Source organism: Mobiluncus curtisii subsp. curtisii ATCC 35241 (assembly GCF_000146285.1).
GTDB lineage: Bacteria > Actinomycetota > Actinomycetes > Actinomycetales > Actinomycetaceae > Mobiluncus > Mobiluncus curtisii.
Map to the genome: position 1 here is coordinate 1,965,279 of NZ_GL385912.1, position 171,790 is coordinate 2,137,068.

At 54.4% G+C, this 171,790-nt stretch carries 155 protein-coding genes and 6 tRNA genes (1 of these 161 running past the window's edge); 42 read left to right on the forward strand and 119 right to left on the reverse strand.

Going from position 1 to position 171,790, the window contains the following annotated elements; all coding sequences use genetic code 11:
* The 14 genes from HMPREF0574_RS08405 to rplN all read right to left on the reverse strand — a co-directional run.
* A protein-coding gene (locus HMPREF0574_RS08405) for a hypothetical protein (RefSeq protein WP_236585931.1) crosses the window boundary here: on the reverse strand, positions 1-867 show its 5' end (the start). 1,461 nt of this gene lie to the left of the window's left edge; 867 of the gene's 2,328 nt are visible here — the first part of the coding sequence; its start codon is at positions 865-867; its stop codon lies off the left edge, out of view.
* Positions 868-1,034: 167 nt separating this feature from the next.
* Positions 1,035-1,904 carry a type I methionyl aminopeptidase gene (gene map, locus HMPREF0574_RS08410; RefSeq protein WP_004008320.1) on the reverse strand — a complete coding sequence of 290 codons (870 nt, stop codon included), beginning with the start codon at positions 1,902-1,904 and terminating at the stop codon, positions 1,035-1,037.
* A 4-nt stretch (positions 1,905-1,908) separates the two neighbouring features.
* Positions 1,909-2,490 (reverse strand): adenylate kinase, encoded by a 582-nt coding sequence (locus HMPREF0574_RS08415; RefSeq protein WP_004008321.1) that lies wholly within the window; start codon positions 2,488-2,490, stop codon positions 1,909-1,911.
* On the reverse strand, positions 2,487-3,782 hold the full coding sequence (gene secY / locus HMPREF0574_RS08420; RefSeq protein ID WP_004008322.1) for a preprotein translocase subunit SecY: 1,296 nt from the start codon (positions 3,780-3,782) through the stop codon (positions 2,487-2,489). Before secY ends, HMPREF0574_RS08415 begins: the two co-directional genes overlap by 4 nt.
* A 120-nt stretch (positions 3,783-3,902) precedes the next feature.
* Positions 3,903-4,445: a 50S ribosomal protein L15 gene (rplO, locus tag HMPREF0574_RS08425; protein WP_004008323.1), complete on the reverse strand. Its 543-nt coding sequence runs from the start codon at positions 4,443-4,445 to the stop codon at positions 3,903-3,905.
* Positions 4,445-4,630: a 50S ribosomal protein L30 gene (gene rpmD, locus HMPREF0574_RS08430; RefSeq protein WP_004008324.1), complete on the reverse strand. Its 186-nt coding sequence runs from the start codon at positions 4,628-4,630 to the stop codon at positions 4,445-4,447. Before rpmD ends, rplO begins: the two co-directional genes overlap by 1 nt.
* A complete protein-coding gene (rpsE, locus tag HMPREF0574_RS08435; RefSeq protein ID WP_004008325.1) occupies positions 4,630-5,370 on the reverse strand; it encodes a 30S ribosomal protein S5 in 741 nt (246 codons plus the stop codon). Before rpsE ends, rpmD begins: the two co-directional genes overlap by 1 nt.
* Positions 5,371-5,384: 14 nt before the next feature.
* Positions 5,385-5,756 (reverse strand): 50S ribosomal protein L18, encoded by a 372-nt coding sequence (gene rplR, locus HMPREF0574_RS08440; protein ID WP_004008326.1) that lies wholly within the window; start codon positions 5,754-5,756, stop codon positions 5,385-5,387.
* Between the two features lie 2 nt (positions 5,757-5,758).
* On the reverse strand, positions 5,759-6,292 hold the full coding sequence (rplF, locus tag HMPREF0574_RS08445; protein WP_004008327.1) for a 50S ribosomal protein L6: 534 nt from the start codon (positions 6,290-6,292) through the stop codon (positions 5,759-5,761).
* Between the two features lie 12 nt (positions 6,293-6,304).
* A complete protein-coding gene (gene rpsH, locus HMPREF0574_RS08450) occupies positions 6,305-6,703 on the reverse strand; it encodes a 30S ribosomal protein S8 (RefSeq protein WP_004008328.1) in 399 nt (132 codons plus the stop codon).
* 54 nt (positions 6,704-6,757) lie between these two features.
* The gene (locus tag HMPREF0574_RS08455; RefSeq protein WP_004008329.1) at positions 6,758-6,943 is read right to left on the reverse strand and encodes a type Z 30S ribosomal protein S14; all 186 of its coding nucleotides are present in this window, start codon (positions 6,941-6,943) and stop codon (positions 6,758-6,760) included.
* A 2-nt stretch (positions 6,944-6,945) separates the two neighbouring features.
* Entirely contained in the window at positions 6,946-7,506 is a 561-nt protein-coding gene (rplE, locus tag HMPREF0574_RS08460; RefSeq protein WP_004008330.1) for a 50S ribosomal protein L5, read from the reverse strand.
* Positions 7,506-7,880, reverse strand: coding sequence for a 50S ribosomal protein L24 (rplX, locus tag HMPREF0574_RS08465; RefSeq protein ID WP_004008331.1), 375 nt, complete (start codon positions 7,878-7,880; stop codon positions 7,506-7,508). Before rplX ends, rplE begins: the two co-directional genes overlap by 1 nt.
* Positions 7,880-8,248, reverse strand: a complete 369-nt coding sequence (rplN, locus tag HMPREF0574_RS08470; RefSeq protein ID WP_004008332.1) for a 50S ribosomal protein L14 — start codon at positions 8,246-8,248, stop codon at positions 7,880-7,882. The genes rplX and rplN overlap by 1 nt, the downstream gene beginning before the upstream one ends.
* A 234-nt stretch (positions 8,249-8,482) precedes the next feature.
* Here rplN and HMPREF0574_RS08475 point away from each other — a divergent pair, with 234 nt between their 5' ends.
* Positions 8,483-8,971, forward strand: a complete 489-nt coding sequence (locus HMPREF0574_RS08475; protein WP_004008333.1) for a beta-class carbonic anhydrase — start codon at positions 8,483-8,485, stop codon at positions 8,969-8,971.
* Positions 8,972-9,109: 138 nt separating this feature from the next.
* On the opposite strand, the gene HMPREF0574_RS08480 is transcribed toward HMPREF0574_RS08475, so the two are convergent.
* The 5 genes from HMPREF0574_RS08480 to HMPREF0574_RS08500 form a co-directional block, all read right to left on the reverse strand.
* Positions 9,110-9,886: an ABC transporter ATP-binding protein gene (locus HMPREF0574_RS08480; RefSeq protein ID WP_004008334.1), complete on the reverse strand. Its 777-nt coding sequence runs from the start codon at positions 9,884-9,886 to the stop codon at positions 9,110-9,112.
* Complete coding sequence (locus tag HMPREF0574_RS08485) at positions 9,883-10,902, reverse strand: ABC transporter substrate-binding protein (protein WP_236585932.1); 1,020 nt, start codon at positions 10,900-10,902, stop codon at positions 9,883-9,885. The genes HMPREF0574_RS08480 and HMPREF0574_RS08485 overlap by 4 nt, the downstream gene beginning before the upstream one ends.
* 19 nt (positions 10,903-10,921) lie before the next feature.
* Entirely contained in the window at positions 10,922-11,935 is a 1,014-nt protein-coding gene (locus HMPREF0574_RS08490; RefSeq protein ID WP_004008336.1) for a FecCD family ABC transporter permease, read from the reverse strand.
* A gap of 199 nt (positions 11,936-12,134) precedes the next feature.
* Entirely contained in the window at positions 12,135-13,880 is a 1,746-nt protein-coding gene (locus HMPREF0574_RS08495; protein WP_036324988.1) for an ABC transporter ATP-binding protein, read from the reverse strand.
* Positions 13,877-15,619, reverse strand: a complete 1,743-nt coding sequence (locus tag HMPREF0574_RS08500; protein WP_004008338.1) for an ABC transporter ATP-binding protein/permease — start codon at positions 15,617-15,619, stop codon at positions 13,877-13,879. The genes HMPREF0574_RS08495 and HMPREF0574_RS08500 overlap by 4 nt, the downstream gene beginning before the upstream one ends.
* Positions 15,620-15,973: 354 nt before the next feature.
* Here HMPREF0574_RS08500 and HMPREF0574_RS08505 point away from each other — a divergent pair, with 354 nt between their 5' ends.
* Positions 15,974-16,435, forward strand: coding sequence for a hypothetical protein (locus tag HMPREF0574_RS08505; protein WP_236585933.1), 462 nt, complete (start codon positions 15,974-15,976; stop codon positions 16,433-16,435).
* Positions 16,436-16,583: 148 nt separating this feature from the next.
* On the opposite strand, the gene HMPREF0574_RS08510 is transcribed toward HMPREF0574_RS08505, so the two are convergent.
* The 23 genes from HMPREF0574_RS08510 to rpsL form a co-directional block, all read right to left on the reverse strand.
* On the reverse strand, positions 16,584-17,729 hold the full coding sequence (locus HMPREF0574_RS08510) for a MalY/PatB family protein (RefSeq protein WP_236585934.1): 1,146 nt from the start codon (positions 17,727-17,729) through the stop codon (positions 16,584-16,586).
* A 182-nt stretch (positions 17,730-17,911) separates the two neighbouring features.
* Positions 17,912-18,196: a 30S ribosomal protein S17 gene (rpsQ, locus tag HMPREF0574_RS08515; RefSeq protein ID WP_004008341.1), complete on the reverse strand. Its 285-nt coding sequence runs from the start codon at positions 18,194-18,196 to the stop codon at positions 17,912-17,914.
* 3 nt (positions 18,197-18,199) lie between these two features.
* Positions 18,200-18,442 carry a 50S ribosomal protein L29 gene (rpmC, locus tag HMPREF0574_RS08520; protein ID WP_004008342.1) on the reverse strand — a complete coding sequence of 81 codons (243 nt, stop codon included), beginning with the start codon at positions 18,440-18,442 and terminating at the stop codon, positions 18,200-18,202.
* Positions 18,439-18,855: a 50S ribosomal protein L16 gene (gene rplP / locus HMPREF0574_RS08525; protein WP_004008343.1), complete on the reverse strand. Its 417-nt coding sequence runs from the start codon at positions 18,853-18,855 to the stop codon at positions 18,439-18,441. The genes rpmC and rplP overlap by 4 nt, the downstream gene beginning before the upstream one ends.
* A gap of 3 nt (positions 18,856-18,858) precedes the next feature.
* Positions 18,859-19,680, reverse strand: a complete 822-nt coding sequence (gene rpsC / locus HMPREF0574_RS08530) for a 30S ribosomal protein S3 (RefSeq protein WP_004008344.1) — start codon at positions 19,678-19,680, stop codon at positions 18,859-18,861.
* A gap of 3 nt (positions 19,681-19,683) precedes the next feature.
* Positions 19,684-20,391 (reverse strand): 50S ribosomal protein L22, encoded by a 708-nt coding sequence (gene rplV, locus HMPREF0574_RS08535; RefSeq protein WP_004008345.1) that lies wholly within the window; start codon positions 20,389-20,391, stop codon positions 19,684-19,686.
* Between the two features lie 19 nt (positions 20,392-20,410).
* Positions 20,411-20,689 (reverse strand): 30S ribosomal protein S19, encoded by a 279-nt coding sequence (rpsS, locus tag HMPREF0574_RS08540; protein WP_004008346.1) that lies wholly within the window; start codon positions 20,687-20,689, stop codon positions 20,411-20,413.
* 15 nt (positions 20,690-20,704) lie between these two features.
* Positions 20,705-21,541 (reverse strand): 50S ribosomal protein L2, encoded by an 837-nt coding sequence (gene rplB / locus HMPREF0574_RS08545; protein WP_004008347.1) that lies wholly within the window; start codon positions 21,539-21,541, stop codon positions 20,705-20,707.
* A gap of 12 nt (positions 21,542-21,553) precedes the next feature.
* Complete coding sequence (rplW, locus tag HMPREF0574_RS08550; RefSeq protein WP_004008348.1) at positions 21,554-21,856, reverse strand: 50S ribosomal protein L23; 303 nt, start codon at positions 21,854-21,856, stop codon at positions 21,554-21,556.
* Positions 21,853-22,497, reverse strand: a complete 645-nt coding sequence (rplD, locus tag HMPREF0574_RS08555) for a 50S ribosomal protein L4 (RefSeq protein ID WP_004008349.1) — start codon at positions 22,495-22,497, stop codon at positions 21,853-21,855. Before rplD ends, rplW begins: the two co-directional genes overlap by 4 nt.
* A 2-nt stretch (positions 22,498-22,499) precedes the next feature.
* Positions 22,500-23,153, reverse strand: coding sequence for a 50S ribosomal protein L3 (gene rplC / locus HMPREF0574_RS08560; RefSeq protein WP_004008350.1), 654 nt, complete (start codon positions 23,151-23,153; stop codon positions 22,500-22,502).
* 11 nt (positions 23,154-23,164) lie between these two features.
* Positions 23,165-23,473, reverse strand: coding sequence for a 30S ribosomal protein S10 (rpsJ, locus tag HMPREF0574_RS08565; protein WP_004008351.1), 309 nt, complete (start codon positions 23,471-23,473; stop codon positions 23,165-23,167).
* A 170-nt stretch (positions 23,474-23,643) separates the two neighbouring features.
* Positions 23,644-24,564 carry a hypothetical protein gene (locus tag HMPREF0574_RS08570; RefSeq protein WP_004008352.1) on the reverse strand — a complete coding sequence of 307 codons (921 nt, stop codon included), beginning with the start codon at positions 24,562-24,564 and terminating at the stop codon, positions 23,644-23,646.
* Positions 24,555-25,166, reverse strand: a complete 612-nt coding sequence (locus HMPREF0574_RS08575) for a hypothetical protein (RefSeq protein WP_004008353.1) — start codon at positions 25,164-25,166, stop codon at positions 24,555-24,557. The genes HMPREF0574_RS08570 and HMPREF0574_RS08575 overlap by 10 nt, the downstream gene beginning before the upstream one ends.
* A 229-nt stretch (positions 25,167-25,395) precedes the next feature.
* Positions 25,396-26,187: an ABC transporter ATP-binding protein gene (locus HMPREF0574_RS08580; protein ID WP_004008354.1), complete on the reverse strand. Its 792-nt coding sequence runs from the start codon at positions 26,185-26,187 to the stop codon at positions 25,396-25,398.
* A gap of 3 nt (positions 26,188-26,190) precedes the next feature.
* Entirely contained in the window at positions 26,191-27,180 is a 990-nt protein-coding gene (locus tag HMPREF0574_RS08585) for an ABC transporter permease (protein WP_004008355.1), read from the reverse strand.
* A gap of 184 nt (positions 27,181-27,364) precedes the next feature.
* Positions 27,365-28,348 carry an ABC transporter substrate-binding protein gene (locus HMPREF0574_RS08590; RefSeq protein ID WP_004008357.1) on the reverse strand — a complete coding sequence of 328 codons (984 nt, stop codon included), beginning with the start codon at positions 28,346-28,348 and terminating at the stop codon, positions 27,365-27,367.
* Positions 28,349-28,472: 124 nt separating this feature from the next.
* Positions 28,473-30,098, reverse strand: a complete 1,626-nt coding sequence (locus tag HMPREF0574_RS08595) for an aldehyde dehydrogenase family protein (RefSeq protein ID WP_004008358.1) — start codon at positions 30,096-30,098, stop codon at positions 28,473-28,475.
* 91 nt (positions 30,099-30,189) lie between these two features.
* A complete protein-coding gene (locus tag HMPREF0574_RS08600) occupies positions 30,190-31,797 on the reverse strand; it encodes an aldehyde dehydrogenase family protein (protein ID WP_004008359.1) in 1,608 nt (535 codons plus the stop codon).
* A gap of 179 nt (positions 31,798-31,976) precedes the next feature.
* On the reverse strand, positions 31,977-33,173 hold the full coding sequence (gene tuf, locus HMPREF0574_RS08605; protein ID WP_004008360.1) for an elongation factor Tu: 1,197 nt from the start codon (positions 33,171-33,173) through the stop codon (positions 31,977-31,979).
* A gap of 209 nt (positions 33,174-33,382) precedes the next feature.
* A complete protein-coding gene (gene fusA / locus HMPREF0574_RS08610) occupies positions 33,383-35,515 on the reverse strand; it encodes an elongation factor G (RefSeq protein ID WP_036324454.1) in 2,133 nt (710 codons plus the stop codon).
* Positions 35,516-35,614: 99 nt separating this feature from the next.
* The gene (rpsG, locus tag HMPREF0574_RS08615; protein WP_004008362.1) at positions 35,615-36,085 is read right to left on the reverse strand and encodes a 30S ribosomal protein S7; all 471 of its coding nucleotides are present in this window, start codon (positions 36,083-36,085) and stop codon (positions 35,615-35,617) included.
* Between the two features lie 2 nt (positions 36,086-36,087).
* The gene (rpsL, locus tag HMPREF0574_RS08620; protein WP_004008363.1) at positions 36,088-36,462 is read right to left on the reverse strand and encodes a 30S ribosomal protein S12; all 375 of its coding nucleotides are present in this window, start codon (positions 36,460-36,462) and stop codon (positions 36,088-36,090) included.
* A 290-nt stretch (positions 36,463-36,752) separates the two neighbouring features.
* Here rpsL and HMPREF0574_RS08625 point away from each other — a divergent pair, with 290 nt between their 5' ends.
* Complete coding sequence (locus HMPREF0574_RS08625; RefSeq protein WP_004008364.1) at positions 36,753-37,748, forward strand: CPBP family intramembrane glutamic endopeptidase; 996 nt, start codon at positions 36,753-36,755, stop codon at positions 37,746-37,748.
* Between the two features lie 33 nt (positions 37,749-37,781).
* On the opposite strand, the gene disA is transcribed toward HMPREF0574_RS08625, so the two are convergent.
* Together disA and HMPREF0574_RS08635 are read right to left on the reverse strand one after the other, a co-directional pair.
* Positions 37,782-38,855: a DNA integrity scanning diadenylate cyclase DisA gene (gene disA / locus HMPREF0574_RS08630; protein WP_004008365.1), complete on the reverse strand. Its 1,074-nt coding sequence runs from the start codon at positions 38,853-38,855 to the stop codon at positions 37,782-37,784.
* A gap of 4 nt (positions 38,856-38,859) precedes the next feature.
* A complete protein-coding gene (locus HMPREF0574_RS08635) occupies positions 38,860-39,672 on the reverse strand; it encodes a hypothetical protein (protein WP_236585936.1) in 813 nt (270 codons plus the stop codon).
* An 84-nt stretch (positions 39,673-39,756) separates the two neighbouring features.
* Between HMPREF0574_RS08635 and HMPREF0574_RS08640 the strand changes: the two genes are divergently transcribed.
* On the forward strand, positions 39,757-40,266 hold the full coding sequence (locus tag HMPREF0574_RS08640) for a hypothetical protein (protein ID WP_004008367.1): 510 nt from the start codon (positions 39,757-39,759) through the stop codon (positions 40,264-40,266).
* A gap of 38 nt (positions 40,267-40,304) precedes the next feature.
* Here HMPREF0574_RS08640 and HMPREF0574_RS08645 read toward each other — a convergent pair whose 3' ends face one another.
* The 9 genes from HMPREF0574_RS08645 to rho form a co-directional block, all read right to left on the reverse strand.
* Complete coding sequence (locus HMPREF0574_RS08645; RefSeq protein ID WP_004008368.1) at positions 40,305-40,787, reverse strand: DUF3180 domain-containing protein; 483 nt, start codon at positions 40,785-40,787, stop codon at positions 40,305-40,307.
* Positions 40,787-42,085 (reverse strand): 2-amino-4-hydroxy-6-hydroxymethyldihydropteridine diphosphokinase, encoded by a 1,299-nt coding sequence (gene folK, locus HMPREF0574_RS08650; protein WP_004008369.1) that lies wholly within the window; start codon positions 42,083-42,085, stop codon positions 40,787-40,789. The genes HMPREF0574_RS08645 and folK overlap by 1 nt, the downstream gene beginning before the upstream one ends.
* 15 nt (positions 42,086-42,100) lie before the next feature.
* On the reverse strand, positions 42,101-42,991 hold the full coding sequence (gene folP / locus HMPREF0574_RS08655; RefSeq protein WP_004008370.1) for a dihydropteroate synthase: 891 nt from the start codon (positions 42,989-42,991) through the stop codon (positions 42,101-42,103).
* 70 nt (positions 42,992-43,061) lie between these two features.
* Entirely contained in the window at positions 43,062-43,637 is a 576-nt protein-coding gene (folE, locus tag HMPREF0574_RS08660; protein ID WP_004008371.1) for a GTP cyclohydrolase I FolE, read from the reverse strand.
* Entirely contained in the window at positions 43,634-45,913 is a 2,280-nt protein-coding gene (ftsH, locus tag HMPREF0574_RS08665) for an ATP-dependent zinc metalloprotease FtsH (protein WP_004008372.1), read from the reverse strand. The genes folE and ftsH overlap by 4 nt, the downstream gene beginning before the upstream one ends.
* A 339-nt stretch (positions 45,914-46,252) precedes the next feature.
* On the reverse strand, positions 46,253-46,807 hold the full coding sequence (gene hpt, locus HMPREF0574_RS08670) for a hypoxanthine phosphoribosyltransferase (protein WP_004008373.1): 555 nt from the start codon (positions 46,805-46,807) through the stop codon (positions 46,253-46,255).
* A 103-nt stretch (positions 46,808-46,910) separates the two neighbouring features.
* Positions 46,911-48,158 carry a tRNA lysidine(34) synthetase TilS gene (gene tilS, locus HMPREF0574_RS08675; RefSeq protein ID WP_004008374.1) on the reverse strand — a complete coding sequence of 416 codons (1,248 nt, stop codon included), beginning with the start codon at positions 48,156-48,158 and terminating at the stop codon, positions 46,911-46,913.
* 18 nt (positions 48,159-48,176) lie between these two features.
* On the reverse strand, positions 48,177-49,571 hold the full coding sequence (locus tag HMPREF0574_RS08680; RefSeq protein ID WP_236585937.1) for a C40 family peptidase: 1,395 nt from the start codon (positions 49,569-49,571) through the stop codon (positions 48,177-48,179).
* 233 nt (positions 49,572-49,804) lie between these two features.
* Positions 49,805-51,538, reverse strand: coding sequence for a transcription termination factor Rho (gene rho, locus HMPREF0574_RS08685; protein ID WP_004008376.1), 1,734 nt, complete (start codon positions 51,536-51,538; stop codon positions 49,805-49,807).
* Positions 51,539-51,915: 377 nt separating this feature from the next.
* Between rho and HMPREF0574_RS08690 the strand changes: the two genes are divergently transcribed.
* The 5 genes from HMPREF0574_RS08690 (at position 51,916) to HMPREF0574_RS08710 (ending at position 57,277) form a co-directional block, all read left to right on the forward strand.
* Positions 51,916-53,106 carry an ABC transporter substrate-binding protein gene (locus HMPREF0574_RS08690; RefSeq protein WP_036324993.1) on the forward strand — a complete coding sequence of 397 codons (1,191 nt, stop codon included), beginning with the start codon at positions 51,916-51,918 and terminating at the stop codon, positions 53,104-53,106.
* A gap of 94 nt (positions 53,107-53,200) precedes the next feature.
* Complete coding sequence (locus HMPREF0574_RS08695; RefSeq protein WP_004008378.1) at positions 53,201-54,085, forward strand: branched-chain amino acid ABC transporter permease; 885 nt, start codon at positions 53,201-53,203, stop codon at positions 54,083-54,085.
* A gap of 3 nt (positions 54,086-54,088) precedes the next feature.
* On the forward strand, positions 54,089-55,939 hold the full coding sequence (locus HMPREF0574_RS08700; protein WP_004008379.1) for a branched-chain amino acid ABC transporter ATP-binding protein/permease: 1,851 nt from the start codon (positions 54,089-54,091) through the stop codon (positions 55,937-55,939).
* Positions 55,932-56,636 (forward strand): ABC transporter ATP-binding protein, encoded by a 705-nt coding sequence (locus HMPREF0574_RS08705; protein ID WP_004008380.1) that lies wholly within the window; start codon positions 55,932-55,934, stop codon positions 56,634-56,636. Before HMPREF0574_RS08700 ends, HMPREF0574_RS08705 begins: the two co-directional genes overlap by 8 nt.
* Positions 56,637-56,656: 20 nt before the next feature.
* A complete protein-coding gene (locus tag HMPREF0574_RS08710) occupies positions 56,657-57,277 on the forward strand; it encodes a CBS and ACT domain-containing protein (RefSeq protein ID WP_211574641.1) in 621 nt (206 codons plus the stop codon).
* A 126-nt stretch (positions 57,278-57,403) separates the two neighbouring features.
* On the opposite strand, the gene thrB is transcribed toward HMPREF0574_RS08710, so the two are convergent.
* The 13 genes from thrB to HMPREF0574_RS08770 form a co-directional block, all read right to left on the reverse strand.
* Positions 57,404-58,309, reverse strand: a complete 906-nt coding sequence (gene thrB, locus HMPREF0574_RS08715) for a homoserine kinase (protein WP_004008382.1) — start codon at positions 58,307-58,309, stop codon at positions 57,404-57,406.
* Between the two features lie 71 nt (positions 58,310-58,380).
* Positions 58,381-59,520: a threonine synthase gene (thrC, locus tag HMPREF0574_RS08720; protein WP_004008383.1), complete on the reverse strand. Its 1,140-nt coding sequence runs from the start codon at positions 59,518-59,520 to the stop codon at positions 58,381-58,383.
* Between the two features lie 89 nt (positions 59,521-59,609).
* Positions 59,610-60,914, reverse strand: coding sequence for a homoserine dehydrogenase (locus HMPREF0574_RS08725; protein WP_004008384.1), 1,305 nt, complete (start codon positions 60,912-60,914; stop codon positions 59,610-59,612).
* A 24-nt stretch (positions 60,915-60,938) separates the two neighbouring features.
* Positions 60,939-61,094 carry a hypothetical protein gene (locus HMPREF0574_RS09690; protein ID WP_004008385.1) on the reverse strand — a complete coding sequence of 52 codons (156 nt, stop codon included), beginning with the start codon at positions 61,092-61,094 and terminating at the stop codon, positions 60,939-60,941.
* Positions 61,095-62,774 carry an arginine--tRNA ligase gene (gene argS, locus HMPREF0574_RS08730; RefSeq protein WP_004008386.1) on the reverse strand — a complete coding sequence of 560 codons (1,680 nt, stop codon included), beginning with the start codon at positions 62,772-62,774 and terminating at the stop codon, positions 61,095-61,097.
* A 106-nt stretch (positions 62,775-62,880) separates the two neighbouring features.
* A tRNA-Arg gene (locus HMPREF0574_RS08735) sits at positions 62,881-62,953 on the reverse strand.
* 51 nt (positions 62,954-63,004) lie between these two features.
* A complete protein-coding gene (locus tag HMPREF0574_RS08740; protein WP_004008387.1) occupies positions 63,005-64,261 on the reverse strand; it encodes an Nramp family divalent metal transporter in 1,257 nt (418 codons plus the stop codon).
* Positions 64,262-64,329: 68 nt separating this feature from the next.
* Positions 64,330-64,719, reverse strand: coding sequence for a hypothetical protein (locus tag HMPREF0574_RS08745; RefSeq protein WP_004008388.1), 390 nt, complete (start codon positions 64,717-64,719; stop codon positions 64,330-64,332).
* A gap of 157 nt (positions 64,720-64,876) precedes the next feature.
* Positions 64,877-65,827, reverse strand: coding sequence for a glycerophosphodiester phosphodiesterase family protein (locus HMPREF0574_RS08750; protein WP_081439170.1), 951 nt, complete (start codon positions 65,825-65,827; stop codon positions 64,877-64,879).
* An 8-nt stretch (positions 65,828-65,835) separates the two neighbouring features.
* The gene (locus HMPREF0574_RS08755) at positions 65,836-66,660 is read right to left on the reverse strand and encodes a M23 family metallopeptidase (protein WP_004008390.1); all 825 of its coding nucleotides are present in this window, start codon (positions 66,658-66,660) and stop codon (positions 65,836-65,838) included.
* A gap of 190 nt (positions 66,661-66,850) precedes the next feature.
* Positions 66,851-67,885 (reverse strand): hemolysin family protein, encoded by a 1,035-nt coding sequence (locus tag HMPREF0574_RS08760; RefSeq protein ID WP_004008391.1) that lies wholly within the window; start codon positions 67,883-67,885, stop codon positions 66,851-66,853.
* Positions 67,878-69,245: a hemolysin family protein gene (locus HMPREF0574_RS08765; protein WP_004008392.1), complete on the reverse strand. Its 1,368-nt coding sequence runs from the start codon at positions 69,243-69,245 to the stop codon at positions 67,878-67,880. Before HMPREF0574_RS08765 ends, HMPREF0574_RS08760 begins: the two co-directional genes overlap by 8 nt.
* 118 nt (positions 69,246-69,363) lie before the next feature.
* Positions 69,364-69,861: a DoxX family protein gene (locus tag HMPREF0574_RS08770; protein WP_004008393.1), complete on the reverse strand. Its 498-nt coding sequence runs from the start codon at positions 69,859-69,861 to the stop codon at positions 69,364-69,366.
* A 167-nt stretch (positions 69,862-70,028) separates the two neighbouring features.
* On the opposite strand from HMPREF0574_RS08770, the gene HMPREF0574_RS08775 reads away from it, so the two are divergent.
* The 3 genes from HMPREF0574_RS08775 (at position 70,029) to HMPREF0574_RS09930 (ending at position 71,090) form a co-directional block, all read left to right on the forward strand.
* Positions 70,029-70,619 (forward strand): sigma-70 family RNA polymerase sigma factor, encoded by a 591-nt coding sequence (locus tag HMPREF0574_RS08775; RefSeq protein ID WP_004008394.1) that lies wholly within the window; start codon positions 70,029-70,031, stop codon positions 70,617-70,619.
* A complete protein-coding gene (locus HMPREF0574_RS08780; RefSeq protein WP_004008395.1) occupies positions 70,616-70,912 on the forward strand; it encodes a zf-HC2 domain-containing protein in 297 nt (98 codons plus the stop codon). Before HMPREF0574_RS08775 ends, HMPREF0574_RS08780 begins: the two co-directional genes overlap by 4 nt.
* A gap of 103 nt (positions 70,913-71,015) precedes the next feature.
* On the forward strand, positions 71,016-71,090 hold the full coding sequence (locus tag HMPREF0574_RS09930; RefSeq protein ID WP_370446369.1) for a 50S ribosomal protein bL37: 75 nt from the start codon (positions 71,016-71,018) through the stop codon (positions 71,088-71,090).
* Positions 71,091-71,210: 120 nt separating this feature from the next.
* Here HMPREF0574_RS09930 and HMPREF0574_RS08785 read toward each other — a convergent pair whose 3' ends face one another.
* The 3 genes from HMPREF0574_RS08785 to aroA form a co-directional block, all read right to left on the reverse strand.
* A complete protein-coding gene (locus HMPREF0574_RS08785) occupies positions 71,211-74,936 on the reverse strand; it encodes a multifunctional oxoglutarate decarboxylase/oxoglutarate dehydrogenase thiamine pyrophosphate-binding subunit/dihydrolipoyllysine-residue succinyltransferase subunit (protein ID WP_004008397.1) in 3,726 nt (1,241 codons plus the stop codon).
* Between the two features lie 151 nt (positions 74,937-75,087).
* Positions 75,088-76,146 (reverse strand): ribosome small subunit-dependent GTPase A, encoded by a 1,059-nt coding sequence (gene rsgA / locus HMPREF0574_RS08790; RefSeq protein ID WP_004008398.1) that lies wholly within the window; start codon positions 76,144-76,146, stop codon positions 75,088-75,090.
* Positions 76,143-77,534 (reverse strand): 3-phosphoshikimate 1-carboxyvinyltransferase, encoded by a 1,392-nt coding sequence (gene aroA / locus HMPREF0574_RS08795; protein ID WP_004008399.1) that lies wholly within the window; start codon positions 77,532-77,534, stop codon positions 76,143-76,145. The genes rsgA and aroA overlap by 4 nt, the downstream gene beginning before the upstream one ends.
* Before the next feature lie 68 nt (positions 77,535-77,602).
* Here aroA and HMPREF0574_RS08800 point away from each other — a divergent pair, with 68 nt between their 5' ends.
* From HMPREF0574_RS08800 to HMPREF0574_RS08810, 3 genes are read left to right on the forward strand one after another with little or no spacing between them, the layout of a single operon-like run.
* Positions 77,603-78,397, forward strand: coding sequence for an inositol monophosphatase family protein (locus HMPREF0574_RS08800; protein ID WP_004008400.1), 795 nt, complete (start codon positions 77,603-77,605; stop codon positions 78,395-78,397).
* Positions 78,398-78,457: 60 nt separating this feature from the next.
* Positions 78,458-79,699, forward strand: a complete 1,242-nt coding sequence (locus HMPREF0574_RS08805) for an exonuclease SbcCD subunit D (RefSeq protein ID WP_004008401.1) — start codon at positions 78,458-78,460, stop codon at positions 79,697-79,699.
* The gene (locus HMPREF0574_RS08810; protein ID WP_004008402.1) at positions 79,696-82,872 is read left to right on the forward strand and encodes an AAA family ATPase; all 3,177 of its coding nucleotides are present in this window, start codon (positions 79,696-79,698) and stop codon (positions 82,870-82,872) included. The genes HMPREF0574_RS08805 and HMPREF0574_RS08810 overlap by 4 nt, the downstream gene beginning before the upstream one ends.
* Here the strand turns inward: HMPREF0574_RS08810 and HMPREF0574_RS08815 are convergent.
* Genes HMPREF0574_RS08815 through HMPREF0574_RS08825 form a run of 3 tightly spaced genes read right to left on the reverse strand, consistent with a single transcriptional unit; the run spans position 82,869 to position 85,359 of the window.
* Positions 82,869-83,405 carry a DUF6912 family protein gene (locus tag HMPREF0574_RS08815; RefSeq protein ID WP_004008403.1) on the reverse strand — a complete coding sequence of 179 codons (537 nt, stop codon included), beginning with the start codon at positions 83,403-83,405 and terminating at the stop codon, positions 82,869-82,871. The two genes, HMPREF0574_RS08810 and HMPREF0574_RS08815, sit on opposite strands and share 4 nt — an antisense overlap.
* Entirely contained in the window at positions 83,402-84,727 is a 1,326-nt protein-coding gene (locus HMPREF0574_RS08820; protein ID WP_004008404.1) for a CpaE/TadZ family protein, read from the reverse strand. Before HMPREF0574_RS08820 ends, HMPREF0574_RS08815 begins: the two co-directional genes overlap by 4 nt.
* Entirely contained in the window at positions 84,724-85,359 is a 636-nt protein-coding gene (locus HMPREF0574_RS08825; RefSeq protein WP_013188745.1) for an SAF domain-containing protein, read from the reverse strand. The genes HMPREF0574_RS08820 and HMPREF0574_RS08825 overlap by 4 nt, the downstream gene beginning before the upstream one ends.
* Before the next feature lie 104 nt (positions 85,360-85,463).
* Here HMPREF0574_RS08825 and HMPREF0574_RS08830 point away from each other — a divergent pair, with 104 nt between their 5' ends.
* Positions 85,464-85,682 (forward strand): helix-turn-helix domain-containing protein, encoded by a 219-nt coding sequence (locus tag HMPREF0574_RS08830; protein ID WP_004008406.1) that lies wholly within the window; start codon positions 85,464-85,466, stop codon positions 85,680-85,682.
* 82 nt (positions 85,683-85,764) lie between these two features.
* On the opposite strand, the gene HMPREF0574_RS08835 is transcribed toward HMPREF0574_RS08830, so the two are convergent.
* Positions 85,765-86,274 (reverse strand): hypothetical protein, encoded by a 510-nt coding sequence (locus HMPREF0574_RS08835; RefSeq protein ID WP_004008407.1) that lies wholly within the window; start codon positions 86,272-86,274, stop codon positions 85,765-85,767.
* A gap of 186 nt (positions 86,275-86,460) precedes the next feature.
* Between HMPREF0574_RS08835 and HMPREF0574_RS08840 the strand changes: the two genes are divergently transcribed.
* The gene (locus HMPREF0574_RS08840) at positions 86,461-87,279 is read left to right on the forward strand and encodes an Rv3235 family protein (RefSeq protein WP_004008408.1); all 819 of its coding nucleotides are present in this window, start codon (positions 86,461-86,463) and stop codon (positions 87,277-87,279) included.
* 10 nt (positions 87,280-87,289) lie between these two features.
* Here the strand turns inward: HMPREF0574_RS08840 and secA are convergent, their stop codons facing one another.
* From secA to mtrA, 6 genes are all read right to left on the reverse strand, one after another.
* Entirely contained in the window at positions 87,290-90,136 is a 2,847-nt protein-coding gene (secA, locus tag HMPREF0574_RS08845; RefSeq protein ID WP_004008409.1) for a preprotein translocase subunit SecA, read from the reverse strand.
* Between the two features lie 248 nt (positions 90,137-90,384).
* On the reverse strand, positions 90,385-91,008 hold the full coding sequence (gene hpf / locus HMPREF0574_RS08850) for a ribosome hibernation-promoting factor, HPF/YfiA family (RefSeq protein ID WP_036324077.1): 624 nt from the start codon (positions 91,006-91,008) through the stop codon (positions 90,385-90,387).
* A gap of 166 nt (positions 91,009-91,174) precedes the next feature.
* The gene (locus tag HMPREF0574_RS08855) at positions 91,175-91,954 is read right to left on the reverse strand and encodes a ComF family protein (RefSeq protein ID WP_004008411.1); all 780 of its coding nucleotides are present in this window, start codon (positions 91,952-91,954) and stop codon (positions 91,175-91,177) included.
* A gap of 18 nt (positions 91,955-91,972) precedes the next feature.
* Entirely contained in the window at positions 91,973-93,649 is a 1,677-nt protein-coding gene (locus tag HMPREF0574_RS08860) for an LpqB family beta-propeller domain-containing protein (RefSeq protein ID WP_004008412.1), read from the reverse strand.
* Positions 93,643-95,310 (reverse strand): MtrAB system histidine kinase MtrB, encoded by a 1,668-nt coding sequence (mtrB, locus tag HMPREF0574_RS08865; protein WP_004008413.1) that lies wholly within the window; start codon positions 95,308-95,310, stop codon positions 93,643-93,645. The genes HMPREF0574_RS08860 and mtrB overlap by 7 nt, the downstream gene beginning before the upstream one ends.
* 80 nt (positions 95,311-95,390) lie before the next feature.
* On the reverse strand, positions 95,391-96,074 hold the full coding sequence (gene mtrA / locus HMPREF0574_RS08870; protein WP_013188750.1) for an MtrAB system response regulator MtrA: 684 nt from the start codon (positions 96,072-96,074) through the stop codon (positions 95,391-95,393).
* A gap of 138 nt (positions 96,075-96,212) precedes the next feature.
* Between mtrA and HMPREF0574_RS08875 the strand changes: the two genes are divergently transcribed.
* Genes HMPREF0574_RS08875 through HMPREF0574_RS08895 form a run of 5 tightly spaced genes read left to right on the forward strand, consistent with a single transcriptional unit; the run spans position 96,213 to position 101,772 of the window.
* The gene (locus tag HMPREF0574_RS08875; RefSeq protein ID WP_013188751.1) at positions 96,213-97,496 is read left to right on the forward strand and encodes a membrane protein; all 1,284 of its coding nucleotides are present in this window, start codon (positions 96,213-96,215) and stop codon (positions 97,494-97,496) included.
* A gap of 34 nt (positions 97,497-97,530) precedes the next feature.
* Complete coding sequence (locus tag HMPREF0574_RS08880; protein WP_004008416.1) at positions 97,531-98,268, forward strand: DUF4129 domain-containing protein; 738 nt, start codon at positions 97,531-97,533, stop codon at positions 98,266-98,268.
* On the forward strand, positions 98,268-99,425 hold the full coding sequence (locus HMPREF0574_RS08885) for a DUF4350 domain-containing protein (protein WP_004008417.1): 1,158 nt from the start codon (positions 98,268-98,270) through the stop codon (positions 99,423-99,425). The genes HMPREF0574_RS08880 and HMPREF0574_RS08885 overlap by 1 nt, the downstream gene beginning before the upstream one ends.
* On the forward strand, positions 99,426-100,385 hold the full coding sequence (locus tag HMPREF0574_RS08890) for an AAA family ATPase (RefSeq protein ID WP_004008418.1): 960 nt from the start codon (positions 99,426-99,428) through the stop codon (positions 100,383-100,385).
* A 52-nt stretch (positions 100,386-100,437) separates the two neighbouring features.
* The gene (locus tag HMPREF0574_RS08895; protein WP_004008419.1) at positions 100,438-101,772 is read left to right on the forward strand and encodes a DUF58 domain-containing protein; all 1,335 of its coding nucleotides are present in this window, start codon (positions 100,438-100,440) and stop codon (positions 101,770-101,772) included.
* An 8-nt stretch (positions 101,773-101,780) separates the two neighbouring features.
* On the opposite strand, the gene HMPREF0574_RS08900 is transcribed toward HMPREF0574_RS08895, so the two are convergent.
* Complete coding sequence (locus HMPREF0574_RS08900) at positions 101,781-102,278, reverse strand: metallopeptidase family protein (protein WP_004010278.1); 498 nt, start codon at positions 102,276-102,278, stop codon at positions 101,781-101,783.
* Positions 102,279-102,442: 164 nt separating this feature from the next.
* On the opposite strand from HMPREF0574_RS08900, the gene HMPREF0574_RS08905 reads away from it, so the two are divergent.
* A complete protein-coding gene (locus HMPREF0574_RS08905; protein WP_081439162.1) occupies positions 102,443-102,880 on the forward strand; it encodes a DUF3499 domain-containing protein in 438 nt (145 codons plus the stop codon).
* A 48-nt stretch (positions 102,881-102,928) separates the two neighbouring features.
* Here HMPREF0574_RS08905 and HMPREF0574_RS08910 read toward each other — a convergent pair whose 3' ends face one another.
* Positions 102,929-103,474: an inorganic diphosphatase gene (locus tag HMPREF0574_RS08910; protein ID WP_081439163.1), complete on the reverse strand. Its 546-nt coding sequence runs from the start codon at positions 103,472-103,474 to the stop codon at positions 102,929-102,931.
* Positions 103,475-103,645: 171 nt separating this feature from the next.
* On the opposite strand from HMPREF0574_RS08910, the gene HMPREF0574_RS08915 reads away from it, so the two are divergent.
* From HMPREF0574_RS08915 to HMPREF0574_RS08940, 6 genes are all read left to right on the forward strand, one after another.
* The gene (locus HMPREF0574_RS08915; RefSeq protein WP_004008423.1) at positions 103,646-105,313 is read left to right on the forward strand and encodes a D-alanyl-D-alanine carboxypeptidase/D-alanyl-D-alanine-endopeptidase; all 1,668 of its coding nucleotides are present in this window, start codon (positions 103,646-103,648) and stop codon (positions 105,311-105,313) included.
* Between the two features lie 230 nt (positions 105,314-105,543).
* On the forward strand, positions 105,544-106,917 hold the full coding sequence (locus HMPREF0574_RS08920; RefSeq protein ID WP_004008424.1) for an O-acetylhomoserine aminocarboxypropyltransferase/cysteine synthase family protein: 1,374 nt from the start codon (positions 105,544-105,546) through the stop codon (positions 106,915-106,917).
* Between the two features lie 31 nt (positions 106,918-106,948).
* Positions 106,949-107,968, forward strand: coding sequence for a methylenetetrahydrofolate reductase (locus tag HMPREF0574_RS08925; RefSeq protein ID WP_004008425.1), 1,020 nt, complete (start codon positions 106,949-106,951; stop codon positions 107,966-107,968).
* An 84-nt stretch (positions 107,969-108,052) separates the two neighbouring features.
* Positions 108,053-110,368: a 5-methyltetrahydropteroyltriglutamate--homocysteine S-methyltransferase gene (gene metE, locus HMPREF0574_RS08930; RefSeq protein WP_004008426.1), complete on the forward strand. Its 2,316-nt coding sequence runs from the start codon at positions 108,053-108,055 to the stop codon at positions 110,366-110,368.
* Positions 110,369-110,397: 29 nt separating this feature from the next.
* Positions 110,398-111,552 (forward strand): homoserine O-acetyltransferase MetX, encoded by a 1,155-nt coding sequence (gene metX / locus HMPREF0574_RS08935; protein WP_004008427.1) that lies wholly within the window; start codon positions 110,398-110,400, stop codon positions 111,550-111,552.
* Between the two features lie 121 nt (positions 111,553-111,673).
* Positions 111,674-113,143, forward strand: a complete 1,470-nt coding sequence (locus tag HMPREF0574_RS08940; protein ID WP_004008428.1) for an alpha/beta hydrolase — start codon at positions 111,674-111,676, stop codon at positions 113,141-113,143.
* Between the two features lie 204 nt (positions 113,144-113,347).
* Here the strand turns inward: HMPREF0574_RS08940 and ppdK are convergent, their stop codons facing one another.
* The 8 genes from ppdK to HMPREF0574_RS08980 form a co-directional block, all read right to left on the reverse strand.
* Positions 113,348-116,080, reverse strand: coding sequence for a pyruvate, phosphate dikinase (ppdK, locus tag HMPREF0574_RS08945; RefSeq protein ID WP_004008429.1), 2,733 nt, complete (start codon positions 116,078-116,080; stop codon positions 113,348-113,350).
* 284 nt (positions 116,081-116,364) lie between these two features.
* On the reverse strand, positions 116,365-118,008 hold the full coding sequence (locus tag HMPREF0574_RS08950; protein ID WP_004008430.1) for a hypothetical protein: 1,644 nt from the start codon (positions 118,006-118,008) through the stop codon (positions 116,365-116,367).
* Between the two features lie 156 nt (positions 118,009-118,164).
* On the reverse strand, positions 118,165-118,665 hold the full coding sequence (locus HMPREF0574_RS08955) for an RNA polymerase sigma factor (protein WP_004008431.1): 501 nt from the start codon (positions 118,663-118,665) through the stop codon (positions 118,165-118,167).
* 173 nt (positions 118,666-118,838) lie between these two features.
* Entirely contained in the window at positions 118,839-121,493 is a 2,655-nt protein-coding gene (locus HMPREF0574_RS08960) for an ATP-dependent Clp protease ATP-binding subunit (RefSeq protein ID WP_004008432.1), read from the reverse strand.
* A 77-nt stretch (positions 121,494-121,570) separates the two neighbouring features.
* Positions 121,571-122,053, reverse strand: coding sequence for a D-aminoacyl-tRNA deacylase (dtd, locus tag HMPREF0574_RS08965; protein ID WP_036325108.1), 483 nt, complete (start codon positions 122,051-122,053; stop codon positions 121,571-121,573).
* Positions 122,054-122,103: 50 nt separating this feature from the next.
* Positions 122,104-122,460 (reverse strand): DUF2516 family protein, encoded by a 357-nt coding sequence (locus HMPREF0574_RS08970; protein WP_004008434.1) that lies wholly within the window; start codon positions 122,458-122,460, stop codon positions 122,104-122,106.
* Between the two features lies 1 nt (position 122,461).
* Positions 122,462-123,526 carry a CAF17-like 4Fe-4S cluster assembly/insertion protein YgfZ gene (gene ygfZ, locus HMPREF0574_RS08975; RefSeq protein ID WP_004008435.1) on the reverse strand — a complete coding sequence of 355 codons (1,065 nt, stop codon included), beginning with the start codon at positions 123,524-123,526 and terminating at the stop codon, positions 122,462-122,464.
* 87 nt (positions 123,527-123,613) lie between these two features.
* Positions 123,614-124,564 (reverse strand): hypothetical protein, encoded by a 951-nt coding sequence (locus tag HMPREF0574_RS08980; RefSeq protein WP_004008436.1) that lies wholly within the window; start codon positions 124,562-124,564, stop codon positions 123,614-123,616.
* 450 nt (positions 124,565-125,014) lie between these two features.
* Between HMPREF0574_RS08980 and HMPREF0574_RS08985 the strand changes: the two genes are divergently transcribed.
* Together HMPREF0574_RS08985 and HMPREF0574_RS08990 are read left to right on the forward strand one after the other, a co-directional pair.
* Entirely contained in the window at positions 125,015-125,635 is a 621-nt protein-coding gene (locus HMPREF0574_RS08985) for a DUF47 domain-containing protein (protein ID WP_004008437.1), read from the forward strand.
* A gap of 12 nt (positions 125,636-125,647) precedes the next feature.
* Positions 125,648-126,682 carry an inorganic phosphate transporter gene (locus HMPREF0574_RS08990; protein ID WP_004008438.1) on the forward strand — a complete coding sequence of 345 codons (1,035 nt, stop codon included), beginning with the start codon at positions 125,648-125,650 and terminating at the stop codon, positions 126,680-126,682.
* A gap of 72 nt (positions 126,683-126,754) precedes the next feature.
* Here HMPREF0574_RS08990 and HMPREF0574_RS08995 read toward each other — a convergent pair whose 3' ends face one another.
* From HMPREF0574_RS08995 to HMPREF0574_RS09005, 3 genes are all read right to left on the reverse strand, one after another.
* Positions 126,755-127,744, reverse strand: a complete 990-nt coding sequence (locus tag HMPREF0574_RS08995) for an NUDIX hydrolase (RefSeq protein WP_211581170.1) — start codon at positions 127,742-127,744, stop codon at positions 126,755-126,757.
* Between the two features lie 37 nt (positions 127,745-127,781).
* Complete coding sequence (locus HMPREF0574_RS09000; RefSeq protein WP_004008440.1) at positions 127,782-130,256, reverse strand: RNA degradosome polyphosphate kinase; 2,475 nt, start codon at positions 130,254-130,256, stop codon at positions 127,782-127,784.
* A 92-nt stretch (positions 130,257-130,348) separates the two neighbouring features.
* Positions 130,349-130,984, reverse strand: a complete 636-nt coding sequence (locus HMPREF0574_RS09005) for a hypothetical protein (RefSeq protein ID WP_004008441.1) — start codon at positions 130,982-130,984, stop codon at positions 130,349-130,351.
* 247 nt (positions 130,985-131,231) lie between these two features.
* Here HMPREF0574_RS09005 and HMPREF0574_RS09010 point away from each other — a divergent pair.
* A tRNA-Lys gene (locus HMPREF0574_RS09010) sits at positions 131,232-131,304 on the forward strand.
* Between the two features lie 196 nt (positions 131,305-131,500).
* On the opposite strand, the gene HMPREF0574_RS09015 is transcribed toward HMPREF0574_RS09010, so the two are convergent.
* The 4 genes from HMPREF0574_RS09015 to HMPREF0574_RS09030 all read right to left on the reverse strand — a co-directional run bounded on the left by HMPREF0574_RS09015 (position 131,501) and on the right by HMPREF0574_RS09030 (position 134,237).
* Positions 131,501-131,713 (reverse strand): TOBE domain-containing protein, encoded by a 213-nt coding sequence (locus HMPREF0574_RS09015; RefSeq protein ID WP_004008442.1) that lies wholly within the window; start codon positions 131,711-131,713, stop codon positions 131,501-131,503.
* Positions 131,714-131,956: 243 nt separating this feature from the next.
* A complete protein-coding gene (locus HMPREF0574_RS09020; protein WP_004008443.1) occupies positions 131,957-132,721 on the reverse strand; it encodes an ABC transporter permease in 765 nt (254 codons plus the stop codon).
* A gap of 11 nt (positions 132,722-132,732) precedes the next feature.
* Entirely contained in the window at positions 132,733-133,458 is a 726-nt protein-coding gene (locus tag HMPREF0574_RS09025; protein ID WP_004008444.1) for an ABC transporter permease, read from the reverse strand.
* Positions 133,455-134,237 (reverse strand): ABC transporter ATP-binding protein, encoded by a 783-nt coding sequence (locus HMPREF0574_RS09030; protein WP_004008445.1) that lies wholly within the window; start codon positions 134,235-134,237, stop codon positions 133,455-133,457. The genes HMPREF0574_RS09025 and HMPREF0574_RS09030 overlap by 4 nt, the downstream gene beginning before the upstream one ends.
* A 206-nt stretch (positions 134,238-134,443) precedes the next feature.
* Between HMPREF0574_RS09030 and HMPREF0574_RS09035 the strand changes: the two genes are divergently transcribed.
* Both HMPREF0574_RS09035 and HMPREF0574_RS09040 read left to right on the forward strand, forming a co-directional pair.
* Positions 134,444-135,151, forward strand: a complete 708-nt coding sequence (locus HMPREF0574_RS09035; RefSeq protein ID WP_036324999.1) for a response regulator transcription factor — start codon at positions 134,444-134,446, stop codon at positions 135,149-135,151.
* 1 nt (position 135,152) lies between these two features.
* On the forward strand, positions 135,153-136,556 hold the full coding sequence (locus HMPREF0574_RS09040) for a sensor histidine kinase (protein WP_004008447.1): 1,404 nt from the start codon (positions 135,153-135,155) through the stop codon (positions 136,554-136,556).
* A gap of 100 nt (positions 136,557-136,656) precedes the next feature.
* Here HMPREF0574_RS09040 and HMPREF0574_RS09045 read toward each other — a convergent pair whose 3' ends face one another.
* On the reverse strand, positions 136,657-139,500 hold the full coding sequence (locus HMPREF0574_RS09045) for a class I SAM-dependent DNA methyltransferase (RefSeq protein WP_004008448.1): 2,844 nt from the start codon (positions 139,498-139,500) through the stop codon (positions 136,657-136,659).
* 174 nt (positions 139,501-139,674) lie between these two features.
* Entirely contained in the window at positions 139,675-141,039 is a 1,365-nt protein-coding gene (locus tag HMPREF0574_RS09050; RefSeq protein ID WP_004008449.1) for a DUF5692 family protein, read from the reverse strand.
* A gap of 247 nt (positions 141,040-141,286) precedes the next feature.
* Here HMPREF0574_RS09050 and HMPREF0574_RS09055 point away from each other — a divergent pair, with 247 nt between their 5' ends.
* On the forward strand, positions 141,287-142,339 hold the full coding sequence (locus HMPREF0574_RS09055; protein WP_004008450.1) for a hypothetical protein: 1,053 nt from the start codon (positions 141,287-141,289) through the stop codon (positions 142,337-142,339).
* Positions 142,340-142,341: 2 nt separating this feature from the next.
* Positions 142,342-143,355, forward strand: a complete 1,014-nt coding sequence (locus HMPREF0574_RS09060) for a DUF5692 family protein (RefSeq protein WP_004008451.1) — start codon at positions 142,342-142,344, stop codon at positions 143,353-143,355.
* A 76-nt stretch (positions 143,356-143,431) separates the two neighbouring features.
* On the opposite strand, the gene HMPREF0574_RS09065 is transcribed toward HMPREF0574_RS09060, so the two are convergent.
* The 4 genes from HMPREF0574_RS09065 to HMPREF0574_RS09080 all read right to left on the reverse strand — a co-directional run bounded on the left by HMPREF0574_RS09065 (position 143,432) and on the right by HMPREF0574_RS09080 (position 144,417).
* Entirely contained in the window at positions 143,432-144,028 is a 597-nt protein-coding gene (locus tag HMPREF0574_RS09065; RefSeq protein ID WP_004008452.1) for an isochorismatase family protein, read from the reverse strand.
* A gap of 101 nt (positions 144,029-144,129) precedes the next feature.
* Positions 144,130-144,205 (reverse strand) — tRNA-Phe (locus tag HMPREF0574_RS09070).
* Positions 144,206-144,240: 35 nt separating this feature from the next.
* Positions 144,241-144,314: transfer RNA gene (locus HMPREF0574_RS09075), tRNA-Asp, on the reverse strand.
* A 30-nt stretch (positions 144,315-144,344) separates the two neighbouring features.
* Positions 144,345-144,417: transfer RNA gene (locus tag HMPREF0574_RS09080), tRNA-Glu, on the reverse strand.
* 113 nt (positions 144,418-144,530) lie between these two features.
* Between HMPREF0574_RS09080 and HMPREF0574_RS09085 the strand changes: the two genes are divergently transcribed.
* A complete protein-coding gene (locus HMPREF0574_RS09085) occupies positions 144,531-146,090 on the forward strand; it encodes a mechanosensitive ion channel family protein (protein WP_004008453.1) in 1,560 nt (519 codons plus the stop codon).
* On the forward strand, positions 146,087-147,133 hold the full coding sequence (locus HMPREF0574_RS09090) for an endonuclease/exonuclease/phosphatase family protein (protein WP_004008454.1): 1,047 nt from the start codon (positions 146,087-146,089) through the stop codon (positions 147,131-147,133). The genes HMPREF0574_RS09085 and HMPREF0574_RS09090 overlap by 4 nt, the downstream gene beginning before the upstream one ends.
* A 109-nt stretch (positions 147,134-147,242) precedes the next feature.
* Here the strand turns inward: HMPREF0574_RS09090 and eno are convergent, their stop codons facing one another.
* The 5 genes from eno to HMPREF0574_RS09115 all read right to left on the reverse strand — a co-directional run bounded on the left by eno (position 147,243) and on the right by HMPREF0574_RS09115 (position 154,227).
* Entirely contained in the window at positions 147,243-148,520 is a 1,278-nt protein-coding gene (gene eno, locus HMPREF0574_RS09095) for a phosphopyruvate hydratase (RefSeq protein ID WP_036324445.1), read from the reverse strand.
* A gap of 171 nt (positions 148,521-148,691) precedes the next feature.
* On the reverse strand, positions 148,692-149,282 hold the full coding sequence (locus tag HMPREF0574_RS09100) for a hypothetical protein (RefSeq protein ID WP_004008456.1): 591 nt from the start codon (positions 149,280-149,282) through the stop codon (positions 148,692-148,694).
* Positions 149,283-149,349: 67 nt separating this feature from the next.
* Positions 149,350-152,847, reverse strand: coding sequence for a transcription-repair coupling factor (gene mfd, locus HMPREF0574_RS09105; protein WP_004008457.1), 3,498 nt, complete (start codon positions 152,845-152,847; stop codon positions 149,350-149,352).
* Between the two features lie 52 nt (positions 152,848-152,899).
* Positions 152,900-153,568, reverse strand: a complete 669-nt coding sequence (pth, locus tag HMPREF0574_RS09110) for an aminoacyl-tRNA hydrolase (protein ID WP_004008458.1) — start codon at positions 153,566-153,568, stop codon at positions 152,900-152,902.
* A gap of 32 nt (positions 153,569-153,600) precedes the next feature.
* On the reverse strand, positions 153,601-154,227 hold the full coding sequence (locus HMPREF0574_RS09115; RefSeq protein ID WP_004008459.1) for a 50S ribosomal protein L25/general stress protein Ctc: 627 nt from the start codon (positions 154,225-154,227) through the stop codon (positions 153,601-153,603).
* 399 nt (positions 154,228-154,626) lie between these two features.
* Here HMPREF0574_RS09115 and HMPREF0574_RS09120 point away from each other — a divergent pair, with 399 nt between their 5' ends.
* Entirely contained in the window at positions 154,627-155,376 is a 750-nt protein-coding gene (locus HMPREF0574_RS09120; protein ID WP_004008461.1) for an NADPH-dependent oxidoreductase, read from the forward strand.
* A 29-nt stretch (positions 155,377-155,405) separates the two neighbouring features.
* On the opposite strand, the gene HMPREF0574_RS09125 is transcribed toward HMPREF0574_RS09120, so the two are convergent.
* The 3 genes from HMPREF0574_RS09125 to HMPREF0574_RS09135 form a co-directional block, all read right to left on the reverse strand.
* Entirely contained in the window at positions 155,406-156,377 is a 972-nt protein-coding gene (locus HMPREF0574_RS09125; RefSeq protein ID WP_004008462.1) for a ribose-phosphate diphosphokinase, read from the reverse strand.
* 84 nt (positions 156,378-156,461) lie between these two features.
* The gene (gene glmU, locus HMPREF0574_RS09130) at positions 156,462-157,925 is read right to left on the reverse strand and encodes a bifunctional UDP-N-acetylglucosamine diphosphorylase/glucosamine-1-phosphate N-acetyltransferase GlmU (protein ID WP_004008463.1); all 1,464 of its coding nucleotides are present in this window, start codon (positions 157,923-157,925) and stop codon (positions 156,462-156,464) included.
* Between the two features lie 42 nt (positions 157,926-157,967).
* A tRNA-Gln gene (locus tag HMPREF0574_RS09135) sits at positions 157,968-158,038 on the reverse strand.
* A 276-nt stretch (positions 158,039-158,314) separates the two neighbouring features.
* Between HMPREF0574_RS09135 and HMPREF0574_RS09140 the strand changes: the two genes are divergently transcribed.
* Entirely contained in the window at positions 158,315-158,836 is a 522-nt protein-coding gene (locus tag HMPREF0574_RS09140; RefSeq protein WP_004008464.1) for a MarR family winged helix-turn-helix transcriptional regulator, read from the forward strand.
* Between the two features lie 156 nt (positions 158,837-158,992).
* On the opposite strand, the gene HMPREF0574_RS09145 is transcribed toward HMPREF0574_RS09140, so the two are convergent.
* From HMPREF0574_RS09145 to HMPREF0574_RS09170, 6 genes are all read right to left on the reverse strand, one after another.
* A complete protein-coding gene (locus HMPREF0574_RS09145) occupies positions 158,993-159,928 on the reverse strand; it encodes a 4-(cytidine 5'-diphospho)-2-C-methyl-D-erythritol kinase (RefSeq protein WP_004008465.1) in 936 nt (311 codons plus the stop codon).
* Positions 159,925-160,854 (reverse strand): 16S rRNA (adenine(1518)-N(6)/adenine(1519)-N(6))-dimethyltransferase RsmA, encoded by a 930-nt coding sequence (gene rsmA, locus HMPREF0574_RS09150; RefSeq protein ID WP_004008466.1) that lies wholly within the window; start codon positions 160,852-160,854, stop codon positions 159,925-159,927. Before rsmA ends, HMPREF0574_RS09145 begins: the two co-directional genes overlap by 4 nt.
* A 9-nt stretch (positions 160,855-160,863) precedes the next feature.
* Positions 160,864-162,036, reverse strand: a complete 1,173-nt coding sequence (locus tag HMPREF0574_RS09155) for a resuscitation-promoting factor (protein WP_004008467.1) — start codon at positions 162,034-162,036, stop codon at positions 160,864-160,866.
* A gap of 129 nt (positions 162,037-162,165) precedes the next feature.
* Positions 162,166-163,137: a TatD family hydrolase gene (locus HMPREF0574_RS09160; protein ID WP_004008468.1), complete on the reverse strand. Its 972-nt coding sequence runs from the start codon at positions 163,135-163,137 to the stop codon at positions 162,166-162,168.
* A gap of 21 nt (positions 163,138-163,158) precedes the next feature.
* Complete coding sequence (gene metG, locus HMPREF0574_RS09165; protein WP_004008469.1) at positions 163,159-164,976, reverse strand: methionine--tRNA ligase; 1,818 nt, start codon at positions 164,974-164,976, stop codon at positions 163,159-163,161.
* A gap of 30 nt (positions 164,977-165,006) precedes the next feature.
* Positions 165,007-166,671, reverse strand: coding sequence for a dolichyl-phosphate-mannose--protein mannosyltransferase (locus HMPREF0574_RS09170; RefSeq protein WP_004008470.1), 1,665 nt, complete (start codon positions 166,669-166,671; stop codon positions 165,007-165,009).
* 133 nt (positions 166,672-166,804) lie between these two features.
* Between HMPREF0574_RS09170 and rsmI the strand changes: the two genes are divergently transcribed.
* Entirely contained in the window at positions 166,805-167,671 is an 867-nt protein-coding gene (rsmI, locus tag HMPREF0574_RS09175) for a 16S rRNA (cytidine(1402)-2'-O)-methyltransferase (RefSeq protein ID WP_004008471.1), read from the forward strand.
* On the opposite strand, the gene amrS is transcribed toward rsmI, so the two are convergent.
* Entirely contained in the window at positions 167,668-168,720 is a 1,053-nt protein-coding gene (gene amrS / locus HMPREF0574_RS09180) for an AmmeMemoRadiSam system radical SAM enzyme (protein ID WP_004008472.1), read from the reverse strand. The two genes, rsmI and amrS, sit on opposite strands and share 4 nt — an antisense overlap.
* A 22-nt stretch (positions 168,721-168,742) precedes the next feature.
* Between amrS and HMPREF0574_RS09185 the strand changes: the two genes are divergently transcribed.
* Positions 168,743-169,480 (forward strand): glycerophosphoryl diester phosphodiesterase, encoded by a 738-nt coding sequence (locus tag HMPREF0574_RS09185; protein WP_004008473.1) that lies wholly within the window; start codon positions 168,743-168,745, stop codon positions 169,478-169,480.
* A 25-nt stretch (positions 169,481-169,505) separates the two neighbouring features.
* On the opposite strand, the gene HMPREF0574_RS09190 is transcribed toward HMPREF0574_RS09185, so the two are convergent.
* Together HMPREF0574_RS09190 and HMPREF0574_RS09195 are read right to left on the reverse strand one after the other, a co-directional pair.
* Complete coding sequence (locus HMPREF0574_RS09190; RefSeq protein ID WP_004008474.1) at positions 169,506-170,351, reverse strand: Sir2 family NAD-dependent protein deacetylase; 846 nt, start codon at positions 170,349-170,351, stop codon at positions 169,506-169,508.
* Positions 170,352-170,505: 154 nt separating this feature from the next.
* A complete protein-coding gene (locus tag HMPREF0574_RS09195) occupies positions 170,506-171,465 on the reverse strand; it encodes a CAMP factor family pore-forming toxin (protein ID WP_004008475.1) in 960 nt (319 codons plus the stop codon).
* Positions 171,466-171,790 lie beyond the last annotated feature (325 nt).

Genomic DNA, 171,790 nt, shown 5'->3' on the forward strand with positions numbered 1-171,790 from the left:
AACCGCTTCAGCGTCGCTGACGGCAACTTCTGCAGGCTCTGGAACAGAGCTGGGTGCAGCCTGTTCGACGACCGGGACCTCGGTAACGGGCGACTCGTGGTCAAGCGTAGGCTGAGCCGTTTCCGGGGCAGGTTCCACGCCAGCCACCGATTCTTCGGGCGAAGGTACGGATTCTTCTGGCATCGGGGTCTCAGCCACCGTTGTCTGCTGGGCAGGCGCTACCGGTGTCTCGTCTTCGGGAATCGAAGGTTCGGTCACGTCTGCTGGAGTATCTGTCGGAGTTGTGGATGATTCCGGTTCGGGTGCCTCGCTAGACTGCTGGTCAGATTCGCTGGCAGAAGTTTCTGTGGGTAAAGTCTCCGATTCGGGCTCAGCAGGTGGCTGCGAAGCTGGAGTTGTAGGGGACGCTGCCCGCGCTGCCGCAATGATATTCAGACCGGGAATCTCTGCTGCGGACGGATCGTTAGCCAGTGGCAGCGGTCGGCGTGAACCCGTTTCGAGAGCCTCGATAGCGCAATCCGCGATAGCCTTCCAGTCAAAACCTGCCTTGGCAAGTTCGGAGGTTTCAACCTCGGGCAAGGGCGTATTTGGAATTCCATGGTCGCTGCGGGCAGAACGCACGTGGCTGGCGAGTTCGTCCAACAATTCCGGCACGCTAGGCAGCTGGGACGGCAAAGAAACCCCGTTCGTATAGATGTAGCCGGGATTATGTTTGCGTACTTTCGCCCGCAAGCGCTCCACGTCCTCACGACCTTGAGCCGTCAACGTCGGGGGACGATACCCATCATCTTCGGGCACAAACCGGGAAAACCTCTGAACTCCCATGTTGAAACGAGAGGGGATTGCGGGGTTGCTGCTTTCAGCCACGTTGTATTCTCCTTGCCATTCACGGTGCCGGACGGCACAGCTCTAATTATTCTATATTAGGCACCCCCAGTGAAACCTAAATCTAACGACAAAACTTACCAATAAAAGCGGATTTTCGCTCAAAATCACGGGAATTAGAGGCTTACCTAGCAAAACTTGGGAAAACTTCAACCTCGAGGTGCTATCGCTCGCGGAGAAAGCCCAAAGGGAGCCAGTCCGGCTCGTCCTCCATCTGGAGCCGTCAAAACCCACACCCCACCGGGTAAAACTGCCACCGTATGTTCAAAGTGAGCAGCCCTAGACCCGTCGACGGTGACCGCCGTCCAGCCATCGGACAGTTCCTTGGTGACAGAACCTCCTCGGGTCAACATAGGCTCGATAGCCAACACCATACCGGGTTTAATCTTTGGTCCCCGAGAGCGTGTGGAATAGTTCAACACATCGGGAGCCTGGTGCATGGCGGTGCCGATACCGTGTCCCACGTACTCCTCCACAATGCCTGGCTCCCAGCCGTAACGGAGCGTATCTTCTGCCACAACTTTCTCAACGGCATCGCCAATCTCACCCAGATATTTCGCGTTCGCCAAGGCGGCTATGGCTGACCACAACGCACGTTCGGTCGTGGAAAGCAGCTGCAAATCATCGGGGCGAGCATGCGTTTCACCGCCACAAATCATCGAAAAGGCAGCATCTCCGTGCCATTGGCGCGAAGCGTCATCTGTGATGTAAGCACCGCAGTCAAAACTCACCAAGTCGCCAAATTGCAGCACCCGATTCCCCGGAATCCCGTGAACTACCTCTTCGTTAATCGAGATACACACGGTAGCGGGAAAGCCACCGTAACCCAAAAAGTTCGACTTCGCTCCCATGCGCTTGATGACGGCAGCGCTAATCTGATCCAGCTCCCCGGTAGTGATACCTGGCTCACAAGCCTCGCGCAGAGCCTGGTGAATCGCGACTACCACCATTCCGGCGCGACGCATTTTGAGGATTTGATTAGTGGACTTAATCTCAATGCGCCGGTCTTGGACTGACACCGAGCTAGTTCCTTTCGATTTCTTCCATCACGGTGAGCAAGCGTTGGGCAATCTCAGCAATGGTGCCTTCCCCATCGACCTTGCGCAGCACGCCTTCCTGCTCATAAAAGTCCAGCAGGGGCTGTGTAGCTTCGAAAAACACCTCGAGACGGTGGTCGATGACCTCGGGTGTGTCATCAGTACGACCCTCAATTTCAGCACGCTTCAGCAAACGTTGTTTTACCTCGGCAGCGCTAACATCCAGATAAATCGCCGCATCTACCTGCTCATTAGCTTCAGCCAGGACAGCCTTGAGGACTTTCGCCTGGGGAATGGAACGAGGATAGCCATCGAGCAGAAATCCGGCTGTAGCATCAGACTGGCTGATACGCTCACAGACAATCCGGTCTGTAACCGAATCGGGGACAAACTCACCTTTGTCAATATAAGACTCAATAAGTTTGCCCAGCTCGGTCTTTTCCGCCTTATGCTTACGGAAAATATCGCCGGTAGAAATCCAGGGGATATGAAAATGTGTCGCAATCTCTTTGGCGTGGGTCCCTTTACCCGCGCCGGGAGGGCCCATAATCACCAAATTTGTCGTCATGCCATGAATCCTTCGTAGTGATGCTGATGAAGTTGGGCGTTAATGTCTTTCACCGTTTGTAGACCAACGCCGACAATAATCAGAATTGTAGTACCACCGAAGGGCAATTGGGGCACGTTCATGGCAACCATCGCAATCTGCGGGACCAGAGCCACAATAGTCAAGTAGACTGCACCTGCCGTAGTGATACGAGTCATCACATAGTGCAGGTAATCAGCCGTAGGACGACCTGCGCGCAAACCGGGTACGAAACCGCCGTACTTCTTCATGTTGTCCGCGACTTCCTCAGGGTTGAAAGTAATCGAAGTATAAAAGAACGCGAACGCAAACGTCAGCAAGCCATAAATAACCAGGTAGAACCAGGAGCTGGAACGGAAGTTCATGCTAATCCACTGAATCCATTTGGCATTTTGGTCACCGAACTGTGCCAGCATCATTGGCAGGGACAGAATCGAGGACGCAAAGATGACCGGGATAACGCCAGACATGTTAATCTTCAGCGGAATGTAAGTGGTGGTGCCGCCGTACATCCGGCGCCCCACCATGCGCTTGGCATACTGTACCGGGATGCGACGCATTGCCTGTTCCACATAAACCACAGCCAGCGTCACCAACAGAATCAGAGTAACGATTGCCAAGAACTTTTGAATACCGCCATTACCACCAGCGATGGCGAACAGCTTTCGCGGCAAGTTAGCGATGATAGAGGTGAAAATCAGAATCGACATACCATTGCCGACACCTTTTTCGGTAATCAGCTCACCCATCCACATAATCAAGCCGGTAGCCGCCGTCATCACTAAAATTTGGAGGATGAAAATCCAGGCGGAATCCGAGGGGATAATCTTTTGATTTGAAGCTCGCCCAAACAGCGTGCCGGTGCGAGCAGCGGTGATGATGGATGTCGATTGCAGCACGCCCAGTGCGATAGTCAAGTACCGCGTGTACTGGGTCAGCTTTGCTTGACCGGTCTGACCTTCCTTGTGCAAATCCTCAAAACGAGGAATGACTACGCGCAACAGCTGGATGATAATCGACGCCGTAATGTAAGGCATGATACCCAAGGCAAAAACGGACAGCTGCAACAAAGCGCCACCGGAGAACATGTTCACCAAGTCGAGCAGCGACCCATTGTTCTGAACATCAGAGATGACCGACTTTAACGTGGCGTAATCAACACCCGGCAGGGGAATAAACGAACCCCAGCGGAACAGAGCCATGATAAAGAAGGTGAACAACAGCTTGTTACGAAGATCAGGCGTTTTGAAAGCCTGAATAAAAGCGGTAAACAAATGTCCTCCAAAGAATTTCGGCAAGTCCGTGAGCGCAGCTCACTTCCTAGCTAAACATGATACCGGTTCAAGAGAAATGGTGGAAACGGCGGGGTACGATGTTGTACCCCGCCGTAATCCTTAGCGAACGCGTGCGGTCAAAGACCCGCCTTGTGCCTCGACCTTTGCCTTAGCGGAACTGGACCAGGCATCTACAGTCAAGTCAAACTTGGCTGTCGCTTCACCGGTTCCCAGCACTTTAACCAGGCAATTCTTGCGGACCAGACCCTTGTCAACCAGGTCATCAACCGTCAAAGCACCACCCTCAGGGAATACTTCAGACAGGCGATCCAGGTTCACTACCTGATACTCGACATGGAAGGGGTTCTTAAAGCCGCGCAGCTTAGGCAAGCGCATATGCATCGGCATCTGACCACCTTCAAAGCCCAGAGGCACTTGGTAACGTGCCTTGGTACCTTTGGTGCCGCGACCCGAAGTCTTACCTTTAGAGCCTTCACCGCGACCGACGCGAGTCTTGGCTTTATTAGAGCCCGGCGCGGGACGCAAATGGTGCAGGTAAGTCACCTGAACGTTATCGCTAGCAGCTGCCTTTTTAGCAGCGGCCGGAGCTTTCTTTGCTGCAGACTTTTCCGCTGCGGTCTCTTCTTTTTCGCTCTCGCTCATCAGTCGACCTCCTCCACACTTACTAGGTGGCGCACCTTTTGAATCTGACCGCGCACGGCAGGATTATCGGGTCGCACCACAGACTGACGAATTTTCTTTAATCCCAGGGTTGCCACAGTCGCCCGCTGATCTCGCGAGGAACCAATCGTGGACTTCACCTGAGTGATTTTCAGGTTCTTAGCCATTACGCACTCACTCCTTCGGCAGCCAATTCAGCCTCGGCTTTAACCGCTTCGGCGCGCACTTGAGCTTCGCCTTCGGCGCGAGCCCGCAGCATACCGGCAGGAGCAACACGCTCCAGCGGCAAACCACGACGAGCCGCGACAGCTTCGGGCTGCTCGAGTTGCTTCAAGGCAGCCACGGCACCGCGCACGATGTTCAACGCATTGTCAGAGCCCAGAGACTTAGACAAAACGTCACGAATTCCGGCGCATTCCATAACCGCACGCACCGGACCACCAGCGATTACACCGGTACCGGGAGAAGCCGGCTTCAGCAACACTACGCCCGCAGCGTCCTCACCGAGAACCTCGTGCACGATAGTGTGGCGAATCATCGGAACATGGAACATGGACTTCTTCGCCTCTTCCACGCCCTTAGCAATCGCTGCCGGAACTTCCTTTGCCTTACCGTAACCAACACCGACGGTACCTTCACCGTCGCCAACCACGACCAGAGCGCAGAAGGACATGTTACGACCGCCCTTTACCACTTTGGACACGCGGTTGATGGTTACCACACGTTCGATGTATTTGTCATCAGCGTTGCCGCCACGACGATTGTCACGGCGGTCATCGCGTTCACGGCGATTTCCGCGGCGCTCGCGGCGACCGCCACGGTCCTGGGCGTCGTTAGCGCCAAGGTTCGTGGTCTGGTCCGCAGAGTCTGCGGTCTCGCCTGTAATCTGCTGTTCTTGTTCAGCCATTTTCTCAACTTCCCTTACAGACTCAGTCCGCCCTCGCGGGCACCTTCAGCCACAGCCGCAACGCGACCGTGATACATATTTCCACCGCGGTCAAACACACACTGAGTAATCCCAGCGGCTTTGGCGCGCTGTGCAATCAACTTGCCGACCTCGGTCGCCTTGGCGACCTTGTTGTCCTGAGCACTACGCAAGGCATCTTCCATCGTAGAAGCGCTCACGATAGTCTTGTGCTCGTAGTCATTGACAAGCTGAGCGACCATGTGTCGGTTAGAACGGGTTACGACCAAACGCGGCTTTTCCGCAGATCCGAACATATTTTTACGAACCCGCTGGTGGCGACGCAGACGCGACAGCCTCTTGCCTTTACCCTTTACAGAATAAGCCATGATTACTTACCTGCCTTTCCGACCTTGCGGCGAACATTTTCACCAAGATAGCGTACGCCCTTGCCCTTGTAAGGCTCCGGGGGACGAATCTTGCGCAGATTCGAGGCGACTTCGCCGACCAGTTCCTTCGAGATACCCTCGACGGTAACCCGGTTACCTTCGACCTTGAACGTGATGCCCTCCGGGGGTTCCACATTGACGGGGTGCGAAAATCCGAGTTGGAACTCCAGTCCAGCGCCCTTTTGATTGACACGGTAACCAGTGCCCTGAATCTCCAGAACCTTGGCGTATCCCTTGGTGACACCCTCTACCATGTTGGCAATGAGGGTACGGGTCAAGCCGTGCAGTGAACGAGACTCACGTTCGTCATTAGGACGGGTCACGACCACGGTCGAACCGTCAACCTGCACGGAAATCGGATTCGCCACGGACAGAGCCAAGGTACCCTTGGGACCCTTGACGGAAACGTCTTGTCCATTGATATTTACTTCCACACCGGCGGGAATCTCCACCGGAATCTTACCGATACGCGACATGTCAGCCTCCTTTTACCAGATGTAGGCGATAACTTCTCCGCCTACACCCTTGTCGGCTGCCTCGCGGTCAGTGAGCATACCGGACGAGGACGAAATAATCGCTACGCCCAGACCGCCCAGGACCTTCGGCAGTTTGGTGGATTTTGCATACACCCGCAAACCGGGCTTAGAGACGCGTTTCACTCCGGAAATCGCGCGTTCACGTTTGGCGCCATACTTTAAGTTGAGCGTCAAAGTTTTGCCGACTCGCGCTTCCTCGACCTCGTAGTCTTTGATGTAACCCTCAGTCTGAAGAATGTTCGCGATAGCGGCCTTCATCTTCGAGTACGGCATAGATACCGACTCGTGGTACGCCGAGCTGGCGTTGCGCAGACGTGTCAACATGTCTGCTATAGGATCAGTCATTGTCATTGGGCTTGGGCCCTTTCTGAGGCGGTTTCGTAATCGACCTGCCCCTTAATGTGTTTACCAGGAAGACTTCTTAACGCCGGGGAGCTCGCCATTATGGGCCATCTCACGCAGGCAGATACGGCACAAGCCAAACTTGCGATACACCGAATGTGGGCGACCACAGCGCTGGCACCGAGTGTAGGCACGCACCGCAAACTTGGGTTTGCGCGCTGCCTTGTTCTTCAAAGCGGTCTTTGCCATTCTTAATCCTCCTTGAACGGGAAACCGAGGTACTTCAGCAGTGCTCGGCCTTCGTCATCAGTAGCAGCGGTGGTTACGACCGTGATGTCCATCCCCCGTACATGGTCGATGGAGTCCTGGTCAATCTCATGGAACACAGATTGCTCGGTCAAGCCGAAAGTGTAGTTTCCGTGACCGTCGAACTGCTTGGAGCTCAAACCACGGAAGTCGCGGATACGCGGCAAAGCCGTGGAAAGCAAACGATCGAGGAACTCCCACATGCGGTCACCGCGCAGTGTAACGTGTGCCCCAATCGGGGAACCTTCACGCAACTTGAACTGAGCGATAGACTTGCGAGCCTTGTCAACCACGGGCTTCTGACCGGTAATGATTGACAGGTCAGAGATAGCGCCTTCCATGAGCTTGTGGTCGTGTGCAGCAGCACCCACACCCATGTTCACGACAATCTTTTCCAAGCCGCCAACTTGGTTAACGTTCTGGTGCTGGAATTCCTTGAGCAGCTGACCCTTAATTTCTTCGCGGTACTTGGTCTTCAGCCGCGGGGTGTAATTTTCCTCTGCCATTACAGATCCTTCCCGGTAGCTTTGGACACGCGAATGCGGACGGTCTTTTCTTTACCGTCGCGCTCTACGACCTCTTCACGCATACCCACACGGGTACCCGCAATCTTCTTGGTCGTGTTGCCGAGCTTGGCTTTGGCAGCCGCGGGTTCGTAGTACATCACATTGGAAATGTGAATGGAGGCTTCTTTTGTCTCGATGCCACCAGTCGGACCCTGCTGAGTCCGTCCCGCCTTGTTGTGGTGCTTCATCATCATGACGCCCTCGACCACTACGCGTTCACGTTTCCGGTCAATTTGCAGAATCCGGCCGTGCTTTCCTTTGTCGCGACCAGTAATGACCACGACTTCGTCGCCAACCTTCAACTTTGCTGCCATCAGATCACCTCCGGGGCGAGTGAAATAATGCGCATGAACTTCTTTTCACGAAGTTCACGCCCGACGGGCCCGAAGATACGGGTGCCGCGCGGCTCCTCATCGTTCTTGAGGATGACAGCGGCGTTCTCGTCGAAACGAATGTAGGAACCGTCCTTGCGGCGGGTTTCCTTTTTAGTGCGGACTACGACAGCCTTGACGACTTCACCCTTTTTCACGTTACCGCCAGGGATAGCATCCTTGACGGTCGCGACAATGGTGTCGCCGATGCCGGCGTAGCGTCGCTTCGAGCCGCCCATTACACGAATGCAAAGGATTTCCTTAGCCCCCGTGTTGTCGGCGACCTTCAGTCGCGACTCCTGCTGAATCATCTTTTCTCCTTCGTCTGGCCGGTTCTCAATAGAGCCTTGCCGAACCTATCTTGCGTTGCGAGGGCACAAAAATCCCACCTCGAACAGGCGGAATTGAAACCCCTGGCTGACACAGACACATTTGTGAGAGGTCTCAGCCAAAAGCAACCCTCCAAGTCTAGTATTTATCGACTGGAGTAGCAAACTACAGCCGAACTGACATCCACCTCACGGCAAAAACGCTAAGCTAAAAATGTGTTTGATGATTTGCTGCAAGCTAATGCTCTATTCGCGAAAAATTTTCCCTACCGTGGGCTTCCCGGAGCTCCCGCGCATGGACTACTGATTGTGACTTGTATGGATTCCCGACTTGATCCTCTTGAGATTTTCGGGCTCAACGTCGGTCAAGCCAAAGTTCTGCGCACTCCCGGCGGATTTTTGAGCCCCAATACCTTGGCGGGAGCCATCGCCGCAGTCCATAAACTTAATGTGGATCGAATTATGGTGCTAGAGCATACCCGTTGCACCATGGCTTCCATTGACGAGGCAGGATTTCAACGAGATGTAGTCGCACATGCAGGTCAACCCGTTGGGGATTTGGTGTTCGGGGCTGACCCAAACCAAGCTCAACATTTGCGCGATGACGTAGAGACGCTACGCAATCACGCCCTGATTAAGGGGTTTGCCGAAGTCGGCGGGTTTATGTACGACGTAGAGACCGGACAAGTCACCCAAGCGTGTTGAATCACGACAGGCGCAGTCGGTAGCTCCGAAGACGATGCCCGCCTTTCGGAGACTACACCTGCAAGACCTAGTCAACACCAAAACTACTCGCTAAACAGAAATCCGATTTTTAGTTCATAAACAGTTTCATACAGCATATTAGTTCATTGGTAATAACAGAAGCTGTACCCCGTGTTTGGTATCTATGCGCTGCACCTTTACACGGTACACGTCTTCAAGGATTTCCGAAATGAGTACATCTTCTGGTTTGCCCAGGGCAACAATTTTGCCTTTATTCAATACTGCAATTAATTCACAATAAATCGCAGCTAGGTTTAAATCGTGCAGAACTACTATTGCTGAAAGATTGCGCTTCTTGACGATTTTTAGAATTTGATGCTGGAAATATATGTCCAGATGATTGGTCGGCTCGTCAAGTAGCATAACCGAGGTAGATTGACAGAGCGCTCTCGCTAACTTGGCACGTTGATGTTCTCCTCCAGAAACTCTAGTTATTGGAACATCTGCCAATTCGCAAAGACCCAGCATTTCCATGCTTGAATTGGTGATTTCAGCATCTTGAGATGAATAGCCCTCAAACGCATTGTGGTACGTAGCTCTCCCTAATTCAACATATTCTCTAACGGTTAGAGGAAGAGCTGCCGTCTCCGACTGTACCACCACTGAAAGGAGCTTCGATAGTTGTCTGGTACTGATTTGATTTAAATCCGTACCGTTAAAATTTATAGTACCTTTCTGTGGGATAATCGACTTATACAAACACTTTATGAGAGTCGATTTACCTGAACCGTTTGGTCCGATAATTCCAAGCGTAATCCCCGTAGGGACCGTTAGCGATAAATCGTCAAGCAGCGGTTTACCGCTAACGGTCCCTTGGTACGAGAAGGTTATATTCCTGCAATCGTAGGTGTTCACTTGATTTTATTAATATTCTTGGCTAGTTCAAGCATTCCTGTAGCGATTTCAGGCGAGGGCCAAGTTTCACGATTCGCAATGCCGATAATATTGTCATTCTTGACTGCAGTTAAGGTATCAGCCCCTGGCTCTTTGAGAAGTCGTGCTTTGTCCTGTTCAAAAGTTGAGCCTGTTCTGCCGTACTTTATAATTATCACGTCGGGATTAGCCTGCAGAACAGCCTCCCAACTAACTTCTTCCAAGTAGGCTTCTTTATGGTCAGAGAAAATGTTCTTTAAACCTAATTCCCTCATAATCGCGCCCTCAATACCACCTTCGCCTACAGACATAACCGGGTACTGCTCAGAGAAATAGAACAAGAATGCGGCTGACTTACCACTATCTTTGATGGTATTTTTAGCTTCTTTATACTTGCTGTCGAATTCATGAACTGCTTTTTCTGACGCATCAGGGTTATTTAATATTTTACCAAGTTCCTGAATATCGTTTTCAACATCCGTTAGCTTTACTGGTGAAACATCACCTTTAACCAAATCCGGATTTTCTTCTTTGGCGTGCTGACATAATACGCTCGGTATGTACATCTGAATTCCCGCCGCAGCAAGCTTATCGGGATCGGCTTTACCGTACAAGTCACCGATAACTAAATCAACACCCTTTTCGATAATGCCCTCTGTTGAAGGGCTAGCTTCATCCCACAGTTCAGCGCCGTACTCGTCTGCTAACGGATTTTTTTCGCCCAGCTCTCCTGACCGCAGGACGAACTGACCTTTCTTGGCAACTTTCGCAGCAAATATTCCAGAAGCTACCCCGATGGACATTACTTTCGTGGGCTCTTTTTCAATTGTTACTTTCCTGCCACATGAATTAACCTCTAAGGGGTAAGAAACTGAATTGGTACTCTGATTATTTTCCCCTGATGCTGAAGACTCAGATTTGCTTGCATCTCCACAGGCACTTAGCGAAGCGAGCAGCGTAATAGCACCAACCAGTGCCCCTAGTGTTTTATATCTCATTGTTTTCCTTTCTGTATGTCTATGAGAATTTGTACTGTTTCCTGATTAAAAGCATGAGTAATGGCGTACCTGCCAATGCTGTAATTACGCCTATCGGTAATTCTCGAGGAGCAAATACGACCCGTCCTACTGCGTCAGCCCATATAAGAAGAAGCGCCCCCAGCGTTCCTGCGGTGGGAACTACACTGCGACTAGTAGCACCGACAAGATGCCGCGCGATATGCGGAACGACTAACCCTACGAATCCAATAGCTCCAGAGATTGCTACCAACGATGCAACGCATCCCGCTATCACCGTTATCGTTACGTATCGCAAGGTTTGTGGATTGAATCCCAATGCTCTGGCTGTATCATCGCTCAGTGAAATTGCATCAAGACGTGGACCTTGCGAAACGCATATAGCAATAGTAAGCAACGTGATGACAACAGGTATAGGTAACTGATTCCAACTCGCTAAGGCCAATGAACCTAGCATCCAGAACATTACCGCGTGAGCTGAAGCCTGCGAACCGTAGAAAAATACCACTAAATTTGTTAGCGCACTCATGAATAGACCTACGGCTATGCCAGCGAACACAACCCTCTCCGCGGTCAGAACGCCACCTACGGTAGTTAAAAGAAAGACAGCGCAAATTGAAATGAGCGCCCCAGCAAAGGCTCCCAGAGTTAACCCGAATATTCCAACTGCCCCAAACACCATTACAGTTGCAGCCCCGGTTGATGCCCCAGAGGCAATTCCGAGCAAGTACGGATCAGCCAGGATATTTCTAACCACTGATTGGATTACAGCTCCAGAAATCGAGAGCCCCATCCCCACCAAGCCAGCCAGAACTACCCGTGGTGCTCGTATATCCCAGACAATAACCAGGTCGCGTTGAGGAACACCCGCACAGTTTCCCGAGAGCTTACACAATATAACGTCGAGAGTAGCCGCGGGGCTAACAGAAGCCGGACCTACCCCTATGGCAAGAACGACAGAAACAATAGTCAGAGCTCCCAGAGTCGCAGTCCAAATTCTCGCACGCCTATTCAATGACTTAACTTTCTGTTAGGTTAGCCTACCCTTAGGGTGTAGACTACCATGCCAACACTTACTTGAACAATTGCCCGAATCCACTTGCCATCTGCAGCTCCGCCCGAAATATACAGTTACAGTTCCTTCATGGGGTGGTGTTACTTCCCTTAATAAACAGGTGACAAAAATGCCCAATCAATATCTGCTATTCGTGAACCTACGCAGAAGTAGGCGCTACAAACTCTCGATATGGTTCACAATGCTGAATTAATTCACTATGGGGACCAAAAGCAGCTAACTTACCTTCATGGAGAAAAGCCACACAGTCAGCTGATTTAATCGTGGAAAGACGATGGGCTATGGTTATCGTGGTGCGCCCTTCATAGATAAATCTGCTTGCCTCAATTAGTTCTTGCTCGAGTTTCGGATCAAGATTGGATACAGATTCATCAAAAATAACAATAGACGAATTACGCAGGAACGCCTGAGCTAGACTGAGGCGCTGACGCTGACCCCCTGAAAGCGTTGCGCCTCGTTCTCCAATTACAGTGTCTAATTGTTTGGGCAGATTCCGTATAGTGTCCATAATTTGGGCAATTTTAAGCGATTGCCATAGTTCATCCTCCGAAGCGCTGGGTTTAGCCATGAGCAAATTGTCGCGAATAGTACCTCTGAAAATGTAGGGGTGCTGCGGAACAAGCGTTACCAGCTGTCTCAGCTGCTTCAGAGGAATTGAATCTATTCTCTTGCCGTCAATATAAATTTCTCCGGATTGTGGTTCATATAACCGAACGACCAACGCAGCTAATGTAGATTTTCCGGCACCCGTGCGCCCTACCAGCGCCACTGACGAGCCTGCGGGAATGAGCAAGCTGAAATCATTTATTACCTTAGCTTGATCGTATTGAAAGCATACATCTCTAAATTCCAAACTCAGCAAGCCGTCAGTAAATTCTGCCGTATTCCCATGATCATGGACCTGTCGAGGTTTATCAATTAGCTCAAAATATCGGCTGGTTGCCCCAGAAACTTCGCCGAGTTTGCGGAGCATCGAAGAGATGCTGAGAGCAGCAATACACGACGCACTTAGCAACATCATGGCTGGAGGGATAGAGGCGAGGTTAACTTTCCCAGAATGCATCAACCCCAGCAGCCATGCCAAGGCACCAATAGTGGCAGCAGAAATCATTAGCTGGGATACCGCGATTTCTATACCAGACCGAATCAAGTAACTGCGCTTATGACGTTGGACTTCCAAAGTAGAGTCACGAATAGCATCTAACTGGAGATTAGCCAGACCGAGACTCATGATTTCGCGAGAACCTTGAATCATCTCCAAGCAGCGCCCTTTTTGATTTGCAAGACTACGCCGAATGTTGTCTCCTTGCTTGGTCTGCAATGTTAAAGTGAGAATCGGAACCAGCAAAATCAAAGTAGTAACAACCAGCAAGATAAGACCTGACGGTCCCACGAGAATAATCATTGCAATGGTAAAGATTAAATTAGCCACATGTGTAGCCAGAAAATCAATCACAGTGTGGGCATAGAACCACTCGGTAATTTCTACATCTGACATAGCCGCGGCGGCAACGTCGCCAGTTTTTCTGTGACGTAGCCCTGCGGGACTAATACGGTTGATTGCATCAAACAAATCGACGCGAAGATCTGCGATGATTTTGTAGCTATAGACATGAGCAAACCACATATCGAGCCACCAACTCAGTCCCACGGAGAGAACCAGCAACCCCAATGAAATCAACATCCAGCAAGCCAGCTGATCGACTTCTCTAAGTATTAGAATGCGCGACACTAATGCAGCACTCATAACGTTGATTGCCGTAACGCAAATGCGATGAATTAATAACATAACAAAAATAAGCGCTTCATGTTTTTTGTAACGTGATAGCCCTGGCAGCAGTCGAAGAATTGGTCCGAATGCGTCTCTATACAAAATTTGTTTCATGATTGCACCAATTCTTCGGACGTAGCAACCAACATTGCGTAAGTGCCTCCTTGGTGCATGAGACTGTCATGATTACCGATTTCCACAATTTTTCCCGCAGAAAGAACTACGATTCTGTCTGCAGCGCGAACTGATTCCAAACGATGAGCAGACGAGATAATCGTCAACGAGCGACCTTTAGAGGCTAATTTATTGCGATGATTATCAATGGCACGCCAAGTCAATCGTTCTGTCTCTGCATCGAGAGCCGAGGTTGCTTCATCCAGCAACAAAATAGGCGTTTCTCTAAGCAAAGCACGAGCAATTGCCACCCGTTGGCGCTGACCACCAGAAACACCGCTACCACGCTCATCCACTCTGAAGTCCAGCAAAGTGTCTATTGGGGCGATATCTTCCAAACCTAGCGACAGACACAAGGATTTAAGAAGCTCATCCGGGGCATTCGGCGCGCAGGCACGTAAATTGTCTGCGATGGTGCCATCAAAAATTACAGGCTCTTGTGGCACAAGCGTAATCAAAGAGCACCTATCGTCACGTGAAAGTGCTCGTAAATCAACTCCTCCTATGCGAATGTTCCCCCTGTTGGGATCGCCAAAGCGTAGCAACAGACCAAGCATTGTGGATTTTCCACAACCAGATTGCCCTACTAGTCCGAGGGTTTCGCCTTCCGGTATTTCCAAGTTAATGTCGCTGACTGCGTCTTGTAGCGCTGAAGAGTACCGATAGGAAACGTCATTAAATTGGATTTCTGTAGTGCGCGGTCGGTGCTCTTGGGGCAGACTGGAGTCATCAGGAGTCGGAGCCTTTAGTAAGCTAAGCGCCTTCTGCGCCGTTGAATAGCCATGGTAGCCGGCATGCCAATTGACGCTGAGATCTTGGAAAGGACGGAATAGTTCTACGCCTAAGAACATGCACCAGAACAGAGAGTCTACAGCTATGTTTCCTTGTGCTGCTTGGCGGACACCGAGCGCGAGAACCATCACCGGACCGCCATACACAACCCAAGACGACAGCGCTGACTCAAGCAGCGAGATACGCATCTGCGAAAGAGTTGTTGACAAAAGCTGCTGACTGGTGAAAACGATTTTTTCACGCCGTTCTTCGACCCCGTTAAAAAGTTGCAGCGTCGTCATGCCCTGCATGGCATCAACTACTTCCGCATTCATCTGGGAATATTGTTCCCAATGTCGGTATCCCCGGCGGGTAAGCACCTTGTTCCACGCTTTTGGAAGAGTCGGTGTCAGGACTACCACAATTGCACCGATGAATGCCACAAGTGAATCCAGCTGAAACAGCAAAATGAGCACTGTAATCGCTGTCACCACAGTGACAGCGATTTGGGGAATATACCTGCCATAGTAATCTTCGAGAAGTTCAACACCGTCCGTGACTAATGCTTCAGCTTCTCCAGTGCGCTTGGATGATAAGCCAAAAGGTCCAATGTTATTCAAGTGTTGGAGCAGCTTGAGCCTGACATCTATTTTGACGGTCTTGCCAATCAAACTTACAAGAAGTTCCTTGCCCAGCGCAATCGCAGGGCGCACCAGTAGCAGTACTGCAAGAACACCCAGCAACACGACCAGATGTGAATACTCACCAGAATAAAGGGTGGCAAAAATTCTTGACATAACCCAGGCAAGGCTAAGAGTCACTGCTGAGTGAAGTAACCCGAAAAGAGACGCGGCACACATAGGAATCCATCCTGCACGTCCCAATTTGAGAATCTCACCGTTAGGCATACATCTCCCTCATCTCTGTTGTCGCACGCACCTTAAATCCGCTAGCTTACTTAGGTTAGCCTAACATAACAAATAAAGCGATTGGAGTCTCTTGTGTAAGGGGCAATTTCTGGCGCTGCCAAGCCAATTTCAATAGGTTGAATGAATATGCCAACAGTCAACAAGGACCGATAGAAGGCAAGAAAATATTGGGTATCCATGTGAAAAACAAATTCAGTGGTCGTGCACCTTTTTAAAATTCTCCTGTATAAGGAATGCACTAGACGTACAAAGCCATCCCCTAAACGGTAGCGCTATGCGAACCGTTCCTGATAAATTTGACCTGGTGTTTTTACTTATTTTGTAGGAGGAAGTATGTCCAATCCTTATCAGTCCCCACCAGGCAATCCCGGTCAGGTTCCCGGTTTTCAACCCGGTCAGCCGATGGGGCAGCAACCGATGCCTGGACAACCTCTGGGGCAGCCAACGGGACAGCCCATGCCCGGTCAATTAGCCCGCCCTTATGAGCATCCCCAAGAACAGACCGTGATGGTACTGGCTATTATCGGCATATTCTTTTGGGTTACTTCGCCTATCGCTTGGTATCTGGGCAGCAAGGCGAAAAAAGAGATGTTAGAACAGAATATGGAGCCAACCTCTAGACTAAAAGTGTGGACACTTGTCGCGATGGTGCTCACAATTATAGGAATCGTTAGCTTTGCTATCTCAATGTCCATGATAATCGTAGGAGGGATGGCGTTCATGGTAATGGCTAACGATACGAACGATATGAGCGATATGAGCGCGGGACTAATGCCCCTCTTCAGTGCAATCTAAAACTGCCCAATTTCATAACTAATCCTTTTGGTGGGACCTTACCTGCGGGTGAGGTCCCACCAAGTGTTTTTAAAGTCTTTCTCGGCGATATTAATGCAGCCAGTATCGTATCGTGACAACGAACTCACCGGAACTGGCTCCGCCGGGTCTAACCACGCGCTCCAATGAGGTCCAAAGCCGCGTGCAGCACTTCGGGGGTAGTCGCCAGGTTCAAACGGAAAGCTTTTTCAAAGCCCGTACCCAAATCCGCACCGTCGTTAACAATTAGACCGCGCTCCTGCAGAGTCCGGGCGGGACAATCTCCGAGAATTCCATCGGTTTCCCACCAGGACAGATAAGTTGCCTCCGGGAGAAACACCCGGAAGTGCTCGCCGTGATTGGTCAGCCAGTTGCGGACAAGTTCCCGATTCTCAACAATCTGAGCCTTGACTTCCCCCAGCCAATTGCGACAGTCACGGAAAGCGCTAATCGTAGCCAGCATTCCCCACGGGGTCGCGCCCGAGGCAAAGACCTGCAGTGGGGTACGTAAACGTTTCCGCAGCGATTCATCAGGAATGATCCATTGTGCGCAGTGCAAACCAGGGATGTTCCACCCTTTTGAGGCGGCGGATGCAGTCACAGTTCGGGAGGCTGCCAAATCGGAATAATTGGCAAAAGGATGAAGCTTCCCGTCCAAGACCAGCGGAGAATGAATCTCATCCGAGAACACTAAAACGTGGGGATTTCGTTCCAAGATAGCGCACAACCCGGACATTTCGTCAGAGTTGACACATTTCCCCACGGGATTCCACGGATTACACAGGACCAGCAGCCCGCCGCTTTCCGCCGTAGCGAAAGCCTGCGATATACCCTCCAAATTCAGCTGGTATTTACCTGTAGCCGCATCATAGATAGACGCAACTTGGATAACTTCGTGACCCTGATCCTGGGGCAAAGTCAGAAATGGCATGTATGCCGGGGTCGGCACGACTACCGGAGCCTGGGGAGGAAGGATGCTCACCACGGCTTGCAGCACTGACAAAACATCGGCTGCCACACCGACCGCATCGGGCTGAATAGTCCAGCCAAACTCATCCGCATAGAACTCGCGCAATGCCTGACCAACCTGCTGAGAAAGACCTACCGGAGGATAACCGGTAACCGTGTCATCAAGGGCAGACTGCAAAGTTGCTCGAACTCCTGGGGCAATCCCAAAGTCCATTTCCGCGACCCACATCCCTAAGGCTCCAGGATGGGCGCTCCATTTCAGGCTGCGCGAATTTTTCAAATCAGTTAAAGACGGTAATGCTATCACGTCTTTATTCTAAGCGGACGAGACCTGCGAGACGATGACTTGCATCACAATCTCAACTCCTAGGCAGACCACTGCGGCGTAAATAAGGACGCAGCCCAGACACATAATGTATCCGGGCCGCGTCCTTTATCCAGATTGAAAGGTCTCATTAAAGACCTCAACCGAGTTTTAGTTGTGGAGAATTACTTAGCCTTTTCGGCAATCTCCACGAGGCGCCAATGCTTAGTCTTGGACAGCGGGCGCGTTTCCATGATGACGACCAAGTCGCCAATACCGGCGAGATTCTGCTCATCATGAACCGTAACCTTCTTGGTCTTACGCATGACCTTGCCGTAAAGCGGGTGCTTCACGCGGTCTTCGAGCTGAACCACGATGGTCTTTTCCATGCGATCGGACACCACGTAGCCGCGGCGCACCTTACGGTGATTGCGTTCGGTCGTTTCGGTGGTCATAGTTTCGTCTGCCATTGATTACTCCTTAACGCTGGGCTCGGTACGAATGCCGAGTTCCCGCTCGCGGTAAATGGTGTAGATGCGGGCGACATCACGGCGAACCGCTTTGATGCGACCGTGGTCTTCGAGCTGACCGGTAGCTTGGGCAAAGCGCAAGTTGAAAAGCTCCTGCTTCGCGTCCTTCAGCTTCATCGCGAGCTGCTCGTTGTCCATGGCATCCAAATCGTTAGGAGCCAGTCCTTTGGAACCTATCATGTTCATTCACCACCCTCTCGGGATACAAAACGGGTCTTGATGGGCAGTTTGTGCTGGGCGCGAGACAGTGCTTCGCGGGCCAGTTCCTCACTGACACCGGCGATTTCGAACAGTACTCGACCGGGCTTCACCGGAGCGACCCACCATTCTGGGGAACCTTTACCTGAACCCATACGAGTTTCGGCAGGTTTCTTGGTTAGCGGACGATCCGGGAAAATATTAATCCAAATCTTGCCACCACGCTTGACGTGACGGGTCACGGCAATACGAGCCGCTTCAATCTGACGGTTAGTCAGATAGGCACTTTCCAGGGCTTGGATACCAAAATCGCCAAAAGCAATCTCGGTGCCTCCCTTAGCGTAGCCACGGCGACCGGGACGGTGCTGGCGACGCCACTTAGTACGACGAGGAATCAGCATTGCTTATGCCTCCGTTTCTGTGGTTGCCCCGGCGGCGACAGTCGCGGCTTCGGGGGTTTCATTTACGTTTTCGCTGGGCGCGTTGTCAGCAGGACGGTCCGCACGAGGACGGCGATTCCCGGCGTGACGGTCGTTGCGACGACCGGTGCGACCAGCCTGTTCAGCCTGCATCCGGTTCCATTCCGTTTCGGTCATGTCGCCCTTGTAGATCCAGACCTTTACGCCGATACGCCCAAAAGTGGTGCGGGCTTCGTAGAAGCCGTAATCGATGTTGGCACGCAGGGTGTGCAGGGGGACGCGACCTTCCCGGTAGAACTCGGAGCGGGACATTTCAGCACCGCCCAAGCGACCGGAGCACTGCACGCGGATACCCTTAGCACCGCCGCGCTGAGCGGACTGCATTCCTTTACGCATAGCGCGACGGAAAGAGACACGAGCACTGAGCTGTTCCGCAATAGACTGTGCGACCAGCTGCGCATCCAAATCAGGGTTCTTCACCTCGCGGATGTTCAACTGCACCTGCTTGCCCGTCAGCTTTTCCAGCTGAGCGCGCAAGCGATCCGCTTCTGCGCCACGGCGTCCGATAACGATACCGGGACGAGCTGTGTACAAATCGACAGACACACGATCGCGAGTCCGTTCGATTTCGACCTTGGAAATACCAGCGCGTTCCAGCTTGTCTTGCATGAGACGACGAATCTCGACGTCTTCTTTCACGAAGTCACGGTAACGCTGACCGGACTTGGTGGAGTCGGCAAACCAACGGGAACGGTGTTCCGCGGTTACGCCCAGACGGAAACCAGTGGGATGTACTTTCTGACCCATTATTTACTCAGCTCCCTTCTCAGTGCTTTTTGCAGCGGGCTTTTTCGTCGTTGCGCTCTTGGTAGCCGTGGACTTGCTGCTGCTCGACTTGGCTTTGGCAGACTTGGTAGTCGCCGCCTTGGACGTGGCAGACTTCGACGTGCTCGACTTGGTCGTGGACTTCGTCGCGGCAGACTTCTTAGCAGGAGCCTTCTTGGCAGCGCTATCGGTCTTAGGCGTCGATTCTTCCGGCGTCTCTACCGGCTTGGCTGCCTTTTTCGTGACAGCTTCCGCGGCAGCCTTCTTTGCGGCGGACGCTGAAATCCGGTCAGCTTCTGGGCGACGCTGGGACGGCAAGTAAGGAGCAGCAAGTTCCTTCTTGTCTTCGGCATCTCCCACCACGATCGTGAGGTGAGAAGTACGCTTCAAGATACGCGCCCCGCGACCCTGCGCCCGTGCCCGAAAACGCTTCATGGTGGGACCGTCGTTGACATAGGCCTCGACGACGTACATCTCATCAGAGTTAAAAGACGTACCAGCGTTGCGGGCTGCTTGTTCGGCATTAGCCAAGGCGGAAACCAATGTCTTGCGAATCGGCAAGGCAGGTTTTTGCGGAGCAAACTTCAGCAGGTCAAGTGCCTTGTTGGCTTCCATTCCGCGCACTTCATTCATGATGCGACGAGCCTTTTGCGGAGTCACGCGCACATAGCGGGTATGAGCAATTGCTTTCATGTTCTATCCCTCCCCCGCTTTAGCGGCGACCTTTCTTGTCATCCTTGTCATGACCACGGAAAGTACGAGTCGGAGCGAATTCGCCCAACTTGTGACCGACCATGGACTCAGTGATGAACACCGGCACGTGCTTGCGACCGTCGTGCACCGCGATGGTGTGACCCAGGAAATCTGGGGTAATCATCGAACGACGCGACCAAGTCTTAATAACGTTCTTCGTGTTGGCCTCGTTTTGTGCGTCCACCTTCTTTTGAAGGTGTGCATCAACAAAGGGGCCTTTCTTCAAACTGCGTGGCATAAACAAACTCCCCTATCAGCGATTCTTGCCAGTCTTACGGCGACGGACAATGTACTGATTCGACGCCTTCTTCTTGCTACGAGTACGACCCTCAGGCTTACCCCAGGGGCTCACCGGGTGACGACCACCGGAAGTGCGACCTTCGCCACCACCATGCGGGTGATCAACCGGGTTCATTACCACACCGCGGACCTTCGGACGGCGTCCCAGCCAACGGGAGCGACCAGCCTTGCCCAAGTCGATGTTGGAATGATCGGAGTTGCCGACTTCACCAATAGTGGCGCGGCAACGGGCATCCACGTTGCGGATTTCACCAGACGGCATCCGCAACTGCGCAAAACGACCCTCTTTAGCGACCAGCTGAACAGAAACGCCGGCGGAACGGGCAATCTTGGCGCCGCCGCCCGGACGCATCTCTACCGCATGAATCGTGGTACCCAGCGGGATGTTCTTAAGCGGCAGATTGTTGCCAGGCTTGATATCCGCGGTGGGTCCCTGTTCGATAGAATCACCCTGCTTCAACTTGGACGGAGCCAAGATGTAGCGCTTCTCACCATCGGCATAGTGCAACAGAGCGATGCGAGCCGAACGGTTCGGATCGTATTCAATATGAGCCACCTTGGCGGGAATGCCGTCCTTGTCGTGACGACGGAAGTCAATCAGACGGTACTGGCGCTTGTGACCGCCACCGCGACGACGCGAGGTAACCCGACCTTTATTGTTGCGCCCACCGGTCTTGTGCAGCGGACGAACCAGGGACTTTTCCGGATGATCGCGCGTGATTTCCGCGAAATCTGACACGGAAGAACCGCGACGCCCCGGAGTAGTTGGCTTGTACTTACGAATTCCCATGAGTTATCCCCCTTAGGCCTGCATCCCAAAGACGTCAATCGAGCCCTCTTTGAGGGTGACGATGGCGCGCTTGGTGTCGTTACGCTTGCCCCAGCCAGTACGGGTGCGCACGCGCTTGCCCTCACGGTTCTGGGTGTTGACAGAAGCAACCTTTACCTTAAAGATTTCTTCGATAGCCAGCTTGATTTCAACTTTGTTTGCGTTGGGAGCCACCACGAAGGTGTACTGACCGTGGTCAATCAAGTTGTAGGCTTTTTCGCTGACGACGGGCTTAATAATCACGTCGTGCGGGTTCTTAGTCTTTTCCAGGCTCACTTGTTTTCTCCTTTCCCGAGGAAGGAGTCCAACGCCGTTGCCGAGAACACCACATCGTCGTTAGCCAACACGTCATAGGTGTTCAGCTCGCCGACGAACAGAGCGTGGTGTTCGCTGAGGTTATTCACGCTCAATGCCACGACGTCATCAACTTCCGGGGTCAACACAATCAGGGCGCGACGATTATCGACTACCCCCTGCAAAGCTGCCTTCGCAGCCTTGGTGGACGGGGTTTCCTTGACGCCGAAATCGCTCAGCACGTGGATACGCCCAGCACGAGCCCGATCGGATAAAGCCTGGCGCAAAGCGGCGGCTTTCATCTTTTTCGGGGTGTTCTGGGAGTAGTCACGAGGCTGCGGACCGTGTACGGTGCCGCCACCAGCGAACTGCGGGGCGCGAATAGAGCCCTGACGAGCCCGACCGGTACCCTTTTGACGCCACGGCTTCTTGCCGCCGCCGGAAACGTCACCACGAGTCTTGGTGGCGTGAGTCCCCTGACGAGCCGCCGCCAACTGGGCGTTTACGACCTGGTGTACCAAGGGGTTGTTAAAGTCGAGGTCGAAAACCTCTCCGGGCAGCTCGACAGTGCCGGTTTTCTTGCCGACACCATCAAAAATGTCTACGCTGCGGTTTTCAGTCATTGTTAGGCTCCCTTCACAGCAGAGCGGATCATGACGATGCCGCCTTTAGGGCCGGGAATCGCGCCGGTCAAAACGACCAAGCCCTTTTCCGCGTCCACAGCCTGAACCTTCAAGTTCATGATGGTGCGACGGTTACCGCCCATGCGACCAGCCATGTTCAGACCTTTGAACACGCGACCGGGGGTAGCACAAGCACCGATAGAGCCGGGCTTGCGGTGGTTACGGTGCGCACCGTGAGAAGCAGATACGCCCTGGAAACCGTGACGTTTCATCACGCCGGCAAAGCCTTTGCCCTTGGTGTTTCCCGAAACGTCCACCAGCGTTCCCGCTTCGAATACTTCCGCGCCGAGTTCCTGACCAAGCTCGTAGGAGCTAGCGTCACCGGTGCGGATTTCTGCGAGGTGGCGACGCGGTTCCACACCGGCCTTGGCGAAGTGACCCGCCATCGGCTTGGTGACCTTGCGTTCGTCCATCTTGCCGAAGCCCAGCTGGACAGCGTCGTAGCCGTCGGTTTCATTGGTACGAATCTGGGTGACGACGTTCTTTTCGACCTGAACCACGGTCACGGGAATCAACTTGCCGTCTTCATCCCAGACCTGGGTCATGCCGAGCTTGCGCCCCAGCAATGCCTTTACAGAGGCCATGGTGTCAGTCATCGTGGTCCTCCTTACAGCTTAATCTCGATGTTCACGTCTGCCGGCAGTTCCAAACGCATCAGCGAATCAACTGCGGAAGGCGTGGGATCAATAATGTCAATCAGACGCTTGTGGGTGCGAACTTCAAATTGCTCCCGGCTGTCTTTGTATTTGTGCGGCGACCGAATCACAACGTAAACGTTCTTTTCGGTCGGCAGGGGCACAGGTCCGACTACGGTAGCGCCAGCACTGGTTACCGTCTCGACAATTTTCTTTGCCGAGGAGTCAATGACCTCATGGTCATAAGACTTCAGCCGAATGCGGATTTTTTGTCCCGCCATGGGCTAACCTCTCTCTAACTGGTTCTTCACCGGTACACGCTTTCGGGTGTGTCGCATTTATAAACACAACACGAGCGAAATCTCGCACCGTTGGATTTCCATTCCACCTGACTTTTGCCAGGCAAGTGCGCACTGGGAGGCGTGAACCCGCCTCAAGATGCGCCGAGGAACTAGCTTACACTTATTGGCTCTCCCGTGGCAAATTCTCGAAGCCCAGAAACTGACGGATGCAGCCAAATCGTGGCACCTGGATTCCAGCCCATCAGTAAGCAAGGAATTCCATCGATTTGGTCTTGTAATCGGTAGGCAGCGTCAAAGTAACCTCTAATCGACAATTTGATAGCATCATACGTATTACGCGCCGAATCTAAGTCAGCAGTAACCCATTTCTGGGGCGCACCATTAATATCATTCAAGGGGTACGGTGCTGATTTTACTAAAGGAAAGCGGTTGCACAACGAAACCCAATCATTATAGGAATTAATTTCCAATAGTTTAATAGGGTTACTTTTATCGCGTACCGTATTTACTGCGTGCCATCCCGGAGAGATAATTTGGAATTCATCAGTCAGTATAGGCAGCCAGAGTTGCGAATTTACGTCGTACTTCCCTGGCAGAGTTACTCGATACGGAGGCTTTGCGTCAAAACTCCACCAGTAGGCATCTGCGGTGTCAAAACCGTTATCATCAACAGCTTCCACATAGAAGGCAATTTCTGGCTGCTCATGCTCCCCGGTAAGTAAGCGTTGCACGCGCTTGCCTAGCCGAGAAAATATTTCCCTATTGAGAGCTGAAAATGGTTGAGGCGACAGAGGAAGTTTATAAATCTTTTTCCATCGCCCCCAGGGGTATAAATCAAGAAAATTTTGGAGGAATATAATACCTCGATCATCAGAGATCGTTTCTACCTTGGTCAACGAACGAGAAATATCCTCAAGTAAAGAACTATCTGCCTCGGCGAAACGTTGATAAAAATCGTCGTCCGATAGATACCCCTCCATTTCGATTTCTGAAAACAGCACCCCCAGCAGAGAAAGCGTCAGGAATGTCGCGTCAGACTTCGTTTCGCAAGATTGTCTGTTCAGCTGCACTTAAGACCTTCCGCCGTTGTAGAGCTATACAACGTATGCTTACATCCAAATTTATCAACGATATAATGACTATTGATTGCCCTCCAATCGTGTTTAGTCTGATCAACACACTTCCGAGCGATTCCTTTATTAGTAAAATCCTTCACATTACGTCTGTAACTGCTATAGGCTGTTGGGTTCCCCCATCCATACCATTCTTTACGAAATATAACAGTGTCCATTTGAATATACTTTGCAACATTATCGCAATGCGTTTCTGGCTTGTTTCCAATGTAATTCTTTTGCATAGATGTGCGTAGGTGTATGTTTTGAGTTGAAGCCGTACATATTCCCTTAGCCGAACGCAATTGTCCATACACATCCGATTGAAAACTTATAGCACTCCCGTCCGCAGGAAGCAATTCAGCTAATTCCAGTTGTTCTTGCTTTGACATAGAACTTACTGGACGATTTTCTACAATAGCTAAACGCAGTTCATTACTTAGCATTTCAACATCTACAGTATTTTTATTTGCCCCCTCACCGTCGTAGGCAACTGCAACGTTCCCAGCCTGTAGCATACAGATACTAAATACAGTTACGAATACAATTTTCTTGAACATTCTCTACCCATTTCAAGCAGATACTGTCGGAACCTCTACGCTATTCTAGTCCAATACGTACCATGTTCGTAACACATTTGGTGAACCTTCTTAGTGACACTAGGTGAGCACAAAATACCATCGTTGACCCAACGTATCTTTTGACATATCGCTTGATTATCCAGAAGCATCGGGAGGTCTCACTCTATCATCTACAGTGAGATGCAATGCCGATGATAAGATTTCCCGTTTAGGACAGCATGGTCCGGTCAGATAGCGCCGCACCCTTGAACTTGGCGAACTGGGCCAGCAGGTCGTCCACAGTCGCGTTTTCCTTATCTTTCCCGCTCAGTTCCATAATGATTTCGCCCTCATGCATCATGATGAGGCGGTTGCCCAGGTGCAGAGCCTGTTCCATATTGTGAGTCACCATCAGGGTGGTCAGCCCGTGGCGCGCCACCAGCTCCTGGGTCAAGCGGGTAATCAGCTCGGCACGCGCCGGATCTAAAGCCGCCGTGTGTTCATCGAGCAGCAAAATCTTCGGTTGAGTGAACACTGCCATCACCAAGGACAGTGCTTGACGCTGCCCGCCAGAGAGCAAGCCTACGCGGGCTGTTAGGCGATTTTCCAACCCTTGTTCCAGCACCTTGAGCTCTTCGCGGAACTGTGCTTTGCGTGCCGGAGTTACTCCCAGTCCCAGCCCGTGCCCATGCGTGCGTGCCCAGGCAATTGCCAAGTTCTCTTCAATAGTCAGGTGCGGGCAGGTTCCCGCCATCGGGTCCTGGAACACGCGACCCACGTAACGCGCCACTTTGTAGTCAGGTTTGCGCGTCACATCGTTGCCGTCAATATGTATCTGTCCCAAGTCCGGACGGTAGCGCCCCGAGACGATGTTCAGCAAGGTCGATTTGCCCGCCCCGTTAGAACCGATGATGGTCACGAAGTCGCCTTCATCCAACTGCAGGGAGATGTCACGCAGGGCAATTTTTTCGTTAACAGTGTGACGGAAAAACGCCTTGGAAATATGTGAAAGTTCTAGCATGGCTCACAGTCCTTTCCGTCGCGTCCGTTTGGTAACATGTTTATCCGCCGGGCGGGTATCGCCGGAGTCAAGTTCCTCTGCATCCGCTGTATCCCAGGGCTGCACCCCGGAGAACTCCGCAATGGGATGGTTCTTTTGCCATGAGAGAAACCCCTTCCACCGCGGGGCAATGAGGAACACCACCACGATGACTGCGCTCAACAGTTTCATATCGTTGGGGTTGAATCCCGGAATCATCAAGGCAGCTTGAATAATGACGCGATACACTACCGAACCGCCCACCACTGCCAACACTGCCATCCAAATACGTCCGGTGGGGATGAGCGCGGTGCCGATGATAACTGACGCTAGACCGGCAATAATCAGTCCGATACCCATAGAAATATCCGCAAAGCCTTGATATTGGGCGATGAGGGAACCGGACAGTGCCACCAAGCCGTTGGACAGCGCCAAGCCGACCAGTTTAGCCAAATCTGTGTTCACCCCTTGGGCACGCGCCATTTCTTCGTTATCGCCGGTGGCACGCAAAGCCAACCCCAGATTGGTGGACAGGAACCACACGACTATCCCGCAGGCTACCAGCAAGACCGCCAGCAAAATCGCCACGCTGACCCACGTCCCCACCAGATTCGCCTCGCGCAGTGGTGTAAACAGTGATTCTTCACGTCGGAACGGCAGGTTGGATTTGCCCATAATACGCAGGTTCACTGAATACAAACCAATCTGGGTCAAAATCCCTGCCAGGAGCGGATGAATTTTCCCCGCCGTGTTCAGCAAACCGGTAATAAACCCAGCGATGAGTCCCACCGCGAATCCTGCCAAAGTTCCCAGCCAGGGGCTACCCCCGCCCAGAATGACTACCGCACAGGCAGCCGCTCCGGTGGTAAAACTCGAGTCAATCGTCAAATCGGCGAAATCGAGGATTCTAAATGTGAGGTACACCCCCAAGGCCATCAGCCCATAAATCAGGCCGAGTTCCACCGCACCAATCATGTTTTCTCAAATCCTTACATGTATTCAAAAGGTTCCCCGGTTACGTTTTCGGGGTCGCTTATCCACTCATTAAACACGAGGCTGACACTCCAGCCAAAATAGCGCCCCAAAATACCGCGTCTTTCAACGCCGCAAAAGCCCACCCCGCTTTCTAGCTGGATGGGCTTTTGTCTATAGATATTGGTTACTTGATAGTTTTATCGGCTTTAGCCAACAGTTCGTCAGAAAGAGGGTGTCCCTGTTTTTTGGCAGCCTCGGGGTTCACCACCAGCTGTGGTTTCTTTTGAGACTCTACCGGCATAGTTTTCGGCTGGACCTCACCTTTCAGAATTTTTACTGCCATTTCCCCGGTCTGGTGACCCAGTTCCCGGTAATCCAGACCCAGGGTCAAAGCTGCCCCGTTTTCAACTGAGCTGGTATCCCCCGTCACCGTGAGAATGCCTTTTTCCTCTGCCACTTGCAGCACGGAATCCAAAGCAGCTATCACAGTATTATCGGTAGGAATATAAATGGCGTCTACCCCGGTGAGGGTTTGCGCAGCCTGTTGGACTTCAGCAGTGTTGGTGATGGTTTTTTCCACTACTTCCAGCCCTTGTTTCTTGGCTTCAGCTTTCGCCATTTTGACTTGCACTTGGGAGTTTACCTCTCCTGAGGAATAGATAACGCCAATCTTGTGAGCATCCGGAATCACCTGTTTGACCAAGTCAATCTGTTGAGCCACCGGATTCATATCCGTAGTGCCGGTCACGTTGTAACCCGGCGCTTCGTTAGACTTGACCAGCTCCGCTGTCACCGGGTCTGTCACCGCGGTAAACAGCACCGGAACATCGACCACGTTCTGAGCAATGGACTGAGCCATAGGCGTGGCGATAGCGAACACCAAATCGTAATCGCCGGAGGCATACTTGGAAGCAATGGAGTTTACGTTGGTCTGATCCCCTTGCGCGTTGGAAACGTCATAGGAAACATCCAGTCCCGCCTGTTGCACCGCGTCCTTAAACCCGGCTACTGCCTCGTCCAAAGGCGGGAAACTGGCGTACTGGGCTATGGCGACTTTGTATCCGCCATCACCACCGGCAGCACCTCCCTTGGCACCGTCTGAAGACGAACAACTCGCCAGCGCCAACGCGGCTACACCGACAAATATTGAGGCAATTATTCTACGCATCAGGAAAATCCTTCGTTTGGGTGAATATTGAAACTCACCATAACGCCATTCATGTTTTGAAAACAACTTGTCTCATATAGCGAACAGCGCTGCGATGGACCGCACCTGGTCTAAATACGGAAAATTACACCGGACCGACAAACCGATCACGAATCCACCGGAGGATAGCCCTGATTCCGTCTGCGACCACTGTGTCAGTCACGTTACGCGACAGCCAAGAATAGAAACCCATAAACCAGAAAGTCAGGCGTTCAGTCCAGTTTCCAGAACGCCAATCCTTGGGCACCCAAGAGATGCTCTTTAAACGCGCAGCTGAAAAAACCTGGGTGTACTGCAAAATCGCTTCCAGACCGTGACGTATCCCCTGCCCGCTTTCGCCTTTACCCTGAATCGGTGCCCTCCACGACATGTCCATCGAGAAATACGTGTCGTTGACACTAACCGTGGCAAACTCGGCATTGTTAATCAGGTTCCGCACGAAATCGATATCACGGGTAAAGACAGAGGCAGAGTCAATCACCCGGGACCCCGTCACCAAACGAACCACACTTGTGATGTCCTCAAATGGCAACAGCGCCACCAAGGGACCGTACACTTCCGTCTCTAAGAGGTCCAAATCGTAAGGCAAATTCGACAGTATGGTCGGTTCAAAGAAAGTCGGGCTAATCTCCGGACGCGGGTGAGACCCCATCAGCACCCGAGCACCGTTATCGAGAGCAAGTTTCACCACTTTCTCGCATTTCTTAACCCGACTGGGATACATCAGGGAGCCCATAGTGGCGTGTCGGTCCGTGAATCGACCCACTCGAATCTGTTCCTGGGTGTATTGGAGCATCATCTGTTCGAAGGGTTCTCGCACTGATTCATGTACGAAAATAATCTCGACAGAATTTATAGATTGTCCGGCATTGAGGAAAGCCGAACGGGCACAGGCTTTCGCCGCATCCCACAGTTTCGCGTCATCCATCACCAACGCAATATTCTTAATCCCGCCAAAGCACGATACAGGGACCGAATGGCGCGCACACTCCATCGAAATCTGTTGACACATCCGGTTCGATCCGATAGCTGCAACGTAGTCCAGAGCCGGGATGAACTTCATCCCAAACTGTGAAGAATCCGAGACCACGACACGCCACGCGTCTTCGGGCATACCGGCTTCCACCAACATTGCTTTCATCAGCAGAGATCCCAGAGCTGCCTGGGGGGTCACAAAGTTGACCACCGCGTTACCTGCCATGAGAGGATTCAGGATGTCGCAGACCATCGAGGTTGGATTGTCTGCAGAAGTGAACATCCCCACTACTCCTACCGGCCTGTACCAAACCCGGTAGGTGGACCGGGGGACAGTACCCGCACCTCGACGCGGTTTCCACAGATACTTGAGATTTCGTTTAATGCCTCGCACCTGGGTAATCATGTAGAAATATTCCGCGGAGGCATCCAGCCAGGATTTGCCACTCAACAGCTGATTGAGACCGATAATTGGTCCGTAATGACGCACCACCTGTTTCAAAAAACGATATAGGATACGCGAACGCGCGTAAAACCCCTCTTGTGACCACTGATCACTCACGGCATGAGCCCGGAGTACAGATTGTTCCCCTTCGGAAAAGGTGGAGCAATGGATAGTTCCAAATGGTTCCCACGTCTGGACGTTGTAAACCGGGGTCTCAGCGCCACTCTCACTACGCCCAGCATCCAGCAGGGCTTGTACGAACTTGTCATTAATGCCCTTGGGGTATTCCATGTCTCCTCCTTTCTGTTGTAGTCTACTGCCTCGTTTGTCGAGCTAGTCCCCAAATCGTTGCTATGCGGGGCACGATGAGACAAAAGCGGTTCTAAACTGGACCGTGAATTCGATTCTTAATGTGGTGCCACATATTGCGCCAGGCATAGGCAATCGCTGTGTCGGTGAACAGAATCGAAGCAATCACCGCGGCGCGACTGGAGAAAAAGCTCCATCGTTCCATCCTGTTACCGGGCTGTAGGTCGTTTGAGATCCAGGGATGACCTTCTTGTCTGGTCACGGATTGCACGCGGGAATACTGCAAAATTGACTCCGCCCCATGACGGATTCCAGAACCGGTGTTCTTGATACCTTGAATCGGAGCGTTCCATGTCGAGTACAGACTCATGTAGGAATCGTTAATGACTACCGCCGCGCCGTCAACCGCGTGGACAAAATCACGCATCGTAGACTCGGATTCGGTAAACAGATAGGTACAGTAACTGTGTCGTGAAGTCCCTAAGTAACGTGATACTTCCGCGAGATCCTGGAAAGGTTGCAGATAGATGATCGGTCCGTGCACTTCGCTCTCAAAAAGCGCGGCATCTTGTGGCACTCTGGAGAGGATGGTCGGTTCAAAGAAAGACGGTCCCAATTCCGGGGCAGCATAGCCCCCGAGCACCAGCTCGGCTCCTCGCTGGACCGCATCGTCCACCAGCTCTTGCATTCTCTGTATCCGCTGAGGGGTCAACATCGGTCCCATAGTAGTGTCAGCGGAATCCAGAGAACCAATGGTGACCTGGTCAGACACAAAATCTTTCAAAGCTAGTTTAAAGTAATCAAAAATAGACTCCTGTACCCAGATGATTTCGGCTCCGTTCACGGACTGCCCTGCGAATTGGAAACCGGCACGTGCCATTGCCCGAACCGCATGATCAAAACGACAGTCTTCGCTAATCACCCCGACATTGTGCACTTGGAGGAAACCTTTGAAAGGAACCTTGTATTCCTGACAAACTCGTGAAATCCTGCGTCCCAGTTTTTCTGAGCCTAAAACTGACACCATATCCAAACCGGGAATTACCGAACGACCTGCTTTGGAAGTCGTATCCGGAATGATTTTCCACAAGCCATAAGGCATCCCTGCATCCACCAGCATGGCGTGCATCAATACGGCACCCAAAGCGGCTTGGGGAGTCACAAAATTGACTACAGCATTGCCTGCCGCAATCGCCTGGAGGACATCGTTAACTGAAGAAAGCGGCCACTCTGGTGACGTAAAAATTCCCACGGTGCCCAAGGGCCGCTGGTAGACCCGCCACCGCGAACCTGGCAGCACTCCCCTACCAGCTCGCCGTTTACCTAAACGGCGGCTGCTATATTTAATATTTCGCGCAGTGGACAAAACATCTAGAAATTCCTCATGGGAGTCAATCAATGATTTGCCGCTGAGCATTTGCGACAGGGCGACCATTTCATTTTGAAACTTCCACACTAACTGGGAAAAGCGAGCTAAGACCTTGGCACGTCCAAAGGGCCCCATCTCCGTCCAGACCACCTGGGCAGCCTGCACTGTCATCAGCGATTCTTGGGCATCTTCGGGAGAAGCCGTAGCTACCCTAGTCAGCAGTCGTCCCGATTCCACATCGACCACGTCTTTGCGGGGGCCGTGCATCCAGGACAAAAATTCTGCCAAGGTAGCAAAGAATCTGTCGTCCAAGACACCAGAACGCACCGCGACCCCTCTCTGCCTGTCGATGGAAAGTTACAAAAAACAGCTCCACCAATTATAGCTAAGGTGGGAAGCTATTATGGGCTTTGACGGATTCTTTAAGTTAATAGCAGGATGGGCAGGAAACTACGTTTCCTGCCCATCGCTGTGTAATCTACCGTAGGTAATTACGCAATAATCTTGGTCACCTTACCGGAACCAACGGTACGACCGCCTTCACGAATAGCGAAGCCGAGACCTTCCTCCATAGCGATAGGCTGAATCAGCTCAACGCTAATTTCGGTGGTGTCGCCAGGCATAACCATTTCGGTGCCTTCGGGCAGGTGAATAACACCGGTCACGTCGGTGGTGCGGAAGAAGAACTGCGGGCGGTAGCCGTCGTAGAACGACTTGTGACGTCCACCTTCGTCCTTCTTCAAGATGTAGACCTTGCCCTCGAACTTGGTGTGCGGGGTCACGGAGCCAGGAATGCAGACAACCTGACCGCGCTCAACGTCCTCACGCTTGGTGCCACGCAGCAACAGACCACAGTTCTCGCCGGCGTAGGCTTCGTCCATGGACTTGTGGAACATTTCGATACCGGTAACGGTGGTCTTTTGCGTAGGACGAATACCTACGATTTCCACTTCGGCGTTCAACGGTAGCTTGCCGCGTTCCACACGACCGGTCACTACGGTACCGCGACCAGTAATGGTGAAGACGTCTTCGATAGGCATCAAGAACGGCTTGTCGAGGTCACGAACAGGCTCAGGAATGTAGGTATCGACCGCTTCCATGAGCTCTTCAATCTTCTTGGTCCACTCGGGGTCGCCTTCCAGGGCCTTCAGAGCGGAAACGTGGATAATCGGGCAGTCACGATCGAAGCCCTGCTTCTCCAGGTCATCGCGGATTTCGTCCTCGACGATTTCGAGCATGTCTTCGTCCACATCGGAAGAATCGCACTTGTTCAGAGCGACCAGGATGGAGGGCACGCCAACCTGCTTAGCCAACAGGATGTGTTCCTTGGTCTGAGCCATCGGACCGTCAGTAGCAGCCACCACGAGGATAGCGCCGTCCATCTGCGCCGCGCCGGTAATCATGTTCTTGATGTAGTCGGCGTGACCGGGGGCGTCCACGTGAGCGTAGTGACGGTTGGGGGTTTCGTATTCAACGTGAGAAACGTTGATGGTGATGCCGCGCTGACGTTCCTCGGGAGCGTTATCCACCTGATCGAAGGGGGTGAACTTGTTTGCGGGCAAATCCGGATACTTATCAGCCAACACCTTGGTGATAGCTGCAGTCAGAGTAGTCTTGCCGTGGTCAACGTGACCAATGGTGCCGACGTTAACGTGCGGCTTGTCATGAGTATAAGTGCCTTGTGCCACTTCTTTCTTTCCTCCTGGATTTAGGTAGTTTTGCTCCGTAATAAATAAGCAGATGTCAGATTACCACTATCTTACGGATTTTCCTACCTGAGTTTTTCTTGATTTCTTCTTCTTGCGGATATTGTGAGTTTTCCCAAGAGTGTCCCCGGCTCTTGTCGAGACGTACCCGGCGAACGTTCCGGGGACACTCTGAAAAGGGAAAATAACCCTTATGCACCGCGGTTATTGGCGATGATTTCTTCGGAAACCGAACGCGGAACCTCGGCGTAGGAATCGAACTGCATGGTGAACACCGCGCGTCCCTGCGTCTTGGAACGCAGGTCACCGATGTAACCAAACATTTCTGACAGCGGCACCTTGGCGCGAATAACCTTCACGCCCTGGCCGTCGTTCATGGAAGCAATGTTGCCGCGGCGGGAATTCAGGTCGCCGATGACGTCGCCCATGTATTCCTCGGGGGTGCGAACTTCCACATCCATGATGGGTTCCAAGATGACGGGGTTCGCCTTCTTGGCGCCTTCCTTGAACACCATGTTGCCGGCAATCTTGAAAGCCATTTCCGACGAGTCAACTTCGTGGTAAGCGCCGTCTTCCAGCGTTGCCTTCACGTCCACCATCGGGTATCCAGCCAGCACGCCGGATTCCATAGCTTCCTGGATGCCTGCGTCAACGGAAGGAATGTATTCGCGTGGAACACGACCCCCGGTGACCTTGTCTTCAAAGGCATAAGTCTTGCCTTCGGCACGTTCTTCTTCGCTCAGCGGCTCGAATGTCACCAGCACCTTAGCGAACTGACCGGAACCACCGGTCTGTTTCTTGTGGGTGTATTCGACCTTCTCGACCTTCTTCTTGATGGTCTCGCGGTAAGCCACCATGGGCTTGCCCACGTTAGCTTCGACTTTAAACTCGCGCTTCATCCGGTCCACGATGATGTCCAAGTGCAACTCACCCATACCGCCAATAACGGTCTGACCGGTTTCCTCGTCCAAACGCACGGTGAAGGTCGGATCTTCTTCTGCCAGTTTCTGGATAGCAGTACCCATCTTTTCCTGGTCAGCCTTTGACTTCGGCTCCACTGCCACGTGAATCACGGGGTCGGGGAAGGTCATGGATTCCAGCACAATCGGCTTATCAATGGCACACAGGGTGTCACCGGTGGTGGTTTCCTTCAGACCGATAAAGGCGTAGATGTGACCAGCGTGTGCAACTTCCACCGGATTCTCGTGGTTGGAGTGCATCTGGAACAGCTTGCCCACACGCTCTTTCTTGCCCTTAGTGGAGTTGTAAATCTGGGTGCCCTGTTCGGCTTTACCAGAGTAAACACGCACGTAGGTCAGTTTGCCATAGAACGGGTGCACCGCCACCTTGAAAGCCAGGGCGGCAAAAGGCTCATTCTCGTCAGGCTTGCGGGATTCGGTTTCGCCGTCCTCTTCGTGACCGGGACGGAAACCACGAACCTCCTCGACGTCCAACGGGCAGGGCAGATAGTCGATAACCCCGTCCAAGCAAGGCTGCACGCCCTTGTTCTTGAAAGCGGAGCCACCGTAGACCGGGTAAATTTCGGAACGGATGGTACGCGCCCGGATTCCCTGCTTGATTTGGTCAACGCTCAGCTCACCGTTCTCAAGGTAGGTTTCCATCAGCTCATCGCTGGCTTCAGCAGCCTCTTCGGTAGCGGTTTCGAGATACTTTGCGGCCTTTTCCTGGTATTCTGCGGGAATGTCTTTGTATTCGACAATGGCGCCCTTGGTATCGTTGCCATCAGCGTCTTTCTCGGGGAAGTACACGGCTTGCTGACGCAAAACGTCGACTACACCGACAAAGTCGGATTCGGCACCCATCGGGAAAGTCATCACGACCGGGCGAGCGCCCAAGCGGTCAATGATGGTCTGAACCGAGAAATCAAAGTCAGCGCCCAGCTTGTCCATCTTGTTGATGAAGCAGATACGCGGCACGTTGTACTTGTCAGCTTGGCGCCACACGGTTTCGGACTGCGGCTCCACGCCTTCCTTACCGTCGAACACTGCTACCGCGCCGTCCAGAACACGCAGGGAACGTTCCACCTCAACGGTGAAGTCCACGTGTCCGGGAGTGTCGATGATGTTGATTTGATGTTTGTTCCAGAAACAGGTGGTAGCCGCGGAGGTAATGGTGATACCGCGCTCTTGTTCCTGTTCCATCCAGTCCATAGTCGAAGCGCCATCGTGAGTTTCACCGATTTTGTAGTTAATTCCGGTGTAGAACAGGATGCGTTCCGTCGTGGTCGTCTTACCGGCATCAATGTGTGCCATGATGCCAATGTTGCGGACCTTCTTAAGGTCAGTTAGCACGTCAAGTGCCACGGGCATGTCCCTTCGTTAGTGTTTGTTGTTTCTTGTAATTCCAAAAGTCCCTCGGTGCTGACTTGCAACCGGAACTTACGGTTAGCGACTGCCCGGCGACTACCAGCGGTAGTGGGCAAAGGCGCGGTTAGCTTCAGCCATCTTGTGAACGTCCTCACGGCGCTTCACCGCGGCACCCAAGCCGTTGGAGGCATCCAAGATTTCGTTCATGAGACGTTCAGTCATGGTCTTTTCGCGACGCTGACGGGAGAAATCCACCAACCAACGCAGCGCCAGAGTGGTCGCACGAGAAGCTTTAACTTCCACCGGAACCTGGTACGTCGCCCCACCGACACGACGGGAACGGACCTCCAGATGCGGACGGATGTTTTCCATCGCGCGCTTAAGCACCACGATGGGGTCCTGCTCGGTCTTGTGAGCCACGCCTTGCAGCGCACCGTAGACGATGTTCTGAGCCACAGACTTTTTCCCGTCCAGCAGGACGCGATTGACGAGCTGAGTGACCAGCGGAGAGTTGTACACCGGGTCAGCAATGAGTGGGCGCTTAGGCGCCGGTCCTTTACGAGGCATTCTTACTTCTTCTCCTTCTTCGCACCGTACTTGGAGCGACCCTGTTTGCGGTCGCGCACACCCTGAGTGTCGAGAGCGCCACGCACGATGTGGTAGCGCACACCGGGGAGGTCCTTCACACGACCACCGCGCACCAGCACGATGGAGTGTTCCTGAAGGTTGTGACCAACGCCGGGAATGTAGGCGCTGACCTCGATGCCGGAAGAAAGACGCACACGTGCGACCTTACGCAGAGCCGAATTCGGCTTCTTCGGGGTGGTGGTGTACACACGAGTGCACACACCACGACGCTGCGGAGAGCCTGCCAAGGCCGGGGTCTTGGACTTCGTGCGCTTGCTGGTACGTCCTTGGTGGACAAGTTGTTCAATAGTAGGCACAGTAACTCCGTTTCTTGAATATGTTTGGAATCTAAGGCTTTATAGCCGCCCCGCGGACATAGCTGTACCGTCCGGGGGCCGGTCCGCCTTCCTTTGGGTCCTTGATTCAAGAACGGCATTTCAGGTTGCGTCCGGAGCTCGAACGGAGCGAGCCCGCTGTTCGCACGAGTTTCTTCGCACGACTCTGGGTGGCTAAAAACAGACACCAAAGAGAAATCTTACCAAAACAGCTTGACTGCAACAAAACCAGTCAACACGCGGGCAAAATCTGGCTGCACTAAAATGAACCCATGAGCGACAACCAGCCAAAACCCGAACTTCCCGAACCTTTAGAACCCGGCGCGAAGAGTCCCCTTCTGGCTGCAAGCGCCGCCACGGAACGCCTCACCGGAGAAAAAGGCGTATGGATGCAGGCAACTTTATTGCCCCTGGCTCTGATTGGGGTCTACTTGCTGGTCACGGGTTTAACACTGCATATCTACCGCGCTGGTACACACGCCGGCAGCTCTCCTCGGGAAGTCTTTGACACCCCTGTAGCCCTGGGGATTTGCGGTCTGATTCTGTGTGTTGCAGAGATTGCTGTCTATCGTTTTTTGGTTGGTCAACTAGCGAAACGTCCCGTGTCAGAGCTGGCTGCCAAGTTTGCCCTGCCCGAAACCCTAGCGGGAATCGCCGTAGGGGCAGGGCTGGTGAGTCTCCCGATGCTGCTGCTGTGGGTCAGCGGGCACTGGCAGTTGGTAAAGGTCAGTGTCGAACCCGGCGTGGGACTGGGCATAGCTATGGGTCTAGTGTCCTGCGTGTGGGAGGAACTGCTGTTCCGCGGGGTGATGGTGCGCCTGTTTGATCGGGCGTGGGGACCGGTGTGGGCGCTGGTCATGTCCACCGTGGTGTTCGGTGGACTCCACCTGATGAATCCCGGCATGACGGGAATGGGCGTAGTTGCCTTAGCGCTCAGTGGTGGACCGCTACTGGGGGCCGCCTACCTGTGGAAACGACGCTTATGGTTCCCCATCGGACTGCACTTTGGATGGAACGCGGTGCAGGGGTCTTTTTGGGGATCAGTCGTATCAGGCACCGGGGAACAACGTGGTCTGTTGCAAGGCACTTTTGTCGGTCCCGAGTGGATTACCGGCGGCAGTGTCGGAATGGAGGGGTCTTTCTTAACCGCCATCGTTTGCTTGGTCGCGACAACGCTAATCGTGCTGCGAATGCGCCGTCACCCTGCAGACTCCGCCGGGACACCGTCACACAATCAAACTACCCCGTCAGTCCAACCGGAAGCCTAAGCTCCACACTTATGCGGCAACCCCACTAAACCCCTAACTGTGTGACGAGATACGCTCCAGAGCAGAGTTCTCGACGACCTGTTCCAGACTGTCATGGATGATTTGGGCACGCCCCGGTCCCACGCCTTCGATTTCCATCAGCTCCTCGGTGGAAACCTCCAGCAGCTCGGACAAAGTCCCCCAGCGGCGAGTAATCGCCTCGACAATATGAGCAGGGAGACGTGGAATCCGCGCCAGCATCCGCAAACCGCGGGCACTCAAAGGAATCTCTAAGATCTCTGAACCCATCCCGTTCACTCCGATGATGCGGGCGACCAGGCTCAAATCCAACAATTCTGCATCATCCAGTTCGCCCAGACGATTGACAATCTTTTCCTCTGAGTATTCATCGGGCATGTAGTCACGAATCAATAGGGAACGGTTCACTGCAAAGCCACGCATCAGTTCAGCTTGCTGCATTTTCAGCAAACGACCGTGCTCACCTAGCTGAATGAGCATATCGGAGACTTCATGCCCGACTCGGCGTACCATTTCTTGACGCTGCACCACCAGTGCCACGTCACGGGCGGTGACCATGTCGTCGATTTCCATGGTGGTGAGCGAGTCTGAAACTTCGTTCAATCGAATCCGGTACTTTTCCAAGGTATCAATCGCCAGAGAGGCGCGGGTCAGCAGGGTCTCCGGGTCTTCCAGCACATAGCGCTTATTGCCCAGATATAGCGAAATTGCCCGCAGAGAATGCGATACGGCAATGACCGGGTTGCCGCTCTGCACCGCGACACGATGCGCGGTGCGGTGGCGCATTCCGGATTCTGTGGTGGGGATGGAGGGGTCAGGGAGCAGTTGGACGTTAGCCCGACGAATCCGCCATTTGTTCGGATCGATGATGACAGCACCGTCCATTTTGCACAGTTCCCGCAGCCGGGTAGCCGAGAAATCAATATCGAACTCAAAACCGTCTGAACAGATTCGCTTGATGTGGTCTTCATAGCCCAGAACTACCAGGGCGCCAGCATGTGCCCGGATGACTCGATCCAGACCGTCGCGCAGCTCGGTACCAGGAGCCAGCATGGTGATTACTTCCCGGAATCTCTGCGCATCGTTCATAATCTCATCCTACTGTTTTCGTGGTGTTTTCGTGACTGGTTTCCGGCGCGCTTTCCGGCGCTGAGCTGGGAGCAGGGGGTGGATCTTGGATGGCAAAGACCGTTTCTGTCCCGGTAACGGCTCCGTTCCACACCGCATTGAGGCGGTATGTACCGGCAGCTGCCGCGTCGCTAGCGGGCGAGCAATCTGCATTTTGCATCTTACCGTCCCATTTCAGGGTCTGTTTCCAGGTCATGCCGCGATCCAGTAACAGTTGCCGGGTTGGGGCATCCGCGGGTTGGCAGCTAGTCGAGTTGTAAATGATTTGGTTGCCCGAAATAATCTGGATCCCCACTTTCGCGGGGTCAATCACCACGGTACAGGCAGTTTTACCGGTATTGTGCACGACCATTTCGGCTTGATCTCCAGCTCCGACGGTAAGCACCGCGTTGGGATGGGTCAGGGTGATTCCCAAGGATTTGTCCGCGCAGGGTTGTGGCGCGGGAAAAGTGCGTTCTTCCATCCGCATTTGATAAGCCTTAGCCTCTGCGGCCTGCGTCGCTTGCCACCGGGTAAATGCGGCAGCGACTTCACGAATCGCAACCACCATTCCCACTATTGCCAGAATGACAATCGCCAGGGCAATCAAACGATTGCGCTGAATTTGGGCTTTAGTGTACTTCGGAGGACGCGATGTCCCGCGTTTTTTTGCTTTTTTAGCGGCGGCCTGCGCTGGTGTCTGACGTGTTGGGACAGTTCCTGAGTTTCTGCCGTTTCGGGACACCGTTGTGCGCGGTTGTCGCGCTGTGCGATTCTCATCTGTCCCGGTGCCAGTCATGCTCCTAAGTTACGGCTTAGAGACGCAAAACCCGAAAGTCCACGCCGTTAGTTGTTAGAATTTTGTCAAAACAAAGGAGTTTTCATGAGCGCGTCAACAAGGCACGAGTCCTCCGTCAGGGGTACCCGCCACAAGATTGTTACCCCCCACCAACTCGCCATCACCGGTATCGGCTCCCTGCTGACTTTTGCCTGGTATGCCTCCCCTGATTTTTTCACGGAGAAGAAACCACGAGCATGGGTACGATTGGGCATTATTCCCGCCCTAACGGCTTTGACCGCTTTGGTAGCACGGGATACTGTCACCGCGGTACGAGACGACATCGCATCGGAGAGCCCCGATCAAGAGGCCTGGGAAATGACCAGCGACAATGTGAAATTTGATCCGAAAAATCTGGATTGGCGCGTACTGATGCTTCTGGGAGCTTTCGGGACGGTCTTGCTGGGATGCAGTATTTGGTTTGAATTCTGGTTGTTCCGCCGGGGTGAGCGCCGCCGTCTGTCCGGGGTGAAATTGGCTCATACTCGCCAAGCTATCCCCATCTCCTTGCTGTTTGCAACGGGCTATCTGATTGACGACGCACAAACGAACTGATTCCCAGCGCCGGTTCGATAAACCTCTGCCCCGGAATCTCAAGCAGCTTCCGGAGTTGCCCCAGGCGAGGACTGAGATTTCGGATCCTTCGGGTCAATGGTGCAGATTTTTTCTACTACCAGCCCCGTGATGGTCATCAGTACCGCACCAATGACCGCCACTATCTTTTTCCATAACATATCCGCTAAGGCATCATTTCCCAGGTTTACCAGTATGAAAAGAGTCTGCGCCCCAAAATAGCCCAAGAATATGGCACCAGTGTGCGACAGAGCGAGAGACAACGCCGCCACCCGAGCAGCCCCCACCGCACTCATCCATGTCGACTGGCGCTTCTTGAGGCGCTGCACCTGCGCTGCCAACCACGCGCTCAAGAGAGAAATAATCAGGACCACTAAGCCAAACTCCACCCCATCACGCGGCAGCGAGGCGCCTTGGTTGTACAGGAAGTTCAGCAACGTGGCGCTTAGAGCTCCCACCACCACTGTCAGGAGCACCAGGACGACGGGTCTCGTGTGACTCATCAGTGCCGCCGTCTCCTGACCCGTTTCCACTCCGGTACCGGAACCGCGGGCGATGCGGAGGAAAGAGAACTCGCGGCAGGAGCGACTGATTGTTGACGGATAATGTCGATTTCAGTGTCATTGTCGACCACGCGAGGCCGGGCTTCAGTCTGGGGCAAGGCGGCTTGCCAAGACGGCAGACCGAAACTGTCACGGTCCCTGACCGGAGAATCGCTCCGCGGAGAAACTTCGGGAGTACCCGAAGAACCAGCAGCAGAAAGGTTTGACGCCGGTTTTGCCGATTCCGTATCTAGATTGGTTTCCAGCCAGTCTGCCCACAGGTTCACGATACCGTCGACGTCTTGTGCCCACGCTGCAAGTTTGGCGACAGTGCGACCTTCCAAAGTTGCCTGCGGGTCCAGCTGCGACCAAGGCACCAGGACAAACGCCCGCGTGGCGGCTCGCGGGTGGGGCAAGACCAAACGAGAATCTGCCGAAACGACCCCTTCCACGTCAATCACGTCAACATCCAAAGTGCGTGCTGCCCAACGATAAGGGCGTTCTCTCCCGTGGCTATCCTCAAGATGATGCGCTAGCTTTAACAGCTCTACGGCGGACAACCGCGACCATACTCGCACCACTGCGTTGTAATAATCTGGTTGCGGGGCAGCACCGGGTTGCAACACCGGACGAGTCCGTGCCAGGGGTGAGACTTCCACGCGCTCAAACTCTGGGGCAGACTGCAAGGTTGCCACGACCTCTCGCAGGGTTGCCAGCGGATTGCCCAAGTTCGCACCCAAAGCTAAAACTGCGGGGCGAATCTGATCCGGACGCTGGGTCAGATTGACCGGAAAATCAGCCTGGTGTGCTTCAAAATCTGACCGAGTACGCAAAATGCGTATCGCCACATCTTCAAATTGCACGTTGAGACACGCGTGTGGCTTATGCAAGGTGACTTGGACTGCTGCAATGCGCGAGTCCTCTAATACAGACAAGGCGATGTGCGTAGCCAGACGTTCAATCAGAGCGGCACTTTTCCCCTCAATGACCGCGACAATCTTTTCTGCCACGACCGAGTAGTCAACGGTGTCGGCGACGTCATCCGAGCTGGCAGCCCGGCGCGAATCAAACCACAAGGTGAGGTCGACTGAAAAATCCTGCGGAGCGTGATGCTCAGATTCCAAAACTCCATGGATACCCCGCGCGAAAATTCCGCGCAAGGTAATGGAATCGAGCCCGTCTAATGAGTCAAGCACGTCAACCTGACGTCCACGGATTTCCTGGGAAAAATCCGAATTGGAAGCATTATGCAAAGTCATTTTCAAAACTGCCTCTCAACAAGAATGGCGGTGGGCGTCCAGGCGAGCTGCCGCCTGGACAGCTACTGCCACCGGGGCAACGTTGTGTACCCGCACTGCCCAAACCTTGTGCAGCGCACAAAACATAGAAACTGCCGCGGTGGCATCGTCACGGGCATGCCGGTCACTCGCGACTGTTTCCAAGTCAGCCAAATATCGTTTCCGCGATGGTCCGAGAAGCACCGGGTAGCCCCGATGTAAAAACACCTCGAGGTTAGCCAGGACTTCCCAATCCTGTTCGCCAACTTTGGAAAACCCCAGACCGGGATCAATGATGACTCGCCGCATATCAATATCGCTGTGGCGCATTAGCTCCAGGCGCGACTCCACCTCGCGCCAGGTTTCCGCAGCAACATTGTCATAAACTGCCAACTGGTTAGCTACCTCAGGACTGCCCCGCCAATGCTGGCAAATGTAGCTCAGCTGCGGGTAACGTGACTGCAACGTGGCAATGGTGGCAAACATGGTGTCATCCACGATGCCACCCGAAACATCGTTAATGATGCTGGCTCCCGCCGCCGCGGCCGCCTGGGCAGTTTCCGCATGCAGAGTATCCACGGAAACAGTCACCCCCGCTTCTGACAGTTTCGAAATCACCGGCAGGACACGGGCGATTTCTTCTTCAACCTCCACCGGTTTGCGACCGGGCGCGGTGGATTCACCCCCCACATCAATCAGGTCAGCTCCCTGTGCCACCATTTCCAAACCATGCGCTACTGCCTGGCTTGAATCAAACCATTTTCCCCCATCAGAAAAGGAATTCGGGGTTACGTTCAAAATCCCCATTACCAACGTGCGTGGCGGGCACAGATAGTCTGGCAGAGACGATACCGATGGCTCAGGATGTGTATCCATGGGAACGGTCATCACCGATTACTCCTTAGTTTTGTAATTTAAAACAGCTTCGGGAAATCCCGAACCAATAATCCACAGTGCGCTAGTCTGCGGACAAAATCAGACTCATCGCCTCAGCCCGCGTCGTGCTGGATTGTTCCATCACCCCGCGAACCGCGGATGTCGTGGTGCGCGCTCCCGGCTTTTTCACTCCGCGAATTGTCATGCACATGTGTTCAGCCTGCAGCACCACAATGACTCCCTGCGGCTGCAGCACATCCCATAACGCATCGGCAATCTGTTGAGTCAGACGTTCTTGCACCTGCAACCGATGGGCGTAACCGTCTACCAGCCGTGCCAACTTGGACAACCCAGTAACTCGTTTCCCCTGCGGAATATAACCCACATGCGCCAGACCAACGAACGGCAACAGGTGATGTTCACACATGGAGTTAAAGGGTATGTCTTTGACCAAGACCAGGTCATTATGCTCCACCGGGAACATTCGCTCTAAATGCTTTTTCGGATCCTCTCGGTATCCCTGCAGCATCTCCGCAAAAGAGCGAGCCATCCGCTCCGGCGTGTCACGTAAACCCTCCCGGTCGGGGTCCTCTCCTACTGCTACCAACAAATCCCGTACAGCCTGGGTCACCCCATCAGGGTTGTAGCTCGCGTTCATTGTTTTTCTTCCTCACTGGGTGATGTCGGCAAAGGTTCCCCACTCTTTTCGACCGAGGGCAGCGGGTCGGTGTCATCAAGAATACGCACTTCTTGTTCATTCCTCACGGGAGGAACCGGCAGACCCAAATCAGCCGGGGTCGTGGTGTTTGGTTCCGAGGCTGTCGGGCTATCTGCAGTGTTCACTTCTCCCTGCTCAAAAGGCACGGTCCCCCCGATACCGGAATCCGCCAGGGGACGGTCGGCACCGTCCAAAGCGAAGCCTTCTCCGGACTCGTCGTTGGCTTTGGCGTTACGAATCCTCACAGCTTCTGGAATTTCAATGGGTCCCCGGTCATTAGCAGTCAATCCTTCGTAAGACTGCCAGACTTTACGACGCGGTGCCTTCTTAACATCTTTAAAGATGACGTCCAGGGCTTTTTCGTCCAGAGTTTCTTCCTCCAGCAACCGGCGTGCCAGCGTATCCAAAATGTCACGGTTTTCAGTAATGATGGACCAGGCTTCTCGCGTGGCAGCTTCCATCAAATCCTGTACTTCCGCGTCGATAGCATGGGCAGTGGAATCGGAATACTCTTGCGCTTTACCGTAATCCATGCCCACAAAAGGTTCGTCGTGAGAGCTGCCGTAACGAACCGCTCCCAGACCAGCCGACAAGCCCCAGCGGGTCACCATCTTGCGGGCGATAGCGGTGGCATTTTCAATGTCGTTAGACGCCCCGGTAGAGGGATCTTGGAACACGATTTCCTCCACGACTCGCCCGCCCATAGCGTAAACCAGTTGGTCCAACAGCTGATTACGGGTCTCGGAATAGCGATCCTCGGTGGGCATGACCATGGTGTAGCCCAAGGCGTGTCCGCGCGGCAGAATCGTCACTTTCGTCACGGGGTCGGAATAATTGGAGGCCGCGGCGCACAAGGCGTGACCACCCTCGTGATAAGCAGTGACCAGTTTGTCGTGGTCGTTCATGATTCGAGAATGCTTCTGAGGTCCGGCAATGACCCGGTCTACCGCTTCATCAAGATCCTGAGCTGTGATGGTTTCCCGACTGTGACGTGCCGCCAGTAAAGCCGCTTCGTTCAACACGTTGGCCAAATCCGCGCCGGTAAAACCGGGGGAACGTTTAGCCAGTGATTTCATGTCAGTCTCGGGGTCCAAGGGCTTGTTCTTGGCGTGAACCGCCAAAATCGCTTCGCGACCCTTTAGATCTGGCGCTTCAACTGCCACTTGACGGTCAAAACGACCGGGTCGCAGCAACGCCGGATCGAGCACGTCAGCGCGGTTTGTGGCGGCAATCATGATGACATTGGTGCGTTCATCAAATCCGTCCATCTCTACCAGCAGTTGGTTCAAGGTCTGTTCACGTTCATCGTGACCCCCGCCCAAACCGGTACCGCGGTGACGCCCTACCGCATCGATTTCGTCTACAAAAATGATGGCTGGAGCTGCTGCCCGTGCTTGCTCGAACAAATCTCGCACTCGCGAGGCACCCATCCCCACAAACATCTCGACGAATTCTGAACCGCTCATAGAAAAGAACGGCACCCCGGCTTCGCCCGCAACAGCTCGCGCCAACAGGGTTTTACCGGTACCGGGAGGACCATAGAGCAGCACTCCCTTGGGAATTTTCGCCCCGAGCTTGTGAAACTTTTCCGGCTCCGCCAGGAACTCTTTGATTTCTTGCAATTCCTCTACAGCTTCATTGACCCCCGCCACATCGGCAAAAGTCACTTTCGTTTTGTCTTCTTTGTTGAACGTTCGAGGCTTGGCTCGACCCATTCCGAGAGGACCCATCCCCCCGCCCATGCGCGAAACAAACCAGAAAAATACCACAAAGAGGATAATCATCGGCACCATCAAAGTGAGCATGGACTCCCACCAGGAGGACACCGGATAGATAGAATCGAAGCCCTTCTTTGGTTTCGCGTCAGCGACCGCGTTCGCAACAGTTTCTGCTTGGGGGCGAACATAAGAAAAAGAGACTTTTTTGCCCGCGTCAGCATTCGGTTTCAACCCGAAAGGACCGTCTTTCGGCAGGTAAACCCGCGGACGTTGGTAGGACTTGGTCAACTCCATACTGACGGTTTGGGTTCCATCGTTAATCACGACTTTCTCGACGGTGTTACCCCGCAGCAGCGTCAGCCCTTCGCCGGTGGTGATGCGCTTGGGACCGCCTTGGGCAGAAAAAACCATGAAAGCCACAATGATGGCAATGACTACAAAGACCGCGATGCCGCCGGAGATTTGTTTTTTCTTTTGAGTTTTATTTGTCTTGTCCATGTTCACTTTTCCGTTATCCGGTACTACCCCTTAAGCCTACCAAACAGCTCAAAAATGGTTACATTACCGCAGTTTTATACCAGTCAAAGGGGAAGCACCTGAAAGTTGCTATCGCGTCTGGTTCTTGACTCGCAGACGCGATAGAAATCGGCGCAAAAGGAGAACTTACTTTCTTAAAAAACAAAAGAAATACGCGTAAATATACCCAATCCCCCTGAACCGAGAGACTCTGGACTGCTCTACAGCCCCGACCCGCGCCACTCCGGGAGCAGACACGAAGCACGGCGATCTGAATTACCGTAAATCCTGACTACGCGGTTCCCCAAAGTATCCGCAACGTTACTTTTCGTAAACGTGAGGCGCTAGCAGCCCGATGAACGGCAAGTTGCGATAGTGCTCGGCATAATCCAGACCGTATCCAACCACGAATTCATTGGGAATATCGAAGCCGACGTAGCGCGGGTTAACCACCGCTTTGGCAGCATCGGGTTTACGCAGTAACGTCGCGATATTCAACGAGGCACACCCGCGAGTGCGCAGGTTTGCCTCCAACCAAGACAGAGTGAGACCGGAATCAATAATGTCCTCGACAATCAGGACGTGGCGGTCTTTGATGTCTGTGTCCAAATCTTTCAAAATCCGTACCACTCCGGAAGATTTCGTCCCGGAGCCATAGGAAGACACTGCCATCCAGTCCATCTGAATGGGCGAGTGCAGTTTCCGCGCTAAGTCTGCCATCACCATGACCGCCCCACGCAGCACGCCCACCAGCAGGATTTCGTGACCCTCGTAGTCTTTGTCAATGACCGCCGCCATTTGAGTGAGCCTGTTTTGTATTTGTTCCTCGGTCAATAAGACCCGTTCCATGTCTGCGCCCATGTCTGCAGCGTCCATCACATGCCTCCCTCAAATCGCAGGTCCATTCTAAAAGTGTTCCACTGGACTGTGTCCATTTTAGACCTTCCCTCCGCAATGCCTAAATGCGTCAGAATTTGGCTCACTCTGGTTGCTGTTTTGAGTCGGAGCGATTCTGGCTGGCACTAAATTCCAGGAAGTTTCCCCGCCGGGTCACCGTAATTCCAGGCAGGGTCAGCGGGCCTTGTCCATGCCAGTCACGAATCAGGTCCACTACGCCACGCAGGTGGGCTGCAGTGAGGGAATCCACCCTCGCCCCCGCTAGTAAACTTGCTTTACGCACCACGCGCCGCAAGACGGGGGCGGAATAGCGGATTAGGTCGCGGTATTTGTACCCCTCAATGACTGTGAGTTCAAGTTTCACACTGTCCCCCGGTTCCCAATCGCCGGGCTCATCGCTGAGCACTTCCCAAAAGACCTCTCCCGCGAGCATTCCCAGTATGGTGTCGTCCGCGGCGGCCTGACCGGCCAGACGTGCCAGTGCGGGAGCGGGGTCTTGTCCGAGCGCGGCCGCGAGCGCGGGCATGACCTGCTCGCGGATAGCAGCACGAGGTAACGGCTGGCCGGCGGCAGTTTTCACGGGACCTTCCATTCGGTTGCTCGGATCGTTGACAGCCACGAGCCCGGCCTGTTCACAAGCGGCTTGGGTGAGTTCCCGCCGGATTCCCAGCAACGGACGCGCTAGGCTCAAATCCACCGCGGCAACAGCACCGGAATCTGCCTCTCTCCAGGCAAAACGTAAGGGCAGACCGGTTTTGCAATCCAGGGTCTCAAATTCTCTCATGGCCGCAATAGAACGTAACGAAGATCCCCGCGCCAAACGTAACAAGACGGTTTCTGCCTGGTCATCCAGCGTATGTCCGGTGAGAATAACCGCGTGGTCCTTCCCCTGGGCTTTGGCCTCGGCGACGGCGGCGCGTGCCAACAATCCCCAGCGCAACAGGCGCGCCTCTCCCTCTGGTCCGTTTGCGCCCCCGCCGCTTTCGCCCCGCAACACCATCGCCGAAGAAAACCCCAGCTCACGGGCACACTGGACGGCAGCTTGTGATTCTGCGGCGGATTCAGGTCGCCAGCCGTGATCTACCGTGAAGCAACTCACGTCCCACGGATGCGGGTGATGCAGGGCGACGCGAACCAGCGCCGCCGCTAAACTCAGCGAATCAGGACCACCCGAAAGCGCCAGGCACAGCAGAGTATCGTCAGGGGAACCTAGTGATTGCAGCACCCGGCGCACCGCGAGCTGGATTTCCCCCAAAGCTCCCCCGGCATCGCGCTCCCACAGGCGTGTTTCGGCACCCTCAGGGCTAACAAATGGGGGCAGAGAACTCATGGGGCGCACTCTACTATATTAGAGGCGCGCCACGAAAGGCATAATCCTGTTTTGATTATAGAAGTTGAAAGTGCCCACGGAGCTACCGGGCTTAGGCGCCATCAGGATGGTATTGCCACCAGAGTAAATCGCTACGTGGTAGACCCCGCTGCCGGCCCCGTTATTGGACCAGAACACCAAATCTCCCGGCTGTTTCTGGCTGAAGGGCACATTGGCGTAGGCGTTGTATTGGGCTGCCGCGGAACGTTGCACGCCTTTACCCAGTTCTCTCATTCCCGCATAGACCAGTCCAGAGCAGTCATAACCATTCGGTCCGGTTCCACCCCAAACGTAAGGGAGACCAGTCTTGGTTTTGGCCCATTCCAACAGGGCAGGTCCGTATCCTCCGCTGGCAGCCCGGCTGGGAGGGCTCACGACCCGCGGAGCCGGAGCGGCGGCAGGAGACGGTGGCGCTGGCTGCGGAGGAGCCGCAACAGGTGGTGGTGCCGGATTTGAAGGTTGCGTTGCCGGAGCTGCCGGTGCTGCCGGCGCAGCCGTGCGCTGCCGCGCCTGGCGGTCAGCTTCCGCTTTCGCTGCCTGTTCACGGGCTTTTTGCTCGGCCGCTTGTTGAGCTGCTCGGGCAGCAGCTTGCTGAGCTGCCAAGGCTTCTTGTTCTTGACGTTTGCGCTGCGCCGCGACCGCTAAGGCAGCTTGGCGTTCCTGCTCGACTTTTTCCTGACGGGCTTTTTCTTCCGCGATCGTCACGTCGCGTTCCCGCGCGAGCTCCACGATGATTTTTTCCCGTTGGGTTTCCAGTTTCTTGAGGTCATCCAGAGCATCTTGGGCCTGGTTACGGGCAGTTTTCTCGGTAGTAGCCAAGCTAACAGCGGCATCTTTCTTGGCTTTGGCAGCGCGATCGGCCTTGTCACGCAAGACCTCAGCGACATTTTGCAACGCCATCAATCCCTGAGTTTGGCTGTCCGCCTGATTGCCTAGAGCGTCAGTGGCAGCTTCTTTCAAAGCGGCTTTACGGAAGGCATCTGATTCAGTAATCGCTGCAAAATCCGACAATCCATTGCCGTTTTGGCGATACATCGCCACGGCAAGACGACCCAATTTCGCTTTCGCTGCATCGGCGTCTCGTTTTGCTGCCTGGGCTTTTTTCGCGCTTTCGCTTGCCTCGGAAGTAGCAGCATTCAGCGCATCCGTAGCCTCGGCGAAATCCTCTGCCGTTTGGGCATAGTGTAACTGGGCTGCATCGACTTTCACACGGTTGCGGGCGATAGCGCTTTCCAGTTGGGCGATACGGTCAGATTTGGCGCTGGGGGCTCCCACCGCCAGGGGAATTGTTCCCATCCCCAGAGTCATAGCCGCAGCTACACTCACTACCGCCAAGCGACGCCGCCATGGTCCAAAATGGTCTGCGTTACTCAAAGTCTGCCTCCCTTAACAGCTTCTTTAACCCTAGCCACATCCATCGGCAGTTTACATCAGATTTAACTATTCTAAACAAAATTCACTGAATTTTACAATAATCTCAGGATTCACTTTAGTAACAGTAGTAACATTTGTACGCACGATTGCCGCTGTTTTTATCAACTACCCAACCAAAAAAGGTTCCCCTCCCGCACAAACGCAAGAGGGGAACCTTGTGAAAAATAAAAGAATTATTCCGTGGGAGTCGTCTTGGCGACTGCCATCAGGAACTCGGCATTGTTCTGGGTATCCTTCAGCTTCTGGAGTACCACTCCCGCGGCCTGTTCCAGTTCCAGAGACGCCAGCACACGACGCAACCGCCACAGCACGCTCAGCTCCTCCTTCGTGAACAGCACCTCTTCGTGACGAGTGCCCGAAGCATTGACATCCACTGCCGGATACAGACGCTTTTCAGCCAGTTCACGAGACAAACGCAGCTCCATATTGCCGGTACCTTTGAATTCCTCAAAGATAACTTCGTCCATCTTGGAGCCGGTTTCGACCAAGGCTGTAGCAATAATCGTCAAGGAACCGCCGTTTTCAACATTGCGGGCAGCCCCAAAGAAACGCTTGGGCGGATACAGCGCCGACGCGTCCACACCGCCGGAGAGAATCCGACCCGAAGCCGGGGCAGCCAGATTATAAGCACGCCCCAAACGGGTGATGGAATCCAGCAGTACCACGACATCGCCCCCCAACTCCACCAGGCGCTTAGCCCGCTCAATGGCGAGTTCTGCCACGGTGGTGTGCTCCGAAGCCGGACGGTCGAAAGTCGAGGCAATAACCTCGCCCTTGACCGTGCGTTGCATATCGGTAACTTCCTCCGGACGTTCGTCCACCAGGACCACCATGATGTGAACTTCAGGGTTGTTGATGGAAATCGCGTTAGCAATCTGTTGCAAGATGATGGTCTTGCCAGCTTTTGGCGGGGACACAATCAAACCGCGCTGCCCCTTCCCGATAGGAGCCATCAAGTCAATAATCCGCGGAGCCAGCACCTTCGAAGACGTTTCCAAACGTAACTGCTCATCGGGATACAGCGGGGTGAGCTTGGAAAACTCGATTCGTTGCGAGGCTTCCTCGAGACTCTGACCGTTAATGGACTCCAGGTGCACCAAAGCGTTGTGCTTGACGCGACGTTCTTCACCTTCACGAGGCTTGCGCACGGCTCCCACTATCGCGTCGCCAGAACGCAGCCCCCACCGGCGCACCTGTCCCAAAGTCACGTAAACATCGTTGGGACCGGGCAGATACCCGGAGGTTCGCACGAAGGCGTGATTCTCTTTCACTTCCAAGATACCGGCAATGGGCAGCAATTCTTCAGGGCTAATCTCGTCGCTGCTGTTGGTATTGTCGTTGTCATCCCGATCGCGCCCGCGATTGCGGTTACGGTTCCGACCACGACGATCGTTGCGATTACGACGATCATAGTGTTCGCTGCGCTCTTCTTGAGTTTGTTCACGGCGCACGCTAGCTCCCTGAGCTACCGCCTCTAGTTGAGGATTGTTTTCGGTGACTGAATCGACATCATCGTGGTTACGGCGTTGACGCGTGGGAGTGGCTCCCAAATCACGTTCCAACGCAGCCTTTACGTCAAGAGTGGCAGCTTTTTCAGAAGTTTCATCCACGGCGGGTTCTCCTGCCGGAGCAGAAGCCCGACGATGACGACGCGCCGCACGTGCCTGGCTCGCGGAGATGGCAGCATCCTTCTCGCCGTCATGTTCAGCGACACGAGTCTGTTCCGGCGCGGCAGTCTCTGCAAGTGCGGAGGTACCGGCAGAACCTCCAGATTGCTGTTTTTCAATAATCGCTTCAATGAGTTGCGGTTTCCGAGCCTGCGAAATGCCTTTGATTTCTAGCGACTTTGCCAGTTCGCGCAGTTCCGAAAGCTTCATAGCAGCCAGTTGATTGTCGTTCACAAGCATCCTTATCTCAAAGGTAATGGGTAAAAACTCGCGCAACGTTCCAAATTACGAAGGTTCGCAAGCAGACCGACTCAAGAATACGAATCGGGGTTGGTCCGGAAGATTTCTACGGACCCGCGGCTGAGCCGTGTTGATAAAATCATACCTCCACGCTAAGGTTTCAACAAAACGAGTATCAACCTCGTCAGCGTGACCCCGTCATCACCCGGACCACACAATGGTCTATCGAGTATCGGAAGCTACCGCAGCAACGCAATTCCGGGGCACTAGGGATGTAGTTTCCGCCGCTTTGTGTTTTATTTTAACATTCAATGCTTTGCGGATTTGGATTCTCTATCTCACCCGAAAGATTTCATTTTTCAAAGAAAGGCATTCTGATGAAACGCATAATTGCGGCTGCTGCAATTTCAGCACTCACCTTGACCGGCATGACGGCCTGCACCTCACCCAGCTCTGGACCCGTGGCAGGGGGCAACGCCGCTACTGGTGACACGATAAAAATCGGTGTTAACTACGAACTTTCCGGCGCAGTCGCCACCTACGGTAAACAAAATGTGGACGGCATCGAACTGGCGTTTGCTGAAATCAACGCCAAGGGCGGCGTCAAAGGCAAAAAGATTGAAATCGTGAAATACGATTCCAAGTCAGAGCCAGCCGAAGCCACCACTTTGGTCACCAAACTGATGAGCCAGGACAAGGTCCTGACCATGATTGGTCCGGCAACCTCCGGTTCTTTCAAAGCGGTCATCCCCGCCGGTAACCAAAATAAAGTTCCGGTAATTTCCGGTTCTGCCACCGCGGATGATGTGACCGTCACCGGCGGCAAACTCCAAGAATTCGCGTTCCGCACCTGTTTCTCCGATTCCTATCAGGGCGGTGTGATGGCAAAATATGCCGCCGAAAAGTTAGGCGCCAAGACCGCAGTCATCATGGGGGACACCTCTTCAGACTATGCAAAAGGCCTGGCAAAGAACTTTCAGGAAAACTTCACCAAATCTGGTGGTTCCGTCGTCGCCGAAGAAGGCTACGTGGCCGGCGACACCGATTTCAAGGCGACCTTGACCAACATCAAGGGCAAGAATTTCGATGTGCTCTATATCCCCGGCTACTACCAGGAAGTCGGACTCATCATCAAGCAGGCACGCGAACTGGGTATCAACGCCAAGATTCTGGGAGGCGACGGCTTTGATTCCCCTACCCTACTGGAACTGGCAGGCGCCTCGGCATTGAACAACGTCTTCTTTACTTCGCACTACTCAGCGCTAGATACTTCCAACACTAAGCTCCAGAACTTTATCAAGACCTACCAGGATAAGTTCGGCGGGGAACCTTCCTCATTCAACGCCTTGGGCTACGACACGGCTTACTTCGTAGCCCAGGCGATTGGTGAAGCAAAAGAGCTGAACGGTCCAGCTATTGCCGAAGCGATGGCTCATGCCAAGGGCTTCGCTGGAGTGACCGGTTCTTTCGACATGGATCCCCAGACCCATGACCCGATTAAGACGGCGGTTGTGGTTTCCCTAAAGGACGGTGTCCAGGACTCCGCTGAGGCCTACGCCCTGAAGTAGTCGGGTATGTCCGCCGGGCGAGGTGCCCTGTTTGCCCGACTCCTCACCGGATTTGGGGCTCTCGCCCAGCGGACCTTAAGAAAGAACGTTCCTCATGGATTTGATACTGCAACAGCTGATTAACGGCCTGTCGCTGGGGAGTATCTATGCGCTTATCGCATTGGGATACACCATGGTCTACGGCATCATTCAGCTCATTAACTTCGCCCACGGCGACGTCCTGATGGTCGGGGCGTACGCCGGTTTCGCGGGAATGGTCCTGCTGCACCTCGACCCGTTCACATCCCTGCTGGCAGCAATGATTATCTGCGCAATCTTGGGGATGCTGATTGAGCGTCTGGCATACAAGCCGCTGCGCCACTCGACCCGGATTGCCGTACTGATTACCGCCATTGGTATGTCTCTGTTGATTGAGTACGTAACCATGTACTTTGTCGGAGCCGAGGCGCGCGCCTATCCCGCCCAAACCGGTTGGCTCGGAGCTAGCTACCACTTCGGTGGGGTGAACCTGTCCATGATTCAAATCATCATCGTGGTGGTTTCCGTGATTTTGATGGTTGTCCTGCAGTTCATCATTAAGAAAACTCGCATTGGGAAAGCCATGCGCGCGGTCAGTCAGGATCAAGACGCCGCCAAACTCATGGGTATCAGCGTCGATAACACGATTTCCTTCACTTTTGCTCTCGGTTCCGCTTTGGCTGGTGCCGCCGGGGTGCTGTGGGGGCTGTATTACACTTCCATCACCCCGCTAATGGGCATTATGCCGGGCTTGAAAGCCTTTGTGGCAGCTGTGTTAGGTGGCATCGGGTTGATTCCAGGCGCGTTAGTTGGCGGCTACTTGGTCGGCTTATTAGAGACAATCGTGAATTCTCTGGGGCTGTCCACATTCCGTGACGCCGCGGTGTTCCTGGTGCTGATCATCGTGCTCATCTTTAAACCCGCCGGCATCCTCGGCAAGAACGTACAGGAGAAGGTCTAAGCCATGAAACCAGGAATAAAAAGTATCATTGCGCAAGCCATCATACTCGCGGTCCTCTGGGGGTTGGGTTACGCCCTCATCACGGTGGGAGTCATCGACTCTTACATCTTTAACACTATGGTCACCATCTGCGTGAACATTATCCTGGCGGTGTCGTTGAACCTGGTCACCGGGTTCACCGGGCAATTCTCTCTGGGACATGCGGGATTCATGGCGGTGGGAGCCTATTCCACCGGGCTCATTGTCACCGCAATTCCCACCTACGGCGGTTTCTTCTGGGGATTGTTCGTCGGCGGAATCTTTGCCGCCAGTATCGGTTTCCTCATTGGTCTGCCAACACTGCGTCTAAAGGGCGACTACTTGGCTATCGCCACTCTGGGTATGGCGGAAATCATTCGTGTGCTGCTGCTAAATCTGGAGTTTTCCGGAGGGGCTGCCGGGCTGTTCATTCAGCTGCAGTTCACGGACTGGAACATTCTCTTTATCCTCACTGCCGGAACTATCGTGTTGATTCGTAACTTCCTAGACTCCCGTCACGGGCACTCCTGTATCGCAATCCGCGAGGATGAAATTGCTGCTGAATCCATCGGGGTTTACTCTACAAGAATTAAGACCTTGGCTTTCGTGGTTGGTTCCTTCTTTGGAGCTGTCGGCGGCGGTTTGTACATCGGGAACTTTTTCTTTGTCAAGCCGGATTTGTTCAACTTCATGATGTCTATAAACATCCTGGTGATAGTGGTCTTGGGTGGCTTGGGCTCACTGACCGGCTCGATAATTGCGGCAATCTTGCTGGCGGTAGTCTCCACCCTGCTCCAGCCCTTCCCGGAGATTCGGATGATTCTCTACGCCTTGGTTTTGGTCATCCTCATGGTGTTCCGCCCGCAAGGACTGTTGGGCACCAAGGAACTGAACTTTAAGGTTTTTGGTCGGTTGTTGCGTAAGCCTACCGGTGAGGGCGAACCGAAACGTAGCAACGCCCTGCCCGCCCCTTCTGCTGCGAAGAAAGAAACACCCCACCTAGAGCCCAATTCGGAAGAGAAGGAAGAATCGTCGCAACGCGCTCATGCCATCTTGGACGTGCACCGTTTGACGCGACACTTCGGCGGTCTCGCTGCGCTCACGGACGTTGACATGTATCTGCAGCCCGGAGAACTAATTGGACTGATTGGACCCAACGGGGCAGGCAAGACCACCGTATTCAACCTGCTGACCGGAGTTTATCCCCCCTCGTCGGGCACTGTTACTTTCCGCCCTGACCCGAAGGGTGGGGAGATCTCTATCGCCGGTCAAAAGCCCTTTGTGATTTCTCGCTGCGGCATCGCCCGTACCTTCCAAAACATCCGCTTGTTCAAGGACCTGACGGTGCTGGACAACGTGGTTTTCGCTATGGAACAGCGCGAAAAATATTCCCTCCTGGCGTCCTTTTTACATTTGCCGTCCTGGTCACGGTCGCGCCAACGCGTCCACAAAGAATCTCTGCAGCTGCTAGAAATGATGAACCTCGCTGAAAAAGCTGGTGAACATGCTCGAAACCTCTCCTACGGGGAACAGCGTCACCTCGAGATTGCTCGTGCCCTGGCGACTAACCCACAACTGCTGTTGTTGGACGAACCGGCGGCGGGGATGAATCCAGCTGAGACTGCCCAGCTCACGGCGTTGATTGCAAAACTGCGCCAGCGCTATCACCTCACCATCCTGCTCATTGAGCACGATATGTCACTGGTGATGACCATCTGCGAGCGTCTCTACGTGCTCGATCACGGCGTGGTCATCGCTTCGGGTACACCACAGGAAGTTCGTAACAATCCGAAGGTTATCGAAGCCTATCTGGGGCAGGAGGTAGGAAATGTTTGAGATTAAAGACCTCAAAGTTTCTTTCGGTGGCATCCAAGCTCTGAAAGGTATTTCCCTGCGCGTGGAAGAAGGCGAAATCGTCACCCTGATTGGCGCTAACGGAGCCGGCAAAACCACCACGTTACGCACCGCCTCCGGTCTGGAACGCCCTTTAGAAGGCTCGATTTGGCTAGACGGCGAGGAAATTACCAAGTCCTCCCCACGCTCGCGGGTACGCCACGGTCTGGTACATGTTCCGGAAGGTCGCCGGGTGTTCCCCACCATGACCGTGATGGAAAACCTTGATTTGGGTGCCTATATGCGCAAAGACCGGAGCGGTACCGCCGCGGATTTAAAAATGGTGTTTGACCGTTTCCCGGTCTTGGCTGACCGGAAAAATCAGCTAGCGGGGACGCTTAGCGGGGGCGAACAGCAGATGCTCGCCATGGGGCGCGGTCTGATGGCAAAACCGCGCGTCCTACTGTTGGACGAGCCGTCGATGGGCTTGGCTCCACTGTTTGTCCAAGAAATTTTTGACATCATCGTCAAGATTAAAGAAATGGGAACTACGATTTTATTAGTAGAGCAAAATGCCAACATGGCTTTGCAGATTGCCTCGCGCGCCTACGTGATGGAGACCGGCAAGATCGTGTTGCAAGGCGACGCCGCAGAACTGCTGGCTAGCGACGAAGTTAAACATGCCTACCTGGGAGGATAACCGTGTTTGTAAAATGGAGAATGACAGCCAACCCCTTCACGATTGATTCCGGCGCCACCGTACCGGACGCTATCGAACTGATGCAGACACACGGCATCACAAAACTGCCGGTATTGCGTGACGGCAAGCTGTGTGGCGTAGTGTCACAGTTAGACCTCAACCGAGCTCTTCCCTCTGACGCGACTTCCCTGTCTTTTGGTGAAGTGGCCTACCTGTTGTCCAAACTGAAAATCTATAAGATCATGCGAAAGAATCCTCCCACCATCGCGCCCGACGCCATGCTGGAGGAAGCCGCCATCCTCATGCGCGATACTAAAGTTGAGATTCTGCCGGTCCTGGATGAGGGCAAGGTCGTGGGGGTGATTACCGAATCAGACGTCCTCGATGCGTTTATCGACATTAACGGGGCGCGAGAGCCCGGAACCCGCCTGGTCATTGAGGCTGATGACCAGCCAGGAGTGATGAGCCGCCTGGCTGGGGTCACTGAGGAGTTGGAGACCAACATTACCCATATCGCGGTGTACCGCACCGGGATGGACAGCTCTTTTGTACTTTTGGGCGTAAACACCGTGAATACCGCCGATCTGGAAGATGCGTTCACGAAAGCCGGATTCCAGGTGCGTTACGTCCTCAGACGCTAAAACTTCGTTCATCTCCAAATCCCTCCCTACCCCGTCAATGCCTTTCTTGGCGGGGTAGGGTCTGGTTCACAAGTGCGGGGGTGCCGGTACCCGGTCGAAGTACCGAGATGAGTGGTTTCAGGGAGGTTATCTGACGATGATTCCCTGCGGCGCCACCGGCAATTCTCGCGGTTTCCAGCCCAAATGTTCGAGGTCTTGGCGCGTGGCGGGATCCAGATGGTCGAAAACTATTACCGTTGGTCCGGCACCGCTAATGGCGGCAGGAGTGCCGGCGGCGCGCAGCCGATCAACCATCTCTAAGGATTGAGGCATCCCTTCACGTCGATATTCCTGGTGCAGCCGATCCTCGGTGGCAAAAAACAGCAATTCGGGGTGTTGCGCCAAGGCTAACGGCAGCAGTGCGGCACGCCCCGCGTTAAAAGCCGCGTCTCGATGCGGAACTGATTCAGGCAGCAGCCCGCGAGCCTGCGACGTCGCTAGTTCAAATTCTGGAATCAGCACGGTCAGACGCACTTGCGGGGAAACTTCAAATTGTTGCGCGTAAGCTCGCGGCGTGACCTGACCAGCACTGGGTTCCATCCAGCCCACGACGGCTCCCCCGTAGACCGCTGGAGCAGCATTGTCAGGATGACCTTCCATCTGGACGGCGAGCTGAAAAATCGCCTCGGTGTCCAAGGCTCCCGGCTCCAGCAACGCTCCGGCAGCTGCCAGACCGGAAACTAGCGCTGCGGAGGACGAACCCAGACCGCGACCGTGCGGGACCCGATTCACGCAATGCATTTCAATCCCGATTTGGGAAGCCCCCACAGATTCCAGACCAGCTCGCAGCGCCTGCACCACCATATTGGTGTCATCCTCGGGAACTTTGCCGGCGCCTTCTCCTTCCACGGTGACGTGGGTCGCCCCGGTCGTGGCTCGCACCCTAACTTCATCGCGCAGTTCGAGGGCAATTCCTAAAGCATCAAATCCCGGTCCCAGATTAGCCGAGGAGGCAGGCACGCTGACCGTTACTTCGTCACGCACAAAATTCATGGCAATTCCTTAGGTTCGATGGTTTTGCGCTGGGTCTGGGGCACGACACTGACCGGGCAAGGACGGTGGTATTACAGACCGAGTTCCCGCACTGCTGCCTGCAGGCTAGGCGCAATTACGGGCGGAGTCATGTTACCTTTAGCTTCCATCGCGGTGGCAGTATCTTTCAAGCCGTTGCCGGTAAGAGTGCAAACAATGCGAACCCCACCAGGCACTTTGCCCTGCTCAGCTAATGCCAACAGGCCCGCTACCGGGGCAGCGCTGGCAGGCTCACAAAACACGCCGACTTCCGCGGCGATAATGGACTGCGCTTGCATAATGGCGGCATCGCTGACGGCGGTAATCAAGCCTCCGGAGTCGTCGCGCGCTGCGGTGGCGTAGTCCCAAGACGCTGGGTTGCCAATTCGTATCGCGGTGGCGATAGTTTCCGGATTCTCAATGGGGTGTTCCGCCACGAAAGGCGCGGCTCCGTTGGCTTGAATCCCCCACATTTGCGGCAGCTTGGTGGTTTGCGGTTTCAGTTTCTGGGCGGAATCCTCGATTGAGGATGCCACTTTCCGTCCGAAATACTCGTTATATCCCATCCAATAGGCGCTGATATTTCCGGCGTTGCCCACTGGCAGACAGTGAATATCCGGGGCATCACCCAAGGCATCGCAGATTTCAAAAGCGGCAGTTTTTTGTCCTTGCAAACGGTAAGGATTTATCGAATTGACCAAATCCACCGGGTACTTTTCCGTCAGCTCCCTGGTGATTCGCAAGCAGTCGTCAAAGTTTCCATCCACGGCAATCAGCTTGGCTCCGTGCATCACCGCCTGCGCCAGCTTACCTAGGGCAATCTTTCCGGCAGGCAAAATGACTGCGCATCCTACTCCTGCCGCGACCGAGTACGCCGCCGCAGATGCGGAGGTGTTGCCGGTGGAAGCGCAAGCGACCATCTGTGTACCAGCTGCTTTCACCTTTGTCATGGCCATGGTCATGCCCCGGTCTTTGAACGAACCGGTGGGATTAGCGCCCTCAAATTTCACATAAACTTCGGTACCAGTGGTGTCTACACCAGCTTTATCGCTCAGGGCACCGATGCGTTGTTCCACCCGGCGCGCCCGAATCAAGGGAGTATTGCCCTCAAACAGAGTCACGACGGGGTCGCTTGGTTCCAGGGGAAGTCGATTCCGGTATTCTTCCAGCAGACCGCTCCACATCTGTGCCATGTTTGGTTGCTCCTTAATCGTGGTTTCGATAACTTCAACAGTTTTTGCCCTCGACGGTGCCGGTTTAGGCACGAAAATTCTCGAGGCTACTATTGGTCTTGCTCGATGGACATTTCTGAGGCGATTTTATGCACTATTGGTGATTTCGCCAAAGCGGCAGTAATTCCATCATGCTGAGAATTCTGTGCCCGGTGGGTCGAAATGACTAACGTCGCTTCGTCGGGAACCGTCTCGGTCGGAGACTGAGTCAAAGACGCGATGGAGACTCCGCCCGCAGCATAAATTTTTGCAATCTCTGCCATCATCTCAATCCGGTCGGCGACCTCCAAACGAACCTGACGGCGGGTTTCTACCCGTCCCGGTTCACAGATTGGCAAGGCTGCGTACACACTTTCGCGGGGAGCGTGCCCTCCTGAGACCAGGTGATTAGCGCCTGCCACCACGTCGGACAATACCGCGGAGGCAGTGGGAGCACCACCCGCGCCCGCCCCGTAGAACATGAGCCGACCGGCAAACTCGGTTTCTAAAACTATGGCGTTGTAGGGTCCAGTGATACTCGCTAGGGGGTGGCTCTGGGGAACCAGGGTCGGCTCCACCCCGAGGGCGATTTGTTCCTCTCCCTCCACGATGACCCTTTCGGCGCGAGCCAGCAGTTTCACCGCGTAGCCGGATTCTGTAGCCTGTTTAATGTCTTGCGCACTGACCTCGGTAATCCCTTTCACGGGGACATCTTCCAGATTCACCCGGGTGTGGAAAGCGAGGGACGCCAGGATGGCGCACTTGGCTGCCGCATCACGACCGCCCACGTCCGCGCTGGGATCCGCCTCGGCATAGCCAAGCTCTTGAGCCTGATGCAGGGCCTGTTCATATGACCAGCCATGGGTTGTCATCTGATCAAGGATGTAGTTGGTGGTGCCGTTGACGATACCTAAAACTTTGTTGATGCGATCCCCCGTCAGGGATTCCCGCAGCCCATAAACCACCGGAACCGCCCCCGCCACCGCGGCTTCAAAATACAAATTCGCGTCGGTGCGAGCAGCGGTCTCATAAAGCTCCGGACCGTACTGCGCGAGCACTGCCTTGTTGCCGGTCACCACGGTTTTACCAGCTTCTAAGGCTTTCAACATGGCACTACGCGCTGGTTCCAGACCTCCCATCAGTTCGATGACCAGGTCTGCGGAGTTGATAACTGCGTCAATATCGGTGGTCAACAGACTCTGGTCCAGCCCCTCCCGAACCTTGCTAGTGTCCCGCACTGCCACTGCGCTGAGCACGAGGTTCGCTCCCGCTCGTGCCGCAAGTTCCTGCTGTTGGTCGTGCAAGATGCGCGCAACCTGCAGCCCCACCGTACCCGCACCCAGCAACCCAATTTTGACGTCTTGTTTTTGCGCCATCGTTATCTCCCTCTCGGCGTTCCTTTACCCCTTCACTGTATCAGCAGGGTGGTCGTCTAAAAACTTGCGGTAGTGCAGGTCAAGAGGAGCCAGGTGTAACCGTGCTGGATTAACAGCCGCCAAATCCACCGTGAGTTCCTTCCTGACGTGGCGCAGCTGGGTCGAGAAAAACGGTGCCACTCACATCCGTTCGGGGGCGGTCACACCCAACAAATCCAAGCCGTTGCGCAGGACTTGACCAACAGCATTGTTCAGCGCCAGCAGCGCTGCATGTTCGGCAGTCACCGGTTCATCACCAGCGGGTGTAACACGGCGCTTACCGTACCAAGTGTGGTATGCCCCCGATAGGTTTTCCAAGTACCGCGGCACCAGATGCGTGGCATTTTCAGCTGCAGCGGTCGCCACGACGGAGGGGAATTGTGCCAAGACGCCGATAAGTGCCGCGTCTGCCGGGTCTCGGAGTTCCTCTGGCGCGAAGCCATCAGCACAAGAAACCCCATGTGCAGCAGCGTTCTTTGCCACATTCGAGGTGCGGGCATGTGCATATTGGACATAGTAAACCGGATTTTCGTTGGTATGTGAAGCTAGCACATCAAGGTCGATAGCCAACTGGGTGTCCATCGAGGAACGCACCAAAGCGTAACGAGCCGCATCAACGCCGACTGCTTCGACGAAGTCCTCCAGGGTCACGATGTCTCCCGCACGCTTACTCATACGCACCGGTTCACCGTCCTTAAACAGGTTCACCAGCTGTCCGATGATAATCTGCATGTTCACGCCGGGCTTATCACCGTAAGCAGCACACATTGCCATCATGCGCCCGACATAGCCATGATGATCGGCGCCGAGCAGGAATACGGCGCGATCCGCTCCGCGGCGACGCTTATCCTGATAGTAGGCCACGTCGGAGGCGAAATAAGAGGCGTTGCCGTCGGACTTGATAACCACGCGGTCTTTGTCATCTCCGTGTTTGGTCGTCAGCAGCCAAGTTGCGCCGTCCTTTTCGATGACCTCGCCACGTTCGCGTAAGTAATCCAATGCCTTGGTGACCGCCCCGGTCTCATAAAGGGAATTCTCGTGAAAGAACACATCGAACTCGGTGCGGAAGCCACGCAGCGATTCTTTAATCTCGTCGAACATCAACTCAACGCCGTGAGATCGGAAGTATTCCTGGGCGGCTTCATCGTCAAGGGTCGCCGGGTCTGGATCCCCCGCTGCTTTAGCTTCAGCTTGAACCTTGGCAGCAATGTCAGCGATGTATTGCCCGCCGTATCCGTCTTCGGGGGTTTCCTGACCGCGAGCCGCTGCCAGCAGGGAAATGGCAAAGCGGTCAATCTGGCTGCCGTGGTCATTAAAGTAATACTCACGAGTGACTTTTGCCCCGCTGAATTTGTACAAGCGAGCTAAGGAATCCCCTACTGCTGCCCAGCGCGCGCCGCCAATGTGCAGCGGTCCAGTCGGGTTAGCGGAAACATATTCCAGGTTGATATGAACCCCTTTGAGACCTTCACCGTGCCCGTAATCGTTACCGGAGGCGAGGATGTCAGCCACCAAAGCACCAGCCGCCCCGGCCTCCAAACGGATATTGATGAACCCCGGACCGGCGACTTCTGCTGAGGACACCCCGTCAATCTGGGCAATGGCAGAAGCAAAGATTTCCGCCAGTTCTCGGGGGTTCTTGCCTACAGATTTGCCCAGCTGCAAGGCGATATTAGTCGCCCAATCTCCGTGGTCGCGGTTCTTGGGTCGCTCCACACGCATTTTTTCGGCCAAGACGCCGTCTGCCAAAACGATATTATTTTCCGCCGCCGCAGTGCTAAGTTGCGCAATTATGCGCTGAGTTAATTCTTCTGGAGTCACCCCTCAAGCCTAACGTTTCGCCATTAGCACAGCAAAATTAGCAATTCATGAGGGGATAGAAAGTTCGAGATACCACGGTTTTGCACATGCGTCACCCCAGATTCAGCGCCCCGGATGGGATTCGAACCCATGACCTTTTGCTCCGGAGGCAAACACTCTATCCACTGAGCTACCGGGGCATACTGCAATCAGTTTCAACAGTTTACCGCTTTGTTTCCAGAAGGTAAATTTTAGCCCCCCATACCCAACATTAACAGCACCAAAAGCCCCAGGTTCAGGGCGACGATTAAGGCAGCGACCACGATGTTAATAGCCAGCAACCATTTGGGATCAGCAAAGGATCCCATGATGGTCTTTTTTGACGTATAGATGACCAGGGGTAGCAATGCGAAAGGAATTCCCAGAGACAGCAGAGCTTGGCTGAGTACCAGTGCCCAAGTGGGATTAAAGCCGAGCGCCAAAATAGCTAATCCCGGTATCAAAGTCACCACGCGCCGCGCCAGTAATGGAACGCGAACGTGGAGCAAACCTGACATAATTTCCGCCCCGGCATATGCCCCCACCGAGGTAGAAGCTAATCCTGAAGCCAGCAACCCTACCGCAAATACCGTTGCTACCCCACCGCCGAGGGCGATAGCTATGACGTGATAAGCACCCTCGATAGTGTCGGTGTCTGTCTGACCGGTTCCGGGACCGCGCAATGCAGCGGCAGCCAGCAGCACCAGGGCAATGTTGACCGAACCAGCCACCAGCAGCGCCCAGAACACATCCAGTTTTGTCGCCCGGATGAGCCTGCGCTTCTGATCATCCGGATGCTCTGAGCCGTGACGATCTTTGGTCAATGAGGAATGCAGATAAATCGCGTGGGGCATCACCGTGGCTCCCAGCATCGAGGCAGCTACCAATACTGATTCTGCATTGGGGAATGTCGGTCGCAGTCCCGCTACGGCAGCCTGCCAGGAGGGGGGAGCCACCACCAGTCCTCCCACGAATCCCAGAGTAATGACCAGGAGCAGAGCTATAATGACCCGCTCAAACACAATCTGACCGGACGTATTTTGTAAAAACAGCATCCCCAAAGACACCACGCCGATTATCAATCCGCCTACCAGCAACGGGGTCCCGAACAACAGGTTAAGCGCAATAGCCCCACCAATGACTTCCGCCAAATCGGTGGCACCAGCCACGATTTCAGCTTGAATCCAAAAGGCAATCCGCCCCGGTCGTCGTAAACGGTCACCGAGGACCTGCGGGAGAGACCGACCGGTTACTATGCCAAATTTCGCACTCTCATATTGCACCAGCATGGCCATCAAGTTAGCCAGTACCAGCACCCACACCAGTGTGTATCCATAGCGTGCTCCGGCAGTAATGTTGGCGGCTACGTTGCCTGGATCCACGTAGGCGACGGCGGCCACGAAAGCCGGTCCCATCAAGGCAACCAGAGACTTTTGAGAAGTTTTTGGATTGTCGTGGAAATGCGTCATGACTACACCCTACGTAAAACTCTCAAATCACGAAATCCCCAACACGAAACACGGGGAACACGAGAGAGCTAGGCTTCGGTATCCAAGGCTCGCCCCACCGAGCCATTGCCCAGCATGGCACGCATGGAGGTGAAAGTAGCAATCCGATCATGCTGGCTCAGAGGTTGCGGACGACGCATCAGAAGCTGTTGATTTTGGGAATGCGCAGTTGTGGCAGAAGCCTGATTAATTCGCGATTCAGCCAAGGTTAAAGCAAACAGAGAGGCGGAATCAGCACCGGGTTCAATGACTTCGCCAGTGACGGATTTAATCAGGTCGCGATCACCACTAGAAAGATGGGACAACACCCACTGAGTGTGTTCATCGACAACGGTCTGGGCACCTTGCAGAGCATCACTGCTTTGGCGCTGCTTAGCGACCACGGCGGCTAAACGAACTGCCGAGCGCTGCTGTTCCATTGCCTAACCTTTCTCTGGAATTCCGCTGACATCAGTAATCTACCAGTAACTTTCTCCAGCTCCAAGGTAATTTTTAGCTTTCTCCGATATTTATTTCAGAATTCATTAAGTATCCCTTGATATTGCAACAATTTTTGCCGGCTGGCAGGAAGCTTCCTCAATGCCCGTTTTGGGCTAATGTACTAACAATATCGGTGTAAATCCCATCAACGCCAAGGGAAACTAGGCGTCGATACGAGGCAAGATCATTCACGGTCCACACATACACGGGACAGCCCAGAGCGTGCGCTGCTGCCACGAACCGCGGGGTCACGATTCTCATCCCCGGAACGCTTTCGGGTACCGCCAACGCGCAGTGAAAATCTCTGCAGAGGCGCGGGACTATGCCGAAGCGGTAAAGGCGTTCTAAATAGCGTTTCTCCGCCAACCCCGACACTACGCGACGGGTGTCAGATTCGAGCCGCCGCGCTGCCCCGCTTTCCCCTTCCGAGGAAAAGATTGTTTCCCAGGGAATTTCTATACCGCGAATCTTCGGGTGGACGGGTCGGACCAAGCCAGCCGCGGCTCCCCCTAAAAGTCGCGCAATATCCCGCGCTCCCGGCAAATATCCGCACCCCGGTCCCAGGTATCGAGCCATTTTCCAAACACGCCGGGCAGAAAAGGACGCTAGAGCGAGACGCCCCAAATCCTGACGCCCCTGTAAGACGCGGAGTGCACCGGGCACGACCGCGTCGGTTTTAGCATCAATGTTCAAGTAAATGTTGGGGTATCGATCCAGGAATTCTTCCAGGCTGAAAGGCTGCTCGCCGTTAGGCAGCTGACGCCGGCACAGCTCCGCCCACGAAACTTCGGCAATAGCGATTTCCCCGTCCGCCGCGTGCCACAGCGGGTCGTGACTAATAACGGGAACCCCGTCGGTAGTGGCGTGAATATCAGTTTCCAACCCGGAAACCGCGCTGCAAGAAACAGCCCAATCAAAGGCAGCTCGTGAATTTTCCGGAACCGGACACCCTAAAGCTGCGCTAGCAGAAACTGCCGATCCGCGGTGAGCCAAGAGTACGGGTCGACGGCGTGAAACGGGGAAGACAGCTGCGGGTCGCAAAATCAAGCGTGCTTCTAGGAACAAATCTGGTTGATGAACCTAGCGCCATGACGCTTCATCCAGCCCATAGGTTCGACGGATTCCTTGTCGGCGTTACGAATTTCAAAGTGCAAGTGCGGTCCAGTAGAGCGTCCGGTCGAACCTACCCCGGCGATGACATCTCCAGCTTTAACCTCGTCGCCCTGGTGCACGTAAATACCATTGCTATACATATGCAAATAACGGGAATAGTACACTTCTCCGTCCTGAACATGCTTGATGGTAATTACACCAGTGGAACCCTGCATTCCTGCATCCATCACAATTCCGTCAGCTACCGCATAGATATTCGTGCCGGTGGGTGCCGACAAGTCAACGCCCTCATGCAACAACCTCGTCCCGGTCACCGGGTTGACTCGCATTCCCCAGGGGGAAGTGAACGTATAGCTTCCCGCCGATAACGGCCACAGCAAAAGCTTTTCTTCCGGAGCGGCAGAAGCATCACCGTTCGCCGATCCCTGCGCCGCGCACTGTCCCAGTGCGGAGGCTTCCACCACTCGAGAACGCGAGCTGGCGGGGACCGCGTTTAAGTCGGAGTCATAATCAGTAGCGCCACTAGCTTTCGCTACGACGGAGAGCAAAGTCTGATTGGTGCTGAATTCAAAATTCGGCGAGGCGATGGACAAATTGGGGGAAACCATCCCAGATAGCGGAGCTACCACGGTAATAGCCGAAACTACGCCCAGCAATACCAAGCGCGGGGCGTTAAAAATTTGTGCTTCTTTACTGATACGCGCGGACTGAGTACGATTACGCAGTTCACGTGCTTCCCGACGGGTGCGAGGCCTTTCGGTTTCCAAGGGTCACCTTCCGACTTTGGATAACAACTAGAACTCAAGTTTATAACAACTAGATAACGATTTGCAATCAAAAGCGCTCATCAATTTTCACTTTAGTAACATTTGTTAACACGAAATGACTTTTTCCGAAAATTACCTGAAAGAATCTTGGATTTTTGGTATCAATGGTGCCGCCCGTAGCTACACGTGCTCAGAGTAAATCCCGGACTTCACCCACCAGTTCTTCCAAAATATCCTCCAAAAAGACCACTCCAATCACCGTTTCCGGATTCTCCGGATTGACCACCCCCGCCAGGTGCGTGCCTTGCTTTTGCATCACGCGCAGCGCATCCTCCACTTCCATCTGCGGCGTCACGGTAATTAACGAGCGAATCCGCCAGGGTTCCAACGGGTCCTCACGTAGTCCTTTATCTACCGCAATGACATCTTTGATGTGCAAGTATCCGATAATGTTTCCGGTTTCATCAATAATCGGGATACGCGAAAACCCGGAACGCGCCATGGTTTTTTCCGCCTCTACGGGCGTGATATCCGCTGGCAACATCACCAATTGTTCCAAACCGACCATCACTCCGGACACCACTTCGGCAGAAAATTCCAGCGTCCCGGAAAGCAGACCCAGGTCGTCCTCCAAAACCCCTTCCTCGCGGGATTTTTCAACGATTGAGGACATTTCCTCGACCGTGAAACTCACCCCAACCTCATGTTGCGGTTCCAAACCAAACAACCTCACCACCGAGTTCGCAAATCGGTTCATCGCTCTAATAACCGGACGCAGTGCCCTTTCCATCGCCACCATCGGGGGTGAATAGAGCAAAATGAGGCGGGTATGGGCGGAAACCGAGGTATATTTTGGAATCATCTCGCCGGCAACCACATGCAGATACAAGACAATCAGCAGAGCCAGAAGGATAGCAAAAGAATGGGCACTGACCGGTGGCAGCCCCAGACGCAACGCTATCGGCAGCAACAGATGCGCGATAGCCGGTTCCGCCACCACTCCCAATCCGGTAGATGCCAGCGTAATTCCCAGCTGACAAACCGCCAGCATCTCGGAAACATTTTCTACCGCAATCATTGCGGAAGCTGCCCCGCGTTTCCCCTGTTTCACCAGGGGCTCAATCTCAGCTTTCCGGGAAGCCGTGAACGCGAATTCTGCACCCACAAAGAAAGCATTGATAGCCAGAAGCAACACCATAAAGATTAAAGAGACCCAATCATTCATGAGCCACCTCCGCAGAATCTGCCTGCTCGTCAGGGGTCGGATTGCGGGTGATACGGACCCGGTCAATACGTCGACCGTCCATTTGCTCGACGCGTAAAAGATATCCGTTGACCAGGACTGTCTCCCCCTGCGAGGGAACGTGTCCCAGTTCAGTCATAATCAGCCCCCCCAAGGTTTCATAGGGACCTTCATCGGGCAGTTCCACTTTGGTTTGAATCAACAGCTCATCGGGACGTATCAGCCCTGGAACCAACCACTCGTCTTCCACCGGATGATTAATCCCGGCAGCGTGCTGATCGTGTTCATCCGCGACTTCGCCCACAATTTCTTCAACCGCGTCCTCCAGGGTCACGATGCCGGAAGTACCCCCGTATTCATCGACCACTACCGCCGTTTGACTACCCGCGTCGCGCAGCAGCACCATCAAATCCGCCAGCCCCATCGTTTCCGGGACTCTGGGAACTTCATACATTAGTGATGACGAGGTGACCACGACTTCACTGCGGCGTTCAAAAGGAACGGATACTGCCCGACGCAGATTGGCGAATCCCAGAATGTCGTCCAAACCGTTCGGTCCGACCACGGGGAAACGAGAGTGCCCAGTTTCCCGCGCTTTCTCGATGAGGTCATCTGCCGAGTCATTCTGAGACAAATAGTGCACCCGACCGCGGTCGGTCATCACATCTTTCGCTGCCAGACCAGAAATATGCACCGAACGGGTGAACAGGGAAGCGGTAGATAAATCCAATACCCCTTCCTCCGCGCTTTGGCGCACCATTGCCACGAGCTCCTGAGCTGAATGCGCGCCCGAGAGCTCTTCCACGACTACCACGCCCATCCTATTCAACACGAAGTTTGCCGAAGACCGCAGCACCACGATGAGCGGCTTGAAAACAGAAGTGAACGCCCGCTGTGGACGCACCACGAAAGCCGCAGTTTTCAGGGGGTCCGCCAGCGCCAGGTTCTTGGGGATGAGCTCGCCAAAGACCATGGAATACAGGTTTGTGAGAATGAGGGCGACTACTGCCCCCAGCGCCGTGGCGGCAGCCAAAGCCATCCCGGTGTGTCCCAATCCGCGTGTCACCAGGTTTGCGATGGCTTTTTGAGTGGTGTAACCCACCATGATTGTGGACAGGGTAATGCCTACCTGAGTGCCGGACAACTGGGTAGACAGATTAGAGATTGAGTTTTTCACAAGGGCGGCCCGCTTGTCTCCGTTAGCCGCTCGCCCCGCAACTCTGGCAGGGTCGACCGCTAGGAAAGCAAACTCGGTGGCAACAAAAAATGCGGTAACCAAAGTCAGAATCAGTCCCACTGCCACCAACAACCAGTCAGCCACAACAGGACTCAACTGACCCACCGCCCTGGTGCACCCTCAGCAAAAACCGAGGTGGGACAATCGAATCGATACTGGTGTACCGAGGTACGGGAGGAAAACACAGGAAATCGCGAGGTGTCTTGCAGTTTAACCACCGTGCTTATTTGCCAGCCTTGGCGGCGCGGGCGATTTCGCGACGAGCCTTCAGGGAAGGCTGTCCGTTACCGTCAGCCAGAACCATTCCCAAGCCTCCCGCCAGCGAACCGCCAGCGACCAAGCCGCGCGTGTAGTCCCTGCGTTCCGCTGTGGATTTCGCTGCCCAAACTGGATTATTTACCACGCTGATGGGAAGGTTTACCACTGCCAAAATGAGGGCACAAATCCGGGGAGATTTCCCCAGGGCTAGACCCAGCGCAGTCACCGCCGTAGCAGCCCCAGCCAAGCGCGACAACAATTTCGCGTCCGAAGTCAAAATGGGAGGCAGCCCCACCTTTTCCAAAGTCGGCTCCATCTTTCGAAAACGTTCCACGTGGTCGTCGGGGTTGAGCAACGCGTCGAGTCCATCATGAATGAACACCGCCGCCAGCAGCGGACGCGAGATAAAACGCAGCAAAGTCCTCATAACACTATTGTCCTCATTTTTTAGAACAGTTTGCATCTTTTCGAAACGTATTGGGCGACGCGGAATAAAAACCACCCGTTATGGTTATAACAGGCGTGGGACGAACTTTGGAAAAATCTCTCGCCAGACCCGCTCGAGCCAGGGGCGCGATAAATCGACCCCCATCTGTCTCCCCTCCGCTCTGCGCGCTAGACTGGGCACCGATGAGCGAAAAAATAAACTCTGCACCCCCGCACGAGACGCGATCCATAACGGAACAGCGCTTCGAGACGGAAGTCATGCCGTTTTTAAATCAGCTCTATTCCGGTGCCCTGCGGCTGACCCGAAATCCACATGACGCCGAGGACCTGGTCCAAGAAACTTTCTTGAAAGCCTTTCGGAGTTTCGATTCTTTTCAAGAGGGAACGAATCTGTTGGCGTGGCTCTATCGCATCATGACCAACACTTTCATTAATTCCTATCGCAAGGATCAGCGTCGCCCCCGCACGGAAACTATGGCTGAGATTACGGATTACCAGCTGTCTCAAGATGACTCCAATCGTGAATCTCGTTCCGCGGAATCTCTGGCCTTGGACCGTTTGGGCACCCAGGATATTCTCGATGCCCTCGACGCTTTGCCTGATGAATATCGCGAAGCGGTGTACCTGGCCGACGTGGAAGGTCTGGCTTACAAAGAAATCGCGGAAATCCTTGATATTCCCTCCGGGACGGTCATGTCTCGTCTGCACCGCGGGCGAGCGAAACTACGGAAAATGCTGAGGGAGCGTGTGGAAGCTGAGGTGCAAATGTCATGAATTTTAAAGAAAACTTTCCCTCCCGCACACCGGATTCCTCCGGCTGCGGCTGTGACAGTGAGTGCGACTGCGACTGTGAAACCGTGACGCAAAATATGCGTGAAATCATGAACGGCGAGATGGACTTGCCCTTGGCGCAGCGTTTCCACGATCATCTGCGACACTGCCCGGATTGCCACGAGGAATCCTTGTGGGTGGAGCGTTACATCACCTTACTGCGCCAGTCTTGCCGGTGCGAAGCCCCAGTAGAACTGCGGGAACGTATCATGATAGAGATTCGTAAGATTGGATAGCTACGCGCCACCTCCACCGCTCCCCCGCAGCCGCGGGTTTGCGGGAAGGCTGGGAATGTGTGAAAATAGGCAGGTTGATTACAAACTTCAGAAGGAGGCTGTTATGTCGAAACGCGGTCGCAAGCGTCGGGCGCGGTCCAAGAGTGCCGCTAATCACGGCAAACGCCCCAATGCTTAAAGCTTGAACGGCGGGTGCGGGTAAGTGAAAGCTTCCCGCACCCGCAGCGTTTTTATCCAGCTCGAAATACAGGGTTCCCCGGAAGCGTTCGTTTCTTCCGGGGAACCCTGTTATTGCTGTTTAGCGGGCAAAAGCACGCGACACCAGGTCGGTGGCCTGTTTCTTGTGTACAGACGCCAAGCCGGTGGAGGGAGCTGCCATCGCGGGGCGGGACACCACGCGAATGGGACGGTCACCGATGAAGGCATCCTGGTGCATCTTTAGGAAGGCCCAGACGCCCTGATTTTCTGGTTCGTCCTGTACCCATACCAGTTCAGCGTTGGGGTACTGTGCCAAAATCGGCTTCAGATCCTCGTGCAGCGGGTAGTACTGTTCCAAACGCACGATTGCGGTGGTTTTATCCCCGGTCTTGGCACGTTCAGCTGCCAGGTCGTAATACAGCCGACCAGTGCAGATTAGCACGCGAGTCACCGCATTAGAATCCAGATTTCCCTGGTCAGCAATGACCCGTTGGAACCGACCGGTAGTGAAATCTTGCACCGAAGATACCGCCGCTTTCAAACGCAGCAGCTGCTTGGGGGTAAAGACCACCAGCGGGGTCCGCGGTCGACGATAAGCCTGCTCACGCAACATATGGAAATGGTTAGCCGGAGTGGAGGGCTGGACAATCCACATATTGTCTTGGGCAGCCAGACTCAACCAACGTTCGATACGCGCCGAGGAATGGTCGGGTCCCTGTCCCTCAAAACCGTGGGGCAGCAACAGCACCAGCGAGGAGTGCTGGTGCCATTTCTGTTGCGCCGAACAGATGAACTCGTCAATCATAGTTTGACCGCCGAATGAGAAGTCGCCGAACTGTGCTTCCCAGATGGTGAGAGCTTCCGGGCGCTCCACCGAATAGCCGTACTCAAAGCCCATCGGCGCGTACTCGGACAAGGATGAGTCATAAATCATGAACTTGCCCTGTTTGTCGCTTAAGAATTCCAGTGGGGTCCATTCCTCACCGGTGGAGAAATCGTGAGCAACTGCATGACGCTGCACGAAAGTCGCCCGACGAGCGTCTTCACCGGACATGCGGATGGGGGCGCCCTCCATCAGAATCGACCCGAACGCCAATAACTCACCAAAGCCCCAATCAATGTTGCCTTCACGAGACATCCGCTGACGCTTTTCGTAGAGCTTTTTAATCTTGGGATGCATGTTGAATCCTTCAGGGTAATCCACATGGGCATCCCCGATGGCCTCCACTACATACTGCGGAATGGCTGAGGTCCAAGCAATCATGTCATCAGACTGATCCGTCTGCGCAGCGGGCAGGTTCCAATCCCAGTCATTTCCGCCCTGTTCACCCTGACGCGTCGGGGTATAGCCCTTTTCCTTGGTCTCTTCAAAAATCTTTTCCAGCTTCTGATGGTAATCCTCTACCGCCGCTTGGGCTTCCGCATCTGAGAGATCGCCACGACCAATCAGGTTGTTAATGTAAACCGTGCGGGTAGTCGGATGGGAATCAATCAGGTGGTACATCACCGGCTGGGTCATTGACGGATCATCGCCCTCGTTATGTCCGCGGCGACGGTAACAAATCAGGTCAATAATGACATCCTTGTGGAACTTTTGCTGGAAACGGTAAGCCAAACCAGCCACCCGCGTGACCATCTCTGGATCATCAGCGTTCACGTGGAAAATTGGCACTTGCAAGCCCTTAGCCAAATCCGTGCAATAGTTCGTGGAACGGGCATTGGTCGGGGAAGTCGTGAAACCAATTTGGTTATTCACAATGATGTGTACCGTTCCGCCAGTGGTGTAAGCCTTAAGCTGGCTCATGTTCAGAGTCTCATAGACGACTCCCTGACCGATGAAAGCCGCATCACCGTGAATCAGCACGGGCAGGTAACCGTAGTCGCCTTCGATACCGACTTTATCCTGCTGCGCTCGAACAATGCCCTGGACCACCGGGTCTACAGCCTCTAGGTGGGAGGGGTTAGCCGCAATATAGACGCTGGTGGTCTTGCCTTCATAGGACTCGTAGATAGACTCGGTGCCCAAGTGATATTTCACGTCCCCGGAACCCTGCACCGAACCAGGGTTCATGTTGCCTTCGAACTCGGCGAAAATCTGGTTGTTGGTTTTGCCGGCCACATTCACCAGCATGTTCAACCGTCCACGGTGTGCCATCCCGATGGTCACCCCTGCCAAGCCATCATGGGCAGCATCATCCATGATTCTCAGCATCAGGGGAATCAGGGATTCACCGCCTTCCAAGCTGAAGCGCTTTTGACCCACATACTTGGTCTGCAAAAAGTCCTCAAAAGCCTGCGCCGCATTCAAGCGGTTCATGATGGCGTGACGGACTTCTTTGCTGGGCGGCTCATAAGGTTGCTCAATTTCTTGTTGCATCCACGCGCGCTGTTCGGGGTCCTGGATATGCATATATTCAATGCCCGCGGTACGTGTGTAGGTATCGCGCATTTGGGTCAAAATGTCGCGCAGCTTCATGCTGACATTGTGCTTGCCACCCAGTCTTCCCACCGGGAAATAGAGATCCAAATCCCAGATGGAAAGCCCATAGGCATCGAGTTTCAAATCTGGGTGCCGACGGACCCGATAATCCAGGGGATCCACATCCGCAATCAAGTGTCCGCGGGAACGGTAAGCGTGAATAAACCGTGCAATCCGCGTGTCTTTGGACAGTTCCCCTTCTCCGGTGTACTCGTTGTTACGCGCCCAGCTGAAAGGCTCATAAGGAACTTTCATGGAATCAAAGACGCGTTCATAGAATCCATCCTCGCCTTTGAGCTTCTTTTCGATTACTCCCAGGAAAGTGCCGGACAAAGCTCCCTGGATGACTCGGTGATCATAGGTGGAGGACATGTGCATAATCTTGCCAACCCCGGCTTGAGCCAACTGTTCTTCGGAAGCCCCGGCCCATTCTGCCGGATAATTTGTCGCTCCTACCCCGATGATGCAACCTTGCCCCTGCACCAAACGAGGCGATGACATGAGGGTTCCCAGAGTCCCCGGATTTGTCAGTGTCACCGTGCAACCGGAATAATCTTCCATTCCCAGTTTGCCGTCACGAGCTTTTTTCACGAGTTCTTCGTAAGCGCGGACGAATTCTTCAAAAGAGAGGGTGTCGGCGTTGTGCACGACCGGCGTGACCAACAGTCGCGAACCGTCGTCTTTGGGCAGGTCAATTGCCAGCCCGAAACCAACGTGAGCGAAATGGTCAACGTAAGGTTTACCGTCTTCCAGGCGATAACGCACATTGACATCGGGAGTTTCCACCAGAGCTTCCACGATGGCGTAGCCAATCAAGTGGGTAAAGGACACTTTACCGCCACGGGTCCGCTTCAGGTGGTCATTAATTTGGGCACGGTTCTCAATCAACACTTTCGCCGGAATCTGGCGATAAGACGTCGCTGTCGGCACGGATAGCGACGCATCCATATTTTTCGCAATTGCGGCGGAGATGCCCTTCAACCGTTCTGAATGATCCTCCCCCTTAACGACGGACTTTGCCGCATCATAGTGCTGCTTTGCCACCATTGCGGCATAGGGAGAAGTCGGTGGGTGCACCACCGAACGTGGCAGCGGAGGTCGGTCGGAGTGCTGGGCATCAAGTCCGGCAGGTCGGGATTCTTTACTGTGTTTTGTGATTTCGTTGCTATCCGTGAGTTCGGAGGTGGCGCTGGCAGCTGCTCCCGGCAGCAATCCCAAGCTTTCCATCTGTTGAAAATACGATTGCCATTCGAGAGGAACTGAATTTTTATCGGCAAGGTATTGGGCGTGAAGCTGTGCGATGACTTCTTCGGAGGGTGAATTATTCGACGACTGTGTCTGGGTCACTATATTTTCCCTTTCAAGGTCATTGGAAATGTTTTTCCATGGTGCTCCTAATTTAGGACTTTTAGCCTAGAGATTTCACCTTATTTTTCAGACCTTGACAAAGATTTACGATAGTTCGAGTTAACTTTGGTGTTTTACGGACTTTCCCTTTTCAGTAAGCGGAAGGAACTTCACACAAAAGGCTTCGGAAGGACGCCAAACGCAGCGCCAGTTCCGGGTGCTCATCCAACAGACAATCTGGGGCATCTGCGGCATGCGCACAGCCTCGCGGACAGTCCTGAGCTATCGCGTAAAGTTCTGTAAATCCGCGCAACAGTCCCGCCGCATCGACGTGCGCCAAGCCAAAGGAACGCACTCCGGGAGTGTCGATGAGCCACCCTTGTGAACCGATTGGTAAAGCAACCGCCGAGGTCGAAGTATGCCGCCCCTTGCCAGTTACTTCGTTCACTTCTCCGGTCGCCCGATTTGCGCCCGGCACCAGCGCATTCACCAAGGTAGATTTTCCGACCCCGGAGTGTCCCAACAGGACAGTGACTTCACCCTGCAACTGTTGGTGAAGTTCCTGTAACTGTGGGGCACAAGGTCGGGGCGCCAGGTGGGAGGGATGAGTTTCGACAGGCGAGGGCACCGGAGCGGTAGCTTCATAAAGGTTCCTGTTTAGGGTAAACACTTTAATGCCGACGGCTTCATAGTCTGCAATCAGCGCCGGGACGGAATCCAAATCTGTTTTTGTTACCGCCAGCAGTGGGGTGACTTTCGCGTCCAAAGCCGACACTATGGCGCGGTCAATCATGCCACGTTTCGGTTCCGGGTCACGGGCGGCAACCACAATTAGCATCTGGGTGGCGTTGGCGACGATGAGTTTTTCGCGCGCCCCGACCTCAGATTCGTCAAAGCTGCGACGCAGCACAGTTTGACGTTCCTCCAAGGTGACGATACGTGCCAAAGTATCGGGAGTGCCGGAGGTATCCCCCTCCAATCCGACCCAATCCCCCACGATGACACCCTTGCGTCCCAACGCTCGCGCCTTCACCGCTTGCACCATACAGTTGGCGCTAATTGCTACCGTGAACCGACCCCGGTCAACTGCCACAACCATTCCGGACACAGCGTGTGCAAAGCTGGGACGTTTCTTGGTACGGGGGCGACTGCCTTTTCCCGGACGCACGTGTACTCGTGGATCATCCGTGCCAATGTCGCGGCGGCTCAAGAGGCTGCTCCCAACAGGCGTTCCCACATTGTTGTGAAATCAGGCAGGGTTTTGGTGGTGGCACCAATATCATCGATTTGTACCGGATAGTACAATCCGAGGAGCGCACCAAAAGTCGCTAACCGATGATCCTGATAGCTGTGCAGCAACAGCGGCTCCGCATCAATCGTCGGGGTATCACGCCACGAGGGAGTTACGGGTTTCCCGGTAATCACAAGGTCGTCCTCCGGGGTGATTTCACAAGAAATTCCGATTGCGGTGAGTTCGGCGCGCAGCGCCTCGAGACGATCTGTTTCATGTCCTCGCAGGTGATGCAGACCTCGGAGGTGAGAAGTTCCCTCCGCAAAAGCTGCCAGGGCTGCCACGGTGGGAACCAACTCCCCTACGGCACTCAAATCTGCGTCTAGCGGTTGTAACGGTCCTGGTCGGGAAACCGTCAGCACCCCGCAGTTCCACTCCACGCGCAGACCCATTAAGGGCAAAATTTGCAGCCACGCCGCCCCCGCCTGCATGGTTTTCGCCGGCCAAGCCGGAACAGAAATCCGCCCCCCGGCAATGCCCACCAGAGCTAAGAATGGTCCCGCATTGGACAAATCTGGCTCAATAAAGACATCCTGACCAAAGACCGGCTCTGAGACCACGTTCCAAAAGGGCTTACCATCATCGGATAAACCTTGTTCCACCGTAATCCCGTGCTGCGACAGACACTGCATGGTCATCTCAATATGTGGCAGTGAGGGCAATGCCACAGTTTTGGAACGAATGGTACAACCGTCGGGAAGCAGTGGTGCCGCCAGCAGCAGCGCCGAAATAAATTGCGAGGAGGCTGTGGCATCTACGGTAACTTCCGCGCCGAGGCGTTCCGCTGGAGGATAAATCGTATAGGGGAACACGTCCCCATCCGGGGACTCATACTCAATGCGGGCACCCAACTGGACCAGGGCATCCAAAAGGGGGCGCATCGGTCGAGCATTAGCTTGGGAATCAGCCACGAATCGCACCGCACGCCCCAATGCCACCGCCAAGGCGGGAATAAAACGCATGACGGTTCCAGCCAGACCGCAATCCACCGTAATGGGAGCCCCACCCGAGGGGCCGCCCGAAGCATCTTGTGCAGGAGCACCAGTCCACAGTTGTGGCAAAGGCTTAATTTGTACCGGTTGGTCCACGACTGGAGGCCACGGCGCAATAACTGCCCCCAACGAGCGTAGCGCTTGCACCATCAGGTCTGTATCTCGAGCAAACAGAACTCCCGTAAGATTAGCCTCAGCATCACCGATGGCGCTGAGCAACAATTCTCTGGCGCTCAAAGACTTTGAACCGGGCAACCGCACTGCACCAAAAACGGGACCACGCGCGCGGGGAGCCGACCAAACTGTTGCTTGCATAAGTTCAGCTTAATGGAAAAATCGCGCCGTTGACCGTTTCGCAGCGCGACACGGGATATGTTTAGAACATGAGTAGTCGCTGGGAAGATGATTTACAGTTAGCCCTGATTATGGCAGACCAGGTAGACGCCCTGACCACCAAGCGTTTCTTGGCTCCTGATTTGAAAGTCAGCGATAAACCGGATTTGACGCCGGTAACGGATGCGGATCAAGCTGCCGAAAAGCTCATCCGCAAGCATCTGTCGCATTCCCGGAGTCGGGACGCCGTCGTCGGTGAGGAAGAAGGCAGCACGGGGTTGGCATCCCGCAAATGGGTCATCGACCCGATTGACGGCACCTCGAATTTTCTGCGCGGAGTTCCGGTGTGGGCGACGCTAATTGGGCTGATGGAAGACGGCAAAATGGTGATGGGAGTGGTCAGCGCGCCCGCCCTAGGTTTTAGATGGTGGGCAGCAGCGGGCAGTGGAGCGTGGACCGGTCGGTCACGCACCTCCGCGCGTCAACTGCGAGTTTCGCGGATTTCTAACCTAAACCAGGCTTCTTTTTCCTACTCTCTCATTGGGGAATGGGCTGAGGCGCATCGTTTACGTGGCTTCATGAATCTCTCCCAACAGGTATGGCGGACTCGAGCCTACGGTGATTTTTGGTCTTATATGCTGCTGGCAGAAGGTGCCGTGGATGTCGCGGCGGAACCAGACTTGAATCTGTGGGATATGGGAGCTCTCTATCCCATCGTGACCGAAGCTGGCGGTAAATTCACGTCCCTCACCGGCGAGGATGGCGTGAATGGACCGGGGGCAGTAGTCACCAACGGACGTTTACATTCCCAAGTTTTACAGTATATTGGCTCAGAAACAGACTAACTGGCGAGGTCTTTACAACTCTTAAATTTTCGCTTGCGGGGTTACTCTTAAGCTGGAGTCATGAAGTTTATACATACCTCTGATTGGCATCTCGGTCGGGACTTTATGAACTATGACCTGGCCCCCTACCAGGACGACTTCCTGGGACAGATTCTGGCGCAAATTGCAGCCCACCGTCCCGATGCGGTGCTGATTTCTGGCGATGTATTGGACAAGCCAAATCCAGGAGACGCCGATTTGGACAAGCTATCGGACTTCCTGAATCAAGCCCGGAGAATGACTCGAGTCATTCTCATCGCGGGTAATCACGATGGAGCTTCCCGGCTCGGTTTTGCCAAGGGATTCACTCTGCCGGAAGTCAATATCGTGACGAAAGCTGCCCAGGTCGGTACCGCTATCGAAATTCCGCGACCTGATGGTGAACTCGGCGCACTGGTCTATCCCATCCCCTACCTGTATCCGTACCAGGATCGCACGGAACTATCCACGTGGGTCGATACTGACGGGGTTCGTCATCTCGATGACGCGTTAGACCCACCCCCCAGCGAGGACGACCCAGATCCGGTGTTTCCGGGGAAACCGGAGGCACTTTTTGCGGCAGCGTTGCGCCGTATCGCACGTGACTTACACCGGAGAGACACAGACGTCCCGGTTCTCGCGATGGCTCATGACTTCCTGTCACCGGTGAGGGAAATGGAACCGTTAGGGAATCTCTCTCCCATTCCGGTTTCCCTACTGGACGATCTCGCCGGTGGTCTGAAAGGAGGTCGGGGCATTGACTATCTAGCCCTGGGGCACATTCATCAGGCATTTCAGTTGTCAGGCACCAACGTTGCGGCGTGGTATGCGGGTTCTCCCCTCCCTTATCGAGTCAGTGAGCACAACGTGAAAGGCACCCTTTTGGTCCAGATTGACCCGAATCATCAGGTCGAGGTCCAGCGGTTAGCCTTGGAACTACCCTATGAAGTAAAACAATTGGAAGGCAGCATCGAGGATCTCACGAACCCGGCAGACCCCCGCTACCAACGCTGGCATCACGCCTTTTGCAGCATTAACCTGACCGAAACCATCTTGCCACCTAACGCCTACAACCGACTCAAAGCAGTTTTCCCTCGGATGCTGACCCTCACCCATCGCCAGGATTCTCTCCCGGAGACATTGTCATCTGGCACGGAATTCCGGGAGCTTTCCGAGCTAGAAATCGCCACGGAGTTCCTGCGTACCTGCGGCATCGATACGGAGGAAGACCTCGCCTTACTGAGAAAACTATTTGAAAACACTTTTGAGGGGAGCGCGAAATGAAATTCCACAGACTTACTCTCGATGGGGTAGGAAGTTTTTATGAGCGCACCACCCTGGATCTGGACACACTGGCGGAATCGGGACTGTTCTTAATTACAGGCAAAACCGGTTCGGGAAAGTCCACCATCCTGGATGGGATTGTCTACGCTCTGTATGGGGATGTAGCCGGCGAGAGGGAATCCACGACGGATCGCATCCTCTCCTACTACTGGGATAAGGACTACCCCCCCGAGGTCGTGCTGGTGTTCTCCGCTCATGACAAGTTTTATGAGCTGCAACGCACGGTGACATTTACGAAGCCAGGTCGAAAGACTCCCGTTCCATCCATAGCCCAGCTGAAAGTGTCAGATACCTCGGTTTTCACCAAAGTTACCGAGCCTATAGCGACCGGCAAAGACGTAACGAAGATGGTAGTGGAAATCCTCGGTTTAGAGAAATCACATTTTCTCCAGACGGTCATACTTCCCCAAGGTCAGATTCAACAGTTCCTGACCGCCGGAGCGGGGCAGCGGCATGAGGTTTTATCCAATCTTTTCGGGGCGTCAAACTTTATCGCTCTAGAAAAAGCCGCTAAGGAACGCGCTTCTCAAGGGAAGGAAACCACCGCAGAGTACACCAGGCGTCTCGACGAACTTCTCACTACCGCGTACGCAGATCTCTCTAATATCGAAATTGCGGGCGAAAACGAAACCGCCTGGCACGACACTCTGGAAGAATTTGCGGCAGCAAAAGACGCAGCAGCACAATCGATTTCCGCCCTGGATCGAGCCGGGCAGCCCCTCTTTGCTAGCGCCACAAAAATTTTGTGTTCTGAGACCGCTCAGAGTAAAGACGCCGCTGAACAAGCTCAGGAGCATTACCTTGCGGCACAGACGGAACTTACGAAAGCGGAAACTGAGCAGCGTGTCATCCTGGAGGCGCGACAGATGGCAGACAAACTCAGCCAGCTCACTGCAAAGACCACCGAAATTGAACAGCTGGATCAACGCAACCAGAAAGCTCTGCACGCTAACGCCGTCATAGACGCCGATGATGCAGCGCAGGAACCTTATCAATCGGCTCGTCACCAACGCGCCAACATTCTGGACACTTTGGCACAGCTGGTAGACAATGATACAGATCTAGCCAGATTTAGAGACCGAGTATCCGCACTTTCGGACACAGATTTACAAAACTGGCTGGAAGACGCGGACTTCAGCCCCCATTTGGCTGACTTGCGTGATGAGATTAGCGCGGAGGTTAACGCCAGCCAAAAGAAACTAGAAACCATAAAAGCCAATCTCAGCCTGCAGCGTGAGAAGACCACCGCTGCCCACAGCAAAGAATCGAAGTTAGAGTCTCTGCATAATCAAATGCATCAGCTGGCTGACAACGCTAAAACTACCAAAGCGACGTTGGACCAAAAACGCCAGAGTTTGAGAGAACAGAAATCGCTCGCAGACGGGTTGGTCAGCCGGCAGACAGAACTCGCAAACGTCCAGGAACTCCACGAATGGGCAAAATCGGCTGAAAAGTTAACCACGGAACTCAAAGCTGCCCAGGAAAACGTAGCTTCTCTACAAGCACATTACGACCAGGCACAAGAAAACGCCGCATCAGTGTTACGAAAATGGTCCAGTACTGCGGCATCTCGCTTAGCCGCACGCTTGAAAGACGGGGAATCTTGTCCGGTCTGCGGTTCCCGAAATCACCCGCATCCCGCAGCCGAAACGACGAATCAGACAACTTTTCAAGACTATGAAGCAGCTGTCAGAGACGCCAAAGAAGCCCAAGACCGCCTGACTCACGGGAACGAAACAAAGACCGAGATTAACACCAAATTGCAGACAGCTACGGATCAGCTCCAAGGTCGGGACGTAGAGTCCCTCGCTGCTGACCTAGCTGTGGCAACGCAGGCTCTAGCCGCAGCTACCGCAGCGAGCGAGCAAGTACCCCAGTTGGAGGAGACAATCGCCGCACTGGAAGAATCACGAGAACGCAATCAAACCGAACGTGAAATTCTCATTCAGCAAGAAGCCGGATTAAGCACGGAGATTAAAAATCTTCACGCGGATATTCAGGAGCTTGCTGACAAAATTCAAGCGGAATTGGCAGCTTTTAATCCAGATTCTGACCCGAAAGACTTGTTAGAGACGAACCAGCTCAGTCTGGACACGGTCAAACAGCTCTCCAAGTTTTATGATTCCTGGCTAGCAATTCGCCAAGAATGGATTATCTCCCACGCCGCGCTGTGCAAATCTTTGACCGATCACGGTTTCGAGTCAGTAGCCGAGGCACAGACCTACGCCAAGCCTCGCCAACAACTTGAGACTGACCAAGAAACAGTCACTTCTCACCACAAAGCAGCCGCTGATTTGCGCGCGAAACTGGATACCGATGCGTATCGAGACAAAGCTGCCGCCAATATTCCCGACCTGGAGAGTCTGCGGGCTGCCGTCGCTACCAGTGAACAGGAGTATCGCTCTCTCACCCAAAGAACAGCAGCTATGGACAGATCTCACGAGAATTTGTGCAGACTACAGGAAAAGTACGCACAAACTAAACAGGAATGGGACACAAAAGTCTCAGAGATTGCCGGATATGAACGCTTATCGCAAGTGCTCAATGGGGATAATGCAAAGAAAACTACTTTAAGCGCTTACTACTTGAGTAAACGGCTGGGACAGGTGATTTTCGTAGCTAACCAGTTGATTTCTGACGTTTCCGGAGGATACTACCAAATCCGACACAACGACCAGTATGAAGCGGATCGCAACCAGAAATATCACGGACTGGGCATTGAGATGTACAACGGCGCTGAAGACCAGGTAGTCCCGCCAAAATCTCTGTCCGGTGGAGAAAAATTTTATTGTTCACTCGCTATCGCCATGGCTCTCTCCGAGGTCGTCCAAAGGGAAAGGGGCGGCATCACCCTGGAAAATATTTTCATTGATGAAGGTTTCGGATCTCTGGACAACGACACTCGAGAGGCGGTCATGTCCGCGCTGCATCATCTGCAGCAAGACGGGGGACGCTGCGTGGGAATCATCTCGCATGTCAGCGAACTGCAGGGGGAAATTCCCCTCCAGGTGCAAGTGCGAAACTACCAGAGCGGAAATACCACAGAGCTAAAACCGAGCGGGACCCGCAAGATTGGCTCCTACCTCCAAATCAACGGTTTGGATACGTTTTAGCTCAAACCCAGGAATTCACGCAGAATCTCAAGCTCGGAACCATCGAACCACAGTAATTCTGGAAACTCCAGTTCTGGGGAGGGCTCTCCCGCCTCGGTCGCGCCCTCTGCCTGCCCTGCGCGCAGTTGTACCAGTTTCGCTACTTCTGCGATAGCCGCCGGTTCATCTACATGATAAGACACCACTTCAGAATACTGAACCGGTCGAGTCAAGATATATGATCCACCGCATTTCGAGGGGCAGGATTGCAGGTCAGTACCGGCGACCTCCGCCACGGCTACTACCCGGAGGGGACGGGGACTGTCGACTTGCGCATCCAAAGATTTCAACGCCGCGGCGTGTAAAGCCTCATCCTCCGCCACTTCCCGATCCTCCCCACGCAACTCACCGGGGGCAGGAAAACCGGCAGCCACGCACCACGCCTCATCCACAACGGTGACCGGCGAGCCTTCCCAAGTTTTGCCCTGCAGACATGCCGGGCTAAGCGCGATGTAGGCACGAATGTTTTTCAGTTGTTGGGGCACGCTACTCATTTTTTATATTCTTTCTGTTCACCGCGTTTAAACTTCCACAGTTTGTTTTCCCCCGGTCTGTTTCGTCTCGAACCGCGTCGGGGCAGCAAACCAAGTTGTTTAAAGATTTCGTTTTGCACCCTTTCTAAGTCTTCCAGTACCCCAGCACGCGGATTTACTGTCATCACGTCACAAGCAGCTATCAGAGCACGGTCAAAATCTTCTCCAGCTTCCCGCACCACTGCCACCGGTAGGTTCGGAACTGAAGCTGCTACCACGTTAACTATGGAATTGCGCCAGTTTGCTCCGCCTACGGAGGCCCGTCCGCGATTCACTACTGCCAAGGTAGGGCAGTTCCACAGTTCCTGTTCACGAGCCCAATTGTGATTAACCAGCAGCCGGCGAATGCCCACCGGATCAGCCAGACCGACCTCCACCACCAGGTCAGCAACGTCAAGAGCTCCCAGGGTAGCCCCGTAACGGGTTGGTCCCATTGCTGCCAGCAAATCTGACTGGTCGTCGGTCCCGCTCGCCAAATCCACCAGAATCCAGCGATAGTTAATCCGAGCCATCTCTAAAAGTGCTGACAACGCGTGCTGTCCAACTTCACGCCAACGTTCCGCTTTGGTCAATCCGGTTAACAAGTCAACCCCGAAACCCACGCGATTCACCAGCTGTGGAAAGCTTTCGGGCTTTAGCTTTCCTTGTTCCGCTAAACGACATCCAGTCACCACCCCAGAGGTGTCCAAGGCTATCCCCAGCATCTGCACCAGGGATGACTCCACGGTATCGGCATCGACCAGTAGTACTCGACCATAGTTACGTAAACGCGAAGCAATATTCAAAGCCAATGTAGACTTTCCGGGCGCCCCCACCGGACCCCAAAAAGCGATTATTTGCCCTATTGAGCCTGCCATTTCCGCATTATCGTTGCTGAATTCCTCACGCGGATTGGGAGGTGGAGGAGGCATCAGAGTAGACATCATCTGGCTCAGCAGACGTGCCGCCTCGCTCTGTTCAAGTTCTTCCACCCGCGGATCCGCTTTAGCTAAAACTGAAATCCCTCCGCAGCTGTTCAACTGATCCACGTCTTCCAGCGGGGCAAAGGCAATAACCGCAACGTTTTCAGCGGTGAGTTCCTGGACGGTGGCTCCTTCCAGTTCCAGCATCTCGGTATCCACCGCTACCAGTTGTACCAAATGCGCCTTGGCTATCGATAGCAGCTCCGTGGCATCCCGGCAACGCCGGATGACTTGCAGGGGCAGAGAATCTGATTCAATGGTGCGGATGATGTCCGCTTCCAAATCCGGATGCAGGCAGGTCGCTACCCCAATAAAACTCATGATGCCACCGGTATCGCCATCAAGGGGGTTTTCGTACCGACAGCAGCGAGGATAGGTGACAAATCTTCCTCCGGTACGCTTATTTCCACATTCATTTGGTTTTTCGAACCGAGAGCTGTTTCTGACTTCTTCTCAGCCAGAAACACGGCTTTATCTGCTAATTTTTGAGCATTTTCCAGCGGAGCATCCGACTCGAAAGTGCTGGCAGATTTTTCATCCGGGAGTTTCCAGATTTCGAGGTAATCACCCTTCTTTACGCTGCTTGGCAGGGGTGCGGCTAGATTGAGAACAATCCGTTTGCGGAAGGGCTCAGTTTGGCTCAGCGATGCTTTGGGAATCAGTTGTCCTCCGGCAATAGTTTGGACGACCACGCTGCCTTCTTGCATCTCGCCTTCGCGCAGGTACTGGCCCGCTGCTCTACCTGGATTAGCGGAAATAACCTCAATATCACCAGACTGCACGGTATGCCCCGCAACAAGGGTTGTTTTTGCCACCAGGTAACCCTCCAAGTGGCTGGTCACACGCACTGTCACAATGACCAGGATTACAGCTAGTATCATCAGGGCTACCCCCAGTACGGTACGCCGATTCAAGTATTGAGATTTACTTGATATTTCCGAACCGATGGGCATACGAGACCTCCCTGAAATCTCCTCATAGGCTTTATACCATTAAAATATAGAAGCATAGGACTAGTTTTGTTGTGGTTTTATGGTATTTGATATACCATGAGTACATGGGATATAATTTTTTCACTATTGCTGACGTTGCTGACATGTTAAAGGTTTCTCAGGGCGCAGTACGCAACCTCATAAATAACGGGGAACTCAAAGCAATCCAGATTGGCGGGCGCGGTCTCTGGCGCATTGAGGAGTCTGCAATGGAGGAATACATTAAAGGACAATATGCCCAAAGCGAGGAAAAAATTGCTTCCGGCGCAGCCTTGGTGGAGTAACCCCCTTTTCATCGTAGCCCGCGCGTTTAACCAGTTCTCAGGCTATACACGCGGGCTAAAAATTTATTTTCAGCAGCATCCCTCAACGGGGGCAGGAAACATAGAGCAACGCTGCGAGAGCAATAGCCTCACGGCGTCCATGATCGACAACATCCACGAAATCCGCACCAACCCGTTCGATATATCCCTTCAAAGTTTGGTTTCGGGTAGTGAATTGAATTTCGCGGCGGGTAGCAGCAAACTCCCGCAGCTTCACCGTGCCGGGGATTCTTGATTCCACCAAGGTCGGCCATTGCGGCGCAGGTCCCAAGCCAGAAACAACTTCGATAGCCCGCTGCCAAATGAATATATCCATGCGTAACAAACGTAAAATCAGCCAACTTGCGGCAGCTTCGGCAACTTTTCCACGCAGCGATTCTCCGTTGATGAGCTGAATCTCTACCGCAGCGTCCACACTAGCTAGTAAACGACCGGAAAGCGTCACCTCCGTAGCGTCTGCTGCCGCTAACTCAGTCGCTTCAACTTGGCGCTGCGCCCGCAGTTTCGCCGCAAAATCAGCTGCAAGGTCATCCAGAAATTCGTCATGCTCCACGCTCCCCAGTCTAGCTCACCCACTTTGGCTACAACAGCAAAGCGTACTACAAGGTATCAGAAATGCGGCAAAACTATCCTAAAGCGTCAGATATTGACAAACTAACAAACAGCACCCTATGATAATGAATCAAACATCACCAAATATACGATAACCAAACTGAAACCACTACAAAAAGGAAAAACTATGAAAACCGCACTTCTTGAACCTAACATGACGGAAGCTAACACCACTCCCCCGGTGACTCTTCCTCCCGACGATGCCACACCCCAGATTGGGCTCTCCAGGACCCGCCCTTCTGACGTCCCCACCCCGCCGACCACCACCCGCGTCACCGTAAATCTGCTGCTGGAAACTGAACGGGGATTCCAACAGGAGGTCAAGCGCCAGGGACCTGCCTCAGATGACCTGCAGCGCACCGCCACGATAGCGACAAACCCACGCCCCCAACCGGTGCTGGGACCTGCCTGGAAACGCCGTCAGGTCGCTAAATCATCCGTACGGAGTTTAGTCCGGGCGACTTACGCCCAAAGAGGTCAGACAGCACAAATTTTGACGACGTATCACCAAGCGGAAGCAACCGAGCACCCCGGTACCGTTCCGGCTCGCGAGCTCCCCACAAAATCCGTCCGGAGATCTCCAGTTGAGGACGTCCAACATTCTCCGCGCGTCTGGGCTGCGCAGATGGCTCGATGCGGCCTGGAAATCATCGAGGGCACTCGCCCGTTATCCCAAATGACTCGCTGGGCATCACCGCAGGCGTATCGTTACCTCGAACAGCGACGCAACGCTATCGTTTCTAAACAAAAGCCACAGCCCGGACTGACCGGAAAAACACGCCGAGTTTCACCGGTCAGAGTGCTCAGTGCTCACAGCCGGGCGACCTCTGCCACGACTCACGAGGCGGTTATCGTGCTCAATGATGGACAGCGAACTCGCGCCGCCGCGCTAACCTTAGAAAATCATGGCGAACAGTGGATGATTGCCGCGATTCGCCTGGGCTAACTAAAGTGGCTCAGCCCCGCCGTTTTGCTGCACGACGCTGCGCCCGGTTACCCTGCGGGGCTTCTTCCACAGAGCCATCGCTGGAGTATGAAATCTGAGTATTCATCGCCTGGTGACCGGTATCTCCCATCACCGTGCGATTAGCTGATACCGATTTCAGACCGGCTCTGCGCCCGGATTTCTTAAAGTTACGGGCTTTCTTTTTTGCCGCGCTCTTAGAGATAGGCGCATCATTATCCGGCGTGGCTTCTTCCGTTGTCTCCGCGGGACTTTCGCCGTTCTCATCAGTTTCCTGTGCTGCAGTTTCAGCGCGCTGCATGGCGTCAACAAAAGCCTTGACATACCCGAACACGTTCTGGACGGTTTCTTCCTTAATGCGTCCCGTCATCGCGCTGAACATGAGGTAACCCTCGGTCTTATATTCCACCAGGGGGTTGCGCTGCCCCATCGCCCGCAGACCGATACCTTCTTTCAAGTAATCCATTTCGTACAGATGCTCGCGCCAGAGCCGGTCGACCACCGAAAGCAAGACCCGACGCTCCAGTTCTTTCATGGGTTCATCACCCAACTGCGCCTGAGCGATGGGATTTTCTGCCAAAGACTTAGCGGCTAGCTCATATTGCAGCTTAGCATCGTCAACTAACTGTTCCGTAATGAAATCAGTGGTCAGAGCGGATTTACCGCCCACGGCGTTTTCCAAGTCTTCCACCGAAAGTGACACTGGATACAGATTCTTTAGCCCCGCCCACAGGGTCTTCAAATCCCAATCGCTGACGTCGGGAAGGTCCGTGGCCTGCGCAACCGCATCGGCAATCGTGCCCTCAATAAAGGAGTCAACCGTAGCCGAAAGGTCCTCCCCGCGCAGCACTCGTCCCCGCTCTCCATAGATGGTCTCGCGCTGCTCAGTCATCACATCGTCATACTTCAAAACGTTCTTGCGGATTTCCGCATTGCGTCCCTCCACCTGGGTTTGCGCTGAACGAATCGCGCCGGAAACCATCTTAAACTCCAGCGGGATATCTTCGGGCAGTCCCGAACGCATCATGTTGCCCAGCCAGCCCTGGTTAGCAAAACGCATCAATTCGTCTTCCATCGACAGATAGAAACGGGAACGACCGGGGTCACCTTGACGCCCCGCACGACCGCGCAGCTGGTTGTCGATACGGCGTGATTCATGGCGTTCCGTACCCAAGACATAAAGCCCACCCAGTTCCACGACTTCGTCGTGTTCCTGAGCCACTTTGGCTTTAGCTTCTTGCAGAGCCTGGGACCAAGCAGCTTCGTATTCCTCAGAGTTTTCTTCCGGATCCAAACCACGATCTTTCAAAGTTTGTACCGCCAGGAACTCGGCGTTACCGCCCAGCATAATATCGGTACCGCGCCCAGCCATGTTGGTCGCGACCGTAACCTGACCTTTCCGCCCCGCCATCGCTACGACCGCAGCTTCACGTTCGTGCTGTTTTGCATTGAGGACCTGGTGCGGAATCTTCCGCTGGTTCAGCAGGTGAGAGAGGTATTCAGATTTCTCTACCGAGGTGGTACCGACCAGTACGGGCTGACCGCGGTGATAGTTTTCTTCGATGTCCTCGACGACCGCGTTAAATTTCGCTTCGGCAGTTTTATACACCAGGTCGTCTTTGTCCTCACGAATCATGGGTTTGTGCGTGGGGATGGGCACCACACCCATCTTGTAAACGTCATTAAATTCAGCAGCCTCAGTCTCAGCGGTACCGGTCATGCCGGCACGAGAGCCTTTCGGATAGAGACGCACGTAGTTTTGCAGGGTAATCGTGGCTAAGGTCTGGTTTTCTGCCTTAATCTCCACGCCTTCTTTGGCTTCAATCGCCTGGTGCATCCCTTCGTTGTAGCGCCTTCCCGGCAGAACACGCCCGGTGTGCTCATCGACGATTAGCACTTCACCTTCCGGGGTCACGATGTAGTCTTTGTCCAGTTTGAACAGTTCTTTAGCTTTGATAGCGTTATTCAAAAATCCAATCAGGGGTGTGTTGGCAACTTCGTAAAGGTTGTCGATACCCAGGTAGTCCTCGACTTTGTCAATGCCCGGTTCCAGGACCCCCACGGTACGTTTCTTTTGATCCACCTCGTAATCCTCGCCGGGGTGCAAATCCTGGACAATCTTGGCGAAATCCGTGTACCAGTGGTTGACGTCACCCTGCGCCGGACCGGAAATAATCAGAGGGGTACGGGCTTCGTCAATCAGGATGGAGTCCACCTCGTCGACGATGATGTAGTTGTGTTCCCGCTGCACCAAGTCTTCCACTCGCTGCGCCATATTGTCTCGCAGGTAGTCGAAACCGAACTCGTTGTTGGTGCCGTAGGTGATGTCGCAGTTGTACTGTTTCCGGCGTTCTTCCGGATCCATCTGAGCCATGATGATACCGGTGCTCAGCCCCAAGTAACGGTACACACGTCCCATCAGCTCACCCTGGTAAGACGCCAGGTAGTCGTTCACCGTGACGACGTGGACACCTTTGCCGCTCAATGCCCGCAGATAGCACGGCAGCGTAGCTACCAAGGTCTTGCCTTCACCAGTTTTCATTTCGGCAATGTTGCCCCAGTGTAAGGCGGCCCCGCCCATAATCTGTTCGCGGAAGTGACGCAGTCCGAGTACCCGATCGGAGGCTTCCCGAACCGTGGCGAAGGCTTCAATCATGATGTCATCGAGTTTCTCGCCCTCTTCGAGACGTTGTTTGAACTCGTCGGTCTTCGCTTTCAGTTCACTCTCGCTCAACTCGCGGTATTCGTCTTCAAGCCGATCCACCGCGTCAGCTACTTTCACCAGTTTTTTGAGGACTTTACCTTCACCGATGCGCATGAACTTATCAAGTAAGGACACGTTTTGCCTTCCTTTTCAGGTCTATGGGATGGCCTTAGGGGGCTATCCATTGAGGTCAACAGCTTTTTATCCACGTTTGCCAGGAAATTGACCTGAACGCGATGACTCAGCCGTGACCATTTTAGTTGAAAGCGCCTATCTTCGCGAAAGCGACGACAAAACTTCGGTTCCCGATGACAGACACCGTGACCAATCGGAAATTAAATAAAGACGGGTCCTAGGACAGCGCCCCAGGACCCAGTCTTAACTTAGTCGTTTTGCGTGCAGGTCGCGTTCAAGCGAATCACGCCATAAGTCCAACCTTTTCGATGGTAAACCACCGCCGGCTGCGCAGTCTCCGAATCTATAAACAGGTAGAACGGGTGACCCACCAATTCCATCTCGTCCAGGGCTTCTTCGACGCTCATAGCCCGGCTCTCATGCAGCTTTTCGCGCACGATGACAGGGGAATCACCCAACTGTTCCTCACGTGATTCACCGAGTTTCAAGGGCGGTTTCGCGGCAGGAGCCTCGCTTGCCTCCGGAATCTGCACATCCAGTTCTACATCCGGCGGAATCTCATACTTACGGTGATCCTTGGCACGATCCCGAGCCCGGCGCAAACGTTCAAACAGTTTTCCGGCAGCGATATCCACGGCAGCGTAGCGGTCTGACGAAGATGCCTCCGCTCGCACCACCGGCCCTTTGCCCAGAACAGTCAGTTCGATGCGTTCGGCAGTATCAGCTTGTCGCGGATTTTTTTCATGCGTCAGTTCCACATCGACACGCTGCGTGCGGGGCGCTAGCTGCTCCACCTTTGCTATTTTTTCTTCGATGTATTCCCGAAAGTTCGGGTGAATTTCAGCATTACGTGCTTTCACGGTGATTTCCATGATGGCCTCCTTAGGGCTATGAATTTTGAGTTCCAACTATCAGTTGCTGGGACGGAGTGTTCGGTTCTCACCTCTTTCTAACGCAGGCACACTCCAGTGTGTCACCTGCGATTTTTGCATGTACTTTTATTTTAGAACACACTGCAAGGACCTGCAGGATTTCCACTTATTTTTCAAAATTCTGCGTACCTGATACGGGCGTTTCGCGGCGCGATGAAGCGAAAACTAGCCCCGCAAGGACGGTAGCGTCTAAACCGGACAAAACCCTAATCATTTCCCTCAACGTCGCTCCGGTGGCACTGACATCATCGATAATCAGCAGGTCCTTACCGGCAAGTTCACGTTTCGCCACTACCGTGCTGCCCCGAACCTGCATTTTGCCGTGCCGATTCAAGTTACGAGCCTCCCACCCCAGACCGGCTTGAGTTGTGGAGCCCGTCGCCAGTTCCAGGATCTCTAGCACGGATGCCTGACGGCACAGCCCCGCGGCGACCAATCCGCGCGCCGCACCTTGGGCAAAGGCTGCGGCAACTTCAGACGGGTCTTGCAGATGGGTGGAAGGCGCCGGAACGACGAACATTTCCCCCCGGATTGTACCGCCTGTTCCAAATTTGCCCGTATCGAGCAAGTTCTCCGACCTCAGCCCCTGCACCGCCGACTGACCCGCCGCCTTGAAATACGCGCGCAAATCCCGCCGTTTGTCGTGCTTACCGGTCAAAACTACCCGCCGCATCGGACCGTCATATTTTGCGATGGCAAATACTGGAACATCCGTTACATTATCGTCGTCCTCGCCGATTTGCAGGGGGAAAGGGCATCCCAGCATCTGCGCCAGACAGGTGTCGCAGATTTCTTCATCCCAAGCCCCGCAGCCCACACATTCCGTAGGCAGCAATACCTTTCCCAGCTCTCCTGCAGCGTCCCAGATACCCGAAAAGTCCACCATAGCGTGTTTCCTGCAGCGCTATCCGGGATAGCTTGGGTCAGAGACACCGTCAAGGACTTGCTGCCAGTTTCTCCCGGAACGCTTATACAAATCGCCACCCGAGGTAATCAAATAAATCTGATTTTCCTCCTCACCAGCAGCCAAATCTACCGCGTTCTTAACCCCCGGCAAAGACGAAATAGGTCCGAATAGCGGAGCAATTCGAACGGCAGTGTTATCTCCAGAGCCGGTCAGCAGCACCAAGGAATCCCCTTGTAGCCACGCGATTGCGGGAACAACCTCATTTCCGGTCTGCAGCGCTACCGGCGCGGAAAATGATTTGGGAGCCCCCGAAGCGTCCCTGATTACCACCGCGACGCTAACGATGTCAGCCTGACCGACGTGGCGCACGAAAGCAACCCGCGTTCCGTCAGGGCTGACGGTAAAAGTATGAACGGGGTCTCCGCTTTCCCACGGCACTTCCAAATTCACCCTGGCTCCATCGGGACGCAGCGCAATCAGATGGTGCAAATCCGCCGTGTCCAGGGTCCAAATCCAACCGTTTCGGTCGATGGAAGCAGCCAGCAGTTCTCGACCGCTATACAGCTGCGTCACTGTACCGTGCCCCCACATATACAGTCGACGATAGCTGGAATCTGTAAATACGATTTCATTGCCCGCAGTAGAGATAGCCGGATTCGTGATGACTCCGGAACCCACCGCCCCGGCAGGGACCAGGACCTCGGTAGCTCCGGCGTTGAGACGCACCACATTACCGTCTTTAACCATGATGGGGAATTGTGGTGTGGTGCTCTGCGTGATTGGATTCGTATTCTCCAGGGGAACCTTGCCAACACTCAAACTGACAGTAGAAATTCCCGAAACATCTCGCAGGGTTGATTCCATCTGCCAGTATGCCAAGTTAATCGTGGTGGGATCGTTGAGAGGATCTGTGACATTTAGAGACACATTAGCAACCCCATCAAAGACATCCACCGCGCCTCCTGCCAAAGTACTGCCGGCAGGGAAAGCGGAACGAACCGCCCCTTTAAACGGGTCTTGCGGTCCTGCCAAGAGGGCATTGACCAGGTAGGTCGGCAGCCGGCGGCGCGGATACCAACGTAAATCTGGGACCAGGGCTCCTGCATCGTTAGTGAGGAAATACACTGGAGCCGAAGCGTAAATCGAGCTGAAAGCCGATTGCGACAGCATCACCCCGTCCTCCAGGGCCGCGATACGCCACTGGTTATCGGCAGGCTTCACGAGGGAAAACACGGTACGAACCTTTTCGGCGGCTCCCGCCACGGTATAGTTTCCATTTTCGTCGACACTTCCAAGCGCGCGGGCGGTGACTTCGACCGAGCCATCTCCCAGTTCACGAGTTTCCAGTGCAGAATCCGTATCAAAAATTTCAACTTGGGCATCGGGACGCCAATCCATCGCGGCTTTGGGAGCCAGGAAGGAACGTGCCACGGTAAAGTCATCGGAGTATCCCGCCGAACAGGCACGAATGAAACCGGTCACGATTTGTTCCACGGTTGCATTAGGGACCGGTCCGGGGGCACTCAAACCCAGAAGCGGTTGGTTCGCACCGACTCGCACTTTAGAATCATTGACGGGACCGGCAGTCGGTAACGTAGCGCAGCCGACCAGGCTGAGGGCACATATTGCCACCAGAACAGCGCGCCACCACCGGGTTCGACATTCATTTAGCATGGTTGCACCTCCCCGTTGTTCCCAAGGTCGTCCGTCACGTTCATGGGCGCGTTAGCCTTTTCCGGCGTGGATTGAGGGGGAACGTAACTATCCAAGGTCGGTTCGACATAGTCAGTAATATCCAGAGGTGAAGGACCAAGTTCCATGTCATGCCGCCGCGGCAAAGTCAGCAGGAAAGATGAGCCGTAACCGGTCTTGCCCCAGGCTTGCAGGGTCCCTCCGGACAGGCGGGCATCCTCCAGAGAAATGGCCAACCCCAATCCGGTCCCCCCCGTGGTCCGCGCTCGTGCTGGATCTGCACGATAGAAACGGTCAAACACGCGACTGGTTACCTCCGGAGACATCCCCACCCCGTGATCAGAAACCCGCAGCGCGACGGCGGTTTCACTGGAATCGGTAGTAATTATCACGGGATTTCCTTCAGAGTGCTCAATGGCGTTAACCAGCAAATTACGCACGATACGGGTCACTCGGCGGGTATCAAGCTCGGCTGCGCAGGGATATTTTGGCGGGTTAAAGATGACTCGGCAGCCCACTTTTTCAGCCAAAGTGGCGTTGTCCTCCACCACTTGCGCGACAAGTTTATTCAGGTCCACTATCTCAAAATCAAGCCGGGCAGACCCGGAGTCGATACGCGAAATTTCGAGCAAATCCGCCAGCATGGCATCGAAGCGTTCAATCTGATCATGCAACAGTTCCGCGCTTCTCAAAGCGGCAGGGTCGAGTTCTTCACGAGCATCATAAATAACGTCATCGGCGATTCGCATGGTAGTCAGCGGGGTGCGCAGTTCGTGGGACACATCGGAGACAAAACGCTGCTGCAGCCGGGACATTTGCCCCAAAGTATCAATCTTGGATTGCAGGGAATTCGCCATTTTGTTAAAAGAATCAGCTAGCTGCGCGGTTTCATCCTGACCTTGGGAGAGTACTCGCGCATTCAAATCCCCAGCTGCCAAACGTTCTGCGGTGCGCACCGTGCGACGCACCGGCACCAGCACGGAATAAACCACCACCCAGGTCATCCCTGCCACCAGCACCAGAACAGCGAGACCGCCACCGCCTAAAACCCCCATCACCAGGTTTATTGCCGCCTGTTCGTCAGCTAGGGAATACACCAGGTAGAGCTCGTGAGCCCCCGCGAGGGGCAGGCTTACGGCGGTCCCCACCGCAATACCGGGATGCCGTTTGCCTTGCGCGTCCGTAATCTCAATGGACTGCCAATGCTGACCGGTCTTTTGCTGTACCGCTTGACGCAGTTGGGAAGTAATGACTTCCCGCATGTTCTGGGTAGCGATTTCGTTAATTACGAAGGAGGAAGTTTCGCTGGGGTTACGCAAAATTAGCACCGCTGGAGCACTGGATCCTGACGTGAGCGTAGAGATGGAAGTGACCACATCCTGAGCGAGAGACTGTACCTGTTCCACAGTCGAAGCCGGAGCCTGATCGAAACGATTTTGCGCTGCCCGTGCTTGGGTAGCAGCTTCCTCTAAGACCTGATTCAGTCGCTCTTGAAAGATACCGTTTTTGATGGCAGTAGAAGCGTAAATCCCTACTGCGAACAGAATCACCAGTGTGGCGACCAGCATGATGATCGCCATCCGCAGCGCCAACGAGCGCCGCAATCGTTTCGGCACCCACGTAGATTGATTAAATCCAATCAAATAGCGGGTGGCGCTGCCTAAGAATTGCGAGATTCTGCGCTGCCGGCGCGTCCGCCGAAACGTCGTGTATTGCGAGGAACTCACTGAGGTTCAGTCCCAATCCGATAGCCCACGCCGCGGACTGTAAGAACCACAGTAGGATTATCCGGGTCAAGTTCGACCTTGGCGCGTAGCCTCTGGACGTGTACGTTCACCAGGCGCGTGTCGGAGGCATGACGCAACCCCCAGACCTGTTCCAACAATTCTTCGCGGGAAAAGACGCGCCCTGGCTTTGTGGCTAGCGCCACCAACAAGTCATACTCCAGAGGAGTGAGGTTCAAGGGCTTTCCCCCTCGACTCACCTCGTGAGAAGCGAGGTTAATTTCCACCCCCGCAGCTTTCAAGACGTCATGTTCAGCTGCATCCAGGTTGCGCAACCTAGCAGCGACCCGTGCCAATAACTCCTTAGGCTTGAAAGGCTTGGGAATGTAATCATCCGCTCCCGCTTCCAACCCTGCCACTACGTCGGTAGTGTCCGATTTTGCGGTCAGCATGATGATGGGCACATTAGAGAACTCGCGGATTCGGCGGCAAATCTCGATACCGTCCATACCCGGCAGCATCAAATCGAGAAGCAGCAAATCAGGTTCGACTTCCCGAAACTTATCCACGGCTTTTGCACCGTCGGCACAAAAACTTGGTTCATAGGCGGATGATTCCAAAATAATGCCAATCATCTCGCTCAGGGCTTGGTCATCATCTACTACCAGGATTTTTGCACTCATACCCCTATTTTGACACGATTTAGCAATTTGCGGGGAAGCCGCAGCGAAGCTCGGCATTAAAAGGGTTTTTCGGTTTGAACGAGCGCATCTGCGCCTCATCGTGGCAATATTAAGTGAACGAGCTATAGGAAAGGCGCCATGAGCAACAATACTTACTCCCCCCAAGACACTCCTCCCGGAAGTAATTCCGGCGAAACTGCCCCGGCACCGGGTCAGGTCAGCCCAATATCTCCTGAGTCTTCGTTTGTGCCCCCGACCCCGCCTACCCCCGGTAGTTTCCAGACTGGTTCGTGGACACTAACCCCTGAGGACAGCACCAGCAAACCGCCGTCTTTCCCAAATCCTCTTCCGACCCCAGACCCTGCCGCGGCTGCCCCACAGACCTCCGCTCCCAACTTTGGAACGAACAGTACAAACGCTATGAACAGCACCAACGGTGCCGGATTCGACCCCTATGGTTTGAACTATCAACAGGTTCAGCCCGGAATTATTCCGCTGCGCCCGCTAAAACTTGGCGATATTTATAACGGCGCTTTCTCTGCAATCCGTCAGGCCCCCGCTGTCATGTTCGGTCTGGTTTTGGCTCTCTGGGCGGTGCTCGGAGGGTTGACGGGAGCGCTGCTTCATCTCCTCACTCCCGACCTCAATACCTACATGGCTAACGACTTCAATCTTGACAGCACGGACGCCCCGATGGACGGTTTGCTGGAATTTACGGAATCAACGATGCTCATAGGCGTCATCACCAGCCTGCTCCAGATGTTTATCGTCTTTATGACCTTGGGGATTTGCGTGGCTGGACTGGGGCCGTTGGTTTTGGGACGCCGCCCCTCGGTAGCTGATGTGTGGCAAACTTTGAAAGGTCACGTCTGGGGCATCGTTGGCTATTCTCTGTTGCTCATCTTGGGGTCAGTCGTGTTGCTGGGGCTGGGTCTGCTCCCGCTGGGTGGGTTTTTCCTGATTAACATCAAAGATGTCGGGGCATCTCTGGGCTTACTGGGTCTGACTTTTCTCACTCTCATAGCCGTCGCTGTATTTTCCGCCTGGCTCTATATCAAGCTAGTTTTCGCTATCCCCACTGCCGTCATGGAAGATATTGGCATCATCCCGGCATTGAAGCGCTCTTGGAAGCTGACCAAAGGCAGCTTCTGGAAGATTTTTGGCGTCATCTTGCTCACTTCCCTGATCGTTTCATTCCTAGCCAACGGATTGAATGTTGTAATCAGCCTGATTATCTCCGCGTCAATGATGGTCAGTCAGAATTTTTCGGCACTAATGACTCTCTCCGCCGTCTTAAGCACCATCATTACCGGACTGGCGATGCCGTTCTATGGGGCAGTTTTAGGTCTGCTCTACATTGATACGCGAATGCGTCGCGAGGGTCTGGCGGTAAGCCTGCTCCAGGCGGCTCAACAGGGCTAATTAACGACACTGCGGAAAGGACTTTCGGGTAGGGATGCTGAACATTTCAACGCAACTGGGGAGCTTGTGGCTCCATCATGTTGATTTGTCCAGCCTAGTATTGGCGGACGTATCAGACCGGGAGGGGCGCGACACGCTCGAAGAGGAACTGTCCAAACCGGTTTACCAGGAACGCCCCTCCCTTCTGAAAAAAATCCTAGAGTGGTTTGCCGACACTTTTTCTTCCACCAGCGTCAATCCCGTCCTGCCTTCCTGGCTGTGGCTAATTGCCGCTTTGGTAGTGGCGCTGCTGGTCATCATCATCATGATTTTGTTCACTGGAAACTGGAAGTTCGGGGAGCAAATCAAGCCCACTCTCGCCGACGAGGCTGCGGTTTTCGAGGATAACCGCAGCGCGGTGCAATACTTGGCGGCAGCACAAAATGCCCTCGCCCGCGGGGACTACTCCACGGCTTTCCTGGAGCAATTCCGTCACCTGTTGCGTCTTTGCGAAGCCAATGAACTGCTGGTAATCACTCCCGGACTCACCGCCGGTGAAGGCAGCACCGCCCTCAGTCAGGCAGTTCCTGCAGAATCAGAAGAATTGGCTTGGGCAGCCAACGTATTTAATGCCTTGCGGTATGGGCGTCGAAAATCGGACACTGCCCAAGTACAAAGGCTTATTTCCCTAGATTCTCGGCTGGAGTCTTTCGTTTCAAATCGTTCCCACGTCCGCGGTGACGCCACCGATACACCGCAGGAAGCCCTGGTAACGGCGGGAGGTACTGCCTGATGAGCAGCGCGACCCCGCCTACTGCCACTCCACGTATCTCGGAAGCGATTTTTCGGAGTCGTTGGGTTATCGGCGGTCTGATATTGTTGGCAGTTTTTTCTTTCCTCAGCGCGGTGCTGCGTGCCCCCACTGATGATGTCGATTTGTCCATCCGCAACCCGAAAGGCAGCGGGGCGATGGCTCTGGCTGAAGTGCTGCGCCACCGGGGAGTCATGGTCAAAGACGTCTATTCAATGCGAGACTTGGATAACTTCACTTCCAAAGACACCGTCGTAATCACCAACACCAATGAGATTGACGACGTCGCCCTGCGAGAGATTCTGCACACTCCCACGAACCTGTTGATTATAGGAACTTTGGCGCAAGGTAAACGTTTCGATCCCTATGTGCAATCCGTACCGGCAGGAACTCCCGACGGAATCGAGGCTCAATGCGATTTCCCCGGCGCGAAAGCAGCCCAGACGATTTCCTCTACCCGCGGTTCGCTGCGCCCTTTGCGCCAGCCCGAAGCTGCATGTTTTCCGGTACAAGATAACGCTTTTGCCTACGTATCGTTTAAGCGTCCTGAGGGATTCCACTTAGCTTTGCTGTCTGAGGACAGCCTGGCACGCAACGACACTATCGCCTCAGCCGGTAATGCCGCTTTGCTGTTGAATCTGTTGGGTTCCAGTCCCCAGGTTGGTTGGGTCAACGGCACCACATTCCAGCAGGGTTCTGACCAAAACGGTAAGGATCAGCCTCTGTTACCCGATTTCTTCCTCATTGCCCTAGTGTATTTATTCGTGGCGGCTTTCGTGTTTACGTTGGCACAAGGGCGTCGCTTGGGTCGCGTGGTTCCCGAAGAGTTACCGGTGGTGGTGCACGGTGCCGAGGCGGTTTACGGTCGGGGGCATCTCTACGAAAAGTCTGGAGCGGTAGCGGCGGCTGCCCACAAGGCGCGGGAATACACGGCTCGACGCATAGGCTCAGCTCTGCACATTCCGACCCCGACGACTCCCCCGGTAATGGTGCGGGAAGTGTCTCGCTACACCGGAATTGCCGAGTCACAGATTCACGAACTGCTCTATGGCGAGGTTCCCACTACCGCCCGCGGGTTGGGGAACCTAATGCACGACCTTTATCTCCTGACTAAATTAAATCCGCGAAAGGAAAGCTAAATGGATATGCAAGATCCGACTTTGCGCAAGCTCATCGCGTTGCGTACCGAAATCAACAAGGTGGTGAAAGGCCAGGATGCGGTGGTAACCGGGCTGGTAATCGCGTTGTTGGCGGAAGGGCATGTGCTCCTGGAAGGTGTCCCCGGTGTTGCCAAGACCCTGCTGGTGCGAGCTTTGGCGAAATCGCTGGACCTGAGCCACAAACGGGTGCAATTCACTCCGGATTTGATGCCGGGCGATTTGACCGGTTCGCTGATTTTTAATGCCAAAGAGTCATCGTTCACCTTCCGGGAAGGTCCCGTGTTTACGAACTTGCTGCTGGCGGATGAGATTAACCGCACCCCTCCGAAAACTCAAGCTGCCTTGTTGGAAGCTATGGAGGAACACCAAGTCACCGCTGACGGAGTGAGTCGTCCGCTGCCTAAACCTTTCACGGTAATCGCGACCCAGAACCCGGTGGAATACGAAGGTACCTATCCCCTGCCTGAAGCTCAGCTCGACCGATTCTTGCTGAAACTCGATGTTCCTCTGCCGACGCGGGAAACTGAGCTGGAGGTATTGCAGCTACATTTGAGCGGTTTCAACACTCGTGACCTCGATGCAGCGGGAGTGAACGTAGCTGCCAACGCAGCGGACATCGCAGCGGCTCGTCACGCCGTCAAGGACGTTAAAGCCAGCAGTGAAGTGTTGGGCTATATCGTCGACTTGGTGCGCGCCACTCGCTCTTTACCCCAGGTCGAGTTGGGGGTGTCACCCCGTGGCGCGACGGCCCTGCTATCAACTTCACGGGCTTGGGCATGGCTGTCCGGACGCGACTACGTCACCCCGGACGACGTAAAGTCCCTGGTCTTGCCCACGTTCCGACACCGTCTCCGGCTGCGTCCCGAATCTGAAATGGAAGGGGTCAACGCCAAGACCGTCTTGGATAGTGTCCTGGCCACCACCCCGGTGCCTCGCTAAACGCGACGCAATCCGGGTTTTCAAGCTGCAAAGATAGAGGAGAGGCGAAAACATGGCAGTTTCCAAACGCCTAGCGTTTTTGATAGCGCTGGGTATTCCACTGGTGCTGCTGACTCACTGGAAAACTGGCGCCTTTTTTTGGTTGTTGGTGTGCCTGCTGGTGTGGCTGTTTGATGTCATCGCTGCCCCCAGTCCCCGACATCTGGCGATAACCCGTTCTCTGCCCCACACGTTGCGTCAACGTGCCGAAACGCCCTACACCGTGAGCGTGAAAAATCCCACCAAACGCAAATATCATGCCCAGATACGCGACGCGTGGCCACCTTCACTGCAAGCCTTGCCACGCCGGCAACGAGTGACGCTGGACGCGCAGAGCACGACCACTTTACAAGCCAGCTTCACCCCCCAACGCAAAGGCACTCTGCGTAGCGATGCCGTCACCGTGCGTTCTTATGGACCCTTGGGACTGGGGGCTCGTCAGTTCTCCGCACCCATCGTGCAGCAAGTGCAAGTTCTACCCGAGTTTCGCAGCGCCAAATACCTGCCTTCACGCCTAAAAACGTTACGACGTTTGGAGGGCAATTCCCTGGTGATGCAGCGGGGGCAGGGATCGGAATTTGATTCCTTGCGGGAATATGTCCCTGGCGACGACGTGCGCGATATTGAGTGGCATTCTTCCGCGCGACTGCGTACCCCCGTGGTCAAGACTTGGCGCCCAGAACGCGACCGCAACGTTATCATCTGCCTAGATTCTTCGCGCAGCGCCGCAGTGCGGCTCGATAAATATCCCCGTTTGGATGCCTCTATGGAGGCAGCCTTGCTGCTCGGAGCCTTGGCTGGCAGTGCCGGAGATCGGGTTCATCTCATTGCTTTCGACAATCAGATTCGTTTCCATATCCAACCGGATCGCGGTGCAGGGCTGATAACTGAGATGGCGCAAGCTCTGGCTGACCTGCAAGTTTCTCTCACTGAAGCGAACTGGTCAGGGCTCAGCCACACTTTGCTTTCCGGGCTGCGGCAGCGTTCGCTGGTGGTGATTCTGACGGGTTTGGAAGGTGGGGCGGAACGTTCCGGTCTGATGCCGATGATAGAGGCGTTGTCCTCCCGGCATCACGTCCTGGTGGCAAACTCTTTAGATCCCGAATTGGAACGCTTGGCTCAACTTCCCAGCCAATGGAACCTCAATGATGCTAAGCAGTCGCTGGGTCGGTTCAATCCCCGGGATGCGTTCCTGGCGGCAGCTGCGATGGCGGAGTTGAACGAACACGAAGAAGCCGGGAATCTGATACCCCTGTTGGGGGGACACATCTTAAATGCCACCCCCGAAAATCTGCCCCCAAATTTGGCAGATGCCTATATTTCGTTAAAGCGGCGCGGACAGATTTGAGTCGCGTTCTACCAATGCGGGTCAATGTCCTCGGGATGCTTGCCGATGAGTTGGGAAGATTCCTCCAGCACCACCCCGTGAATGAGGTAACGCAAATCATCCGTGGAGCGAGCGCGCTGTTCCAAAGGACGCCGATACACGACTACTTGAGCAGGCAAACTTTTGCCTGGGTCGGCGCCGAAGCCCCTGCCTAGGACCACAGACTCGCTCTCCCAGGGTGCCGGATCCGAAGGCGGGACATCCTCTACCCCGTACTGGATAGCAGCCAGTTCCGGGCAGGCTGCCACCAGGGATCGGACTTCCTGAATGACCAGTTCGTCAAATGTTTCCCGACGGGTTCGGTAACGCGGCAACATCGCTGGAACCAAGACTCCACGGTTACCGCGGCCGTGGCGATCGCGACGGACATAGGCACGTCGCAGCCGTGGTCCGCTGTTGACGTCCCAGCGAATCTCGCCACCCAAATCCAAGACACGAACCCGATCGGTTCTAGTTTTTCCACTCATCGTCTCTAGCTTATCCCGTGACGGCAGCGGGGTCGAGGACGTCCGAAAGAAGTCATCGCTGCGAGATTTAAGCATTTGTCGCAGCTCTCTCGAATTCGGCTCAGAATCGATGTTAGCAAGCGAGCCTGACCGTATCCCGGACGGGGTAACAGTATGCTGGAGGGGTGACTTATACGCGCCGTTGTTCCAAACCAAGCTGCCCCAACCCGGCGGTGGCGACGATGACTTTTGATTACCGGGAGCGCAGCGCAATTATTGGTCCACTCTCTGCCCATCGAAATCCAGGAGCCTACGACTTTTGTCGCGAACACGCGGAAAAGCTGACCGCACCACGGGGCTGGGAAGTCGTACATTTGACGAATTCTTTTACGCCTCCTCCCCCCAACGATGAAGAACTGATGGCTTTAGCCAACGCTGTAAAGGCAGCGGCGCAAAATCCTGCCCCCCGTCAAGCCGTGCATCCCGAAGGGTATCGCGGTCCCCTAGGAAGAGACGCTCACTCATCCAGCGGTTCGGACGCAACCGCGTCCGAACCGCCTCCCGCCACCGGGAAACGTCACGGTCACCTAACCCTGGTACCGCCCCCGAAACAAGTCAGCTAAAGCAGAGACCGGTCAACCAAACTGTTGACCGGTCTCGCCGTAAGTCTTTCACAGGTGAATGTAGGTATGAGCGTCCGGACCTTCCTTGTCGCGGAAACGCTGCCACGAGGCATGAATTTCTTTCTCGGCTTCTTCACGCCCGACCCAGTTAGCTCCCTCTACGGATTTGCCGGGTTCTAGGTCTTTGTAAACCTCAAAGAAGTGCTGGACTTCCAGGCGATGAAACTCCGAAACATCCTCCAGTTCCGTACGCCACGCCGCTCGCTGGTCAGTGGCGGGAACGCACAAGACTTTATCGTCACCGCCGTGCTCGTCAGTCATGCGGAACATCCCCAGTGCCCGGCACTTGATGACACAGCCGGGGAAGGTTGGCTCTTCCAACAAGACTAAGGCATCGAGCGGGTCGCCATCCAAACCAAGAGAATCATCGATGAAACCGTAGTCATCAGGGTAGCGAGTGGAGGTGAACAGCATTCGATCCAAAACGATACGCCCCGTCTCGTGATCGACTTCGTACTTGTTTCGGTTCCCCTTCGGAATCTCAATGGTCACATTGAACGTCAAAAAATCCTCAGCCATTATTTTCTTCGGCATCCTTACTTTTTGTGCCACCGGTGTCTCCGGATTGGCGTTACTTGGCATCGACGTCACCTGCTTTGGTGAACATCGCTGTAAACTATTGTGCCACACCCCACCCCAGAGCGACATCTTCTATACTAGATAGGGTTGTTTCCAGATATACGGACCGTGTGACAGGGGGTCGCGGTGCATACCAAAGGACGAGTAAGCGCTACGTTAATTGCTGGCGCCCTGGTTCTCGGCGGTGCTTACGTCGGCGCTGACGGGGCAGACCTAGTGCCCGGTTTTCTGACCTTCAAAGCACCGCTGCCGCGAGTAGCTCCTTTTCCTGATTCTCCTGCGCTGAGTCCCGAGCCAGCCGAGATTCCGCTCTTTGCCAAGTCCACTAATTTCGACGCCAATACGTATAAAGCCCTGGTGCGCGAGTTTGCCACCGATTACCGCCTCGCCAACGCAAAGCTATCGTTTTGGGTAGGCGACCGCGACGGTGTGGAACTGGCGTCTCATGAACCCCAAAGCGCGCTGACTGCCGCATCGACGACAAAACTGCTCACTGCGGTAGCGGCGCTGCACGAATTTGGTCCGGACGCACGGGCCCGCACGGTCGTGGCATGGGATAACGATAAACGCAAACTGTTTTTAATCGGCGGTGGAGACATGCTGCTGGGGGCAGGCGCGGACACACCGCGTTCCGTAAAAGGCTATGCCGGTCTGGATACTCTCGCAGCAGACACCATAGTGGCGCTTTCTGCCCAAACTCCGGGGAACACTAAACCGGCTGCCGGAGGTCCCCCGCCCTCCTCCGCGAAAAAATCTAAATCTGCGACCTCGAACTCACCGGCTTCTCGGGACAAATCACCCGCGGGCAGCCTATTGAATGGAAAGCCCTACACTTTGGTGCTGGACACCTCCTGGTTTGGCTCTCAAACTGCCTCTCCTTCTTGGCGCGACGGGGACGACCGCTGGGTTGGCCCCATTCAAGGCATGGCCATTAACACTGGGCTGGTCGATCCGAATGCTTACCGGGGGTACCAATCTGACCCAGCCGGGGTCGCGGGTCAGGCTTTCGCGCAAGCCTTAAGCCGTTTGGGTGGGGCTGGACCAGCCAAAGTCGAGGTAGGTAAATCGGGTCTGGCGTCAAAAGAGCTCCTTGATCCGCTCTCCCCCTTACCGAAAGTGAGTACCGAGGTTTCTGCCAGTCACGGTCCCGTTCCGATTGCTTACGCACAAGGGGCGCCGCTCGCCCAGGTGGAACGGCAAATGTTAAAGATTTCGGATAATACTTTAGCGGAGAGTCTCGGTCGACTGGTGGCACTGCACCGCAACGCGAAACCGACATTTGCAGGCTCGGGAGCAGCGGTCATGGATTCACTGCGAGAGTTGGGTGTGGACCTGGGCAAAACCGAGCTGAAGGGCTGTTCAGGGCTGGCTTATGAGACGCGGATTCCGGCGCGAGTCTTGGCAGACGTGGTACGGCTGACGACGAGTCGAGACCATCCCGAATTGCACTCGGTTACTGCCAATGTCCCCGTGGCAGGCGCAGATGGCACTTTGGAGCACACTTATCAGGGAACTCTGGCTGCAGGAGTCGTGCGTGGCAAAACCGGCACGTTAGCGATTACGAATTCGCTGGCAGGAACTTTCGTGCGCGATAACCAGGAGTTTATTTATGCCCTGGTCATCTCTGGTTACCCGGAGTCTCAAGGTGGTCCCAGTATTGAAGCTAAACAGATGTTCATCAACGGATTGCTCGGCGCGAAAACGTCTTTCTCGAAAGTTGACCCCAAGAGCCAACCTCCGGATTCTCCTCCTGGCGCTCCTGCCTCGTCGAGTCCAGACGCGTCCGCCGAGTAAAACCGCGCTGACCTGCGCTTTGAAATGTCGGTTTCGCATTTTGGTCGCGAGGTTGCTACAATCACAGCATGATTAAACGAATGCCTCGCTGACGTGCACGTCAGCCTCTAAACGTCCCGCGCCGCGTCCGGTGCTGAGCATTCGTATCTTTATGTTCCTGCGTGCCCGTCAGAGCCAAAATCTTTTGGGGACAAGTTTGTACAACCACAACTCACGCAAAGGAAACTACTATGTCTAAAACTACTATTGGACCCAACTGGGTCGACCACCCTGAATGGGGCTTCGATACACTGCAGATTCATGCCGGATATGCCGGCGATCCGACCACGGGCACGCAAACGGTGCCGATTTATGCCACGAACGCATTTCATTTTCCGAGTGCGGAGTCGGCAGCTGCCCGATTTGCTCTGCAGGAGCTGGGTCCCATTTATTCTCGCCTGGGTAATCCCACCAACGATGCTTTGGAAGCTCGGATTGCCGCGCTGGAAGGCGGTGTTGGGGCGATTGCGACCGGCTCGGGTCAAGCTGCCATTACGCTGACCATTTTGACTTTGGCTTCGAAGGGGCAAAATGTGGTGGCTTCAAACTCGATTTATGGGGGCACCTTTAACCTGTTGGGTCATACTTTGGATCGTCTCGGTATCGAGGTGCGTTTTGTTGACGATCCTCGCGACATTAGTCAGTGGACGGCCCGCACCGACGCGAACACGGCAGCTTACTATGGGGAGCTGGTGCCCAATCCACAGGGCGATGTGCTGGACCTGGAGCCTTTGGCTCAAGCCGCACATGCGGTCGGGATTCCACTCGTTGTCGACAATACGGTTCCCACCCCGTATCTGTGCCGTCCCATTGAGTTTGGGGCTGACATCGTGGTGCATTCCGCCACCAAGTACCTGGGCGGGCACGGTTCAGCCATGCTCGGTGTCGTGGTTGATTCCGGTCGGTTCGACTATGCTGCGGAAAAAGCGGCTCCACGTTTCCCCGGTTTCAACTCTCCTGATTCCTCTTATCATGGCGTTGTTTATGCCCGCGATTTCGGTGTACAGGGGTCCTTAGGGGCAAACTTGGCATTTATCTTGAAAGCACGAGTGGAAGGTCAGCGGGATCTCGGTTTTGTAGCCTCACCTTTCGCGGTGTGGACGGTAGGACTGGGTGTGGATACGCTGAGCCTACGGATGGAACGACACATTGCCAACACGCGTCAGGTCGCTGAATTCCTGGAGTCCCAAGTGGGCAAGGGCTTAGTAGAGACGGTGCGGTGGTCTTCGCTGCCTTCCTCTCCGTTCTATGCGCTGGCACAAAAATACACCCCAAAGGGCTGCGGTTCCCTGTTGAACTTTGATTTGGCAGGAGGTCTGGAAGCCGGTAAGGCGTTCATCAATTCCCTGGAATTGCTGGCGAATGTCGCAAATATCGGAGACGTACGTTCCTTAGCGGTTCACCCTGCCTCCACCACGCACGCTCAGCTGACTACAGCCGAGCTGTTAGCGCAGGGCATCACCCCCGGCACCGTCAGACTGTCGATTGGTATCGAAGCTCCTCGGGATATTTTGGCAGATATTGAACGCGGTCTGGCCGCGGCACAGCAGGTAAACGTCGCATAGTTAAATAATTCTCACTTACTTAGGAATACTGATGACTATCAAAGACCTCTATGCGGCTCCGCGTCCCGCGGTTTCGTCTCTCCCCGAGTCCGGCGCGACCTCGCGCCGGACCGGGTCGGGGCGAGACCTGCGAGTATCGTACGAGCTGTATCCGCCGCGTAACTCCCGCCTGACTTCCCAGGCATGGGCAGGAATAGACCGGCTGCTAGATTCTCGTCCCGATTATGTCTCCGTTACTTTTGGAACGAGCGGTACAACACCGGATGCTTCACAATCCGTCCTCTGGCACGCTTTGAAGCGTTCGGGACGCCCTGTCCTGGCGCACCTGACCTGTTTGGGGAAAACCCGAACGAAACTGGTGGGAATCATCCAGGACATGATGGACTTGGGAGTGCGTGATTTCCTCGCGTTGCGCGGAGATGAAGCTCCCGATAGTGCGTCAGGAGCAGCCGAGCCAAACGAATTTGACCGAGCGTTCCAACTTGTGCAGTTAATCAGGGAAGTTTCCGCTGATTATCTGGGGGATGCCCACGCCGTTAGCATCGCGGTGGCAGCTTATCCAGCGGGAAGTATCCAGACTCGCACGGATGCAGTTCAAGCCCTGGTGCAAAAGCAAGCGGCTGGCGCCGACTTTGCCATCACCCAAGTGTTTTACCAGGCTCGGGACTATGCCGAGCTAGTTCAATCAGCAACGTACCAAGGCGTGACGATACCCATCGTTCCGGGAATAATTCCGTTTACAGACATGCACCGCCTCCAACGACTCGAAGGTCTCACCGGGGTTCCAGTTCCGGAAAGGATTAAGAGCATAGCTAATATCTCTGATCCAGCCGAGCGAATCTTGGAGAGCTTAGGTGCCACTCTGAACTTCGTCAACGACCTCATTGAAGCCAATGCCCCCGGCATTCACTTCTATACCTTTAACCGCCCCCGACCGGTCTTGGACTTGGTGGAGCATCTCCGTTCACGCGGCTTTACCCACGTGGATCAGGAGGACTCCCAAGACTTGCTCGGTCTGATGAATGCCACCATGCACCGTATCTCTCCCTGAGTTTCCTCACCAAGAAAGCTCAGCGAGACAAATCGAATTTAATCAAAAATCACAAATTATGACCTATGGAAAGGACTGTCGAAAATGACTGAAAAGCAAACTTTTCCCGCCGCCACTGTAGCGGGATACCCGAGGATTGGCGCAAACCGCGAACTGAAGCGCAGCCTGGAACACTACTGGGGTCAAAAAATCGATCGCGCCACTTTTGATACCCAGATAAACCAGCAGTTAACGACCCGTATCGACCATCTCAAAGACTTGGGACTGACCGAACCGGGATCAAATCCCGGAGACTTTGTGCTCTATGACCAAGTATTGACCCTGACCTGCGCCCTGGGAGCAGTACCCCAGCGTTTTGGTAACTTGGTACGCCCCGACGGCTCTCTGGATGTGGACGGAGAGTTCACCCTGGCGCGGGGCGTCGATGATAAAGCTGCTTTGGAAATGACCAAATGGTTTGACACGAACTATCACTATCTGGTTCCCGAAATCGGTCCCTACACGCAGATTTCTGCCGTGGCTAACCCCTGGCTGGAACAAGTCAAGGTGGGGGGCAGCGCGCTGCGACCGGTCCTCATCGGTCCCGTTACCTATCTGTTGGGTGCAAAAGCGAGCGCGGACGCCCCGACCCATTTCCAGCCCTTGCAGCGATTGGACGCAGTGTTGGCTGGATTCGAGGTTTTCCTCAGCCAGTTCGCGGCAGCCGGGGTGACGTGGGTCCAGCTGGATGAGCCAGCTTTGGTGTGTGACACCTGGTCCACTTCCCGCGAGGAAGTGCTGGAGGTGGCTCGGAAAACTTACGAATTTTTGAGCAAACTGACCAATCGCCCGCAAATTTTTGTTAACGCTCCGTACGGACCACTGGGTCTCGATGGACTGAACGTGCTGACTGCCACCGACGTGGAAGCTATTGGTCTGGATTTGGTAGCCGGTCCCGTGCCCAGCCCTGCTGACCTTAAGACTATCGGCGACAAGACCCTGGTGGCGGGCATCGTGTCCGGTCGCAACGTGTGGCGCACCGACTTGCGGCAGGCTCTCGCGACTTTACAGGCGATTCACCAGGTCGTCCCTAATCTCAGCGTGTCCACCTCCACGTCGCTGCAGCATGTTCCACACGATGCGGCGGTAGAGACGTCCCTGGACCCACAAGTGCGTTCCTGGTTGGCTTTTGCGGACCAAAAAATTGCCGAGGTACAGACCTTGGCGCGTGGTTTGGCAGATCCCAATTCTATTACCGCTGAGCTGGCAGAAAATGCCGAAATCTTGGCTTCTCGAGCTAACCATCCGGGAGTAAAGCGTGCCGAGGTGCGTCAGGCTACCGCGGCCGTGACGGTGGCAGACCGGACTCGTGACCCGTATCCGCAGCGTTTGGCGGCACAAGCGGAGATTCTGCAGTTGCCCCTGCTGCCCACCACTACGATTGGTTCTTTCCCACAAACCACCGAGATTCGACAGGCTCGCGCCGCATTCCGCCGCCACGAAATCGACGAGGCGCAATATGACGAGGAAATCCGCAATGAGATTGCTCGGGTCGTAAAGCTGCAGGAAGATCTCGGTTTGGACGTTTTGGTACACGGAGAAGCTGAACGTAACGACATGGTGCAGTTCTTTGCCGAAAACTTGGAGGGCTTCGCCACCACGGAACATGGCTGGGTGCAGTCCTACGGTTCACGTTGCACTCGCCCTTCGATTCTGTGGGGAGATGTCACGCGTTCTCACCCCATTACGGTCGAATGGTCTACCTATGCTCAATCTCTCACCACAAAGCCGATGAAAGGAATGCTGACCGGTCCTGTCACCATCATGGCGTGGTCTTTCGTCCGTGATGATGAGTCTCGGGCGGAGGTCGCAGATCAACTGGGGTTGGCGCTGCGAGACGAAATCGCTGACCTCAACGCTGCCGGCATTAAGATCGTGCAGGTCGACGAACCAGCGATTCGCGAACTGTTGCCATTGCGGGCAGCCGGACGAGAACAATATTTGCAATGGTCGGTGGGGGCATTCCGCCTCGCCACCGGCGGGGCTCCCAAAGAGCTGCAAATCCACACCCACTTGTGTTATTCCGAGTTCAATGTGGTGGTAGATGCAATCGATCACCTGGATGCGGACGTCACCTCGATTGAAGCCAGCCGCTCAAAGATGGACATTTTGCCGGCGGTGCACGAGCACGGTTTCGAGCGTGGGTTAGGACCGGGGATTTGGGACATTCACTCACCCCGAGTGCCTAAACTTGATGAGGAAGTCGGACTGTTGGAAAAGGCCGTTGCCGCTTTGGATCCGCAGCAAGTTTGGGTCAACCCGGACTGCGGGTTAAAGACCCGCGCTTATGCGGAAACAGTCGCCACCTTAGAGAACTTGGTCGGGGCGGCGAAGGCGGTGCGAGCGAAGCTCGAAGCCTGAACCTGCACACCGGAGAGCCGAGGATAGCGATGCCAGAGACGAATGAGTTGTTACCTGTCAGTGGGGCTTGGAAACCTACTGACCCCAAGGGAAATCGTCAGTTTGCAGCCCTGGGGATGCTGAAGCTCGAGAGCGGATCGACTCTGCCGGGTGCCCGGCTCGCTTTTGAGACTTTCGGCACATTGAACGCTGACAAATCCAACGCTATCCTCATCGATCACGCGCTCACCGGAGATTCTCATGTCTACGGCGCAGCCGGGCCGGGTCACGTCACTCCTGGATGGTGGAACGAGGTGGTCGGGCCTGGTGCCGCGGTAGATACGGACCGATGGTTTGTGGTTTGCCCCAACGTGTTAGGAGGGTGTCAAGGTTCGACCGGTCCTGCCACTTTGGCACCGAACGGGCGTGCTTGGGGGTCGCGTTTTCCCCTGTTGACGACTCGCGATCAGGTGGCGGCAGAAAAAATCCTCATGAATCAGCTCGGCATTCCCCACTGGTTTGCCGTCATTGGTTGCTCCCATGGGGGGCATCGGGCTCTGGAGTGGGCAGTGACCTATCCCGAACAGGTGGAGCGGCTGGTGGCAGTAGCTACCGGCTGCGCCACCACTGCCGAACAAGCTGCTTGGTGCCATGTCCAGATGCATGTGCTGGAACTGGACACGAATTTTCACAACGGCGACTATTACGATAATCCTCCTTGTCAGGGACCATTCCGTGGGTTAGCTTTAGCCCGGGAGGTCGCGCATACTACCTACCGTTGCCCCAAGGAACTGCAGGAGCGGTTCGGACGCGATCCGGGATACCAGGAAGATCCCCTTTCGGGAGGTCGCTTGGCGGTGCAGTCTTATCTGGACCATCACGGAGTGAAATTGGCAAAACGCTTCGATGCTGGGTCCTATCGGGTGTTGACTCGCTCGATGCTGACGCACGACGTAGGGCGGGGCCGAGGCGGTTTAGAAGTTGCACTTTCCCAGGTACAGGCTCGTGTTCTGGCACTGGGAGTAGACTCTGACCGGCTCTTTTACCCCTCTCAAACGCAACAGTTGGCTCGATTGACCCGGCGCAGCCAGGCGGTCATTATTCATTCCGATTCCGGGCATGATGGCTTCTTGATTGAGAATGATGCGGTCGGTCAGGCAATCGGTGAGTTCCTCACCACCGAGGACACCACCATTGGCTGCTGAGGGACTGATTCCATCAGGAACCTGAGTGGGACAGGTTTCAAATTTGTTATTCCTGCCCGGAAAACCTTGAAAATTCAGTCATTTCTGCGTCACGAATCGTCACACACGTTAGAATTTAAGGATGCGATACCTTCCTGACGTACTGGGTCCTGGGTTCGAGGCTGCGAAACTTCAGTTGGAACCCGATCAGATTTCTCCACGCACAGCCACGTTGGTGCGCTATATTCCCTCGAAGGATCCAAAATCACAGCTGCCCGATCGAGTAGTACCGGTAAATGTGAAACCCGGTGGGGGTCCTAACCAGGGCAGCTTCCGGATTCTCCCGCCACCAGCCAGCCCCCAACAGCATACCGAGGGCTACGTTTCCAATTCCGACATATCGGCTCAATGGGACAGCTCATCAACCCGAAATCTGGATTACCTTCAGGATTACCTCAGCTCAGAGCTGCGAGGGCGCGAAATCCAAGTCGAAACAGAACTTGACGCGGTGTCGGCTCCCCGTTTTATCGCCGTGTACGTTCACGGCTGGAATGACTATTTTTATCAAGCTCATCTGGCGCGGATGATGGCGCGTCTGGGAGCCGCATTTTACGGTCTTGACCTGCATCGTTACGGTCGGAATATGCCACCCTGGTCCGGTTTAGTTTCGTTTAACTGTTACGAGGATGATTACGCCTCTTATGACTGTGAGATAGATTGGGCTATCGCTACAGCTCGCCAGGAACACCCTGATTTGCCGGTAGTTGTGATGGGGCATTCCAATGGGGGTGCCGTAGTTTCCGGGTGGGCTTCGCGTCACCACGATGCCTATGACGGTCTCATCTTTATTTCGCCCTGGGTGGTACATGACATATCCGGAATTCCTGCCGGGAATACGGTCCGTAGCTTCATCGCGAAATATCTAAAGAAGCTGCATATCCCCATGCTGGGACCAGGGTCTACGGTTTACCAAGACTCTTTGGTGGGATACCGCACTATTGGTTCGCCGCTGCCTCGCCGCCTAGTTCCATTTCGCAATGATCCGGCGGTGTGCGGTTGGACCACAAACTCGCGTTGGCGCATGAGCAGCGGGACTCCCCTTTTGTTTGGTTGGCTTTCCGCTATCCTGAGCACCCAGCAGTGGCTGGTCGATTATGCGCGTTTTTCTGACCAACCTGTACTCTGCTTGACGGCAGCGCATGACCCGGATGATTTTTACCAGCCGGAGATTGCTCGGATTGACAAGCTCATCGCTCAGAGGTGGAAGTCTCTTGGGCTTTCACCGCGCCGTCAGAACCTGTTGAAACATCAGCTATATCTGTCAACCATGTCAAGGTTAACTAGCGGTAGCAGCAAAGCTTTAGAGATGGAAAACCCCTATAAAACTGCGCTGGTAGGCTGGACCGAAGCGGCACGTCACATTGACACGGTGTTGAATGGAAATCTCATCGCAGATCGAATCAATACCCTTTACGGTCGAGTGGGCAGCGGATTAACGCTGCGACAAATGTCCGGTTTACATGATTTAACTCTGTCCCAGCCTTTGGAACGGGCAGAGTTTTTCGCGGAAGTGGCAGCTTGGATTTCTCATTCTGGCATCCTTAACAAATAAGCAAATCTTCCTTTAAATGCTTACTACCTGCGATGATACGCTTATTCTAAAGCTGTCTGAGAGGTCAACTACCACGATGGCGACGCTGCGGGACGCTCCTGGTGTCCACGTTTCCCGGTGTGCCAGACCCTGGCGCAAAATTGGTGCCGGGCTCTTTATAGAACCCGGCACCAAATGCTTTTTATTTAGATGCGACGTTGAGGATTACTCAACACCCTGTGTTGCGGACTCGTCCCACTTCAGATGTTCTGCAGCGGCACGACCCGCCTCGAGACGTGCCACGGGCACCCGGAACGGCGAACAGGACACGTAATCCAATCCGACCTTGTGGAAGAAGTGAATCGAAGTCGGATCACCACCGTGCTCACCACAAATACCCATCGGCAGATTCGGCTTGGTGGACCGTCCGCGCTTTACGCCCTCGGCGACAACGCGACCCACCCCGTGAGTGTCGATAGATTCAAACGGGGAGACCCCAAAGATTCCGGCTTCTACATACTGCGGGAAGAACACGCCTTCCACATCGTCACGGCTGAATCCCCAGGTAGTTTGAGTCAGGTCGTTGGTGCCGAAGCTAAAGAATTCGGCTTCCTTGGCGATGGTTTCGGCAGTCATGGCGGCACGCGGCAGCTCAATCATGCAACCGACCGGAACGTTAAAGGTGACACCGTATTCCTTTTGAACCTGAGCAATGATTTCCTCAGCTTCATCGCGGACCAACTGGAGCTCGCGGATGGAACCAATCAACGGAACCATAATCTCCGGATGGGGATCCAAGCCGTCCTTCTTTAGTTCGCAAGCCGCCGAGACCAGCGCCTTCATCTGCATCTTAAACAAGCCCGGCAGGTAAATGCCCAAGCGAACCCCGCGCAGACCCAGCATCGGGTTTTCTTCATGCATCCGACGCACCGCCTCCAGCATGTGCTGGTCTTCCTCCGAGAGCGATTCGCCCTGAGCTTTTGCCACCGCGTTCTTAATCTCCAGAGTCGTCAAGTCCGGCAGGAACTCGTGCAGCGGCGGGTCAATCAAACGAACGGTCATATGCTTGCCGTCCATGATCTTCAGCATTTCCTTGAAATCGCCCTTTTGCAATGGCTCCAAGGCATCCAGGGCACGCTGACGTTCATCGGACCCTTCCGGAGAGAGAATGAGCTTTTCTACCAGGGGACGACGGTCGCCCAGGAACATGTGCTCAGTACGGCACAAACCGATGCCTTCTGCACCGAAATCCAAGGCCCGCTGCGTGTCTGCCGGGGTGTCCGCGTTGGTGCGCACCACCAGGCGACGAACCTCATCCGCATGAGTCATCAGGCGGTCGACTGCCCTAATCAAGTCCTTTTCATCTTCGCTGTCTGAGGCGTCCAGACCGGCCTGCAAACCGTGAGAAAGGTAAGTGGTCACCGGAGAATCCTGCACCGGAACCGCACCAAGGAATACCTCGCCAGTACCACCGTCGATGGAAATCTCGTCACCTTCGTGCAGGACGGTGTCCCCCACGGTCGCGGTCTTGGCAGCTTGGTCAACCACGATGGTTTCTGCCCCGACCACACAGGTCTTGCCCATGCCGCGAGCCACCACTGCGGCGTGAGAAGTCTTGCCGCCACGGCTGGTCAACACGCCTGCCGCTGCGACCATGCCCCGCAAGTCATCGGGGTTCGTCTCGCGACGCACCAGGATACACGGCACCCCAGCGTTAGCGGAAGCCTCGGCAGCGTCGTTATCGAACACAATCTTGCCCACCGCGGCACCGGGGGATGCTGCCATCCCCTTGGTGAACACCTCTGGTTTGCCAGACATGTCAAACATCGGGAACATCAGGTTTTGCAGCTGTTCGCCGGTGACCCGCAGTAGGGCTTCGTCGGTGGTAATCAAGCCTTCATCAACCAGCTGCGTAGCGATTCGGAAAGCCGCTGCCGGGGTACGTTTACCCACGCGCACCTGCAGCATCCACAGTTTGCCGCGTTCGATGGTGAACTCAATATCACACATGTCCTCGTAGTGAGTTTCGAGCTTCCGCATGATACCCAACAGTTCGTCATAGGACTTTTTATCGTGTCCCTCCAGGTCTTTCAGGGTTTCGGTGTTGCGGATACCCGCCACGACGTCCTCACCCTGGGCATTCATCAGAATGTCTCCGTACACCCCCGGACGACCCGAGGAGGGGTCACGGGTAAAGCACACCCCGGTGCCGGAATCTGCGCCCATGTTGCCAAACACCATGGTCACGATATTGACGGCGGTACCCAAATCGTGGGGAATCCGTTCCCGGCGACGGTAGATGCGGGCGCGTTCCGAGTTCCAGGAACGGAACACGGCTTCAATCGCCATGTCCATCTGGGTGCGCGGATCTTGGGGGAACGGCTTACCGGTTTGCTCTTTAACGATTTCTTTGAACTGCGCGGTGAGTTCTTTCAGGTCACTGGCATTCAAATCCGTGTCTGCCTTAGCTCCACGGTTCTTTTTCATGTTATCCAGCGCATCAGAGAACAGGTCGCCGTCGATGTCTTGCACGGTCTTACCGAACATTTGAATCAAGCGGCGGTACGAGTCCCAAGCGAAACGGTCGTTGCCAGCAATCTTAGCCAGACCTTCTACGGATTTATCGTTTAGACCGACGTTCAAAACTGTTTCCATCATGCCGGGCATAGAGAACTTTGCGCCGGAACGCACCGACACCAACAATGGATCCTCAGCCGCACCCAACTCGCGACCAACGGTCTCTTCCACCTCACGCAAAGCCTTGGTGACCTGCACGGTAGTTTCCTCGGGGACTTTACCTTCCTTTAGGTAAGCCCGGCAAGCATCGGTGGTAATCGTAAATCCGGGGGGAACCGGCAACCCGAGGTTGCTCATCTCCGCCAGGTTTGCACCCTTGCCACCCAACAGGTCTTTTTGATCCTTATTGCCTTCTGCAAAACGGTAAACGAATTTGGGCATGTGTTAAGCCTCCAACTTTTTCGAACTATCTGCGCACCACGCGCCAGAACTATCCTAGCAATATTTCCGCCCTCACTCACACCGTGCATTCTCGTCACTTCACGGGTTTTTGCCAGGTTTCAAGCCCCTTACCGCGTGACGTTCCACGGTTCAATCGTCTCCCCTTTCGTGGTGCAAAAGGGAGGGAACTCCGGTACGCAGCGCAGGTTCCCCTTCCCCGTGAAAAACGAGCGCGGAACCTGCTGAATATGAAAGGAACAGAGGTGGGAGAGTTTGTAGCGGGCTTACTCCGCCACTGCCAGGACTGTCCAAACCCGCCCCTGAGAGTCAGTCAACAGATAGACCGGCATGTCCAGGATGGAGCCGTCCTTTTGTCTGACTGGTTGACTGACCAGCCGGGCACTCACCAAGTCGATTCGACCATCAATCTTGGTGGGCAGACCCTTCTGGTTATGCACATCCAAAGGACCGTACTTCGGATTGTTGAGACGCTCCACTGCCTGAGCCTCAGAAATAACCTTGTACTCGCCAATCTTCGTTTCCTTACCCAAGTTGGCTCGAATCGAAGCCACCCCAGCTTCCGAAACTACAGCTTTCCAGCTTTGGGTTGAGGATTGACCAGGCATCTTCACCGGAACAGTTACCGTGGTCAGACCATCTTTCTGGCTGGCTCCTGCCGAGCGGCTCATCACGGTAGCTCCCAGAGAAGCCGCAACTTTCTCAACTTGGGCGATAGCGTTTTGGGGAGAGGGCGCGTTTCCTGCCACTTTCATGACACAAGGAGTTGGTCCCGGAGACGGGTTCTGCGTCGCCTGCGGTTCAACGGTCTCTATGGGCGAATTCCCGGAAGGATCCGTGGTTTGGTTTACGACCAGCAGGACTTGCAGCTGACCAACCTCGACCACTGCGCCAGGTACGTTAACGTTATCTGCGGTGTCAACGTTTTGCGTAGCTCCCTTGGTGGCGGGATGACTTGGTTCTGGAATTTCCGGGCGTACCGCCGGAGGAACAGTTTCCGTCGGCGTCTCGGTCGGGGTTGGAGTCCACTTCGGGGTCGGCGCCACGCTCGGTTCAGTCGGTTCACCAGGTTCCAGCGGCGTGGAGCCGGGAGCGGTCGAAGTGCTCGGAGCTGGAGAGCTATTGGAGCTAGCGCCAGAGTTCTCGGTCGGATTCTTGGTCGCGTCAGGGTTCGGCAGTTCTACGTTGCCATCTCCAGGTTTCACCGGTACGCATTCCATCCGCACCGCCGAGGGGTTATCAAAAGTCAGAGAAGTCAGCTGACCCACAGTGACCGTCAAGGTCGCCCCCTTGGTATCCGTGACCGTGAATCCGGCGCCGTTCTTTTTAACGGAGCCTCTCATGCCCAAAGAGTTCGCGACTTTCTGGACTTGATCAGCAGAAACACTGGCTCCTTTCCCGACACGCAAAATCGGGGCTTTAGTTGGAACGGTAGAAAAATGACCCGCCGCTACGAACTCGACATCGCCGACATTTTCCAAACGTTCACTGGCTCCGGGCACTACAATCTCGGAGCCCGCGGCAGTAATACGCGGTCCGTCTGCAATCACCACGCCGTCGTCTGAAATGGGCACGGCGCCACGTTCATCGGGGGAAAGCGCACTCCATCCCGTAAAACCGACCACTGTTGCCGCCGCCGCCGCGCCCAAGCCAACCAGCCAGTTACGACGCACTGCCAGCGTGTGCCGGCGCACCGCCAGAGAAACAACTTCCGCTACCGGAGTTTGGGTATCCGCAGTCTCCGTCGCAACCACATGCGCGGGTGGCTGCGCTGCAAAAGTCAAACCTTCAGATTCCATCTGGGCGGAAACTTTGGCGCGCAACGAGTCTAAATCAACGGGCAGGTTCCAGGCAGGGTCGAGTGAGCGCAGAGCCTCCAGCCCGCTCATCTCGACTTTGTGGTTGTCCACTTCCTGGTCCTTCTCCTGTACGGCAATCGTTGTGATTACCGAATTTCGTCGTTCATATCAATAAAAGTTTTAGCTGGTCGAAACCGTCCTCAGGCCCGGCACAGTTTCGACCTTGCAACATATACATGTAACCTGCCTGGCGTTTCTTACACTTCCCTAAGAAGTATTATTTTCAATCGCTTCCTCCAGCCGTTTCCGCGCTCGTGATAAGGCTGCATCCGCTGCCGAGCGACTCACTCCCAAATATTGTGCCAAGGCATTGCCGCTCAAGCCTTCCCAGGCGACCGCGAGGATGATTTCTCGGTCTCTTTCGCTGAGACTCAGCAGGGCGGCTCGCATGCCCTGGTCCTCCACGACGAGTTGGGCAGGGTCGGAAAAATCGGTAGAGTCCAGGCTTTCTTGGTTATCCCCCATCGGTAGGGACTTCTTTTTGCGATACCAGTTAGCCAAGGTCAAGCCCGCGGTTTTGTACAGCCAGGGCAGTTCGGCGCCGTCGGGGACTTCGGCTTTTTTCCTCCACATCACGGTAAAGACTTCTGCTGCCAAATCCTCAGCGTCACTGTAGGCTCCACGACGATAGAGGAATCTCACTATAGCCGTGCCGTGTTCCGCAAATACTCGCTCAAACCACTGTTCATCGTGGCTGGCGGTGGACATAGATTCGGCCTCTCCCTTGACGCGACGCAACAAATATGACTCTTATGAATATACCCCGTAACGGGCTCAACCATGAACCCATAACGACTCTGTTTCAGAAAGGATGACTTCCGGAGAGGGGTTAAACTCTTCGCGGGTCTGCTAAGGCAGACCCGCGAAGTTGTCTATGGTGCTTATGCCGCCGGCTCTTTATCCGGAGAATCATCCGCTTCCCGAGCTGCCAATTCGGCTTCACGAATGGTCGCTGCGGTCACGTCTTCGAGCTTGCGGCGCTGTTGAGCTCGACCTTCGGGCAGCCCGTCCGAGCCGGTAAATGTGAATTCGGCGTCGTCAGTGAACTCCCAATCCGTCCCATTCACCTTGTCTGCAGACTCGTGCTTGATGAACCTCGGTTCGACGTCTACCGTTACGGTCTGTCCTTCGCCCAGCTCAGAGAACAAAATCTTTTCGGACAGAACGTCCTCAATTTCGCGCTGCACCGCCCGACGCAACGGGCGAGCTCCCAACGTCTTGTCGAAGCCCTTGTGCGCCAGCAAAGCTCGCGCCGCGGGAGTAATCTGCAAAGCCATGCCCTGATCCAGCATCCGGTCATCGAGCTTGGCGATCATCAGGTCAACAATCTGCAGGATTTCGCCCTTTTCAAGCTGCGGGAACACCACGATTTCGTCCACCCGGTTGAGGAACTCGGGACGGAAGTGCTGTTTCAGTTCTTCCTGAACCTTGCCCTTCATCCGCTGATAGTCCGTGGCTAACTCGCCGCTGGCTTGGAAACCAGTCAGCACGCCCTTGTTGATTTCACGGGTACCGAGGTTCGTGGTCATGATGATGATGGTGTTCTTAAAGTCGACCAGGCGTCCTTGCGAGTCCGTGAGGTGTCCCTCTTCCAACACCTGCAACAGGCTGTTAAAGATATCCGGGTGTGCCTTTTCCACTTCGTCGAACAGCACGACGCTAAAGGGCTTGCGGCGCACCTTTTCGGTGAGCTGACCGCCCTCGTCATAGCCGACGTAGCCCGGAGGCGAGCCGAACAGTCGGGATGCTGTATGCTTTTCCGAAAATTCGGACATATCCAGCTGTACCAGGGCGTTTTCGTCACCAAAGAGGAATTCTGCCAGAGCTTTGGCGAGCTCGGTCTTGCCCACCCCGGTGGGTCCGGCAAACACGAACGAGCCACCGGGTCGCTTCGGGTCTTTCAAACCGGCGCGGGTCCGGCGGATGGACTGGGACACTGCCTTGACCGCTTCGTCTTGCCCGATAATGCGCTTGTGCAGTTCGTCTTCCATCCGCAGCAGTTTCGAGGACTCTGCCTGCGTGAGTTTGAACACCGGAATGCCGGTGGACATCGCCAAGACCTCGGCGATTTGCTCCTCGTCAACCACCGATTCAGAGGTGTCTTCGCCCTGGCGCCACTGGGATTCCTTCGCTGCGCGTTCTTCCGTCAGATGCTTTTCCTCGTCACGCAGCTGGGCAGCCTTTTCAAAATCTTGGGCATCAATGGCAGCCTCTTTGGCTTGACGGGTCTTGGCGATTTTTTCGTCGACTTCCTTCAGCTCTGGCGGCGCCGTCATGCGCTTAATCCGCAAACGCGCTCCAGCTTCGTCAACCAGGTCAATTGCCTTATCCGGTAAGAACCGGTCAGATACGTAACGATCCGCCAGCTGCGCCGCGGCAGCGAGAGCCGCGTCAGTAATCATGACTCGGTGATGCGACTCGTAACGGTCCCGCAACCCCTTGAGGATGGCAACGGTTTCTTCCACGCTGGGTTCTTCGACCTTGACCGGCTGGAAACGTCGTTCCAGAGCCGAGTCCTTTTCGATGTACTTGCGGTACTCCTCGATGGTGGTGGCGCCGATGGTCTGTAACTCACCGCGAGCCAGCATCGGTTTCAAAATGGAGGCAGCGTCAATCGCGCCCTCCGCTGCGCCCGCACCGACCAGGGTATGAATCTCGTCGATGAACAAGATGATGTCCCCACGGGTGCGGATTTCCTTCAGCACCTTCTTGAGACGTTCCTCAAAATCACCACGGTAGCGCGAACCCGCCACCAAGGAACCCATATCCAGAGAATAAAGCTGTTTATCTTTCAAAGTCTCCGGGACGTCTCCGCGGACAATACTCTGGGCCAGACCTTCCACCACGGCGGTTTTACCCACTCCCGGTTCACCAACCAAGACCGGATTGTTCTTGGTGCGCCGGGACAAGATTTGCATGACGCGTTCCATTTCCTTGGTGCGTCCAATGACCGGGTCAAGTTTGGACTCCCGCGCCGCCTGGGTGAGGTTGCGTCCGAACTGGTCCAGGATTGCCGAGTTACCCCCCGCGTTGGGGTTATCGGCACGACCGCCACCGACGCCCACAGTATCGCGACCGCTCTGTTGAGACTGACCGCCCTGGTATCCAGACAGCAGTTCGATAACGGTCTGGCGCACATTGTTCAGGTCAGCACCGAGTTTGATGAGGACTTGGGCGGCGACCCCGTCGCCTTCCCGCAACAACCCCAGCAGTATGTGTTCGGTACCGATGTAGTTATGCCCTAACTGCAACGCCTCACGCATAGAAAATTCCAGCACCTTGCGGGCTCGCGGGGTAAAGGGAATATGACCGGTAGTGGGCTGCTCTCCCTCACCGATAATCTCAATCACCTGAGCGCGCACAGCCTCTAGCGAGATACCCATCGTTTCCAAAGCTCGCGCCGCGATGCCATCACCCTCATGGATTAGTCCCAGCAGCAGGTGTTCGGTGCCGATATAGTTTTGGTTCAGCCGGCGGGCTTCGTCTTGGGCTAACACCACCACCCGGCGGGCTCGGTCGGTAAATCTTTCAAACATACGCACTCCCTTTAATACTCGCTACCAATTTATGCCCCCGTGCCGTGAAAACGCGACTGTGTTCACTACCGGCTAACTCACACTTCCAACAGAATCGTGAACGGTCCGTCATTGGTGAAGCTCACTTTCATGTCAGCCCCGAAAATTCCGCGTTCCACTCGCATCCCCTGATCCTGCAGCGCGGCTCCCACCGCGTCGACCAGCGGTTGCGCCACTTCTCCCGGTGCTGCCGCCACCCACGAAGGTCGATTGCCCTTGCGCGCGTCTCCATAGAGCGTGAATTGGCTAATCAGCAGCACCGGCAGCCCCAACTGGACCGCGGAAGCTTCCGCACCACGCGCTTGTGAAAGTTTCTCAGACCCCCCAGCCGCATCATAGGCACCCGGAGCGTCAAAAATACGCAGATTCGCAATCTTGCGCGCCATTTTTTCGACCTGCGCGTCTCCGTCCGTGTGAGTTACCCCTAACAGGACCACCAGTCCCGGTCCCGTAAATTCGCCGGTGACCTCACCGTTAACTACACATTTTGCGCCGTTAACACGCTGAATTACTGCTCGCATCGATTTTCCTTTCCGATTTGCGTCGCCGTCTCGTTCTGTCTGTTCCGGGTTCACCAGGGCGTTGGGGGACGTTGCCCCATTCCTCGCGAGTTATTGCCGCGTCGGCGCCACGAAGCCACGGCGGGACGTACATCTGCCAAGTACACAGCCGGAATTATCAGAGCCATCATCACGCCAAATAAACCTACGTAACCGTTGGGCGTTATCCCCAAGAAGGAAATCACCAGTGCCAGCAGGTTCAGCAAAGCCCAAAAGTTGCGGGTCCGTTTGCCTTCAGTCGGAAAAGCCTGGGCGGGGGTAGTCAGGGTGTGGAGCAAGGCATACAGGCTCATTCCCACCACAATCAGGACCAATCCCAGCACCAGAAACGTTTGCACCGAGTTTATCGCCGCGAAAATATCCGACATTTTATTTTTTCCTCGCTCTCAAACCTAGTAAACCGCTTAGCTTGCTGTCGTCCAGGCGTCGCGGGTTGTCCCCGCTGGGGTCCACGATGACGCTTTGTGCCGCACGCGTTCCCTCCACCAGCAGTATTTCCGCGGGATTAACCTGGCGTTTTAGCAAACCCAGACCGATTTGACCGTCTGTGGGGTGATAAGCCACGGAGGTCAACACCCCGACTTCGGAGCCGTCAGATTCCAAGGTGAGAGGAGAACCTATGGCAGGGAGTTCCTCGCGGGACCCATCTATATCCAAAAACGTGAGGCGGCGCGGGGGACGACCCCGATTGGTCAGCTTCGCCACGGTTTCTTGACCGGGATAGCAGCCCTTTTGCAAACTGACAGCGACCCGCAGCCAGTCCAATTCATGAGGGAGGGTCCCCGGTTTGCCCTCGCGCCCCAGGCGGGGGTGCCATAGGGAGATTCTTACGGCTTCCCAAGCGCCTAAGTCTGCTTTCATCAGGGCGTTCGTTGCCGCCTTTGCTTCGAGAGCCGGCAGGTCAGGATGCGAAACTACCGCCAGTTCACGGTGGGGTGCGGCAGGGTCGTCCGCCGGGTGGCTCGCGCCGGGAATGGTGAATGTGGTCGTGTTTCCCACCGGACCGGGCCAGGGATCAGTCCAGGTCACGCGCGCCTGCTCACTCCAAAATTGGGCTGCCAAAGAGTCCTTGTCCCCGGTTTTCAGATAGCCTATGACGGTAAAGTCTGCGCTCACGTCGGCGATTTCCACACGGGAACGGAACCGCATCGACTGGAAAAACTCGACGGCACCTCGCGGTTCTTCGGTCAGAATCCATACGTTAGTGCCATCGTCTACCGCGAAAAAACTCAACTCGATATGTCCGGTGGGGTCGAGAATGAGGGCTTCTCGTGACGAGGCAGTCTCCCAGTTGGAAAAATCTTGGGTACTGACAGAGTTCAGCCACGTCCAGCGATCTGTCCCGGAAACTTTCAGCACTCCCAAGGGAATCGTGACATAGCCACGCCCTTCGAGCAGTTCCAGCCCGTGATTCCAGCCCGTGTCTGTGACCATCCCCGGCCAACTTCGGTCAACGCTCGGATAGGTGACTTGCATTTTTACCCCCTATTTACAGTTTGGGCGCGAACCTGGGAACATTCCTCAAGCAAGTGTAGGACCCTCCCCCACTAAAAGCCGCGCCAGAATATAGAGCGGCACCGCCGCTGCGAGAACGGGAATGAAAGCTTGGCTGACCGCGGCCGAAACTGTTGATGGAGCCAGGTCGCCACTAAAAAGTACCGTCAGTGACGCGAACGCAATTCCGAACACGACCCCCAGCAGCAGCCCGGAAACCAAAGCCACGGTCAAGCTGGGAAGGTGTCCCCCCGCAAAAAGCACCATCTGATCCCGCGAAGTTCCTTCCATCACGAGGATGGCTGCCCCGGCTGCCAAACCAAAAATTACCGAGAACAGGATTCCTGTAAAGACTCTCCATTTCAACTGCCAATTGGCGCTCATCGCCATGCCGATGCATCCCCCGATGAGAGTGACCGCGCCGGGCACCAGCAGGAAATACCACAGTGTTTCCGCTTCTAGCATGACCCAAGCCCCCGCGGTGGAGACGATGAGTATTCCGGTCACATTGCCCGCCACTGAGCTCAACAAATCTGTCCGGGGGCGACGCAGCATTTCAACGATGAAAGCCCCCATGACGCCCAAGCCCACGACTTCTGCCACTATCGAGAAATCTCCAAAGATTCTTCCCATCAGTACAGCCAACACCCCAAAGGTAGTCAACAGAATGAAAGAGGCTCGGGGGGCGGGAAGATGCGCCAAATGCGCCCAGCCGAAGGCGAAACACGCTACCGCGATAACCCCTGCCACGGTCAAGAAATCCGCAGGGAGCACAAAAATGAGGGACATACCCAAAGCCGCGAGGGCGGTGATGATTTCCGGATGCGCACAGATGACCCGCCCGATTAGGGACTCCGGAACTTTCGGCAGCTTTTCAATCTGTTCTGCCTGGTGTTCCTCCCGACGCACGCGACGCGTAATTTTTACCGTATTGGTCAGGGAGGGGTCCGGCTTTTCCGCGTGAGGCTGGGAAGTCATGCTCTGATTCTCTCATAAGTTTGGGAGCTGCCAGGAACGCGCCTGTTCTGGCGTTCCTCTGGGGTTAAACTCTGAAGGCTCCGACAAGCGGAGCCTTCAACGACACCGAAACCGTAAAGCGCCTGTCGGCGCGAAGGCCGCTCGTAGCGGCAGTATATGGAGCCCGGGGCTTCTACGGACATCGATGTCTTGTATTTAAGTTACCACACCTGCGATACCTTGTCTCCGGTTTTAACGAAAAAAACTTTTAATCTCCCCTTTAACCTGACAAACCTTCTGGTAATGACCCGAATTAACCTGTCTTTGCCCTAAAACTTACCCTGTTTTTACAATGTAGGTCTCAACCAGATAGAGTAAACGAGACCGACATAACACGATTCGCTAGAACTGTTGCAACTGGTTCTCAGGCTAGTCAGGTTTTGCCGAATCCATCACTAAGAAGGGTGAAAAATGGGTCTGTTCAATCGCGCCAAAGATGAGGGATTTTTCGAGCAGCTCACCGAAATTGCCAACAACCTGATTGAGGGCACCGATATCTTGGCAAAATTGATGTCGCTCCCGACTGCGCAGCGCGATGGGGTGCGCAACGATTTACACGCGGTCGAGAATTCTTCTGATGATTTGACCCACGAGTTCATGAACAAAATTAACCAGACTTTCGTCACGCCTCTGGATCGCGATGATCTCAGCGAATTGGCTTACCGTCTGGACGATTGCATGGACTTAGTAGACGAAGCTGGAAATCTCATTGTGGTCTATCAGCTGCAAGAAATTCCCGAATGCTTGCATAAACAGGCAGCCATCCTCCAAAAGTGCGCCAAGGTTACGGCTTCCGCCATGCCACGCCTGAAAACCTTGGATGAACTGCGCGAATACTGGGTGGAAGTCAACCGCTTAGAGAATCAAGCCGACCAGATTTATATGCATTGCTTGTCCGATATTGTGAATCACAATCCTGACCCGATAGCGGTCATCAAGCTGAAAGACGTCACCGAACGGCTTGAGGATGCTTGCGATGCTTTCGAGCATCTAGCTGCTCTGGTTGAGGGCATTGCGATAAAGGAATCTTGAGGGTGCTCCCCGATGGATATTTCTCTGCTACTGGTCGTTCTCGTCGTTGTCATCGCAGTTGTCTTTGATTTCACCAATGGTTTCCACGATGCTGCCAACGCTATTGCCACCGCAATTTCCACACGAGCCTGGGCGCCGCGCACTGCCCTAGCGATGGCTGCGGTCATGAACCTGGTGGGATCTCTGCTGGGGACTGAGGTGGCGAAAACTATCGGTTCCGGAATCATCGACATGTCCGGATATGCCACGGCTGTTTCTCACGCCGAGAGAGCCCACGGTCTGTTGATTATTCTCGGGGGTCTCATCGGGGCGATTTGTTGGAACATCATCACCTGGTACTTTGGGCTGCCGTCATCGTCCTCGCACGCACTGATTGGTGGTCTGGCAGGGGCTGGCTTGGCAGCGGGAGTCACGGTGAATTGGTCGACAATCACTTCCCACGTTTTGATTCCGATGGTGGTTTCCCCACTGATTGGTTTCACTTTCGCGTATGTGCTGATGAGCTTGGTGATGATGTTCATGAAGAACCTGGCTTATCGTCGGACCATGCGCAAATTCCGGGTCGGTCAAAAGTTCTCTTCCGCGGCGCTCGCTCTGGGTCACGGCTTGCAGGATGCACAAAAGACCATGGGGGTCATTTTCATCGCTCTGGTTGCTTCCGGTCATGTTGACTTGGATGATCCCATTCCTCTGTGGGTCAAGTTTGCGGCGGCTATCGCCATTGCCGCCGGCACTTTCGTGGGCGGGTTTCGCATCATGAAGACCTTGGGTTCTCGGGTGATTCATGTCAATCCGGCTAACGGTTTTGTCTCCGAGACAGTTGCCGCGGGTGTGCTGTACTTTACCGCGTTTATCTGGCACGCCCCGATTTCCACTACGCATACCGTGACCACCGCCATCATGGGAGTGGGCGCGACTCGCAGGCTTTCCGCAGTCCGCTGGGGAACCGCAGGAAACATCGTGGTGGCTTGGGTGCTGACTCTTCCCGCTGCTGCCGTGGTCGCTGCCGCGGTCTACAGCCTGTTGGAATTCCTGCTGCGAATCTAGGCAGCGCACCATCTCCCTCCGCGCGCCGAGCGAACACAAAAACCGGTCGAGCGGGCTTGTGCGGATTTCTGACTAATCCCGCGCGTAACCGGCGGGTGGTTCCGCTTCTGCCCGTTCGACAGCGATCAGTTTCGGGTCGGCTTCAACGCCAGGAATTACGTGGACGATTAGGGATTCTCCAGTTTCCAGAGGTATCAGGGTTTCTCTCAAAAAGTCGTTGCCCAGAGACCGCATCAGCGGAATCAGCACCGGGGCATGGGAGCACAGGGCGGTCGGTCCTTCCGCGGGGGCAGCTTGGAGCAGTGCGCGCAACAGTTCCCGCCCGGCGTAAGGATTGGCAGCGTAACCATCCTCGCTCAACACGTCCGGAAATTCGCACCTGATTCCACTGGCTTTCAAGTAGGGGCGTATCGTTTGCTCGCAGCGTTTCCACGGGGAACAAAACATGCGAGAAATTCCAAAAGCGCTCAGGACTGAAACGAGATTCTCAGCCTGGTGTCTGCCGCGTTTCTTTAACGGACGCAAGGAATCATCGGTGTTCCATTTCAGTCGATTCTTGGCTTTCCCGTGCCGCACGAGCATGACGGGTGTCGAGTCTCCCCAGCCCTGTCGCAGGCATTCCTCCGCGTGCGCTATCAGGTGACGGTCATATTCTTGAGTCAAAAGTTCCTGTGCTCGCGTCTGGTCGACCCAGCGAGTCTCGTTTATCTCGCGTGTCGAGGCGGGTTCCACATAGGGTCTGGCCAGTATCGCCGCACTGTGGCGCACCTGAGCCAGCCAGTAAGTCACCTGTTTCTGACGCCCTTCCACCGGGTATGCCGTGACTCCGAGCTGTGGTCCCAGGCACACTTGCACCCCCGTTTCTTCGGCGATTTCCCGCACCGCACAAGCAGGTAGCAGTTCACCTGGTTCCATTTTTCCTTTTGGTAGGGACCAGTCGTTGTACTTTGGGCGGTGGACGATTAAAAATTCATAAGGGGTTTGGGTGGGTACGCCCTCCAGGGCTGGACGCAGTTCCCCGCCACGCCAAACCACCCCGCCGGCAGCTAATACTTTACTCATCAGATTCCCCTTTCCGGTATCGTCCTCAGCACCCGTTTCAATGCCGTGAGACGCCACCGCGTCCTGCCACCCGCGAGGAGGTGTGGCTCATCAAGGTTTCCTGGATATCCTCTAGACGCAGCCCGGCATCGTTGCGGTTGACTCGCACCCACTGTTGGTCAGGCATCAATCGCCATGATGCAGTCGTTTCTGCCATGCCGTGTTTGACCAAATCAATCAGATATTGAATCTGTTCGGGGTCCACGATTTTCACCAGCGCTTCGACGCGACGATCCAAGTTGCGGTGCATCAGGTCCGCGGAACCAATCCACACTTCGGGGTCCCCGTCGTTCTTAAACGCATAGACTCGCGAGTGCTCCAGGAATCGTCCCAGGATAGACACCACTCTAATGTTTTCGCTCAGACCGGGGATACCCGGCTTGATGGAGCAAATGCCACGGACCTGGACCATCACCGGTACTCCCGCTTGGGAAGCCCGGTAGAGCGCATCCGTCATACGCTCGTCGACAATCGAGTTGATTTTGAACAGGATTCCAGCTTTCTTGCCAGCTTTCTTGTTAGCAATTTCGCGGTTTATCCGCTCAATCAAGCCATCACGAATGGAGCGGGGGGCGACCAGCAGTCGGTGGAAAGTCGAGCGGGGAGCGTATCCACTGAGCTGGTTGAACAAACGGGTCAGGTCTTGAGCGACTTCGCGATCATCGGTCAGCAGACCCAAATCCTCATACCCACGTGCCGTCTTCGGGTGGTAGTTGCCGGTACCGACGTGGCAGTAGCGATGCAGTCCGTCAGGTTCTTGACGTACCACCAGGCACAGCTTGCAGTGCGTTTTCAACCCCACCAAACCGTAAACCACGTGAACCCCTGCATGTTCCATTTTGCGCGCCCAACCGATGTTGGCTTCTTCATCAAAACGCGCTTTAATCTCGACGATAGCCACGACCTGTTTCCCGGCACGGGCGGCGTCAATCAGGGCCTGGACGATTGGGGAATCACCCGAGGTCCGGTACAGGGTCTGTTTGATTGCCAGCACGTTCGGATCTTGCGCGGCTTGCACGATGAACTGCTGCACCGAGGTGGCGAAAGAATCATAAGGCAGGTGTATCAGCACGTCATGGTCACGAATTGAGCTGAAAATATCCGCAGGTTTCGATGATTCTTTCTCTGCCAGTCCTGCTGGGGTCACGGGCACATACGGCGGGTACTTCAACTGGGGAATGTCCAAGTCGTGCAGGTCGTTAAGACCGCGTAGGTCCAGCGGCGCGGGGAGTCGGAACACGTCGGAAGTCCCAATTTCGAGGTTCTCTTTTAGGAAATCCAACAGGAACGCCGGCATAGATTCCGCCACTTCCAGGCGCACTGCCGGTCCGAAACGCCGTTTCGCGAGCTCAGATTCCATCGCGGTCAAAATATTTTCCGCGTCGTCTTCTTCGACTTCCAAATCCTCGTTACGAGTCACCCTAAACTCGTGGGCTTCTTTGATTTCCATGCCGGGGAACAGGTGATCGAGATGTGCAGAAATTATTTGTTCGATGGGGACGAAGTTAACCTTTTCCCCTGCCAAAATTACGCTCGAGGGGTCATTCTCGACCCCGTTTTCTGTCACGGCTACGAAGCGCGGCAGGATGGGTGGCACTTTGATACGCGCAAAGTGTTCTTTGCCGGTGTTGGGGTTACGCACAATTATTGCCAGGTTCAGTGACAGCCCGGTGATGTAAGGGAAGGGGTGGGACGGGTCCACTGCCAGCGGCGACAGGATGGGGAACACCTGATTGCGGAAGTATCGGTGCAGAATTTCGTGGTGAGTTTCGTTCAGACGATCCCAATCGGTGATGACCAGACCGGCTTTATCCAGAGCTGGGCGAATCTCGTCTTGGAAAGAATGATAGACGTTACCGGTCATCTCGTGGGAGCGTCGGCTGATTTCGCCTTCCAGCTGACGCGGAGTCAACCCCGATGCAGAAACTGTCGCGAATCCCGCGGCGATACGGCGCTTCAGACCCGCGACCCGTACCATATAGAACTCGTCCAGGTTGGAGCAGTAAATCGTCAGGAACCACGCCCGTTCCAACAGTTGCAGACGCGGGTCTTGGGCTTGTTCAAAGACCCGCTGGTTGAAAGCGAGCCAGGACAGTTCCCGGTCGGCGAAACGCCCCTTGGGCAGTTTCGGCAGCCCGTCGGGGGTCAACCCGTCTTCTTTCTTTAGGGTGAGGGGCTTGTGGTCAATCTTATTTGAGGATTTGTTCTTTTTGAGTTTTGAGCCTAAGGCGTCCGCACGAGCTATCGCGACCGGGTCGGGCAGGGTTTCTTCTCGAGGGGCTTGTGGTTCCGTAAAGTCCGCATCGTCGTATTCTTGGGAACCACCGGGATTCAAATCGTTTTTCGGAAACATTTCCTCCGCCGTAGCGCCCGCGAACAGGGATTTCTTTTCTGTTCCCGGCAAGGGAGGTGGGACGGGAATTTCTGTCCCATTTGTTTCCGGTTTAGCGTTGTTCTTCTGGTTATCCGACACCTTATGTCCCCTCAACTATTGGTTAGTGTTGCTCATGTATTGCTTATGTGCAGTTTGCTGTCCCGTGCGGGGGCGGCAAGTGGTGCAGCGCCTCAGTCCAAGCGACCTTCGCGATACATTGCCGCCGCATCGAGCAGCTCGTCGGCGGTGACCAGCAGGGCGTTGTCTCGCAGGGTTACTTCGTTAGCCAGCGGGTTCGCGGAATCTTTCTTCATCCAAACCGATTCACTGGCTGCCAAGACTCGCAGCACCGCCTGGGACCTATCCAGAAAATCGGCGAAATTATCGTCGAAACTTCCGCTCAGGATTTGTTCCAGCTGTTTTTTCCAGGCGGGAAAATCCAGGGAATGCGCCCCGTCAATATCGAGATATTCCGAAAGCTGCGGGGAATTGAGTCCCTGTTTGAAGCGCGTATTCACGCCTTCCGGGTAGCGTTTCACCCACTGATCTATCAGCAGCAGTCGCCACAGGACACCGGGCAGGGTGTTGACTGGGGAACGCGACCACAGCTCGGCGAGTTCATCTACGCCGTTCCCTTGCATGAATGCCAGCAGGCGTTCCTTGGTCTCCGGCTCGGGGTCAGACCACTCTCCGTTGGGGGATTTCACCAAGATCCGAGCCGAGGTGTGCGCGGATTCACTGGACAGTGCCGGGTCTTCCTCGCCTTCCAAATATTCCAAAGTTTCTGGTTCGATGATGGCCGGGCGTCGCGGTTTCCTGGTTTCCATGGTTTCCTCCTTCGGTTTACCTTAATTATCCCCGTTCACACGGGTTTTTGTGCGAACTTGGAGATGCAGAGAGCATTTCCCTCGCTGTTCCCAATCCGAGGGATTCTGACGGGGCACACCTGGAGCTGCAGCGCCCACACCAGATAGTCTCAGGATGGCGGTCAATCCGCTGGCAGACCTGATTTTCAGCAGGGGACCACGTGCTCAGTTGTCGTTACGGAGATTTTTTACTTATAATCTTTCCTACGGGCCTATAGCTCAGTTGGTAGAGCAGCGGACTTTTAATCCGTGGGTCGGGGGTTCGAGCCCCCCTGGGCCTACTTTTTGAGTGGGATGAGCTTTGGACATCCCACTCAAACATTTAACGCTGCCCAGTGGGCATTGCGCCGCCGAAGCACCAAACAGAAAAAGCCCCCTGGGTCTACCCACAACCCAATCCTCGACCCATCAATACAACCGCACGAAAGCATTAAAAAACGGCACCGAAGTGCCGTTTTTTATAGTTTCTCTGAGAGATTAAGCGTCTACACCCACCATTACAGAGGATGCTTTCACAATGGCGTAAGCATCTGAGCCTTCAGAAAGCCCCAAATTGTCCACCGAAGTGTTGGTGATGGACGCCGCGAAGCAAACCCCCGGAGCGACTTCAATTTCAACGATTGAATTGACCGCACCACGTTCAATGTTCTTTACCGTGCCTTTGAACTGGTTGCGTGCAGAAATTTTCATTTTTACCTCTTCATTGTGTTCTGTCCCAGCCAACCCGAGACGCCATCGATTTCCGGGAAATACACTCCCGAATCAATCTGATTCTATCATGGCGCTATATCCGCATTTGCTTGCAAATAAAGGACTTTAAGCCTCTGGTGCTGCTCGGCGGGTCTGTCGAGAGGAAGTATCTGTCGGGGACATAGCTACCGGCGCGTATTGGTGAAAATTTCTCGCATCCCGAGCGTAACCCCTACCTGCCGTTCAGCTCATTTCTTTTTTCCCAAACTGCGTGAGAGCAATGAACCACATAATTGCAGTAATGAGAACAGCAATGGGCACAAATGGCCAGAGGGTAAATCCTGTACCGATGGTGAGTATCCTATCGCTGTGGAGCGAGAGTGAAACCAGATACCCGCTGTAGCAATAGGGATAGAGCAACCATAGTGGTGTGTTTGCCATGAGGATACCGGGTATGACCAGAAGTATATTTATACCAATAGATAAAAACAATTTGTCAAACACTACCGTAATCGCCCACATAATCGTTAAGCTAGGAATCATGGTCAGGAAAAGCGCGCCGCACCATTTTAATAGAAACACGAGTGGGAGCGATTCTTGAATTCCCATACTAAAGGTCGCCATCCATCCGGCGATTACGAAACAAGCCATGAACACGACCATTTCCAGAAGCAAATAAGCGAGCAACACGCAAAATTTTGCAGCTGAGAGAGCATAGCGGCTAATGGGAAGTGCCAACATTTTTAGTATGCCATTATGGTCTGTTTCGCGACCCGCAATCATCACACATACTACAATCATGCTCAATGGGAGCAGGTAATAGGAATAGATTAATGCACTTTGGATGAACATCGCTGCCCAAGCGTTAGGATACTCAGGCGATAAGTAGCTACGAAGGCTTGCCACACCGGAGCTAACGACGAGCAGCGGGGCTATAAAGAGTAAAAGGGTTATGTGGCTGCGTTTTGTTTTCAAAAATTCGATTTTGAGCAATTCCGAAAAATTCATTGTAATTTCCCCTATTCATAGCGCAGATGACGAACACACCAGAGTCCGGCTGCGAAAAACAGAATGGTTTCTATCAGGGATACGAGCACTACCGCGGTATCCGGTTGGGCGCTCATCGCGACAGCGGGTTTGAGCATGACCACAAAAGGTGACACCAGGCTTAGGACTATGTCTGAAGTCGCCAAAGCCATCCCACTCAGAAATCCCACCACCCCAATTCCGAGGGTGATCCATACATTTTTAATTCTTGACGAAACAAATAGCATAAAGGACAGAACGGGCAACGAAGTGAGAAATGAATAGCCTGCAAACGAAATCAGGATTCTGATGTCGAATGCGCCGGAAGGCAAATCAACCGCTCCAATAGCTGCAAGTGCCCAGTTTTGCAGGCAAACAGCTATCGCGAACAAGACGCTCATAATGGTAAATTTGCTCACATATACTGCAGTGACATTGACTGGAAGCATATACAATTTCTTTACCGCATTTCCTTTAAATTCCACATTGTATATGATGCAGGCTGCAGCAATCAGACCGAACATATTTAATACCATAATCATGCCGTAAAGCTGGGTCAGCAGGATATCCATCGGGGCGAGGGGCAGACTCAATAATGTTTCTTTGCGTAAAGTGAAATTTAGAAACGCGTAGGCTGCACCCAAGATACCCACTGCCAGCATGAGTGGGAGAAAACCCGTCCTTTTGCATTTCTTAAGTTCGATTGCCAGCGCTGTCATAGTTTTGCCCTCTGCTTCCGGTGCTCATTGTCGGTTTCAATCATGGACAAGAACATTTCTTCCAAATTGTCTGTAGCGTAACCGGATTTCAGGGCATACTTTCGCAGTTCGGCAAGACTTCCTTCAAACAGCAAGCGACCGTGGTTAAGTATTCCGATGTCATCCGCCATCAACTCAATCTCAGACAGCATATGAGATGAAATCAGGACTGTGCAGGCATATAGACCTGGCAGCGACTTAATCAGATTTCGGATCTCGTGTATTCCCGACGGATCGAGACCATTTGTCGGCTCATCCAAAATCAAAATCGGGGGTCTGCCGAGCAACGCTCCAGCCAGCCCTAACCGCTGTTTCATACCCAGGGAATACTTTTTTGCCAAACGGTCGCCGAACTCGGACAGCCCGACCAAATCTAACGCATCATCAACTGCACTTTTCGGTAATCCCAAAATGCGGCGAATAATTTCAAGGTTCTCCTTACCGGTCAGATTTGCATAGAAAGACGGAGACTCAATAAATGATCCGATTTCTTTCAGTATGGATATGCGGTCCCCAGGAAACTGTTTTCCATCTATCGTAAAGGTACCCCTACTGGGAGACGTGAGACCTAAAAGCATCTTCATGGTAGTAGATTTACCTGCCCCATTCGGACCCAGGAAACCGTAAATACTTCCTTTCCGAATATGCAGTGACACGGCGTCGACAGCAACAAATGATTTGTACTTTTTTGTTAACTGTTCCGTGGTAACAATATAGTCATGAGCAATTTTTTCGTCCATGGTTTTACCATAGTGCCCTGTCCTTACGGCAAAATTCTCCCTACCTTACATTTACCTTACTTTTTCAATCCAGACGCCCCACATCCCCACCATGAGCTCGACAGCCGAGTATCGTTTACTTGGAGCTAATGCCACCAGATTCCGGTATCTCACGCAAATGGCAGGGATACGATGACATGCAGGATAGGTACCCAGGAGGCGTGACCATGAATCAGGATGCTTATTTACTGAACAAGCGCATACTCCTCGTTGATGATGAGCAAGACCTGTTAAACATGGTTTTATCAATTCTCAAAGAATCCAGCTTTCGCCAAATTATGACGGCAAGAAGTGTGAAAGAAGCCCTCGAAGTGGCTCAAAAGGCGACACCCGAATTAGCAATCATCGATGTGATGCTTCCCGATGGCACCGGCTTTGAGTTAATGAACAAATTAAAGCAATACGCCGACTGCCCTATTTTGCTGCTCACCGCATGTGGTGAGGACGAAGATAGGTTTAAGGGATTTAGTTTAGGCGCAGATGACTATATCGTAAAGCCATTTCACCCCAAAGAGCTAACGTATCGCATCATGGCTATACTAAGGAGAAGCTACCGCGGAGAAAATCCCATAGTGACACTGAGAAATAGTCAGATTGATTTTTCCTCGGCTGAAGTAATAAAGGATAATGAACGTATCCCCCTAACCGCTAAAGAACATGACATCCTCTCCGCCCTATACCGAAACGCCGGTCGTATCGTAACGATTGAAGCATTATGTGAAGCCGCCTGGGGTACCAATCCCTTTGGGTACGAAAATTCTTTGATGGCGCACATACGGCGCATCAGGGAAAAAATAGAACGCTATCCTTCGCAGCCTGTTTCTTTGGTCACGGTAAGGGGACTGGGCTACAAGCTGATTCTAGAGGAGAAGTAGCATGAAAAGCGTACCGAAGCTCATACACCGGTTCATAAGCATTTTTCTGCTCAGCTCTGTACTGATAATTTTACTGAACATTATTGCGTTTGTCGTACTCGTAGCAAACTACGCCCCCAGTGAAGATGCCTCTCCCTACACCATCGCCCGGGCGACTGGAAAAGCCTTACAGGTTTCTTCCCGCGGGGAATATGACTTATCAGATAGCATGTCCACAAAATTAACCGAGGCGAGAGCGTGGGCGATTTTAATAGATAACGAGACATTAAAAGTCATCTGGAGAACCCCAAACACTCCTCAGACCATTCCAAATTCTTACACATTGTCAGATATAGCTGATTTGAGCACCGGGTATCTTGACGGCTACCCTACCTATACCGGCAGAAATAATCATGGCGTGGTTGTAGTCGGATTTCCACACCATAGTTTTTGGAAACATGCCCAACCGAGCTGGAACTACAGTTTAATTTCTAACTTTCCGCAAATCCTCCTGAGCATATTATCTATCAACGTCCTGTTGATCCTCGGAATTTATCTAACTGCTAACACCAAGTTCCTCAAGTCCGTCAACCCAATCACCAAGGGCATACAACAGCTTTCTAGGGGAGAGAGTGTCTCTATCCCTGAGACTGGAGTCCTTTCGGAACTAGCCGCAAACATCAACTCTGCTTCTGACATATTGCAGCAGCAAAGAGAACAGTTGAGAAAGAAGGAAACCGCTAGGGCGAACTGGATTGCCGGGGTTTCCCACGATATCCGGACCCCGCTCTCGATGGTTATGGGCTTTGCTGGTCAGTTAGAAAATTCACCCCAGCTTTCGGTTCCAGACCGTAAAAAAGTGACGATGATTATCAAACAAAGTGAACGAATGAAGAACTTGATCCGAGACCTCAATCTCGCGTCCAAGCTCGATTACAATATGCAACCACTGATGATTCAACCGCACAATGTTGTTGCCATCGTTCGACAGACAGTCGTAGATTTCATAAATATGGATCTGCCAGATGGATTTTCGATAAAATGGCTCACTGACGAAAATCTAGCCTCTTGCAATGTCAATGTAGACCAGGATTTACTGCAACGAGCCCTCTCAAATCTGCTCTATAACAGCATCTCCCATAACGAAAATGGCTGCACGATATACGTATCCGTCTCTGTACAACACAATAATTGCATTATCCGCGTCGAGGATGACGGAATAGGTGTTTCCGCTCCAGAATTAGAACAGCTCAACCATACTCTGCATTATATGATTTGTGACACCAGCACCACTGAACAGCGACATGGCTTAGGACTTCTCATCGTGCGACAGATTATCGACGCCCATAAAGGAACGGTCACGATAAGCCCCAGCAAACATGGCGGCTTAAAGGTGACTCTATCAATACCGCAACAGACTATTTAGTGCCCCTCCCCTACTTTCACTATTCGCTACTCGGCACCCGCTTTTGTTTCATTGTGTGTTCCGACACTCTCACCATCCAACCGTGCAATCAGCAGACATCTCATCCGCACTTTCCCGGCGTACTGCAGGTTTTGGTGGCGTAGAGAGCGAAAAGGTGCGAGACGATGCCTGCTTCATCACTATCAGCCGGCAAGCCGTAAGCCGCCTCGACCGCGCGGTCATTTTCGCGGTGTGCCGCCCGCAGCTCGACTGGCATTAAGTCGGGGTCATAGAGCGTGGCGAGGGAGGCATCCGGATAGAGTGAACGCGCTTCTAAAATCCCTTGCGCGGTGTGCTCGATACGTTCGCGCTGGGCAGGGGTGGCATCTGGCCACACCAAGTTGTTGTACACCGTCGTGTTGCCGTAGCGGTAATCACTTTTTAGCCGACCAGCAACCACGCGCATCCAGGCATTATGCACCCGCGAAACTAAAACTCCGAAAACATAGCGCGAATCGGTCGGCACGAAATACAGTTGATTTCCTGGAATCATGCCGTCCTTAACAAAACCCATCGGAATATAATCACGGCGCTCCGAGGACACCGGTGGCACTCCAATATAGGTACCATCCTGGAATTTTCCGCACGGGCGCAACAAATGCGGTCGGTCGGCAAGTTTGTATGCGTCTCCAGTCTTTACCTGCGCCAGACGCCAAGCTCGGCAAGCCCCCACCCGTGAACGCAGTTTCGGTAAGGCAGCCAATTCATTAGGGGTAATGCCCTCCAGCCACAAACAGTAACGATCCTCACCCCTGATGAACTCCGCTCCCATGGAAAACTTCCGCACCCAGCGCGCTGCCTCTGGCTCGACCGCCAGCAGCTCCGCACGTTCCTCGGGCGACAGCAGCAGAAATCCATTGTCAGTGGGCTGAAATCCCTTTGACATTTCCGGCACGTCACACAGCGGCTTCATCTGGCGCTCCAAGAACACATCCGGCGCATCCGCGAGGTATCCGTTCAAATGGTTCACCTCATGGCGCATCCCGATACCTCCCCGCCTGGTACGCTGCGCCGCCGCGTCGCTCGGCGAAGGAATCTCTGCCGCATAATCCCACACGTATTTCGTTTTCCGATCCGTATAGGAAAACCCGATAATCACGCAGTACACGTGCGCCTGGTCGGAGGCTTCATTTGCCCAAATAAACGTGCGATGTGCAAAGTTCAACACGATTCCCGCGTCGAACAGTCCCCGCCACAGCGGCGCGACCTGCTGGCCTTGCACAATTGAGTTAGTGGACACAAAAGCCGCCTGAATTTCTCGGTTACCCCGCATATAGTCGGCAGCTTTTCGATACCAGCACGCGACATAATCGAGCACCCCGCCAACCTTACCGAAAATCGCCAGCCGGTCGACCTTTTGCGATTCATCCAGGCGGGAATAGCCGATAAACGGCGGGTTTCCCAGGACGTAACTGCACTGGTCCGCCGGCAGCACCGTGTTCCAATCCAAAGTCAGCGCATTAGCTTGCACGATGTGGGCGCTCTCCCGGAGGGGGAAATCATCATCCCCCAGAGACAGCAACATCTCCGTCTCACCGTTGGCTTTTAGCCGCGAAATCCACAATGCCGCCTCGGAAACTTTCACCGCGAAATCGTTGATTTCAATGCCATAAAACTGGTCCAAGGACACCCTGGTGACGCTCGCGCCCACCTCTGCGAGGCTAAACGCCGTTTGACCAGCATTGAGCCGGCTCAACACTTCATCCTCGAGGTGCCGCAGCTGCAGGTACGTCTCGGTCAAAAAGTTTCCTGATCCGCTGGCGGGGTCCAGAAACCGCATCTTGCACAGCCGCTCGTGGAAAGCCCGGTAACGATTAGTGCGTTGACGCGGGGTCAGTCCCTCCGCGTCATTGATGGCTCGCAACTCGGCTTTCAGGTCATCCAAAAACAGCGGGTCGATGACCTTGTGGATGCTTTCCGGGGAAGTGTAGTGCATTCCGCCAGCTCGGCGCGTTTCCGGGTTCAAGGTCGATTCAAAGATCCCCCCGAAAATCGTGGGCGAAATCTGGGACCAGTCCACTGCTCTCGAGACCTCGTTCAACAGCAGTTCCAACAGTTCGGGGCTAAAATTCGGAATCTCAAAATCACCGGCGAACAAACCCCCGTTTACATAAGGGAACTCCCGCAGCGTCGTGTCATAAGGGTCGCGCCGCTCCACCGGTGTGTCCAACGCCCGGAACAGCAGTTTCAGGCGCGGACGCACATCAGCAGGGGCAACGCCCTTCAGATAACGATAGAACGCATCCTTCTGGAAGAGTCCCGCATCCTCGCAGTACAGACAGAACACCAGTCGCACGCACAGCACGTTTAGGGCGTGGCGGGTTTCAGGCGCGTCCGGCTCCAAATATTGGGCAAGCAGCCCGTCGTGCAGGCGCCCCACCAGCTCACCGGCTTGAATGGAGACTTGTTTTTCTTTCTCTAAGCGCGAGTTGATTGGGTCAATGATGAACCCGAGATACTCGGGGTGCTCGCCCAGCTCGGCAAGCGTAAACGCGAAAGTCGGTGCGCCTTCCAAATCGCGGCGACCACCGCGATCCCGGTCATAAACCCGAAACTCGCCAAAGTTACACGTCACCAAGAAACGCGGCTGCTCGGTGCGAGGCAAATCCTCGGCATAATCCCACACCTGCGCCAACGGGGTCTTTAGCACCCCTTGCCGCATCTCGGGAGCGTCCAAGTCCACCCCCAGAGATTTCTGTTCCACCATCACGGAGGCGTCGCGAATCCACACGTCGATGAAGCCGCCACCAGCGACGCGATGCTCGAACCGCACCGATTCCATGCGCTCGTATCCCAGCACGTCATGCAACAGCAGCGTCCAGAACTTCTGGCACTCGCCCTTCTCATAGCCTTTACCCACCCATTGGGCGGCAAACTCCCGAGCAGCTGCCAAATCCGAAACCATCACCAAACCGACCTCTCCAACGCTCCTTGTGTCAACACCTCAGTATCCCACCACGTCGAGAGCAAAAGTTGAGAAATCGAAAACAGACCAGAACGAACCGCAGACTAGCTAAACGCCCGCCACCGACCACACTTGTGAGAACCGGGGCGACCGGACTCACCCGTTTACTCAGTATCAGGAGTCAGCTTTCGCGCTCTCACTAGGTTCCTCCCCTGATTTCCTTTCTAGGCGCGCTTGTGCAACCGGATCAGCACTGAGCGGGGTATGCGGCTTGCCCAGGTAACGCTTATCCCGGCGCCACCACGGCATGATGCCCACCCAGCCATCTTCGGGAGGAACCAAGGTACCCGGCTCAAATCCCAGTTCCATGGGGGTTTGCGGGATTTGATCGACGATGAAGTACTTGTCTTTATTATCGAAGTGAGCCAGCACGACCTTGCGGAACGCTCCAAGTTCACAGAACAGCACTCCAGTGATGGGATTACGTTTCTGCCCGATAATCTTGTACAGCCAGTAACCGAACAAAGCCACATTGGAAATCAGCGCCAGCCAGGCACAGACAATGTTTGCCACCGGGTTCATCGTCGCGTAGTTGAACATCCCGGAGGGCTGCACCAGCAGTTCGGGCAAGATGTTGTTCGCCGCAATCCAGAACATGAGAGTGAAGCACCTAAACCATATCCACTGACCTTTCGCCCACGTGAAGGCGGGAATGGTACACGCCAGCAACAGGGCAAACGTACAGTACCAGGTGTAATCAGCCAGCGAGTTGTACAGGAAAGCGTGATTCCACAGGTCGTAGGCAATAATCCAGGGCCACACCATATCCACCCAGATGAGTCCTTTGACCTTCTGGTTCGGCTGGGAAGTAATGGCAATCTTTCCCAGACCGGTGATGGTGATGATGTTCAGCACTCCTGCCAGCGCTGAAAGCAAGTTCCAGTATCCCCCGATGGTACGGAACCCGGTTGCAGGATCGATACCGACATAGGCTTGCGCAAAGTTGGTAGCCACCGCCTGATACCATGCCTCGGTTCCCACCGCGGCAGCGACGCCGCGCGTCTCGGGCAGTCCCGGAATCATGGGAATGCTGTGCGCTTGGTCGATGGCTTGCAGACACTGCCAGTCGGCAGCGCAGGAATAGTATTCACTGGTCTGCAAGAAAATGGTGACATCACGGATATTGGCCTCCATGATGTTCACCGCCAGTCCAATCCAGAGCGCCAGACCGAACCAGAAAGCATAGCGGTGCGCCTTAAGCGGATGGCGTTTCCCATAGAACAGCAAGAATCCGGTCATAGTGGCGGTGAGAATCATGATGGTGAACTTTCCGAAGGGGAACCATCCCACCATGGGAATACCGTGGGTAATCACGTAAGGCATTACCGCGATGCCCCCTACGGTCCACAAAACAAAAATTGTCCAGTTCCAGCGACGGTTTATCTCAGCTATTACAATTTGAGCCAATAAAACCACAATCCAGAACAAATAGACTCGCGGAGTTCCGATTTCCCACAATCCTAAGAAAGTATTCACCACTGCTCCTTTGTAACGGCTTATTGCCTTATAGTGTAGAACTCCCAATCATTGTTTTCATTAGGACGTTAGTCCCAAAATGAGTTTTATAAATCTCTCTATTCAAACGCACCCATTTTTCGCAATAGTGTGTTAGTTTCCTGTCAATAGGTTTTATATTCGGATGATTCTGAAGTGAATCCTTTTTTGCATCTATCGGCTTCGTCCTCACGGCATTACTCCGCGAGGAGTTAGGAACTCGTTAAATACAATGGCTACGTCACCTAAAGGAAAATGCTTCTGGAAACTTGCCGGTCTCGCGGCAGTTCCCATATTCGGAGGAGTGTTCGCGTTTTCGCAGCTCAGCGGGAAAGCAACTCGGGCAGAACAGGACTGGGTCTACCCCGCCGATGACATTATTGACCTGAACTACCAGAATGGTAAATCCTCGACTTATGCCATTGATATTGATGCCCCTGCTTATGCGGTTTATCGCATTTTGAAACAAATCGGGGTGCAAAAATCAGGCTCATTCAGCAGCGAATTTCTCGAAAGGACTTTCGCGCGTCTTCCCTTTTATAATCACTATGAAATTCAGGAAGAATTTCAAACTCCGGACGCTATTCAACCCGGCGATATTGCCGGTTTTGATTACCAAGGTATGTCTATGGAATGGGCGGATGTCGTGCCCGGCAAATACCTGGTGCAATGGGTCGATACCAAGAACCCTCCCGCTGCCCCCGGCAGCTATGCTTTCCGTTTCCCGTTCATGAAGCATTACGCCGCGGCGTGGTGTTTCTACGTTATTCCTCTCAAGGGCGAGCGGTGCCGGCTGCTCAACCACTGGCGAGTCGGTTTCGAGCCAGATAACCTCTACACACGCGCCATCAACTGGATTAATATCGAACTGGTCGGCGGCGTGATGGCACACATGCAAAATATCTACGTCAAGCGAGTCGCCGAGTTCCGCAAGAAACAGCAGTGGCACGGCAAATTCATGCGCGGAGCCTTGGGTGGACGCTTCTTCCGCTCCGGGACTCCGGCAGGTCGCTGGGACGGAACCCCACTGTTTGAGGACACCTATACGCAATGGTTCCGCTACGGGCGCCGCAGCCCCGCGGTGGCTGAAATCCGACCTCCCGTCACCGACAACCCCAATTGGCCGCCCACCGAACCGGGCAACCCGTGGGAAGACACTGTTGACCCGGACTACTACGTAGACTGGAGCGAGCCGGAGTTCAGCTGGGATGAACAAATCCGCCAAAAGCGCGAACGTACCTATCTGCCGGGATGGGGTAAGCATCAGTCGAAGGCGGGTGACTAATCATGGTCATGCCTGCAGAGGCTCCCAACCTGTTCTTTTTTGAGGTGGGGCAATGGTGGGATTTCGCGATGCTTTTCCTGGTCATCGCGGTATTAGCCGCCCTCGCCTGGCTCGCTATTCGCTTTAAGTGGGCTGCCATCGCGCTGTTCATCGTAGTGCCGGTGCTGCTCACGATTTTCTGGTGGCCACACTCGATTCCGGGCACCCAAAGTGAGGGCTGGTTCGCCATCGCTAAACAGTACTCGGCGCTAGCCGGCTCGCTGTGTTTAGTCGCTTTGCAGTACTTCCCTAAGCTGCGTCGCAACCGGTTCTACCTGCTGATTCCTCCAATTATTCTCTCAATCAACATCCTCGAAGCCGTAATTCGAGACTTCCAATGCTATTCCCTGCACGGAAATGTGAATAACGGTATGTGGGTCTGGGGCGGTCCGTGGAACATCATGAACGGTATCGCGGGGATTCTGAACCTGTTGATGATTGCCGGCTGGACCGGAATCTATGTGTCAAAAACGAACCGTCACATTATCTGGACTGACCTCACGATTGGCTGGATTATTGCCTACGACCTGTGGAATGTGGCGTACTGCTACAACTGTCTCTCAGATCGGGCCTGGTATTCGGGCGTAGCGCTGCTGTTGTCCTGTACGATTCCAGCATTTATGACGATGGGCAGAGGCGCCTGGATTCAGTATCGCGCCTACACCCTGACGTTCTGGTCAGCGTTTGTGCTCTCGTTCCCGCACTTTACCCAAGACTCCATGTTCACTCACGTGGCGAGTCAAAACCACGCCGCACTGTTCCTGCTGTCTTTCCTGGCGCTGGCAGCCAACGCGGGACTGGCGGTCTATCACGTGTGGAAGATTGTCAAAACCAAGCGCAATCCGTTTAAGACCGAGCTGTACACGGATTTGCCGCAAAACGTTAAGATTATCCGCCGCACCGCAACTGACGAGGTCAAATCTCGTATCGCGGCTCGGTTAGGAAAGACTCCTCAAGAACTGGGGTACCTGGACTAACAAGGCTGTCAATAACCGGCTCGGGAGACTCTCTCGAGCCGGTTATTTGTATCTACGCCTCCGGGCAGCCAGAAGTTCAGTCAACTGCCTTAAAAGCGTCGGTGCTGGGAATTTCGTCTATCCCAGCCTGTGCCATCTCTTCACGGGCTGCTTCCCCTAGCTCTGCTGAAACTGGAACGGTGAGGTCCTCAAAGACGCGGGTCGGCCAACCCAAATCCAGGGCATCCAAAGCGGTGTCTTTCACACAGTGCGATTCCGCGATACCGACCACATCTACATCGGTAATGTCGGCGCGACGCAAAATCTCTTCCAAAGTATCCCCCGACTTGTTCACCCCTTCAAAGCCGGAATAAGCCGCCGCATACTGACCCTTCTTAACGGAATCATCAAAAGGGAGGGAGGCAATAGCGTCGTGCAGTTCCGCTTCTGCGGTGCCCGCTATCCCGTGAGGAGGCCAGGTGTCTATAAAGTCTGGATGGTCGGAGAAATGCGCTCCCGGGTTAATATGCCAATCCTGAGTGGTGACAATAATCTCGTATTCGTCCTCATGCTCAGTGACAAAGTCCGCAATCCGCTCGGCAACCTCGTTGCCCCCAACCACCCCTAGGGCTCCGCCTTCACAAAAGGTCGGTTGGACATCGACAATCAACAATGCACGTTTCATTTCGGCCATAATTCCTCCGTATGATTCTGGGGATACCTCTATTATGACCCAAAAAAGCCGATTGTAAGCCGCCACGTAAAAACCAAAAATCCCCGCCTGACGCGAGGATCTGGTGGCTCCGACCGGCGTCGATCCGGTGACCTAACGATTTTCAGTCGTTCGCTCTGCCAACTGAGCTACAGAGCCAACGTTCGTCTTAGCTTGTGACCATCGACGAACTGCGACCCTGACGGGACTCGAACCCGCGACCTCCGCCGTGACAGGGCGGCGCGCTAACCAACTGCGCTACAGGGCCATTCAAGGCGCAAGCCCGAAGGCTTGCCAGTACTCCCAACGGGATTTGAACCCGTGTTGCCGCCGTGAAAGGGCGGAGTCCTAGGCCGCTAGACGATAGGAGCGTCGCCTAAGCCCAGGGGGCTAAGGACTTGAAATAGTCTAAGTGAAAAATGCTCAGAGTGCAAAACCTCGCTTCCCCTCGGCCAGTTTAGGCACGATAACCTATGCTAGATACATGAGTTTTGTGTTCAGTCCGACCCCGGAACCAAATCCAACCCCAGACAAAGCAGTGAAGGAAGTCTTGGAAACTTCCTTGGACATTATGGCGGTTTTAGCTGCCAGTTTGGTCTGTATCGTGGCGTTGTTGGCAGCCGCCCAAGTTATCGGATTTTTGTTGCGACGCTGGGGACGCAAACACCGACTGATTAAATACATGGAGCGCCGCTCTCGCGTAGGTGGGTCTTTGACCTGTATCGCCTTAGGGGCGACGATTGGGTGGTACTGGACTGTACGCGACCACAACGTTCCCGGTTACGGCACAATTTCGCACGGCTTGCTGATTTTGATGATTATTGCCGTGACGGTGTGGCTGATTGAACTCTGTGCCGTCCTGGAGGACATGACCCGGACACAGCTAGAGGGCGGGTCGAAACCAAATCGTTTGGTGACGCAAGCCCAAGTCATGCACCGGGTTTCACAAGTTTTCTTTGGGGTGTTCGGGGCTATCTCAATTGCATTGACATTCCCAGAAGCGCGTGCCGCCATGGGTTCAGTGCTGGCGTCCGCGGGCATTATTTCTTTAATCGCTGGTATTGCTGCCCAAGGGGTGTTGGCAAACATGTTCGCGGGGCTTCAGATTGCTTTCTCCGACCCGATTCGAGTGGGTGACGTCGTCGTTGTCCAAGGTCAGCAAGGCACGATTGAAGAAATTACGCTGACGTATATAGTGATTCATCTGTGGGATGAACGCCGCCTCATCCTACCGTCCAAGAAATTTACCGAGGAACCTTTTGAAAACTGGACTAAACGAGACACCCACCTGTTAGGGGTCGTGGAACTGCGCGTGGATTGGCGTCTGCCCTTGGCAGCTTTCCGCAACGAAGTCGACCGACTGCTCTCGGAAACAGACTTGTGGGATGGGCGCACTTCCAGCGTGCAGGTCACAGATAGTTCCGTTGAAACCATGCTGGTGCGGTTGGTCGCCAGCGCCGCAAACTCTGGAGATCTGTGGGATCTCAAGTGCTACCTGCGGGAACGCTTGATTGAGTGGATTGAAAAGGAAGCTCCCTATGCTCTGCCCCGCCGCCGCGTTGAAACTGACAAAGTTACAGAAGTGCACCTCCCGGTCGATGAAATCGAGATTGAGAAACAAGCTCGCGAACTAGCTATCGCGACCATCCGGAAAACGAACAGCAGCCGTCACGCCGCAGCCACCAAAAAGCAAGCGACTGAAGCTGCCCCGACCAGCCCTTATGGGGAGCCACTTTTGGATCAGTATGCCCGGAAGATTCAAGAAAAACGCCGCTCCTGGAGATTTAAGGCCCGGCGGCTAGATGAAACTCATAATGAGAAATCGGAACAGCTGCCCCCTTCCCGAGACGCTCTGCAAGATACCAGAGTGCTGAGCACCACTGCCACGATAACTGGTGACCGGCTCTATTCCGGGACTCCAGATGCAGAGGAACGTCGCAAACTTGTCACGGGACCCAAACAATCTGAGGAAAAAACAACTGCTGACAGCGACACCACGACCGCGGACACCACCACCCCGTCTTCTGAGGAGACTCAGAAATGAGCCGAAATAAACGCTTTCGAAAGTCCGCCCCGCCTCGCCGCTACGCAACGCCCCAAACTTTGCCAAATCCGGATTTTTTGCGGGTTATTACCTGCAATCTGCAGTGGGGCACCCCCGCGGAGGGATGGACTGATGTCCAAAAGGCGAATTCGCGGGCGGAAGCGTTTATCCGGGGACTGGGCGAACGCTGCCGCAGCCTGTTCAAATCGGGTTCGGTCAACACCCGCACCCAGCTGACTGAAGAAAACCTAAAACAGACCGCCCAGGTACTCCAACAGTTAAAACCGGATATTTTGGCACTGCAGGAAGTCGACAAAGGACAGCGGCGTTCCGGCTACGTCCGGCAAGCGCGTGTGTTAGCAGAGGCGCTACGCCTGCCCTACTGGCGTATCGGAGCGTCCTACGCGGGTCAGTCCCAAGTCCTGCACCGCCGCCCTTTGGACAGCGAATTAAAGGCCGAGAGCGGGTACGGTATCGCCCTGCTCTCACGCTGGCCAGCGAAATCTTGGCACTTTAAACGTCTTGGCAGAGTCCGGGCGCGGATAGTTTGGGGCAGCGACCCGTGGAAAGGCTTTTCTCACGGCTTTCTCGAAGGGTTACGTGACCTTCCCGCAGCCGCAAAAGGGACGGGGGTACGGTTTGGTCAGATGCGGGTGCTGCTGGCAGCCCGCTTGGCTACGCCGCTGGGCACCGTCGCGCTCGGCACGACCCACCTGGAGATTCACCGTCCCACGGCAGCTTCTCAGCTGCGGCGTGCCTGGCGTTCCCTCTATCATTTACGTTCTGAATCTTGCCTGCTGGTGGGAGATTTCAACCTGCGTGATTACCAAATCAACAAAGTGCTACAGCCTTTGCCCACGGAACAGCACCCCGAGCTACACGCGGCTATCCCGTCATATCCGGCAGACAAGCCGTGGATTGCCCTGGATCAGCTGCTGGGCAACGGTTGGGAGCTGGTGGGCGAACCGCGAGCTTTACGCCTGCCCATCTCGGACCACCGGGCGGTCATCTACGATATACGCCCTGTAAAGACCGCTCAATAGTTCCCGACTTCACCGTTTCAGCCCGCCAAACTGGCTAACCCCTAACCGGTAAAAAGTATCCCAGGCTGATGATGACACCAACCTGGGATACTCGTGAAACTAAATGAACTTAGCCGCGGAAACGCGGGAATGCGGACTTGCCAGCGTAAACGGCAGCATCACCGAGCATATCCTCGATACGCAGCAGCTCGTTGTACTTGGCAACGCGTTCGGTACGAGCCGGAGCGCCGGTCTTAATCTGACCAGCATTGGATGCCACTGCCAGATGCGCGATAGTGGTGTCCTCGGTTTCACCCGAACGGTGCGAAGTCATGGTGTGGAATCCCGCACGATGAGCCATCTCAATAGCTTCGAGCGTTTCGGTCAGTGAACCAATCTGGTTGACCTTTACCAGCAGAGCGTTTGCCACGCCTTCCTTGATACCGCGCTCCAGACGCTCGGGGTTCGTAACGAACAGGTCGTCGCCCACCAACTGCACCTTGTCACCAATGGCGGCGGTGAGTTTCTGCCAGTCCTCCCAGGCTTCTTCGTTCAGCGGATCCTCGATGGAAACAATCGGATACTTTTCAATCAGTTCCTCGTAGTATTTCTCCATGTAAGCCGCGTCGCGGGCTTCGCCCTCGAAATTGTACTTACCGTTGTCATAGAACTCGGAAGAAGCCACGTCCAAAGCCAGCGCCACATCCTTGCCGGGCTTGTAACCAGCCTTTTCGATAGCAACCAGAATCAAATCCAGAGCTTCCGCGTTAGACTCCAGGTTCGGGGCGAAACCGCCTTCGTCGCCCAAACCGGTAGCCAGACCCTTGTCCTTCAAAACGGACTTCAGGCAGTGGTACACCTCGGCGCCCATCCGTAACGCCTCGGCGAACGTCTCGGCACCGATTGGTGCAATCATGAACTCTTGAATATCGACGTTGGAATCCGCGTGAGAACCACCATTCAAGATATTCATCATCGGCACCGGCAAGACATGAGCATTAGGACCACCGAGATACTCGAACAATTCCAGACCGGCATCCTCTGCCGAAGCCTTCGCTACTGCCAGGGACACCCCCAGAATCGCGTTTGCTCCCAGTTTTCCCTTATTGGGAGTGCCGTCCAGGTCCATCATCGCCGCGTCAATGCTGCGCTGTTCGACGGTATCAAATCCCACCAGTTCGGGGGCGATGATGTCGTTTACCGCCTTGACCGCCTTTAATACGCCTTTACCCTGGTAGCGTCCCTTATCACCATCGCGGAGTTCCACTGCTTCGAACTGACCGGTCGAGGCACCGGACGGAACCGCAGCGCGGACCATACCCCCTTCGTACTCAAGCTCTACTTCCACCGTGGGATTACCACGGGAATCAAGAATTTCGCGACCGTAAATACTTTCGATGATTGCCAACTGAGTCTCCTTATGTGACAGGTTGTTATTCTTCCGCCGCTCCGCCCTAAAGAGGGTACAGGCAGCCACTACTATTATTTCCTAAAAATGCGCATTTGTCCGAGAATTTCTCCCCGGACAAACAAATTTTCTTTGCGATTTATCGTTCCGGCTGCCGCCGCAAAACTTTGCTTACTGCTGCCCCTGCCCCATCATCTGCATCTGTGTGGCGCGCTGCTGGATAATTTGGATGGTTTGGTTCATCCGATTCGACAGTTTCGCGTTCTTGAGGTCGAAACCGGATTTGTAAGCCTTTTCAATTTGGGCTGCCAACTGCGGATTGACCGTTTGCACACCCAACTCGTGAGCGACTGCAGGGTCTGTCGCTGTGGCACACAGCAACAGTTGCATGACGTCGTGCGTCTCGGGAGACATCTTTGCGGGGTTCACCTTAAACAAATCGGTTTTAATCTCATCAAGCTGCGGACACTGCGAGAGCAAATCCTGACCGCCTTCGTGGAGAGTCCGCAAATAGCGCAGGGCATAAATGCGCGCGGTCTGCATTTCCGCGGTGTCGTTGAGATTAATTCCCGCCTCGGCGAGTTCTTTGGTGACCGTTCCGAGTTGGGATTCGGTGACGACCCAGCCGTCACCGTAGGCGGCTACTCCTGGTTTTGCTTCACATCCGCTCAGAAGTCCCCCCGCGAGCGCCAGCGCAGCAACCCCCGTCATCAGCCTGGTCGCTGTTTTAGTGGTCTTGGTCACGAGGGACTTTTCCGCCATCGTCTTTCCCTTCAATAGTCCGACCCAACGTTCCCATCTTAGCTTTTCTTTGACCGGGGAGGGAATTTTAAGCTAGCGGTTTAATAATGCCCCGAATGATTTTTTGGACCCATTCCAGCAGCTCCAAATCCACGATGGGAGTCTCGCTCAACCCATTTTTCCGAGTCGGTGCAGGTATGAACAATTCACGCGTCGCCAATTTTACCCGCGCTCCCGGATACATGCGCTGCAGCCGAGCCATCTGCGAATCCGCCAGTTCGACGGGCGCAAAGCGAATAAATTTGCCCATGACTTTAATCTCTTGCACTTTTTGAGCCCGCGCCAAGTTACGCAGTTTTGCTACTGCCCCCAAGCGTTCCAACGGTTCCGGAGGTCGCCCGTAGCGGTCGGTCATTTCCTCCAACAGTTGATCGATTTCCTCATCGGTAGTCGCTGCGGACAGACGTGTATAGGCATCGAGACGCAGCGACTGCACATCCAGATAGTCCTCGGGAATAAAGGCATCTATGGGCAGCTCAATGGACACACTGGTGTCTTCGGGGGCTTCCTCGCCTTTATAGGTCGCAACTGCCTCACCCACCATGCGCACATAGAGGTCAAAGCCCACCCCGGCGATGTGTCCAGACTGCTCACCGCCCAACAGGTTGCCAGCACCTCGGATCTCCAGGTCTTTCGTAGCGATAGCCATCCCGGAGCCTAACCCGGTGTTGGTTCCAATCGTTTTCAGCCTCTCAAAAGCTGTTTCATTCATGGTGGTGCCCGGCGGATAGAGGAAGTAAGCGTAGCCACGTTCCCGCCCGCGGCCGACTCGTCCGCGGAGCTGATGCAGCTGCGAGAGACCAAACCGATCGGCACGATCCACGATGATTGTGTTGGCGTTGGTCACATCCAAGCCGTTTTCGACAATCGTCGTGGACACCAACACATCGAATTCTTGGTTCCAGAAATCCACCATGACCGATTCCAGCTGTTTTTCTGACATTTGCCCGTGCCCCACTCGCACCCGCGCTTCGGGCACCAGCTCGGCCAGGTGAGCGGCAATCCTATTGATTGATTGCACCCGGTTATGCACGAAAAATACTTGACCATCACGCAAAAGCTCGCGCCGGATTGCTGCCGCAACCTGTTTATCTGAGTAGGCTCCCACGTAGGTCAAGACCGGGTGGCGGTCCTCCGGCGGGGTGGTGAGGGTGCTCATGCCGCGAATCCCGGTGATTGCCATCTCCAGGGTGCGCGGAATCGGGGTGGCGCTCATCGTCAAGACGTCAACGTCGGCACGCAAAGCCTTTAGAGCTTCCTTGTGCTCCACACCGAAACGTTGCTCTTCGTCGATTACCACCAGACCCAAGTCTTTGAAACGAACGTTTCCGGACAGCAGGGCGTGGGTGCCGATGACCACTTCGATGGAGCCGTCTTTTAACCCGGCTTTAATCTGGGCAGCTTCTTTCGCCGTGGTAAAGCGAGACAGCGCCGCCACCGTCACCGGGAATCCCGCAAAACGGCTCGTAAATGTTTCGGTGTGCTGGCTGACCAGCAGGGTGGTCGGCGCTAAAATCGCCACTTGCTTGCCATCTTGGACCGCTTTAAACGCCGCACGGACCGCAATCTCAGTTTTTCCGTAACCTACATCACCACAGACCAGCCGATCCATCGGGACGGTTTGTTCCATATCGTGCTTGACTTCATCAATGACCGTGAGCTGGTCGGGAGTTTCGACGAACTCGAAACTATCTTCCAGTTCCCGCTGCCAGGGGGTATCCGGGCTGAAAGCATGTCCTTTGGAGGCTTGCCGGATGGCGTACAGTCGCACCAGCTCACGAGCGATTTCTTTGACCGCTTTGCGGGCTTTGGACTTGGTCTTTGCCCAATCTGCTCCGCCCATCTTTGACAGGGTTGGAGATTCTCCACCCACATATTTTGAGAGCAAATCCAGGGAGTCAGTAGGCACCCACAGCTGGTCAGCCGGTCCGTTGCGTTTGCTGGGGGCATATTCCAACACCACGTATTCTTTCGAGGTGGTTTCCCGACCTCGCCCCATGGTGCGCTTCGCCAGTTTCACGAAGCGTCCGATGCCGTGGTGCAGGTGAACCACGTAGTCGCCCTGGGTCAACGTCAGGGGGTCAATAGCTTTGCGTCGTCTGGCGGGAAGGTTTGCCTTGTCGGCAGTGTGGCGGGATTTCTTTTTTCCCAAGACCTGTGCCTCGCTCACCACCAACAGCTGCGCGGCGGGGACTTGGTATCCTTCGTCCAGGGGCGCCACCGTAATCTGTACGGTTCCGTCGTTCTGCGATGTTGCGTCCTTCACCACTTTTGCCGGGACATCAGCCTCGCTGAGTACATCCCGCAGCCGGCTCGCCATTCCCTTGCCGGTCGTAGTAATCACTACATTCCAGTTTTTCGAAGCTAAATCGCCGATTGTACCAATCAGTCCAGTTTCTCCGGCGAGAGGCTCCATCACGATTTGCGCCCCCACGTTTTGAGCGTTCTCGCCCACCGCAAAAGGAGAGACGAACACCGTGTCCATGTGCGCCTCTTGTGCCGCAGCATGAAGCTGCTCCAAGGTCAAAAATGAAGCTTGTTCAATCTCCAGGGGCACTTCCCCGCCACCCGCGGCCGCCGACCAGGAAGCTGCCAGGAACTCTTGGGTAGTTTCTACCAGTTCTGTAGCACGAGCTTCCAACCGGGGACGATCGGTCGCCACCAGTCGGGCACCGGGTGGCAGCAGAGAAAACAGCGGCACCATTTCTGCCCCCAGCAGGGGACTCAAGGATTCCAAGCCTTCGCCGTATTTGCCCTCGGCTGCCAGGTTGAGTATTTCGGCAGCCTGCGGCATCTGACCAGCAAGGCTGGCAGCCAGTTTTCGTGCCGTATCGTCGAGGAGCAGTTCGCGACAAGCGGGGGCGACCAGCGTTCGGATGTCGCCGCCGAAAGTCCGCTGATCCGATGCCGTAAACGCGCGGATGGTGTCTACCTCATCACCAAACAGTTCGATACGCACCGGGTGGGCAGAGGTGGGAGAAAAAACATCAAGCAGCCCTCCACGCACCGCAAACTGACCGCGCGCTCCGACCATATCAACGCGTTCGTAGCCCAAACGCAACAAATCTGCAGCCATGGTGTCGCGGTCATAGGGGTCTCCCACCTGCACGGTAAACAGGGGATAGTCAGCTATATGCGCATTTACCGGGGCTAGCGCGGCTCGCACGGGCATGACCAGGAAATGAACCGCGTCTTGCGGATGGGGATGCGTCACCCGGTGTAAAGCCCAAATCCGGCGCGCCATCGTGTCGGTGCGGGGAGAAAGTCTCTCGTGAGGCAAGGTTTCCCAGTCAGGAAACAACTCCACTCCAGCGGTATAGGCTCCCAATTCACGAGCCAATTGGGTGGCGGCACGGGTGCTCGGCGCGAGGACCACGGTCAGCCTTTCGTCGCTGCCGGGCAAGCCCACGATGAGCGGGGCATAAAAGCCGGGTGGGGCTACGTATTCGCTCGCCGTATCCGCCCTGTCAGGCTCCAGACCTGCCAAAGCATCCCCAGTCACCTCCAGTAAACCGTGCAAACTCATGAATGTACCTGACCCCCCGAGCTCAGCCCCTACCTTTTGCAGGCGCCGCCCCTTACTTGGGGTTGCCCAAATGTAGCCTGGCTTGAGCTTTCGCCAGACCGTTCTCTGCAATATCCGTCACACATTGTACCGCTCGGTCCAGAACCTCATCGAGGATACTTTGCTGCGACTTTGGGATACGCCCTAAAACCCAATTGATGACATCAAAACCCCCGCCAGGCATCTTCACGGGGCGTCCGATGCCAATGCGTAAACGTGCAAAGTCTTTCGTACCCAAAGCTTTTTGGATGGATTTAAGCCCGTTGTGACCCCCGTCGCTGCCGCCAACTTTCAGCTTGGCGTAACCCATTTCAAGGTCTAACTCATCATGAACCACCAGCAAACGGTCTGACCCAAGCCGATAATAGTCCAGCAGTTCTTTCACCCCCGGACCCGATTCATTCATGTATGAGCCAGTATGCGCCACGATAATCTTGGGCGCGTCAACCCCGTAGCCCAAGCTCACCGTCGCCACGCGCGCCACCACTCCCGCACGCGCTAGAGACTGATTCCGATATGCCTGACCCGACTGCTTCACAAAGCAATCAGTCACCATATATCCACAGTTGTGCCGCGTTCCGGCATATTTGTCACCGGGATTGCCAAGCCCCACCACGAGCCAGGTTCCCTCCTTGTCCAGCAGACGAGAAGGATCTAAACGTGGTTCGTGAGTGGGGCTCATCAGCAATCCAAATCAGTGTCCGGAAACCGCTATTATTCAGCAGCTTCTGCGGAAGCATCCGCAGCCGGAGCCTCAGCAGTTTCATCTTCTGCCGCCGGGGCTTCAGGAATATCAGCTTCCTGAGGAGCGGCGACGCTCAAAACAATCGCTTCCGGATCGGTCTTGGCTTCTACGCCCGCAGGCAGCTTAATGTCGGCTACGCTCAGCACCACGCCGTCTTCCAGACCATCCACGTTAACTTCAATCTTTTCCGGAATATCAATAACCGGGGCAAAAATTTCCATATTCAGCAGGTCCTGGTTGGCTACCAAACCAGACATGGGCTCACCAATGATTTCGATAGGTACTTCCACGTCCACCTTTTCGTCAGCCTTTACCAGCAGCAGGTCCATGTGCATAATCTGGCGCTTTACAGGGTGACGCTGAATGTCCTTAACCAGGACCATCGCCGGATTTTTGAGTCCCTTCAGGGAAATAACAGCGTTCGGGTTATCCTTCACCAACAGGAAAGTATCGTGGTAGGGCAGCAACAAGTGCACCGGATCCGTGCCGTGACCGTAAAGCACTGCCGGAATTTTGTCGGCAACTCGTGCGCGACGAGCAAAGCCCTTGCCAAAATCAGTGCGCGGTTCAACTTGCAAAGTGGGGTTATCAGCCATGGTTTTGTATCCTCCAAATTTGTACTCAGTATGTGTTTTCCCCGGAGGACCACGGATTCCTGTTGCGGGCTCTCTTTTCCGAAGTTTCGTCCCTCCCCTTACAGGTCGACAGACGAATCCGTTTCCTGTCACCAGACAGAAAAACCCGCCTTGCTCAAAAGCAAAAGCGGGCGAAGGGCATCCAGCAAAAGTTACCGGGCCGCGTCGATAACGGTTCACGCCACGGAATGACCGCTGCGCTCCCCCTCGCCGAGGCAACCTGATAATAATAGCGAAAACCCCGTAATTTTACTAATTTGCAGAAACTTTAACCTCCTGTGTCTCTCGCTGGCCGAGTGTAAATCTGATCAGAATCAATATTTGGGTATACCTAAAGATAAAATGTGAAACAATGATTCCATGAACGAAACCATCGATGTCCAGCTAGAGCATCGCACCATCCGCGAGTTTAAATCGGATCCCATTCCTGAGGATATTTTCCAAACCCTCATGGACGTTGCCATGCACACCCCCACGTCACGCGGGATACAAAGTGCGTCGATTATCCGCGTCAAGGATCAAGCAAAGCGTGAAAAACTGGCTGAAATCGGTGGTCAAGAATATGTCGCTCGCGCCCCGGAGTATTTGCTGTTCATCGTGGACTTAGCCAGGGCTGCAGCTATCCTGCAAGAGATGGGCTTGTACCCCCAATCAGCTGCCACAATAGATACGTTCCAAGAAGGATTCACCGATGCGGTCCTGATGGTTCAAAACGTGGTGGTAGCCGCCGAGTCTTTGGGGCTGGGAGCCAACATTTTAGGCAATATTTTGAACGAGCCTAAAGGGGTCATCGAGGCTATCGGTCTGCCCCTCTACACTTTCCCGGTACTGGGACTGACATTGGGATACCCTGGCGAAAACCCACAGCGGAAACCGCGGATGCCCAAAGAATTCCGAGTCATGACTGACACCTACGTGCGTCCAGATTCCTACCTGGAAGCCCTCAAAGATTACGACGCACAGATGCGCGAATACTATGACCTGCGCAATAAGGGCAAGCGCGAGGACAAGTTTACGAATCAAATCTTCCAGAACTTAGGCAAGGTCCGCAATCGTCGTGCCTCCATCCTGGATGACATTGAATCTCAGGGATTCCTGATGCACCCCTAGAGTAAAGCTCTAGGGGACTCACACCGGATTTACTCAAACAGGGCAGTTACAGAGCCTTCTTCAAAGACCTGACGAATTGCCCTGGCTAACAACGGTGCAATCGGCAAGACCTTGAGTTGCGGGAAGCACTTGTCCGGAGGAATCGGTACCGTATCCGTAACGATAACTTCACGGGCGCCGCATTCGCTCAGACGCTTTGCTGCGGGGTCAGAAAACACCGCGTGCGTCGCCGCTACCAGCACGTCCTTTGCTCCGGCGTGCTTCAAGACCCCCACGGCTTCGGCAATTGTGCCACCGGTATCAATTAAGTCATCTACCAGCACGCAGGTTCGCCCGGCAACGTCGCCCACCACACGATTAGCTACCGCCACATTGGGACGAGAGGTATCGCGAGTCTTGTGCACAAAAGCCAGAGGGTATCCACCCAAGCGATTAGCCCACTTTTCAGCCACGCGAATTCGACCGGCATCCGGAGACACCACGGTCACGTTATTCAAATCCACGCGGGTGCGGACGTAATCAATCAACACTGGCATCGCCTGGAGGTGATCCACCGGACCGGTAAAGAAGCCCTGTTCCTGCGAGGCGTGCATATCAATACTCATTAAGCGAGAGGCCCCAGCCGTCTTGTACAAATCCGAAATCAGACGCGCCGAAATCGGCTCGCGACCTTGGTGCTTCTTATCTTGACGTGCGTAGGGATACAGCGGGGCAACCACGGTAATGCGTTTGGCGCTGGCACGCTTCAGGGCGTCAATCATGATGAAATGTTCCATCAACCACTTGGAGACATTGCCAGAAATTGACTGGATGCAGAACACGTCGCAGCCGCGCACTGACTCGTTGTACCGCACATAGATTTCGCCCGAGGCAAAGTCGTAAATCGTAGTCGGCAGCACCTCCACGTCAAGTTCTTTAGCGACCTGTTCAGCCAGTTCGGGATGCGATCGTCCGGTCACAATCACCAAACGCTTACGTGGGGTATCAAACAACTCTGCCATTCGTGTTTCCTTCTTTTATTGGAGTTTTTTCTGTTGTTGCAAGGGTTTTTTCGCAGGTCTTACCGTCCCTGCAGTGTACGGGGACTAATTATCACCCGCGGTTTTATCCGGAGAGTTTTCTTTGGCTTGTTCAGCCCGCATGGCTTCGATGGCGGCGATAGTTTCGGGTCGATGTTCGGCGACCCAACCAGGAATTTGGCGCATGTGGAAATCATTGACTGCCAAGTTCCCGTCCGGGATGTCTTGACGGACGATAGTTCCCCCACCGGTATAAACGCCGTCACCGATATTGACCGGGGCAATGAACACGTTATTAGCGCCGGTCCGGCAGTGCGAACCAACATTCGAGTGATGTTTGTGCACCCCATCGTAGTTAGCAAAGATTGTAGCGGCGCCGATGTTAGTGCCTTCCCCGATGGTGGCATCCCCCACATAAGACAGGTGCGGGATCTTGGTACCCCGCCCGACCTGGATATTTTTGGTTTCGCAAAAGCCTCCGACCTTCGTGTTCTCCGACAGAATGGTTCCCGGACGCAAGTAGGTAAAAGGTCCGATATATGAATGCGCTCCGATTTCAGAGGACAGACCGTGAACTCGAAAGACTTCCGCGTCGTCCCCCACTTTCATATCAATAAGGGTCGAGTCCGGTCCGATACGGCAATCCTCACCAATGGTGGTGTGACGGCGCAGCTGCGTATTGGGATAAATCGTGGTGTCCTGACCAATGGTCACGTCAGCATCAATCCATGTCGTAGTCGGGTCGATGATGGTGACACCCTGGAGCATCCAGTACCGAGTCCGGCGGCGATTGTATTCGGCTCGCAGCTCAGCCAGCTGCGCTCTATCGTTACAGCCTTCCGCTTGTGCCGTGTCCGCCAACAGCACCGAAGACACTTTCAGTCCTTCCTGCCGGGCAGCCTTAATCGTGTCGGTCAAATAGATTTCCCCTTGGTCGTTGTTTGTCAACAGGGTCGGGAGGCAGCGGTTTAAGAATTCCGCCCCAAAAGCGTAAATCCCCGCGTTCACCTCTTTGATTTGCTTCTGCGCATAGGTTGCATCGCGTTCCTCGACGATACCGGCGACGTGCCCTGCCACCCGCTGAATTCGCCCGTAGCCAAAGGGGTTGGCTATCTCGGTGGTCAGCAAGCACAACGCCGCGCCTTCCTCTTCACGAGTCTCTGCGAGAGACAGAATCGTGGAGGAATCAAGCAACGGCACATCAGCGGAAGTCACCACCAAAGTGCCTGTCGCGACTCCCAGTTCCTCGAGCTTCTGCAAAGCACACCACACGGCTCGACCGGTGCCGGGCACATCATCTTGGCGCGCAATCACGATGTCAGGATTGACCGCCAGAGCTTCGGCAGCGACGGCATCAGCCTGGTGACGAACCACTACCACGATGCGTTCCGGTTCAATTTCCATAGCGGTGTGGATAGCGTGAGAAAGCAGGGTGCGCCCTGCGAAAGAGTGCAAGACCTTGGCTTTCTTAGACTTCATACGAGTGCCTTGGCCTGCCGCCAAGATTACGATGGTGGTGACGTTGGTCATGTTCCTATCCTAGCGCCTTGCCCGACCCTAAAAAGCAAAAAGTTCCGCCCCCAGGATTCGAACCCAGACTAAAGGTACCAAAAACCTCTGTGCTGCCATTACACCAGGGCGGAATGCGCCGCTGACTACAATCAAGACAGCGCCTATCTATTTTGCCATTTTTCAACTTTTTTAGAAAGTTGAGACTGCTAATTAGCTGTCCCATATCTTGCCGGTATCGCGGGTACTGACCGGATTGGCAGAATTATTTTGTTCTGAGCGCCCGGATTCTGAGAGGTTTCCCATGGGTGCCGGGAAACATAGACCCAGGATACAAAGATTTCTCCGCGACAAAGATTCTCGACCTCGAGTATTATTAAAGAAATTTTTTCCGGCAATAGGACGGTACTATGGTTCCCCCTTCCGCTTTACCTGATGGTGACGAAGTCGACGGCATCCTTAAGGCTTGGCGTGCCCTGCTTCCCCATGCTGATTTAACTCCACTTTCAGTGTTTTCCCGCGTGTCACGTCTCGCTCGCCACCTCGACCAGGCGCGCCGCGAGGCGTTTTCTTCAGTAGACCTGGAGCCTTGGGCTTTCGACGTGCTTTCCGCTCTGCGCCGGGCAGGAGAGCCTTTTTCTCTGACACCGGGAGTGCTCATGCAGCAATCGCTGGTATCCTCCGGGACGATGACGAACCGCATCGACCGTTTGGAAGAACGCGGACTGGTACGTCGCTGCGCCCATCCGGAGGACCGTCGCGCCATCCTGGTGGAACTCACCGAAGACGGCAAGAAACACGCCGATGCCGCGATTACCAAACTTATGGCTACGGAACGCGACTGGCTAGGGGATCTTTCCGAAGCGGACGTTAACGAATTAGCGCGCCTGTTGCGAGCCGTGCTCCTCCCCTTCGATGCCCAGTCGCGGTGAGAAAACCGGAGAGATGCGTTTTCCGCAACTTTCGCGTTCAGTCCCCAGACAGTCCACGACTTGAGTATCTGAACAGCCATCTCGCACTTTATTCATCTACCCCAACTCTCAATGCGGGCTGCTGCCGAAGCTGGTCTGGTCAGGGCACTTTCCCAATCAGCTGCATACCGGTCCGGTGGCGCTGAACACACACGCTACCAAAGGATGCGCCTCCAGCCTCGCCGCCACTATTTTTTGGGAGGACGCATCTGGGCACAAAGCGGCAACGGTCGGACCGGAGCCGGAAACGAGAGCTTTCAAAGCCCCCGCCTGCTCTGCCGCGACGATAATTTGGGATAGCTCGGGGAAAATGCTTAGGGCTGCGGTCTGCAAATCGTTGTGAAGGTATCCAGCCAGTTCAGCGGGATTCCCATCCAGAGCTGCTAGGAAGTCGGGCGAAAGTGCGGAAGGTAGGGGCTGCGGATGCGAAACCATCCTGTCGAAAGCTTTAAAAACTTCCGGCGTGGACAGACCACGAGGAGAAACCGCCAGGACCCAGTAGCATTTTGTACTGCCCGGTAAACTCTGCATTCTGTCTCCGAACCCAAGCCCCAAAGCGTTTCCCCCGGTTAGACCGTAAGGCACGTCCGCGCCCAGTTTCGCCCCCAGAGACTGCAGATCGCTGCTGGTGAATCCCAGTTCGTAAAGCTGGTTCACAGCATATAACACCCCGGCGGCATCGGCTGACCCTCCTGCCATACCACCTGCCACCGGAATATTTTTCTCAATCTTTATGCTGGTGAAGGGCACTGTGGCACCAGTTTCACGCAAGGTCTGAACCGCTTTGAGAGCGAGGTTTTCCGGTCCGTCCAGGTTCTTTGGTCCAGTCAATCCGGGAGCCAGCACGGTATGAACCATATCTGTTTCGCCTGCATCACGGGGTTCTACCGTCAGATATTCTCCCAGGTCCAGGCACTGGAATACCGTCAGTAGCTCGTGTCGTGGCTGCCCAGCAGGACGCTGCCCCACCTGAAGCAACAGGTTCACTTTTCCGGGTGCAAACACTTTGAGGCGCCGTCCCGGTTCATTCTCGAGAATCCTCACGCCACTCATTTTGTATCATTCGTTCCATAAAGTTTTGCAGCTGCGATTTTCGTGAAGTCGATGACACTGAGACGTTCAGCCCGCAATCCCGGTGTGATTCCAACCGCTTCCAGCAAATTGGCAGCCGCGTTGGGGGAACCGGCATACCCAGCCAAGGACTGCCGTAACGTCTTGCGGCGCTGCGAAAATGCCGCATTCACAGCCGCGAACACTTCCTGCCGCAACGTTTCGATTGCCTCATCCGTCAAGCCTTCTGCGCTCAGTTTCAGGTCGTCCTTGAGTCGTTGACGCACCTCTAAACGTCGAAACTCCACCACGGTTGAATCCACATTCGGGACAGGATAAAACACATTCCGCCCCACTTTAAAAGCACGCTTCGCCCTGCCCCACCACGCCAGTTTGACGCTGGGAGCCCCGTAATCGCCGTCAGCGACTCCTGCCACCCAGCGATCCGCCACTTCGGCTTGCACCATAACCAGAGCACTCTCCAGACCTGGCAGTACTTCCAAGAAATGCAGCAACAGGGGGGTGGCAACATTGTAGGGCAGGTTCGCTACCAACCGGTGTGGTGCTGTCCATCCCGCGGGGAGTTCTAGGTCTGATTCACCAGCAATCTCCAGAGCATCTTGGGTCATGACGCACAAGTCCGCGCTGTTCGCACCATGTTGAGCGACCGTCACCGGGAGGGCAGCAGCCAACCGCTGGTCAATCTCAATAGCGATGACTCTGCAGCCTAGTTCCAACAACGCCAGAGTCAAAGACCCCAGTCCCGGACCAATTTCCACAACCGTGTCGCCGGGGGAAATCCCTGCTGCAGCCGCAATGCGTCGCACAGTCCCCGGATCGGTGACGAAATTTTGACCTTTTTTCTTACTCGGAGATACCTCTAAGAGCGCACAGAGCTCTGAGACATCGCGAGCACCTAACAAAAACACGTCCGAATTTTAGCGCAGACCGAGCTTCCGGGAGCACGCCGGCCACTGTCCCCAACCTGAACGAGCTTGCAGAATTTGAGCCCGGTGGGTCTGTTCTTCTGCCGAAGCCTCCGACGGCAGACCGGAACCTCCTACCGCCCGCCAAGTCGGCAGTGTGAACTGGTACATTCCGTAGAACCCATTGCCTGTGTTCGTATCGGGGCGCCCCCCGGCCTCACAAAATGCCAGTTTGCTCCACACGTCACCGGTCGCGGCAATAGGTTGCGAGGCAGGACGTTTCTTTGTCCCGACCGTAACCTTTTCGTTGACCGGTTGAGTCACGACATTTTCGCTCAAGACTTCTTCGGACGAAACCACACCGTCAATGCTGCGCACTTTCTTGGTGATTTCTTTTTCCCCGGTCGTGCCCTTTTGCGTCACGACCTTTTCATCAGCAAACTTCGAATCATCCTTGATAGTTTCGGTTTCGAACTGAATCGGCTCGCTCACCGTGACGTTTTCTTCCGTGATGCGCTGCACCTGCACGATAGGCGCCACACCGGGGTTAAACAGCACTTGGACGGTGTCCAAGCCGGTCAGCTTCACTTTGTTGCGATCCAGGATGTCCTCGGGCGCGAAGTCAGATTTCGCAGCTTTCATCTGTGCGGTGACCCCATCGTGAACCAACTGATAATTCTCACCCGGAGCAAAGAGTGCCAGGGGTAGACCATGCAAATCTTTGCCGCTGGTGCCCACGAATTGCACCGCTTGACCGTCCCAGAGAGACTTAATCGCCGCACTAGCGGAGTCTTCCGTGGTGTCGACATCTTTCCTGGTGCCGTTGACCATGACAGTTAAGCCACGCGAACTTTCGATAGTAATTTTCATCCCGTTCTTGACGGGGGTCTCGGGGGCAGGAATTACGGAATCTTTAGCACTAAAGCTCACACCGTTTTCAGCCAACAAATCTGATACCGTCGTACCCCAGCCACCGAATTCCTGGACCTTGCCGTCTGCGACCACGGTTGCGGTCTTATGCGCCATAGCAAATGCGGTACCGATACCGGTTCCCAGCACTAGGGTAGCTGCCAACGCGCCCACCAGGGGTATAAAGATTTTTCGTGGACCTCGAGCCGGTTTAATCTCCAGATGACGTGGGGCTCGTTTGGGGGATACGCTCATATTTGCAGTGTTCTCTTCCATCAACAAAAATGTTATCGAATCGTTATATTTTTGTCTAGTTCGTTACCTATTGTACACCTTCAGTTAACAAAAGCCACTGCTTTAACAATTTTAACTTTTCTAACATCCTGGTACTGACTTGAATGAATCCTAGAACCCGTAAACCTCGGTGGCGTTGCGAAAAGTTTGTTCGCGCAGCTCTTCGCTCGTTACCTGGGTCAACTCCGCCAAAAAGTCCGCGGTATGCCCAATCAGATAGGAGGCGTTGGGTCGACCCCGATAAGGCTGGGGCGTCAGATACGGAGCATCAGTTTCAATGAGGCGCAGATGCGCTGGCATTGCCAGGGCACCAGCTTGAATATCCCGATTAGCGGGGTAGGTCACGTTTCCCGCAAAAGACGCATACCACCCATTTTCTGCCAGAATTTCTGCCAATTCCTCGTCCCCGGAAAAGCAGTGAAAAACTGTCTTTTGCGGAGCTCCGCAGCGCTGTAACATTTCTACACAATCCTGATGGGCGTTACGGTCGTGAATCTGCAGGGGTAAATCCAATGCCTTGGCCAACTCGATATGCGCCGCAAATGCTTGCTTTTGCGCGTCCTTACCGGCTTCGGCAGTGCGGAAATAATCCAATCCGGTTTCCCCAATAGCGACCACCGTCTCTGGAAATTCCCGGGCGGTTTGCTCTACTGTCGCCAAGGCGTCATCGAGAGGGGTTTCCTGCCAGACTTCCCGCGTCTGCACCACGTTATCCGGTGCGGTATCCAGAATCCCCAGATGGCGCGGAGCATCGTTGGGGTGAATCGCCACCGCAAAACGCACCATTTCAAAAGCGGAACCGGCTAACCGTTCCCGGTCGGTTGACAGCACCTGGACTTCTGGAAGGCTGCACAGAGAGACAACCACACGCTGAACCCCGGCTTGTACCGCCCGTTCCATTTGTTCTTCAGCACTCAGTCGCACTCCGGTGGAATCGCTAACGTAGTCCCCCGGCAACAGAGGCAGATGCGTGTGATTGTCAAACAATCTGCCGGTACCAAAGACCTGCGCTCCGCCTTCAAAAGGCTCTCCGCTCACCGGCACGGGTGGCCACACTTTTGGCTTTGACTTGCGCTTACTCACCTTGAGTCCTCAGAACGTGGGTTACTTTTGCAGCAAATTAGCGTAACGTTCGTGTTCCTCCGCGACAACAGACTCATCTAGCTTCTGGAATACTGGAGCTGGTTTTGCCACGGCTTGCCCCACCCGTACCGGATGCCTTTCCCACGTTGGGGCGTTGCGGTAGTCTCCGGTAATAATCGGGTAAGTGCGGTCGCTCCCGTCCTCATTCTTCACGTCTAAATCGACAACTTCTTCAATACGGGGAAGAGGAGCCACGTCCCCAGCCCCACCCAGGACCTTGTCGATAGCGTTTGATGAGGTCGGTAAGAATGGCGACATCATCAGGTTCAAATCTGTCACCACCTGAGCCAGGACATGCAAAATCGTTCCCAGCCGGTCGCGCTGTGACTCGTCTTTCAGCTTGAAGGGCTCCGTGGTGGTGACGTAGCGATTAGCCTCCCCCACCAGGCGCATAATCTCAGCTAGTGCAGCCTTTTGATGATGGCTTTCGATGAGGTCACCCACAGTTTCAAATCCAGCATTGACAGCATCCAAAAGCGCCTGATCCTCAGCCGTGAAATCTCCAGCTGGGGGAATTTCTCCAAATTTCTTGGCAATCATGGAAGCGGTGCGGTTGACCAAGTTGCCCCAGGCAGCCACCAACTCAGAGTTCGTACGGCGCACAAACTCGCTCCAGGTAAAATCAGAATCCTGATTCTCTGGTCCCGCCGCGGAGATAAAATACCGCAACGCATCGACTTGGTAGCGAGACAGCATGTCACGCACATAAATCACAATTCCACGCGAGGAGGCAAACTTCTTGCCTTCCATGGTCAAAAACTCTGAGGAAACGACCTCGGTAGGCAAGTTTAGGACACCCAAGTCGCCAGGTTTCCCGCCGAAGTCTCCACGTCCGTTGTAGCCCAGCATTTCGGCAGGCCAAATCTGGGAGTGAAACACAATGTTGTCTTTGCCCATAAAGTAATAAGACAGGGATTCGGGGTCATTCCACCACTGACGCCAATCCTCTGGGGACTGGCCAAACCGGCGCGCCCACTCGATAGAAGCTGAGAGATAGCCAATTACCGCATCAAACCAGACATAGAGTCGCTTGGGCTGATCCTCCCAACCGGGAATAGGGATGCCCCAGTCAATGTCACGGGTCATGGCTCGCGGCTTAATGTCCTTTAGGAAGTTCTTGGAGAACTTGATGACATTAGGTCGCCAATTGCCGTTCTTTTCACGGTCGTCGAGCCACTCGTTCAAGGCGCGGGCGAGAGCCGGTAAATCTAAAAAGTAGTGGTCAGTTTCCACGAATTCTGGAGTCTCACCATTAATCTTGGAGCGCGGACGAATCAGGTCGGTGGGGTCGAGCTGGTTGCCACAGGCATCGCATTGATCCCCTCGGGCTCCTTCTGCCCCACAGATGGGACAAGTCCCTTCTATGTAGCGGTCGGGAAGGGTTCGTCCGGTGGAAGGCGAAATCGCACCACGAGTGGTCTGCACCTTCATATAACCGTTATCCCGCACCACTTTGAACATGGCACGAACAGTGTCATAGTGATTGCCCGTAGTGGTACGAGTAAACAAATCATAAGACAAACCCAGCTGGCACAAATCCTCCACGATCGCCCGATTGTTTCGGTTCGCCAATTCTCGCGGAGTCAGTCCGGCAGCCTCGGCAGCAACCAGAATTGGCGTGCCGTGCTCATCCGTGCCGGACACCATCAGCACGTCATGCCCCCGCATCCGCATATAGCGGGAAAAAACATCCGAGGGAATTCCAAAACCAGCAACATGTCCAATGTGACGCGGGCCATTAGCGTAGGGCCAAGCGACGGCAGAAAGTATATGTGTCATGACACTATCCTAACGCCGCCGGTAAGTTCCCTAAATCCAATACGCCCACTTCGTGTTGGGATTATTCAGCCACATCCGCCATCCGTAGTGATCTTCGGGCATGGGCATCCCCGTCCAGATGGGGAAAAAGAACACCGCTGCTGAGAAAATGAACACCAAAATCATCAGGGCAGTGATGAATTCACCTCGTGAAACCTGGCTCAGAGCCGGCACCAGATTGTATCGTCCGGTCCAGTTTTTGTCTTTGGTGATTCTCCAAGCCCCCATCAGCAAGCCCAACAGGTATATCACTGCCATAATCATGAAGGGAGAGATAACCACCGTGTAAAAAGTAAATATGGTGCGATTTGAATACACCAACCAAGGCAACCAAGTGGCCATATATCCAGTAAAAATCAGTCCCGCGCGCCAGTCGAGGAATCCAAAAGCCGCGATGATAATCAGGAAGAACGCCACAAAACCGACCCACCACAGAATCGGGTTGCCCAAAGAATTGACCGCCGCAATGCATCTGCTCGATCCACAATCTCCCGGTACTTCTTGGTAATAAAACGAAGTCGGACGCAACTGCAAAAGCCAACCCCACGGATTAGCCATGTAGGGGTGGGTAGCATCCAGATTGGTATGGAAAACGAAAATTTGGCGATGATAATCAAGCCAATCCGCAACCAAACCGCGATTGGTGTGCCCCCACGCTTGCGAATGAGTGAACCAGCCAATCCAAGAAGCCACGTAAGTGAGGAAAGCAATCGGTACCAGGTTTACAAAGGCGGGAATTCCTCCAGTTAAGACAGACGATCCAATCCACCTTGGCTCGGTACTCCACCGGGCGGATAATTCCCGCAAAAATACAAAAATCCCAAAGACTGCTAGGACATAGAGACCCGACCATTTCACGCTCATCGCCAAACCAAACGCGATGCCTGCCGCAAACAGCCAGGGACGCCACCAACAGCTCGGTCCCCACGCGAGAGAAAAATTGGAAAAATCCGGGGTGCTGCCGGGACCGGTAAACGGGCGTGAGCTACCTCGTGAATTCGCCGCGGTCGCATTTTGTGCACGACGAAATCGTTGCCGCAGCTGTTCAGTACGCCGGGTCGCATCGACACTGGCAAGGGCGGCTATGAGCCGCGGACGATAGCTGAGTTGATCGCGAACGACGCACAGCACTCCCAGAAGGATAAACATTTCCAGGATAATGTCCAGGATGGCGGTGCGTGACAGAGCGATTTGCACCCCGTCCAACCCCATCAGAACCGAGGCAAGAGTGGCCATCCTCGCGTTGCCAAACAGCTCCCACACGATGCGGCCCACCAGGTAGACCGCTACCGCTCCCGCTATACAGACCGCGATACGCCACCCAAACGGTTGATTGCCAAACAGCTTAATTCCCAGCCCAATCAACCATTTTCCCACGGTGGGATGCACCACGAAAGCACCTTCTAGCGGAGTTTTGAAGCTTCCGGTGAGGAAAGTGGAATCATAGTCTTTTGGCCATTGCACTTCGTAGCCGCGTTTAATCAATCCATAAGCATCTTTGACATAGTACGTCTCGTCAAAAACCAAAGTTTTGATGGCATCCAGACGCACCACCCGAGTCAAAAACACCAGAATGGATACCACCAGAGGCCCCAACCAGCCCCAGAGATATTCTCGATCCCCACGCTCGGGTCGGGTTTGGAAAGCGTTTCCCACATAGGTCAGTCGGTTCCTCCCCGGACGTGGCGGCAAAACCCGGCTGGACGCGGAAGTGTTTCTGTAATCCGGGGTGGCAGGTCGAGGTGGGATATTCACAACCCCAGTTTAATGGAAGAATAGAACCGTGAGCATGGATTATCCCCCGGTGTTTGAGGAAGTGAACCTGGTTTTGGCAGGGACTCCGATTGGAAATGTCGGGGACAGCTCACCACGTTTACGCGAGGCACTTCGCGACGCTGAGGTCGTGGCTTGCGAAGATACCCGCCGAACCCGAGATTTGGCTCACCGCTTGCGGGTTGAAATGTCTGCCCGACTGCTGGCTTATCACGAACATAACGAAGCCACAATGACTCCGGAATTATTGAACTTAGCCCGCGACGGCAAGCGAGTCCTGCAAGTCTCAGATGCGGGAATGCCGGGAATTTCAGATCCCGGATTTCGGCTGGGTCACGCTGCCGGGAACGCCGGAATACCGTTTACGGTTCTCCCCGGACCATCTGCACCGCTACTCGCTTTAGTAGGGTCGGGTTTGCCTACAGATTCCTTTACTTTTGTGGGTTTTTTACCACGTAAGTTCGCCGCTTTATACCATACGTTACAATCTCTCTCCGCTCGTAACGAGTCCCTGATTTTCTTAGAGTCGCCACGCCGAACCGTTGAGACACTGGACGCTATGGTCCAGGTTTTCGGCGCCAATCGACCGACTGTGGTAGCGCGAGAACTGACGAAAACACACGAAGAATTTATCCGAGGCACCCTAGAATCTGTGCATTCCGAGTTATGTTCCCGACTTGAGGTTTTAGGTGAAATCGTTATCGTCGTCCAAGGCGCAACCGCCGGGAACGAATCTGCGGATTCAACCCTGCATCTCGATAAGCTGGAACAGCTGGTACAGAATGGGGTGAAGGCAAAAACAGCCGCCAAGCTCATTGCGACCTGGTTCGGAGGCTCTGCGAATGAACTTTTTTCCTCGTACCTTGAGGGGAAAAATGGCTAAGCCCAGACTCCAGGTATGACGGTCGCACAACGGGGGCACTGCCCGGATTCTCCAACTGTGTTTTGAGACACATCGAACCAATCCCGCGCAATGAGCAGATCTCCGCACCCGGGACAAAACGTACTTCCCCCCTCACGGTCGCGCACGTTGCCGGTATAGACAAACCGAACCCCCTCCCCGCACGCGATTTCCCGTGCCCGCTGCAACGTTGTTGCTGGAGTCCGGGGCACATTCCGCATCTTCCAGTCGGGATGAAAAGCCGAGAAATGCAGGGGAACGTCCGGTCCAACATTTTCGACTATCCACTTCGAGAGGTTCCGAATTTCCCCGTCAGAATCGTTGTGACCGGGGATGAGCAACGTGGTCAGTTCCACCCAGCACTTGGTTTCGTTGCAAACATAAGCAATAGTTTCCAACACGTCTCGCAAATGCGCACCGGTGAGGCGCCAATAGAAATCTTCTGTAAACCCCTTTAAATCGAGGTTCGCTCCGTCCATTACGGCATACATCTCCCGTCGCGGTTCGGCGCAAATGTATCCAGCACTCACCGCTATCGTCCGCAACTTCTCAGCGTGGCAGGCTCTCGCAGTATCTATGGCATATTCCGCAAAAATCGTGGGATCGTTATAGGTGAAAGCAACTGATTTCGCCCTGTACCGCAGCGCTAAATCCGCGATTTCACCCGGACTAACGCTGGTGGTTAAACGGTCATTTTCTCGAGCCTTGGAAATATCCCAATTTTGGCAAAACCGACAGTTCAGATTGCATCCGGCGGTTCCAAAAGACAGTACTTGAGTGCCGGGCAGGAAATGATACAGCGGTTTTTTCTCGACGGGATCAAGCCCAAAACCGGAACAGCGCCCATAGGTATCGAGTACCATTTCTCGATTTCGAGCCAAACGGGTATAGCAAAAGCCGCGTTGCCCTTCTCGCAACGTGCAAGCGCGTGGACATAAGCCACAGCGAATCCTGCCGTCCTCGCGCCAGGTCCACCACTTTGCGACCCGCCCTCGACATTGTGCACCGATAGTTTTCGATACATCTCCCATAAATCAACCTTAGACTGAAACCATGAAAATTTTTGCGCACCGCGGACTAAACCGAAAAGCACCAGAAAACACCCTGTCAGCATTCCGCCTGGCTCACGAAGCCGGGGTGGAATGGATAGAAACTGACGTTGACATTCTGGGGGACGGCACCGCTGTCATCCTCCACGATTCCACCTTAGATCGCACTACCGACCGCTGCGGTTCAATATATGACCTGACAGTTGCAGATCTCGACCAGATTTCCGCGGGAGCAAAATTTGGTGACAGCACCAGTTACCGCCATGAGAGGATTCCCCTCCTCACTGACCTTTTGACCTTCCTGAAAGAAAGCCATATGAAATGCAATCTGGAAGTGAAATCTAACGAGGCTGGGGGCGCTATGTCTCGCCGCTTGGTTGACACAGTTTTACGTGAAATCCAGGATGTCAGCCCCACGGAGCTGCTCATTAGCTCGTTTAATCACGTATTTCTGTACCAGATTCATCAGCAACGTCCTGACTTGCAACTAGCGTGCCTGTTCACCAAAGAATGTCTGTGGGAAGACGCAGTTAGCCGCTGTGAACAGGTCGGCGCCACCGCGATTCATCCCGAGGACTCCGGTCTAACCATTGAAATTACGAAACGTCTCCAAGATGCGGGACTGCAGATAAACGTGTGGACCGTCAACGACCCCACCCGTGCGCGAGAACTCGCCAGTTGGGGAGTCGATGGAATTTTTACGGACATTGCTGACGAAATGCGCGCGTCTCTAGGAGACTGAACACACTGAGTTACTTTTTGCGAGGTCAAGCTCCCAGCAAATCTGCCAAAGCAGTCAAGCACGGGGAAGCTCCACCCTCGATACGCAAATCCGCTGCGCGATCGTACATGGTGCGACCCCGATTGATGATTGCCAGTGGGGCTCCTTTGGCTAGTCCTGCCTGCATCACGTACGAGGCTGTCCCCACCACCAGCGAAGAACCTACCACCAGCACTACGTCTGCCGCTGCCGCTGCCGCATAAGCCCTGGACATCACCTCCGCAGGAAGTAACTGTCCGAAAAACACGACAGCTGGTTTGAGTAGCCCTCCGCATCGCTCACAAGGCACAGTCTGGAACGTACAGGACTCGGCAGCTTTCCGGTCTGCCACTGCCAGAATAGCAACGTGGGCAGGGTCCAAATCAAGAGGATAGTCCGGATTGGCCTCGGTGAGTCGCTCGTGCAGCGGTTGTCTAGCGGTAACTTCCCCACAATCCACGCATTCCACTCGCACAAAAGAACCGTGCATCTCATAGACTTCTTGGCACCCAGCTTTCAAATCCAAGCCATCAACATTTTGAGTCGCGATGCCGGTCAGCAGCCCGGCACGTTCCAGTCTTGCTTGCGCAAGATGCGCTGGAGCGGGATCAAGGGACAACATGGTTTGCCAGGTTTGGTGATTACGTGCCCAGACCCAACGCTGCCACACCGGGTCACTGACGAATTGGTCATATTCAACCGAGGGTATCTCAGTGTTACCTTTACCGCGATAATCGGGAATTCCCGTGTCGGTGGACATGCCAGCCCCAGTGACCAGCACGGTCTTTTTCCCTCTCATCCATCCCGCCAGAGTCTCTAGCTGTTGCATCGTGGCGTCGTCGAGAGTTTCCATGGTTTAAGTCTACGACTGTTTTTCCTGCCCGCACTGGAAAGTAATCAGTGGCGTTCCATTTCTCGACAAGCACACGAAAATTAGTATTTGCAACGGTTAAATGCGGGAACCCTGCCGTACGGCAGGGTTCCCGCGAAAGGATTGTAATCAGAGATTAGCGAACGCTCGGAGCGGAGTAGGCAGTTGCATAAGCAGTATTCAGCTTAGCGATTGCCGCGTCGCATTCTGCAACGGTGGCTTTAGCCTTGAACCAAACACGCACAGCCTTAGTGATTTCTTTATTCAAAGTTTGGTAGGTGCGGAAGTTCTTGTGGGTCAAGATTTCTTTGTCGCGAGCCACGCGGGTGTTCCAGATAGCCTTGTTCAACAGGTCCTTCACGTAGATGGTTGCGGTATCGGTGGACTTCAAGTCACGGTAGGTAGAGACACGCTCGTAAGTAGCGCGCAGGTCGCTGATAGAGTCGTTCAGCTGGTACACGGTCGCACCGATATTTGCCACCCGCATAATAGCGCGAGTCACGGAGAAGCCGAGCTCTACGTGAGCTTTCTGAATCTTGTAACGCAGATTATTAGCGGACTTATCAACAGTCAGACCAATCTCAACAATGAGGTGGGTACGAGCCATAATCAAATCCGGGTTTGCCAGGGTCTGGTAGCCTCCTGCGACCACGGCGAGGGACTGGGTCAGCTCCGTAGCAGTTGCGAAGAGCTTATCGAATTCTTTAGACCAATCAGCCTTCGGTTCCTCAGACTGAATTTCCTTGAGGGTCTCTACGGCAGCGTTAATATCGTCAATAGCGCTCTGAGCCTCGGAAGGAGTAAGCTCAGTGGAACGTTCTGCGGTAACAGGAGCCGGGGTCTCCTCTGTGGCAGCGCTTTCGGCAGCCTCTTCCTCTGCTGGCTCAGTGGTCTCTGCATCCTCAGCTTGGTCAGCTGCTTCAACCTCGTCGCTCTGCGGGGCAGCTGCGGCAACAGCATCAGCAGCGGGTTCGGTCACATCAACGGTTGAAACTTCATTGGCAGGAACTTCGTCATCAGCCAACGCCGGCAAAATCGTCATACCTGGGATAGCAATCGCAGCGGCTACAGCCAGAGTAACAAACTTCTTGTTCATGAAAATGATTCCCTTCAAAATCAAGTTACATAGTGGTTTCTGCAACCTGCTTAGCGACCTTGCATGCATCAGTTGTTTCAACCTTTGACACATTAACTATAAACACTCTGGATGTAAACTGAAAATTACCTGAGTCTATGTTCGAAGAATGAGACTATCAAAAAGGCTCTACCTTGCTATTTGCACCCATGTTTGCTCGGTGTGACATTCTCGTCTTCAGCTTAATCTCTGAATTTTTCCTGTAAGAAATGAACCGCCGACTAAATCGACTCACATGTGCTGGTATTACGAGAGGTGTATTGTGAGGTTGGTCGGGTTTGTGTGG

What these genes read in the sequence shown, in the direction of transcription:
- HMPREF0574_RS08635 (WP_236585936.1), bottom strand. Translation starts at nt 39,672, where the DNA reads ATGACTGGCACCGGGACAGATGAGAATCGCACAGCGCGACAACCGCGC.
- HMPREF0574_RS09055 (WP_004008450.1), top strand. Translation starts at nt 141,287, where the DNA reads ATGGCTACGTCACCTAAAGGAAAATGCTTCTGGAAACTTGCCGGTCTC.
- HMPREF0574_RS08900 (WP_004010278.1), bottom strand. Translation starts at nt 102,278, where the DNA reads ATGAGTGGAAAAACTAGAACCGATCGGGTTCGTGTCTTGGATTTGGGT.
- HMPREF0574_RS08940 (WP_004008428.1), top strand. Translation starts at nt 111,674, where the DNA reads ATGCGATACCTTCCTGACGTACTGGGTCCTGGGTTCGAGGCTGCGAAA.
- HMPREF0574_RS08825 (WP_013188745.1), bottom strand. Translation starts at nt 85,359, where the DNA reads ATGCCCATCGGTTCGGAAATATCAAGTAAATCTCAATACTTGAATCGG.
- HMPREF0574_RS08690 (WP_036324993.1), top strand. Translation starts at nt 51,916, where the DNA reads ATGAAACGCATAATTGCGGCTGCTGCAATTTCAGCACTCACCTTGACC.
- HMPREF0574_RS08875 (WP_013188751.1), top strand. Translation starts at nt 96,213, where the DNA reads ATGAGCAACAATACTTACTCCCCCCAAGACACTCCTCCCGGAAGTAAT.
- HMPREF0574_RS09120 (WP_004008461.1), top strand. Translation starts at nt 154,627, where the DNA reads ATGAACGAAACCATCGATGTCCAGCTAGAGCATCGCACCATCCGCGAG.
- hpt (WP_004008373.1), bottom strand. Translation starts at nt 46,807, where the DNA reads ATGGACGCTGCAGACATGGGCGCAGACATGGAACGGGTCTTATTGACC.
- metG (WP_004008469.1), bottom strand. Translation starts at nt 164,976, where the DNA reads ATGACACATATACTTTCTGCCGTCGCTTGGCCCTACGCTAATGGCCCG.
- tilS (WP_004008374.1), bottom strand. Translation starts at nt 48,158, where the DNA reads ATGAGTTCTCTGCCCCCATTTGTTAGCCCTGAGGGTGCCGAAACACGC.
- HMPREF0574_RS08505 (WP_236585933.1), top strand. Translation starts at nt 15,974, where the DNA reads ATGTCCAATCCTTATCAGTCCCCACCAGGCAATCCCGGTCAGGTTCCC.
- HMPREF0574_RS08580 (WP_004008354.1), bottom strand. Translation starts at nt 26,187, where the DNA reads ATGCTAGAACTTTCACATATTTCCAAGGCGTTTTTCCGTCACACTGTT.
- HMPREF0574_RS08805 (WP_004008401.1), top strand. Translation starts at nt 78,458, where the DNA reads ATGAAGTTTATACATACCTCTGATTGGCATCTCGGTCGGGACTTTATG.
- HMPREF0574_RS08990 (WP_004008438.1), top strand. Translation starts at nt 125,648, where the DNA reads ATGGATATTTCTCTGCTACTGGTCGTTCTCGTCGTTGTCATCGCAGTT.
- HMPREF0574_RS08855 (WP_004008411.1), bottom strand. Translation starts at nt 91,954, where the DNA reads ATGGTGGACTTTTCGGGTATCTGGGACGCTGCAGGAGAGCTGGGAAAG.
- ppdK (WP_004008429.1), bottom strand. Translation starts at nt 116,080, where the DNA reads ATGCCCAAATTCGTTTACCGTTTTGCAGAAGGCAATAAGGATCAAAAA.
- HMPREF0574_RS09040 (WP_004008447.1), top strand. Translation starts at nt 135,153, where the DNA reads ATGAAAAGCGTACCGAAGCTCATACACCGGTTCATAAGCATTTTTCTG.
- HMPREF0574_RS08695 (WP_004008378.1), top strand. Translation starts at nt 53,201, where the DNA reads ATGGATTTGATACTGCAACAGCTGATTAACGGCCTGTCGCTGGGGAGT.
- HMPREF0574_RS08645 (WP_004008368.1), bottom strand. Translation starts at nt 40,787, where the DNA reads ATGAGTCACACGAGACCCGTCGTCCTGGTGCTCCTGACAGTGGTGGTG.
- HMPREF0574_RS08830 (WP_004008406.1), top strand. Translation starts at nt 85,464, where the DNA reads ATGGGATATAATTTTTTCACTATTGCTGACGTTGCTGACATGTTAAAG.
- HMPREF0574_RS08740 (WP_004008387.1), bottom strand. Translation starts at nt 64,261, where the DNA reads ATGACGCATTTCCACGACAATCCAAAAACTTCTCAAAAGTCTCTGGTT.
- metX (WP_004008427.1), top strand. Translation starts at nt 110,398, where the DNA reads ATGCCAGAGACGAATGAGTTGTTACCTGTCAGTGGGGCTTGGAAACCT.
- rpsQ (WP_004008341.1), bottom strand. Translation starts at nt 18,196, where the DNA reads ATGGCAGACGAAACTATGACCACCGAAACGACCGAACGCAATCACCGT.
- HMPREF0574_RS09195 (WP_004008475.1), bottom strand. Translation starts at nt 171,465, where the DNA reads ATGAACAAGAAGTTTGTTACTCTGGCTGTAGCCGCTGCGATTGCTATC.
- HMPREF0574_RS08890 (WP_004008418.1), top strand. Translation starts at nt 99,426, where the DNA reads ATGGATATGCAAGATCCGACTTTGCGCAAGCTCATCGCGTTGCGTACC.
- rpmC (WP_004008342.1), bottom strand. Translation starts at nt 18,442, where the DNA reads ATGAACATGATAGGTTCCAAAGGACTGGCTCCTAACGATTTGGATGCC.
- HMPREF0574_RS09125 (WP_004008462.1), bottom strand. Translation starts at nt 156,377, where the DNA reads ATGGCAGAGTTGTTTGATACCCCACGTAAGCGTTTGGTGATTGTGACC.
- rplP (WP_004008343.1), bottom strand. Translation starts at nt 18,855, where the DNA reads ATGCTGATTCCTCGTCGTACTAAGTGGCGTCGCCAGCACCGTCCCGGT.
- HMPREF0574_RS08710 (WP_211574641.1), top strand. Translation starts at nt 56,657, where the DNA reads ATGACAGCCAACCCCTTCACGATTGATTCCGGCGCCACCGTACCGGAC.
- HMPREF0574_RS08760 (WP_004008391.1), bottom strand. Translation starts at nt 67,885, where the DNA reads ATGAATGATTGGGTCTCTTTAATCTTTATGGTGTTGCTTCTGGCTATC.
- HMPREF0574_RS09190 (WP_004008474.1), bottom strand. Translation starts at nt 170,351, where the DNA reads ATGGAAACTCTCGACGACGCCACGATGCAACAGCTAGAGACTCTGGCG.
- rplB (WP_004008347.1), bottom strand. Translation starts at nt 21,541, where the DNA reads ATGGGAATTCGTAAGTACAAGCCAACTACTCCGGGGCGTCGCGGTTCT.
- rpsS (WP_004008346.1), bottom strand. Translation starts at nt 20,689, where the DNA reads ATGCCACGCAGTTTGAAGAAAGGCCCCTTTGTTGATGCACACCTTCAA.
- rsmI (WP_004008471.1), top strand. Translation starts at nt 166,805, where the DNA reads ATGGATTATCCCCCGGTGTTTGAGGAAGTGAACCTGGTTTTGGCAGGG.
- HMPREF0574_RS08955 (WP_004008431.1), bottom strand. Translation starts at nt 118,665, where the DNA reads ATGTCCACCGCCAGCCACGATGAACAGTGGTTTGAGCGAGTATTTGCG.
- HMPREF0574_RS09045 (WP_004008448.1), bottom strand. Translation starts at nt 139,500, where the DNA reads ATGGTTTCGGATTTGGCAGCTGCTCGGGAGTTTGCCGCCCAATGGGTG.
- HMPREF0574_RS08745 (WP_004008388.1), bottom strand. Translation starts at nt 64,719, where the DNA reads ATGGAACAGCAGCGCTCGGCAGTTCGTTTAGCCGCCGTGGTCGCTAAG.
- rplO (WP_004008323.1), bottom strand. Translation starts at nt 4,445, where the DNA reads ATGAGCGAGAGCGAAAAAGAAGAGACCGCAGCGGAAAAGTCTGCAGCA.
- HMPREF0574_RS09065 (WP_004008452.1), bottom strand. Translation starts at nt 144,028, where the DNA reads ATGGCCGAAATGAAACGTGCATTGTTGATTGTCGATGTCCAACCGACC.
- HMPREF0574_RS08590 (WP_004008357.1), bottom strand. Translation starts at nt 28,348, where the DNA reads ATGCGTAGAATAATTGCCTCAATATTTGTCGGTGTAGCCGCGTTGGCG.
- HMPREF0574_RS08595 (WP_004008358.1), bottom strand. Translation starts at nt 30,098, where the DNA reads ATGGAATACCCCAAGGGCATTAATGACAAGTTCGTACAAGCCCTGCTG.
- ygfZ (WP_004008435.1), bottom strand. Translation starts at nt 123,526, where the DNA reads ATGGTCACAGACACGGGCTGGAATCACGGGCTGGAACTGCTCGAAGGG.
- HMPREF0574_RS08960 (WP_004008432.1), bottom strand. Translation starts at nt 121,493, where the DNA reads ATGTTTGAAAGATTTACCGACCGAGCCCGCCGGGTGGTGGTGTTAGCC.
- HMPREF0574_RS08705 (WP_004008380.1), top strand. Translation starts at nt 55,932, where the DNA reads ATGTTTGAGATTAAAGACCTCAAAGTTTCTTTCGGTGGCATCCAAGCT.
- HMPREF0574_RS08455 (WP_004008329.1), bottom strand. Translation starts at nt 6,943, where the DNA reads ATGGCAAAGACCGCTTTGAAGAACAAGGCAGCGCGCAAACCCAAGTTT.
- HMPREF0574_RS09035 (WP_036324999.1), top strand. Translation starts at nt 134,444, where the DNA reads ATGAATCAGGATGCTTATTTACTGAACAAGCGCATACTCCTCGTTGAT.
- HMPREF0574_RS08885 (WP_004008417.1), top strand. Translation starts at nt 98,268, where the DNA reads ATGAGCAGCGCGACCCCGCCTACTGCCACTCCACGTATCTCGGAAGCG.
- HMPREF0574_RS08910 (WP_081439163.1), bottom strand. Translation starts at nt 103,474, where the DNA reads ATGCCGAAGAAAATAATGGCTGAGGATTTTTTGACGTTCAATGTGACC.
- thrC (WP_004008383.1), bottom strand. Translation starts at nt 59,520, where the DNA reads ATGGCACAGATGTGGAGCGGTCTGCTGGAAGAATACCGGAATCGACTT.
- dtd (WP_036325108.1), bottom strand. Translation starts at nt 122,053, where the DNA reads ATGCGAGCAGTAATTCAGCGTGTTAACGGCGCAAAATGTGTAGTTAAC.
- folE (WP_004008371.1), bottom strand. Translation starts at nt 43,637, where the DNA reads ATGAACGCGAGCTACAACCCTGATGGGGTGACCCAGGCTGTACGGGAT.
- HMPREF0574_RS09155 (WP_004008467.1), bottom strand. Translation starts at nt 162,036, where the DNA reads ATGGAAGAGAACACTGCAAATATGAGCGTATCCCCCAAACGAGCCCCA.
- HMPREF0574_RS08980 (WP_004008436.1), bottom strand. Translation starts at nt 124,564, where the DNA reads ATGACTTCCCAGCCTCACGCGGAAAAGCCGGACCCCTCCCTGACCAAT.
- HMPREF0574_RS09140 (WP_004008464.1), top strand. Translation starts at nt 158,315, where the DNA reads ATGGTTCCCCCTTCCGCTTTACCTGATGGTGACGAAGTCGACGGCATC.
- HMPREF0574_RS08700 (WP_004008379.1), top strand. Translation starts at nt 54,089, where the DNA reads ATGAAACCAGGAATAAAAAGTATCATTGCGCAAGCCATCATACTCGCG.
- mtrA (WP_013188750.1), bottom strand. Translation starts at nt 96,074, where the DNA reads ATGAGTGCAAAAATCCTGGTAGTAGATGATGACCAAGCCCTGAGCGAG.
- HMPREF0574_RS08800 (WP_004008400.1), top strand. Translation starts at nt 77,603, where the DNA reads ATGAGTAGTCGCTGGGAAGATGATTTACAGTTAGCCCTGATTATGGCA.
- rpmD (WP_004008324.1), bottom strand. Translation starts at nt 4,630, where the DNA reads ATGGCTAAGAACCTGAAAATCACTCAGGTGAAGTCCACGATTGGTTCC.
- rpsH (WP_004008328.1), bottom strand. Translation starts at nt 6,703, where the DNA reads ATGACAATGACTGATCCTATAGCAGACATGTTGACACGTCTGCGCAAC.
- rplV (WP_004008345.1), bottom strand. Translation starts at nt 20,391, where the DNA reads ATGAAAGCAATTGCTCATACCCGCTATGTGCGCGTGACTCCGCAAAAG.
- HMPREF0574_RS08640 (WP_004008367.1), top strand. Translation starts at nt 39,757, where the DNA reads ATGAGCGCGTCAACAAGGCACGAGTCCTCCGTCAGGGGTACCCGCCAC.
- hpf (WP_036324077.1), bottom strand. Translation starts at nt 91,008, where the DNA reads ATGGAAATCACCGTGAAAGCACGTAATGCTGAAATTCACCCGAACTTT.
- rplR (WP_004008326.1), bottom strand. Translation starts at nt 5,756, where the DNA reads ATGGCTTATTCTGTAAAGGGTAAAGGCAAGAGGCTGTCGCGTCTGCGT.
- HMPREF0574_RS09085 (WP_004008453.1), top strand. Translation starts at nt 144,531, where the DNA reads ATGAGTTTTGTGTTCAGTCCGACCCCGGAACCAAATCCAACCCCAGAC.
- HMPREF0574_RS08860 (WP_004008412.1), bottom strand. Translation starts at nt 93,649, where the DNA reads ATGCTAAATGAATGTCGAACCCGGTGGTGGCGCGCTGTTCTGGTGGCA.
- HMPREF0574_RS09145 (WP_004008465.1), bottom strand. Translation starts at nt 159,928, where the DNA reads ATGAGTGGCGTGAGGATTCTCGAGAATGAACCGGGACGGCGCCTCAAA.
- metE (WP_004008426.1), top strand. Translation starts at nt 108,053, where the DNA reads ATGACTGAAAAGCAAACTTTTCCCGCCGCCACTGTAGCGGGATACCCG.
- HMPREF0574_RS09025 (WP_004008444.1), bottom strand. Translation starts at nt 133,458, where the DNA reads ATGACAGCGCTGGCAATCGAACTTAAGAAATGCAAAAGGACGGGTTTT.
- HMPREF0574_RS09115 (WP_004008459.1), bottom strand. Translation starts at nt 154,227, where the DNA reads ATGGCTGATAACCCCACTTTGCAAGTTGAACCGCGCACTGATTTTGGC.
- mfd (WP_004008457.1), bottom strand. Translation starts at nt 152,847, where the DNA reads ATGAGTTTGCACGGTTTACTGGAGGTGACTGGGGATGCTTTGGCAGGT.
- HMPREF0574_RS08925 (WP_004008425.1), top strand. Translation starts at nt 106,949, where the DNA reads ATGACTATCAAAGACCTCTATGCGGCTCCGCGTCCCGCGGTTTCGTCT.
- HMPREF0574_RS09185 (WP_004008473.1), top strand. Translation starts at nt 168,743, where the DNA reads ATGAAAATTTTTGCGCACCGCGGACTAAACCGAAAAGCACCAGAAAAC.
- HMPREF0574_RS09090 (WP_004008454.1), top strand. Translation starts at nt 146,087, where the DNA reads ATGAGCCGAAATAAACGCTTTCGAAAGTCCGCCCCGCCTCGCCGCTAC.
- HMPREF0574_RS08585 (WP_004008355.1), bottom strand. Translation starts at nt 27,180, where the DNA reads ATGATTGGTGCGGTGGAACTCGGCCTGATTTATGGGCTGATGGCCTTG.
- ftsH (WP_004008372.1), bottom strand. Translation starts at nt 45,913, where the DNA reads ATGGACAAGACAAATAAAACTCAAAAGAAAAAACAAATCTCCGGCGGC.
- HMPREF0574_RS09015 (WP_004008442.1), bottom strand. Translation starts at nt 131,713, where the DNA reads ATGAAAATTTCTGCACGCAACCAGTTCAAAGGCACGGTAAAGAACATT.
- rpsE (WP_004008325.1), bottom strand. Translation starts at nt 5,370, where the DNA reads ATGGCTGAACAAGAACAGCAGATTACAGGCGAGACCGCAGACTCTGCG.
- HMPREF0574_RS08880 (WP_004008416.1), top strand. Translation starts at nt 97,531, where the DNA reads ATGCTGAACATTTCAACGCAACTGGGGAGCTTGTGGCTCCATCATGTT.
- HMPREF0574_RS08920 (WP_004008424.1), top strand. Translation starts at nt 105,544, where the DNA reads ATGTCTAAAACTACTATTGGACCCAACTGGGTCGACCACCCTGAATGG.
- rpsC (WP_004008344.1), bottom strand. Translation starts at nt 19,680, where the DNA reads ATGGGTCAGAAAGTACATCCCACTGGTTTCCGTCTGGGCGTAACCGCG.
- HMPREF0574_RS08840 (WP_004008408.1), top strand. Translation starts at nt 86,461, where the DNA reads ATGAAAACCGCACTTCTTGAACCTAACATGACGGAAGCTAACACCACT.
- HMPREF0574_RS08815 (WP_004008403.1), bottom strand. Translation starts at nt 83,405, where the DNA reads ATGAGTAGCGTGCCCCAACAACTGAAAAACATTCGTGCCTACATCGCG.
- HMPREF0574_RS09020 (WP_004008443.1), bottom strand. Translation starts at nt 132,721, where the DNA reads ATGAATTTTTCGGAATTGCTCAAAATCGAATTTTTGAAAACAAAACGC.
- rplD (WP_004008349.1), bottom strand. Translation starts at nt 22,497, where the DNA reads ATGACTGAAAACCGCAGCGTAGACATTTTTGATGGTGTCGGCAAGAAA.
- rplX (WP_004008331.1), bottom strand. Translation starts at nt 7,880, where the DNA reads ATGGCAGCAAAGTTGAAGGTTGGCGACGAAGTCGTGGTCATTACTGGT.
- HMPREF0574_RS08985 (WP_004008437.1), top strand. Translation starts at nt 125,015, where the DNA reads ATGGGTCTGTTCAATCGCGCCAAAGATGAGGGATTTTTCGAGCAGCTC.
- pth (WP_004008458.1), bottom strand. Translation starts at nt 153,568, where the DNA reads ATGAGCCCCACTCACGAACCACGTTTAGATCCTTCTCGTCTGCTGGAC.
- rho (WP_004008376.1), bottom strand. Translation starts at nt 51,538, where the DNA reads ATGCTTGTGAACGACAATCAACTGGCTGCTATGAAGCTTTCGGAACTG.
- rpsG (WP_004008362.1), bottom strand. Translation starts at nt 36,085, where the DNA reads ATGCCTCGTAAAGGACCGGCGCCTAAGCGCCCACTCATTGCTGACCCG.
- HMPREF0574_RS08970 (WP_004008434.1), bottom strand. Translation starts at nt 122,460, where the DNA reads ATGTCGGATATTTTCGCGGCGATAAACTCGGTGCAAACGTTTCTGGTG.
- HMPREF0574_RS08725 (WP_004008384.1), bottom strand. Translation starts at nt 60,914, where the DNA reads ATGGCGCAAAAACAAGACGTCAAAATTGGGTTGCTGGGTGCGGGTACG.
- thrB (WP_004008382.1), bottom strand. Translation starts at nt 58,309, where the DNA reads ATGAATTTTGTGCGTGACGAAGTAACGGTCAGCGTGCCTGCCTCCTCG.
- folP (WP_004008370.1), bottom strand. Translation starts at nt 42,991, where the DNA reads ATGACCGTTCCCATGGATACACATCCTGAGCCATCGGTATCGTCTCTG.
- HMPREF0574_RS08895 (WP_004008419.1), top strand. Translation starts at nt 100,438, where the DNA reads ATGGCAGTTTCCAAACGCCTAGCGTTTTTGATAGCGCTGGGTATTCCA.
- HMPREF0574_RS09030 (WP_004008445.1), bottom strand. Translation starts at nt 134,237, where the DNA reads ATGGACGAAAAAATTGCTCATGACTATATTGTTACCACGGAACAGTTA.
- HMPREF0574_RS08575 (WP_004008353.1), bottom strand. Translation starts at nt 25,166, where the DNA reads ATGTTCAAGAAAATTGTATTCGTAACTGTATTTAGTATCTGTATGCTA.
- HMPREF0574_RS08485 (WP_236585932.1), bottom strand. Translation starts at nt 10,902, where the DNA reads ATGAGATATAAAACACTAGGGGCACTGGTTGGTGCTATTACGCTGCTC.
- HMPREF0574_RS08810 (WP_004008402.1), top strand. Translation starts at nt 79,696, where the DNA reads ATGAAATTCCACAGACTTACTCTCGATGGGGTAGGAAGTTTTTATGAG.
- HMPREF0574_RS09060 (WP_004008451.1), top strand. Translation starts at nt 142,342, where the DNA reads ATGGTCATGCCTGCAGAGGCTCCCAACCTGTTCTTTTTTGAGGTGGGG.
- aroA (WP_004008399.1), bottom strand. Translation starts at nt 77,534, where the DNA reads ATGCAAGCAACAGTTTGGTCGGCTCCCCGCGCGCGTGGTCCCGTTTTT.
- rplN (WP_004008332.1), bottom strand. Translation starts at nt 8,248, where the DNA reads ATGATTCAGCAGGAGTCGCGACTGAAGGTCGCCGACAACACGGGGGCT.
- folK (WP_004008369.1), bottom strand. Translation starts at nt 42,085, where the DNA reads ATGACTTTGCATAATGCTTCCAATTCGGATTTTTCCCAGGAAATCCGT.
- HMPREF0574_RS08500 (WP_004008338.1), bottom strand. Translation starts at nt 15,619, where the DNA reads ATGCCTAACGGTGAGATTCTCAAATTGGGACGTGCAGGATGGATTCCT.
- HMPREF0574_RS08415 (WP_004008321.1), bottom strand. Translation starts at nt 2,490, where the DNA reads ATGACGACAAATTTGGTGATTATGGGCCCTCCCGGCGCGGGTAAAGGG.
- HMPREF0574_RS08775 (WP_004008394.1), top strand. Translation starts at nt 70,029, where the DNA reads ATGAGCGAAAAAATAAACTCTGCACCCCCGCACGAGACGCGATCCATA.
- HMPREF0574_RS08820 (WP_004008404.1), bottom strand. Translation starts at nt 84,727, where the DNA reads ATGAGTTTTATTGGGGTAGCGACCTGCCTGCATCCGGATTTGGAAGCG.
- rplC (WP_004008350.1), bottom strand. Translation starts at nt 23,153, where the DNA reads ATGACTGACACCATGGCCTCTGTAAAGGCATTGCTGGGGCGCAAGCTC.
- glmU (WP_004008463.1), bottom strand. Translation starts at nt 157,925, where the DNA reads ATGACCAACGTCACCACCATCGTAATCTTGGCGGCAGGCCAAGGCACT.
- HMPREF0574_RS09100 (WP_004008456.1), bottom strand. Translation starts at nt 149,282, where the DNA reads ATGGCGGAAAAGTCCCTCGTGACCAAGACCACTAAAACAGCGACCAGG.
- HMPREF0574_RS08780 (WP_004008395.1), top strand. Translation starts at nt 70,616, where the DNA reads ATGAATTTTAAAGAAAACTTTCCCTCCCGCACACCGGATTCCTCCGGC.
- rplE (WP_004008330.1), bottom strand. Translation starts at nt 7,506, where the DNA reads ATGGCAGAGGAAAATTACACCCCGCGGCTGAAGACCAAGTACCGCGAA.
- rpsJ (WP_004008351.1), bottom strand. Translation starts at nt 23,473, where the DNA reads ATGGCGGGACAAAAAATCCGCATTCGGCTGAAGTCTTATGACCATGAG.
- HMPREF0574_RS08625 (WP_004008364.1), top strand. Translation starts at nt 36,753, where the DNA reads ATGAGCGACAACCAGCCAAAACCCGAACTTCCCGAACCTTTAGAACCC.
- HMPREF0574_RS08995 (WP_211581170.1), bottom strand. Translation starts at nt 127,744, where the DNA reads ATGAGTAAAGTATTAGCTGCCGGCGGGGTGGTTTGGCGTGGCGGGGAA.
- HMPREF0574_RS09005 (WP_004008441.1), bottom strand. Translation starts at nt 130,984, where the DNA reads ATGGAAACCAGGAAACCGCGACGCCCGGCCATCATCGAACCAGAAACT.
- rplF (WP_004008327.1), bottom strand. Translation starts at nt 6,292, where the DNA reads ATGTCGCGTATCGGTAAGATTCCGGTGGAGATTCCCGCCGGTGTGGAA.
- HMPREF0574_RS08770 (WP_004008393.1), bottom strand. Translation starts at nt 69,861, where the DNA reads ATGCAAACTGTTCTAAAAAATGAGGACAATAGTGTTATGAGGACTTTG.
- disA (WP_004008365.1), bottom strand. Translation starts at nt 38,855, where the DNA reads ATGAACGATGCGCAGAGATTCCGGGAAGTAATCACCATGCTGGCTCCT.
- amrS (WP_004008472.1), bottom strand. Translation starts at nt 168,720, where the DNA reads ATGGGAGATGTATCGAAAACTATCGGTGCACAATGTCGAGGGCGGGTC.
- HMPREF0574_RS08495 (WP_036324988.1), bottom strand. Translation starts at nt 13,880, where the DNA reads ATGAAACAAATTTTGTATAGAGACGCATTCGGACCAATTCTTCGACTG.